Here is a 230,686-nt window from a genome sequence, read left to right on the forward strand (position 1 = left end):
GGAGCTCATATTCACTTCCTGCACCGGGGCCATATCCCGGTAGGGATTGTCTTTCTGACAACCGGCGGCAGCCGCACTACAGATGAGCGCTGCCAATATATGCCTGGTGGAAAATAGTCTTTTCGTCATGATACAGGTTATTTCCAGAATGAATAATTCGTGAGTTGCGGATTGAGGCTGAGGGCCGATTTCGACAGGGGCCAGTAAGCGGCGCCATTGTCCACATCGGCCTGCGTCAGGTTGGAATAGGCGGGCACCTTGCCGAAGCTGACCAGGTCGTACCAGCGCCAGCCCTCTCCGATCAGCTCACGGCGCCGTTCTTCGAGGATGAGATCGAGCAGCTCTTCTCCCTTTACCTGGTCGGTAACGGACGCAACATACCGCCGGTTGCGCAGCACGTTCAGCTCCGTACGCGCGTCCGCCTCCTTGTTAAGCCGTGCGTTGCACTCGGCACGCAGCAGTGTCAGCTCTTCATAACGGAAGATGACGATGGCCGAATTAAACAGGCGGAGCGTGGGATTCCTTACAGCCGCATCCAGCATGCGCAGCTTGTAGAACATGGGCTGCATGCTGGACATGTCGGTGAAGAAGAGCGAGATCCGCACGTCCGAAGGATTGCTGTAAATATTGAGGATGCTGTCTTTCGTCACATAGATTTCGGCTTCGTTTTTCGGCACATCGGGATAGCGGAGCGTCCAGTTTTCCAGCTGGCCGGTAGTGGAGATCTCCGCATGGTCGAGGTTGAAGTCGACCTGGAAAATATTCCAGTTCACACGGCCGCGGAAGGTGGCGTTCCCGGTGCTGCTCAGTACGAGATAGTTGTTGTCCGGCACGTACTCATACAGCGTCCTGGTTTTGTTGTTCATCACGAAGTCGATGTACTGCAACGCGGTGGCATAGTCTTTCTTCCAGGCGGCAATGTGGGCCAGCAGCGTATAGCAGGCGCCACGCGTGGCGAGAATGCTTTTCCAGTGCGAAAGGCCCTGGCCGCGGTAGTTGCCTTGCTGTTCGGGATCCTTGCCATCGTAGTTCCAGGGCAGGTCTTTGGCCGCCAGGAGCGCTTCCGCCGTGGCAAAGTCGAGCACCTTTTTCCAGTCCTCGCGCGCTTTGGCGGTGAAGTCGCCGTTAACGGCGTCGGTCACCAGCGGCACGTCGCCCCAGATACGGACCATGTAGAAATATGTAAAGGCCCGTAAAAAACGCACCTGCGCCACATCCAGTTTCATTTCCGAGCGGGGATACCGGTCGTCGAGCTCGGGAATGCCGGGCAGTTTGGCCAACGCCAGGTTACATTGCGCGATGACGGCATAGAACCTTCGCCAGTCGCGCCAAACGTCCATCGTCTGGTAGTTGGAGGTAAGCTCCGCGGAACGGAGCGCCTTGAGGTCGCCCCGTTTGGTGGCCGTAAAATCGCCCGCGCGCATTTCCCCGTACACCCAATAGGCGTTTTCGTTCGCCAGCGCCGCACGCAGCAGGCCATAAGCGGCAAAACTGCCGGCCCAGGCGTCGGTCCTCGTCTTCCACATGTTTTCTTCCGTCACGGCACGGGTGGAATCCACGTCGAGCATCTTTTTACAGGAGAGCCATCCGGTTGCCAACAGGCACATCAGGCTGCCCATCCATATATGTCGCATAAAGTCGGTTTTAATTATTTGAACAGTAAATTGAAGCCCAGGGTAAAGCTCTTCGGCTGCGCCCAGTTATACATGCCCTGGTCATACCCGAAGTAGTCGAATGCTTCCGGATCGCCGCCGCTGTAGTCGGTCAGGGTAAACAGGTTATTACCGGTCACGAATACACGTAATTGCCGAAGCCCGTTCCTCTCCATCCAGGGACCGGCGAAATTATAAGTCAATGAGAGCGAGCGCAGTTTTACATACGAGGCCTTTTCAAGGAACAGCGTTTGTTCTACCTGGTAAGCCCTAACGGGGCTCCATGGATTGTAGCGGGGCATTGCCTCGAGGTCACCGTCCGGCCGGGTCCAGTAGGTAAATTCCTTGGCGCCGTCGATTTCGTCCACCCCTTCGTTGTTGGCGAAATCAAACCGGTCCGCCAGCGCCTTGTTGAGCAGTTTCCTGCCGAAGGCGTAGCTGAACAACATGTTCAGTTCCAGCTTGCCGTAACGGAGCGTGTTGCCCCAACCGCCCTGTACGGCCGGATTGTGGGTGCCGGTGATCACGCGGTCGTTGTCGTTGATATCGTTGTCGCCATTCACATCGCGCCATTTGGGGTCGCCGGCTTTCATCGGCAGGCCCTGATAGGTCATGCCGGCGGGCACTTCACTGTCTGTCTGGTATATGCCGTCGTTGATAAGCAGCCAGTATTTATCGACCGGTTTACCCACCACAAAACGGCGGTTGCCGAGCCTTACGTCCGTTTTTCCGTCGGGCAGGCGCAGCAGTTTCGTTTTATTGGCGGAAGCACTCAGCATGGTCGTCCAGCTGAATTTTTTACCGTTGAGGATATTGGCCTCTATGCCCAGTTCGCCGCCATAGTTGGCGATGTCCATCCCGTTCTTCCAAATGCCCGAGTACCCGCTTTCCGCTACGGCCGGCATTTTGATGAGCAGCTGCTTGTCCTGCCGGGTATACACGTCCAGCGAAACCTGCAGGCGATCGTTCAACAGTCCTATGTCGAGGCCGCCGTTCAGCTGGTCGGTATACGCCCAGCCGATACCTTCAGAAATGTAACCCAGTTCATAAGCGGCGTTGAGCACGGGAAAGGCGTCGTAGGTAGGCATGTTCGGAGAGCCTTCCCAACCGGCTTCCACATTGTATACCGGCCCTCCTTTATAATAGTCGTCCTGGAACATCTTGCCCACGCGGCCTGCGCTGGCGCGGAGCCGGAGGTTGCTGAAAACACGGCTGTCTTTCATGAAATCTTCGCCCGATATTTTCCAGGCAGCGGCCAGGGTCGGGAACAGTTTCCAGCGTTCGGCCTCGCTGACGTTGGAAGAACCGTCCTGCCGGAGATAGAGCTCAAAGAAATATTTGCCGGCGAGGCTGTAGTCGATGTCCGCATAGAAAGAAGCGAGATTGTTTTTCACACGGTCACGGTAATTGGCCGTGAGCCGCAGGTTATGCGAAGCGCCCGGTTTGTTGTCGTTATTGCCCGGCTGGTAGATCTGGATATAGTCGCTTTTACCTTTGTAGGCGCGGCCGTAGTTGTACTTCCACATATCCCACTGGTTATTTTGCCCGAGCGTTACGGAGAGCTGATGGCCTTTTGCCTGCAGCGGGGTTATTTCCACGGAATTGTCGAAAACCAGCCGCCGGTGCAGCCCGTCGTAGTTGGACACGAAGTTGTTGCCGTCGCTCACGGTGGTGGGAATGAACAGGTCGCGGTAATTCTGCCCGTGGTCGATGCCGAAGCGGGAGTTTATTTTCACGTACCGGCCAACGGTGTATTGCAGGGTGTTCAATACCCTGATGCTGGCGTTCCTGTTTTTGTCGATGCCTTTTTCGAGGTACCGGAAATACTGGTCTACGCCGGCTTTGTTGGATGACGGCGGTTTTTCGAGGTTGAAGATATAATCTTCGTCGCCCATCCTGTCGCGAATGGTCTGCGCCCTGTCGCGGTTGGCCACGGCAGCGCTGATGAATGTGCTCCAGAGCAGGTTGCGCATCGGCATCACGTTAATGCCGAAGTTGACGTTGTAACGGCGGAGCCCGGTTTTTTCGGCTACGCCCTGTTCCGAAGCCTGGCCCACGCTGAAACGGAAACTGGCGAGCCTGTTCCCGCCGCTTACGGCAGCCTGCAGGCCGGTGTTCCAGCCGTTGCGGTAGTATGATTCATCCCAGTCTGCCCGGCCATAATAGGTCGAGTTGGTGGAATCTGCGAGATAAGACGGGAAGCTGCGGTATTGCTCGCGGGAGGCGTATCGGTCGTAGAAGGGCAGGCGAAAATCGCGCTCCCATCTGCCGTTGATAACGTTCACGGCCGGTTTCAGGGACATGCCGGCGTAGCCGTTTACTTCCACCTGCAGCTCACCGCTGCGGGGGCCGCGGGTGACGATATTGATCACGCCGTTGGAAGCGAGGGGCCCGTATTTGGCGGCGGCGCCGAAGTCTTTGAGTACTTCAATACGCTGGATGTCGTTTACATTCAGGAAAACCAGGGGATCGATTTCGGTGCCCATGCGGTTGAAATCGAAGCGCTGTACGTCGTAGGCAAAGGAGTGATCGGTGATGAGCGGCATGCCGTCTACCATATAAACCGGCTGTGCGCCGAAGAGGTCGCCGTTTTTGAGCAGCAGGCCCGACGCTCCTCTGACGAAGGCGGCGCTGCGTTTACCCGGTTCGTTGGTGGGGATGCGGACATCCACGCCCGTGGCCCTTCCGAGGAGCATCTGGTTAACACTTGTGTAGGGAAGTTTTCTCACTTCATCCATATGTACGCGGCTAACTGCGCCGCCTGTACGTAGTAGGAGCTCGCTATGCGGGATATACCCGATCGTGTCCCTCGCCTGCACAGCTATGCCGCGCAATCGCTGATCCGCTTCGCTGTTGCCGGCGGAAGCGGTGGAATCTGATTTTTTATATAGCTTTTGTTGCGCCGTAGCGCCTGCTCCCAGCATCAAGAGGCCCAGTAATAACGTGGCGCCTTTACCTGAACTTGGGTAGAAATATGTCATAAGACGGAATTTTCGTGTAAAAGAACTCTTCATCCGCTGTGGCGGACGCACAGCGAATCATGCCGGTGCATGTATTATTCACACTGCATCAGCAGCATTAATGAAAATGACTGTCAAAAAGTAAAAACGATGGAGATTAAACGTTTCTTCCACACATGGCTCCCTGCATTGCTGCCATTTAATTTCACGATTGGGATTGACAGTAAAAGCGCATTAGACGGATACTGTTTGGTTGTTAGGCTGTTTTTGTTTCGATCATCTAGTTTACGTGGTTAATTTTTTCAATCAAATAACGCCGTGGAATCAACTTTCATTCTCATACCTTGTAATCAGAGGTATATACGGTTGGGAAGATACACTGCGGATGCATAAAACGCAACACTTCGGCTCCTTTTACGTATAAAATAATCAGCAATTGCAAAAAAACCTTTCGCACAGGCTAATAAACCATTGCTCCATGAAGTTTCCGACATTTAAAATTATTAAAATACCTTTCACTTTTATTACACTGGCCGATTAAGTTTACGTTAACAATGGATTGCAAAAAAATTCTGCGTAAGTAAATGAAACTAAATGACATGGCGTTCCTTGCCGCAATGTTCGGCTGGTGGCGGTTGCCCGGGTTACTGGCGCAAGGGGCATACCATGAATTGTGATAATTTTATGCGGCCCCTGTCCTGATTTTTTTAATGGAGGGTACTATACTGATAAAACCACTTGTATGAAAAAGTATCTCTTGTTGATCCGGGAAGACCTGGAGAAAATGAAGCAGCTCTCCGAAAAGGAAATGCAGGAATGTATCACGGTGATGACCCAATGGGCCGAAGGCCTTGCTGCAGAAGGCATTCTCCTCGGCGGAGAACCTCTGGAGGCCGAAACCCGTTATGTGCGCCCCAATGGCCACGTGAGCACCGACGGGCCTTTTGCCGAGGCCCGCGAAAGCATCAGCGGGTATGTGCTGATACAGGCCCGGGATATCGAACATGCCGCCGAAATCGCATCCGGCTGCCCGCATGTGGCCCGTTACAACGCTCCCATCGAAGTGAGGCCGCTGATGGCGTATTGATATGGAATTGTTACTGCAACAGATCTACCGCGCGCAGTTCGGTAAAATGGTGAGCGCCCTGCTGTACTACAGCGGCATCAGCCGTGTGGCCGATGCGGAAGACATTGTGCAGGAAGCTTTTGCGGCGGCGGCCGCCCGCTGGCCGCATCAGCTTCCCGACAAACCCGAGGCCTGGCTCTATGCCACCATCCGCAACATCGCCGCCAAACAGCAGAGCCGTCAAAAAACGATGCTCGCGCTCGACAGCGCCGGCCAGCTGCCCGATGTTGCGGCCATGCAGGAAGACGGCGACCTGCAATTGCTGCGGCTGCTCTTTGCCTGTATGCGCCCGGAATTTTCGCCCAAACTTCAGCTCGTGATGGCCCTGCGCTATGTGCACGGCTTACAGGTACAGCAAGTGGCGGCCCTGTTGGGCACCGCCCCCGATTCCGTTTCCAAAATGCTGTACCGGCAGAAGCAGCAGCCCAAGGAGCGCGATATATCTTTCAGCAGCGGCTTCGTCTGGTGGAGCGAACGGAAAGTGCCGATGGCGTTGAAAGTGCTCTACCTCGTGTTTACCGAAGGCTGGAAAAACACCGACGAACAGTTGTGCGAAGATGCGCTGAGCCTTACCCGAACCGTGATCACGCATGCCCGTGTAGGCGTGGCCGATGCCAAAGCCCTGTATTCCCTGATGCTGTTCCAGCTTTCGCGTTGCGAAACCCGCACTACGGAAAGCGGCGAGCTGCTGGAACTGGAATTCCAGGACCGAGGGCGATGGAATAGGGATATGATGACGGTAGCCACGCATTACCTGCTGGAAGCAAAGGACGCCGCACACCTTCCTTTTTTGCTCGAAGCCACCATCGCCTGGCTGCACGCCAACGCCCCATCATACACAGCAACGCCCTGGGACCGGATCGCCGCGCTCTACAGCCGGCTGCAGCAGGTGAACCCCTCGCCTTTCGTTCAGCTCAATCACGGCATCGCCCTGCATTTCGCCGGGCGCACCCCGGAAGCACTCGCCCTGCTGGCCCCCTTATCGGAGCATGACTTTATGCAGCAGCACCACCTCTATCACTGCACCATGGCGCGCATCTATACTGACCGGGCGGAGCCCGAACGGGCCGCCGCATATTACCGGCAGGCGCTGCAATGCAGGCTTTCGCCGCAGGAAGATGCCTTCATCCGCAAAAAACTCGCTTTTCTTTGATACGACGTTGCACATGTACGTCAGCCGCCGCATTTTGCAACCATCTTGTAAAAATTCCGGATGTATCCTCCCCATATTTTTATACTTTTACGGCATGAAAGCATGGCTGTTTCTCTTCAGTATCTGGATCCTGGTCTGCGCGGGCATGCCCTGCACGGATCACCTGGATAGTATGCATAGCCATGGCCCGACCAACGAAACCGTTCACGCGGCGCCCCATGAGCCCGCCGACCAGTCGGCCGACACCTGCTCGCCTTTCTGCAGCTGCTACTGCTGCGCGGTAACCACCGTACTGCCCAAACCCGTCAACTATTTCAGCAAACCTGTTTTACTGGCCGCTCCGGTCAGCAGGTACCTTTGTCCGCCCGCTGAAGAGCTTACCGATTCCTTCTGGCAACCGCCCCGGCACGCCTGATTTTACCGAACGATTGAACACATACAGACTCATGCCGTGCGCGGCCTGATGGTGCATGCCATCGCGCAGCCGCGTACGTGAAAAATCAGGCTTTATATGCTGGACAGGATAATAAGATTCTCGATTCAAAATAAATTGATCATCGGGCTGCTTACACTGGCCCTGGTGGCGGCGGGCGTGTATTCGCTCACCCGCCTGCCGGTAGATGCCGTTCCCGACATCACCAACAACCAGGTGCAGGTGATCACGCAAAGCCCTTCGCTGGCGCCGCAGGAAGTAGAGCGGCTCATTACTTTCCCCGTGGAACAGACCATGGCCACCATTCCGGAGCTCACGGAAATCCGCTCCACATCGCGGTTCGGGCTCTCGGTGGTCACCATCGTGTTCCACGACGACGTAGATATATACTGGGCGCGGCAACAGGTGAACGAAAAGCTCGGGGAAGCGCTGGGGCGCATTCCACCCGGCATCGGCTCCCCTGAAATGACGCCCATCTCCACCGGGCTCGGGGAAATATTCCAATATGTGGTGCATCCCCGACCCGGTTACGAAGACAAATTCCCACCGTCCGAGCTGCGCTCCATCCAGGACTGGCTCATCCGCCAGCAGCTGCTCGGCACGCCCGGCGTGGCGGAAGTGAACAGCTTCGGCGGGTTCCTCAAACAATACGAAATCGCCCTCGACCCCGATAAACTGCGGAGCTTCCACCTGGGCATCAACGATGTATTCACCGCGCTGGAGAAAAACAACCAGAACACCGGCGGCGCTTACATCGACAAAAAGCCCAACGCTTATTTCATCCGCACCGAGGGCCTCGTCAATTCGCTGGGCGATATTGAAAAGATCGTGGTGTCGCACACCTCGCAGGGCATTCCCGTACTGGTGCGCGACATTGCCGTGGTGCAGCTCGGCGCGGCGGTGCGGTACGGCGCCCTCACCCATGCTTCCGGGAAAAAATCCGGCGAGGCCGTGGGCGGCATCGTGATGATGCTGAAAGGCGAAAATGCCAGCAAAGTGGTGAAAAACGTGGAAACACGCGTGGAGCAGATCCGTAAAACGCTGCCTGAAGGCGTGGAACTGGAAGTATACCTCAACCGCAGTGACCTCGTGGAACGCGCGGTGGGCACGGTCAGCAAAAACCTTATCGAAGGCGCGCTCATCGTGATATTCGTGCTGGTGCTGTTCCTCGGCAACCTGCGCGCCGGGCTGATCGTAGCGTCCGTGATACCATTGGCCATGCTGTTTGCCATCATCCTCATGCGGCTGTTCGGCGTATCCGGTAACCTGATGAGCCTCGGCGCCATCGACTTCGGGCTGATCGTGGACGGGGCGGTGATCATCGTGGAAGCCACCATGCACCACCTCGGCCTCAGCAAACTGACGCGGCTCAACCAGCAGCAAATGGACGAAGAGGTTTACACCTCCGCCAGCAAAATACGCAGCGCCGCGGCTTTCGGCGAAATCATCATTCTCATCGTATACCTGCCCATCCTGGCGCTGACCGGCATCGAAGGCCGGATGTTCGGGCCCATGGCGCAAACCGTGAGCTTTGCGATACTCGGCGCGTTCCTGCTCTCGCTCACCTACGTGCCGATGATGAGCGCTTTATTTCTCAGCAAGAACGTGGTGCATAAACGGAATTTTTCCGACCGCATGATGGACTTCTTCCAGCGGATGTACCAGCCGCTGATCAACGGCGCACTAAAACACAAGCTGATGGTGACCGCTGTGGCCGTGCTGCTTTTCATCGCCAGCCTCATCACCTTTTTGCGCCTCGGCGGGGAATTCATTCCCACGCTCGAGGAAGGCGACCTCGCCATCGAAATGCGGCTCAATACCGGTAGTTCATTGTCCGAGTCGATCGACAAGATCAACCTCGCGTCGAAACTGCTGCTGGAACAATACCCGGAAGTGCGGGAAGTGGTGGGCAAGATCGGCTCCGCCGAAATCCCGACAGACCCCATGCCCATGGAGGCGGTTGACGTGATGATCATGCTCAAACCGAAAAAAGAATGGACTTCCGCCGGCACCAAAGACGAGCTGGTCGGCAAAATGCAGCAGACCCTCGACGCCATTCCCGGCGTGCAGTTCGGGTTCTCTCAACCCATCCAGCTGCGCTTCAACGAACTCATTTCCGGCGTGCGACAGGATGTGGGCATCAAGATTTTCGGGGAAAACCTCGAAACGCTCACCCGCCTGAGCAAGGAAGTGGGCAGGATCGTTTCCGCCACACCCGGCGCGGAAGACCTGTATGAAGAAAAAATCACCGGTCTCCCGCAGATCATGATCACCCTCAACCGCGACCTGCTGGCCCGTTACGGCATCGACGTGTCGACCGTGAACCAGGCCGTGAACGCCGCATTCGCCGGGCAAAGCGCCGGGCTCGTGTATGAAGGCGAAAAGCGGTACGACATGGTGGTGCGTTTCCAGCAGGTGAACCGCGAGAGCATCGACGATGTCAAAAACATATTCATCACCGCGCCCAACGGCAACCAGGTGCCGCTCGACCAGCTGGCCGATATTTCGTACAAGCTCGGTCCCAACCAGATACAGCGCGAATGGGCCAAGCGCCGCATTATCGTAGGCTTTAACGTGCGCGGCAGGGATATTGCCAGCGTGGTGGAGGAAGTGTCCGCCAACATCGAAAAACAGGTCAAACTCCCCACCGGCTACTTCATCACATACGGCGGGCAGTTCGAGAACCTGCAGGAGGCACAGAGCCGTTTATCCGTGGCCGTGCCCATTGCGCTGGCGCTGATATTTTTATTACTGTTCTTCACTTTCCGATCCGTCAAACAGTCCGTGCTGATTTTCACCGCTATTCCCATGGCCGCCATCGGCGGGGTGTTTGCGCTCGTGCTGCGCGGCATGCCGTTCAGCATTTCAGCCGGTGTGGGTTTCATCGCGCTGTTCGGGGTGGCCGTGCTGAACGGCATCGTGTTGATCGCCGAATTCAACCGGTTGAAGAAAAGCGGCATGACAGACCTGCGGGAGATTGTGCTGCAGGGCACGCGCCTGCGTCTGCGGCCCGTGCTGATGACGGCCGCCGTGGCCTCGCTGGGTTTCCTGCCGATGGCCCTTTCCGGCTCGGCCGGCGCCGAAGTGCAGCGGCCGCTCGCCACGGTGGTGATCGGCGGGCTCCTCACGTCCACCCTGCTCACCCTCATCGTGCTGCCCGTGCTGTACATCTATTTCGACAAGATCCAACAAAAGCCAAAGCATATGAACAAGCTGCTTCTTTTGCCTTTATTGGGGCTGGGATTGAATGCCAATGCCCAGCAAAAACATTACACGCTGGAGGAATGCATTCAAACCGCGCTGGCGCAGAACAAAGGCATCAGCGCCGCGACGGCCGATGTGCAGGGCAGCCGCCAGTTACGCGGTGCGGCGTCCGATATCGGCAAAACCGACCTCGGGCTGCAATACGGGCATAACAATAGTTACGTGGGAACAGATAACAATATTTCCGTATCGCAAACCATTCCCTTCCCTACCCTGTTCGGCGCACAGAGCCGCCTCGCCGATGCCGGCATCAGGAGCAGCGAACTGAAACTCGCCGCCGACAGGAATGATCTCGTGTACCGGGTGCAGGCCGCCTGGTATGAACTACAATATCTGCACAGCTGGCAGCAACGCCTCGAAGAGCAGGATTCCGTATACAGCCGGTTTGTGCGCGCGGCCGATGTGAAGCTGCGCACCGGCGAAAGCACCCTGCTCGAAAAAACGGCCGCCTCCACACAACAGCAGCAGCTCAAAACACTGCAGCAGCAGGTAAAGGCCGACATCCGTTTGTACAGCGTGCGCCTGCAAACCCTGCTGCACGCCGAACAACCCGTGCAGGTAGTAATGGAGCCGCTGGCCGCCCTGCCCCTGCGCGTGGCCGACAGCAGCGCGCTGGCCGCCAATCCCGGGCTGCAATGGTTTCAGCAGCAGGCGGTGATTGCCGGCAAACAGCAGCAGGTGGAAAAACAGAAAATGCTGCCCGATATTTCCGTGGGCTTTTTCTCGCAAACGTTCATCGGCTCGCCCAAAAACGCATCCGGCACGCCGCTGGCTACCGGCAGCGACCGCTTCAGCGGGTTCACCGCCGGCCTCGCCGTGCCGCTGTGGTTCAAGCCGCAGGCCGCACGCATCAAAGCCGCCGCCAAACAGCGAGAGGCCGCCGATTTCCGCTACCAGCAGCAGCAGCAAAATTACCAGGGCCTTTATCATGAAAAGATGCAGGAAGTGCTGAAGTTCTCCGAATCGCTGCAATACTACGACAATGCGCTGTTGCCGCAAACCACGCTGATGACCGAACATGCCGGGAAGGCCTATCGCAGCGGGGAAATCGGTTACGTGGAATACCTCCAGAGCCTGCGCACCGCCATGGATGTGCAGAACACTCACCTGCAAACCCTTAACAATTACAATCAAAGCGTGTTACAGCTGCAGTACCTGCTGGGCAACAACGCCGAATCTTATAAATAACGACACATGAAAGGAAGTATCATTCTCATGATAGCGGCATTCGCATTCACCGCCTGCGGCAGCAACACCGGCAAGGCGCCGGCCACAGACAGTGTGCAGGCGGAAGCCCATGGGCCCGCCGAAGAAGCTGTGGTGGAGCTCACCGAAGCGCAGATGAAAACAACCGGGCTGCAAACCGGTGGCCTGGAGCAGCGCGAGCTGAGCGGCACCATCCGCGTCAACGGCCTGCTCGACGTGCCGCCCCAGCAGATGCTGAGCATCTCCATGCCCATCGGCGGCATCCTCCGCAACACCGACCTGCTCGAAGGATTTTGGGTAAAAAAAGGCCAGGTGATCGCGCAGATGGAACATCCGGATTACATCCAGCTGCAGCAGGATTACCTCGAAACCAAAGCGCAGCTGGTTTTCCTCGAACAGGAATTCGAGCGGCAGAAAGAACTGAGCGCCGAAAACGTGACCGCCAAAAAGACGTTCCAGAAGACCGAATCCGAGCGCAACACGCTCAGGGTAAGGCTCGAAGCCCTCAAACAGAAACTGCTGCTGATGAACATCCAGGTGAGCCGGCTCGAAGGCGGCACCATCCTCCGTTCCATCCCCGTGCTGGCTCCCATCAGCGGGTATGTGACCAAGGTGAACGCCAACGTCGGCAAATACGTAAGCCCCAACGAGCCCCTGTTCGAGATCGTAGACACGGAGCACCTGCACGCGGAGCTTACGGTGTTCGAGAAAGACATCCCCCGTTTGAAGATCGGCAGCAAGGTGCGGTTCATCCTCTCCAACGAATCGAAGGAAAGAACGGCAACCGTGCATCTCATCGGCCGTGAGATCGACAACGACCGCACCGTGCGCGTACATTGCCACCTCGACCGGGAAGACAAGGAAATGCTGCCCGGCACCTACCTCAAGGCCTGGGTGGAAACCGGCGCCGCCAAAGTGCCCGCCCTGCCCTCCGCCGCCGTGGTGATGGACGCCGGCAATGAATACGTGTTTGTGACCACGCCGGAAGCCCGCCACTACCGCCGGGTGCAGGTCAAAACCGGCGTGCAGGCCGGCGGGTATACAGAAGTGATACTGCCCGGGGAATTGCCCGAAGGCACGCAGTTCGTGACAAAAGGCGCGCACGACCTCCAGGCCAAGATGCTCAACGGCGAAGAGGAAGGCGGGCACGCCCATTAGCGGCAAACATGTTGATGTACAGGGTGGTAAGTGATTGAACTCCGGGGCACGGCCAGGCGGCAATACCGCGAAAGCCGGCCCCTTTTTCATTGCCCGGCGGCCTTATTTCCCGTCTTTCCCGCCGCCCTTTCTTCAAATAATTTTTCTATTGTGCCCCGCTCCGTTATTTTTGCGCAATGCAAACCAATTTTCAGCATAAATCCGTGGTCATAACAGGGGGAACTTCAGGCATAGGGAGAGCATTGGCCGTTGCTTTTTTGCAGGCAGGGGCCAAAGTATCCGTATGTGGCCGCAGGGAAGCGGCGCTGAACGCCCTCCGGGAGGAAGTCAACAATCCATTGTTGCACACCTTTGTGGCGGACGTAGGCCGGGAATCGGATTGCAAGGCGTTCATAGATAGCGTGCTGGAGAAATACGGCGGCATCGACATCCTGATCAACAACGCCGGCGTGAGCATGCGCGCCCTGTTCCGGGATGTGGAGGTGGACGTGCTGAAAACGCTGATGGACATCAATTTCTGGGGCACCGTGTACTGCACCAAGTTTGCACTGCCGTCCATTACGGCCAACAAAGGCACCATCGCCGGCGTGTCGTCTATCGCCGGTTACCGCGGCCTGCCGGGCAGAACGGGTTACTCCGCTTCCAAGTTCGCCATGCAGGGTTTCCTGGAAACGCTCCGTACCGAAAATTTACATACAGGCGTAAACGTGATGTGGGTGTGCCCCGGCTTCACCTCCTCCAATATCCGCAATACCGCGCTCGATCAAACCGGGCACTCGCAGAAAGAAACGCCGCTCGACGAATCGCGGCTGATGAGCGCCGAAGAAGTGGCCCAGCATACCCTCAAAGCCATCGCCAGGCGCAAACGCACCGTGGTGCTCACCATACAGGGAAAACTGACCGTACTGCTGAGCCATGTGATCCCCCGCTGGGCCGATCAGCTGGTATTCAATCACTTCCGGAAAGAGCCCGGCTCACCGCTCTGAACATTTGCCGCCGCTATGTGTATATCTTTATGTGTATAAAAGAAATGCACGGCTTTGCAGTATTACTTTGATAAAATGCCTTTCTTTGCAGGGATTTTCCCCCTGTACGCTTAGTACGCATACGATCATATGCCCATCATCACACTGACATCAGACATCGGTTTGCAGGATTACCTCGCAGGCGCCATCAAGGGGCTGCTGCTGCAACACTGTGCCGGTGCCCAGGTGGTGGACATCTCCCATCACATTTCGCCCTTCAACCTGCCGCAGGCCACCTACATCTGCCGCAGCGCGTTCCGTCATTTCCCGGACGGCACTTTCCACCTCGTGCTCAACAACCTGTTCGACCGCAAGGCGGATTACGTCCTGATCGGCCTGCACAATAACCAGCTGATCTGCTGTGCAGACAACGGGCTGCTCACCATGATAGCCGGGGAAAAACCCGCGGAAGTGTACCGGGTGCCGTTACCGGCGGGTGAAACGAGGAATACGCTCAACATCGTGCGGACGATGGCCGCCGCCATTTCCCGGCTGATACAGGGCGAAACGCCGGGCGCTATCGGCACGCCGGCCCCGGAGGTCGTTGTGAAGAACAACCTGCAGCCCCTCACCGGCGCCGACTATATAGAAGGCCAGATCATCCATATCGACAACTTCGAGAACGTGGTGGTGAACATTACCCGCGAACAGTTTATCGAACAGCGGCAGAACCGCAAATTCGCCATCTTCTTCCGGCGCGATGAGATGATCACCCAGATCAGCGAAACGTATGCAGATGTAGCGGAAGGTCAGAAACTGGCCCTTTTCAACGCCGCCGGTTACCTCGAGATCGCCGTGAACAAAGGCAATGCCGCCGGGCTGTTCGGCCTTCAGGGGTTCCGCCGCGACCAGTTGCAGCAGGCTTCCTTCCAGCAACTGTCTTATTATCAAACCGTGCGAATCCTGTTTGAAGGATGATCAGGATTGTCAAATTAACCTTCGACCCGACCCGGTGCGCCGAATTTGAAGCCCTTTTCGCGGAACGGCAGCACGCCATCCGCCATTTCCCCGGCTGCAGCCACCTGGAGCTCTGGAAAGACAAAGTGCACCTGGGCGTTTATTTCACCTACAGCATCTGGGACGGCCCCGATTCGCTGAACGCTTACCGCCACTCCCCGCTCTTCAACGAAGTATGGGCCGCCATAAAAGGCTGGTTTACAGGCAAACCCGAAGCCTGGAGCCTCGACCGCAAAGCCTGACGACACCTGAAACTGTTAAAATATTTATAAAAAGTTAAAACTATTGTTCACATTAGCTTAATTGGTTACTTTTTCTATTTTTGTCGGAATTATCTAAAACAACCTTATGAATTTTAACCGGATTAATAACATTGTAGGCTGGATAGTGTGTATAATCGCCTGCACGGTGTATTTGGCAACGATGGAAGCCACCGGCAGCCTTTGGGATTGCGGGGAGTTCATTTCGGCAGCTTACAAAGTACAGGTGCCCCACCCGCCCGGCGCCCCTCTCTTCGTGCTGCTCGGCCGGATCTTTACCCTTCCTTTCGATGCTTCCAAAGCTTCTCTCGGCGTAAACATCATGAGCGCCCTGGCCAGCGGATTCACCATCCTGTTTTTATTCTGGACCATCACGCACTTTGCCCGCCGCATCCTCTCCAAAAATGGGGAACCCCTTACCAGCCAGCAACTGATGGCCGTAATGGGCGCCGGCGCCATTGGCGCGCTTGCCTATACTTTTTCCGATTCATTCTGGTTCTCCGCCGTGGAAGGCGAAGTGTACGCCATGAGCTCCCTGTTCACGGCCATCGTTTTCTGGGCCATGCTGAAATGGGAGCACGAAGCGGACACCCAGTACGGCGACCGCTGGATTGTACTGATCGCTTACCTGATGGGGCTTTCCATCGGGGTGCATCTGCTCAACCTGCTCACCATCCCCGCCATGGTGCTCATCTATTACTTCAAACGCAGCAATAAAGTAACCACCGCAGGCGCCTTCTGGGCTTTTGTGCTCGGTTGCGTGCTCACCGGCCTGGTGCAGAAATTCATCATCCAGGATACCATCAAGGCCTCCGGCATGATGGACGTGTTTTTCGTGAACAGCCTGCACATGCCGTTCTTCTCCGGCTTTACCTTCTATTTCGTAGCCATCATCGCGCTGCTGGTATACGGTTACTTCAAACCGAAGTTCGGTTTGTACGTACCGCTGATCATCATCGCATCCGTGATCGCCATCCCCGCTTTCGCCGATGGCGACGGCGCCGGCATCCGCGTGCTGCGTTTCATACTGGCCGCCGCCGTACTGGCCGTGCCGTACTTCATCAAATTATTCGGCGTGGAGCTGAACGCAGCGAAACTCAAACACGTGGTGCAGCTCGCCAACTCCTGTATCCTGTTCCTGCTGATGGGTTATTCCACGTACGTGACCACTATGGTGCGCTCGTCCGCCAACCCCTCGGTAGACATGTATAACGTAGATAACCCGGTATCGCTGGTAGGTTACCTCGGCCGTGAACAGTACGGCGACTTCCCCCTGCTGTACGGCCAGGTGTTCACCGCCCGCCCCGAGACCTACGAAGAAAAAGGCACCATTTACGCACGCGGTAATAAAGAATACATCCCCGTGGGTAAAAAACAGGTGCCTGTTTACGCCAGCAAAGATAAAATGCTGTTTCCCCGCGTATGGGACGCCAGCAACGACCAGGGGCACGCCGACTACTACAAGGCCTTCCTCGGCCTGAAAGACGGCGAAGCGCCTTCCTTCGGCGACAACATCAAGTTCTTCATGGGTTACCAGCTGAACTTCATGTACATCCGTTACTTCATGTGGAACTTTGCCGGCAAACAGAACGACGTACAGGGCTTCGGCAATCCCCGTGACGGTAACTGGATTTCCGGCATCTCCCCGCTCGATAACGCCCTGTATGGCGACCAGAGCGAAATGCCCGACAGCCTGAAAAACAACAAGGCACGGAATACCTATTTCTTCCTGCCGCTGATACTCGGCCTGATCGGTTTCTTCTTCCATTACAACCGTCACAAGAGAGACGCACTCATCGTGGGCCTGCTCTTCTTCTTCACCGGTTTCGCCATTGTGCTGTACCTCAACCAGGCCGGTAACCAGCCGCGTGAGCGTGATTACGCCTACGTGGGCTCGTTCTATGCCTTCGCCATCTGGATCGGTTTGGGTGTGCTCAGCATCTATAACTTCTTCATCAAGAAAAACGCCGTGGCCAAAATGGCCGCGCCGCTCGCGATCATTCTGTGCTTCGTAGCCGTGCCTTTATTAATGGCGCAACAGGGCTGGGACGATCACGACCGTTCCGAAAAAGTGCTCGCCCGTGATGTAGCCCGTGATTACCTCGAGTCCTGCGCACCCAACGCCATCCTGTTTACCGTGGGCGACAACGATACGTACCCGCTCTGGTATGCACAGGAAGTGGAAGGCATCCGCCCGGACATCCGGGTGATCAACCTCAGCCTGCTGGGTGTGGACTGGTACATCGACCAGCAGACGAAAGCCACGAACCAGAGCCCGGCCATCGCCATGACCCTGGGCGCCGACAAATACCGCGGTGAAAACAGGAACTACGTGATGCTGTACGATAACGGCCAGGTGCCGCAGGATCGTTACTTCAACCTGAAGGAAGTGATCAACTTCATCGGCGACGACCGCGACCAGGCGAAGGTCCCCCTGAACACCGGCGAAAAAGTGAATTATCTGCCCACCACCAAAATGTTCATTCCCGTGGATGTGAAAGAAGTGGTGCAGAATGGTACGGTAGACATCCAGGACAGCGGCCGCATCTCCCCGCAGGTGCCCTTCGTGATCCCGAAACAGGTAGTGTACAAAAACGACCTGGCGGTATACGACATCATCGCCACCAACGCCTGGAAACGCCCGATATACTTTACTTCTCCCGTAGACCTCGGTTTCAATGAGTTCCTGCAGGTGGAAGGCCTCACCTACCGCCTTGTGCCTACACGCAGACCGGTTTCGGATGAAATGCTGCCCGGCCTGAACGACCAGGTGAACACCCGCAAGATGTACGAAAACCTGATGGATAAATTCGTGTACGGCAGCGTGAACATCGAAGGCGTGTACTTCGACGAGCCCAACCGCCGTATGCTGCAAAGCATCCGCAACTCGTACACCAAACTCAGCGTAGCCCTCACCAAAGAAGGCAAGAAAGACAAGGCGCTGAAGGTGCTCGACCGCCAGGATTCCGTGTTCCTGCCCGGCAACATGCCGTATGCCCTGACTTCTCCGGGCAACATGCATAACCTCTGGAGCATGGAGATCGTATATGCGTACTACATTGCCGGCAACGCCAAACGCGCCGGTGAGATCTCCGACGAACTGACCAAAGACCTGGAGCAGCAGATGCGCTACTACCGCAGTCTTTCTCCCCGCCTGTTCACCAACGACCTGCAGGACGATGCCCAGCGCGCCGAGCGCTTCATCCTCATGCTGAAGCAATGGAAAATAGACTTCGGGAAAGATTCCGCCCGCACCCATGAGCCCGGCGGACAGTTCAACACTGTGCCCGACAGTGCGAAAAAGGACAGCAGTAAATAATTCCCTTCTTCGGATATACAACTCCCGGCCACCCGCCGGGAGTTTTTTTTATGCCCCAACGCCGGATGCATTTTGGCAATTTTTTAACTTCCCCGGTATGCACAGTTTCCAATAATTACCTACATTTATCATATCACCTAAGTTTTTAGTTCACCCAATCCATCATGCGTATGAAAAAGCTACTACTTCTCTTCATGACCATCCTGCCTGCCATTGTTTTTGCCCAGGAAAAAGGCATCCGTTTCGAGCACGGCCTCACCTGGGAGCAGATCAAAGCCAAGGCGAAACAAGAAAACAAATACATTTTCCTGGACTGTTTCACGACCTGGTGCGGCCCCTGCAAGTTTATGAGCAGCAGCATCTTCCCGCTCGAAGAAGTGGGCGAGTATTACAACAGCCGGTTCCTCAGCGTCAAGCTGCAGCTCGATACCACGAAGCAGGACAGCGAGGAAGTGAAAAGCTGGTACGCCACCGGCCAGGCGCTGGCCAGGGAATACAAGGTAACCGGCTACCCCACCTTCCTGTTCCTCGACCCCGACGGCCAGCCTGTGCATCGTATTGTGGGCAGCTCGCCGGACGGCGCTACCTGGCTTAAAAGGACCGCCAAAGTATTCGAACCGGGGCAGCAGTATTACGCGCTCATGAAAAAATACGAGAGCGGCGACCGGGACCCGGCAACGCTCAGGGCAGTAGCTGCCGCCGCCATGGATGCGTTCGACCAAAAAACCGCCGATGCCGCATCCAAAGCGTATATCACCACAGTGAAAGACTGGAGCGCCAAAGAAAATATCGAATTTGCCGCAAAGTTCACCCGCTCCTCCAAAGACCCCGGGTTTAAAATCATGCTGCAGGAGCCCGAAAAGGTGAATGCGGTACTGGGAGAAGGAAAAGCGCAGCAGGCGGTGAAACAGATCGTATTACGGGAGGAAGTGTACCGTCATTTCTGGATAAAGGGGAAAAGCAATCCTGACGTCAACTGGAAAGCCATCACCGATTCGCTGAAGAAAAAATATCCAGCATACGCGGATGAGGCGGTGGCGATGGGGAAAGTTACCTATTACCAGAGCCAAAAAGACTGGGACAAGTTTGCCCCTGCAGTAGTATCGTACATGAAAAAATACGGCGCCACCACCAGCGCTTTTGACCTGAACGAGTTTGCATGGACGGTGTTCGAACACTGCAAAGACATGACCTGTGTAACGGAAGCACTGGAGTGGAGCCGCCGGTCGTTCAAAGACAGGGAAAATCCCAACCACATCGATACCTACGCCAATATCCTGTACAAGATGGGGAAAAAAGACGAAGCGATCAGCTGGCAGGAAAAGGCTGTAGCTTATAGTACGAGCCCACAGGAAAAGAAAGCATTCCAGGCTACGCTGGACAAAATGAAGAAGGGAGAAAAAACATGGAAACACGATTAAGCGATACCACCAAAAACGCCGGGAAAGTTCCCGGCGTTTTTGGTGGTATATGCCGGTCAGGAAAAGTGTACTGCCGGTGCAATAAGGTCGAACGGCGCCGTCATTGAAGCTCCTGCCGGGAAAACATTTCATCCTCTGTATCACCAGGGGTTTACAGCACCTTCTCCAGTTCTTTCTCCACCGCTTCGCCCCGCAGATTGATCCCGATGATATTTCCCGACGGGTCGAGCAGGTAATTCTGCGGGATGCTCGTGATCAGGTAGATCGGTTTCCCTATTTTCAGTCCGCCGGGGTCCACAACCTGCGGCCACGATATTTTGTCTTTCGCGATAGCTGCTTTCCAGGCGGCGAGATCTTTATCCAATGAAACGCCCAGTATCTCGAAATTCCGGTTTTTGAAGCGGCTATAAGCTTTGATGAGGTGGGGAAATTCTTTCCTGCAGGGATGACACCAGCTGGCCCAGAAATCGACCAGTACATATTTCCCTTTGAATGAACCGAGGTTTACCTGCTGGCCTTGCGGGTTAACGGCGGAAAATACCGGGGCGGGCACTCCTTTTACCAGTTTCGTGGCGTTGCCGATAGCGCCTAGCGTGGCTTTCCCGAGCGACGATGCCTGGAGCTCCGGGCTGAAACGCTTGAACAACCCGAGCGCTGCCGCAGGGTCTTCCGGTTTGTTGAGCCCGGCGCGGAATTCGTACAGGCTGACGAAATAATCGGGGTGCCGGCTGATGAATTCATCGGTCACTCTTTTCATTTTCTGCTGTAATGCAGCCTGTTTCCGCCAGAGCTCGTCCGTAACCTCATTCTTGATGCCGAATAGCTTCACCAATTGACCGTCTATGATCTTCATCGAGTCTTCAACCGGCTGCCGGAGCGCTGCCAGTTCGTCCCACTGTTTGGAAACGGCCGATCCGGAGATCAACGCATCGCCGAACATGTTCCGTGACGTGTTGTTTTCCCGCTGCTCAAAAACGATCTGCTCTCCTTTGTCGATAAAAAAGAGCCGGTACCCCGCACCGTTCTTTTGTTTTGAACGGAAAGACAATGCCGCCGCGAACGGCTCTGCGGTTTTTCCTTTGAAGGTGAAGGCGCCGTTGGAGATGGTTGTGCTGGCTACCCGGAAAGCGCCGGCGGCCGTTCTTTTGTCGAGGTGAATGGTGTTGCCGTTCAACGCCGGGGATACTTTGCCCCGGATAGTGTATTCCTGTGCGGAAGCGCCGGCGATGCAGCCAGCCAACATCAATACGGTGAGAAGTTTTTTCATAACAAATGGATGGATGGAAAAGAAAAAACCGGGGAGCGCCCGGTTTTTCAATTTACTATAATTTGGAGATCATTCCTCTTATATTTTTCACGCTTTCCGTGATGTCCGGCACACTGTTCTGCCAGTTGTACTCGTATTCGGCGGAGAACAGGCCTTTGAATTTCTGCTTCTTCAGTTCTTTCAGCACGCCTTCCACGTTGCAAACGCCGGTGCCCCAGATCACATCGTGCCCTTTGGGTGACTTCTCGTGCAGGTCTTTCACGTGCAGGCTGAACACGCGGCCGTTGAGCTTCTGCAGGCTTTCAACAGGGTCGAGGCCGGAACGCACCCAGTGACCGATGTCGGCACAGGCACCCATATACTTGCTGCGGCCGTTGATGGCGGCCAGCACACTGTCGGGCGACCAGTAATGGCTCGGTTTCGGGTGGTCGTGAATGGCCACCTTGATCTTGTATTCGTCGCACAGCTTCGACACCACATCAAGGTCCTGCAGGCGGGGCTCGGAAGTGATGATCTGGATGCCCATCGCTTTGGCGAAGGAGAACAGCTGTTTCCAGTCGGCCTCGTTGTTGGGAGACACAACGCCGAAGGCGTACAGGGTTTTCTTTTTGCTTTTCAGCAGGTCCAGCACCTGTTTTTGTTTGGCGGCGTCCATTTTATAGTCCATTTTGCCCTCGATATTGCCGCCGATGGTCTGGCCCGGGTAGCACTCTACATACTGCAGACCGCAGGAATCCAGTTTATCCAGCGCCTGGTCGAGGCTAAAAAGCCGGAATGAATAGGCCTGTGCGCCCAGTTTCCAGCCCAGTTTGGCTTCCTGCTTCTGCGCAACGGCCGTGGTGAATAGCATCGCGGCCATGCCTAAGCTCAGCAGGCCTTTACGTAATGAAATCATAGACGTGTAGATTTTACATGAAGTGGTAAAATAAGTGAATAAAAACCCATTTTCTTAATTTTCGGGGCCGCTTTTTTTACTTTTTTCACCCCCGGGCTTTTTTGCGTAAATTAGATGTGATATACCGGCCCCGCTACCCGGTTCTCCGGAGGGGCGATATCAGGTACAGTGCAGGTACTCAATCAGTTAAATTCTGCGGGAGAAACCGGACATGAGGCCTTCTTTGGTAATGAGGAGCCTTCGGGCGGGACTGCCTGCCGCGAATGAATGTCAGATTGACACCATTAAGGACCATGCTGTGCAAAACAAGATTTAGCGGATGGCACCGGGGCCGAAGCGTTCGGGCGAGGTAACATCCGGCAGATGAACAATAAACTATAGCGGATGAAAGGATTCATTTTCTCCCGGTTCGACCCGTCGGAGAACAAACAATCCCCGTTTGAGAAGTTGCTGGACATTTTCACGCAATTGCTCACTTACACCAGCGGGGACGTGGCAGAGGCACTACAATGGCTGACGGAGCTGGACAAGGAGTACCAGCTTTCCAATAACGAATATGGTATCGGGGATTTCATCCAGGACCTGAAGGACAAGGGATACCTCCGTGAAAACGAGGAAACCGGCGGGCTGAACATCACCGGCAAAACCGAGCAGACCATCCGGAAACGCGCCCTGGAGGAGATATTCGGCAAACTCAAAAAATCCAGTATCGGCGATCATAACATCCGTAAATCCGGTATGGGCGACGAACTCAATGCCGAAACCCGCCCGTACGCCTTCGGCGACGCGCTGGAGCAGATCGACATGACCGCTTCCATCCGGAACGCCCAGATCAACCACGGCATCGAAGCGTTTTCAATGCAGCAGGACGACCTGGAGATCAGGGAAACGGACTTCAAAACCCAGACGTCCACCGCCCTGATGATCGACATTTCCCATTCCATGATTTTATACGGGGAAGACCGGATCACCCCGGCCAAGAAAGTGGCCATGGCATTGAGCGAGCTGATCACTACCCGTTACCAGAAAGACACGCTCGACATCATCGTGTTCGGCAACGACGCCTGGCAGATCGAGATCAAAGACCTCCCCTATCTGCAGGTGGGCCCTTATCACACCAATACCGTGGCCGGGCTGGAACTGGCGATGGACATCCTCCGGCGGCGGCGCAATCCCAACAAACAGATCTTCATGATCACCGACGGGAAACCGACCTGCCTCAAACAGGGCAAACAATATTATAAAAACAGCTTCGGGCTCGACAGGAAGATACTCAACCGTACGCTGAACCTGGCGGCCCAATGCAAAAAGCTGAAAATTCCCATCACCACATTCATGGTAGCCACCGATCCCTGGCTGCAGCAATTTGTAAAAGAATTTACGGAAACCAATAACGGCAAGGCTTTCTTCTCCGGGACAGATAAACTGGGCCAGTTCCTTTTTTACGATTTCGAAAGCGGGAAAAGAAAGAAGCTATAAAAGAAACAAACAGACATGGAAAAGATCAAAACGCTCGGCGAGCTTAAAAAAAGTGGTTACCAGTACCGTACGGTAAAAGAAGAGATCAGGCAGAACCTGATACTGAAACTGAAAAGAAAAGAAAGCACCTTTCCCGGTATCATCGGGTACGACGATACGGTGATCCCCGATACCGAAAGGGCCCTGCTTTCCCGGCATAACATTCTGTTCCTCGGCCTGCGCGGACAGGCCAAAACGCGCATGGCGCGGCAGATGACCGATCTGCTCGATGAATTCATTCCTGTCATTGCCGGCTCCGAAGTGAACGACAACCCGTTCAACCCGCTCAGCCGCCATGGTCGTGACGTCGTAGATTCCCTCGGCGACAAAACGCCCATTGAATGGCTACCCCGCGAGGCCCGCTACGGCGAAAAACTCGCAACGCCCGATGTATCCGTGGCTGATCTCATCGGCGACGTGGATCCCATCAAGGCCGCCAACGAAAAACTCAGTTATGCCGACGAGCGGGTGATCCATTTCGGCATCATCCCCCGCTCCAACCGCGGCATCTTCGTGATCAACGAACTGCCCGACCTGCAGGCCCGCATCCAGGTGGCCCTGTTTAACATCCTGCAGGAAGGCGACATCCAGATACGCGGGTTTAAAGTGCGCATGCCGCTCGACATGCTGTTCGTGTTCACGGCCAACCCGGAAGACTACACGAACCGCGGCGCCATCGTCACTCCGCTTAAAGACCGTATCGAAAGCCAGATCATCACGCACTATCCCAAAACGCTCGAGAACTCCCTGCTCATCACCGAACAGGAAGCCGCCATTCACGAAGAGCAGCAAGGCACCGTGCACATGCCGGACATGGTGAAACGGCTCATCGAGCAGGTGGCCTTTGAAGCGCGCACCAGCGAATGGGTCGATAAAAAAAGCGGCGTATCCGCCCGCCTGACCATCGCCGCCTTCGAGAACGCCGTGAGCGCCGCCGAGCGCCGGGCCATCATCAATAAGGAAAAAAGCACCCATGTTCGCATTAACGACCTCCAGGGCATCATCCCCGCCATCACCGGCAAAATAGAACTGGTGTACGAGGGCGAACAGGAAGGCCCGCTGCAGGTGGCCGTGAACCTGCTGGAGAAAAGTCTGCGCACCACTTTCGCCCAATATTTCCCCAACCCCGACGCGTTCAAAAAACGCAAAGCCGGCGCGGCGGACGTGAACCCGTACCGCAGCATCATCCAGTGGTTCGACAAGGGCAATGCCCTCCAGCTGCTGCAGGACACTACCGATAAACAGTACGAAGCCGCCCTGACACAGGTAACCGGGCTGCCGGAGCTGGTAAAACAGCTCTTCCCGCAGGCCAATAAACCGGAGCAGTTGCTGATGATGGAAATGGTGCTGCATGGACTTTCCGCCTACTCCCTGCTCAGCAAAAAAACACTGGAGAAAGAAACCCGTTTTTCAGACCTGCTGGGTACCATGATGAATTTTAGTACTGGCGAAGAACAGGAGGAGGAAGAAATTTAACGCGCTTTTTATATCTTGTCTAAATAATTACTCCACGTCTAATCATGAAAACTTATGAACAGAAGGAATTTTCTGCTGAACTCATCCACTATCCTGGCCGGTTCAGCCCTCTTCCCAAGTGCCTTGCGTGCTATGGCCCCCAGCGACCGCGTTAATTTCGCCGTGATCGGCGTCAACGGTATGGGATGGAGCAACCTCAACGGACTGCTCAACCACCCTGAAGCCCGTTGTGTGGCCCTTTGCGACGTCGATAAAAACGTGCTCGACAAACGCGTTGCGGAACTGGCGAAGAAAAACATCACCGACGTCAAGCTTTACGGCGATTACCGGAAGCTGCTGGAAAACAAAGACATCGACGCCGTGGTAATCGGCACGCCCGACCACTGGCACTGTCTGCAGATGGCCGATGCCTGCGCCGCCGGCAAGGATGTGTATGTCGAAAAACCCATCGGTAACTCCATCGCCGAATGCCGTGCCATGGTAGCCGCCCAGCAGCGCTACAACCGCGTGGTGCAGGTGGGCCAGTGGCAGCGCAGCATGCAGCATTTCAACGACGCCATCGCTTTCGTGCATTCCGGCAAGCTCGGGAATGTGCGGCTCGTCAAGGCCTGGGCCTACATGGGTTGGATGAAACCCGTGCCCAAACAGCCCAATTCCGCACCACCCGCAGGCGTGGATTATGCCGCATGGCTCGGTCCCGCCCAAACGCGGCCCTTCGACCCCAACCGCTTCCACTTTAATTTCCGCTGGTACTGGGATTATGCAGGCGGGCTGATGACCGACTGGGGCGTGCACCTGATCGACTATGCGCTCTACGGCATGAAAGCCTCCAATCCCAAATCGGTAGTGGCCTCCGGCGGTAAATTCGCCTACCCGGACGATGCGGCCGAAACACCCGATACCCTCACGGCCATTTACGAGTTCGACGGCTTCAACATGCAGTGGGAACACGCTACCGGCATCGATGGCGGGCCTTACGGCCGCAACCACGGCATCGCCTTCATCGGCAACAACGGCACCCTGGTGCTCGACCGCGGCGGCTGGGAAGTGATTCCCGAAAAAGACAAAATGGAAGCCGTAGCCCGCGTAAAAGCCTCCGACAACGGACTGGTGAAACATACCAAGAACTTCCTCGAAGTCATCAAATCGCGCAAGCTCTCCGACCTGCATTGCGACATCCAGACGGGCGCCAACGTGGCCATCAATTCACAGATGGGCAACATTGCGTTCAAGACCGGCCAGAAAGTGTACTGGAACAAGGAAAAGCAGCAGTTCACCGACGCCGCTGCCAACCGCCTCATCACACCCGTTTACCATAACAATTATAAACTGCCTCGATAATGAACATGTACCGTTTTTCATTTGTATGCGTATCGGCCGCACTGCTGATACCCGCCCTTAGCGCGAGCGCACAGCAGGGCGACCCGAAAGCCACCGAAGTTTGGGAACCCGTACCCGCCAAGATAACGCCCGGTAGCGGCACCAGCGCTCCTTCCGATGCCATCGTGCTGTTTGACGGCAAAGACCTCAGCCAATGGGAAGGCGAAAAAGGCGGCGCGGCCCCCTGGACGGTGAGCGGCGGCGCGATGACCGTGGCCCCGAAAAAAGGCGGCATCAAAACGAAAGCTTCCTTCGAAGACTTCCAGCTGCACATCGAATGGCGTACGCCGTCGGTGGTGAAAGGCGAAGGCCAGGGCCGCGGCAACAGCGGCATTTTCCTGCAGAGCAACTACGAGCTGCAGGTGCTCGACAATTACGATAACAGGACCTATTCGAACGGACAGGCCGCGAGCCTCTACAAACAGACCATCCCGCTGGTGAATGCCTGCAAAAAGCCCGGTGAGTGGCAGGCGTATGATGTGATCTGGACGGCGCCCCGCTTCAACGACGACGGCAGCGTGAAATCGCCCGCCCGCATTACGGTGCTGCACAACGGCGTGCTGGTGCAGAACAATACCGAACTGCTCGGCAAAACGCTTTACATCGGCAAACCGTTTTACGAGAAGCACGGCGCATTGCCGATCATGCTGCAGGATCATGGGGATTTGGTGAGTTACCGGAATATCTGGATCAGGAAATTATAAATAACAGCAGCCGGCCCCTGTGGCCGGCTTTTTTTTGCGAACAAAATCACACAGGTGTGAGCAGTTGGGGAAATTGGGTGGAGGAAATAAAATAGATTTGAAATCCTGAAAAATTTTACGGTAACACCCAATTTTTTAACCCTTAAATTTGATGAAAATGCGCAGTATTATGGCAGTTCTATCTTTGGAAAAACAAATCCAGCAATATCTCCCGAAACTGAGCACGCGGCAAAAACTGGCAGTATTGTCTTTTGTGAAGAGTTTTGTGGAAGAACAGGCGGATGCGGAGTATGATGGGGCGTTCAAACGTGAATTAGGTAAGCGTGGGGAGGAAATCCGCCTGGGTATCAAATGTCATCAGTGAGCAAGAGATGAAAATCCGGGAACGTAAATTGCTTAAACAGGGAAAAGGCCTGTGAGTTATTCGTTATCCATTCACAGTAAGGCAATGAAGGAATACGAAGCAGCGATTGGATGATTTAAGAAAAGCAGCGAATCTGCGGCAACAGCGTTTGTTAACGAGTTTCACGAAAAACTTGATATTCTTCGCAAAATGCCCGACAGCTATCGGACGACTTATAAAACTTACAGGGACATCTATTTGAAAAGATATCCCTATACTATCGTTTATGAAGTACATGAGTCGTCGAAATCGGTTTCAATTACGAATGTTTATCATCGCAAGCGGAATCCGAAAGGTAGATATGCTGATGAAACTGATCGGTTGTAGCGGTAAACCCGATAAGACTGTTTCCCGTTTATCTCACAATAAAAAAAGCCCTCTCCGGAGAGAAGGCCTTTATTCCGAGGTTTCGAGCGGATTCGAACCGCTGTAAAAGGTTTTGCAGACCTCTGCCTAGCCACTCGGCCACGAAACCATCAATTTTGTTGGACTGCAAAAGTAGTAAATTTTCGATATTTGCCAAATCTGATTACAAGATATTCATTTATGGATTAAAAAAAATGCAAGATATATGACCAGAATAGCTGAATCCGAATTGATACTCAATACACGCGGAGCCGTCTACCACCTGGACGTGCGACCGGAAGAACTGGCCGAAACGATCATCACCGTAGGCGATCCCGACCGGGTAAAGGCGGTCAGCCGGCATTTTGACCGGGTGGAAGGCACTTACCAGCACCGGGAATTCGTGACGCATACGGGTTATATCGGCCAGAAGCGGCTTTCAGTGGTCTCAACCGGCATCGGCACCGATAATATCGACATCGTGCTCAACGAGCTCGATGCGCTGGCCAATATCGATTTTGATACGAGGATGGTGAAAGAAGAGCCCGTTTCCCTCCAGATTATCCGCCTCGGCACCGCGGGCTCCCTGCAGGAATCCATCCCGGTCGACAGTTTCGTGGTATCGTCTCACGGCCTGGGGCTCGACAACCTGCTGCCGTTTTACACCTATCACAACACCCCGGAGGAACTGCAGCTGCTGGAGGCCTTCCGTGGCCAGATACGCCTGCAGCCCAGTGCGGCCCGCCCATACCTGATCGAAGCTGCCCCTGCCCTGCTGGAGCGCTTCAACGAAGGTTTTCACCAGGGCATCACGGTGACCTGCCCGGGTTTTTACGCCCCCCAGGGCCGGGTACTGCGCGGCAATCTTTCCCATCCCGAACTGATCGAGCAACTCAGCCATTTCAGCTTTGAAAACAGGCACATCACGAATTTCGAGATGGAAACGGCCGGTATTTACGGCCTGGGCCGTGTGTTGGGGCATCAGTGCCTGTCCATCAGCGCGATCGTCGCCAACCGCATCCGCCAGGAATTCAGCAAAGACGGGAATGCCGCCGTGATGGCGCTGATAGAGAAAGCAGTGGGGATTATTGCGCAATAGCGATCAGGCGGTCAGTTTTCGATCCGGATACTACCAGCCGAGCGATCAGATATGCGCCCCGGTAACCTCGCCGGATGGGAGCTTTGTTGTATGGTTGTTGGCCGTCAGGAGCTTCCAAACTGCATACTATCCTATCAGTCCAGCGAGCAGATATGCAACCCGGCAGCCCATTGGATGGGAGCTTCGTTGTATGATCGTTGGCCGAGGAGTTTCTACATCCATGCCAGTGGCTTTTAGCGCGGCGCCCGCGTTATTTCAGGGCAATCACCCATACGCCGCACCAGGGCATTGCCCGCTGGAAAAACATTTTTAACTTTGCATCAGCATGAACATTCATTTTTATAAATACCAGGGCACCGGCAACGATTTTGTAATAGTAGACAACCGTAACGGCGAATACAGCCAGCTGACCACCGCGCAGATCGCCCATTTGTGCGACCGCCGCTTCGGCATCGGGGCAGACGGGCTGATGATGCTGGAAAACGACCCCGCGTACGATTTCCGCATGAAATACTACAACGCAGACGGCCGCGAAGGCAGCATGTGCGGCAACGGCGGCCGCTGCCTCACCGCTTTTGCCCGCCAGATGGGTATCGATAAAAAAGATCTCCGGTTCATCGCTGTAGACGGCCCCCATGAAGCCAGCTTCCGCGATAACGGCTGGGTCAACCTCAAAATGCAGGACGTCAACACCGTAGAGATCGGAAACATGTATTTTTATCTCAATACGGGCTCCCCCCACTTCGTGAAATTCGTGTCTGACGTGCAGGAAGTGGACGTATACCAACAGGGCCGCGAAATCCGTTATAATGAAAGGTTTGCGGCGGAAGGCACCAATGTGAACTTCGTACAGGAGGTCGACAACGGCATTTTCGTACGCACTTACGAACGCGGCGTGGAAGACGAGACCTATTCCTGCGGTACCGGCGTTACGGCCGCCGCACTCACCGCCGCCCCGGCCGAACCGGGCGAGTATAACATCCCCGTCGAAACCCTCGGCGGCCACCTGGAAATCACCTTCACCCGCACGGGCGAACGCAGTTTCTCGGACATCTGGTTATGCGGCCCCGCCACCCTCGTATTTGAAGGAAATATTAAAATTTAGTCCGCCGGCTGTTGGTTGTGACTTGCTTTCATTAATTCCACTACCTTTGCGCCCGGATGATCCAGTACTTCAAAAATATAGATGCCCGCACGGTAGCCATCGAACAGCCGGAAAACGGCGCATGGGTGAATATTACCCCGCCTCTCAAACAGGCCGAATTCGAACAGCTGGCGGAGGAGCTGGATATTCCCCTGGACTTCCTGACAGACTCCCTCGACATCGATGAAAAAAGCCGTTTTGAACTGGAGGACAATGTAAAGCTCATCGTTATCAAGACCCCCACGGAAAACAACTCCATCAACGAAAGCGATGCCTACTACATTACCATCCCCATCGTAATCATCCTCACCCACAACCAGATCGTTACCGTTAACTCCTTCGACAACGCCGCCATCAAAAAATTCCTCAACACCTTCCACAACCGCCACCCCGAAAAGCGGAACATGATGGTGCTGAAAGTATTCGAAAAAGTGGTCATGAACTTCCTCGATTACCTCAAAGAGATCAATCAGCGCCGCAACCTGCTGGAACAAAAGCTGTACGACTCCAACCGGAACGAGGAACTGCTGTACCTGATGCGCATCCAGAAAAGCCTGGTGTATTTCGTAACGGCCCTGCGCAGCAACGAACTGCTGCTCATGAAACTGGAACGCACCAACTTCATGGGCCTCAACGACGATGAGAAGGAATTCCTGCACGACCTGATCGTAGATACCTCACAGGCTCTCGAGATGGCCAACATCTACACCAACATCCTCAGCAGCACCATGGATGCTTTCGCCAGCATCATTTCCAATAACCTCAACTTCGTGATGAAGCGCCTCACCTCCATCACCATCGTACTCACCCTGCCCGTACTCGTGGCCAGCATTTACGGCATGAACGTGGAAATACCATACGCGCACTCGCGGTACGCGTTTTATATCCCCGTTACGATCGCAATCGTGACCGCCGTAGTAATGAGCTGGTATTTTATGAAGAAGAAGTGGTTTTGATTCCAGGGTAATTTTCTGAAGCCTCCCATCGCATACCTTTTATCCATGGCAGTTTTCCATGTTGCCGCTGCTTTATCCGCCAGCCATATGCATTGCTGTTTCAATAACCCGCGCCGGAGCAGCTATCCTTATTCCGAAACGGCCCCGGATGCAGACGACACCCTCAGTATTTCTTTTTCATGAAAGCAGCCCTCCACATTTCAAATCAGCCCGGACGCAGGCAACACCCTCAATATTTCCTTTTCACGATATCCGCGAGTACTTTATCGATCGGCAGGGTCACCGCCTCAGCGGAAAAGGCATCCCAATCCACCCACCGCACGCCTTCCACCTGCGTGGCCCCTTCGGGTATTTCGAAACCGAACGGCTTTTCCAGTACAGTGGCGGTAAAGGGCGACAGCGGCCGGACGAGATAATATATGGAGATGATCTGGTTCACGTCGTCGAATGCCGATATCTGGAAAAAATCAGTGGTGTAGATGTGCTCCACCACTTCAATGTCCTGGTTCAGTTCTTCCTTCCATTCCCGCACCATACATTCCAGGGTGCCTTCGCCGAACTCCAGTCCTCCCCCGGGAAATTTGGTATAATACCCGCCCCGGATATATTCATCGCTTACCAGCACCTGCTTCTGCTCGTTGAACATGATGCCGTAAACCCTTACGGTAAATTTTGACATAGTAATATTTGCTGTTTATCGTTTCATGGCGGCCAGCCGCATTTCTCCCGCCTTTTCGGGGCCGAGGTACCGTTCGATCATACCGTGCACCCAATAGATGACGGGCGTTAACAGGATGGCCACCGTAAATTTATAGATATAATTGATGACGCATACGCTGAGCACCAGGCCCATGCTCCAGACTTCGTTCCCGTCCGGGTTATAGATGCTGGGCGCGAGGCGGAAGGCCACGAACAGCACCACAAAACTGTCGATCAGCTGTGAAATGAGCGTGGAGCCTGTGGCGCGCAGCCAGATCTTTTTTTCGCCAGTCACCTCCTTGATGCGGTGAAACGTGAACACGTCCACCAGTTGCCCGATCAGGAAAGCGATCACGGAAGCGATGATGATGTAGGAGCTTTGCCCGAGTATCTGTCCGTATGCGGCATCCATATCCGGCACGCCCGACTTCACTTTCATGGTCACAAAAAAGCTGGCGGGCGAGAGCTGGATCGCGAAATAGAAAACGAGAAAGGCGAAAATGATCAGTATCACGGTGAGATAGGATAAAAAGCGCACGCCTTTCATGCCGTAATATTCATTGATGATGTCGGTCATGATGAACACCACCGGCCAGAGCAGCACCCCGGCTGTCATATTGAAGCTGTAGGGGTCGCCGAGAATCATCAGGTTGGCGGGAGCAAAACCGAGGGTAGCTTCCAGCGAAAATATCTTGACGCCGATGATTTCGGCGATGAGCGCATTGGCCACAAAAAAACCGCTCAGGATGATGAACAGTTTGGTCGGTTTATCTTTCAGGATATTGATGATCATGATATGAAGAGTTCCAGTTGAAGGAGCAAGATAATAACATTCAAAATAAATATATACGGATGTACGTTAGCCCATTGTACCTTGCGGGCCAGCAGCAGGATGGCGGTCAGCAGGATGGTGATGATATTGAGGGGCGCCGCCACCACGCCGCCAAGTACCATGATGTGTTTCACCACCTGTTCCCAGGTATCGCTATAATCCAGCATCCTGATCACAAAGCCGACCAAATAACAGCAATTACAGATAAAGCTCAACTTTATCAGGAACCGAAGCCAACTCATATTGAAATTTCGGATAAAATACAGTTATTTTGGATTCTTTAAAACTAAATCTGTTTTACCCGATGAAGCAAAACTGGCAAAAAGCCATTCTCCCGCATGTGTATGCCATCCTCATCTTCCTGGGGCTTGCATTTCTATTCTGCAGCCCTGTACTGGAGGGGCTGGAGCTGAGGCAGAACGATACGGTACAATGGCAGGCCATGTCGCAGGAGGCCCGTGCATACAAGGAAGCGACCGGTATCGATCCGCTGTGGACCAATGCCATGTTCGGGGGGATGCCCACGTACCAGATCTTTATGGCGCAGGACAACTACACGTATTTCCTGCACCAGATACTGACGCTGGGGCTGCCCAAACCGGTGAATTTCTTTTTCCTGGCGATGGTAGGCTTTTACATCCTGCTGTCTGTAATGGGTTTCCGCCACTGGGTGAATGTGATCGGCGCCATTGCGTTCGGGTTCGCATCGTATACCCCTATCATCATATCGGCGGGGCACGATACCAAGATGTTCACCATCGCCTACATCGCACCCATGCTGGCCGGCATCCTGCTGACCTACCGGGGTAAATACTGGATAGGCGGCGTAATTACGTGTATCACCCTCGCGCTGATGACCACTTCGGGCCATTACCAGATACTGTATTACATGTTGCTGGTGTGCCTGATCATCGGCATCGTTTACGTGGTGCATGCCGTTCGCACCAAACAGGTAAAAAACGTCGTAAGCGCCACGGCCGTATTGATCGTTGCCGGCGCCTTGTCCGTATTACCGTCCACCGTCAACATCTGGACCACCTCCGAATATTCCAAATACACCATGCGCGGCGGCCATTCGGAGCTGACGCCGGAACCGGGAAAAGAAGGCGATAAAAGCGCCGGCGGCCTCGATAAAAGTTATGCTTTCAACTGGAGCCAGGGCATCACCGAAACCTTCACCATCCTGGCCCCGAACCTGTATGGCGGCCCTTCCCGCGGCCCGCTGTCCAGCTCCAGTCACACTTATAAAGCACTGACCAATCTCGGCGTACCGGCCAACCAGGCCGACCAGATCGCCGCCAATTCGCTCCGCTACTGGGGCGACCAGCCGATGGTAGACGGCGGCATCTATTGGGGGGCCGTGATCATCTTCCTGTTCGTGCTCGCATTATTCATCGTCCGGGATTTCAATAAATGGTGGATAGTGGCGGCCTGCGTGCTGGGCGTGTTCCTGGCCTGGGGTGACAACTTCAGCATGTTCAACTACTTCCTGTTCGATTACCTGCCCATGTATAACAAGTTCCGCGCACCGTCGCAGGCATTGATCATACCGCAGGTACTGGTGCCCTTCCTCGCCTGCTGGGCGCTCAACGATGTGGTGACCGGGAAAGTGGACAAAGCGGAACTGCTCAAAAAACTCAAATTATCGTTCTATATCACCGGCGGCCTCTGCCTGCTGTTTGTGCTGGGCTCTTTCGGCATGTTCGAATTCACATCCGCCCAGGACGTTGCCAGGATGAACTACGAACAGATGACCGGCAACAACAAAGAGGTGGTGGACACGCTGATGAAGGCGATGATCGAGGACCGTGCGTCCCTGCTCCGCATAGACGCCCTGCGCAGCCTGGCGATCATTGCCGTGGCTTTTGTGCTCCTCTGGGCGCTGCTGCAGCAAAAAGTGAAACCCGCATTGTTCTTCGCCGCGATGGCCGCGCTCGTTGCCATCGACCAGATACCGGTGGCGCATCGTTACCTGAATAAAGACAACTATGTAACGCCGCGCGATTACAGCGGTATCTTTGCACCCAGCCAGGTGGACCTGGCGATCAAGCAGGACAAAGACCCCTATTATCGTGTATTCAATACTGTTAATTTCCAGGATGCTCTGAACTCCTACCACCACAAAGCCGTTGGCGGCTACAGCCCGGTGAAACTGGCGCTGTACCAGGATCTGATCGACCGCCAGATTTCAAAAGGCAACCCCAACGTGCTGAACATGCTGAATACCAAATATGTGATCTTCGCAGACCAGCAGGGTCAGCTGGCCTACCAGCAAAACCCCGGTGCGCTGGGCAATGCCTGGTTCGTAGACAGCCTCGTGTGGGCCAGGAATGCCGACCAGGAAATGAAAACGCTCGACAGCCTCCCGACGGCACACGCCGCCGTGGCCGATGAGCGCTTCAAGACGGTACTGGGCGATTTCAAACCCGCCAAAGATTCCTCCAGCCGCATACAGCTCACGCAATACGGGCTGAACCAGCTCAACTACACCAGTTCCAACGCCAAAGAAGGCCTGGCTGTATTCTCCGACGTGTATTACCCTGCCGGCTGGAATGTGTATATCGACGGCAAGAAAGGAGAAATTGCACGGGTGAACTACCTTCTGCGCGGTGTGAAAATTCCCGCGGGCGAGCACAAGATCGAAATGAAATTCGAGCCCCGCTCCTACCAGCTGGGCAATACCATCTCCCGCTGGTCGTCTGTGCTGATTTTGCTGCTGCTGGCCGGCGCATTGGCCAACGAAGCAAGGAAACAACGGAAAGTAGCCGCATAAGTGCGGTTGACATCATAAAAAAGGGGCTGTATCAAAAATACAGCCCCTTTTTTATCCGGGTACCTGACGGAGCCAGACAATTATTTCAAGCGATTCTCAACGCCTTCTTTATGGCACATATTGCCGGAAAAATGCATCGGTTTCATTAAGCACCTGTTCCCAGTTGCCGGGTTTACTGAAACCGTGGTCGGCGCCGGCGATTTCTACATGCCGGTTCGGTATCTTCTTCGTGTTGAGCGCGTTGGTGAAGGCTTCGTACAATATCTTGCTGACGTCGGGCATGTTGAACAATTCGTTGTTTTCGGGGCGGACATTGAGCGTGGGTTTGATGCTCCCTCCGCTGGCCACAATCCAGTACGGGCTTACGGCCATGTAGGCGAGTTTGTTGGCGTTTTTAGGTTCGTGGCCGATGGCGCGGTAATACACTTCCACGAGGCGCGGGTCCATCTGGCTGAACTGGGATTCGTCCTGGAAGCTGAAGTCCGTTGCACCCGCCCAGTTGGCGGCCGCTTTCACCAGTCCACCTTCGTTCATGCCGTTGTATGCGTACAGCATGGCCAGCGTGGCGCCGGCACTATGCCCGGCAATGGCCCAGCGGGTGTTGCTGACGTTCCATTCCCCTGTTTTGGCCAGGGCAGCCTGTATGGCAGTGTGCACGTCGTGCAGCTGCTCGGTGATGCGGATGCTGCTGGGTTTGTGAACGAGCGGTGTCTGGAAGAGGCCCGTCGTGTCTACCAGGCGGTAATTGACGTTGACGACGGCATATCCCTTCCCGGAGAACCGCTGCATATGCGGGTGCACGTCCGCCTTATCGCCCGCCACGAAACCGCCGCCATGCAGGAATACCACCACCGGCGTCTGGGCCGTGCGGCCCGGCGGCAGGTATACGTCCATTTGCTGGCGGGCATCGGCGCCGTAGGCAACGTTCGGTATGAGGGTGACGCCGTCGCCTTCGTTGTTATCGTCTTTATTACAAGCAGGAAGGATGATTGCAGCCATACAAAGCGTGAATAAAATGTTCCGCATGGTACCTTTATTTGTACAGGCGTCATCCCCCAAAAAAGGTGCCGGAAGCTAATACCACAACCTGGCCTCTACCCGCTTCAGATAGGTCTTTGCCGCCGCACCCAGCGGCGTACGGCTTTCCTTTCCGGGAATGCGCCGTATTTCGCGCCAGCCGCTGAACCATTCTTTCCAGTTCCACGCCGTTTTTTGGAGGAATTCCAGCGACCACATGAAAGCCGTGCTGTAGAAAAACGGTTTGGGCAGGTAGCGGTAAGCCACCTTGCTTTTGTTGATCCAGAGCATTTTCATTTTGGTCATATGCGGTGTGCGGCCGAGGGGCGATTCGTTGTGCAGCACCACGATGGAAGCGTCGTATGCGATACTGTACCCCTGCTCGATGGCGCGGTAGGTAAGATCATATTCTTCCATGCCGTAGAAAAAATCAACGGGGTAAATACCGGCTTTATCGTACACGGCTTTGAGGATGGCATGCCCGCAGCCGATGAAATACGGGGCCAGGAAGGATATTTTATGCTGATATTTTTCAAACTGCTTATGCGGGAAGGCGTTGACCTGCATTTGCCCGGTGCTGGCGTACAGCACTTTAAAGCACAGGATGCCCGTGTGGTTATCCCGGAGGAAGGGCGATTCGAACGCCGCCACGATCTGCTGCAAGGCGGTGTTATCGCGGAAAGCGGCATCATCGTCGATGGTGACCAGTATGGGCGCCGTGGCCATGGAGATGCCGAGGTTGCGGCCGCGCGCCACCCCGAGGTTTTCAGCTGAATAATGATAGCGGAAAGGAATACCGGGTGTGGATGCGATGAAGGCCTGTACCGCGCTGTAGTCCGCGGTGGAGGCGTTATTGATGATGATCACTTCCTGCAGCAGATCCGCCGCCCGCTGCTGCGAGGCGAGGTTCCGCACCAGGGCCAGCAGGTCGTCCGGCCGGTTGTAAGTGATGATGATGACCGATAGTTGTTTCATAGTTTGATATTCACCGGCCGGTTCCGTCATCTGAAAGAAACGCTCCCGCCCGTTATCATCCGTTGTAATTGATTTTATCCGCTCCCGCCCGAACATGTTGTGATTTAAATGAATGCCCGGTTGGTTCATATCTTTCGGCAGAAGCGAACGGTACGTCTCCCGCCCGAACATTCCCTATTCTAAAGGGATGCTCCACCACGGCGTCAGCCATTCATGCCTTATCTTTCAGCAAAAGCGAACGGTAAGCCTGTGCAAACGCTTCCATTCCAAAATGCTCCCGCGCATAACGGATATTGGCGGCGGCGATGGCATCCAGCTGTCCGGGGTGCTGCTTCCAGTAAGCGAGGCATTGCGCCGCTTCCTGCACGATGGCCGCTTCGGGCTGTTGATGATTGAGCAGGAAACCGTTTTCCCCGCTTTTCACATGATAGGGAATATCCCCCACATCCGTGGCCAGTACGGCAAGGCCGCGGGCCATCGCTTCCATGATGACCATCGGGAAACCCTCGCGCTCCGAAGTGATCGTTATCACCCGGTGCTGCCGGTAAATACGGTCGATGGCGGCCGCATCCGTCTGTTCCCCGTAAAAATGAACAGACGGGCGCAGGCCCGCCGGGATGGCGTCTTCCACGGGGCCCAGGAAAGCCGCGGGCAGACCGGCCGCCCGGGCGATTTCCGCAACGAGGTGCGGGCGTTTTTCGGACGTGCCCCGGCCCACGTACAGAAGCGACAATTCCCGCGGCAATGAATGGCCGGTGGCCTCCGGCAGCGGGATGCCGTTCATGATGAGGTGGATGCGCTGTTCGAAATGTGCGGGCACCTTCCAGCGCTTGTACAGGTCGAGGTGCCGTTGAATGCTTTCGCGGCTGATCATCACCGTAGCTGCGTAGAACGGCAGGAAAGGCAAACGGATATATGAAAAGCCGGTAAAAGCATGTATCAGTTCTATCTGCCGTACTTCCGGCCGCAGGTGCGGGCTCAGCTTGTAGGCAAAATTACACTGCCCGTTAAATACCACCGGCGTGGCGCGCTGCCGTCGGATATATGCGGCCGCCCTTCCCCGCCAGATCAGGTTGAGAAAATACAGCCACTTGTTGTCCGTATAGGCGCCAATGTTATGAACGGTGATGTTCGGTGCGGTGAATTGCGGCAGCATGGCATCGTTCACCGACTTTTTGGTAAAGAAGATCACCACCCGTTTTTCCGGGAACAGCTTCGCGATTTCACTGTGCACTTTTTCCGCGCCGCCCACATGGTAGAATGGGAAAAAGAAAAAGATGTCGTATTCTCCCCGCAGCGGCCTGAAACGGGCTATCAGCCTGCCCAGCAGCGCAAAGGGGAATATGGCGATTCCCTCCAGCTTTCGTTTCAATATCAGCCACGGATACATTTACGGTTTGGGTTTTATGGATTTGACAATGCCGATGGCCAGGTCTTTGAGCATGCCCATCAATACGGCCCTGTCAAAACCGTTCAGCTTCCCTTTGGCGAGGCGGGCTTTCAGGAAGCGCCGCTTGCAACGGAAGTTTTTGTAAAATACATTTTTATTCTTCAGGTTAAGGCTCGTCACGGAAGCGCTGTGCACGCGGTATTGCAACAACACTTCAGGCACTTTTTCCATCACCACGCCGTCTGCCTGCATGCGCAGCCAGAGATCGTAATCTTCGATGTGCTGCTGCAGCGGGTTATAACCATACTCCCGCATCACGACGGTACGCGCCATCACGCTGGGGTGCGTCATACAATTGAGGTATGGCAGCGCCTGCCGGATCTGTGCGGCGGTATGGTGGTCGCGGTCGCCCGCCCAGCTGCCGGTTTCCTCTCCCCGCTCGTTGATAAAAACAACGAAACTTCCCACCAGGGCGGTTCCGGGATGGGCATCGAGCCAGGCCGCCTGTTTGGCGAACCGTTCGGGCAGGCAGATATCATCGGCGTCTATCCGGGCGAGGTATCGCCCGCGCGCTTCGGCGATGCCGCGGTTGAGGGTAGCCACCAGCCCGCGGTTAGGCTGGTCGAGGTAACGGATGCGGCTGTCTGGAAACGACCGGATCACGGTTTCGCTGTTATCCGTAGAACCGTCGTTGATCACGATCAGTTCAAAATCACCGAACGTCTGTCCCAATATGCTGTGGATAGTGGCAGCCACCCAGGCGGCGCTGTTGTACACCGGGAGAATGACGGATATGTAGGGAGTTGCTGCCATCAGATCGTGAGCCAGTTTTGCGGGAATAAATCCCGGGTATTGAGTTGCGCTTCATTGAACCAGCGTTTGGGCGCGACCACTTTTTTGCCGCCATAGGCGTTCAGCCAGGCGGCCCACCAGCTGAAGCTGCTGTTGGCGATGATCTGGTGGCGGCAGCGGCTCATGAGAAAAAGATCTTCGTATTGCGTATGGCTCAGGCTGCCGCTGAGGATCTCCGCGGAAATGCCCGCCGGCAGATTGTCGCGCACCCAGGCCGGATCGTTGGTGAAAATATAGTATTGTAATCCCGCCGGCAGTTGCTGCACCGCTTTTTCGTAATACTCTGGACCGCAAATGCCGTGATATTGCACGGCCTGCTGGTGGGTGTAATCGCCGCGGCGGAAGTGCATGGCTACGCTCTCGGTATTTTCCAGCTGCCCGGCTTTCTGCATGATCCCGGGGGAAAAAGTGCCCGCAAACCGGAAGTCGCTCCGGATCTGCGGCTCAATGTCGTGAAAGTACTTCCAGCTTTGCCAGTAGCCTTTCATATACAGCGGCGGCTTTGCTTCAGGAAATGCGGGATCGTAATGAAAATGCGGCTCTTTGTATATCCGCCGCATGCCGAGCGGGATCAGCCGGTTCAGGATTCTTCCCGCCGTGCCCTGTTCAAACTGTTGAAGATCGCGCGCAGTGGCGAGCCCCGCCTGTATCCGCAAGCCATCCAGGCCGTACATGCCCGCCTGTTTGGGCTCGTAACCCGCATGGTCGAGCAGCAGCGTGGCGGCCGTGCGCAACGATACCGCGCGGCCCGCGGCATATTGGAACATCTGGTTACCCAGCCCGCCCTTCAGTTGAACAATAATCAATGGCTACAGATTTTAAGCCGCAAAAATATTCATTTTAACCGAGCAAAGGTACGGCGCGTCAAAAGTAGCGGAAAGCGGCACACCCACATAATTACCGGGAATATTGCCGTGAATTCCGTTTTTATCCGCCATAAATTATTAAACTTGCGCAAATAAAGCAGCCGGCAGGTATATCTATGGGCATTATCCGTAATCAAAGCATCAAGTCCACTCTCATCACATATATTGGTTTTGGTATCGGAGGCATCTATGTTTTGCTGGTTGCCAAACTGGTAGATCCCAACATCCTCGGGCTCACCCGCTTCTTCATCAGTATCGCCGCCATCGTGTACGCCGTATCCAACCTGGGCTCCGTGACCATGATGAACCGGTTCTACCCTTATTACCGCGATCTGCTGCCCGCGCCGAAACGCGATGTGTTCGGGCTCGTGCTGATGCTTTGCAGCATCGGTTTCCTGCTTTCCGCCGCCGGCACGTTTTTCCTGCACGACCTGGTGGTGCGGAAGTTCGGCACCAAAAGCGTTTTCGTGGTGGACTACTACTACCTGCTGCTGCCTTTCAGCATGTTTTATCTTTTTTTCACCGCCTTCGAAAACTTCTCCTATAACCAGTATAAATCCATCTTCCCGATCTTTCTCAAGGAAGTCGCCCTCCGGATACTGAACCTCGTGCTGGGGATACTGCTCATCACCGGCGTGCTGAGCCTGCCATCCTATGTATGGGGATACAGCCTGACATATGGCATTTTGCTGACCGTGCTGGTGATCTACCTGTACCGGCAGCGCGACCTGATCTTTTCTTTCCGCATCAGCAACGTGACCCGGAAATTATCGCGACACATCGTTACTTTCAACGGCATGCTGTATCTGGCCGCCATTTTCGGGGTGATCGCGGGCAACATCGACAATCTTGCCATTTCCAGCGTAAAGGGGCTTGACTACGGCTTTGTGTTCGAATTCTTCACCTATATCAGCACCCTCATCATCATCCCGCAACGGAGCATCGTAGCCATTTCCATCCCGGTGCTGGCCAAGTCGTGGAAAGACAAAAATATTCCCGCCATCCAGAGCATTTACGCCCGGTCGGCCAACGCCATGTTTACCTATGCCACGCTGATTTTCGCCGTGGTCACCCTGAATGCGGACGCCGCATTCGATATCCTGGAACTGCCGCCTATCTATTACGAAGGCGGGCTCGTATTGATGATCCTCGGGCTGATGCGGGTGGTGGAAATGAGTTTCGGCGTGAATTCGCAGATACTGGGCACGTCCAACTACTGGCGGGTCGACTTTTTCTCGAGCGTGGCGCAGTTTTGTGTGGCCATCCCGATGAACATCCTGTTCCTGAAATGGCTGGGGCTGGAAGGTTCGGCCATCGCCAACTTCGCGGGCATCGTCATATTCAACTCCATCCGCGTGGGCTTCCTGTACTACAAATTCAAACTCACCCCATTCAATAAAAACCTCTTTCTGATCCTGCTTGTGGCCGCGGTGACCTACTTTCTCTGCCGGTATATCCGCATCTCGAACGATTATCTCAGCATCATCGTGAGAAGCGTCATATTTACCGGCGTGTTTCTCGGAACGGTGCTGTACTTCAATTTGTCCAAAGACGTCACCGAAGCGACCGAAATCGTGATGAAGCGGTTGCAGCGGAAGTGATCATGCCGCTATTGCCGGCGTGCTGTGCATTCGACCGGAGGTCATTTTTGTGATCATCCGTGAGAGAGACCGGGGATAAGCCATGACGAGCCGGGTTTCTCCTTCATTAACCGTTAAAGGCGGGCTTATACCCGGGTTACTCTTTAAGTCGCCGTCGGCACTTTCACCGAAATTGCAACACAATTGCAGGTAGGGGTATCTACGCTTCATCTATGCTCCATCTACGGCGCATCCCCGGCGCATCCCCGGAGGGGCTTCGGAGATGCTCCCCTAAAGCATTGCTTATCAATAGCTTTATTACATACTAAAGAAACTTCATATAAAGGGAACCGGCTTCAATTGAAGCTGATGACGGGGTAGATGCGGGCCTCCATTTTCCGGGGGCCCGGACTTTTTCAGGAAGGCAGCTATCTCTTATTCATTCTCGAACAACAGTAAGCCAGCAACATCATACTTTTAGATACCAGGCCGTTTTGCAGTACCGCGTACGGAACCCGAACCTGGAAGCCGGTCATGATCCGGAGCGGTTTCGGGATGGGGAGGCCGCCGGCCAGCTGCTCCAGCATGTCCACCGGGCGCACGCGGTGGTTGCGCAGCAGGCGCCAGCAGAAATCGAAGTACGGCAACCGGCGCAGTACCGGGGTTTTGAGTTTCGATAACAGCAGTAAATGTTCCCGGATAACCACTGCCGGGTCGTGCTGCACGGCCTGCGTCACCTGGCCGCCGTGGATGCCGATATTCACCAGCGGTTCGGGGATGTATGCGACCTTATTTTTATAATACATTAATTGGATGTATTGGTCGATATCCACGAGCCATGTCATTCGTCCGTCGTAAGCGATCAAAGGTTCCCGTCTGAACATACCGGTGCTCGGGGCGCCGATGAAATTTCCCAGGAGGAGGCATTCCGGCTCCCGCTCCAGTTGCGCCAGTTGCCCGGCTGTGGCGGCGTGCGGGGTTTGATACCCCTGTTCGTCCACATTGGTGCAGGCGGAAAAAACGAACTGCGCGGCGGGGTTATTTTCCAACGCGGCATAATACTTGTTGAGAGAATCGGGATGCGCCAGCCAATCGTCTTGGTGCATAATTTTAACGTAACGGCCTTTAGCCAGCATTAACCCGGCATTCCAGTTTTCGGGGGAACCCAGTGCCACAGCGTGATGTTGATATGTGAGGGGGAACACACCACCGAATGCGGCTGCCACCTGCTTCACCGAATCGTCGGGTGAATCGTCCGTAATCACGACTTCAACATCTTTAAAGTGCTGCTGCTGGATGCTTTCGAGGCATCGCTGCAGGAGCCGCGGCTGGCGGTAGGCAGGAATGCAGATCGATATTGCGGGTGTAGTCATTGTGCCGTTATGATCAACAAAGATATTATTCTTTAATTCATATGCCATTATCATCCTCCTTCATAGGTAACCTGACGAGAGGAATATTGAAAAACCTGAAACCTTCATCCGGAAAGGGCCGCGCGCTATCTTACTGGACCGTCAAGTACCTGAAACATTTACCACAGGAAAAGCTCAGCTGTATCCGCTGGGACAGGAACAAACTATGGTTCTTCCGCTCCTGGGAGCTCATGCATGCCCTCGACGAGATCATGGGCCGGGAAATCTACCGCTTCGAGGCCGCCAATCCGGCTCCGCGTATTATCGACTGCGGGGCCAACATCGGCCTGAGCGTGCTGTATTTCCTGAAGCTCTATCCGCAGAGCCGCATCACCGCATTCGAGCCGGACGCGCGCAACTTCGATTTGCTGCAAAAAAACCTGCGCCCTTATAACGAAGCGCAGCTCGACCTCCGGCCCAAAGCCGTGTGGGTGCATAACGGGCACATCTCGTTCGACTCGCGCGGCGGTGAAGGCAGTAAAATCGCGGATGACGGCGGAACGGCCGTTCGCTGCACCCGGCTGGCCGACCTGCTGCGGGAACCGGTGGATTTCCTGAAGATAGACATCGAAGGCGCGGAATACGCCGTGCTGAAAGACTGCGCCCACCTGCTGCGGAACGTGAAACATCTCTTCCTGGAGTATCACGGCCAGATCAACCACAGCAACGAGCTCACCGAAATGCTGGAGCTGCTGCGCGAAAACGGGTTCGACTATTACATCCGCGAAGCGGCGGACAATGTGGACTACCCCTACCTGAACAACAGGCGGCGCGAAGGGTTCGAGCAACAGCTCAATATTTTTGCAGTGAGGGCCGACTCGGCGGTGGAAGCCGTTTCCTAATTAATCCTCCCCGCCCCCGCGTAATACCTTACCCAGTAAGGCTCGCGGAGATCGCTGATGATCACGCCCGCGCTGGAAGAGGCATGCACAAAACGGTCGTTTTCAAGGTAGATGCCCACATGGGAAATGCGCTTCTTGCGGTTGATCGCAAAAAACACGAGGTCGCCCAGCTGGAGCTCCTTGCGTTTGCTCAGGCGTTGCACCTGGTTGTATAACTGGATGGAATTGCCGGCCAGGGAAATCTGGAAAACCGTGCCCATGAGGGTATTCACAAAATTGGAGCAGTCGATCCCCGATTTGGTGGCGCCCCCGAGGCGGTAAGGCGTGCCCCACCATTCCTCGATAAAAGAATAGAGCTTTTCATTCACCACGTTTTCCACCGGCAGATCGAGCAGCTGGGCATATTTGAATTGCCAGGGCCTCGCCTCTTCTATGCCGCCTACGGCATACGGCACATTCTTCACGGGCGTGTTCCGGCCCTTGTATTCGTGTTTGGAGGTTTTTCCGTCACGGGCGATGGCGATGCCGTCAATAAACTCAATATCCGCCGGCGCCGCCTCTTTCTCCTCCTTTGCTACCGTTTGCTGCTTCGGCTTCAACAAGGCGCAGCCGGTAAACAGGAGCGCCGCCAGTGGTAAGGTAAGATATGTTTTTCCCGTTCTTCCCGTCATTTGCACATTTTTAAAATGCCTGCAATATAAAAAAAATGCCGATTTTTGTTGCTTGCTACACGATGTATTTAACCGCTTTTAAGAACCGAAGATGAAATTTTCCCACCTGCACGTACACACGCAGTTTTCGCTGCTGGACGGGGCTGCCGATATCAAGGGGCTCTACAAAAAGTCAATGGCCGACGGCATGCCGGCCCTGGCTATCACCGACCATGGCAACATGTTCGGCGCGTTCCAGTTCGTAGCGGAAGCGTACAATCACAAGCTGAATCCGGAAGATCCAAAAGATAAACGCCTGAAAGTGAAGCCTATTGTGGGTTGTGAATTTTATCTGGTGGAAAACCGGCATAAAAGGCAATTTACAAGGGAAGAAAAAGACATCCGCTATCACCAGGTACTGCTGGCCAAAGACGACGAAGGATACCGCAACCTCATCAAACTCTGCTCGCTCGGATATATGGAAGGCCTCTACGGCAAATATCCCCGTATCGACAAAGAGCTCATCCTCCAGTACCACAAAGGCCTCATCGCCACCACCTGCTGCCTCGGCGCTTCCGTACCCAAAACCATCCTCAAAAAAGGAGAAGAAGAAGGTGAAAAGGAATTCAAATGGTGGCTCGATATTTTCGGGGAGGACTTTTACGTGGAAATGCAACGCCACGGTATCCCCGAACAGATCAAAGTAAACGAGTCGCTGGTGAAGTTCGCACGGAAATACAACGTGAAAATCATCGCCTCCAACGATTCGCATTACGTAGACCAGGAAGACGCCAACGCGCACGACATCCTGCTCTGCATCAACACCGGCGAAAAGAAAAGCACGCCTACCAATAAAGAGTTTTCGGACGATGACGTGAGCGTAAAAAACAAACGCTTCGCGTTCTACAACGACCAGTTTTATTTCAAGACGACGCAGGAAATGACGCAGCTGTTTCACGACCTGCCGGAGTCGATCGACAATACCAATGAAATCGTCGACAAGGTGCAGTTGCTCGACCTGAAGCGCGACATCCTGCTGCCCAACTTCCCCATTCCGCCGGAGTTTTTCACGCAGGACCAGTACCTGCGCCACCTCACCATGGAAGGCGCACACAAACGGTACGCTGAAATGACACCGGAGATCGAGGAGCGCCTCAACTTCGAGCTGAATGTAATCGAGAACATGGGGTTTGCGGGTTACTTCCTCATCGTGTCCGACTTCATCAAGGCCGGCCGCGACCTCGGCGTATTCATCGGTCCCGGTCGTGGTTCCGCAGCGGGCTCGGCCGTAGCCTACTGCATCGGCATCACCAACATCGACCCCATCAAATACGATCTCCTGTTCGAAAGGTTCCTCAACCCGGAACGTAAGAGCATGCCCGATATCGATACGGACTTCGACGACGAAGGCCGTCAGAAAGTAATCGACTACGTAGTTCAGAAATACGGCAAACAACAGGTAGCGCAGATCATCACCTACGGTACCATGGCCGCCAAAATGAGTATCAAGGACGTGGCTCGCGTAATGGACCTGCCGCTGCAGGACTCCAACGGCCTGGCCAAGCTGGTGCCCGACAAACCCGGCATCCAGCTGAGCCGCATCTTCAATGCGCCGCTCGAAGGCGATAAGAGTCTTGCCGACAAGGAAGGCCTCGCCGGCGAGGATATCGAGAACGTGAAAAAACTCCGCGAGCTGATCAAGGGCAACGACCTGCAGGCGGAAGTGCTCCGCGAAGCCTGCGTGCTGGAAGGTTCCGTGCGCAACACGGGCATTCACGCGGCGGGCATCATCATCGCCCCCAAAGATCTCTCGGAACTGATACCCGTTACCACCGCCAAAGACTCGGACCTGCTGGTGACCCAGTTCGAAGGAAACGTGATCGAGAGCGCCGGCGTTATCAAGATGGACTTCCTGGGGCTGAAAACCCTCACCATCATCAAAGGCGCGCTGGCAATGATCAAAAAGAACCACGGTGTGGACATCGTGATCGACGACATTCCGCTCGACGATGAAAAGACCTTCGAACTCTACCAGAAAGCGGAAACCAACGCTACCTTCCAGTTTGAAAGTCCGGGTATGCAGAAGTACCTCCGCGAGCTGAAGCCCGATAAATTCGCCGACCTTATCGCCATGAACGCCCTGTACCGTCCGGGCCCGCTCGAGTATATCCCCACCTTCATCCGCCGTAAGCACGGGCTCGAGCCCGTTACGTACGACGTACCGGTGATGGAGGAATACCTGGCGGAAACCTACGGCATTAACGTATACCAGGAACAGGTAATGCTCCTCAGCCAGAAAATGGCCAACTTCTCCAAAGGGGATGCGGACATTCTCCGTAAGGCGATGGGTAAAAAACAAAAGGCCGTACTGGACAAAATGAAGGCCCAGTTCATGGAAGGCTGTAAAGCCAACGGCCACGACCTGAAAATGTGCGACAAGGTGTGGACCGACTGGGAAGCGTTCGCGTCTTACGCGTTCAACAAATCCCACTCCACCTGTTATGCCTTCGTGGCTTACCAGACCGCTTACCTGAAGGCCCACTACCCGCCCGAATACATGGCCGCCGTGCTGAACAACGCCAGCAACCTGGAAAAGATCACCTTCTTCATGGAAGAGTGTAAACGGATGGGCCTCGACGTATTGCCGCCCGACGTGAACGAATCGTACAAAGGTTTTGCGGTGAACAAAAAGGGCCAGGTGCGCTTCGGCCTGGCGGGCCTGAAAGGCGTGGGCGAAGCGGCCATCGAGAACATCATCGAAGAAAGGGAAAAGAACGGCCCGTATACCACCGTGTTTGATATGATCAAACGGGTGAACCAGCGTGCCGTGAATAAAAAATCCATGGAGGCGCTGGCGATGTCCGGCGCGCTCGACTGCTTCCCCGAGCTGCACCGCGCCCAGTATTTCTTCAAGGCAGACGGCGACAACAGCAACGGCCTGGAAAAAATCATCAAATTCGGGCAGCAGGCGCAGGCCGGCAGCCAGTCGTCCGGCGGGTTGTTCGGAGACGCGCTGATGCCGGAGATACAGGTACCCAAAATACCGAACTGCGACCCCTGGCCGCTGAGCATCAAACTCAACAACGAAAGGGATGTAACCGGCATTTATATTTCCGGCCACCCGCTCGACGATTACAAGTTCGAGCTGAAATATTACAACATGTCCACCATCGCCGAGGTGCTCGAATACCAGACCCAGATCAGCACACCTTCCGACAACAACAAAGGCAAGGAACGTTCGTTCCGGATGGCGGTGTATGTGACCGGCGCCGTGGAAAGGATTTCGCGGAACAACAAACAATTCGGCATCATGACGCTGGAGGATTATACCGGCAAGTTCGAGTTCGCCCTCTGGAGCGAGGATTACCTGCGGTTCACCACCCACTTCAAGCAGGGTATCTGCCTGTATGTGAACGGCGCTTTCAAACCCAAACGTTTCAACGAGAACGAATACGAGTTCAAGGTACAGAGCATGCAGCTGCTGCAGGAGGTAAAACGCACCCACACGAGGAAATTATTCCTCATTACACAGGCGCAGTTCATTACGGCTGAAATCGTGGACTTCCTGGTGGACAATGCCGCAAAATACCCCGGCAAATGCGAGATTTCGATGCAGCTGATCGATCAGCAGGAAGAACTGCAGGTAAAACTGCATACCTTCAACCGGCATATCGAAATGAATGACGAGTTGGCGCATTTCCTGGATGTACAACCGGATATCGATGTCTATATCGACACAATCAATAAGTAGCCATGTCAAAAAAGCAGTAGTTTTACACCGGTTTAGTTTTTGTATATATTGCAGAGCGATTCGGAACGCCAACCGAAACGAAACCATTAAGAACCAATCATTTAATAAATAATTTTAAACTTTTAAATCTATAAAAATGGCTTTAGAATTCACAGATGCGAACTTTCAAACCACCGTGCTGAACTCGGACAAACTGACCGTGGTGGATTTTTGGGCAGAATGGTGCGGTCCCTGCCGTGCGATCGGTCCCGTGATCGAGGAACTGTCTAAAGACTACGATGGTAAAGTGAACATCGGCAAAGTGAATGTGGACAACAACCCGCAGATCTCCATGAACTACGGTATTACGAGCATTCCCGCTATCCTGTTCATCAAAAATGGCCAGGTAGTAGACAAGCAGGTAGGCGCAGTGCCGAAAGCGGTGCTTGACAAGAAAATTCAGGCGAACCTCTAACAGGTTCCGGTCTACATAGAAATTCGAGGGCTGTATCATTTTGATACAGCCCTTTTTTTATCCGGGCACCTGCCTCCGGCAGGTAGTCATCAAGCGATGCTCAGCGCCCGCTTTTGTCGTGGATGCAGCCCTTCCCCCTTGCCCCAAACGTTGACCCGCACACGCTTTTTTTGCGCGCCCCGCTTTTCATATGAACATATTCCCTTATTTTGCCCCCCAAATCAACCTCATGTTACATTGGGAAAATATTGTCCGCGGGGCACTGGGCATGTTCTTTCTTATTATGGTTTGTTACCTGCTCAGCAACAACCGGCGGGCTATCAGCTGGAAGCTCGTATTGATCGGGGTGTGTGCCCAGGTGATGTTCGCATTGGGTGTGCTGAACACCCAGGTGGGCGGGCAGCCGGCTTTCTGGCTCATGTTCGGTGTGGTGATCGTGGTATTCATCGTGAACCGGGTACGGCGGAAAACCGTGGAAGGATTTCAGCTTCCCACCGATGTGTTGAGCTGGGCGCTGGCGATTGCCGGATTGGCGGGGTTCTTCTTCGGCATCATCCGGATGAAAACCTTCCCCTTCCCTGCCGTGGCCTTCGCAGCCGGGTTGATACCCATCGTAGCGATGATCAAAATACTGCAGAAAAGGAACCTCGAACTGCTGAAGTGGACGATACTGGCCGCCTGCATACTGCTCACCCTGTCCGTCTACATGCAGTGGTGCTCGCCCAGCGTTTTCCGAGACACCCTTTCGGCCGTGTCCGGCTCATTCGTGGAACTCATCAACATCAGCCATAAAGGCACCGAATTCATGTTCGGCAGCCTGGCCGACGGCAGCCTCAGCTGGGGGTATATTTTCGCCGTGCAGGTATTGCCCAATATCATCTTCTTCGCGGCCCTTTCCTCGATCCTCTACTACCTCGGCATCCTGCAAAAAATCGTGTACGTTTTTGCCTACCTGCTGAATAAACTGAAAATTTCCGGTGCGGAAAGCGTGTCTACCGCCGCCAATATCTTCCTGGGCCAAACGGAGGCCCCGCTGATGATCCGGCCTTACCTCGAAAAGATGACCCGCTCCGAAATACTCTGTATCATGGTGGGCGGTTTCGCCAATACCGCCGGCAGCGTGCTGGCGGCTTATGTGGGCATGCTGGGCGGCAGCGATCCCACCCAGAAGGAATACTTCGCCCTGCACATGCTGAGCCAGAGCATCATGAGCGCCCCGGCGGCCATCGTATGCTCGAAAATACTGTTCCCGGAAACACAGGACCACCTCATTTCGAAAGACCTCTACGTGCCCCGCGAAAAGCTGGGTGATAACTTCCTCGACGCCCTTTCCCTGGGCACCACCGACGGCCTGAAGCTGGCCGTGAACGTGGGCGCCATGCTCATCGTGTTTACGGCCCTCATGTACGTGGCCAATGCCATGCTGGGCTGGGCGGGTAACCAGACGAACCTCAACCCGCAGATCGCCGCCATGAGCGGTGGCGTGTATAAGGAACTGTCGCTCGAAATGATACTGGGCTACATTTTCTCCCCCGTGGCCTGGCTCATCGGCGTGTCGAAGCAGGATATGCTGGCCGTCGGGCAGCTGCTCGGCGAAAAGACCGTGCTCAACGAGTTCATCGCTTACCAGTCGCTCGGCAAAATGAAGCACAACAACGTCATCCAGGACCCGAAGTCCCTGCTGATCGCCACGTATGCTTTGTGCGGGTTCGCCAACTTCGCGTCTATCGGCATCCAGATTGGCGGTATCAGCCAGCTGGCGCCCAACCAGCGCAGGAACCTCACCGAACTGGGCGTGAAGGCGCTCATCGGGGGCACCATCGCCTGTTTGATGTGCGGCTGTATTGCCGGAGCTTTAAGTTAACTTATCCTGAAAAACAGGCCGCTGATCGAAATTTTTATCAGAATTCACCGGCGGTCAGTACATTTACGGGAGAATAAGTGCGGACTGTGCTTTGAAATCACTATCACCTGAAATATCCTGAATTTGCGTAGCTATACCCTGATCCTTTTCTTTGTGGTGGCCTGCCTGAGCGCGTCGGCGCAAAGGAAATGCGGTACCGATGTGGCGCTGCAGCAGTTGCTCGGCAAACACCCTTCCCTCGCCCGGAAAGTGGAGTCCGTGGAAACGCAGCTGCGGAAAGCCCGGCCGGACAACCGGCTTTTCCGGGTCAACCCCAGGGTCACCATCCCCGTAGTGGTGCACATCGTGCTGCAGAACCCCACCCAGGTGACCGACCAGCAGATCATGAACCAGCTGGCCAGCGTGAACCTCGATTACATTGCCCAGAATTCCGATATCAATAAAGTGCCCGCCGCCTGGCAGGCCATCATCGGCAATCCCGAAATCCAGTTCTGCCTCGCGGTACGCTCCCCGGACGGCGACCCTACCACCGGCATCACCCGTACCACCACCACCCGCTCCTCCTTTTCGATCGAAGGAGCCGCCCGCGACGTGAAGCATAGCTCCACCGGCGGCGCGGACGCCTGGGATCCCACCAAATACCTGAACATCTGGGTATGCTCCCTCACCGACAATTACCTCGGTGTGGCCACCCCTCCGGGCAACGTGTACCCGGCGGATGAAGACGGCGTGGTGGTGCTGCACACCGCATTCGGCAGCACCGGCTCGGCGCGCACGCCTTTTAACCTCGGCCGTACCCTCACCCATGAGATCGGCCACTATTTCGGTTTACGGCACATCTGGGGTGATGACGGCGGCACCTGCAACCAGGACGACGGCGTGGACGATACCCCTCGCCAGGGCGACCAGAACTACGGCTGCCCCAATTTCCCGCTGACGGACGCCTGTACCGCCGCGGCCCCCGGCGTGATGTTCATGAACTACATGGATTATGTGAACGATGCCTGCATGTTCCTCTTTACCACCGGGCAAACCGACCGCATGCGCAACGCGCTGGACGCACAGCGTCTTTCGCTGCTGAGCTCCAACGGCTGCCAGGCGGTGAACCTCAAGGCGCGCGATGCCGGCATCTCATCAATACAACAGCCGGAAGGATACCGCTGCGGCGCCAACCAGTCGCCCGTAGTGACCCTTAAAAACCGCGGCACCAGCGCCCTTACGCAGGTCACCATCCGCTATACCGTCAACAACGGCGCGCCCGTGAGCTTCAGCTGGACGGGCAACCTCGCTTCCCTCGCTGAAACGGGGGTGAACCTGCCCGGGTTGCAGGCGGCGGAAGGCGTGTCTGTTCTGAAAGCTTATACACACCTGCCCAACGGCGCGGCCGACGAACAGCCGGAAAACGATACCAGTACGGTGGAATTCAGCTATTACGCGGCCAAAAACCTTCCTTTCCGGGAAACGTTTGAAGCCGGCGTGTTCCCGCCCGTAGCGTTCAGCCTCCGGAACCCCGACCGCAGTTTCACCTGGGAAAAAGCCACCACCGGCAGCAAAGGCAGCGGCACTTCGGCCATGATGCGCAACCTGGGATACGCGGTGAACGACCAGGTGGACGATCTGATCGGGCCCGTGGTGAATGCCTCGGGTGCGGACTCGGTATGGCTCCGCTTCGACGTGGCGGCCGCCACCACTACTTCCACCACTACGCCCACCAATCCCTGGGATACGCTGGAAGTGCTGATTACGAAAGACTGCGGGGCTACTTTCATCCCCACCGGCTATAAAAAATGGGGCGCCAAACTCATTACCCGGCAAACGCCCACCGGCCAGGAATTTGTGCCCACGGCGGCGGAATGGCGCACCGATTCGGTGGACCTTACCCCCTTCGTGGCCGGCAACCAGGAATTCAGGGTGGTGTTCCGCAATACCTCCAACTACGAGAACAATGTTTACATCGACGATATCAATATTGTAAAGAAGGATATCAACCGGATACTCAACGAAAAAGGTATCCTCATCTGGCCGAATGCTTTCACACGGCAGTTCTTTATCGAGTTCAAAACCTGGCCGGAAGACCTGAAAGGCATCTCGGTATATGACGCGGCGGGCAGGCTGTATTACACCGTGCAACCTGTTGTGCGCAACGGTAACCGCACGACAATTGATTTGGTAAATGCCCTAAATGGTGTTTACTTTGTGAAGTTATTTTACAGCCAACAGGTGAGGACTTATAAAATAGTGAAAGCAAAATGACGACGACTAACGCAACGCCCGGACTTCAGACATTATTGGCAGCACCTTCTCTCGACACGGACATCCGCAGGATAGCTGACAAGATATTACAGGAAGAAAGGCTCACGCAGGAAGACGGCATCACGCTCTTCGAGAAGGGAGATATCGGGCTGCTGGGCGCATTGGCCAACCACGTCCGTGAGCGCAAGCACGGCAACAAAACTTACTTCAACCGCAATTTCCATATTGAGCCTACGAACGTTTGTGTATTTACCTGCAAATTCTGCTCGTACTCCAGGCTCTATAAAAACCGCGAGGAAGGCTGGGAGCTCAGCATCGACGAGATGCTCGACATCGTCAAGAAATACGACGGCCAGCCCGTCACGGAAGTGCACATCGTAGGCGGCGTGCATCCCAAAATGAATCTCGATTTCTTCATGGACCTGATGCGCCGGATCAAGGCTCACCGCCCCGACCTGCACATCAAAGGGTTTACGCCCGTGGAACTGGATTACATGTTCCGCAAGGCGAAGGTCAGCGTGGAAGAAGGCATGCGCATGATGCATGAAGCCGGCCTGCAGTCGCTGCCCGGCGGCGGCGCGGAAATTTTCCACCCGGACATCCGCACGCAGATCTGCCACGACAAGGTGGATGCCGAAGGATGGCTGCACATTCACAAAACCGCGCACAGCATGGGCATGGTCACCAACGCCACCATGCTGTACGGCCACATCGAACAGTACTGGCACCGCGTGGATCACATGGAAAGGTTGCGGCAATTGCAGGATGAAACACACGGTTTCAACACCTTCATCCCCCTCAAATTCAGGAATAAAGACAACGAGATGGCGCACATCCCCGAATCCACGATCATCGAGGATTTGAAAATGTATGCCGTTGGCCGCCTGTATATGGACAACTTCCCCCACATCAAGGCTTACTGGCCGATGCTGGGCCGCAATACCGCGCAGCTTACGCTGTCGTTCGGCGTCAACGACCTCGACGGCACCATCGACGATACCACGAAGATTTACTCCATGGCCGGCTCCGAAGAACAATCCCCCTCCATGAACACCGCACAGCTGGCCATGCTCATCAAACAGGCTGGCAGAACGCCGGTGGAAAGGGATACGGTGTACAACGAAGTGAAGGATTATTCCGGCGTGGTATTTTCAGAAGAAGAACTCGCAGGCTGATAACGGCCGTTCAGAATATTTGTTAAAAGAGGAAAGGCGTTGCTTTTCCTCTTTTCAGTTTTTCCTATCTTCAATGCTCAAAAGCAAAACAAATGATGAATTGTAAAATGATGGCGCCCCTTCTGATCATCTCCAGCCTGTACTTCGCATCGTGCCAGAACCAGCCCGGCACGGGCAACCAGGGCACCGGCGATACGGCGGCCACGGTGAGCACCACTCCTGCCCCTCCTCCGGCAGACAGCGGGCCGGCTTTTAAGAAAGAAGGCGTGTTATCCTTCATCAGCAAAGAGAAAGGAGACACGATCAGCACCATCTCCATTGAAATTGCGGAAACTGACGAAGAGCGCGCCCGCGGCCTGATGGACCGTAAAAGCATGCCCGATTCCGTGGGGATGCTGTTTATTTTCCCCGCTGCCGAAGAACAAAGCTTCTGGATGAAGAATACCTATATTTCCCTGGATATTCTGTATGTAGACAGCAACCTGGAAATTGTATCGATCCAGAAGTACGCCACGCCGCTCTCCGAGGAAAGCCTTCCTTCGTTCAAGAAAGCGCAGTATGTGGTGGAAGTGAACGCGGGGTATACCGATAAGAAGAAGATTAAATACGGGGATAAGATCGCCTTTAAAAAGGACTGATCCCGAAACGATATACACAGAGCGCCGCTTCCATATACGAAGCGGCTTTTTTATGTGCAGTTGCAGCAGGCCGGATGGCTATTGGCACCTTGTGCCGTAGCACGGCCGAAAAGAAGGCATCCCTGTATCCGGTATCGTGCATGCAACGATGGCTAAATGACGGAAACTGAAATGCGATGTTAAACACCCGGTTTCAGCATACATGTAAAAGGGCCGCCCGGTTGGGCAGCCCTTTCTTCTGAACAGATTATTCCCCAGATTTACGGGTTCACCGTAAAGCTGAATGTATTTCTCGCTGCGGGCACTGAAATGCCGGGTGCGGAAGACAGCAGCAGGTCAAGCTTTTTGCTGGCTGTTACCGGGTTGAATTTAACCACAACCACGGCATCGCCGCCACCTGCAGGGATGGTCGCTTTGCCTTTCGGTGTTACAAACGTAAAGTCGGTGCCTTCCACTGCGGTAGAACCGGCTTTAATGGTGTAATCGAAAGTAACGGCCTGTTTGAACCTCGCCGCGGCAGCGGTAATCCGCACGCGGATGGTGTCGTTACCGGTAGTGGCGGTGGGTTTAACCGTTTTTGTGAGCGTAGTGCCGGTCAGGAACCAGTCTACAGGCACAGCCGTTACGTTGAAGGTCATGGTTTTGGCATTTACGCTGGCTTTAACGTCGCCGTCTTTCAGCACCAGCACCAGCTTTTTACCGGCTGCGGTGGGCTGAAGGGTGAAAGCGATTTTGCCGTGGCTGGAATTAGCCGGGATGCTGGCTTGTCCATATGTGCCAACAGGCTGCACGTCCGTGGGCAATACCGCCGTGGTGGTGGTGGTATCCCAGCCGATTTTTGTTTCGGTGCTTACCTGCGCGCCGATCAGCTGGATCAGCGCACTGTCTACCACCGGAGCGTTGGCCGTATAAATGGTTCTTGTATTCACGTTGCCGGGCGGGTTTGAAAACTCTATCACAGAGGGGCCCTTATAGGTGTAATCCTCTTTCTTGCAGCCGAAAGCCATGGTGAGCAACACCATCACACCGCCAGTAATAATTTTAGACTTCATATTCATGCTTTTTCCGGATGATTAATAGTTAGGATTCTGCAGCAGGTTTTTGTTCACGTCCACTTCTGCCTGCGGAATAGGTGCCACCAGTTTATAGTCGGTGTTCGGAATGGTCGTGGCAGCCGATTTTACAATGTCGCGGCCGGTACGCATCAGATCGAACAGGCGGTGGCCCTCGAAAGCCAGTTCTATCCTTCTTTCGCGGAGGATGGCAGCAGTCAGTGCATCACCGGTCAGGCCGGCCAGGGGGGCCAGTTTAACACGGGTATGTACTTTATTCAGGTCATCGAGCGCTTCCACATCTTTACCGCCCTGCATCGCTCTCGCTTCTGCGCGGTTGAGGTACAGTTCGCTGGCGCGGATGAGCATGATGTCGTCGCCGCCCTGGAAAGGTTTGGCGCCGGGCCATTTCAGGCAGGAAAATATCGCCTGGCCGCTCTTGGTCACGGGTCTCAGCAAGGATTTCCAGCGGGGATCATTATCGGTATAATAATCAGCCCGTAAACCGGCACGGGGCGTGATGTCGCCGTACCCGCCCAGGATGGGATGCTTGTAAAAAATCGACTGGATAGCGTCGGAACCAAATGCTTCATATGCTTCGAAGCTCAGCCCGAAAATCATTTCCGGGTGGAGGTTGCCCCATTTGGACATATAGGTGGCGCTGTCTGATACGAATTCCACTTTCAGCTTCGGGGTGTTGAACCCTGTTGCGATCATGCCGATGGCGGTTGTCGCATCTGCTTCGGAGCCGGCCCAGTCGCCACGGTATAATTTCACGCGGCTGTTGAGGGCGATGGCGGCCAGTTTGGACGCACGAAAAGGACCAACGATGCCTGCGGTTACTTCGGATTTGCCGAGGCGGGCAACTGCAGAGTCAAGATCTTTGACGATCTGTGCATATACGGCATCTACTTTCGGGCGGGACGGATAACCGGGGAACTCCGGGTTGGTCACATCCAGCAACGCATCGGTAACGATGGGCACACCGTAGTCGAAGCCGTTCAGGAACCTGGGGTTGCGGGCAAAAGACCGCACCAGGTCGAAGTAGTTGTAAGCACGGATGAAAAACGCCTCACCCATCAGCTGATCCAGTTCTTCTTCGCTGAAACCGCTGGCCCGCGGGCCGTACTTCATGATGAAGTTGCTGCGGAAAATGTTGGTATAGCAGGTATTCCAGATCGCCACCTGCGCACGCGGAGAGTTGTTGGACTCATTCACGAAGCGGTTGGAGTTCGAGGTAGTGATCTCGCCGTTGTCGGACAACACCTCGCTCTGCACGATAAAATCGCGGCCATAATACCCTACCGCGCGCATGCTGGCATAAGCGGAAATAACGGTCGCCTTGATGGCGTCTTTACTTTTGCTCGCCTTTTCCAGGTCGATGGACTCACGCGGATTGGTTTCCAGCAGCTTGTTGCATGATGCCACGCTCGCTGCCGCGCAAATGGATAAAATATATACTGATAATTTCTTCATGTCGGTTCCGATTAAAATGTTACTTGAAGGCCTGCAGTGTACTGTTTGCTTTGCGGATACACACCGAAGTCGCCGGTTGTGCCGTTCAGCAGTTCAGGGTCAAAACCACCATAGTTAGACCAGGTGTGGAAGTTCTGCGCGGTTACGTAAACCCTTGCAGAAGCAGCATGGAACCTGGACAATACGCGTTTCGGCAGGCTGTAAGACAGGGTGATGTCTTTGATACGGAGATAATCTCCTTTTTCATAATACCGGTCAGAAATCGAATAAGCCGAGGTAGTGCCAGGGATGGTGCCGCCGTAGTAAGGTTTGAATACGTCGGTGATATCACCGGGTTTACGCCACCTTCTCCACTGGGAAGCATACTGGTTCCTGTCTACGGTGCTGCCTGCACGGGAAGAGAACAGCTCGTCCTGGTTCAGCAGGTAGTTGCCGCCGGAGTACTGGAGGAAGATGCGGAGCGTAAGACCTTTATAAGTGAACTCGTTGGTGAGACCGCCAAACCAGGTAGGGTCGAGCGTAGCATCGAGGTACTTACGGTCGCGGGCAACAGGCTGGTAGGTGATATTACCCAGGGTATCATACCACATGGGGCGGCCGTCACCGGGGTTGATACCGGCCCATTGCTGGGTCAGGATCGAGTTGATGGGGCGGCCCACGACGATAGCGGTACCGATGTTGTTCTGACCGGGCAACAGCTTGGTCACTTCGTTTTTCACTTTCGTGAAGTTGAAGCGGGTTTCCCAGCGGAAATCGTTGATATCGAGGTTCACGGTTTTCAGTTCGAACTCATACCCTTTGTTACGAAGGCTGCCTACGTTCTGCTGGATGGAGGCGAAACCGCTGGTGATCGGCAGGGGTTTGGTCAGCAGCAGGTTTTTACGGTCTGCGATAAAGTATTCGGTGGTGAACATGATGCGGTTTTTCAACAACGCAATGTCGAGGCCGAAGTTGTAAGAGTGGTTGCTTTCCCAGGTCAGGTCCGGCACGGCCAGCGCAGTGGGCGCGGCGCCGGGCAAACCTTCGTAGGTACCGCCGAGGCCGAAGAGCTGGCGGCTGGGATAGTTACCGATGAGGCTGTTACCGGTTACACCATAAGATGCACGCAGTTTCAGGTCGGAGATCGCTTTCACGTTGCTGAGGAAAGATTCACGGGAAGCTCTCCACATCAATGCCACAGAGGGGAACATACCATAGCGGTTGTTTTTGCCGAAACGGGAAGAACCGTCGCGGCGAAGGGTACCGGTTACGGTATAGCGGTCGTCGTAGGTATAAGAAGCCTGACCGAATCCGCTCAGCATTTTCCAGTCGGTAAAGATGGAGCCCGGATTATCAGGCACCGCCGTAGCGCCGAGCGTGGCGAACTCAAAGCTGGGAACACCGCTACCACCGGCATTCAGGCCGCGCTGTACGTTGTAACGGTATTCACCGCCGATCAAAGCAGACACTTTATGCACACCGTTGAAAATCTTGTTGAAGTTCAGGGTATGGTTGGTCTGCCAGTTCAGGATTTCGGTATTAAAATCGCTTACGCTGCCGGAAGGCGCACCGTCGATCGTACGGGGATCCTGGTAACGGTGCTCTTTCACGTCGCCGTACTCAATATTGACAGTACCGCGGTAAGTGAGGGTAGGCGTAATGGAATAAATCAGGTTCAGGTTACCGAGCATCTTCAGGTTACGCGCGTTGTAATCGTCGAACGTAAACTGTTTCAGCGGGTTGATGTAATAAGCGCCGAACAGGGGCTCGTTAAAGTCGCCGTCTTTGGTGTAGGGTCCGGTGCCGGGCCACAGCAGGATAGCGCCGCGGTTCGGGTTGGAGAAACCACCCGCGCCGGATACGCCGTTCTGTTTGCTCACCGCCGCGAGGATGCCGGTGGATACTTCCAGTTTGTTGCTCACCTTGTGGCTGAGGTTCAGCTTCATGGTACCACGGGTGAAGTCGGAGGCAATTACCTGGCCCTCGAACTTGTGCATGGAACCGGAGAGATAGAACGTCGTTTTTTCGTTACCACCGCTCAGCGCCAGCTCATAGTTCTGGATCTGGCCCTTGCGCATCAGCACATCCTGCCAATCGTATGTAGGCAGCGTGTCGAATTTGGAGGTGCCGAAGGTGCTCTGCAGCCAGTTGTCCGCCGTGGCTTTACCATAGCGGTTCACCTGCGATTCATAACCCAGCTGTACCAGTTGGGGCGTAGTCAGCAGGTCGAGCTCTTTGATCGGACCGTTGAAACCGCCGTAAGCGCCAACGCTCAGGTTGGTTTTACCGGCACGGCCTTTTTTGGTGGTCACGATCACAACGCCGTTGGCCGCCTGCGCACCGTAGATAGAGGCGCTGGCAGGGTCTTTCAACACGTCGATGGACTCGATATCGTCCGGGTTCAGTGCGGAAAGGGCATTGGCGGAGGGGAAGTTACGGGTGTTGTCGCCGGAGTTTACCTGCACCCCGTCGATGATGTACAACGGGTCGTTACCGGCATTGATGGAACCGAGACCACGTACGCGTACGCTCAGTGCGCCGCCGGGAATACCGTTGTTGGCGATTACCTGTACGCCGGACATTTTACCCTGCATGGCACGGTCGAAGCTCTGTACGGGCAGGTTCTGGATGTCTTTGCTTTGTACGGAAGATACGGCGCCGCTCACATCACGTTTGCGTTTTACGCTGTAACCCGTTACCACAAACTCGTCGAGGCTTTTCTGGTCGCTCAGCAGCTTTACCAGCAGCTGGTTACCGGCCGGAACGGCGATGTCCTTCGTTTCATAGCCTAAAAATGAGAATGTCAGGATTTTGGCGTGGTCGGGCACATTGAGGGTAAATGAACCGTCGGCTCCGGAAATGGTGCCTAAGTTGGTGCCTTTAATGCCGATTGTTACGCCGGGGAGGGGTGAGTTGTCTGTCTGATCGGAGACCATTCCCTTGATAGTCCGGCTCTGGGCGAGCGCGGTGGAAAGGCACAATAGCAGACATACTCCTACGAGTAGTAGTCTTCTCATACGCACGATTTAGATTTTTTGTTAGTAATTCAAAAGGTTAATTTCAGGGCGCTAATATACGTTTAACACAAATATAACGAACTACACGTGCGTGTTATATACCCCGTTTGGCGGCAAACAATTATTTCAATTCCTCCATGGTAAAGGATTTCACCCTCCCCTTGTATTTTTCTTTCACCTGCTGAATTTCTTTCTCGATAACTTTATCGGATTTATTCCCCCACGCATTCCGGATAAAACTCAGCAACTGCGCAATGTCCGCATCGGAAAACTCGTCGTTGCTGATGAGGCCGGGCATATCGCCATTGATCTCCGGGGCCTTGTACAACTTTCCGTTTACCTGCACCGGCCCGGTAAGCCCGTACAGGACAATGGCGATGAGCCTTTCCTTTTTCCCGGTAACCAGTTCCGAGTGGTTGAGCGGTGGCGCCAGGGATTGAATCCCCTCCCCGTCTGCCCCATGGCAGGTCTGGCAAACGGTTTTAAAAATGAGGTTGCCGCGGGGGTATTCTTTGAGCAGGGCCTCGTCCATATTGGATTTGCGACGGTTGGCGATATCGGTCAGTACCTTTTTCAGCTGGCGGCGGATAATGAGCGTGGTATCGGGGTTCCAGGCTTCCACGGCGGCCAGCAATTGCGCTTCTTTGTCTTTGACGTTGCTGATCACGGCCCCGGCCATCACTTTGCTGTTGGGATAGGTCTGCCAGGCCTGTTGCAGCAGGCGGGCGGCCGCAGCGGCGTCTGTTTTCCGGAGGGCGGGCAGCACCAGCGTGGCCGTCGGCGCCTGTACGGAGTCGGCCATCAGCTTTTCAAGTGTTTGGGCCACCACAGCCCTGTTTCCGCTATTGATCACAGCGGGCAGCACGGCAATAGCCTGGCTGCGGAGCAACGCATCGGTGGTCTGCTCGAGCAGCGGCTGCACATCGGCCAGGGTCAGCGCATGCAGGCCTTCCAGCGCCCAGAGGGCATGCATGGCGCCAATGGGCTTCGACAAGTCGCGCAGGCGGGCCTGTAAGGCGGGCACCCATTGTTTATCCTGCCCGTCCGCGATCAGCTGCTGCGCTTTGTCGCGCACCCAGCCGTTCGCATCGTCGAGGAAGGCCACCAGGTTACCTGTTATCTTCACGGGTTGCGGGTTGCTTTTGGCGGGCACCACGCGGTAAATGCGCCCGCAGTTGAGCGGCTGCGTCAGCGAGCGGGCGCCTATTTCACCCTTGAGATAAGGCGTGAGATAGGTTTTGTGCTGGATGATGCCGCGGTACATGTCGAGCACATACATCGTTCCATCTGGCCCCAGGTGCAGGTTCACAGGACGGAAGCGTTCGTCGGTGCTGGCGAGGAATTCTTTGCCTTTATAAGCCTGGCGACCTTTGACGGCATATCCGCCGTTGTCGAGAATGTTCCTTTTGATGAGGTTGGCCGAAGGTTCCGCCACAAAAGCGTTGCCTTCGAACGCCGCACCATACAGACCACCGCGATATACCAGCGGGCCGCAGGCGGCCGTGAAATTCACGAGGCGCAGGCTGTCGTCGAGCACGCCTTTCATATAACCCCGGTTCACGCCGGTATTGGGGCGGAGCGGGTATACCTTGTTATCGGGCACGATGTTTTCGTCGTAGCCGTCTACCTTGCGCTGGTTGGGGTTGCCGGCACCCAAACCCGGACTGAAATAATCGCCGAGCAGGTTCTCTGAGTTATTGTTATAGAAGAGGCGGCCGTAACTGTCCTGCGAAATCCCCCACTGCCCGCGGAAGTGGGTCTCTTCCTTCAGCCAGCGGCCACCGTCGTAGCGGTAGCGTTTGTCCGACTTCGCATTGTATATCCAGTTATCCATGGCGCGCAGCAGGCCGTTGGGCTGATGCTCCACGTTGCCGCCGGTGGTAAAGAGCGAATCAACGAGTGTCTTTTTTCCAGCGTGGTCGCCGCTTATCTCGTAATGCCAGAGTTTGGGCGGCTCCGCTACCAGCAGGCCGTTGCCTGCGATGCTCAGCGCCCTGGGCAGCACCAGGGAATCCACGAATACGGTGCGTTTGTCCATCGCCCCGTCGCCGGTGGTATCTTCCAGTATCACGATCCGGCCGTTGCGGGCGTCTTCACCGGTTCCCACCGTGTCTGGCATATAACCGGTCATTTCCGCCACCCAGAGGCGGCCACGCTCATCGAAGGTCATCGCCACGGGCACCACCACCATCGGTTCGGCCGCTACCAGCTGTACGGTAAAGCCGTCTTCCACCTCTATTTTTTCGAGTGATTGCGCAGCCGTCAGCACGGGCGATTCCGCGTACTGCTGCCGTATTGCGAGAGAGTCTGTTGTGCCGTTGTGCTGCCGGTTGTTGCAGGCGCTCAATATTAAGCCTGTCAACCCCCATACTGTCAATATTCTGCCCGTGTTCATAGCCGTAGCATGCAATTATGTAAAATCGATTGAATCGCATTAAAATACTACCCCTAATGCGAATTTTCAAATTTGAAGCGGCTAAAATAAAGCGCCCGGCTGCATTTTTCCGGGTTTTATGACAGGCGGCGGGAATCCTATTCAGAAAAATCTTCTTCTGAATACGCTCTTCAGTTGGGTATACCCGTTCATGAGGTTGCCGGTGAGGAAATTGTCCTTGAGGTTGTTGCGAAGCGTGCTGCGAAGGATGCGTACGACCGTATCTTTTTCCACTTCGCCCGTTTCCTTGACCCGCCGCAGCAATTCGATGGCCACCAGGCCCAGCAGCGCCCCGAACAAAAAGAGGAAGTTCCATTCGTGCAGCTCCACGATGTGCAGGGTTTTGGTCCAGCGGGGGCTCGCCCATTCCGCGTCTATTTTAAGGTGCCGCCCGGTAAAATAATCCGCCAGTATGCCGCCCGCCAGTGGCGCCAGGGCTGAAAACACGGCCGTAACGATGTTCTTGGTGCTGAGGTAAACAATGGCGTCGGCCGTGGGCGCCAGCTTGAGGCCGATGTTGGTTAGCGACAGGTTGATCCCCGCATTGGCGATGCCCATCAGCAGGTGGATCAGCGAAAGCAGCAGCAGATTGGGCCACAGTTGGGAATAGATGCCCACAAAACACCAGGCCACCAGGCACAGTATATATAGCGGGGCCCCGATGGCGATGATGGTTTTGTTACTGTAGCGGTCCGCAAAAAGGCCCCAGATGCGGATGGTAAAAATACTGCTCACCTGGCTCACGATGGTCAGGCCGATGATGTAGGAAAGACCGAGCCCCATGCTTTTCATCATGAACACGGTAAAAAAGGGGGCGGCAATATTGACGGCGAACACCCAGGCGGAATTGAAGAACAGCAGGCGCCGGAAGTTCCCGTCTTTCAACGGCCGCGCCAGCATTTTAAAGATGTTCTCCTTCGGCATGAACCGCTGCGGTTCCGGCGTTTTAGCAAGAAAAGTGGTGCCTGTCAGTCCCACCACGCCGGCCACAATAAACATATATCCATACGCATTCATTTCAAGCGCGGGGTAATAGTGGCGGATATAGTCGAGCCCCAATGCCAGCATCAGGCTCAATACCGCATTGAGCGTTTGCATATAACTGCTGCGCAGGGCGAAATAAGCGCCCAGTGTTTTTTCAGGCACAAGGTCCTTCATCCAGGAATTCCAGCTGGCGCCGGCCACAGCGCCAGAGAGGTAATAAAAAAAGAGGATGGGGATCACCAGTTCGATAGTCATCACACCCGGCGCCAGCAGCGGCAACAGCCCTATGAACAGCAGGGGCAGGCGGGCCAGCACGGCGCAGATCACGGTGATCGCCCGCCGGTTGTTAAAACGGCGCACCAGCCAGATGGCGATCAGCTGGAACATATTGACCATCGTGGGCAATGCGGCAATCAAACCCAACTGCAGGTTATTGGCGCCCAGCAGGATGGCCATGGCCATGATGAAGGCCCCTCCGGTAAGGGTCGTCATGGTTTCCGAAGCCAGCCCGTCTCCTATCACCAGCTTCAGCCCTCGTTTTACATCCTGTTCCGTCAATATTTCGCTGGGCTTCAGATTCATTTTTCAGGTTTTGTAGGATGGGGCAATCTTTGTACCAGCTTGTATAACAACAAAAAAAGCCTTCCGGTTGGAAGGCTTTTTTTACAATTATTTCATTCTGTTTAATTCAGGCTCCGGAAGTCTACCGGCACCAGTTTGCTCACGCCGGGCTCCTGCATGGTAACGCCATAAATTACGTCTACCGCCGCCATCGTCTGTTTGTTGTGGGTCACGATGATGAACTGTGAATTATCGGAGAATTTGCGGATCATATTGGTGAATTTGCCCACGTTCGCATCGTCCAGCGGCGCGTCCACCTCATCGAGGATACAGAACGGCGCGGGTTTGATGAGGTAAATGGCAAACAGCAGCGCGGTAGCGGTGAGGGTTTTCTCCCCGCCGGACAACTGCGTAATGGCCGCAGGGCGCTTTCCTTTCGGTTTGGCGATGATCTCGATGCCGGTATCGGCCAGGTTCGACGGGTCGTTGAGGATCATGTCGCACTGGTCTTCTTCGGTAAAGAGCGCCTTGAACACCCGGATGAAGTTTTCCTTCACCTGGTTGAACGTATCGAGGAATTTCTGGTTGGCGGTGGACTCCACTTCCTGGATGGTGGCCAGCAGGGATTCCTTGGCCGTTACCAGGTCGTTCTTCTGTTCGAGGATGAACTCGTAGCGTTTTTTCATTTCGGTATACGCCTCAATGGCCGTAGGGTTGATCTCACCCATGTTCTCGAGGCGTTTCTTGAGGCGCTCGGCGTTGCCCTGGAGGTCCTCCACGCTTTGCGAGCCGGTGCGCTCTTCATCGAGGATCTCGTCGAGGTTTACTTTGAATTCCACGCTCAGCCTTTCTTTCATGGAGGCGAGCTGCAGTTTCAGTTCGTTCACCTTGTCTTTGATCTGGTTGAGCTGCTGTTCCAGCATGTCGCGCGTTTTCTGCTTGGAGCGCAGGGCGCTTTCGAGTTCCTGGAGGTGGTTGCGGAAGTTGTAGTATTCCTGGTCCTTTTCGTTCACCGCTTTTTCTTCTTCTTCGCGGCGGCGGAACAGTTCCACGAGCCCGTCTTCCGACGCCAGCAGCCGGTCTTCGGCGGCGGCGATGTTGCCGGCCGTGTCTTCCAGCTGGGTTTTATTGCTGGTGATCTGCACGTGCAGGTCACTGAGTTGTTTGCGTTTGAAGTCCAGCTCCTGTTTCAGCCCCTGCACCTTGCTTTGCTGGCGGGTATGCTGGAGGTTCTGGTTGTTGAACTGCACGCTGGCCTGGTTGAACTGCTGCTCCGCTTCCTGTGCGGCGCGGTCGGCGGCCACGATGCTGTCGTGCAGGGCATGTACGCGGTCGTTCAGTGTATCCAGCTCATCCCTTACGCTCGAAATGCTTTGTTCGTTGGCCTGCAGGGAGGCTTCCATTTCGGCGAGGCGTTTGCTGCCCGTTTCGATGAGGTGGTGAAAGTTCTCGATGCGGTTCTGCAGGCCGAACAGCTGGTTGTTGAGCTGGTTCACCTTTTCGCGCATTGCGTTGATCTTGTTTTCGTTGAGCTGGCTGTTGTAGCCCAGCACCTCGTCGTGTTTGGCCTGCAAATCGGCTTTGAGGCTGCTGCACACGCTTTCCAGCCCGCGGATCTCGGCTTCGAGTTTTTCGAGGTTCTTGGCGCGGCCGAGTTTCTTGCCTTCGAAGAGGCCCACGGAACCGCCGTTCATGCTGTATTTGCCCCGGTGGATGCGGCCGCTCTTTTCAGTGATCAGCACATCCTGGTCGGGCAGCTCGGTAAAGTTGAGCGCGGTGAGGTCTTCTGCCACAAACACTTTGCCCAGCAGGTAATTGCCGAGGCCTTTGTATTTGTCTTCGATCTCCACCACTTCGAGCGCAGGCACCGTGCCGGGCGGCGTAAACAGGGCGCCGGCCTGGTGGTTGAACTGGTCGAGGATGAAGAAATTGGCCTTGCCTTTCTTATGCAGGTCGAGCAGGCGGATGGCCTGGATGGCCTCTTCCGCGTTGTTCACCACGTAATAGTTCAGGTAAGGCTCCAGCAGGTTTTCTATACAGGTGCGGTAATCCTCGCGGCAGAAAAAGATGTCGCTGAGGATGGGCGCCTTGTTATTCCATTCGTTGTTTTTCTTGAGGAACTTGATGCTTTCGGGGTAACCCTCCAGGCTGTCCACGAGCGATTTGAGCAGGTCGTACTCGTTCTTTTTCGAATCGAGCTTCCTGTTCTCGTCCACCAGGCGGTCGCGCAGGCCTTCGATCTCTCCCTGCGTAGCGAGGATCTTGCCTTTGGTTTCTTCCTGGAAGCGGATCATTTCGGCCAGCTCTTCCTTGTTCTGTTCGAGGGTGTCCTGGAGACCGCTCTTTTCTTCTTCCAGCTGTGCGATCTGCGTCTGGCGGTTGGCCTTCTCTTCCTGGAGCTGCTGGATGCTACGCTGCAGGTTCTGTACGGAGGTATCGGCCACAGCCACTTTTTTCTCCGCTTCGAACTGCTGGCGCTGCCATTGCTGCTGGTCTTTCCGGAGGTTTTCGAGGGCCAGCTTCTTATCGTTGAAGAGTACTTTCTTTTCGTCGGTCATCTCCTGCAGGGTTTCCAGTTCGTCCTGCATGGATTCGAACACTTCCTGTTCGTCGCCCACCTGCGTTTCGGTGAAGGCGATGGAGTCCGTCAGCCCTTTGAGCTGCCCTTCCGCGTTGTTGAGGAAATCGCTGAGGCTTTTTTCCCTTTCGCGGAGATAGGTCAGCTGCTGGGTAGCGAGGTTCTTGTCGTTTTCCTTGGTGCGGATGGTGGATACGAGCTCGTTGAAAGAGCGCTGCAGCACCTGCAGTTCCCTTTCCTTGGCCACGAAGTGCAGTTTGTCCTGCTCCACCGCCGCTTCGTCCGTAGAGATTTCCGCTTCGATGGCGGCTTTCCGGTCTGTTTCCTGCTGCTGCTGTTCGGTGAGGTCGCGGAAAGTGATGTTAAATCCTTCCAGCGCGGCTTTGGCCAGCTCGATGCTGGCTTCTTTATATTCCTTCTTGATTTCGTAGTAACGTTCCGCTTTCCTGGCCTGGCTTTCGAGGGTTTTGAGGTTGTTATTGATCTCGAACAGGAGGTCTTCTATCCTGTTGAGGTCGCCCTCGGTGGCGTCGAGCTTCGACTTGGCTTCCTTCTTACGGGTTTTGTAGATGGAAATGCCGGCGGCCTGCTCAAGCATGCGGCGGCGGCTGTTTTCCTTGTCTTTGATGATGTCGTCCACCATCCCCAGTTCGATAATGGCGTAGGAGTCCGTGCTCACGCCCGTATCCATGAAGAGGTTGTGGATATCCTTGAGGCGGCAGGCCACGTCGTTGAGGCGGTATTCGCTGTCGCCGTTTTTGAAGAACTTGCGTGTAATCGTAACCGTGGTAAACTCGGTGGGCAGTACATTCTTGGTGTTTTCGAATGTAAGGCTCACTTCGGCCATACCGCTGGCGGAGCGGGTACGGGAACCGTTGAACACGAGGCCGGCCTGGTTCTCCGAACGCAGGTTGCTGATCTTGTGCTCGCCGATCACCCAGCGGATGGAGTCGATGATGTTACTTTTTCCGCAGCCATTGGGCCCAATCACCCCTGTCACCCCTTCGTCGAAGTGGAGCACGGTTTTATCCGCGAAACTTTTGAACCCTTTAATTTCCAGTGTTTTTAAACGCACAGCTTCGAATTACGATTTTATTGAATTCTAAACGCCCGGTTGGCAAAAACAGGCAACTGCTTTCTTTTTCCGGCCGCCAAAGATAAACGAAATAAGTTGATATCAGTATGCCGGGGTCGCCGCCGTCAGGTGAGGCAGGCAGGCTCTCAGATATGGCAACACACTGCATTCTACGGTAAATTAAAAGAGAACGTATAATATTTAGTATTTACTTATACACACTTGGGGATAATTTATTCACTTTCATACGGTAAAAATCTGATAATCAACAAATAAAAAGTTTTACTTTAACCATCGCTTGATTGTCAGAATCATGCCCGGTATGTCTTAATTTTGCTCCTAATGCAAGATCGTTGGTTCAAAGAAGCGAAAGCCTTTATTTTCAGTTATCATTTCAGCAACGGACTTCGTACCACCCTGAGTGTTGTTGTCCCCTCCGTTATTTTTGCCGCCATCGGCCACCTGACCACAGGTATCGCCATATCGATGGGGGCATTGTGCACCGCTCTGGCCGATGTGCCAGGCACCATCCTGCATAAACGGAACGGCCTGCTCATCAGCACCGTTCTCATTTTCCTTACCGCGCTCGGCACCGGCCTGCTGCTGCCCCATACCGTGCTGCTCACCGTCTGGGTAGCCCTCTGCAGCATGTTTTACAGCATGCTGCTCATTTACGGCAACCGCGGGGGCAACATCGGCATCGGCGGCCTGCTGGTGATGGTCAGCATCATGGCGGAGAGTTATGTGTCGTGGCAGATGGCCGTGCATGTGGCGCTGCTCACCCTCAGCGGCAGCATCTGGTATTCCCTGCTGGCCCTCCTGCTCTGGCAGATACGGCCCTACCTCACGGTGCAGCAAACACTGGGCGACTGTATCCAGCAAACGGCCCGGTACCTCCGGCAACGCGCCGATTTTTATAACCCGGCCCTCGATATCACCGATAGTTACCGCGACGTGCTGGCGCAGCAGGTAGTGGTGAACGAAAAACAGGAAGCCGTGCGCGAGCTGCTGCTCAAGATGCGCAGCGCCCAGCAGGGCACCACCAGCATCAGCAAAAGCATGGTGCTGATTTTCCTCGACCTGGTAGACATGTACGAGCAGATCACCGCGTCCCAGATCGATTACACCTCCCTGCAGCAACGTTTCGCCGGCACAAAGGTGATCTCCACGCTCCATCATACCATCCAGCAGTTCGCCGAGGAGCTCGACAATATCGGCATCGCCGTGTCCGCCGGCCAGCGCTCCATGCCCAAGGTGAACCTGAAGCTGGAACTGGAACGGTCGCGCCGGGAGTTCAAGGATTACCAGGCCACGCTGCCCACCCTCAAGGAGCGCGCGGACCTCATCGCTTTCGAAAGCATCTTCGACAACCTGCAGCACATCACCCAGCGTATCTACAACATGCACCGCCTCACCCGGCTGGAGCGCGTCAAGGATACGACGTTCGACCACCAGCTGGAGCTGTCGAAGTTCACCACCCGCCAGCAGTACGACATCACCACCTTCCGCAACAACCTCACCTTCAAGTCGCACATCTTCCGGCATGCGGTACGCACCGGGCTGGCCATGGTAGCGGGCTTGTTGCTGGGGCACGCCCTCCAGCTGAGCAAAACCTACTGGATACTGCTCACCATCGTGGTGATCATGAAGCCGGGCTTCAGCCTCACCAAAACGAGGAGCTACCAGCGCATCCTCGGCACCATCATCGGCGCGTTCTTCGCGGCGGGCATTTTATACCTCACGAAAGACGATACGGTCATCTTTTTTGTGATGCTCGTCTGCATCCTGGGCGCCTACAGTTTCCAGACGTACCACTACGTCACCAGCGTGGTGTTCATGACGCCTTTCATCATCTTCCTGCTGCACTTTCTCCATCCCTCCGACTTCGACAACGTCAAACAAAGGGTGCTCGATACCGTGCTGGGCGGCGTGATCGCTTTCGGGTTCAACTACATTTTCTGGCCCAGCTGGGAATACCGCTTTTTACCGGAGTACATCCTGAAAAACATCGCGGCCAACAAACAATACCTCACGCAGGTGATGAACCTGTACACCGATAAGCCCTTCAGCCTGTTCGCTTACAAACTGGCGCGGAAAGACGTGCATGTGACCACCGCCAACCTCACCGCGGCCTTCCAGCGCATGTTGTCGGAGCCCAAGAGCAAACAGAAATTCGGGTCGGAGCTGTATCACTTCGTGGTGCTGAGCCATTCCCTGTCGTCGCACATCGCGCAGCTTTCCGCGTACGCCCTGCAGCACCAGCTGAAATACAAACGCCCGGAGTATAAAGACATCCTGCTGTACCTGCTCACCGTGATGGACCAGATCGAACAGTTCGTGAGCGTGGGCGGGTTTATCCCGGAACACCCGCTGCCGGCGGCTTTCAATGCCCTGGAAGAACGCCTCGAGCACCTGCTCCACGTGCGGCAGGAACAGATCAATAACGGGCAGGGCCACACGCAGGAACGGGAAGAGATGCTGGAGATCAAACACGTGCGCGACCAGTTCCACGCGCTGCATACGGTGATGAAAGACATGAAAAAAGCCGCAGTGCATGGTGCGGCTATTACAGAAAGTTAAAGCAGGGCTTATTCTTCCGCGATGATACAGAACTGGTCGGTTACCGGGTTGAGGAACCGCAGCAGGTGATCGAAAAACGCCGGCCCGTACTGCGCATAATAAGGGAGGAAGTTTTCCTTCCTTTCCTGCAACGAGTTACCGGGGAACAGCCGCGCTTTCAGCTGGTTGATCTGCTCCGCCTGCCATTCGAATTTCTTTTTTTCCGCCCGCAGGAACTTGTGCTCCAGCTTGCCGATGGATTTGATGGCCCGGCTCTTTTCCGCATTGGTGGTGGCTACCAGGGTGATGTCGATCGACTTCGCCTTTTCTTCAATCGCGCTGAACAGTTTTTCAATGGCGGCGTATTCTTCCCGCAGCACCAGCGCCGCGTTCGTATGCTCATGCACGTACCGGTTGATGAGCAGCCCCGTGTCTTCGAAAAGCCCGTCGGTTTTGATGCCCAGTTTCTGCTGGCGGTCGTGCTGGTCCTTATTGATCCAGAGAAACGAATTCCGGAGCAAAATTACCGGGTACGGCACCTTGTGATGACGGAAGAGGTCTTTCAGTTCGAGCCAGTACGCCACTTCCCCGCCGCCGCCGATAAAGGCGATATTGGGCAGGATGGTTTCCTGGAGGATGCCGCGGAGGATCACATTCGGGCTGAAACGCTCCGGATGCTCATATAATTCTTTTTTTAATTCCTCCCCGGTAAACGACAACGAAGTGTGCAATATTCTCCACAGTTCCCCATCCTTCACGATTCTTTGTCGTATATTGCGGTCCAGATAGAAAAGATTTATTTCCCTCGGGTTAGCCTGCACTTTATAATGCTCAGACAAGTTTGCGATGGTTTTGCTGACGATCGCCTCGGAACTTTGCCGCCAAAGCTCCTCTTCCATCACCGGTATCAACTGCTGCTTGAAGGCAGGATTGTCCGGTATCAGCACAACCAGTCCGTAACAGCCGAAAAGATCGTTTACGAGGCTCAATGTCGCTTCCTGAATGTTCGAATGCCCCAGATAGGCTTTCTTCAGCATTTCCAGTAATTCCGGCGCGTGCGGGGCATACCCGATACTGTTGCCGATCTGTTCAATCAGGGTTTCAAGCCCTTTCGTTTCCATCCGGCCCACCGCCCCGGTCTGTTCCGTATTCCAGGTCAGCTTGCCGCCGTCCAGGAAAATGGAGCCCAGTTCGTCGAGATCGGCGTCTTCGCTGCCCATGTAATAAACCGGCACGAAATGTTTGTCAGGGTATTGTCGCTGCAGGTCCTGTGCCAGCTTGATCGTCTGGAGGATTTTATAGACGAAGTAGAGGTACCCGGTAAAGATATTGGGCTGATGGGCGGTACAGACGGTAAAGGTATTGGTGGCCTGCAGGAGCCCGATATTGGCCCTTACCTCCTCCCTGATCTCTATGCCTTTATATTGATGATAGAGGGCGTCTGCCAGTATGTCGCGGCGCAGCGGCTGTTCCGCCTTGAGCAGCATGGCCCTTTTGAAGTCCGGCTGCAGGGGATTGTATTCGTAGAACGAACGGAGCGGTTCCCGGCCTGTCAGGAAGTCGGCAATCAGCGGGCTGAAATAGCCCGTGTCGGCGATCGGCACATGGTAACAACTGAGCGGCGCGGTGATGTTAGCGGTTATATTGTTGGTCACTAATGCAAAATTTGAATGCACGAAGATAAATCAAATACGAATCGGGAAAACGAATAAAGGATGAAGGGATGAATTTACATATTTCAAACAAACCGATATTACCATTTATCACAATTCGTAGCGTGTTTGGGCCGAAGCGTGCCGGATTAATTGGCAGCTAATTTGCAAATATTAAATATCCTGTGAGTGCATGTGAACTCCCCTGTTTGTACCCTTATTGCTAAATTTTTAAAAACAGTTACTCTTATGAAGATTGCGTACATTTCATCTTACTATCCGCGTGAATGCGGTATTGCTACTTTCACCGAACACCTGATCAGTGCCGTCGGTCTTGTGGAAGAAGCGCCTGAAGTGAGCGTTATAGCCATGAACGACGATGGACAGACGTATGAGTATCCCCCCGAGGTTTCCTTCACCATCCGGCAGCAGCACATGCGCGACTATCTTGCCGCCGCGGAACACATCAATAGCAGCGGTACCGATATGGTGGTACTGCAGCATGAATTCGGCATTTTCGGCGGCGAAAGCGGCATCTTTATTTTATCGTTGCTGGGTAAGCTGAAAGTACCCTATATCGTTACATTCCATACGGTATTGAAAGAGCCTTCCTTCCTGCAGAAAACGATCGTCAAGGAGATCTCGCGCCATGCTTCGCGCGTAGTGGTGATGAGCCGCCTGGCCACTCGTTTCCTCGATGAGATTTACGACGTGCCGGAAGATAAAGTGATGCTCATCCCCCACGGCGTTCCCGACTTTGAAAAGCTATCGATACAGGCGGACGTGCTGCCTGAGACCCTGCGGAACCGCAAGGTGATTTTCACGTTCGGTTTGCTAAGCCGGAACAAAGGCATAGAAACCGTCATCCGTGCATTGCCGCAGGTCATCAGCCGCCATCCCGATGTGCTGTACGTTGTGGCGGGAAAAACACATCCTGCGGTATTACGCCACGCCGGTGAGGAATATCGCAACAGCCTGCGGGAAATGATCACCGAAGCCGGCCTGGACAATCATGTTTTATTTGTCGATAAATTTCTGACGGAGAACGACCTGTTCGCCTACCTCCGCCACAGCGACGTGTACATCACGCCGTACCTGAGCGAAGCACAGATCACCAGCGGCACGCTTACCTACGCCATGGGCGCCGGGGCGGCCGTTATATCCACTCCCTACTGGTACGCCCAGGAACTGCTCGACGAAGGCCGCGGCCGCCTCTTCGGCTTCGCGAAATTCGACGAGCTGGGAAACATCCTCAACGAATTGCTGGACAATCCCGAAGCCCTGCTCGCCCTGCGCAGCCGCTCGCTCGAATACGGCCGCGAACTGCAATGGAGCCGTATGGGCGCCCGCTATTACCAGCTGGCCAAAAAAGTGCGCAACACACCGAGGCCTGCTTCGGTGAACCATCCGCGCACCCTGCCCGACCCCTCTTTTTTACCGCCGCTCAACCTGTCGCATATACGCCGCCTTACAGACGATACCGGCATCGTACAGCATGCGAAATACGGTATCCCCAACCTGAAGGAAGGTTATTGCGTGGACGATAACGCCCGCGCACTGATGATGACCGTAATGGCCCACCAGCACCGCAAGTCAAAAGACGCGCCGGCGCCGGAACTGCTGCCGGTATACCTCAGCTTCATCCATTACATGCAAACGCCCGACGGTAATTTCAGGAACTTCCTGAGCTTCAGCCGCCAGTACCTCGACGAAGTGGGTTCCGAAGACTCCTTCGGCCGTACGGTATGGGCGCTGGGTTATCTCATCCGTTTCGCCCCCAACAATTCCTACCGCGAATTCGCGCTGGAACTGTTCCATCATTCGCTCCACCACCTCGAGGCCCTGGAGCACCTGCGCGGCCGCGCCAATGCAGCCATCGGCCTTTGCCATTACCTGAAAGCCTGCCCGTCAGACGAAGGGATACTGGCCCGCCTGCTGACGCTGGTGCAGCCGCTGATAACAGCCTGGGAACAGAACGGGACGGAAGACTGGCAGTGGTTCGAAAAGTCGATGACCTACGACAACGGCATCCTGCCGCTGGCCATCCTGCACGTAGCGGAGATCACCGGAAAGGAAGAGTTGAAAACAACGGGCCTGCAAGCCCTCCGTTTCCTCGAAAGCACCACCATGACGCAGGGTTACTTCTGCCCGGTGGGCAACGAAGGCTGGCTCTGTGAAGGCGGCGATTGCCCGATATTCGACCAGCAAGCCCTCGAAACCATGGCCATGGTATTGCTGTACCAGCAGGCACATGCGGTCACCGGCGAAGCCGCGTACCTGAAAAAGATGTTCACCTGCTATAAATGGTTCACGGGCGAAAACGTGCTGCGCGTATCACTGTACGACAATGAAACGCACGGCTGCTGCGACGGCATCTCCCCGCATGGCCTGAACCGTAACCAGGGCGCGGAAAGCACGCTGGCGTACTTTATTTCGCACCTGGCCGTGCTGCAGAGCTGCGAGGCCATCCCGCGCGTGGAAAAACCGGTGAAGACCGCCATTATTTCCACATCCGCCGTGAGCAAAATCAGTTAGGTAATCATGAAGATCGCAATACTCTCTCCCGTAGCCTGGCGCACGCCGCCGGTGCACTACGGGCCCTGGGAACAAATGGCCTCGAATGTAGCGGAGGGCCTGGTGAAGCGCGGCTGGAACGTAACGCTGTTCGCCACCGCCAACTCCCTCACCGCCGGTACATTACAGGCCATTTGCCCGGAAGGGTACGAAGAAAACAGGGAGCTCGACGCGAAGGTGATGGAATGCATGCATATCAGCCTGCTGATGGAACAGGCGCAAGAATACGCCCTTATCCATAATCACTTCGACTTCCTGCCCCTCACTTATTCACGGCTGATATCAACACCCATCGTCACCACCATTCACGGTTTCTCCTCCCCGAAAATCATCCCGGTGTACGAGCGTTACAACGACGTAGGGCACTATGTGTCCATCAGCAATTCCGACCGCAGCAGCCGGCTGCGTTATGCGGCTACGGTATACAACGGCATCCATTCCGCAGACTTCAGCTTTAACGACCAGCCGGAAGACTATCTCCTGTTTTTCGGCCGCATCCATCCGCACAAAGGCGCGGCTGACGCAATTGCCATTGCCCGCAAAACCGGCCACCGGCTGATCATCGCGGGCATCGTGCAGGACGAAGCATACTTCAACGAACAGGTAAAGCCACACATCGACGGGGAACAGATTTCCTACATCGGCCCGGTAGGCGGCGATGCGCGCAATAAACTGCTGGGGCGCGCCAAGGCGCTGCTGCACCCGATTTACTTCGAGGAGCCTTTCGGATTAAGCGTGGCGGAAGCCATGATGTGCGGCACGCCAGTGATCGCTTACAAACGCGGTTCCATGCCCGAACTGATCAGACATGGGGAGACAGGCTTCCTTTCCGGCGCATTGGACGAAGCGGCAACGTTCGTTTCCGCCCTGCCGCAAATCAGCCGCAAGGCATGCCACGATTGGAGCATGGCGCAGTTCAGCGTACAGAAAATGGTGGACGATTACATTAAAGTGTATGAACAGGTGCTGATGAAAACGGTCAGCCTTCCCTAGCCTTATCCCTCCTTCACTTTTTCCAGCAGTTGATCCAGGTGCACCGTGGCGAAGGTAGACGCATAGTCTGACAGCCCGTACGGGATGATCAGCTCGTTGCCGTGTATCATCGAGCCGCAGGAGTACAGCACATTGGGCACGTACCCTTCGCGCTCGTCTTTATTGGGGATCACGAGCGGTTCTTTCAGGCGGCCGATCTCTATTTTGGGATCCTCGAGGTCGAGCAGGGTGGCGCCGAGGCAATAGGTGCGCATGGGCCCTACGCCGTGCGTGATCACCAGCCAGCCTTCCGGCGTTTCGATCGGTGAGCCGCAATTGCCGATCTGCACGAACTCCCAGGGATATTTGGGGGTTTGCAGTATTTCAGGATTCTCCCAGATGTTGATCTTGTCCGAATACATGATGTAGTTGTTGATACCGTCGATGCGGCTCATCATGGCGTAACGGCCGTTGATCTTGCGGGGAAACAGCGCCAGGTTCTTGTTCTGCGCGCCCTCGCCGTACAGCGGCATGATCTTGAAATGGTAGAAATCCTTCGTCTGCAGCAATTTGGGCTGGATGGTGATACCGTCGAATGCGGTGTAGGTGGCGTAATACGTAACGCCGCTCGTATCGCCCGTATAGCGCACGAAACGGGCATCTTCGATCCCCCTGCTTTCCGCTTCGGAGTACGGGAATATCACCCGGTCGGAAATATCGGTATCGAGAGAAAAATTGATCTCGTAGTAAGAATCCGCCAGCCAGAGCATGCGCTCCAGGTTACGCTTCAGCAGGTGGTCCACCTGGTAGCGCTGTTGCATTTCGCGGATCACTTTTTTCAGCTGCGTGTATTCGAAGGTGTCCGGCAGGCCGTTGCTCACCTCGCGGATAACGGAATCCGGCAGTTTGATGGAAACGGCATTCTGGAAGAACACGTTTTTGTGATAAACGGTGTTGCGGATAATGTCCGGTTCGTCCACATAATTCCCCGCCGGCACAATGGTGATCTCGTTGTTTTTGTCGATGGTTCCCCGGCGGAAAACGATGGACGATATATGCCCCTCGCCTACCGCCCGGAAACTCATGATCACACGTTTTTCTCCTTCTTCGAGGCCGCTCTGGTCAATGTCTTCCACCATGGAAGGATTGAAAAAGGCGGCGGACTCGATGGAGAATTCGTTGGTATGAAAAGAACCGATGAGGAGTTTCCTCCGGAAATCGAGCTCTTCGAAGTCGATCTTGAGCGCCGTGAAAAGATTCCGCAGTTTGTCTGCATGGCGCTCGAAGATGCGGGTAATATTGCGATGCCGCTTTGAAAAGTCGCGCAGAATAGGGGTGATACTGATATTCACTTCCTCGTCCGTCATTTCCATCACCCTGAGGATAATGCCTTTCGCCCGCGCATCGCCGTTGTAGAAAAACCTTGCTACCACGCGTTTCAGGTCGGGCACTACCTTGATCTTTTGCCTTTCAATAGATAACCGCATATCCCGTAATTTTTGTTAACCGTTGTTACCCGAGGCACTGGAAGCCATCAGGGAGTATAGCTCCTTTCTTCACAACAACAATGCCATCCTTGACGGTGTATTTTTCAAAGTCGCCGTCTTCCAGGTGCTTGCCGCCGTTGATGCGCACATCATTGCCGATACAGGCGTTTTTGTCGATGATCGCATTGTTGATGTAACAGCGATCACCGATGCCGATGGGCGGGCGGCCCTTGCTGCGGGCATTGTTGATCTCGTCGAGCGTCTGGTAAATGTCGTTGCCCATCAGGTAGCTGTTGCTGATGGTGGTGCCCTTCCCTATCCGGGTGCGGATGCCCACCACGCAGCGCTCGAGGCGGCTGGCGTTGATGATGCAGCCGTCTGCGATCACCGTTTTTTCCAGCGTGGTGCCCGATATCTTGGCCGGCGGCAGCATGCGCGCACGGGAGAAGATCGTTTTGTGGTCGTCGAAGAGGTTGAACTGCGGGATGTCGTCCGTGAGGCCGAGGTTGGCTTCGAAGAACGAAGAAATGTTCCCGATGTCCGTCCAGTACCCTTCGTACTGGAAACTCAATACTTTCCGCTCGGAGATGGAGTTGGGGATGATTTCCTTCCCGAAGTCCGTCGATTCCGGCTGGCCGGTGAGCAGGTCGAACAACAGCTGGCGGTTGAAGATGTAAATCCCCATGGAAGCCAGGTAAATACGGCCTTCGCGCTGCATTTCAGGGCTCACTTCGCTCGACCAGTCGGGCAGCAGTTCCTTTTTCGGCTTTTCGATGAAAGCGGAGATGAAACTGTTCTCGTCCGTTTTCAGGATGCCGAACTCCGTCGCCTCCCGGCCGTGCACGGGAATGGTGGCGATCGAGATATCGGCCCCTTTGTCGATGTGGTTCTGGATCATTTCCCGGAAATCCATCTGGTAGAGCTGGTCGCCGGACAAAATGAGGGCGTACTCGAACTCGAAGTTTTCAAGGTGCCGCATGATCTGCCGCACGGCATCGGCCGTGCCCTGGAACCAGGTGGGGTTGTCCGGCGTCTGTTCCGCCGCCAGTATGTCTACGAAAGCCTTGCTGAAATGACTGAAGTGATAGGTGTTTTTGATGTGTTTGTTGAGCGACGCGGAATTGAACTGCGTCAGTACAAAAATCCGGTGCAGGTCGGCATTAAGACAATTGGATATAGGAATATCCACCAGCCGGTACTTACCGGCAACGGGCACTGCAGGCTTGGAACGGCTGCGGGTTAAGGGATACAGCCGCGTTCCGGCACCTCCTCCGAGAATGATTGAGATCACTGCATTAGACATAACGTTATCATTTATTTTAGGCTGGTATACATATTCAGGTACTCACGCGCCGCTTTATTCCAGGAGTGGTCAAGCTGCATCACTGTTTTCCTGATTTTCGAGAATTTGGTTTTGTTGCCGTACAGTTCGAGGCCCCTGCCGATGGCATGCACGATGTCGCCCGCAGTGGCATGGAAAAAGCGGATGCCGAAGCCCCCTTCGTCACCGAAGTCGCGCACCGTATCGATCAGTCCGCCGGTGGTGCGCACCACGGGAATGGTGCCGTAGCGCATGGCGTACATCTGGTTCAGCCCGCAGGGCTCCACCCGCGAAGGCATCAGCAAAAAGTCTGCCCCGGCGTACAGCTGATGCGATAAAGTTTCGTTATAACCGATGAACACATTGAAATTCGCGCCGGCATACTGTTTCGCCTGCTGCAGCATCCATTCCGTATGTGCGTCGCCGCTGCCCAGCACCAGGAAGTTGAGGCCGCCGGGATGTTCCGCCAGCGAACGGCCGATCACTTCGGGCAGCAGGTCGGCCCCTTTGTCGCCCACCAGCCTGCCGATAAAAACAAACAGCGGCAGGTCCGGGTTGAGACTAAATGTTTCGCATAAACGAAGTTTGTTCGCTTTTTTCCCTTTCGTGACGTCCTTGACGGCGAAGCGCGCTTCGATCATTTCGTCGGCCGCAGGGTTCCACACTTCGTCGTCGATGCCGTTGAGGATGCCGGTGGCTTTGTGCCGCTCCATGTTCAGGAGGGCTTCGAGGCCGTTGGCGTTGCCGAACAGCTCTTCCATATAACTCGGCGACACGGTATTGACACGCCAGGCGCTTTTGATGGCCGCGGCCAGCGGGTTAATGGCGCCGTTCCAGTCGAGTATGCCGCTTTTCCAGAGGTCGAACGACGGGATGAGGTATAACTTGTCCCAGCCGAACTGCCCCTGGTATTGGGCGTTATGAATGGTGAGCACGGTGGCGATGTGCTGCAGCCGTGCGTATTTGTAACCGTATTTGACCAGGAAGGGTATCATCCCGGTGTGATGATCGTGGCAATGGATCACGTCGGGCTGGTGCTGCCATTCGTTGAGCCAGTCGAGCACCGCGATCTGGAACCCCAGGAAACGTTCCGTATCGTTGGGGTAACCGTATACGCCTTTGGTGTCGAGCAGGCCGGGAATATCCACCTGGTAGAGGTCAAACCCCAGCGCATTGGTGCTTTCTTTCCAGATATTGAAATGATACCATTCGTGCCCCACCCACAGGCCGCCCTGATGCACCAGGTCGAAAGTGTGTTTTTCCCGGAATGGGGTACTATATGCCGGCATCACTACTTTGGCGATGGCGCCTGCCTCGCGCTGGTATTTGGGCAACGCGCCCGCCACATCTCCCAAGCCTCCGACCTTTGCCGCGGGGTAGCATTCCGCGCTTACGTGTAAAATCTCCATACTGTCCTATTCGATTATAATTTAACCCGGAAAATTGAGAAAAGGAAACGAAAGTGCGAAAAAGTTATTTTTTTTTCGCTGAAAAAAACCGGCAAATACATCTGGATAATTTACATGTTATAAAAACCACGCATACACGCCCGAATTGCCGTTGTTCTTTCCCGATAACCCCTGTCACGGCAAAACATCCTGCCTGATTTTCCGGTGGGCATTACCGGGCGTCCGCTATCGATTGGCCGGCCACTGATGACAGCATCCTCCCGCTTTTTCCCGCTTGATGCACGGAAAATACCTGCTGCCGGTCAGTGACAACGGCAAAAACAGCCCTGCGGTAAATTCCGGCACCATCAATGTCAACGGGGCGGCCTGCGTCAAACAGGATACAAATCCTCTCCCCTTTCGGGACGGGGAACCGGCAGGCCCGGCATCGTTTCCTTTTTTGGGGCCCGGTATGGCGATTGGCCTTCATATTGTGCGCAATTGGCCTGAAATCGTTGCTGCTATTGTTTTTCCTTAGGATGTCCCACAGATATCCCACTGATGACCCACTTGTGAGCCACAGATGTTCCACATCTTAAAAGATGTGGAACATCTGTGGGACAGCAGTGTAATAGTACTGTTTTGTTTGTGAGAAGGCATAAAAATTCACCTAAAGCAGAAACGGGAATGGGATAGGTGCGCACCGGGGAATGAGTATTCAACAGGGAGAATGTCTCCCCGCATTCATTAATTTTACGGTATGCATTTCGGACGCATAGAAACAGCCCAGCTGAACGATATCGATTTCAAACTGCCTGCGGAACCGCTTTTTAACAAGGAGGTGCTCAGCGGGAAGCGTGTGCCGGCCCCGGCCGTGTACATGGGCTGCCCCAAATGGGGGCAAAAGGAATGGGTCGGCAAGATTTACCCGAAGGGCACCAAAGAGAAGGATTTCCCGAAAGAATACGTGAAACACTTCGGCACGGTGGAGCTGAACGCCACCCATTACCAGATCTATGGCCCCGAGACCATCCGGAAATGGGCCGCCGTAGCAGCCGGCCGGAATTTCAGGTTCTGCCCGAAGGTGCCCCGGCAGATCAGCCATTACAGCGCCCTCGGCGCCGATGCCATATTGCCCACCGCCGCCTTCCTGGAGGGCGTACGGGCACTGGAAGGGCAGCTCGGGCCCATTTTCATGCAGATGAGCGATAAATTCGCGCCCGGGCGCAAAAGCAGCCTGTTCAACTACCTGGCCACCCTTCCCACCGACCTTGCTTTTTTCCTGGAGGTGCGGCACCCCGACTGGTTCAGCGACCCCGGCCATAGCCACGACCTCTTTCATACCCTCCGCAACCTGGGCATGGGCGCCGTGATCACCGATACGGCCGGCCGGCGCGACTGCGCCCATATGCACCTCCCCGCTCCGCGCGCTTTTATCCGGTTCGTGGGCAACAGCCTCCATCCCACCGACTATACCCGCATCGACGACTGGGTGAACCGCATCGCCTACTGGCTGGAACAGGGGCTGGAAGAATTGTATTTTTTCCTTCATATGCCCGACGAGGCGCATACCCCCGAGCTGGGCGTATATTTTGCGGACCAGCTGAATGCCCGCTGCGGGCTGCAATTGGGGAAACCGGCGTTCGTAAATCACAATACCCTCTTTTAAGCTTCCGGTTTATATATTATTTTCGCCCTCATGATCAAGCGTGAAATGCTGATGCAACTCGGCCGGCAATTGCAGGGAGAGTTGTATTTCGATGATACAATGCGAACACTCTATGCCACGGATGCTTCCGCCTATCGCGAAATGCCCCTGGCAGTGGCCATACCGGAGAACGAAGAAGATATCAGGACTCTTATCCGCTTTGCCCGTGAACACAAAACCTCGCTCATCCCCCGTACCGCGGGCACCTCGCTGGCCGGGCAGGTGGTGGGCAGCGGGATTGTGGTGGACGTGTCGAGAACGTTCACCCGCATCCTGGAAATCAACACCGCCGAAAAATGGGTGCGCGTACAGCCCGGCGTTATCCGCGACGAGCTGAACCTTTTCCTCAGGCCCCATGGCTTCTATTTCGGCCCCGAAACCTCCACCGCCAACCGCGCGATGATCGGTGGCATGGTAGGCAATAACTCCTGCGGCTCCAACTCCGTGGTGTACGGCAGTACCCGCGAGCACCTGCTGGAAGTGAAAGCCCTGTTGAGCGACGGCTCGGAAGCCACGTTCAAAACCCTTTCGCCCGACGAGTTCCACGCCAAATGCGAGGCCACCGACGGCAGCCTCGAAACCGCCGTGTACAAACAGATGCGCAGCATCCTGGGCAACGCGTCGAACCAGGAAGAGATACGCCGCGAATTCCCGAAACCTTCCATCATGCGGAGGAATACGGGGTATGCGGTAGACCTCCTGCTGGAAACCGCACCGTTCACGGCCGGCAAGGAAGACTTCAACTTCTGCAAACTGATCGCCGGCTCCGAAGGCACCCTCGCCTTTCTCACCGAGATCAAGCTCCATATCGATCCCCTGCCGCCCCGCGAAACGGGGCTGCTGTGCATTCACTTCAACAACGTCGACGAGTCGCTGCGCGCCAACATCGTCGCCATGCGCTACAAACCCAGCGCCAGCGAGCTGATCGACCACTTCATCCTCGAATGCACGAAAGACAATATCGAGCAGCGCAAGAACCGCTTCTTCGTGCAGGGCGACCCCGGCGCCATCCTCGTGGTGGAATTCTGCCGCGATACCCGTGAAGAAATCACCGCCATCGCCGGCCAGCTGCAACGTGAGCTCGAAGCCACGGGCCTGGGTTACCACTTCCCGCTCCTCTTCGGCGACGACACCAAAAAGATCTGGACGCTCCGCAAAGCGGGCCTCGGTTTGCTGAGCAACCTGCCAGGCGACGAAAAAGCCGTGCCGGTGATCGAAGACACGGCCGTGGCGGTGGAAGACCTTCCCGACTTCATCGCCGAGTTCAACCTGATACTGAAAAAATACAATCTCTTCGCCGTGCATTACGCCCACGCGGGCAGCGGCGAAATACACCTCCGCCCGATCATCAACCTGAAAACGGTGGAAGGCAACCAGCTGTTCCGCACCATCGCGGAAGAGATCGCCACGCTGGTAAAAAAATTCAACGGCTCCCTCAGCGGCGAGCATGGCGACGGGCGCCTGCGCGGCGAGTTCATCGCACAGATGATCGGCCCGCGTAACTACGAACTGCTCCGCCAGGTCAAATACACCTGGGACCCGGAAAACATTTTCAATCCCCACAAGATCGTAGACACGCCGTCGATGAACAGCATGCTGCGGTACGAGCCCGGCAAAAAAGCGCCCGACCTGAAAACCGTGTTCCACTTCCCCGAGCAGACCATCCTGCAGCACGCGGAGCAGTGCAACGGTTCCGGCGACTGCCGCAAAACGCACCTCAGCGGCGGCACCATGTGCCCCAGCTACATGGCCACCCGCAACGAAAAGGATACCACCCGCGCCAGGGCCAACATCCTGCGCGAGTTCCTGACGCATTCCACCAAGGAGAACAAGTTCGATCATAAAGAAATCTACGAGGTGCTCGACCTCTGCCTGGCCTGCAAGGGCTGCAAGTCGGAATGCCCGAGCAACGTGGACGTGGCCAAACTGAAGATGGAGTTCCTCCAGCATTATTACGATGCCAACGGCGTGCCCCTGCGCACCTGGATGATCGGGAACTTCCGGATGCTGACGAGCCTGGCCGCGATAGCGCCCGGCATTTACAACTGGCTTGTCAAAACACCCGGCCCGTCCAGACTCATCAAACGTTTCTCCGGTTTTGCGCCGGACCGTTCCATGCCCACGCTCGAGCGCCGCACGCTGCGCAGCTGGCTGAAAGCGAACCCGCACACCGGTAACGCGCAGCGGAAAGTATATCTCTTCTGCGACGAGTTCACCAATTACAACGATACCTCCATCGGCGTCAAAGCCGTGCAGCTGTTACGGAAACTCGGGTACGAAGTGATCCCCGTCGAACACCCTGAAAGCGCCCGCGCCCTTTTATCGAAAGGCTTTTTACGGAAAGCGCAGAAAATAGCCGAACAAAACGTGGAACTGTTCAGCCGCATCATCACGGAAAAGACCCCGCTGATCGGCGTGGAACCTTCGGCCATACTCGGTTTCCGGGACGAGTACCCGGACCTGGTGGGCGATTCGCTCCGCCAAACCGCGAAAGAACTGGCCAAACACGTGTACATGGTGGATGAATTCATTTCACTGGAGGCAGATCTCGGGCATATCACCTCCGCCAGCTTCAAACCGGCCAAACAGCACATCAAGCTGCACGGGCACTGCCAGCAGAAAGCCCTTTCCAGCGTATTGCATTCGAAAAAAATACTGAGCCTGCCGGAGGGTTATTCCGTGGAAGTGATTCCCTCGGGCTGTTGCGGCATGGCCGGCTCATTCGGCTACGAAAAAGAACACTACGACGTATCGCAGAAGATCGGCGAACTGGTGCTGTTCCCGGCCGTGCGCAGTGCCGAAGCCGGCACGCTGATCGCCGCGCCGGGCACCAGTTGCAGGCACCAGATCAAAGACGGTACGGGCGTGCATGCGAAACATCCGGTGGAGATTTTGTATGAGGCGTTGGTGTGATGAGTTTTTTCTGAGATAGAAAAAGGGGCCGAACCGATTGTAATGATGGTTGGCCCCTTTTTTATTAAATTTCCCGTTTAAATTGTTCCTATGCTCTAGCCTTCCCGAAGAAACTTCAGAATATGGTCTTATACGGTAAGCCATAATACCCTGCTGATACGCAGCAACATGTTGTTTCCTGATCTCAATGGTTATTCGGAAGATACGTCGTTTAACATCGACATTGAATTCCTGTCCGTCAGCTATATAAATGTTCCTGCTTCTTTACCGGATATCGCCATCAGGGAGGTTTCAGCGGATTTGCTTCCCGAGAACACCGACAAAAGGCTGCTCCAATACGATGAAAAAGTATTCGAGCTTCTGGTGGATGGACGGACGTATTATGTTATTGCAGGCGGAATGTTGGTGGGCACGAACCGGCGGGAGAATAAAGACCGGATAGCCGATGATCATCAGCGCCTCCGGCACGATAGCGTATTGGTGACAGCATGAACGACGGAAATTACATCTAACACGCATAAAATTATTGAAGGTCATGGCAAGGGTAACTCCCTCACTTCTTCTTCAACCAGAAGCTGCCACCGGTTGGCCCGCCATAACCGATATGCCATGTACCGGCAAGACTGTCCGGCTTCAGCAACTGCGCATTTAAAGAGTATTCACCGCTGCCGCCGCGGAAGTACGCATACTGACCGTAGAACTTTCCTTTTTTCAAACTGTAAACACCATTGGCCAGCAATGGCGAACTTTCATCACCGTCGTACACGACCATTGTGCCGTTGGGATGAAATATCATCGTGTAGGTGTGCATGGGCGTGAGAAAACCCGTGTCGCCGGGCTCGTTAATGGAGCGGATGCCGTACTTCCCTACCCATATGCCGGTAAGCGGCTCGGTTGCGGGTGGGCATACCGTTTTGTTGTCTTTTTTACAGGCGGTGCCGCCCATCATGGTGGCGAATGCCAGCCAGCATAATACATTTCTCATATCCTTGGGGTTATCTGCAAAATTATCCATTTCGTATGGTGCTTTCGCCCACATAAATATGTGATTTGCCACGAACAAAAAAAGGGCGCGGGTGTTAATATCCAGAGTATGAATCCATCCGCAAGTATTATTACGGCCCTCCTGTGCATATTGTCCGCGTCACCCGGCATGGTGACCGCGCAGCAGCGCGAGCTCACACTGGAAGAGTGTTTCCGGCTGGCCCGCCAGCAGAACATCGCCGTGGAGCAGGCCCGCCGTTCGCTCGATGCGCGGCAGCAGCACCTCAAAGCCGAAGAAGCCACGTACTTCCCGAAAATCGATTTACTGGCGGGCTACAACTACCTGGGCCAGCCGCTCGAAATAAACCTGCAGCAGGTGAAAGACGGTATCGTGGAAGGTTCTTCGCAGCAGGCCGTATCCAGCGCCAACACGGTGTATAAGGAAATCACCGGCAACAACCTGCCGCAACCGGTGCAGGACGGCATTTACAACACCTCGAAAAACATCATCGGAACGGTGTATCCCAATTACAACCCGCCGCTGAGCAAACAAAGTTATTTCACGGCCGCGCTGGGGCTGCGGCAGCCGATTTACCTCGGCGGCAAGCTCGCCACGGCCCGTAACATCGCATCCGCGGAATACCAGAGCGGCATCGTGAACGTGGAGCTGGTGGAAAAACAAACCGACTTCGCGCTGGCGGCGGCGTACATCCGTATCCTGTACTACAATGCCGTGCTGCAGTCGCAGGGCCGCATCGTTACCGCCATGGAGCGCAACGAGCGGTATGCGGCTTCGCTGGTGAGCAACGAGATCATCCCGCCGTACCAGCGCAACTGGGCCACCGTGGCGCTCACCTACGCCCGCAGCCGCCAGCAGAACATGGCGCTCGAAAAAGAAAACGCGCTCGTGGAACTGAAGCGCCTGCTGCAATTGCCGCAGGATACCGTGCTCACCATCACCGATACGCTGCGGTACCGCTCCCTGCCCAATACGGCCACGCCCGTGGAATTCTGGAAAGGCAACCCCGCCTGGAAGGCGGTGGACAGTAAAACCGCGCTGGCCGAAACTACGGTGAAGGCTACCCGCTCGCTCAACCTGCCCAACATATTCGGCATCGCCACCCTCAATCTCTATCAGCGCGACCTGCCGGTGATCACGCCGCCGTGGATGGTGGGCGTTGAAATGCAATGGACGCTCTTCAGCGGCTTCTCCAACCAGAAGCGCGTACGGGCCAGCAAACTGCTCGTGGAAGAAGTGAAGCTCGCGTCGGACAATACGCGCTCCCTGCTCGAAGCCGGCGCCACCGTGGTGCGCAATAAAGTGACGGTGCTGGAACGGGACCTGCAGTCGCTCGCACAGGCGCGCGACCAGGCGACGCTCACCACCGCGCAGGTGCAGGAAAGGCTGGCCAACCAGCTGTCGTCCGTCAAAGACGTGAACGAATCGCTGCTGCTCGAAGAAGAAATCGGCAAGGCTTATTACGCCGCGCTGTTCGGCTACATGCTGGCAGCGGCGGAATATTATAACATCCTGGGCACGCCCCGGCAAATCACGACCCTCCTACAATGAAAAGATTCTTTACACAATACTGGGCGCTGCTGATCCCGGTGATCATTTTGCTGATTGCGCTGCTTTTCCTCATGCGGGGAACGGGTGCGGCGGACAATACCGTGATCGGTATGGTGGACGCGGAGTATGTGGACGTGGCCGCCGAATTCCCCGGCCGCCTCGATTCGCTGCTGGTATCGCAGGGCGATACGGTGAAAGAAGGACAGCTGCTGGGCGTGCTGCGCACCACCGAGATCAACGCCATCCGCCGCCAGGCCGAAGCCGCCATTGAAGCCGCCTCCTCGCAGGTGAAGCTGCTGGAAAAAGGCGCGCGGCCGGAGATCATCAAAAACGCCGGCAACCTCTACAGCATCGCGCAGGAGCAGTACAACCTCGCGCAGAAAACCTACCAGCGCATGGAGCGGTTGTATAACGACAGTGTGATTTCCGGAACGGAAAAAGACCTGATCTATTTTAAATTCCAGGCCGCCCGGAAAGAAATGGAAATCGCCCGCCTCAACCAGGAAATGCTGGAGAAGGGCACGCAGCCCGAGATCATACAGACCGCCACCGCCATCCTGAAACAGGCTGAAGAAGGCTATGCCCTCACGAAGGCACTGACAGATAATACCCGCATCCACTCCCCTGCCGCCGGCATCATTTCTTCGCTGGTGATCCACCAGGGCGAGATCGTGAGCATCGGCTACCCTATGATGACGCTGCAAAAACCGCTGTCGTATTTCATCCGGTTCAACATCCGGCAGGATGCGGCCGGGGCTTTGCCGCTCGGTACCAAAACCAAAGTGCGCGTGCCGGGTTGCCAACCGGAAACCTTCGAGGTGTATGTATCGTCCGTGGCCCCTTCTCTCGAATTCGCCAACTGGGTGCCGGTGAAAGAAAAAGGGAAATTCGAGCTGCGCACTTTCACGATAGAATGTAAACCGGCCGACGTGGCCGCCATAAACGGGTTGCGGCCGGGCATGACCGCCGCGCTGATAATGCCATGATCAAAGCAATCTTCCAGATCGCCCTCAGGGAATGGCAACGCATTCTCACCCGCCCGGACCATTGCCTGGTGCTGCTCGTATTGCCGCCGCTGCTCTTTTTCTTTTATGCGTACATCTACGACAGGCAGCAGGCCGAAGACCTGCCCGTGGCTATCTGGGACGAAGACCGCACCGCCGTATCGCGGCAGATCACGTTTCTGCTCGAACAAACGGCCAGCATCCACATCACCGAAAGCGTCGGCAGCCAGGACGAACTCGAGTCGCTCATGCAGCAGCAGAAGATCATCGGCGCCATTCATTTCCCCAAGGGCATGGAGCGCGACATCAAAAGCAGGCACCCCGTGAAAGTGCCCATCTACACCAACGCCGCCTCCCTCGTGCCCGGCAAGCTCATCAATAAAGACGCCACCACCGTGCTCATTACCGCCGCATCGGGCGTGAACCTGCAGAAGTTCATGAAAACCGGCATGCCCGCGGGAAAGGCCATGAGCCTCATTATGCCGGTGAACCTCACCGTGTACCCGATGTACAACCCTACCTACAACTACCAGCATTACCTCGTGCCCGGCCTCATTACCGTGGCGCTGCAAATGATGATCATCATGGTGGCCGTGCTGATGATCAATATGGAATGGAAAGAAGGTACGATGGACGCCTTGCGGCTCATGGCCGGCAACCATGCCGGCGTGATCATCACCGGCAAAACCCTGGCGCACCTGAGTGTGGGCTGGGTGAACTTCGTGCTGGTGGCCGGCATCATTTTCCCGTTCTTTTCCTTACAGCACCCCGGCACCAACTGGCAGCTGTTCGTACTGTTCAACCTGCTCACACTGGCCTGCACCGGCATCGGGCTGATGATCTCGGTGATCGCCACCGATGTGATGCTGGCGCTCGACGCGGGACTGTTTTATACCTCGCCGGCCTTTGTGTTCAGCGGGTTTACCTTCCCCCGCTGGGCCATGCCCTGGTTCGACCAGTATTACGCGAGCCTGATGCCTTACACCCCTTTCCTCGACGCGTTCTTTAAAGTGTATTTCATGGAACTGCCGCTGCGGTATGCGATGCCGGAAATCACGAAGCTGCTGCTTTTTATCGGGTGTACTTTTTTCGTGTCCGTATTGTTTTTACAGGTTAAACTCAACAGGTATGCCGCAACAGCCAGGATATAAACCATTCCGCCTGCTGCTGCGGGAAACGGCGCTGGTGGCCAAAGACCACAGCCTGCTGCTCACGCTGCTGATTGCGCCGCTGCTCTATGCGTTTTTCTACGGCAGCATCTATTCATACAAAACGGAGGAAGAAGTGCCGATTTGCGTGGTGGACGAAGACCGTACCGGTTTGTCGCGCACCCTTATCGAACAGATCAACAACACGCAGATGGTGCAGGTCATCGCCGTCACCACCCTCGAAGCCGCGAAAGAACAGATGTACCACGGCCATACGCAGGGTTTCCTTTACCTGCAGAAGGGCCTTGAAAAAAAGGTGCTGTCGCTGCAACAGGCCAACATGGTGCTGGCGCTCAACGCCGCGCGTTTCCTGCCGTCGAGCGATGTGCTGGGCACCATCACGCAGGTGGGGCTCACCGTGGGCGCGGGGGTACGCTTGCAATACCTGCAGAAATCGGAAGGCATGAACACCGAAATATCCGGGCGCGAAGTGATGGCCGTGAAACCGGATGCGCGGCCGCTTTTCAACAACCGCGTGGACTACGGCACGTTTTTATTGCCCGGCCTGCTGGCCATGATACTCCAGCAAACATTGCTGCTCGGGCTGGCCGGCGGCACGGCCGCTGAGCGGCAGCATCACCGCGTGGGCGAATGGATGCGGCTGGCGGGCGACAATCTTTCTACCGCCCTCTGGGGCAAAGGCCTTTTTTATTTTATCCTCTTCTGTTGTTATGCGTTCTTTTTCCTCACCGTGAATTTCGGTGTGCTCGACCTGCAGCTGCTCGGCAACGCCTGGGAACTGGCGCTGGTAACGGCCCTCTTCCTGTTTTCGTTAATACCGATGGGCATCTTTACCGGCCTGCTGTTCCGTTCCCAGTTGCTCTGCACCCAATTGCTGGCGTTCAGCACCTATCCTATTTTCCTCATTACGGGTTATACCTGGCCCATCCAGCAGTTGCCAGACGGGTTGAAGGCCGCGGGCGCACTGTTGCCCATCACGCCCTTCCTGCAGCTCTACCAGGGCATCGTACAGCAGGGCGCGCATATCACCGACCGGTTGCCCGCGCTGTACCATCTTTGCTTCCTCTCCTGCTTTTATACGCTCATCTGTTTGTGGAAGATAAAGAGCGTGGCGGCGGCCAAATCCCCGGCAGCCGTTGCCTGAAAATTGCGTAATTTGCGGGCCATGAACAGGCAACAGGGACCAATAGGCGTATTCGATTCGGGCTATGGCGGGTTAACAGTACTGAAAGAAATTGTCAAGGAATTACCGCAGTACGACTACATCTACCTTGGAGACAATGGCCGTGCTCCTTACGGCATCCGGTCGTTCGAAACCGTTTACCATTACACGCTTGAATGTGTGCAGCACCTTTTCCGGATGGGCTGCCACCTGGTGGTGCTGGCCTGCAACACGGCATCGGCCAAGGCGCTGCGCACCATCCAGCAAAACGACCTGCCGAAGATCGACCCCGAGCGGCGCGTGCTCGGCATCATCCGGCCTACCACTGAAATCGTGGGCAACCATACCCGCAGCCGGCAGGTAGGCATCTTCGGCACCAGCGGCACCGTCAATTCACAGAGTTACCCGATCGAAATAGAAAAGTTTTTCCCCGACGTACAGGTATTCCAGCAGGCCTGCCCCATGTGGGTGCCCCTGGTGGAAAACAATGAATACAACAGCGAGGGCGCGGATTATTTCATTAACAAATACATCCGCCAGTTGCTCGTGCAGTCGGGCGATATCGATACCATCGTGCTGGGCTGTACGCACTATCCCCTGCTGGCGGACAAGATACAGGAACATCTTCCCCCCGGCATCACCCTGCTATCCCAGGGCGAACTGCTGGCCAAAAGCCTGGCCGGTTACCTGCGGCGCCACCCCGAAATGCAGGCGAAATGCAGCACGGGCGGCGGCAGAACGTTTTATACCACCGACGATACGGAAACGTTCGACCGCCAGGCCGGTATTTTTTTCGGGGACTCCATTACCAGCAGGCATCTTGCCTTATAATTTGTATATTTAATCAACAAGATATTCCTACTATGCTAAGTAAAACAATCCAAGAAGCGCTGAACGCACAGGTTGCCCTCGAAGCAGCCTCTTCCCAGGCTTACCTCGCCATGGCATCCTGGGCCGATATCCAACCCGGCTTGCAGGGGGTATCCGAGTTCTTTTATGTGCAGTCCGACGAGGAAAGGGTACATATGCTCAAGCTGATCAAGTTTGTGAACGAACGCGGCGGTTTCGGCATAGTGCCGCACCTGGGGCAACCCATCATCACTTTCGTATCGCTGAAAAGAGTGTTCGAGGAATTCCTCGCCCACGAAATAAAAGTGTCTGAAAGCATTAACGACCTGGTGCACATGGCGCTGCAGGAAAAGGATTACGCCACCCACAACTTCCTGCAATGGTACGTATCCGAGCAGATCGAAGAAGAAAGGCTGGCCCGCACGCTCAACGAGAAGCTGGAGCTGATCGGGGAAGACAAAAGCGGCCTCTACCTGTTTGACCGGGACATCCAGAACTACCGGCTTCAGTCGGAACGGAAAGGAAAATAATCTTCCAGTGCAGGGGCCCCGCTCCTGCACTCTTTTTTTATACCAGTTGTTAATAACCGACCGTCTGCCGTTAACATTTTTTACACCGTCTGTAGTTGATATCTAAGCAGACCTTCATCTATACCCAGCTTATGCAGCATTCACCGCAAACTCCCGGAAACAAGAGAAAAGGAAACCGTGCGCTCCTCTTCCGTTATGCTTTGCTTGCTTTGTTGATCACCGCACTTACCGCGATATTGCTTATCCGTTTTTTCCAGCAGCAGCAATACAAAAAACTGCACGCAGCCGTTGAAGAACTGGCTGAAACACGCCAGCAGAAAGACTGGATAGGCGACGCCATCCAGAACATGTACGCCGCGGAAAATCACTTCCGTTTTTTTACCCTTACCTACCAGAACGCTTATTTTGCCCGTTACAGCGATGCGCTGCGCAACGTGTCCGCCGACCTCGATTCGCTGGAGCAGCATCAGCAAAGGGAAGCGGGACTGGGCAAGCTGCTCGCCACGAAAAGAGCCCGGAGCGACATCTTCATCCGCATCAAACGCTCCACCGATTCGCTCATTGCCATGACTGCCGGCTGGGACACCACGCGGGAGCGGAACCTCCTGCGGCCCCTTACCGCCATGCCCTTCAAACACCACGTGCAGGTAGATACGATCCGGAACAGCTACACGGCTACCAGGGCCGGTAAAAAGAAGAAACTCTTCGGCCGCATCGCCGACGCGGTGGCGAATAAAAACAATGCCGCCACGGATTCGGCGGCCAGCACCAGCATCGTCAAAACCACCGTCAGCGATGCGCGCAGCAAACAATACAACGAACAGCAACTGCAGAAGATCCATGCCTATTACACGGATTTGTTCCGGAAAGTCAGCGCCGGGCAGGCCAACCTCAACCGCCACGAATATGAAATGGTGGCGGCCAACGACCGCATGCTGAAAACATTGCAGACCGACCTGCAGGCGCTGAAACACGACGAAACCGAAGCCCTCGCCCAGCGCCAGCAGGCACAGGCCGCCGATATCGGCATTCTGCTGGCAAGATGGAACCGCGACACGCTGGGCGGCACCGTGCTCATCGTGCTGCTGCTGGCGCTCGTACTGGCATTGATTTATAGCAGCTACCGGATCAGTGCGCGGCTGAACGTAGCGCGCCTCGAAGCGCTGCGTTTCTCCAAACTGAAAAGCGATTTCGTATCCAACATGAGCCACGAAATACGCACCCCGCTCAGCTCGGTGATCGGGTTTACGGAGCAGCTGAAAAACACGGCGCTGCAGGGCGAGCAGGAAGAGATGGTAGACGCCATCCAGCTTTCATCGAGCATGCTGCTGAGCGTGGTGAACAACGTGCTTGATTTTTCGAAACTCGAGGAAGGCAAACTCCAGCTCGAAGCCGTTCCTTTTTCCCCGCGGCAGGTGGTGGAAGAAGTGTCCAAAGGCATGCAGGTGCAGGCGGAACAGAAAAACATCGAACTGCGCGAACGGTTCGGGTTTGCCGGCGGCGAAATGGTGGAAGGCGACGCTTTCCGCCTGAAGCAGGTGCTGGTGAACCTGGTGAGCAACGCCGTGAAATTCACCCCTGTCGGCGGTTCGGTGCTGATCGACGCCGTGTTGTTTTCACAGAACGGCCGCCGCATACTGGAAGTGGCGGTAAAAGATTCCGGCATCGGCATGTCCGGCCAGCAACTGAAACAAATTTTCGAGGAATACACCCAGTTGCCGGTGGTGAACGCGGAGCCCGGCGCGCCGAAAGGCTCGGGCCTGGGCCTGGCCATCGTGAAAAAAATTGTGGACCTGCATCACGGAACGGTACAGGTAGACAGCAAGCCCGGCGAAGGCTCCACCTTCCGTGTAACGCTGCCTTACAAAACCGCCGTTTTAACGCCCGTTCAGGCAACCATCCCTGCTCCCACCGTACCTGCCGCGCCACCACACATTTCAAGGGCGCTCATCGTGGAAGACAACCTGCTTAACAGGCGGCTGCTGGAGATCATTCTCGAACGCCTCAACATCGCCTACGCCACCGCCACCAATGGCATAGAAGGGCTGCAAATGATGAAAGAACAGCATTTCGATATCGTGTTCACAGACATTGCCATGCCCGAAATGGACGGCCTCGAAATGGTGCGGCACATCCGCCGCCTCCCCGATACCATCAAAGCCGGCACGCCCATTATCGCCATTACCGGCAATGCCGTGAAAGAAGAGCTCGACCTCTACATGCGCTCCGGTTTCACCAGCTACATCCTCAAACCCTTCCGCGAAACGGAAGTGGTGGAGAAAATCAACGCCACCCGCAAAAACGGGAAACTGTCGAAGCAGGAGTAGCCGCAAAAGAAAAAACCACGCGCGAAGCGTGGTTACAATTCGTTCCTTCCGGATGTGGTAGCAATCTTAGGGGTACCGGAAGGGCTGTTAAATTTCGCTAACAATGATGCAGCAGCCAGGGCAAGTTTGATGCCACAGCGTTTAAGGCGCATAACACACTCATTATCAATGTCGTCAAACTCCCGATATTGTCCGCTTTTGCACAGGTTTGTCCGGTTGCGGACAAAGCCTACTCCGTATAGTCCATATCTTTTGAAAAGGTTTCATCGAGCCGGCGCAGCGCCAGCAATGCGATGGCGATCGTCAGCGCGCCCACCGCGCCCGCGCTGTGCAGCACGCCCCAGTGCGGTTTGAGATAAAGGAACAGCATGGTCAGGGGAATCACCGCGCCCCGCACGAAATTGGGCACGGTGGTGGCCACCGTGGCGCGCAGGTTGGTGCCGAACAGTTCCGCCGCCACCGTAACGAACAATGCCCAGTAACCGTTCGCAAATCCCAGCAGCACGCAGACGATGTAGAAGGTCTGCACCTCCCTGAACGGCAGCAGCAGATAAATCAGGATCATGGTCAGCGACAGCAGGATGAACAGGAAGATGATCTTCTTCCGGCTCTGTACCCACTGGCTGAGCAGGCCGCTGGCAATATCGCCGAACACCTGCCCCGCAAATGCCAGCATCACCGCTTTACCCGCCACCACCGGGGCGTTGAGCTGCATCGCCTTCCCGAATTCCGGGGAAAAGGTAATGAGGATGCCCACCACGAACCAGATAGGTAAGCCGATGGCGATGCATTGCAGGTAACGGAACAAGCGCCGGCCCGAGAAAAGCGAAAGGAAGTTGCCGCGCCGCACCTGCTGCAGTTTTGTTTTTTCATAGATGCCGGATTCCATCACCTTCATGCGCAGCACAAGCAGCAACAGGCCGAGCCCGCCGCCGATAAAATAGGAAATGCGCCACTGGAAGAGGTCGGCCATGAAATACGCCATGATGGCCCCGACTACGCCCAGCGTGGCCACCAGGGTGGTGCCGTAGCCGCGGATGCGTTTGGGCAGCACTTCCGTTACCAGCGTAACGCCTGCGCCCAGTTCGCCCGCCAGCCCGATGCCGGCAATGAAACGCATCACGGCGTATTGCGGCACGGTTTGCACGAACCCGTTGGCGATGTTGGCGAGGGAATAAATGAGGATGGAGCCGAACAGCACGGAGAGGCGTCCTTTCTTGTCGCCCAGCACGCCCCAGATGATGCCGCCGATGAGCAGGCCCGCCATCTGCATATTAAGCAGCAGCGCACCTTCGTGCAGCAGCGCATCGTCTTTGAGGCCGAGCGATTGCAGGCTGGGCACTCTCACCACACTGAACAGGAAAAGGTCGTACATGTCCACCAGGTACCCGAAAGCGGCTACCAGTACAGGGAGGCGGAGCAGTTCTTTCATCGTGGAATTGTTGTCGGGCATGATGTGCTGTTAAGGGTTATAATCTCGGAATGGAGAAACCGCCGTCGACCATGATCACCTGGCCGGTGGAATAGGCCAGCTCGCCGGCTGCCAGCAGGGCCACCGCTTTGCCCACGTCTTCGGGCGTGCCCCACCTGGCCTGTACGAGCAGCCCCTGGCTGATGAGCTGATCGTATTTTTCTTTCACGCCGGTGGTCATATCCGTAGCGATGATGCCGGGGCGCACTTCGTACACGGGGATGCCGTATGCGCCGAGGCGCACGGCCAGCAGCTGCGTCACCATGCTGAGGCCCGCTTTCGATATGCAGTATTCCCCGCGGTTCACGGAAGCTACGGTGGCGGAGATGGAAGATACGTTGATGATGCAGCCGCTGAAATCCGGGGCGGCCTGCTGCTGGCGGAGCATCCAGTTGGCCACCGCCTGCGCGAGGAAAAACGGGCCTTTCAGGTTCATGCCCATCACGCGGTCGTAACTTTCTTCGGGCATTTCCAGCACGTCTTTCCGTTCTTTCGGCGCCACACCGGCGTTGTTGACGAGCACGTGCAACGCGCCGTAGTGCGCCTGCACCTGTTCCAGCATGCGTTCCCGCTGGCGCGCATCGGATACGTCGGCCTGGCAATAGATCACATCCGTGCCGTAGCGCTGCAGCATGGCGATGGTATCCATCACTTCCGCGGGTTCGCGCACGCCGTTGATGGCCAGCCGGAATCCTCTCTGCGCCAGCATTTCAGCGATGCCCAGGCCGATGCCGCGGCTGCCGCCGGTGATAAGTGCTACTTTTTTCATAACGGGTCTACGTTTATCCAGCAACGTTTGGCCCAGCTTTCAAGGCCTTTTTCGGCCAGCTGTACGCCCTTCGCGCCTTCTTTGAGGTCCCAGGGAAAGGGATCGTTTTTCACGACATGCCGCAGGAACAGTTCCCACTGGGCCTTGAAAGCATTGTCGTATGTTTCCTGGTCGGGCACCTTCGCCCAGCCGTCGAAGAATCTGACGGGTTGTTCGATATCCGGGTTCCAGACGGGTTTGGGCGTGTTGCCGTAATGCTGGGTGTAACACTCCCGCAAACCCGCCACCGCGGAGCCGTGCGTGCCGTCTACCTGCAGGGTGAGCAGGTCGTCGCGGCGCACGCGGGTGGTCCATGATGAATTGAAATGCGCGATAATGCCGCCCTCCAGTTCAAACGTGGCGTACGCCGCATCGTCCGCCGTGCAGGCATATGGGTTACCCTGTTCGTCGATCCGTTCGGGGATGTGCGTGGCGCCGAGGCAGCTCACCGCCTTCACGGCGCCGAACAGGTTATCGAGCACGTACCGCCAGTGGCAAAGCATATCGAGGATGATGCCGCCTTCGTCTTCTTTCCGGTAATTCCACGACGGACGTTGCGCGGGAATGGAATGGCCTTCGAACACCCAGTAACCGAATTCGCCTTTGACAGACAGGATGCGGCCGAAAAAGCCCTGCTGCATCAACCGTTTTAATTTCATGAGGCCCGGCAGCCAGAGTTTGTCCTGCACCACGCCGTGTTTGACGCCCGCCTGTTCGCAGAGCCGGTGCAGCTCCAGCGCCACGGCCGTTTCCGAGGCTACCGGTTTCTCGCAGTAAATATGTTTGCCCACTGCTACGGCCTGCCGGATGCTCTGGGCGCGGCGGCCGGTGGTCTGCGCGTCGAAATAGATCGTGTAAGCCGGGTCGCTCAGCACGCCTTTAAGATCGGTCGTAAAAGCGCCGATGCCGCTCTTTTCCGCCAGCTGCTGCAGGCGGGTATGGTTGCGGCCTACCAGTACGGGCTCGGGCATGATATATTCCGTGTCGCTGATCTTCACCCCGCCCTGCTGGATGATAGGCACGATGGATCGCAGCAGGTGCTGGTTGGTGCCCATTCTGCCCGTTACGCCGTTCATGATGATACCGATACGGTGTACCTTTTTTTGTTCGTCTGCCATCTTGTTGTTTTTCAGGAATGATGTAGATATGCCTGTTTGATTTTTTGCAGGAACTGCTGCTGGTTGCCGGCCCAATATTCGGTGGAAAAGATCTCCACTTCGTGGAACCCTTTAAACCCGGCTGCTTCCACCCATTCGCGTATCTGCCGCACGGGAATGCAGCCCTCTCCCATCAGGCCGCGGTCGAGCAGCAGGTCGCGCGTAGGCACGCGCCAGTCGCAAATGTGAAAAGCCAGCAAATGCCCGTTGCGCCCGCAGCGCATGATCTCCTGTTCGAGCATGGGATCCCACCAGAGATGATACACGTCCACCGCCACGCCCACCCATGGCGAGTTCAGCGCTTCAGCCATATCGTTGGCCTGCGCCAGGGTGTTGATCGCCGAGCGTGTATCGGCATACATCGGGTGCAGCGGCTCAATGGCCAGTTGCACGCCCGCCGCCCTGGCGGCGGGCTCTATGGCGGCTATGCCGTCGAGTATCTGTTTGCGCGAGGTTTCCAGCGGCAGGCCCGCCGCCGCGCCGCACACAAGTACCAACAAGGGAGCGCCCAATGCGGCCGCTTCGGCAATCGCGCGGAGATTGTCTTCCACCGCCTCCGCCCTGCCGGCGGAGGCGGCATGAGGGAAAAAACCGCCGCGGCACAACGATACGATCTCGAGCCCTTCATCCCGCAGCATCCGCCCCGTGGCCCGGATGTCGCGGCCGGCCAGTGCATCGCGCCAGACGGTGATGCCGCTGATGCCCTCGCCGTTGTAGGCCACCGCCGCTTCTTCGATAGATAACGGTTTGGTGGTGATGGTATGCACGCATAACCTGGACAAATCAGTACCACTCATAACACACAGTTGAAGAAGGTGTAATAAGGTTCGCCGGTGATCATCCGCTGCACCAGCAGGGCCAGCTCGCGGATGTGATAATCGCCCCACATGCAGGATTCCCCGCAGGGCACCTTGCTGCCCGGCGGCGTATAGTCCCAGCCGTTAGGCCGGTGATAGATGGTATGCAGCAGCAGTCCTTCATGGTTCGGGTCCGTACTGAGATACGGGGGCTCTAAAAGCGTTTGCAGTACGGTGAGGCCAGCCTGCATATACCGCCGCCCGCTCTCCCCGCCGAGATATTTGCCGAAGCGGATGAGGCCCTGCGCCGCGATGGCGGCTGCCGAACTGTCCACCGGCTCAAAGGCGTTGAAAGGATCGGCAGGACGGTCGAGATAATCCCCCAGATGCGCCAGGCCCGGCGCACCGGTATCCCAATAAGGCACACCGTCGGTGGGTGTTTGCTGCATATAAAACTCGCAGGTGGCGCGGGCCGCTTTTTCCATCCAGGCCAGTTCCGCCTGCTCCGCCCTGCCCGACAGAAACTCCAGCTCTTCGGCAAAGCCCAGCATGGCCCAGGCGAGGCCGCGCGTCCAGGTGCTGAAACCGGAATAACCCTGTTGCGCATTGGGCGCGCGGAATTGACCGTCGTTGGTATTGAAGATGCATTCATGCGCCGTTCTGCCCGGCAATGTATCATAAGCGTCGCGGCTTTCGCCATAGTAGATATTAAAACGGGCGGTGGACTGCATGTGCTGCAGCGCACGGGCTTTCAGGTTGATGCGCACGTCGTTCTCGCCCTGCAGCACATGGCCGAGGGCATCGCTGAGCATCAGGATGCGGCACGAACGGATGGTATCTACAAACAGCGAATGCGGGCCGTTGAAAGAATAGATGTAACCGCCGTCTTTAACGGGCGTCCACCGTGCGGCCTGCACCGCGCCGGACACTTTCAGCGCCAGTTCGTAATACCGCTGCTCCCATTCGCTGTGCGGGATGCGTCCCTCTTTCATGAGGCGCAGCAGGTTGCCGTAAGTACTCACGTTGTTGAAACCATGATCGTGCACGCCGGTATGGCTGAGGTGCGGCGCCATGAAGGCCGTGGTTTTGCTCCGGCCGGCCTGCAGGAATTCCCCGTCGTCGGTGGCGTCGAACTGCAGGATCGCCGAGCCGTACTGAAAACCCTGCGTCCACTCCGTCCAGCCGCGGGTGGTGTATTTCCCTTCGCGTGTGAAAACGGGCGCGCCGTTGGCCGTATTGCAGTGCTGTTCGATGTGGTGGATCTTGGCGGCAGACAGTTGCCAGAATTGCTGCAGCGATGCCGCCAGTTGCTGAGGCTGTAATGCTTCGTTAATCTTTATCATTCCGTGGAAATTTTGGCCCGGGTGGGATTGCGCTGCGTCAGGTTTTCGATGATTGTGCCGATGGGGAAATACCGTGCTGAAAGTGGAATGACTGGCTGTTACGTCTTGTTATTGGAAGATAGGGCAAAAAAATCAGGAAAAGAAACCGGGCGGGAAAATTTCATATCCCGGTAACGGGCATACGCAGTTCAGCGCTGCGCGGGTACGCTGACATACAACGGCCAGCTGCAGATAGCCGACCAGCACCTGCTCAGCCGTTCCCGCCCTCCCTCCGTTTGCGCGCCTGGATGGTTTTCAGGTAGCCCGTCGGTGTTTGGCCGGTAAACTTTCCGAACACCCGCGAAAAATGGCTCTGGTCCGAAAAACCAGTCATGTAAGCGATTTCAGTAAGCGTATACTTGCCTGCTTCCATCAGCTTCTGCGCTTTTTCAATCCGTTGTTTGCGGATGTATTCGCCGAAAGTGAGGTCGTCGAAATAACGGGAAAATTCGCGCGACAGGTAAGAGGGGTTCACTTCGAGCATCGCCGATATCTCTTTCAGGCTCATTGCGAGGTTGGTATCCACCTGGTCCTGTATGATGGCGGCAATTTCTTTCACCCATTCCGGCCGCTTCTGCCGGTCGCTGTACCGCCGTGAAATAAAATCGTGGAACACTTCCATCAGCACCTGTTCCGAATACTGGCGGGTGTGTTTTTCGTGCTGCAGGTGTTTGGCCCAGCTGTAAAGCGCATCGTAGATCACGAGCCCCTGCGTGAGCAGCGCCTGATCGTCGTGGATATTATACGCCATGCCCGCCGCAATGGCCCAGAGACCGGCAGCTTCAGGTGCAAAATCGTGCCGGTCCGTGTCGGCGCCGCGCACGATATCGGCCATCGTTTGCAGGGCAGGCTCTTTGAGCTGGTGTTTTTTGAGGAAATAGTCGAAGGTGCAGCGATCGTCGTAATGACTGTATTCCACGCCGCTGACGTCGAACGGGATGGCGTTTTCTTTCTGGGCGGTGGCGGTTACTTCGTTGTCCGGCACGAACAGTATTTCCGCCTGTGCGTCGATAAAGCGAAGAATAAGCCATGGACAGGCAATCCTGTCTATTTTAGGCCGCTGACGGGTGACCCATTTCATAACAAAACGAATATAGTGATGTTGTTGCGGCGGCTGTTTGGAGATGACGGCCGCTGTCCTTTCCGGGGAAAAGATAATACATTTTCCGGGCAGCGGCGAGGGGAAGATGAAAGTAACGGTTCTGCACGGGCCGGTTCGGCGCCGTCAGAACCTCGGTGGGTCTTCCGGCACGTCGAGTATCTGCACGCAGGATGATGGCCCCAGGTCGGGATCTTTCCACTGATGCAGGGCCCACACCACTTTTTTGTCGGGCGTTATTTCAATCAGCTGCACCACCTTATCCCAGTCTTCTTTCCGCAGAAAACCGCCCCAGTTACAGATCACGGTGTTGCCGTTCTTCAGCCGGCTGACCTGGTGCACCGTGTAAAGCGGAAACCCGGGCAGGTCGTCTTTATTCACTTCCCATACCGTTTCTCCTTTTGCATTCACTTCTTTCACATAACCGTGCTGGTTGCCGCTGATCAGCGTATTACCGTTGCTGAGCCGCAGGGCGGCCCAGGCGGAGGGCGCGTTTACCGAAAAGACAGGCTGCCAGTTGCGGTCGTATTCCACCACTTTGCCCATGTTCAGATGCGCCAGCAGGTAAGTGCCGGCCTTCGTCATGCGGATGTTCCGGAACTGGCCGTGCACGCTCTTCGGATCGTCCGGCCGCGCGGTGGGTACTACCTGCTCCATTTCTGTTTTCCCCGTGCGGCGGTTTACCAGCAATACTTTGGCCGGCGTACCGTTGACGCAAAGGAGCACTTTGTCTGCACCCACAGGTTGTGCAGAATGGCATTCCGTACCGGCGGGACATTTATAATCCCATACGATTTTTTTGGCGGGCGTCACTTCCGCCGCTCCGGTTTTATAGGCGTACACTACGTTTCCGTTGGGCAGCAGGTGAATGTCGCTGTACTCGTTAAGCTGACCAGCTTCGTCTTTGATGGGAATGGCGTATTGCCAGGCTATTTTTCCTTTTTTGATGAGATAGACGGTTTGGGAGTCCTTCCGGGTGTCCCACTGGCCGCTGAAAAGAAAGTCGTGTTGCGCCATACCTTTCCCCGGCAAATGATCAGGGACCGCCGCTCTTGCGGCAGGGCGCGGTTTGGGCGGAGGTTTGGGGGCCGTTGTGTCCTGCGCATAGGATGCCGCGCTGCACAACATACAGATCATCCATGTTTTCATATACGGGAATTTGATTTGCAAACGTTTGCAATGCCAGGACAAAAAAAAAGTTACGGTGCAGGCACCGGCACTTTTACAGCCTGGCGGCCGATCAGTTTCCACTGTCCGTTTTCTTTGCCCCAAACGAGCATTACGTACAGGTTCACGTTGCCGGGCTTGCCGCCGTCGTTGGTCTGTGCGCTGAGCGTATGCCGCACGATCGCCGTATGCCCGGTGATGATGATGGTTTGCGCGGAAAGGTCCATCGTCACAAAATCGGAATGCCCGCTCACAAAGTTGCCGATGAAAGAAGCGCGGTCTTCGACGCGGCCGTTGGAGTGACCATACGTGAGAGTGGCGCCGGTGACTTTTTCGAGGCCCGTTTTATCGGCATCTATCATCGCCTTGCGGAGCGCATCCACGGCTTTGGCCACGGCGGCTTCGTCTTTCGACTGGGCGGCGGCCACATTAAAAAGGGAACTGAACATAAGAAGGGCAAATAATTGTTTCATGTTTTCATTTTTGTGGAACTCCTTCCAAATTACAATTTTTTTGAGCATTGCAAGGGGGAAAAAGACGGGTCGCCGGCGGGTTGTTTTCAGCGGGCCCTGATGGGATACGCCTGCTCCGTGCCGGCACGGAAAAAGTAACCGTATGCCCCACCGGCCCGTCTTCGCCGAATACGGTAAAATTCTTAGCTTGCAGGGATGAAAACACTACAGATCGCCACCGCTCAATTTGAGAATAGCAGCGGTGATAAAGCATATAATTTATCCGTTATCCGCCAGCTCGCCACAAAAGCCGCCGCGGACGGCGCAGACGTAATCGCCTTCCATGAATGTTCCATTACCGGGTACACATTTGCCCGGCACCTCGACAAAGCGCAGATGCTCGACCTCGCAGAAGAAATCCCGGACGGCCCGAGCATTCAGGCCCTGATCGCCATCGCCCGGGAAGCCGGCATCGTGATACTGGCGGGACTGTTTGAGAAAGACGCCGCCGGCGGGTTATACAAAGCCTATGTGTGCGTGGACGGGAACGGCCTCATCGCCAAATACCGCAAACTGCACCCGTTCATCAATCCATACCTTACGCCGGGCGACCGGTACGTGGTATTCGACCTGCTGGGCTGGAAATGCGGCATCCTCATCTGCTACGACAACAATATCATCGAAAACGTAAGAGCCACTACCCTGCTGGGCGCGGACATTATCTTTATGCCGCATGTCACCATGTGCACCCCGTCCACACGCCCCGGCGCAGGTTTTGTAGACCCGGCCCTCTGGGAAAACAGGCATGCCGACCCTACCACGCTGCGCCAGGAATTCGACGGTCTCAAGGGCCGTGCGTGGCTGATGAAGTGGCTGCCCGCACGGGCGTACGACAACGCGATCTACGCCGTGTTCTCCAACCCCATCGGCATGGACGATGACCAGCTCAAAAACGGCTGCTCCATGATACTGGATCCCTTCGGAGACATCATTGCCGAATGCAGGAAACTGGATAACGATTATGCCATCGCCACCATCACGCCCGAAAAGCTGACACTGGCAGGTGGCTACCGCTATAAAAAAGCGAGGAACCCTGCGCTGTACAGGGATATCATCGGGCAGGCGAATACGCCGGAGCAGAAGGTGGTGTGGATGAAGGGGTGATTCCAAAGCGGGAACAATACAATGTGCCCGTCCCGAAGAAGATATTAAAAAGCCTGCGGCATCCCGCAGGCTTTTTAGTTTATATTTTTCCGAAGGCCTGTTCCAGGTCGCCCTTGATATCGTCGATGTGCTCGATACCCAGGGAAATCCGCAGCAGCCCGGGCTCCACGCCTGCTTTCTTCTGCTCTTCCTCGCTCAGTTGCTGGTGCGTGGTAGTGGCCGGGTGAATGATCAGCGTTTTCGAATCGCCCACGTTCGCCAGGTGATAGATTAACGTCAACGACTGCACGAGCTGGTCGGCCGCCTCTTTTCCTCCCTTGATCTTGAACGACAATACGCCGCCGAAACCATGTTTGAGGTACTTTTTACCGAGCTCGTGGTATTTGTTACCGGGCAGGCCGGGATAGTTCACCGATTCCACCTTGGGATGCTGCTGCAGCCATTGCGCGAGCGCCAGCGCATTCTCTACCGTGCGCTGCACCCGCAGCGACAGCGTTTCCAGTCCCTGTAAGAACAGGAATGAATTCTGCGGCGCCAGTGCGGGCCCCCAGCTGCGCAAACCGGTTACCCTTGCACGGATGATGTAGGCAATATTGCCGAACGGACTGGCCGCGCCGAACACCTCCCAGAATTTCATGCCGTGATAGGCTTCGTCCGGCTCGGAGAACTGCGGGAACTTGCCGTTGCCCCAATTGTAATTGCCCCCATCGACGATCATACCGCCGATGCTGTTGCCGTGCCCGCCGATCCACTTGGTGGCCGCCTGCACCACGATGTTGGCGCCATGCTCGATGGGGCGGAACAGGTAACCGGCCGCACCGAACGTATTATCCACCACCAACGGCAGGTCGTGTTTTCTGGCGATCGCCGCGATCTTTTCAAAATCCGGGATGGCGAAACCGGGGTTGCCGATCGTTTCCACGTAAATGGCTTTGGTCCGGTCATCGATCTTTTCTTCAAAGCTCGCCGGGTTGTCGAGGTCCGCAAACCGCGCCTCCACCCCGATTCGTTTGAACGATACCTTGAACTGGTTATAGGTGCCCCCGTAGAGGTATGATGACGTGACGAAATTATCGCCGGGCAGCAAAATGTTGTGCAGGGCGATGAACTGCGCCGCCTGGCCGGATGCAACGGCGAGGCCGCCCACACCGCCTTCCAGGGCCGCCACCCGTTTTTCGAACACGTCGGTGGTGGGATTCATGATGCGTGTGTAGATATTGCCGAACTGCTTCAGCTGAAAAAGATCGGCGGCATGTGAAGCATCGTCAAAGGTATAAGAAGTGGTCTGGTAAATGGGCACTGCGGCCGCTTTGGTGGTGGGATCCGGCTGATAACCTGCATGCACCTGCAGTGTTTCGAAACGTAAGGATTTGTCTGGCATGATGATGATTTTTAGAATATTAGTCTACAAAATAACTAGACTTTTTAGCATTCCAAAATAAAAACTGCGGAACATCAAGAAAAGGCTGCGTTTGATCAAGGAGGCACCTTCCGCATGAAGGGTTTTGCCTTGCTTTGTACCGGACAACAAACCGTACTTATATGAAACATATCACATCTGCCGTTTTCATGATGCTCTGCATCACGCTACTGTCCTTCCGGGCGCATGCCGGCGGGGACTACTTTAAAGTATACCTGAACAACAAGCTCATCCTGGAGAAAAATCTATGGGACCCGCTGAACCTGGAACATCTGCAGCTCGGCAAAGCGAACGTCAACGACAAACTGACTTTCCACTTCAGCCACTGCGGCAAGCTGGGCAACGACCGGAAGATCACCGTCAAAGATGCCAAAGGGAATGCCGTCAAAGAATGGAAATTCCCCGATGCCCCGGGCAGCAGGCAGTCCGGCATGACCATCGCCGTAAAGGACATCCTGGACCTGCAGCAAAGCGACCTGCAATTTTTCTATTCCGCCAAAGAATTGCCGAAAGGGCAGCTGGTGGGTTTGTTCAAGGTCAATGGCAAAACGGCTTTTAACCAGGCAACCGCACCGGAACACCGCCGGTCAGCCGCTCTCCTTCCGTCGAAACGTACATCCGCCGTATTGTAGTGAACAATGTAAATGTTACGCCCCGGCTGCTTCGGCAGTTCGGGGCGTTTTCTATGTTAAAGGCCGACTGGTTACGATAATGTGCTGCCAACTGGTGTATCCGTCCGTCTGCTGTGTATGAGTAACATGGATGATGCCCGGTCCAATTTTGTAGCGGCAGCGCGGCATCTCCCGAAATTGACTATTTTTATGTATGTCGCGCACCTATCGCATCAAAGCCACGCAGGTACTGCCTGTGAGCCAGCAGCAGGCCTGGGATTATTTCAGCAATCCCAACAACCTCCAGCATATCACCCCGCCTTCCATGGGCTTTACCGTGACCAGTGAAACCGATGAAGGGCGTATTTACCCCGGCCTCATCATCGAATACCGCATCAAACCCGTGCTGGGCATTCCCGTGTACTGGATGACGGAAATCACACACGTGCGGCCGTTTGAATTTTTCGTGGACGAGCAGCGTTACGGCCCGTACAGCCTCTGGCACCATCAGCACCATTTCAACCCGGTGGCCGGCGGCGTGGAAATGACAGACATCGTGCATTACCGCATTCCGCTGGGCATGCTGGGCGACCTCGCCAATGCGATGTTCGTCCGGCGCAAACTGGATACGCTTTTCGAGTACCGGCGAAACATCATTCCAAAACTTTTGTTAACTTAACGGTTCAATTTGTACTATCCCTCGTATGTTCCGTTTGTTAAACATGATGGACTGGTTTGGTCCGCTCCCCGTTTTTGAGAAAGTCTACTGGTGTATCGCCATTTTTTTCTCCCTCTTGTTTCTTGTTCAGAATACCCTCAGCCTTTTCGGCGGAGCGCTCGACGACGCCACCGGCGATGTGATGGATATGCCGGATGAAGTAGCCGGCTTCCGTTTTTTTACCCTGCGCAACCTGTTCGGTTTTTTCACCGTGGCGGGATGGGCCGGACTGGCCAGTATCAGCAGCCGCTTTGCTCCCTGGCTGACCCTGCTGCTGTCCGTTATCGCCGGCCTGTTGATGATGCTGATGATGGCGGCCCTGTTTTATTACACCGGCAAAATGGCCTACAGCAGCCTGGTGAAAACGGATGATACACCACAAACGACGGCAGATTCCCCTCAACAGCGGCCCGGTTCTTCCGTATCGCCGACTGCGCCTGCTGACGGGGATAATTGACCATACAAGAAAGATAACATAGCATAAAAAAAGCCCTGCAAATGGCGGGGCTTTTTTATATTTTGAGGAGCCTAAAAAACAAGCCCGCATGAAAAAAATATTCCTGTTATTGCTCCTTGGCACGTGTATCGACACCAGTGCGCAAACTTATGTAGCCCAGCTGGACAAACGGGTGATGATCATGGACAATCCTCCTTTCCCCGAATGCCATGCTTCCACCATCGTGCTGCTGCCGAAAAACCGGCAGATAGCCGCCTGGTTCGGCGGAACGGAAGAAGGGCATAAAGACGTAGGCATCTGGGTCGCGACCTGTGAAGACGGTAAATGGAGCGCGCCGAAAGAAGTTGCCAACGGCGTGATCGACGAAACATTGCGGTATCCCTGCTGGAACCCGGTACTGTTCAGGACCAAAGCCGGCAAGCTGTTTTTATATTACAAAGTAGGCCCCAACCCGCGGGAATGGTGGGGTATGATGATGCAATCCGCCAATAACGGCAAAACCTGGAGCAAACCCGAAAAACTGCCCGACGGTATGCTGGGGCCTATCAAAAACAAACCCGTGCAGCTGAAGAACGGCGATATCCTTTATCCCACCAGCACGGAAAGCACTACCGGCAACATCTGGCACATCCATCTCGAAAAGTCGGATAAAGACGCCCGCAACTGGACGCGCATCCCGATCAATAACGACACCTTCCAGGTGATACAGCCGAGCATCCTGGAATATCCCAACGATTCGATGCAACTGCTGAGCAGAAGCCGGCAGAATTATGTGGTGCAAACCTGGTCCACCGACAAAGGCGCCACCTGGGGCCCGCTGAGCGTGACGACGCTGCCCAACCCCAATTCAGGCACTGATGCGGTTACCCTCAAAAACGGGCTGCAGGCGATCGTGTACAACCCGTTGCGCAAAGGCGAAGGCCGCTCCAAACTGTTTGTCGCCATTTCGAGCGACGGGCAGCAATGGAAACCCGTGTTTTCACTGGAGAATGAAACAAAAGGCGAATACAGCTATCCTGCCATCGTACAGGGCGAAGACGAACGCATCCATATTACGTATACGGCAGACCGTAAGAATATCCGGTATGTGATATTGCGGATCGAACAATCCAAAATCAACGAGCCGCTGAAGCCGGAGGAAAAGTAGGCGGTATCAGGCAGCAACCTGGTTCCCGGGAAGACCGTTCTCCCAATCGTACCTGATTTTGTACAGCTTCCATAAAAAGAGGATGGCCAATACGATCTCAATGTTGAAATTGACGCTCACACCGGAGTTATTGGCGGATAGATAACTGCGGTATCCTGTGTATATACAAACGGGGATGGTGATAAAACAATCGATCATGCCCAGCAAAACGGCCTGGCGCTTTTCCAGCAGCAGGGCCGCAGATACGAGCCCTTTCAGCAAAAAAAGACCCAGCACCAGGAAATATTCCCATGTAAAAGGCTCTTCCACATTAAGCCCCATCAGCGCGAGGGATACGTCTACGCCGGACAGGCTCAATACGAACACCACCGGCACCAGTCCGCCGCAAACAAGGAATATCCACATAAATACTTTGATCCACCAGGGTAGCAGGGTAAAGCGGGCATGGACGGGGATTTCATCGTCGAGCATATCGGGTTGTGCTTCAGGATGGTTGTTCATGGTACAGGCATTAAGATGGCGGCAAGTCACACAATCACCACTTCAATTCCCATATCTTCCAGCAGTTTCACCATGTGTTCCGAAATGCCTTTGTCGGTAATGATCTGATCCACTTCTTCCAGCCGGCAGATTCTGCCGAAACCGCGTTTGCCGAACTTGGACGAGTCCGCCAGCACGATGGTTTTCTGCGCCGCGGCGATCATTTGCTGGTTGAGGTGCGCTTCTGCGATGCTGGTGGTGGTGAGGCCGAATTCCACATCGATGCCGTCTACCCCCAGGAACAGTTTGCTGCAGGAGAAGTCGCTCAGGATTTTTTCCGCGTAAGGGCCGGCCACGGAAGAGGAATTATTGCGGATAACGCCGCCCAGCTGGATGACTTCTATTTCGTGGAAGCGGTTCAGTTCCAGGGCCACGTTGAGGGCGGAGGTGATGATCATCAGCGGGCCGCGCGGCTGGATATGTTTGGCCAGCGCCAGCACGGTGGTACCCGAGGCGATAATGATCGCATCGCCCGGCATGATCAGGGAGGCGGCGGCTTTGCCGATGGCATTCTTTTCTTCCCGGCGGATCTTTTCTTTTTCGTTGACCGGTTTATCGTTGGTATAGGGGTTCTGCACCGTAGCGCCACCGTGGGAGCGGTATAATAACGACTTGTCTTCCAGCAGCTTCAAATCCTTTCGGATTGTTACACCCGAAACGTCCAGCTCTTTACACAATTCGACCACGTTGACATAGCCTTTTTCGTATAATCTGCTTAATATAAACTTGTGCCGCTCCGCGATGTTGATCATTGACATATAGTATAGATTAATTCGGTTTTAACGTCGGAATTCAGGATAAAGCATATTGAAAATCACTGTATTATAATATGGGGCTGCAAAGCCGGATCCTAATTTACGCAGGATTTTTATAAAATCCTTGTTATGAATTCGTAACGGCCGCCGTTTTAAGAAAGATTCCCCATAATTAACCAACTCATTTACAATCATTTACCCATAACAACGCTGATTTCAAAACAAGCTGCCGCCGGGCCCGGGCCGCTTACGGATGCTTGTATAATTTCGTTTTAAATTATTTATTTTTATTTATAATTGCATATAAATATTTCAAAAATGAAAGAAAATTAAATTCCCTGATAACCCTTATAAGACATTTTCAGCGGACTTGAAAGGCATCCGTTCTATGATTGTATAGAATAGATAACGTGGAAAAAACGAGCGGGAAGGTCTCTTTCCGCTTTCTTTTTGGTATGCGGGCATGTAATTTGTACTCCTGCCTGAAATCACTGTTATGGAAAAACGCGTATTGGGTATCATACTGAGCTTACTGGGCATCGCCGGGCTTATTCTGGCAGGCGTGAATTTCATGAATGGCGGCGAGGGCACCCGCAACGTCAAGTCCATTATTATCTACGGCGTATTGGGCGCCATCTTCTTCTTTGCCGGCATAGGGCTGATCAGGAATACGAAAGACAAACCATCCTGATCAGGGATTTTTTTCCAGTATGCTGATGAGTATTTTTTTACCCTGATCGTTGAGTACGCCCGCGGGGCTCAGGGAATCGGACGGGATGAAGTGCCGTTTGAACGCTGCAATGGAAGCGGCGGTATCTTTCATATCGTACCCTACCACGCGCAGTGCCTGGACGGTATTAAAGGCGTCCGGCACCTGTATGTTGGCCGTATCGCCGTACCACAGGCCAAAACCTTTTGCCGCCAGCCGGTCCCAGGGGAACAGCACACTCGGGTCCACTTTCCGTTTGGGGGCGATGTCGCCGTGACCGATGAAGTTGGCGGCGGGAATGTTATACCGGTTTTTCAGTGTGTCCAGCAACGTGAGGAGGCTGTGTATCTGCGGGCCGGCGAACGGCTCGCGGCCGTCGTTATCCAGTTCAATGCCGATGGAAGCGGAATTGATATCCGTACTGCTCCCCCACCGCGATGCGCCGCCGTGCCAGGCGCGCAGGTAATCGTTCAGCATATGATGAATGGTGCCGTCTTCACAAATCACATAATGCGCACTCACCTGCGTGCGCTCCAGCGTAAAAGTGCGCAGCGTCTGTTCGCACGACTGTTGTGCCGTATGATGAATGATGACATAATTGGGCTTGCGGAGATTAAAATTGACCGTACCGGCCCACCATGCCGGCGTTGCGGCTGAATCCGTGCGGATATTATCCGGCTGCAGCTTCAGTACGTTCGACCAGTGTTTTGCCTGCTGGCGGTACACTTTGTTCGTCGCCTTGTAAGGCTGCGGCGCGCAGGCCGCCAGCGATACCGCTGCGGCGTAAATGAATAGGCGTTTCAGCATATGCCTAAATCTACAAAAATTACTCCAAACCCTCCCTGCGTTGGCACATGCCCGTATCAGGGCAGCGCAAATGCGCTGATTGTTTCAGAAAGTAGTAACACGTCCCTGCCTTCTTTCATACAATTGCCCACAGCACCAGCACAACCGGCGCACGGAGTTTGAGGTAGCGAATAAATAGTGTATTTTCATGGCAGGTATAAATATCCCTGCCATGAAAAGCTTCCGGATAATTTTATTGTTTATGTGCTTCATTGCTCCCGCCACGGCACAGCGCAGGGTGTACACCGCTGTGGAAACAATGCCCGGCTTCCCCGGAGGGGAAGAAGCCTTGGCGAATTATCTGACCAGCAATCTCCGTTTGTCACAGGATTCCCTCAAAGACGCCGAATTACATTCGGTGTTTTTATCGTTCATCGTTGAAAAGAATGGTTCCATTACCGGGGTGAAGCCGGTTAACCCGCGAAACACCTATATCGAGAGGGTCGCCATTCACCTCGTAGAGAAAATGCCGGCATGGGAACCCGCCAGGCATAAAGGGAAAAAGGTGGCGGTACACATGACGATTCCCATCCGCATCTGTTTCCAGGAGTGATCTCCCCTTTTTTATTATCTTCCCGGGATGAAACGCCTGTTGCAATATCTCTTCCGCAGGCCCGTCATCTGGCTGGCGAACAAATTTTCCTCCAAGCCCCAGAGCCGGCTGGTATTCAATTCGCTGACCCAGTTGCAGGAAGGCATCCTGAAGGGCAAAAAAGATAAAGGCCCGCTGATTTCCTGCCTGCCGGAAGAGGCCCGCTTCATTATATTTTCCGATCAACACAAAGGCGGCGGCGATGCGGCGGATGATTTTGTGCCGGCGGCAGACAACTACCTGAAGGCGCTTGACTGGTATTACAACGAAGGATTTACCTATATCAATCTCGGCGATTGCGAAGAGTTATGGGAAAGCACCCCCACGGCCGTGATCGAACATAACCGCCTCTCCCTGCTCGAAGAAGCCAAGTTCCTGCAAAAACAACGTTACTACCGCATCTTCGGCAATCACGACCTGGAATGGAACTATCTCATCCCCCGTAACCAGTTCCTGAAGCCGATCTTCGGCGACACGCTGAAGATTTACGAAGGCCTGGTGCTGGAAGTGCCGTACAACAACAAAACCTACCGTATTCTTTTCACGCACGGTCACCAGGGCGATCAGCACAGCGACGGCAACGCGTTCTCCAAATGGTTCGTAGCCGCCATCTGGACGCCCATCCAGCGTTTTCTCGACATCCGCATCAACACCGTGTCCGACTCGTTCGACCTCGTAGACCTGCATAACGTAGTGCTCTACGAATGGACGCTGCAGCAACCCGGCACCGTACTGGTGACCGGCCATACCCACAAACCCGTATTCGCCTCGCTCGATCACATCGACCGCCTCACGCGGCAGCTGGAAAAGGCCATGAAAGAAAACAACCAGGCGCTGGCGGACAGTCTGCGGCAGGCGCTGGCCAAACGCCAGGCCGAATATGCCGGCAAACAGATCGTCAAGACCATGGCGCGGCCCGCTTATTTTAATACCGGCTGCTGCTGTTTCAGCGATGGGGATATTACCGGCATCGAAATCTCCGAAGGGTTCATACGGCTCATCAAATGGGAGGATGGGGAAAGAAAAGTCTTGGAAGAATCCCCATTATATTATTTATTTGAGCAATTGTAGGTTCTCATGCGTAACAGGAATGTGTTCTATTATACCTTGTGCATCTGGCTGACGCCGGTGGTGCTGGCGCCGGTATTGTTCCTCGTTTGTTACCCGCTCTATCAGAACACCCAATGGGCTTTTTCATTGTATATTCTCCAGGTGGCCATCGGCCTGCTTTTTTCATTCCCTGTATGGTTCGTGCTGTACAAGTTCACCGTCTGGATCCAGAAAAAAACGGAACATCCGCTATTGCAAAGGCTGTACATCCTGCTGGTAGGCCTGGCCCTGGTGATGCTGTGTGTGATCAACCTCGTACTGGAAGAAAACAGCATGCATTATTCATTCCTTGAATACGCATGGCCCTATGCCGCGGTCTTTATCCTGTCGATGCTGTTTTACCCTTACCCGGCGCCTCCGCGGGCAATTCCGCCCAGGCATCTGAAAGGACGGCATATCCGCATCAAATTAAACGATTACGACCCGCCCATCGCAGGCGTCATCGTATCCGAGCTGAACGTTTCGGTGCTCACCATCCGCCTGCACCGCAGCGTGAGCGGCCAACTGCTCACCAGCAACCTGCTGGAGCTTCACCCGCTGGAAAACGAACAGCTGTTCGCCCCGCTCCTTTTCAACCAGCAGGTGCCGGTGGAAGGATACCTGTTGCAGGGCGCCGATGCGGAATTTTATTGCACCGGTAAAGTGGAACTGGATTATACCTTGAATTGACGACGCGCCGTTCGCTTCCCACTGTTTTACAACCTTGTTTATGCACGCAGGCTGAAACACCAGGTTCTTCCGCCATGGTCGTAGCATCAGCAAACGCGATCGGCACATCCGCTACCCGATCTTCAGTTTTTTCCCGGCGGCGGCCATCGACGCATAAATCGCCTCGATGATTTTCATATCGCGCAGGCCTTCTTCTCCCGGCACATTGTTCGGGCGGTTTTCGAGGATCGCTTTGGCCACGCCGTCCATGTGCGCGGCCTGCTGATTGATGGGTGTGATCTGCATGGGCCCCTGGCTGGTGCGCCCTTCCTGGCCCTTATACCCATAGGCGCGGTTCAGTTCGAACCATCCTTTTTCCGCCGCGGCATAAAGGCGGTTGACGTTGGTGATATAGGTGGAGAAGGAATTGGCGATGGCCCCGTTGGGAAAATACAGTTGCCAGGCCAGCGACTCCTCGATGTCTTTGAACTTTTGCGGATCGGTTTTGGGGAATGCCTGCGCCGTTACATACGTAGGCTCCAGCCCGATGGTGTAACGCGCGCCCTGTATGGCATAGATGCCCACATCCATCAGCGGCCCGCCGCCGGAAAGGGCATGATGCAGCCGCCATTGGGCGGGGTCGCCGGCGCGAAAACCGTCGCTTGCTTCCACCAGCTTCACCTCACCGAACACTTTCTCACGGCTCAGGCGCATCATTTCAAGGTGGAACGGATCATAATGCAGGCGGTAGCCGATGGCCAGCTGCCTGCCGGCTTTTTTACACGCGGCGATCATCGCTTCACCCTCTTTGACGCTTACCGACATCGGCTTTTCACAGATCACGTGTTTGCCCGCCTTTGCGGCGCGGATAGTGAATTCGGCATGCATGGAGTTGGGCAGCACCACGTATACCACATCGATGTCTTTATTATCGGCGATCTTGTCGAAGTTGTCGTAATTGTAAATGTTCTTTTCCGGGATTTTGTATTTCTCCACCCACACCGGTATTTTAGACGGTGTGCCGGTAACGATGCCTCTTAACTCGATATGCTGCGTTTGCAGCAGCGCGGGCGCCAGCTGGTTGGTGGCGTAACCGCCCAGGCCGATGAGCGCGATACCGAGTTTCTTTTGCTGCCCGGGCCATGCAAAGCCGGCCAGGGGCGTTGTGAGAGCGGCTGCCCCTGCCAGGGCGGAAAGTTGCAGGAAGTCGCGGCGGTTGTGTATCATATCCAGGGTTTTTAGGTCTGGATAAGATACGGCGTATTTACCGGTTTACAAACAGGGCCATCAAACGGATGAGCAGCAGCGAGGCGATGCTGCACCCTGCGATCACCAGCCAGTCTTCCCCGCTCATATCCTGCAGCCGCAGCGCTTCCGCCACCGGCGGCACCACGCGGCAAAGCAGCGTTACGCCGAGGCTCAGGCCGAGCGCTCCCCAGAGGTAAGGATTGCGTATCACCGGGCCGCGGAAAAATCTTTCCCTGCCCGTGGTCATGTTCAGCGAATGCAGTAATTGCGAGATAATCAGCGTAAAAAACAAAACGTTGTTGGCGGCCCCGGGGTCGGATGTGCCACGCAGGGAGTCGGCCATAAAAGCCGCACCCAGCGCTGCGGCGCAGATGATGGCGGCGTAGCCCCAGATCACGGCCCAGTTCTTTTTACTGATGATGGGCAGTTTGGGATCTTTCGGCTGTTTCTGCATCACCGTATCGTCGCCCTCCGTAAAGCCCAGCGCCATGGCGGGGAATACGTCGGTGATCAGGTTGATGAACAGGATTTGCAGGGCAAACAGCTGGAAGGGAAAGTTGAACGTGGCAATGAGGCCGATCACCAGCAGCTCGCTCAGATTGCAGGAAAGCAGGAATATGATGAAGCGGCGGATGTTCTCGAAGATGACGCGCCCCTGCCGCACGGCATGTACGATGGAAGAAAAGGCGTCGTCTTTCAGCACCATGTCGGCCACCTCCTGCGATACCTGCGTACCGCGGATGCCCATCGCGATGCCGATGTCGGCTTTTTTCAGCGCCGGCGCGTCGTTCACGCCGTCGCCGGTCATCGCCACAATTTCACGGCGCTCCTGCAGCGCCTGCACCAGGTCAAGTTTCTGCGCTGGGCTTACCCTCGCAAATACGGGTATGCCCAGCCACTGCTCCGGGTCTTTCCCCATGTCCTTGCCGTTCATCACCTTGTCGTCTTTGCTGATACCCAGCTGCTGCGCGATGTTGGCGGCGGTGGCGGGATGGTCGCCGGTCAGCATGATGACGCGGATACCGGCGGTATGGGTTTCCCGGATCACCTGCTGTACGTCTTTGCGCGGCGGGTCGAGGAAACCGGTGACGCCGGTAAACACCAGCTCCTGCATGAACTCACCGTCCGCCGTGCTTCTTTCGGCATACGCATAACCCAGCGTTTTCAGCCCGGAAGCGGCCAGTTTGTCGGTTTGCGCCAGCCATGTTTTTTTGTCGCCCTCTTCCAGCGGCTGCGGGCCGCCGTCCTTGAACACCTGCGTGCACAGCGGCATCAGGTTTTCGATCGCGCCTTTGGCGGCTACCAGGTACCCGTTGCCGGAACGGTGGAGGGTGCCCATTACCTTGGTATCGGAATCAAAGGGAAACTCTTTTTCCCTGGGAAAATCCGCCGCAAGACGGGCAACATCCGCCCCGGTGTCGCGGGCGAATTCGAGAAGGCTCACCTCCAGCGGGTCGCCAATCCCCTTTTTATCGTCGAGCGATGCGTTATTGCATAACACCGCCACCAGCTGCAGCTGTTTAAAATCCGGCGCATCGGGCGGTGAGGCGAGATCAACTTCCCCCGAAGGCACCGATGCGGCCGTTACCTCCATCTGGTTTTCGGTGAGCGTACCGGTTTTATCGGTGCAGATCACAGTAGTAGCGCCGAGTGTTTCCACCGCAGACAGTTTTTTCACGATCACCTGGTGCCGCGCCATGCGGATCATCCCTCTGGCCAGCGCCAGCGTCGCCACAATGGGCAGCCCTTCGGGGATGGCCGCCACCGCGAGCGCGATGGCTGTTTTGAGCATTTCCAGCACCGGCACTTTATTCAGGAGCCCTGCGCCAAAAATCAGCAGCACGATAATTACCGTGATGCCGATCAGCCGTTTGCTGAAACTCTCCAGTTTTTTCTCCAACGGCGTGGCGGATTTCACCGCACCGGCCACCATGGTGGCGATATGCCCCAGTTCGGTCTGCATGCCGGTAGCGGTGCACAGCACATGAGCGTTGCCCTTCCGGATAAAGGTCCCTTTGTAGACCATGTTGGTCCGCTCGGCCAGCGGGGTATTCTCCTCCAGCTCGCCGGGTTCTTTTTCTACCGGTACGGATTCCCCGGTGAGGGCGGATTCGTCGGCCTGTAGATTGGTGGCCGACAGAAGGCGCCCGTCCGCCAGCACCATATCCCCTGCTTCGAGCACCATAATATCACCCGGCACCAGTTCTTCCGACGGTACTTCCTGCAGCTTGCCGCCGCGAATGACCTTGGCCATCTGCGTCGCCAGTTTCTGCAGGGCTTCCATCGACCGTTCCGCCTGGAATTCCATCACAAAACCCACCACCGCATTCAGCAGTATCACAATGCCGATAGCGATCGCATCCAGCCATTCCTTAAAAAAAATGGACATACCCGCGGCCACCAGCAACAGGTACACGACGGGGCTTTTGAACTGGTGCAGCCAGATCATCCAGGGCGAACGGCTGCGTTTACCCGTAATCGCATTGGGTCCGTACTGCTGTAACCGTTCTGCTGCTGTTTCAGGCGACAACCCCTGTTGCAGGTCCGTACCTGACTGCTGTTGCAATGCTGTTAAAGAAGTAAAATAAGATTCCATGCTGCCGGCTTTGGTTTATAATGGATTACAAACGGGATACCGCTTTTGTTGCGCATGATGTTTCGCCGCTATCTTTGCATATTTTTTGCTATTTTCAATCCACACCTACGACTGAAACAAAAATTCCATGATCAACCTATTCTCCCCCCTACGGACCGTATTGATGTATTTCCTTTTCGGCGTCGTTTGGATATTGACGACAGATTCCCTGCTGCGCTGGATATCCGAAAATATGCCTTCTTTTTTCTGGCAGAGCCAAAAAGTGAAAGGGATTATTTTTGTAACCATATCAGCCTCCATCCTGTACTGGCTATTGCAAAAATACCTTAAATCGCTGCAGAGTTCGGAAATGGCCTATATGAGCATTTTTAAAACCAGTCCCAACCCGATGTGGCTGTACGATGCGGAAACCTTTCACTTTATTGAAGTCAACGATGCTGCCATCACCACATACGGCTACAGCCGGGAAGAATTCCGGCGAATGACCATCCTCGATATCCGCCCGGCGGAAGATATCGAAAAGTTCATGAGCGGCAACCACCCGGCCGGTTCAGGTTTTATTCCCGGTACGGCATGGCGCCATCTGAAAAAAGACGGTTCCATCATCTATGTAGACATCCAGGCGTTTCATACGGAATACAAAGAGAAACATGTGGTGGTGGTCAGCAGCCGTAACATCACCGACAAGTACCTGGCAGACCAGGCATTAAGTGAGCAGCAGCAGCTACTCAGCACCATCATCAACAGTACCGACGACCTGATCTGGGCGGTCGACAACAACACCCGTTTGGTTGCGTTTAACAATGCCTTTAAAAACACCATCCAACAGCTGACAGGTATCGAAGCAAAACCTGGCGTCCGCGTGAGGGATGCGGAAGGAGAAGCGGAATACAAAAAATGGCAGCAGTATTACGAAGACAGCCTTGCCGGCAAGAAACAGATACTGGAAGAAGTACGTGAAATGGATAATGGTGTAGTATACGCGGAAATTACCATGGATCCCATCATCGTAGACGACCATGTTATAGGGGTGGCTTGTTTTGCCCACAACATCACGAAAAGAAAAGAACAGGAATTAGCGCTGACGAAGGTGCTGGAGCGATACGACATCGTGAACATGGCCACCAATGACGTCATCTGGGACTGGGACCTTGTCAACAATACCGTCGTCTGGAACCAGAACATGCAGCTGCAGTTCGGCTACGAAGAGGTCCCTGACGAAGTAGGCTGGTGGGAACAAAGAATACATCCGGACGATGTGGATGAAGTATTGAAAAGCCTGTATGAGAGAATAGCGTCCAAATTGAGCGCCTGGAAAATGGAATACCGGTTCCGCCATCACAACGGCACTTACCGGCATGTAAAAGACCGGGGATTTGCCATGTACAATGAAGAAGGAAAGGCTGTTCGCATGATCGGCGCCATACAGGATGTAGAAGACAAAAAGCAGTACATCGAAGAACTGAAAAAAGTAGCTCAACTGAGCTCCCACAGCCTGCGCAGGCCAGTGGCTTCCATGCTCGGCATCGTGGATCTGCTTAATAAGGAAGACTTCGCCCACCCGGACAATGCGCCCCTGCTGGGGCTTGTAGAAAAAGTAGCGCACGAGATGGACAGCATGCTACATGTGGTGGCGGAAAAATGCAACCGTATCTTCCGGCAAACCGAGGAAGTGTAAAAAAGGGCACTGCTTGCGCAATGCCCCTTATCTATAATTCAGGATCGAGCGTAGGTATTTAGGTTTTTGCTTCCTGGTACTGCGCGTTGGTTTTGGCGCCACCCACCGCCTCCAGCACAATCACAGGCGGCATTTTGTACGCCTGTTGCGGCAGGTGAATAAAAAACTGGTCTTTCGCGATTTCTTCGACCTTCACATTTTTTCCCGCCAGCGTGGCTTTGGAAATTTTTGTGCCGGCGGGCACTTTCACTTTCAGCAAACCGTTCACCGGGATGTTGAACACCACCATGTTGACGATGTTGCCGGTGCGGGGTTTGGTGAAATATCCCCAGTCCTGCTTCTCCCAGCCGGCGTAATCACAATCATAGATCACCTGCCCGTTCTGCTGCATCCACGCCCCGATGGTACGCGCGATGTGCTGTTCTTCCGCACGGATGCTGCCGTCGCCGGCAGGCCCGAAATTCAGCAGAAAGTTGCCGCCCATGGAAGTGGTATGCACCAGCATTTCCAGCAGTTCAAGCGGGCTTTTCACGTGGCTCACCGACCAGTCTTTATGGTACCCCCACTGGTTTTCGGGCACCGTCATACAGGCTTCCCAATCCCACCTGGTGACCTGTACGTCTTTAACCGGGTTCGGCAGGCGGCGTTCGTAACCGGATTCATAATCCCCCATCAGCTTACCGTTGGAATCGATGTGTCGTTTGCCGAAATCATCGGCGCGCAGACGGCTGTTCACCACCGCGCCGGGCCGGATCTTTTTCAGCATCTGCTCCACCTCCAGCGTCCACCAGCCGTTCTTTTTGATGGAATTGTCCCAGGTACCGTCGAACCAGAACGCTTTAACGGTCGGGTAATTGGTGGCCAGCTCGCGCAACTGGCCGGAGGCGAACTGCAGGAAACGGCGGAAGGCCACACTGTCTTCCGGCGATTTGATATCGTACCGCCAGTCCGGGTGATGCCAGTCGAGCACCGAATAATAAAAATTCACATCGATGCCTTCGGCATTGTACGCTTCCACCAGTTCTTTGAGAATGTCTTTTTTATACGGTGTGTTGCCGATATTAAAATCGGTGTATTGGCTAGGCCAGAGGCAAAACCCTTCGTGGTGTTTGGTAGTGATGGTCATATACCGCGCGCCCATCTGTTTGGCCATCTTCGCCCATTGGCGGGCGTTGAATTTCACCGGGTTGAACTGGTACATCAGCGAATCCCAGGTGGAGGTGGGTATTTTGGCGCTCGACTTCAGGAACTCCGCCGCATAGTTATACGTTTTACCGTTCCACACCCCGCCGGGGATGGCGTACAATCCCCAGTGGATGAATTGCCCGAAGCGGTTGCCGCGCCATTTGTTCATGGCTTCGTCGGTACGTTTGCCCGTGTACTGGGCGCCATACTTCAACGGAACTTCCTGTGCTGAAACGCCGGCACTGAAGGTCAGTGCCAGCGCTAAAATGCCTGTTTTTATCTTCATGAATTGTTTGTTTTACCATCCCGGGTTCTGCACCAGTTCCGGCATTTTATTGATTTCGGACTGTGGTACGGGCATAAAATACATCTGAGGGCTGCTGAACGTTCTTTTCTCGAAAGCGAACCGCTCATAGGTAAAATTATCACCATTTTTTGTGATACGCATCCCGAACATATCCCCGGCGCCTGCCTGGTCGAAAGTTTTCCAGCGAAGCAGGTCGAAGAAGCGATGACCTTCCTCAAAGGCCAGCTCTACCCTTCTTTCGTTCCGGATGGCGTCGCGCATCGTTTCTTTGGTGAGGCCTGCGGGCAGCTGGTACGGGTTCAGGCCGGCACGGCGGCGGATGGCTTCCACCGCGGTATACACGTCGGCAACAGGGCCGCTGTGCTCGTTCAATGCTTCGGCATAATCCAGCAGGATCTCCGCGTAACGGATCGGCGTGAGACAGCGGGTGGGCGTTACACCATAGGAACCGCCGGCATTTTCGTCCATCATTTTCCGCCACAGGTAACCGGTGCGGGTGGAGTTGGAATTGGTATTCAGCCCGTCCTGCGGCGCCAGCAGGTAGAGCCATACCGGATCTTTCCGGTTGTTGGTGCTCAGCAGCCAGGGGGCGCCGTTATACAGGATGGACAAATAAAACCTCGGATCGCGGCCTTCGTACGGCCTGGCGGCATTGTACCCGCTGCTTGCATCGGCGATCCTTTTGCCGTTGGCCATGGGAAACGCGTCTACCAGCTGCTGCGTCGGGAAACTGTACGTTTGTCCGCCGCGCGTACTGGGCAGCAGCATATTTTCCATAAAACGGTTATTGCCCTGCATGATCTGGAACACGTGCTCCTTATTCTTACGCTGGATGAAGGTGCTGTAAAAACCGTTACCGGGCCGGGTGACATTGTCTTCAATGAGCTCGTACATGTTCAGGTTCATCACTGCTTTGAAAGCATCGGCCGCCAGTTTCCAGCGGTCGTTGGAGGCGCTTTCATAACCCAGCACTTTTTTCTGCTCCGCGGTCTGGCCGAGGTTGCCCCCGTTGAACAGCGGGCTGGCGGCCAGCAGCAGCATTTTGGCTTTCACAGCCAGCGCCGCGCCTTTGGTGGGCCGGCCGTATTCGCCGCCCAGTTGTTCGGTGGGCAGTACGGCCGCTGCTTCTTCCATTTCTTTCACCACGTAAGCCACACATTCTTCGAAGGAAGCACGCGGTTGGGTGAAGTCGTCCGTCAGCGTATACAGCTTGTCGCCGATCAGGGGTACGCCGCCGTGCGTACGCACCAGGTGGAAATAATAATAGGCGCGCAGGAAGCGGGCTTCGGCTTTGGCGAGCTGTTTCCTGGCTTCAGACAACGGCCCCTTGTCTACGTTCCCCAGGAAAATGTTGACCCGGCGTATGTTGGTATAAGGCGTGTTCCAGTGATCGTTGCGCATCCTGGCGAACTCCGCCACACCCGAGAAAGTAGAGGAGTTGTAAGCCTGCGCGGTTTGCGCCACGGCGCCGCCCCAGCGGATTTCAGAGTCGTCGGTGGCATCGGAGAACGACCAGAGGCCGCCGCCGAACAAACCGTTGTCGAGAAAGTAGGTGTAAGACAGGTTACGGTAAATGCCGTTGAGGAACTGCATGGTCAGCGCACTGTCCGCGAAGGTTTTTTCCTCGTTGATGGTGCCGGTATCGGTCTTGTCCAGGAAACCGTCGCCTTTCTTGGTGCAGGCTGCAAACAGCATCATCGCTGCCGCCGTTCCGAAAAATAAAGTATGCAAATTCTTTTTTCTCATGATCGCGATTATTTAAATGAAACCTGCAGGCCGAAATTGTAGATTTTTTGTTGCGGGTATTTGCTGTATGCCTCTACCTGGCCGCCGCCGCGCTGCGACTCGGGATCCACGTCGTAGATCTTCAGGTTGTACCAGGTCATCAGGTTGAGGCCGTTGGCGTAGAAGCGGATGTCCTGCACGCCTACCCTGCGGCTGAAGGATTTGGGAATGTGATACCCGATCTCCAGGTTTTTGAGGCGCAGATAATCCACCGGCCTTAACCAGAAAGTAGACAGGTCGAAGTTCACACCGCCCAGCCTCGGATACTCCGCCACGTCGCGGGTTTCAGGCGTCCAGCGTTTTTTGTGGATCTCGGAAGGAAGACCGTTGGAGTTGCCGATCTGCAGTAGTGTGGACGCATCCATGCTGCCGCGGGCGGCGCCCTGGAACATCACGGAAAAGTCGAGGTCTTTGTAAGAGAAACCGGTGCTGAAACCATAAGTCACCTGCGGCAGGTTCGGGAAACCGATCGGGCCGATGTCGTTGGCATTGATCAGGCCGTCGCCGTTGATGTCTTTGAACTTGATATCGCCGGGCTGTACGGTTTTACCCACCACCTGCGGGCTTTTGGCCACATCGGCGTCATCATAGTAAAAACCGTCGAAAGTATACCCGTAGATCTGCCCGATGGGGCGGCCGGTTTGCGCCAGCAGCGGGTTGGCGGCATTCTTCGGCTCGTCGCGGTACAGCACGAGGTTTTTGGCGAATGAGAAATTGCCTTTTACAAAATAGCCTACATTGCCAATCTTGTTGTTGTGGCTGATGTCGAGCTCATATCCTTTGTTGCTCACCCTGCCTACATTCACCGGCGGCAGGGAAAGGCCGGCAAAAGCCGGTACGGTGCCCCGGGTGGTGAGGATGTCGTACCGCAGGTTATCAAAATAATCGGCGATCACTTCCAGCTTGCCTTTGAACAGGCGCAGCTCGATACCGAGGTCGAGCTTGCGCTCACGCTCCCAGCGCACGTCGTCGTTGGCCAGCGCGCCAGGCGTTACTACCGGGTATGTGTTGGGGCTTTCGCCGAAGTTATAGTCCTGCGAAGGTTTGGAATAGATTTCTTCATACAGGTACTGGAAAGAGTTGCCAAAGCGGTCACTGCCCACTTCCCCATATGAACCACGCAGTTTCAGCTGATCCACGAACCGTACATTATCCTTGAAAAACGGCTCCTCGCTGATGTTCCAGCCGGCAGACACGGCGGGGAAATAGCCGTACCGTTTGCTGGCTTTAAAGCGGTCGGTGCCATTGTAACCCATGTTGAACTCCAGCAGGTATTTGGAATGGTAGTCATATCCAAGTCTGAACGAATACCCCCGGAAGTTTTCCGGCACGTCGGCGGCATCTATCCTGGTGCGTTGGTTAAAGAGCGCGAGGCTGTACAGGGTATGTTTGCCAAAAGCCCTGCGGTAATCGAGCATCAGCTGGGTATTGAGAATACGCTGCGGTTTCTCGCGGCCACTCTGCCAGCCCGCATCCTCCGCCAGAACGGGGATGCGCGACAGCGTGGGGAATACGGCATCGTAACGGTCGGCGCCGGCAACGTATTCATACACCGGGAACCTGCCGCGGGTCTGGCTTCTGCGCGACTGGTAATCGTTCGTATACGCCAGCGTACCGCGAACGGCGAGGCCCTTGGTGATGAAGTCCAGTTTATGGTTGGCGGTCAGGTTCAGATTGAGGTCGTTGTTATACTCTCTCAGATAGCCGGCATACTTGAGGATGCCCACCGGGTTGAGCGTAAAGTCTTTCCTGCCGCCGAAAGAACCGTCCGGGTTGTATACGGGATACACCCAGGGCGCCAGCAGGCCGGAAGTGATCCTGCGCCAGAAAGGCCATGCGCCGCCGGCCATCACGTCGGGGAAGTTGGGCTCGTTGATCTCGGAGAGGCGCGCGGAAAGATCGAGCCGCAGGCTCAGATCTTTCGTCACGTCCACATCGAGGTTGGAGCGGAAGTTGTAACGTTTCAGGTAATAGTTGCTGTTGAAATCTTCGTCCTTCGGCAGGTCTTTCATGATACCGTTCTGGAAAATGTAACCGAGCGATACAAAATAACGCACCGCTTCGGTGCCCCCGCTGATGTCGAGGTTGTTACGCTGCTGCACGGTGTTGTTTTTCATCACTTCATCGTACCAGTTCACGTTCGGGTATTTGTAAGGCTCGTCGCCGAGGCGGAAATGTTCGAGTGCTTCCGGTGTGGTATACGCCTGCGGCAAAATGGGCGGCAGTGCGGTGTTGGAATTGGTCGCCTGCTCCATCAGCAAAGGAATCGCTTCGTGGGAAGGCAGGGGTTTGCGGTACACGGTGGGCTGCTGAAAACCGGTTTCGGAACGGAACGTGATTTTCGGCGGGCCCTGTTTACCGCGGCGGGTGGTGATCACCAGTACGCCGTTGGCACCTTTGATACCATAGATCGCGGTGGTGGACGCATCTTTCAGGATGGCGATGCTTTCCACTTCGTTCGGGTCGATCTGGCTCACGGCGTCATAAGAATATTCGATATCATCTACGATGATCAGCGGCTGGCTCGTACCGTCGTTGTAAGAGCTCACGCCGCGGATGAAGAAGTTGGCGCCGTCGCGGCCGGGCTGGCCGCTTTGCTGCTGCTGGAAAAAGCCGGGCAAACGGCCCACCAGCGAGTTCTGGATACTGGCCGCCGGGCTCTGGCGAAGCTCCTTGCCGGTGATCATGCTCACGGCACCGGTGCTCGTCATTTTCTTCTGTTTGGCAAAACCCACGGTCACTACCTCACCCAATCCGGTTACGGCATTGTCCATCAGCACCTCGATACTGTTTTTGCCTTTTACGTTCACCGTTTTGCTGGCATACCCCACAGACGAAATCACCAGTTCGTTGCCGCTTTTGAGCACGATGGCGAATTGCCCCTTGTCGTCCGTCAGCACCCCGTTTTTGGGGTCGGCGGCTTCCTTGATGGTGGCGTACGGCACCGGCCCGTCTTTGTCCGTTACGGTACCCGTCACTTTTCTCCCCTGCGCCATCGCGTTGATGGCAAGGATTGAAAACAGTATGATCGATATAATTTGTTTCATCACTTCGTATTTGTGTTTTCAGCGATCGGATGGCGCCTTGTGCGTTCGCATCCGTGTTGTCTTTATCAGTAAAAGGCGGTGCCTAGTACTCCCACCCTGCGTTCTGGCGCATGTTGGGATTGGTTTCTATTTCCGAATACGGAACGGGATACCAGTACATCCGCGATGCGTCGAAAGTGGACGTGGCCGCGGTAAAGCGGGTATAGGCAAAGCTGCCGTCGGTTTTCTTTTCGATCTTCATGCCTTCCAACGGTTTGTTCATCACGTCTTCCGCGATCTTCCAGCGGCGGATGTCCCAGAAACGCTGTTCTTCGAACGCCATTTCAATCCGCCTTTCGTTCTGGATGATTTTCCGCATCACGTTTTTATCGGTGACGCCGGCAGGAATGCCGTACAGGTTGTTGGTTCCGGCCTTGATGCCCGCCCGTTTGCGGATCAGCACCAGGTTGTCGTACACCGCTTTCACCGGCCCACTTGCTTCATTCAGCGCTTCAGCGTAGTTCAGCAGGGTTTCGGCGTACCGGAAGTGGATCATGTGGCGGGTGGTGTTGGCGTAAGCGGCAGTGCTTTCGAACTTGCCCATGAACTTGCGCATGTAATAACCTGTTTTGGTTTGCACCACAATGCCGCCGGGTTTGTCCTTTCCGCCTTCGAAGGTTTCCACGGGCCTGTTCAGCCATTTTTTTCCGTTATATAAAATAGTAGCATCTAACCGCGGGTCGCGTTTATCATAGGGTTTGGTCGGGTCGTATCCGGAAAGGGGATCGGTGATGGCCAGGCCGTTGTCCATCGGGAAAGCGTCTACCAGGTTCTGGGAAGGACTGGTTAAACCCTTTCCTGCGGCGGCGTTCAGGTAACCAACGGGGCCGTTCTGCTGCTCCACCGTTTGCGAGGGAGCCTGCATTTTGGCGAAGATCATCTCGGTGCTTTTGCCGGCGATGAACATATCGATGTAGGCGGGCGCGAGGCTGTACACATTGAGGTCCATCACCTCTTTGGCGGCATTGGCCGCATCGGTCCAGCGCTGCGCATCACCTGCGGTGTTATACTGGGGACTGGCCCAATACAGCAGCACTCTCGATTTGAGGGCGAGCGCGGCGCCCTTGTTGGCGCGGCCCACTTCACCGTCGCTCATGATATTGGGCTGCAGCTGATCCTTGATGGCATCCAGTTCGGCGATGATGTAGTTTTTCGTTTCCTCGAGCGTGTTGCGGCTCAGGTTGATGTTTTCCTGGAAGCCGAACACTTTGTCGCCTACAAGCGGCACGCCGCCCCAGCGTTTCATCAGTTCGAAATAAAAGAAAGCGCGCAGGAAACGGGCTTCTGCTTTCCATTGTTTTTTCAGCTCGTCGGTGGTGGGTACGCCGTCGATCTTGGACAGGAACACGTTGGCCTGGCGGATGCCTTTGTAACAGTTGTCCCAGGAATTGTCGGGCACATTGAGCGGACTGATGCGCCCGAGGCGGTAGTCGCCGCTGCGGTCGTTATCGTTGGAGGCCATGCCGTCGTCGGTGGTGGCGTCGAGATAGGTGTTGCCGATGCGGTTGGAAATAGACGGCAGCAGCGCGTAGTTGCCCAGCAGGAACGACTTCGCATTGTCCGCGTTTTTATCGATCTGGTCGAACACCAGTTCCTCCGTCAGCCGGTCCTGCGGCTCCGATTCCAAAGTGCGTTGGCAGGCCGTCTGCACGGTGCATAAGCCGGCGATTATATAAAGGAGATATTTTCTTTGCATGCTGATAGATTTAGAGCTGTATGTTCACGCCGAAGTTGACAATGCGCTGGTTGGGATAACCGCCGAGATACGACTCGGGGTCTACACGGTCCAGCGGGGTGAAAGTGAGCAGGTTGTAACCACTGGCGAAAGCCCGTACCGATGCGAGGTGCAGGTAGCTCACCCAGCGTTGCGGCAGGGTGTACCCTACTTCCAGTGATTTGAGGCGGAGATAACCGGCGTCTTTCACCCAGAAGGTGGAGGTACGCTGGTTGTTGATGTTGCCGTTCACGGAAAGGCGCGGATACGTGGCGCTTGCGGCGGTGGCGGGCGTCCAGCGGCCGAGATGATGTTCCATCGCCTGGCCCGGACCGCCGTTGGCGTTGCTCAGGAACTCCCAGGTGTTGTTGCCGCGCATATTGATGGAACGGTTGGCCACACCTTGCCATACCATGTTCAGGTCGATGCCCTTCCAGCTGATGCCGGCGGTGAGGCCGTAGTAGATCAGCGGTTTGTCGGAACCGATGGCCCGCTCGTCGAATACGTTGATCGTACCGTCGCCGTTGAGATCTTTGTATTTGATGTCGCCCGGCACCGGGGTGTACCCGTCGAGAGCGGGACTATTCTCCGCATCTTCTTTCGACTGGTAAAATCCATCCGCCACGAGGCCGAATATCTGGCCCACGGTCTGACCGGTGCGCTGGTTCCAGCCATAGCGGCGGATCACCTCGTCCATATAGTCTATCCGGGTTCTGGCGAAATTCACGTTGCCTTTTGCGTAATATCCCAGCTCGCCGAGTTGCTCCCGGTAACCGGCAGACAGTTCCAGGCCGCGCGCCGTTTGTTTCCCGATGTTTTCCAGCGGCAGGTTGGCGCCGAGCATGCCACCGGCATTGGTGCCGCGGCGCATCATGAGGTCGTCCAGTTTATGCAGGTAGTATTCAGCCGAGAATTGCAGCTTGTTATTGCCGGTAGCCACATCCAACCCGATGTTCATCTTCCGGGCCTTTTCCCAGGTCAGGAAAGGATTGGCGAGCGATGCCTCATAAATGGCCGAGGCGCTGGTAGCCGGGTTACCCATATTGTAACTGCCGCTGGTGTTGTAAAACTGCAGGTACGGATAATAACCCGCCCGCAGGTTGTTGCCCACCAGCCCGTAGCTGCCGCGCAGCTTCAGGGTGCCCACCGACGGTACGGCATCGCTGAACCAGGCTTCCCGGGCGATGTTCCAGCCAAGGCCCACGGCAGGGAAATACCCCCAGCGCTTGCCGTCGGCAAACATATTATTATAGGAATAAGCCATCGCCAGCTCCAGCAGGTACCTCTGGTCGTAGTTGTAAGCGGCGCGGGCGGAGAACGATGAGTTGATCAGCGGCAGCTGGGAACCATCCGTGTAGCTGTCGCGGTAATACAACCCGGCGATGCCAACCTGGTGTTTGCCGAAAGTGGAATCGTAGCCCAGCTGCAGCTCGGTGTATGCCTGGCGGTTCTGCGAAGTAATGGACGAGCTGTTGGACTGCTCCCCGTCGGTGCCGATCTTGCCGATCACGGTATCCACCCCCGGCCGCATCGCTACGTTGTACACGGCAAAGGATTTGGAGCGGTTCAGCGCTTCGTCGTAATAACTGTTGAACGACACGAGGCCCTTTACGTACAGGCCGTGCAGCACGGCATCGAGGCGCTGTTTCAGGCTCAGGTCCACCGCCAGGTTGCGGTTATAGGTGGGCCGGTAGCCGGAGCGCGTTACCTGGCCGTACACGTTGTTGGTGTACTGGTTATTGCCGGCCAGGCTGCCGTTATAATTGAAAACCGGATAAGCGTTGTTTGGTGTACTGAGAATGTTTCTGAAAATACTGTCCGTGCGGGAACCCGGCTCGTTGCCGTTGCGGATGCGCCCGAACACGCTGAGGCTCATCAGCGTGGTGCGCGTCAGGTCCACATCCACATTCGTGCGGAAAATATATCGTTTGTAAAAGTTATTGGTGGGATAGGTGTTCTTCGGCTCGGTTACGAAATAACCCTGCTGATTCAGGTAATCGAGGTCCACGAAGTAGCGGGAAATTTTGTTGCCGCCTGCGATGTTCAGGTTGTAACGCTGCATGCCCGCCTGGTCTTTCAGCACGGTGTTGTACCAGTCCACGTCCGGATGGCCCAGGGGGTCGCTGCCCGTGCGCCATGCTTCCAGGTCGGCCGCGGTATAAACCGGTTGCCGCCCGTCGTTGATCAGCGCTTCGTTATACAGGCTGGCGTAGTCGTGCGCACCGAGGAACTTCGGCGTTTTGACCATCTGCTGCACGGCGGTCTGCGCGGTAAATGAAATCCTTTTTTTGCCGGCGTAGCCATGCCGGGTGGTCACGAGAATCACCCCGTTCTGCCCCCGCATGCCGTACATGGCGGCGCCGAGCGCGTCCTTCAGGATGGTGATGGAAGCCACCTGCTCGGGGTCGATCGACGTGCCGCTGCGGGGTACCCCGTCGATGACGATCAGGGGCGCGGCGCTGCGGATGTTCATGTCCGCCGCATCATCGCCCGGCTTCAGGCTGAACTGCTCGAGGTAAAGACCCGCGAGTTTGCCGTAGAGCGTGTTTTCCAGCGTGGTAACGGGAATGTTCCGCAGCTCGTCGCCATAAACGATGCCGTACGACTGCAACAGATTGGCCCCTGCCTGCTGTCCGAACAGTACCGGAACCGTGTCTTTCAAAGGCAGCACCTGGCCGGCGCGCACAGGGATGTTCGGGTATGAAGGCGATTTCCGGGCCATGGTATCCTGCGCTGCAGCAGGACGGGCACAAAGCGCCATCGCCGTCATCCCAAAGAAAAAGGGCATAGCGAACCTTTTCATCGGTGTCATCATATAACGTAATAGTTTAAAAGGACCAGCGAAAGATCAAATTGGTTGATTAGCTGTAACTCATTGGTTGATCTGTAAGCCTCAATGCTTCAAAAATAGGTGGGTATAAAATGGAAGCTACCCGTCATTTCTTGCTTAAATACAGGTGAAATCCATCAGGTTTCCGGATCAAAAAGAGGGGGTAAAAGAGAAAGAAAGGCCACCATGGCTTATTCACCGGCAGCACCGGCATTTCCGGCATGGGCGGCCGCGTATTCTTTGGGGGTGCGGCCAAACTCGGTTTTGAACCATTTGCGGAAGTAGTCCACATCAGAAAAACCTACCATATATGCCACCTCGGTAACGGTGAATTCGTTCCGCTCGAGGTACTGGGCCGCCCGTTTCAGGCGATAACCCCGGATGAATTCGATGGTGCTCTGGTTGGTGAGCGCCTTGATTTTCCGGTAAAGGGTGATACGGCTCATGTTCACTTCTTTGGCCAGCTGCTCCACATTGAGCGTGGGTTCCAGGATGTTGCCGTCGATAAAATGCATCACCTTATCGAGAAACACCTCGTCGGCCGATGTGATGGAGATGTTGCGGGGTTGCAGCATGATGTCTTTGCTGTACCGCTCGCGCAGCAGGGCGCGTGATTGCAGCAGGTTGTTGACCCGCAGCTGGAGCAGCCCCATATTAAAAGGTTTCGTTACATAATCGTCCGCGCCGGTCTCGAGGCCCTCCATCTGGAACACCAGCGGGCTGCGGGCCGTGAGCAGGATAATGGGAATATGGCTGGTGCGTTCGTCTTTTTTCAGTTTACGGCAGAGGTCGGTGCCGTTCATGCCGGGCATGGCCACGTCGGTGATGACGATATCAGGCAATACCTCCGTGGCGATTTTGAGCGCCTCCTTCCCGTCTGCCGCCTCGTGCACCGTGTACTGCCCACGGAAATGGGAAGCGATAAACGCCAGCATCTCCTCGTTGTCTTCCACGATCAGCATCACGGGCTGCTCTCCTTCTTCCTCACGTTGCAGAACGGGCAGCTCCGATTCCACCGGGATCACCGGCACATCGTGCTGTACTTCGCTTTCGGCATACTGCTCGCGATACAGCGGCAGCGTAACGGTGAAGCAGGTATGACCGGGTTTGTCAGGTGCAGACTGTACGCTTTCCACGCTGATCTGCCCCCGGTGCAGGCCCACGAGCCCTTTGGTGAACGCCAGCCCGATGCCGGTACCTGAAATCGGCAGGCCGGTATTATTATAATGATGGAAAGGATTAAAAATCTTGCCGAGGTGCTCGGGCGCAATGCCGGCGCCATTGTCTTCCACGGTGATCACCACCTTCCGTTCGGTGCTGGTGCGGATGGAAACCTTGATTTTGCCGCCGGCCGGGGTGAATTTCACCGCGTTGGAGAGCAGGTTGAAGAGGATTTTCTCCAGTTTGTCGTGGTCGAACCAAAGCTGCATTTCCGGGGATTCGGCGTCGAGGTTGAGGCGGAGGTTCCGCTGCCGGGCGTATGCGTCGAACGATTGCAGCACGTCCCGCACGAAGCGCACCATATCGTCCTGCACCACCTGCAGCTGCATATGGCCCGCTTCGAACTTCCGGAAATCGAGCAGCTGGTCGGTCAGCCGCATCAGGCGCTCCCCGTTGCGCTGCATGAGCAGCAGCTGCTGGAGCACTTTATGATTGCCCTGTTCCTCGTTCACCAGTTTTTCCAGCGGCGCCAGGATGAGGGTGAGCGGGGTTTTGATTTCGTGTGAGATGTTGGTGAAAAACGACAGCTTCCGCTGCGCCAGTTCGCGGTCTTTCTCCCGGCTGCGCTGCTGCATGGCCAGTTCGTGGCGGAGGTGCGCGGTTTTGAGGGAGTGCGACCAGAAGAAATACAAAATGGCGGCGGCGGTAACAAGATAAAAGAGGTAGGCGTACCAGGTTTTCCAGATCGGCGGCAGCACGGTGATGCGCAGGCTGGTGTATTCCTCATTCCACAGCCCGTCGTTATTGGCGGCTTTCACTTTGAACACATATTCGCCCGCGTCGAGGTTGGTATAGGTGGCCTGCTGCTGGCTGCCCACGTAGTTCCACTGCGGGTCGCCCTGCATACCTTCCAGCATGTAAGCATACTGGTTGGTGCCGGAGTTGATATAATTCAGCGCGGCGAAACCGATGGTAAAAAAGGCCTGGTTATGTTTTAAGGTGATGTGATCGGTGTAGGTGATGCTCTGGCGGAGCGGAGAATCGTCGCCGATGGGCACCAGCTTGTTTTTGATCAGGAACGACGTGAATGCGACCGGCGGTTTGGTGCGGTTGATGATCAGTTTTTCGGGGTTGAACGACACGATGCCGTTGTTCCCCCCGAACATCACCTCCCCGGCGGCCGTGCGGCAGGCGGCGGCCAGGAACTCGTTGGAACCGAGGCCATTGTTCACCGAATAGTTCACCACCTGCACGTCTTCTTTGGAAAACGGCGCATGGGCCTTGCGGATCACGATTTTGGCGATGCTCTGGTCGAAGCTCACCCACATGTCCCCTTTCTGGTCCTGGATGATGCCGTGCACGATGTTGCTGGAAAGCCCGAAAGCCGTATCCAACGTGAAGAACTGGTTCCTTTCCCGGTTCAGGAGCTTGAGCCCGCCTCCCCGCGTGCCAATCCAGATGTTGCGGCGGTCGTCTTCATATATACACAGGATGGCGTTCTTGTTAAATACGCTGTCGTATTCGGCGAGGTAGTTCCGGAAATGCTGCCGGCCTTTGGGCAGCCAGCTCAGGCCAACCTCCGTGCCTATCCATACGCCGCCCTGGCTGTCGAGAATCAGGGCGTTGATGTCGTTGGAAATGATGCTGCCGGGGTCCTTTTTGTTATTGCGGTAGCGGAACGTATCGCCCGCCGCATTTATCCGGAAAAGCCCTCCTTTGGTCCCGATCCACAGGTCCTGGTCATCGCCTGCCAGGCCGTACACCACATCGTCCATGGCGCGGGCGGGCGTTTCCTTCAGCGGGATGGGCTGCATGCCGCCGGAGGAGATATTATGACGGAAAAGCCCTTCCAGCGTACCGATGAACAGGTTGTTGCGCTGGTCGAGATGAATGGCTTTCACCATTTCAGGGTTGATATGGTGCGGCGAGCCGGGATTTACGCGGACGTGACGGAAGGTGTTGTTTTTCCGGTCGTAATAATTCACGCCGCCGCCTTCGGTGGCAATCCAGAGGTTCTGCTGTTTATCTTCCTTGATGCTGCTCACCACCCGGTACGTAAGGCCCGGCTGGCGGCCCATCTGTTCGTTTATATAACTGAAATTTTCGTTGCCCGGGTGCTCCACGCTGATGCCGCCGGCAAAGGAGCCCACCCACATGCTCCCGGCCCGGTCCTTCATCATGCACAGGATGCTGTTGCCGGAAATGGAATACGGGTCGTACTTGTCGACCACGTAATTGCGGACCGCCGTGCGGGTGTTGTTGAGGATGTACAGGCCGTTACGGGTGCCTATCCAGGCTTCGCCATGCTGAAAATAAATGGCGCGCACCATGTCGCTCCCGATCTGTACCCGGGTATCGGAATTAAAGTTGGCGCACTGGCGGGTATTGCGGTCCCACACGATGAGGCCGTCTTTTTCCGTGCCCAGCCACACATTCCCGGCACTGTCGATGCTGGCGTGCTGGAAGGAACTTTTGCCGTAGCGCTCGTTTTTCAGCAGGGCCTCGGGCGTGGGCAACACACGGCGGCTCACGGGATTGTAACAGATCACCCGCTGACCGCCGGCCAGCCAGAGGATGCCCTCGGCATCGATGGCGATGGTGCGCACGTACGGCACCCCGATCTCCTGCCCCAGGTTCACGGGCCGCAGGCGGCGGTATTCCTGGTCGTACCACATCAGGCCACGGGCGGTGCCCACCCAGATGTTGCCGCGGGCGTCCTTTTTTATGGCGTTGACGTGTTTGAAGTTATAATCTTTAGGCGGCAGTACGCGGTGAAAACGTTCGAGCCGGGGGTCGAAGAGGTCGAGACCGAAGGCGGAGCCCACCAGCAGGTTACCCTGGCCGTCTTCTTCCAGGTTCAGTAATTCATTGCTGATAATGCTGTAAGGGTTGGTGGGGTCGTACCGGAAATGGCGGAAACCGTAACCATCGTACCGGTTCAGGCCGTCGGTGGTGGCCACCCAGATAAAACCACGCGAATCCTGGAAGAGGCTGTACACGGAGCTTTGCGACAATCCTTCTGCAATCCCAAGATGCGAAAAGCGCAGGTTGTTGACCTGTGCAGTTCCGACGGTATGGAATAATACAATAAAGAGTACCGCGATAAAACTGAAACGTTTAATTCCCCCCAGGTGTAAAGTCATACGCAACGTGGCCTGATTACCGCGTTAAAATTAACTATTTGGGGTGAAAGAAAAAACCGGGCCTGCTCCAATACTTTTTATCTCCGGCCGGGGCGGGTTCCGTCGTCATCCTCCCCTTCCTCGCTGCGCCCGCGGCCGCTGTCCCTTCCCTGTTGATTCCACAGACCCGGTTTTCCCGTTTATACTTTCAAAATCCTGTCCTGCCGCCAGTTCTGGTCATAATACACAAAAAAGGCGAGCCAGATGCTGCGCGAAAGCCGCATCAATACGGGCTGCAACACGATCAGCAGCACGGCGTTCACGCCCAGCCACCAGAAAATACGGTTGTCGTACAGGGAAAAACCCAGCAATACCCACCACGCCACAAACGTTGATACGCTCAGGGCAACAGACAGCGCATAACTCACGTAGCCGGTGCCGAAATAAAAGCCGGTTTCCGGTTCCGATGGCTGACCGCATGCCGGGCAGTGCTCGTTCATTTTCATGAATTTTTTGAGGTGATAGGGATTCGCATCCTCGTATAACTTGCCGTGCCGGCAGCGTGGACATTTATTCTGCAAAACGCTCAGCACCAGGTTCGGTTTACGTTCCATATATCAATCAGTTTAAATTTTTCCTGAACTCATCCGGCGTAATGCCTTCATATTTTTTGAAGAACCGGGAGAAATAAGAGTTGTCCTCGAAATTCAGCTCCCGCGCGATCTGCGTTACTGTCATGCCCGCGTTGGTGAGCATGCGTTTGGCTTCGAGCAGGATGCGGTCGCGGATCAGCTCCCCGGCGGTTTTGCCCAGTAAGTCCTGGCAAAGCGCGTTCAGATGGTTGGGCGTAATGTAGAGCAGCTCCGCGTATTCTTTCGGCAGTTTGATGTTGCGGTAATGTTTGTTGATCAGCTGCTGGAAATTGCGCAGCACCAGCTGTTTCTGCTGGGGAATGATTTTAGTCCCGTCTTTCCCGCAGCACTTTTCGATGGTGAGGAACAACTGCAGGAGCAGCACCCGTACCATATCGTATTCCTGCTGGGCGGTTTCGTCGAGGATTTTTTCGAGCAGCGCGGTAACGTCTTTCCGCGACCCGGCCGGCACGGTCATTACCTGGTCTTTGCTGTTGCCGGAGAAGAAGGTGAACCGGTCGAGGTAATCATGATCGAGCAGAAAAGTGCGGAAGAAGGCTTCCGAGAAATGGATCACGTATCCATCCACATCCGGGTTAAAATGCCAGCTGTGCACCTGGCCCGGCACCATAAAATAAATCTGGTGGGGCGTAACGGCGTAGCGGGAGAAGTCGATCGTCTGCGAGCCGCTGCCCTCCGTAAAAAACACCATATGAAAAAAGGAGTGCCCGTGTTGCTGATGCACCCGCTGGTAGTTCTTTTTGAGATAGTGGCTCATCCTTTCGGCGAGCAGGTCTTCCTGCTTGTGGCCTGTGCTGATGCTGCAGATGTCGTACACCGGGATGGATGGTTTCATCCGTTATTGCTTTTATTTTTCAATGGCCTTGCACAAATATTCCCTGTGAGAGGGCTTTTCCGGTGCGCGGCTTGCTAACAGCACAAAGGTACGATGGAAGGTGGGGCCGGCCAATGACGATTCAGGGGTTTTATGGCACTTTTTACCGTTTTAGTGCCGGCGCGGAGACCGCGCCGGGCTTTTGGTCACCATTATTCCTGGTTGATCACCTCCATAATGGTGAATTTTTTCTGGCCGGTAGGCACCTGCCACATCACTTGCTGCCCTTGGCGGAAACCGATAAGCGCCGCGCCTACAGGGTTCATCACGGAAATTTTCCGTTGTTTGATGTCGGCGCTATCCGGCATCACCACGATGATTTCCATGGTTTTATCGTTATGCAGGTCTTTGACGATCACTTTGGAATTGAGGCGCACAACATCGGCCGGGAATTGTTCCTTGCTCACGAGTTTCGCCTTCCTGAAATCGGCCTGTAATGCTTCCACTACCTGCGGGCCGAACGTACTTGCGCGCTGCCCGTCGTTGAGACATGCCGTTAACATCTCATAATCATCTTCCCTGAATACCAGTTGATGGTTTACTTTTTGCATAGCAGTTAATTTAAAAATGAATGAATGCGCTGATGATTTCCCTTTCCAGGAAATAAAAAAATCATGCTGTAATGGAAATCCGTTGATTTCACATCAAAGCATTCAGTTGGAATAAATTTTAACAGGAAAGGGTACCCTGAGCCTGGGATACTGTTTTAGCAGGCCAGGGTTGAATTATTGAAGTCCTTAAAATTTGAGAAGTAGTACAACTTCTTGCAGAACGTGCGGAATTGCTGACCGGTACAGCCATACAGCGGCATTGCATCCGCAGCGACCGTGCGGATAGCGCCATTATATATTTGTGTACGTGTACCTGACATACAACAAACATACGGAATTATTTTTAAATCCCCTTCGCGGATAATTCATAGCATGAAATAAGCGCGCCCATGCATTGCGAAGCGGAGCTTCTTCATCATGGCACTTTTCCCCGACAATATCGAGAGCGGTAATTATCACCAGGTGTTTTTCATGGTATCGGCGCAAATCTATTTACACTGGGAACTTCACAAGTACTGTTTTGGCGCTGTAAAGCCAAAACCTGTAACGGCTACCAATACCGTATAGTGATGGCCGTATAAACCGCAACGATCCTGTACTGACATCCATCCCTGTACGGTTTTTCAGCAGGAGACGGTCATAAAACCTGGTATATATAGTACCTATAAGGTACCTTTAAAGTACGTATATAGTACGTATATAGTACCCCTTTATAGAGGTACTATATAGGTACCTTATAGGTACTATATATATGCCTCAAACGTACTTTAACCAGGTTCCTTACCGTCTGCCAGGCCCTTATTACAAAACATAACCATAGCGAAAACTCCAGGAAACACATCGGAAAAGCATCAACACCGCACTCCTGCACCCTGCATTCGCTTTAATCCCATCCGCATGGGCAAGCCCGCTTTATCACCTTTCCCGGAGAGGGCCTGAATCCCCCGTGGTTCTCCCGGCCTCACTCCTCTCCTGCACACGCCCTTTTCTTTTCAGTTTCCTTTAACAAATAAAATTTGGAGGAATGCCGAGCACATACTTACTTTGTAATTCAAAGCACTTTCCTAGTTAGAACATCGTCCGGTACACGGACTATTTTTTCACCTTTACACTTTGCAATACAAAGTGGATTAAATTCATTCGCATGCACACCTCCCGGCAATGGATCGAACATTTCCGCAACAACCTCCGGTATTACCGTATCAACTGGGACATCCAGCCCTCCATCTCCTCCCGCGAAACCGCCACCATCCTCCGTTCCATGCAGGCATGGCAGCTGGGTGAAACGTCGGACGGGCATAACCTCATACGGGCGGTGACCAGGTATGCAGAAAAACACGACGATCCGGATTACATCGAAGCGATGAAACTCTTCATCAAAGAAGAGCAGAAGCATGGCGAGAATCTCGGCCGTTATCTCGATGCCATCGGGCAGCCGAGGATTAAAAAAGACTGGGGCGACTCCCTCTTCCGCTGGTTCCGCGGTTTTAACACCAGCATGGAAATGTGGACGGTTGCGGTGCTGACGGTGGAAAGTGCGGCGCAGATCTATTACCAGGCGCTCAAAGATGCCACGTATTGCGTGTTGCTCAAACAGATCTGTCGCGACATCCTGATCGACGAGGCATATCACATTACGTTCCAGGTAGAAAGAATGACCATCCTCTACGATCAGAAATCCCCTGCCGGGAAAATGATCTGCGCTCCCCTGTATAAACTGTTTTTCTTCGGAACGGCGCTCACCGTGTGGTTCGCACACCGGCGGCTGTTCGAAGCGGGCGGCAATACCTATCACAGTTACATGCGCAAAATGCACTACAAATACATGAGAACCTTCCATCGCCTCACTGCACCGAAAACCAAACCGGAACCCGCACTGATATGAAAACGCCCCTCTCCTCCGCCGGAAAAATGCTGCTGGTATCCGTTTCGTTCTGCCTTTTGTTGACGGTAGTGCGGATGTGTTATACCGGCAGCATCATGTACGGGTTCTACATCTGGAATATGGTGCTGGCCCTGGTGCCGCTGGCTTTCAGCAGAAAGCTGGCGGTGGCCGGCCGGCTGCGCTGGCATACGCTGCTTTTGTTTGCAGGATGGCTGGTGTTTTTTCCGAATGCGCCTTACCTGGTCACCGATGTATTCCACTTCGCGAAAGCATCGGCCATGCCAAAGTGGTTCGACCTGATACTGGTGATCTCTGCAGCCTGGAACGGGCTGCTGCTGGGCATTCTGTCGCTCATGCACGTGGAACGTTTCCTGGTTTTCCATTTCAGTCAACGGGCCGTCCATGTACTGCTGGCGGCATTGATATTACTTTGCGGCTACGGGGTATACATCGGCCGGTTTCTTCGTTTTAACAGCTGGGACGTGGTGACGGATCCGCTGGGCCTGCTGGCCGTGCTCGGCGGGCACTGGCTGCAGCCGGCCATGCACGTCACCGTGTGGGGCTTCACTTTCCTGTTCGCCGCGCTGTTCTCCATCGCTTATTTTACGCTCCGGCAATGGAAGGAATAAGCGGACTTGTGCTTTTTTTCGTTATTTTTCTGCCCATAAACCAAATTTATCCTTATGGGTATCACCACCATTGTCATCCTTGCCGTTGTTGCCATCGCCGCACTATGGGCCGTATCGCTCTATAACCGGCTGATCAACCGGCGCAACCTCGTAAAGGAAGCCTGGAGCGGCATCGACGTTAGCCTCAAAAAACGGTACGACCTCATCCCCAACCTTGTGGAAACCGTGAAAGGATACGCGGCACACGAAAAAAACACGCTGGAGGAAGTGACGCGTTACCGCACGGCCTCCATGCAGGCCAGCACCCCGCACGACAAAATACAGGCGGAAGGCAACCTCACCCGGGCGCTCGGCTCACTGTTCGCGGTAGCGGAAAATTACCCGGACCTGAAGGCCAGCACCAATTTCGTGGAGCTGCAAAACGAACTGAGCGCCATCGAGAACAACCTCGAATCGGCCCGGCGGTACTACAACGGCACCGTGCGTGAAAACAACAACCTCGTGGAAAGTTTTCCCTCCAACATCATCGCGGGTATGTTCGGTTTCCGGACCAGCGAATTTTTTGAAATCGATAACGCAGCTCACCGCGAGCGGCCTGACGTGTCTTTTCAGTAAGCCTATGACGAAGCAATTTTTCCTGCTGGCCATCCTGCTATTCGCAGGCCGCCTCGCAGTGGCGCAAAACGCGGCGGCCGACGCCGTGCCCGTACAGGCGCCCTACCCCTCGGAACAGCCTGTTTACCCTCATTCGGAAGGCATCCTGCAATTCCATGCCGATATTGTCATTTACCCGAGCGGCATGCTGCATGTACGGGAAAAAATCAAGGTCTATGCCGCCGGCGCAAGTATCCGGAAAGGGATTTTCCGCACCATCCCGGTGTACCGGAAAGATGTGTACGGCCGCAACGTGCATACGGGCATCCATGTAGGCGGTGTGCTGAAAAACGGGCAGCCGGAGCCTTACAGCGAACTGGAAGAGCACGGCGAACTCACCGTCCGCATCGGGGACGCGGATGTGCTCTTGCAGGAAGGGATATACGAATACGACATCACCTACGAAACCGGTGGACAAATCGGCTTTTTCGACGGATACGACGAACTGTACTGGAACGTAACGGGCAGCAACTGGTCGTTTCCCATCGAAAAAGCGAGCGCCGCCATCACCGTGCCCTACGGCGCCCAGGTGCTGCAAACGGCCTGTTACACCGGTCCGGATGGCTCCACGGCAACCGATTGCCGTACCAGCCGCGACAGCAGCGGCACGCAGGTATTCCATACCAATAACCGCCTCGAAAGCGGCAGCGGTTTTACCATTGCAGTGGGGTTCTCACCGGGCCTGATTACCCGCCCTCCACCGCCCACGGCTATGGAAAAACTCATCAGCCGGCTGATGCGCTACCGGGAATACTGGCTGGCGGTCTTGGGCGGCCTCATCATGTTCGGCTACAGCTTTTTCACCTGGCGCAAACACGGAAAAGACCCGGAGCAACCCATCCCGGTGCCAGCCTTCGAGCCGCCGGACGGGCTTTCCCCCGGCAGTATCCGCTACCTGCATACCCGGAGCGCAGACAATACCGGCTTCACCGCCACCATCGTGAACATGGCCATCAAAAAGGCCATCCATATCAAAAAGGACGACGCGGAGTATGTGCTGGAGAAAACCGGGGAGCAACCGCCGAACCTGCTGCCGGAAGAAAAGGCCATCTACGCCAGACTGTTCAGCGGCCGGAACAAAATCAGGGTCGACGATGCATACCACGGCACATTTTCAAAAGCGCAGTCGGCTTTCAAAGATTCAATGACCGCCCAGCACGACCTTAAAAAATATTTCCTCAGCAACTCCCGCCAGATCGCCATCGGCGGCCTGATAGCGGGCGCCATCCTGATCGGCTACCTGATGGCCGTCAACATCGGGCAGTTTTTCTTTCTCCTGTTTTTGCTGCCCTTCCTCGGCGTGGGCGGCAGCCTGCTGGTGACGGGCATCAGGAATCTGAAGCAGGGCTGCACCGGCGTGATCCTCACCCTGGTGGGCGGCGCATTTACCCTGGCGCCGCTGGGGGTGCTGTTCCTGGTGATGGACGATGTGCCGGGCGTTGCCCTCATTTTTGTCCTGGCGCTGCTGGCGGCCTATTTCTGGTACATCTATCTCATCAAGGCGCCCACCCCGCTGGGCGCGGAAAAAGCCTCGAAGATCGAAGGTTTTATGATGTACCTCAAAACCGCGGAAGAGCACCGGCTCAATATGCTCACGCCACCAGAGCACACCCCGGCTTTATTCGAAAGACTACTACCCTACGCCATCGCGCTCGGCCTCGAAAACGAATGGGGCAGCAAGTTTGAAAACGTGCTGGCCCAGGCGGGGTACTCGCCCGAATGGTATGACGGCGACACGATCAATTACCGGAATTTCTCCAACTCTTTCGGGTCCGGTTTCACCTCTTCATTAATGCGGGCGCAGGTCGATCCTACGCCCCCTTCATCCTCCAGCTCCGGTTCCAGCGGCAGCAGCAGCTGGAGCTCCGGCAGCAGCGGCGGCGGTTCTTCGGGCGGCGGCGGTGGTGGCGGAGGCGGCGGAGGCTGGTAACTCCCTCAGGTTCTTTTTGTTAATATGTTAAACTCTTTTAACACATTAAACCACGATTAACACAATCCGTCTAATATTTCAGACTAAAACGATTGTGTATGAAACGATTCTTAATCCTGGTTTCATTGATTGCAGTGGCAGCCGCCTTCAAACCGGCCGCCGCGCAGGTGAGAGTGAGTGTCAATATCGGCATGCAGCCGGCCTGGGGCCCGTCTGGCTACGATTATGCAGAATACTATTACCTGCCGGAAATGGACATGTATTATTACATTCCTGCCCGCGAATATATCTACTTCCACCGCGGACGCTGGGTGCGCACCAGGTACGTGCCCGTGCATTACCGTCACTACGACTTCTACCGCACTTACAAGGTAGTGATCAACGACCGCGACCCGTTCCGTTATCACGACCGGTACAGGACCCGCTATGCGGCCTACCGTTACCGTTATGACCAGCCCGTGCTGCGTGACGTGCGCGACAACCGCCGCGACCACAACGGATGGAATAACCACGGCGCCCCCCGCCGTGAAAACAACGGATGGAACAACGACCGCCGCGACAACGACAGATGGGACAATAACCGCGGTAACGACCGCCGGGATAATGACCGGTGGGACAATAACCGCGGAAATGACCGCCGCGACAACGACCGCTGGGACAACAACCGCGGCAACGACCGCCGCGGGAATGAAGGCTGGAATAACAACCGCGGAAATGGCGGTAAGGATAAAGGAAACAAAGGACGTGGCAATGATAATAAAGGCGGGCATGGCAACCGCGGAAACGGCAAAGCATAACACGGCCTCAGAAGTTTTTGAACCAATCCATGAATGAGCGAGTGATCAGTGACTAAAACAACAGCTGGCTGCCTTCACCGGCGGCCAGCTTAACCAAAATATCCCTATATAAACGCTTTTTATTGGCGGATTTTAGAACGACAGGCTGCTCTTGCCGGCAGCCTGTCACCTGGGGGAACCACCGTTCCCCCAATTTTTTTTCCCTTTTTATGCAAACGTTTGCTATTTTGCCGGTACGATCGTATTTCCGGTTAAAGTTCCAACGTTATGACCATTACAAAATACCTGCTGTCCGCAGCATTGTTCCTGTTTTCATTATCCGCCAAAGCCCAACAGCAGCAAAGGCTCAATACCGGCTGGGAGTTTCTCCGCTCCGATCTCGGCGGCATCTGGGAAGCCGTTCGCCCCGTGGGTAAAGGCAACCCGGAAGCGTCTCCCATATGGGAAAAAGTAACGCTCCCCCATTGCGTCAATGCATCCGACGCCGTGGATCCGGACGTCAACTATTACCAGGGCCCCGCCTGGTACCGCACCCGGCTTAAAATCGACAACCCGTACGCCGGCGGCAGAACCATTCTCCATTTTGAAGGTGCCGGGCAGAAAACGGATGTATATATCTACACGACCAAAGTAGCATCGCACACCGGCGGCTACGACGAATGGACGGCGGACATCACCGAGGCGGTGGAAGCCTTCAAAAAATCAGCGCAGTTCAAAGGAACGGTGCCGGTATCCATCCGTACCGATAACAGCCGCGACCTGGAGATGATACCTTCCAGCCTCTCCGACTTCAATGTATACGGCGGCATTTACCGTTACCTTAACCTGGTGTACGTTCCACCTGTTTCGATCCGGCAATTACACGCCACACCCGAAGTGAGCAGCGACGGTAAAACGGCGAAGCTCGCGGTGGCGGTGCAGCTATACAATCCCGGCGGATTAACCGGCGCGCAGCTCAAAACCGTGCTGAAAGACCCGTCCGGTAAGGTGATCGGTGAAAAGAGCACTGCACTCAGCAGCCTGTCGGGCAACCTCCCTGCGGCCATTTTCGATATCAAAAAACCAAAACGCTGGCATACGGATGCTCCGTTGCTGTACACGGTGGAAACCACGGTCGCCAGCAATAACGCCACGCATACCCTCGCCGCTAAAACCGGCTTCCGCACTTTTGAGTTCGTGAAAAACGGGCCCTTCCTGCTCAACGGCCAGCGCCTGCTCCTGAAAGGCACGCACCGCCACGAAGATCATGCGGGCGTAGCGGCGGCGATGACGGAAGAGATGATGCGCGAGGAAATGATCGTGATGAAAGAAATGGGCGTCAACTTCATCCGCCTGGGCCACTACCAGCAATCGCGCATCATCCTGAACCTGTGCGACAGCCTGGGCATGGTGGTATGGGAAGAAATCCCCTGGTGCCGCGGCGGCCTCGGCGGCCCGGTGTACAAGGAACAGGCGAAACGGATGCTGACCAACATGATCGCGCAGCACTACAACCATCCCTCCGTGATCATCTGGGGCCTGGGCAATGAAAACGACTGGCCCGGCGACTTCGCGGAGTTCGATAAAGACAAGATCCGCGCGTTCATGAAAGAGCTGCACGATCTTTCCCACCAGCTCGATCCTTCCCGTAAAACCGCCATCCGCCGCTGCGATTTCTGTAAAGACATCGTGGACGTATACTCGCCCTCCATCTGGGCCGGCTGGTACCGCGGCATTTACACGGAATACAAAGCCACCTCCGAAGCCGAGATGAAACGCGTGAACCACTTCCTGCATGTGGAATGGGGCGGCGACAGCCACGCCAGCCGCCACTCCGAAGCGCCGGATAAAGCCCTGCAATCGATCAAAACGGGCGGCGGAACGGACGAGCGCGCGGGCGATGCATCGCTCTACGGCGGCGCCGCACGTGTGTCGAAAGACGGCGACTGGAGCGAAAGTTATATCTGCAACCTGATGGACTGGCACCTGAAAGAACAGGAAACCATGCCGTGGCTCACCGGTACGGCGCAATGGGTGTTCAAGGACTTCTCCACGCCTATCCGGCCCGATAACCCGGTACCCTATATGAACCAGAAAGGGCTGGTGGAAAGGGATCTCACCAAAAAAGAAGCCTACTACGTGTTCCAGTCGTACTGGGCGGAAAAGCCGATGGCCCACATTTACGGCCACTCACAACCCGTACGCTGGGGCCAGGAGGGCGAAGAAAAAATGGTGAAAGTCTATTCCAACTGCGATGAAGCGGAACTGTTCGTGAACGGGAAAAGCCTGGGCAGGAAAAAACGCAGCAGCGCCGACTTCCCTGCCGCCGGCCTCCGCTGGAACACCACGTTCAACAAAGGGCATAACGATGTACGCGTGGTGGCCGTCAAAGGAAAGATCAAAACAGAAGACAAGATAACTTTTCAATACCAGACCGACACCTGGGGCAAACCCGCAAAAATGACGCTGGAGAAAACGGCCGTTGAAGGCAATATCGTTACGCTGCAGGTAAAACTGTTCGATGCGAAAGGCGTGCAATGCCTCGATGCGGCGGATTTCGTGCGCTTCTCGCTGGCCGGAGACGGCCGCCTGATCGACAATCTGGGCACTTCTTCCGGTGCGAGGTATGTGCAATTGTACAACGGCCGCGCCATCATCAAAGCGGATACCGGCTTGGGCGGCGTGAACGTGGCAGCGGTAAAATGTGAAGGCATCCCGACGGTAACGCTGGCATTATGATTTGAGCAAGCGCTTTAAAATCAGTAACTTCCGTATTAACCATATTCTGATCACCAAAACGACGATAATATGAAACGGAAACAACTGATATTCTCAGCATTGCTGATAATGGCAGGTACCCATGCAACCCAGGCACAGTCAGGAAAATTTTACATGAAAGCAGCCGGCGGATATTTTTTCAGCGTTTCACACGGGCAGTTCCCCGATGTTGGCCCATATCCTCCAAGAGATGAGCACCATGCCGTAAACCCGGCAACGGGCGCATCCACCACCTTGTCCGAGAAAGTACTTACCGGCTCTTACGGCGCGGGTGTCCGCGGCGGCTTGTCGTTCGGGTACAACTTCAACCGGTACATCGCCGTGGAAGGGACCTTCAATTATTTCCACAGCAAGAAAAACCTGATGACGCGTAACCTCACCACCATACAGGGCACCAGCACCAAAGTGGGCGGCATTGAATCGCACGGGCACGTGAATGCCGTGGACTTTGCGCCCAGCCTCGTGATCAGTCCGGGCTTTGAAAAACTGAACCCGTACGTAAGGTTTGGCGTGGTGGTGCCGCTCTGGGGCCGCCTCTTCATCGAAACCGAGGCAAGCAGGACCAGCGCCGTGCCCGGCCAGCCGGCCACCGTGGTAGCGCAAACCGCCATCCACCGGAAAGAAGAGATCAAGCCTCACCCTACCATCGGCTTCCAGGGCGCGCTGGGCGTAGCATATCCGCTCGGCCAGCGGTTTGACCTGTTCCTCGAAACCGAATACCGCAACGTACCGGTGAAAGGCGATACCAAAGAAGTAACGGCATACAGCGAAGTCACCAATGTGGTCAACACCACCAACGGGCAGGTGATCACCACCCAGCGGCGCGGCCTGAACGATCTGAGCACGGCCGAGAAAAACACCGATTATGTGACCACGCTCGACCAGAATTCCAATACGCCCACCGGTTCTTCCGGCTCCAAAACGAATTACAAAAACGATAACGCGCCTGCCAACGACCTGATCTCTTACATCAACATCGGCGGGCTGGGCGTGAACCTCGGGGTGCGCGTGCGGTTCTGACAAACGGATGCGAACGCATATGACAAGGGCTGGCCTTTAACGGGCCAGCCCTTGTTGGTTGAATGTCTGGAAGATGGATTTGCCGCGGCGCTTCAAGACGCTGCAGTCTCTTTATGCTCGTTATCTGAATAGTTCCGTCACAACCTGCCCCACGTTGCCGCTGGGCATCTGGATGTGCAGCAGGGCCGCCAGCGTAGGCGCAATATCCGTCATGCCGGTGGTGCGGTGCGTTTTACCGGGTTTGATGCCCCAGCCCATCCACACCAGCGGGATGTGCGCATCGTAAGGATACCAGAGGCCATGGGTGGCGCCGTTGCGGCTGCCGTCTTTCCAGCCGGATTTATACACCACCAGCACATCGCCGCCGCGCTCTTCGTTATACCCGTTGATGAACATCGTTTTGGCCGGCTCCGGGATGGCGGCGCTGCCTAAGGAAGAAAGCGGGATGGCCGCGGCTACGCCGGGCTGCTCCTTCAATACCTGCACCACGGTTTTCTCTACCAGGCTCATGTCGATCCCCTTCTCCGCAAACGCTTTCCGGTTCAGGTAAACCTGGTACGCCGAAATATCCAGCACCGCATCGGGCACGCCGAATCGGGCTTCAACGGTTTTGTTTACCGCTGCCACGGCGGCTTTGCCATTGATGAGGCCGGTGGGCAGTTTTTTCTCTTCGAGGTAACCGGGCGAGTGCGATACGCCGTGATCCGCCGTGATGAAAAAGAGATAATTGTTTTTGCCGAAGCGCTGGTCGAGCCAGGAGAAAAATGCTTCCAGCTCTTTATCCATGCGCAGGTACACATCTTCCACTTCTATCGAATTGGGACCGAACTGGTGGCCCACCGCATCGGGCGAAGAAAAACTCACGGCCAGGAAATCGGTGACCTGCCCACCGCCTAAATTGTACCCTTCGATGGCTGCTTTCGCGAATTCGAACGTGAGCGTATTGCCGTAAGGCGTGGAGCGTACGGAGCTGTTTTCCTTGCCTTTGAACTGGTGCGGGAAAACAGGCGCGGCTTCGTGCCCGAATTTGTTTTCGTAGTCCTTGTTGTCGGCTTCGCTGAGTTTGTAGGAAGCAACGGGGTACATCGTGTTCCAGCCGTTGGCCAGTAATTTTTCCGGCAGTTTTTTATCGTTGAACTGCTGCACCCAGGCCGGCAGTTCTTTCATGTAATAGGAGCTCGTCACTACTTTCCCGGAGCCGCCATCGTACCAGAAGGCCGCATTGGCGCTGTGCCCCGCAGGAAAAATGGCGCCGCGGTCTTTCAGCGCAAAGCCCACCACTTTGCTTTCGAAGCCGGTGGCCACCCTTAATTCATCGGTGATGGTGGTGACCTGCATGTTACGCGGCGACATGCCGCCTTTTGTGCCCGGTATACCTACGGGCTGCACCGTGGTGTCTTCCGCGCAGTACACTTCCCTTTTCAGTTCGCGGCTGTACCAGCCGTTGTCGATAATGCCGTGCACGGCGGGCACGGAGCCCGTGTACACGGAGCTATGGCCGCAGGCCGTAACGGTGGGCGCATAGTTGATGAGCGTGTTCTCGCAACTGAAGCCTTCGCGGAGCATGCGTTTAAAACCGCCCTGTGTATAACGCTGCCCGTAGCGGTACAGGAAATCCCAGCGCATCTGGTCTACCATCATGCCGATCACGATCTTCGGGCGCTCCGCCGTTTTCTGGGCATAAGCGGCCTGCAGCAGCAGGCAACAGCCCAGCAGGGCGATCATCTTTTTTGTGTGCATCAGTTCAAAGCTTTTAAATATCGCGCCATCCAGTATGGCAATAAATACTCGTCGCCCGCCAGTTCGGAGGTGCCTTTGCCGCCGCCGTCGAGGTCGAAGGCGTTGGCATTGTGGCGGTGCACCGGCTGCTCATCCAGAGGGATCAGCCGCTCGGTGGCCTGGTCCCTGAAGTTAGCAGGTAAAAGCGTAATATCTTTCCTGTGGGAGTTTTTTATTTGCCAGGTCACCAGGTCCATCGGGAACGTGCGCATCCACCAGAGCGTGGCGTCGGCATCGTAATCGCCGGCGGTGGCCAGGGTGATGAGGTTCCATACGGCGTTTTTCTCCGGCCGCTCCAGTTCCCAGTGGTTGCGGATAACGCCGGCGTATTGTTTTTTCAGCTCATCGGTGAAAGCGTAGCGGTACAGTACCCAGTAGGTGAGAAACGCCATCTCGTCGTCGCTGTGGTTCCAGCCGCCGGTGCCCATATCGATGCCCATGTGTTTGTAGCCGGGCGTGTAGGTGATCTTGCGGTAGTCGGTAAGGATGTTTTTGAGATAACCGTGTTTATTCATCAGGCGCATCGCTTCGTCTTTATACTTCTTTTTCCCCGTCAGCGCATAGCCCAGTTGCAGGCCCGCGATGATCGTGGTGCTGCCCAGCTTGCGGTCGCCGATGGTTTCGGGGTACCAGTTGATGTACTCCGGGTTCCAGCGGCCCCAGAGCGTGGGCTTGCCGTCGATGTCCACGAAATAATATTTATTGTCGATGATGTGCGTCATGATCTTGTCGATGAAGGCGGCCACGCGCTGTTTTTCATCCGCTGTTTCAGCCACCATTTCGTGCAGCACCGCCGCAATCCAGATGTAGGCCACAAATTCGTCGCTGCTGGTATGGCCTTTCCATTCCCATTCCGGGTCTGGGGAATCGCGCCATCTTTCAGGGTCGGAATTTTTATAGCCTTTCCGCTCGAACGTGCGGCTGGGGAAACCTTTCAGCTGGTTCACCGACAGGATACGCTCGAATGCTTCGAACCCTTCCCAGGCATACCGTTTGGCTTTGGGCTCATGCGTCACCGCATAGCGGAATGCCTGGCTGCCGAGATAGAAGGCACTCCACAGCCCGTCGTTGTCCGTATCCGCCATCTGCGACGAACCGGCGTCGCCGCCGGGGCGCAGGTGCAGGTTGGCGATAAAACCGTAGCGGATGTGCCGCTCCCGGATCTTTCTTTCGAAATAAGCCGCTTTGTCCGCCAGCGTATGGGCGGGGGAACTGATGCGGTTCAGCCCGGCGGGCGTGAGCAGGTACACATTCCCCTCCGCATCCGCCGACATGCTTTTTACCCGGTTGTCGTTCAGCCAGCGACGTGACGCGAAATACCGGTAAAGCCCGGCGGAATCTTCCATGAACGCTCCTTCATCGGTGCCGGCCCAGATGCGGCCGTTCACTACCAGTATATCGTTGATACCGGGTACGGGCACACGCCGTTTCAACGACAGGCTCGTATCGCCGGTTTTGCTGCTGATGCCGTAATAACCGTTGGACGTTCCGATGATGATCTCCTCCCCACGGAAATCCATGGCACGGGCATTTTCCGCCGCATGCAAGCGCGTGAACTGTGCTCCTGCCTGTTGGTACACTCCCTTCCCCGTCAGCGCGTAAAACACGCCGTTATGCACCTTCAATTGCAACAGCGGTTCGGGCAACTGGCCGCAAGCGCGGAGCCGGCCTTTTTCCGGGAGCGCCAAACCAGCATCGCCCGCCAGCATTACCCTGCCATCCGCCGCTACAGCCATCCTGTTATAGCGGCCTTTCTCAGGCAGCGTGCCGTACGGTACGCCGGCGTACCCGTTGGTGAGCCATTTGTCGGCATACAGGTAGTACAGGTGCCCGCTGCCTTCCTGTGCCGTAACATCAAGCGGGATCTTATCCGCGAGCGGCCGGAAACGCCGGTCGCGCACCAGCGCCCCGTCACTCACCCGGTAAAACCCTTTGTCAGTGATCACATGGGCATTATCGTTGTAGTCCGTCACCACCCTGGCCAGCACGCTTTGCTGCGCCAGTTCGGGCGGCGTGGCATATTGCCGGGATACCGGCTGCTGAAAGGGATAATCCGTAGCCTGTGCGGCCGCCATGGCATAGGAGCACATGCACAGCCCCAGGCCTGCAAACATTTTCGCTGTCATGATTTATTTTTTAATGAGCCACACTTCCGTCAGGCGGGAATGCTGGCGCCAGTTCAGATGATCTTCGTTGATGGCGTCGAACGTGAGCTGCAGGCGGCCCTGCTTCGTCAATGCCGGCGGTACGGGGAATTCCTTGATCTCCCCGATGCCTTTCCCGTAGCGGGAAGGCGTTAGTTTTTCCCCGTTGGCGCGCAGCAGGCATTCGCCGTTGCCGGTCACCCTCACGGTGTATTGTGCGGTTGTATCGAGACTTGTATATAACAAACTGTGCGGCCAGCGCATGCTCACCATCCAGGCAAGGCGCTTGCGGCTGAAACCACCGTCCCACCAGTCGAATCCCGGGTTGTCGCTGCGCAGCATCAGCGGGTCGGTAGCCAGCGTTTCCGGCCGCACCACATGCGGGGAACGGCTCACGTTGCCCACGTCGTCATAAAATCCCCCATCCCCCGGCTCTTCCCAGAAGGCGAGCGTATCCAGCGCGGCCAGCTGCTGCGCGGCGGGCAATTGACGGATGCGCGCAAACGCATCTTCATAAAACCAGCGGTTATTGAGGGGACGGTCAATAAAATCAAGCACGACGCCTCTTTCGTTGCCGGAGGCTTTGTATTTGGGCACGCTGGTTTGCAGGGCGATGGAGCGGAACAGGGAATCGCAAAGCGCCGTGATTTTCGCGCGCCATGCGGGTTGCGCGATCTCATCCGCCTGCCGCAGAATTTTTTCCGCCCGCTGCATCGCAGCGTCCGCACCGGTTGTGCGTGCCTGCGCGAGTGCTGCGCAGGCGGCCTTGTCAATAGCCTGTTCGCGCTCACCACGTTCCCGCACATAAGCATCGTAATAAGCGCGCAGCAAAAACATCTGCCAGCGCCAGTTGCCGGTATGACGGTCTTCCATCTGCCGCCACAGCTCAAGGGTTTTGAGGATACCGGTATTTTCACAGGCGGCCCCCACCCAGTTCTGTTCCAGCGCCAGTATGCCATCGGCGGCCGCAGCAGCGGTTTCGCTGTCGAAAAAGAAATTCGTGTATTGCAGCAGCATGTCGCGGGGCGACTGCGCGGCATTCCAGCCGAGCATGCTCCAGACCATCTTATTCACATCGTCGTGCGCGCCGTCGGAGTAACTGATGAAACCGTCGTTCTGCGGCGCGGTATACCGGAAGGCGGCGGTATGATACACAGGCCGCGGATTCACCGCCTCCCGCCCCAGCGTGAATGCGAACACCGGGTCCATCCAGGGCACAGGAAAATCGCAGCGCACGTTGTGCGTGATATCCGGGTAATGCCGGAGCTTGTACGGCGCCGGCAATGCCGCACGCGTTTCTTCCATCGGCGGACTGCCCGGCCCTGTTACGAGGCCTGCCAGCCATTGCGGCCGCCGGCGGCGGATGTAGTCATATGTAAAATTGCAGGCCTCCGGTGTAAAACCTTGCAGCGACAGCCATATCCTCGCTTTCGGATGATGCTGCCGCAACGGCACTGATAATGTTTCGAGGAAAGGGATAACCAGCTCCGGCGCGTTATGCCCCGGGTCGCCGCCGGGAAAAAACACCGCATCCAGCCGGGGCGCTTTACGGAACAGGGTATCGAACTGCCGGAGGAAATAAGCGCGTTTGGCCGTATCCGCCAGGTCGAAGGTAGCGGGCGTCCATACCCAGAAGTCGATGCCGTATCGTTGGCAGATTTCGCTGACGCGCAGGTTCATGTCCATCGAAGGGATGCTGAAATGAGGGCCCCACGGCTGGAAAGGAATGCCTTCGATACTGTTGGTCCCGAATATCACCAGCTCGCGGATGTACTGTTCATATTGCGCCACGCTCCAGCCGTCGTAAGAATTGGCCAGGTTGCGGTAACCGATCTGGTGGCCGCGCATCTTTTTCTGCGGCGCTTCGGCGATGCGGACGTCCGCAGGTATCGTCACGCCGCTCTTCGCATAGCGGAACAACCGCAACAGCCGCCCCGCCCCGAACATCACCCCACGGGCATCGTATCCTTCCACCACGATGAGGCGCCGGCCGTTTGCCGTCTGTTCTCCCAGGCGGAATGCCTCCGGCTGCAAGGGCAAGGCAGGCATGTCTTTCAGGCCAACCGGCAGAGCCTGCTGCCGCGTTTTCAATACGATCACATCACCGCTTGCCGGCAGCTTCGTCACTACCTGCCATCGCAGGCCGGTCCGTTTAGCCACTTCTTCCTGCAATACGCGTGCGGCCTGCGGATGACCGGGCGCGCAGATGGCCACCTGCTGCAGGCGTATGTCCGCACCCGCGGCAGACTGGCAAAAGCCTGCGGCGAGCACACAAAACAATAAACGTTGTAAACAATATCTGATTCGCATGCCGGAAAATCTGTTATCTGCCAACCGTGCCTGCCGGCGCTTTGCTGGTAAAGGTGTTACGGGCGCCTTTTTTCTTCTGCAGTTCGAATGCGTCGAACAGCTGCCCGGTGGTGGTGTAAGATTCGAAACGAAGTTTCCCGCCGTTCACATGCACAAGCTGGAACAGCTGGGTATACGAGCCCGTGCGCTGCATCCAGGGCTGCGGGTCGAGGGGATACATCTTCGGGCCGCTCACCGATACCACGTACATCGTTCCGTCTACCAGCCCGCGCGCATAAGTATGATCGTGCCCCTGCATCACCAGGTCAACTTTGTATGTATCGAAAAGCGGTTTGAAATTTTCGCGCACCATTTTATTGTCGCGGGTGCTCTTGGTAGAGAGCACCGGGTGGTGGAATACGATGCAGGTCCACTGGTTCGGGTTATCTTTCAACACTTTCTCCAGCCACACGCGTTGTCTGGCCATCAGGTTTTTGTTGATCTCGATCTCCTGCGAGTTCAAAGAAATAAAACGAACGCCCTGCACATCGGTGTAATAACAGGTTTCCTCCAAACCCTCCGGCCCGTTTTCGGGCAGGGTGAACTGCGGGCGCCAGAACGCGGATACCATCCCGCTGTCGGCCGGCGTGTAATAATACTCATGGTTCCCCGGCGACATCAAACCCGGCACGGTGCTGTGAATATACCCGCCTGCTTCGAACCACTCCTGCCATTCCGCGTTGCGGTTGCCCCGGTTCACGAGGTCGCCGGCATGCAGTATCAGCCGCGCATCGGGCGCCATTTCATAGGCTTTGCGGATGGTGCGCGACCAGAGCGAAAACAGGTTGGCTTGCGCATCGCCGAGGTAGATAAATGTAAAAGGCTGCGGGGTGGCCGCCGCCGTGCGGAACTGGAACCATTCGCTCCAGTTGTCGCCCTGCCCCACGCGGTACGCATACAGGGTGTTGGGCTGTAACCCATGGAATACGGCGCTGTGGTAGTGTACCGACAACGTGTCGGATAACAAGGGCGTGGTGACGGCTTTGCTGCGCACTGCTTTACTGGTGGTGCGCGGGTCGGCATCGGCCGGCATGATTTCCGCGAAACTCTCCGTCACGCCCGTGGCGGTGCGCCAGGTAGCGGCAGCAGAGGTGGCCATGTTTTCCGTTACGTTCAGTACAATGCGGTCAGGCCGGCTGGTTTGGGCGGATGCAGCGTGCATCCACCCGGCCAGCGCCATCAGGGAAAAAGCTTTTCTTACGACTGATTTCATCATAATTATTTCAGGTACCACATGAGGGTGGTTTGTTTGTCTTCTCCGAATACGGTTAATGCTTTCTGGTACGCAGCTTCGTTATACGCTCTTTCCGCATCGGGATAAATGTAGCGTTTGGGAATGCCGCCGGGCGCCAGCGGGCCGGGCACGAACTGCGGGAAACCGGTGCGGCGGTAATCGAACCAGCCCTCCGCTCCTTTCAGGAACATGGCGATCCATTTCTGTTCGATCAGCTGTTTCAGCGTGCCGTTGTATTTCACGCTGGCCTGGTCATAGTAGTGATCGTTGATGGCTTTCTGATCCACGCCATAGTATTTCATATTGGCGCCGATGCCTTTGAGGTACAGCGATTCCGCCGTTTCGCCGGCCACAGTGATTTTACCGGCCTGGAGGGCTTCCGCGAGAATGAAGCACACTTCGGCATACGTCATCATCGAAGCAGACAGCATCGGGTCCGAATTACTGTTAAACAGGGCCGTCAACCGGGAAATATGCGGTGTGCCGCCGTTGTAATCATACGGCGCGGGAACGGCATTGGGCACACCTACGTACAGGTTCGGGTCCACGAGGCCACCGACGGGCTGATCCACGGGCGCAATCCATACCTGTAAACGGGGATCGTTGCGCAGGCGCAATGCATCCACGATCTCTTTACTGGGCTTGCGTTTGTCGAACTCGGTAAACGCATTGGCCTTCGGGCCGCCGGGCCAGCTGTTGGCGCCGATATCGCCGAGATATTTGATTTCAGCATTGTCCGCGTTGGATTCGAAAATGGGATACTTCGTTTTGTTGCCTACGATTTCCTGCATTTCGGTGAACGCCTGCGGGTATCCTTTGGACATGCGCAGCAGCAAACGGAGCCGGAGCGAATTGGCGAACTTGCGCCACTTCAGCGCCACGCCGCCGTACATGGCGTCGGATTTTTTATCGATGGCGGACAGCTCGCCTCCCAGCAGATCGTTGGCTTCCCGCAGTTCCTTCAGCAGGTCGGGATACAGGTTCTTCTGCTCGTCGTACTTCGGGTGCACGATGTTGCTTTCTTTGGACATCAACGCTTCGGAATAAGGGATATCGCCATACAGATCGCTGGTGTAAGCAAAGTTGAACGCCTTCAGGATCTTGCCGAGCGCTATGTATTGTTTTTCGCCGCTGGCCGTGGCGAGGTCCATCATGTTTTTGTTGGTTGACAGTTTGGAATAAAAACCGTCCCAGTTCTGCGGCCCCCAGTCGAATTTATCGTTGCCCTCGTTGCGCACCAGGGTGATGTAACGCCCTGCGGAAGCAGGCTTGTCATAGTAGGCATCCTTCTGGTAATCGTACGCGGTGGCGATGAGCGTGGTCGAGAGCAGGAACTGCGGGTTGATGTTTTCCGACTCGTTCGGGTTCACGTTCATATCCTCAAAACCTTTGGTGCAGGCCATCATACCAAAGGCCAGCGTCAATATCGGGAGTGTTTTATATATGCGTTGCATAAGCGGTGGTAGTTAATGATTAAAAATTAAATCCAACCTTGAAACCGAAAGAACGGGTGTAAGGCAGCGACCAGCTGGCAACGCCGGGTGAGAAGCTGCCGTTGGAAATCGTCATCGCCGTTTCGGAATCATATCCCTGCTCTGCCGCCGTCCAGCTAAACAGGTTGCGGGCGATGAGCGCCAGCGATACGTTGGAAATAGGCCACCTGCCGAGCGCTTTATTGTTCAGCACATAGGTGAGCGATGCCTCACGCAGCTTCACGTAGCTGGCATCGAAAGTAGAGCGGCCGTTGAAGCTCCAGTAGTATTCGCCGTAATAGTTTTCGGGATCGGTGATTTTGGTGTTCTTCACATATTTGCCGGTGCCATCGTCGATGTAACCGTGCAGTATCATACCATCCGTGCGCTGGCGGCCGGCATCGTCGGTCCAGGCGAGGCCGCCCGTCTGCGGGTCGCGCCCGGGCACCGTGGTTTCGGTACGGCCGTCGCTCAGCAGGTTTTTCGCCACGTAGCTGTAGAACTCACCTCCCTGGCGCCAGTCGATCAGCACGTTCAGCGTAAAGCCTTTATAGGTGAAGGTGTTGTTAAAGCCCACCATGAAGTCGGGATTGTAGTTGCCGATCTTCACGTATTCATTCACGCGCTGGTAGCTGCCGTCGCTGTCGAGCAGGGGCTGTCCTTTAAACTCCCCGTCCGGCACGGTTTTCCAGCTCTGTGCATAAAAGTCGCCCATCTCAGCGCCTTCCCGCACTTCATACCTTACACCTTCCGCGGAGCCCAGCAGGAAGTTGGACACGCCTTCGGTGAGGGTAATCACCTTGTTGCGGTTGCGGGTAAACACGCCGCTGATATCCCAGGTAAAGTCCCCCTTCACCGGCGTCCCGCTCAAAGTGATCTCAAGCCCCTTGTTCCTGATCTTGCCGGCGTTGATCAGCTTGCTGCTGTAGCCGGACGCCATCGTGGTGGGAATGGTGAGGATCTGGTTTTTGTTCACCGTGTTATAATACGTCAGGTCGAGGCCTAACCTGCCGTTGAAGAACCGCAGGTCGGCGCCGAACTCATAGGAAGTAGCAATGAGGGGCTTCAGGTTGTTATTCTTCAGCGTGTAAGCCATGTTCGCTCTTTTCACATCACCCCAGTCCTGGCCGAAACCATAGGTATTGGTCAGCTCATACGGGCCAGGGTCGCCGCCTACCTGGGCATAGTTCGCTCTCAGCTTGGCGAAGCTCACCGGGCCGGAGGTCACCTTCAGCATGTCTGTCAGCACCAGGCTGAAAGACGCGGAGGGATAGAAATAAGAGTTGTTGGCTTCGGGCAGCGTGCTGCTCCAGTCGTTACGCGCGGTCAGGTCGAGGAACGCATAGTTCCGGAACGATACCTGGCCCATGCCGTACACGCTGTTGATGCGTTTGTGGAAGCGGCTGGAAAAGTTACGCACCGTACCGGCCGCCGCATTGGAGATATTGTAGAAACCGCGGATGACGAGGCTTTCGGACGACTGGCTGGTGCCGCGCCCAGTTTGGTCCATGCGGTTGGCGCCGGCGGACAGGGAAATGTTCCAGTCTCTCGACAGGTCTTTTTTATACGTCAGCAGGAAGTCCGTGTTCTGTTCGCGGAAGTTTTCCGTTTCGATGCCGTAGGCGCCGGAGGGGTTACGCACCGAACCGAAGGGGCGTTTGCTTTCCCTGTTTTCGGAAAACATGTCCATGCCCGTTCTGCCCATCAGGGTAAGGTCCTTGGTCAGGTTGATATTGATTTCCACGTTGCCGGTGAGGCGGTCGCGGTCGTAGGAGTTGATGAACTGGTACGCCACAAAATAAGGATTGTCCGCATTTCCCGGCAGGTGCGAAAACTGCTCGATGCCTTCTTTGCCCGGCTTCCAGTAGTTGCGCAGTTTTTTCATGTTCACGTTCGGCGTGGTGGTATATACGATGTTGCTCACGCTGCCACGGTTGTAGGTGGGCCGGTTGCCGCTGCTGTTTTTCGTATAGCCGATGTTGGTGCTCACCTTTACCTTGGGGCTGAGGTTGTAGCCGGCCGCGAGGTTGATGGTGTTCCTGCTCAGGTCGGTATTGGGCACGATGCCTTCGTTGGTGAGGTTGGTGAAAGAGAGGCGGAAACTGCCGTCTTTATTATTCCCCGTCACCGCGATGTTGTTGGTGAGGGTGATGCCCGTCTGGAAAAAGTCTTTGTGGCGGTCGGGATACGACACCCAGTCGGTGGGGATCGGGTCGCCGTTCGCATCGAGCGGGCTGTCCCATTGGGCGTGCTTCGTGCCGATGTCGAGGCGCGGGCCCCAGGTGGCGTCGGAAATGGTTTCCTCACTGCCCGCCCTGTCGCCTGCGCCGAACTGGTTCTGGAATTTCGGGAACAGCCAGGCGCGGTCGAACATGGTGCTGGAGTTCACGCTCACGCCCAGTCCTTTTTTAGCACCGCTGCCTGATTTGGTGGTGATGAGGATAACGCCGTTGAGTGCGCGGCTGCCATAGAGCGCGGAAGCGCTGGCGCCTTTCAGCACGGTCACGGACGCAATATCGTCGGGGTTGATATCTGAAATGGTGCTGCCGTAGTCCACCACTACCTGGCCTACCGGCTGTTTCGGGTTGCGTACCGCGCCCGCGATGGGCACGCCGTCTACCACGTACAGCGGCTGGTTATAACCGGTGAAGCTGCTCTGCCCGCGGATGGTCACCAGCGAGGTGGCGCCCGGGTCGGAACTGGTGCTTCTTACGTTCACGCCCGCCACCTTGCCGGAGAGCGCGTTGGCGATGTTCACTTCTTTTACGGTGGCTACTTTATCGGCGCTCAGGGTGGCGATGGAATAACCCAGCGCTTTTTCCTGGCGTTTGATGCCCAGTGCGGTCACCACCACGCTGTTCAGGTTGCGCACGTCGGCAGCCAGCTGGATGGTGAGGTTACCGTCGCCGGCGGCTTCTTCCCGGGTTACAAAACCCAGTGAGCTGAACTGGAGAATGGAGCCCGCCCCGGCCACTTTAATGGAGAAACGGCCGTTCATATCGGTGGCCGTACCATTGCCGGTGCCTTTTTCTTTGACGGTCACGCCCGGCAGCCCGCGCCCTTCCGTGTCGGTCACCACACCCTTTACGGTGAGGTCGAACGGTTTGGCCGCGGTGGTTTTATTTTCCGCGGCCGCTTTCGGGCGGATGGCATAATCCGTTTCACCGAGTTTCACCGCGGTGAGGCCCAGCGGCGGGAGCATGCGGCCCAGCTGCTGCTCCAGGTCGCCATGCTGGCTACCGCTCACATACTTGTCTGCAATCTGCTCGTAGTTGTAACTGAAATGCACTTTGAAACGCGCTTCCAGCGAAGACAGCACGTTGTGCAGCGAAGTTTTACCCGCGGCTCTCGCGGTGCCGCGCACCAGTGTTTCCTGCGCGGACGACGGCAGGGCACTGCACAGTATCAACATCGTCAGTAATGGAGCGATAAACTTTGTAAAGCTCTTTTGCATAACTGTAAGTTTTAATCTTATTCGATAATTATTGCTGCGCCCTGTTGCTGCACTTTCACACGATGCACTTCACGAATGGCGGCAAACAGCAGGTTGAGGCGGTCCGTTGGATAAGAGCCCGTCAGCCGCAGGCTTTGTGCGCCTGTTTTGCGGAACGTGACGTGGTAACCATATGTATCTTCGAGTACTTGTGTAATGCCCGCCAGCGTTTCGTTGTCAAACACAAGGCGGTGTTCTTTCCAGGCACTGAACCGGGCGGGTTCCACCTTGCGGCGGGCGCTCCCCTTCCCCGATACCGTCACCAGGTCTCCGGGCGCCATCTCCATGTCGTTGATCTGTACTTTTCCTTCTTCCAGCACCACGGTCACTTCGTTCCGGCGATTGCGCATGTTGAAAGCGGTGCCCAGCACCTGCACGCCGGCCAGCGGGGTATGTACTTTGAATTTTGGATGAAAGCCGTTGGGGCGGGACGTTACTTTAAAGAAGGCTTCGCCGGTGAGCGTCACTTCCCGCTCCTGTTTTTCATGCCAGCTTTTGCGGTATTCGAGGGATGAATTGGCGTTGAGCGTTACAAGGGAACCATCGGGCAGCAATACGTCGCGCGTTTCGCCGAAGGCGGTGGTAATGGTCACGGTGGCCGGTTGCGGCCAGAGGAACACGAGGCTTATGATAATGGCCGCCGCCACGGCAGACGCGGCATAGAGCAACCGCCGCAGTGCGGAGGTACTATTTTTTTTAACCGGGTCTAATGTACGGGTGATGTTTTGCATGACTGCTTCCATTTCAGCCGGGTCAACTTCCGTTGAATGAAAACGAAGGGCCTCCACCAACTCCTTTGCGGCCTCTACCACCGCTACCCGGTCGGGGTTCGCGGCCTGCCAGCCCCGCCAGAAATCATCGTCGCTGCCGTACTGCACCCAGGCCTGGAAAGAGGCGTCCGCCACAAAATCCTCGGCTTCGTATTGCCTGTAATTCATCATATAAAGTCGGTATCTATAAACAGGAGGCGGTGGCGCTGCGAAATACCCTCACGGAAAACGGATTATTTTTGAAAAAGTCCGATTTATTTTTCCGGATGCTGTAACGGTAAAATAGCTGACCGGATAAGGTATCATGTCCGCCCACACAGGAATGAATGTCGCACCATCCGGCCGGAATATCCGTACGGGAAAAGAATATCTCAGTCAGCTTGTTATAACGGACGACCATTACAGTACGGCCGGACATCCGCACAGGAAAAGAATGCCGCAAACCACCCATCGGTATGCTTGTTACAACGAACGGCCGCTACAGTAAAAAACACTATTGATTCGACAGTAAATGCCGCTCATTTTCGAGCACCACCTTCAGTTCGGTGATAGCCCGGTACACGAGCGTTCTGGCGTATTTCACCTCTTTCAGCTGCATGATGCCGGCAATTTCGTCGTATCCCATGCTTTCATAAAAACGGAGGTAAATGGCCTCTTTCTGGCGGTCGGTGAGCAGGTACATACTGCGTTGCAGCTGGCGCGCCGTTTTTTCTTCGTGCTGCCGGTTGATGAGCAGGTGTTCGGCGGACAGTTCCAGGCTGAAATCGTATCCTTCTTCGTGCAGGGTTTCTCCCGCGCGGCGGTTTTCTTTGCCCAGGCGCCGCACCAGTTCGCGGCGCGCGGCCACCAGCAGGTAGCTTTTCAGTTTGTCGGGAATGGTGAGGGAATGCCGTTTCAGGTAAAGCTGCGTGAAAAAATCCTGGAGCACATCCTTTACCAGGTCGCGGTCGTCTGTGAACCGGATGCAATACCGGAACAACAGCGGGAAAAACCGCCGGTAAATTTCGCTGAAAGCCTCCCGGTCACCTTCCCGGAGGCGGCTCCAGAGGGTGCGTTCATCTTGTAGCGGAATGTGCAGATTGGTCATATGCAGTAAGGATTAGGGAATATCGAACGGCGTTCCAAGCTACAACAAAAAAGCATCCGGCACATACATTCCCGGCAGGAATAACGAGGATTTAATGCGACGCCACTCCCTCCGTTGCCACTTCCCGGATACCAAGCCTTTTACACCACTGTGAAAAATCCCGGTGAATATCGTTTAATACCTGCTTCTGTTCGGGCGTCAGCTCCAATGCATGGGCACGGCTGATGGTACGCACCGGCAAGCCCCGCAGCTGCAGGAAATATTTGGCGCTCATGGGGTAAGCGATGTGGATGAGCGGATCCACCCGCTGCAATTCGGACTGTATCCAGGCCACGTCTTCCTGTTTGTCCGGGTCGTTGGCATGATCGCACAACCATACCAGTATTTCCGGGTAAAAGTTCCCGGAGATGGACGACATGCCCGCCGCGCCCATCTTCAGCGAGGCCACGGCATTGGGCGTATGCGCATCGTAAAACTCCAGCCTGCTGCCCGCCGCCACGGCCAGTTTCTCCCGCACATTGTCCACATTGCACGAAGTATCCTTGTGGTAATTCAGCCGGTTGGTATCGAGCAGCCTTTTTAAAATGGCCGGGGAAATGATGCGTTTGTACGGGGCGGGACATTCATACAGGCCCAGCAGGATATCCCCCGTAAGGGTGAGTATCTTTTCAAAGCGCTGCCAGAGAATATCATCATCTTCATCCACATGCGCAAAATGGCCGGTAATGAGTATCACGGAATCGATGCCCGTGTCTGCTATTTTTTTAACGAACTCCGCTTTGTCTTCTATCGTCAGCCCGAAAGACCCGGTGGCCACGATGGGCACCCGGCCGTTGACGTAACGCACCACGTGGCGCGTCAGCTCCAGGCGCTCGTCTTCGCTGATGCTGTACATTTCAGACGACAGACAATTGGCGAAAAAACCTTTCACACCGGCCGCCAGGTAGAAGTCGATAAGGTTTTCCACCACCCCGAAATCGATTTTCGCTTTCAGGTCGTAAGGGGTTATCATCACAGGAACGAACTTCTTTTGCATAAAAAGCAATTTTATAAATGATTGAACGAATTCAGGTTCTGACCACGAGGCGTTTCAGCCGCGTGAGCATCATGCCCGCCAGGAAGATGGACAGGGTGCCCACCACGATGATCATGTTCACATGCATCGGGCTTTTAAGGCGCTCCCAGCCGGCAGGGAAATATTTGGACAACGACATCCAGAGGATGACCACGATGCCGATCAGCGTGGCGGTAACCGCTTCCGTGTTGTTTGCTTTGGACACGATGCCCAGCAAAAAGAGGCCCAGCATGCCGCCGGCGAAAATGCCGGAGAGCTCCCACCAGATGTCGAGAACGCTTTTCACCCCGATCATCGCCATGCCGAAAACAATGGCGAGCACGCCGGTAAGGGTGGTGGTGATATAAAGTATCCGCATCTCTTTTTTAGGCCCGGGATTGGGATTGAAATACCGCTGGTAAATGTCTTTCAGGAATACCGTGGCGGAACTGTTCATGCCGCTGGAAACGGTGCTCATGGCGGCCGACAGGATAGCGGCGATGATCAGCCCCACCAGCCCTTTCGGTACTTTCGTCACCATAAAATACGGCAGTATCTTGTCCCCGTAATCCGCCGGTGCGAGCGAGCTTACCGGCACATTCCTTTCCGTGGCCACCTGCTGTTTGACGGCCATCAGCAATTCCGGCTGCTGCTGGAAATAGGCGTACAGCGCCGTGCCGATGAAAAAGAAAGCCAGCGAAACCGGCACGTACCAGTACACGCAGAGCCAGATGCTGCGGGAGGCTTCCTTTTCGCTGCGGGCGGCGTGGTAACGCTGCACGTAGTTCTGGTCCATCCCGAAGTTGTTGAGGTTGATGAAAAAGCCGTACAGGAACACCACCCAGAAGGTAGACGTGCTGAGGTCGGTGAGCGCGAAGCTGCCGAGCGCAAACTTGTTGTCTGCCGCGCCTATCCTGAATATGTCCGCCGCGCCGTCTTTCATTTCGAATATGATGATGCCGAGTATGATGAGGGCGCCTGCCGTTTTGACGAGGCCCTGTATCACTTCCGTCCAGATCACCGCTTCCATGCCGCCCAGCACCGTGTATACGATGATGCAGGCGCCGGTGACGAGCATGATGGTTTTCATGTCGAGGCCGGTGAGCGCCTGTAAGGCCAGCGCCACCCCGAAAAAGATGGAGCCCATCCGCGCCAGTTGCGTGAGGATGAAACAGACCATGGCGTATGTCCTGGCCCAGGCGCCGAAGCGGTGCTCCAGGTGCGTGTACGCGCTCACCTCGCCGCTGCTGCGGTAAAACGGTACAAAATAACGCGCCGCGATAATGGCGGCCAGCGGCATGGACAAACTGAAAACAAAGGCGTTCCAGTTACCGCCGAATGCTTTGCCGGGCACTCCCAGGAAAGTATTGCTGCTCAAAAACGTGGCGTATAAAGACAGGCCCAGCGCCCAGCCCGGGATGCTGCCCGAGGCCGTGGTGAATTGCGCCGTGCTTTTATTCTTCCTCGAAAAGTACACCCCCACCAAAACCATGCTGAGGAGATAAATAAAAATTACCAGTAAGTCGACAAAAGGCAGATGGTTCATAGTTGTTTGGCGTATCGCGTGGAATATGATGGCGAAGTTTCACAAAAATATTCACCCGCGCAATGTTGATTGTTATGAAAAGAATAGCTTAAATTACTGTGATGATGACAAATACTCCCGTTATTCAGCAGACCAACTGGATATTACCGCCGCAGCTGCAAAAGAAACTGGAGAAACATCCGCTGGCCCGGAACCTCTATATCACCGAAATGGGCTTCTCCCCTGAAAACAGCCCCCGTAGCTGGTCGCGGCCGAAAGGAAGCCCGCACTACAGCCTGTTGTACTGCGCGCACGGCAAAGGCTGGTACGATGCCGGCCACCGCATTCCCATCAAGGCCAACCAGTTTGTACTGATACCAAAAAAAACGCCCTTTTCCGCCGGCTCCGACACCAAACATCCCTGGCGGCTTTACACCATTCAATTCAACGGCCTGCTGGCCGACGAGATCTTTGCTTACCTCGCCCCCGGCAAAAAAGGCGCGCCCCGTACCGTACCGCCGCTCGTAGGGCGTATCGCGCAGTTCGACGATATCCATCATCACCTCGACCTCATGAACAATATCGAAAACCTGCTCTACGCCAACTTCCGCTTTTACAGTTTCCTGGGCACCTTCCGGCTGACGGTGTTCAATTATATGAAGAAGGGCGCGGACAATATTATCGAGCGCAGCATCAACATCATGAAACAGCACCTCCACGGCCAGCTCACCCTCGCAGACCTTGCGCGCGAAACACAACTATCCGCCTCCTACCTGTCCGCCCTTTTCAAGGAAAAAACAAAGTACTCCCCCATCCAGCTCTACAACTCCCTCAAAATACAAAAGGCCAGCCAGCTGCTCAAGGAAAGCAAGCTGAGCATCAAACAGATCGCGCAGGATATGGGGTATACCGACCAGTACAGTTTTTCCCGTTCCTTCAAACTCGTGATGGGCACTTCCCCCAAACAGTTCAGGGAAGAAAGATATTTACGCCGCCCGCTATAAAAAATAAACTGTAATGCGTATTTTTCGTTTTATCCACGTCAAACACCCTCACCTTTAATACGAGACTATGCTAAGAACACTCTCTGTACTGGCACTTGTTATCATTACCGTTTCCGCCTGTACCACACAACCGAAAAATCCGAAGCCCCTTCACCCGAAGGTGGAAAAGCTCAAACTGCCCGATCGTTTTACCGCGGAGCATCTGTACAGTCCGGGCGACAGCGGCCAGGGCTCCTGGGTGGCCATGACGTTCGACCCGAAGGGCCGCATGATCGTGTCCGACCAGTTCGGTTACCTCTACCGCCTGCAGCTGCCCGCCATCGGAGATACCACCACGAAACTGAAAACCGAGCTGCTGAAGATCGGCACCGACACCGCTTCGAAAGTAACGATGGGATATGCGCAGGGCCTCCTCTGGGCGTTCAACAGCCTGTATGTGATGGTGAACCACCGGAAAGACGACCGTTTCAATAAAGGCAGCGGCCTGTACCGGCTGCAGGACACCGACGGCGACGACCAGCTTGATAAAATCACGCTGCTGAAGGAGCTCGACGGCGAAGGCGAGCACGGCCCGCACAGCATCATCCTCAGCCCCGATAAAAAATCGCTGTACGTGGTAGCCGGCAACTTCACCCGCATCCCGGAAATGAACCGGTACCGCAACCGGCCCAACGACAGTATCGACAACCTGTTGCCCATGATCAAAGACCCCGGCGGTCATGACAATAGCGGTGTGTACGCCCACGGCGGCTGGATAGCCCATGTGGATTCGACCGGCGCCAACTGGGAACTGATCGGCTCCGGCTTCCGCAACTCGTTCGATATGGCATTCAACGATGCCGGCGACCTGTTTACCTACGATTCGGATATGGAGTGGGACTTCGGCACACCCTGGTACCGCCCCACCCGCATCTGCCATGTTACCAGCGGCAGCGAGTTCGGCTGGAAACATGGTACGGCGAAGCTGTCGCCCGCCTACCCGGACAACCTGCCCGGCATTCTCAACATCGGCCAGGGCTCCCCTACCAACGTGGTGTCCGGCGCCGACGCGCGCTTCCCGGATAAATACCGCCGGGCCATTTATGCGTTCGACTGGAGCTTCGGCATCATTTACGCCGTGCACCTGGAAGCCGATGGCGCCTCTTATAAAGCCACCGCTGAAGAATTCCTTTCCGGCGCGCCGCTCCCCTTAACCGACGGTGTCATCGGGCCTGATGGGGCGATGTATTTCCTGACGGGCGGCCGCAGGCTGGAATCCGATTTATACCGCGTGTATTATAAAGACAACACGGAAGATAACGATCCCGTCAAAGCCCCGGTCCTCACGGAAGCGCAGCAAACGCGCCGGCAGCTCGAGGCTTATCACGGCGGCCCGAAAGCAGGCGCCGTGGATGCCGCGTGGCCGTATTTGAAAGACAAAGACCGCTTCATCCGTTTCGCCGCAAGGGTGGCGCTGGAAAACCAGCCCGTGCAGGAATGGCGGCAACGTGCGTTCGCGGAAAAAGATCCCGCCACCATCATCCAGCTGGGCATTGCATTGGCACGGCGCGGCGATTCCACGCTGCAACCCGCCATCTGCCAGCAGCTGCTGAGTGTGGATTACGGCAAACTCGACGCCACGCAGCAAAACGACCTGCTGCGGGCCATAGAGCTCCTGATCACCCGCATGGGCAAACCCGATACCGCGCAGCAGGCACAGCTCATCGCGTACCTCAACCCGCATTACCCCGCCAAACAGAATACCCTCAACCGCTCGCTGAGCAAACTGCTCGTGTATCTCAACGCGCCGGACGCCGTGTCCAAAACCATGGCGCTGATGGCATCCGCCGTGGACGATCCCGAAGAACAGAAAACCGCCACTTCCTCCGAAGACCTGATCATGCGCAACCCGCAATACGGGCTCGACATTGCCGACATGCTGGCCAAGGTGCCACCCATGCAGCAAACCTATTACGCCACCGTATTGAGCCAGGCCCGCAACGGCTGGACGCCCGCGCTACAGGAAACCTATTTCAAATGGTTCGCCAGGGCATTTGATTTTAAAGGCGGCCGCAGTTTCATCGGGTTCATCGACAAAGCCCGTAAAAACGCCCTCGAATTGCTGCCGAAAGCAGATTTCGCGCGCTTCAACACCCTCTCCGGCGACTCCCTCGTGAGCAACGGCCGCAACAGCCTCACGGCCGGCTATCCGCAGCCCAAAGGCCCCGGCAGGAAATGGAAACTGGAGGAAGCCGTGAAAGTGATCGACAGCGGGCTGCATAACCGCAGCTACGCACAGGGCAAAGCCATGTTTGCCGTTACGCTTTGCAGTTCGTGCCACAACATGCGCGGGGAAGGCGGCACCGCCGGTCCGGACCTCACGCAGCTGGGCACCCGCTTCTCCACGAAAGACATTCTCGAAGCCATCATCGACCCGAGCAAAACCGTATCGGATCAATACGCCGCTACCGTGTTCACCATGAAAGACGGCAACTCCGTACTGGGGCGGCTCGTGAACCAGGACGATGAAAAATACCAGATCTCCCAGAACCCGTTTTCACCGCAGACGTTGCGGGAACTGAAGAAAGAGGAAGTAACCGGCACGAAGATCTCCAAAGTGTCCGTGATGCTGCCGGGCCTGATCAACCGCCTGAACGCGGAAGAACTGAGGGACCTGATGGCCTACCTGAAGGCCGGGGGGAATGAGAAGGACACGCTGTTCCAGGTGAAGAAAAAATAATCGCAGCTGCCCGGCCATCGCCGGGCAGTTTTTTTTAGTACGTTCCGCCCACCGTTTCCTCCAACCTCCGCAGCACCGGTTTGATCTTCGCTTCATCCAGCAGCATGATGCGATGGCGGCCGGCGGACGCAGGCGTGAAGGCGCTTTTCCCGTCCGGTTCAATGCGGATGGCGCCGGGGGCGGACTCGCGGAAGTATTGTTTACCCGGTTCGGTGAATGCAACAGGGAACCATCTTTGCATTTTCATCGGGGGATCGGTTTTCCGGATATCAATACAAAAAGAACACGCTGCATTTTCCGCATGGTTTTTCAGTAACTTGGGAAGGAGGCGCCCGCAAGGATCCAGGGCGGGAAGAATCTATCATCCAAAAACACAAACCCTTATGAAACGCCAGTTATACCGGTTCGCGGCAGCAGCATGCATTTTCAGTATCGTACGGTGCGGTACACCGGAGCGCGGCGGCATCCCCTACCCGCGGCCCCTTCCCGATTCAACGGCCCTCGCCTTTTTGCCGGGCATCGTTTCCGGCGATTCACTCGATTTTAATGCGGCCTTTTCACCTGACGGCCGGACGTTCTATTTCTGCCGCTCCGAAAAGGGCCGCTGGCGGATGCTGCAAAGCAGCTACGACGGAGAACGCTGGGAAATGCCTGTAACGGCGTCTTTTGCGGACACCGCGTATTCCCAGGCCGATCCCTGCTTCGGCCCGGACGGGGCGCTCTATTATATTTCGAACCGGCCGCGCGATGCGGCGGATACGCTGCCGGACTACGACATCTGGTTCGTTCGCCCGTTGGCGGGCGGTAAATGGAGCGCACCGGAAAACCTTCACGCCGTCAATTCAGACAGCACGGAATATTACGTTTCGTTTGCGCCCAACGGGAATATCTATTTCGCGTCCAACCGGCCGGGCGGTTACGGGTCATTTGATATTTATTGCAGCCGTCCGCGGAACGGGCAGTACGCCCTGCCGGAAAACCTTGGCGGGGCGGTGAATTCCGCCGCGATGGAACATGATCCCTTCCCCACGGCGGATGAAACCCTGCTGCTGTTCACTTCCGTGGACCGGCCGGGCGGTTACGGTTCCGGCGATATCTATTATGCAAAAAAAGAGAATGGGCAACGATGGGCTACCGCGCAGAACGCCGGCCCCAAAATCAATACACCCTCGTACGAATACTGCTCGTACCTCACGCCCGACGGGCTGTATTATTTCTTCAGCAGCAATTTCGACGTGCGGTGGATCAGCACGAAACATTTACCCGGAGGAAGGTAATTCAAACCGCGCCATGCGATGCATTCGTGCAGGGATACGGGGACGCATCTACTTGTTTGCTGAACTGCGCGCCTTTTTCTTATCACCTCCTTCAGCATCATTACGCCTTTCGGGCACGCATATACCTGTTTCCTGAACAGAACGCCCTTTTCTGCAACGCTCCTTCAGCATCCTCTGACGCCTTTCGGGGACCCATATACTTATTTTCCGAACTGAACACCCTTTTCCTCCATCGCTTCCTTCAGCATCCTGACGCCTTTCGGCCGATACGCTGGTCGCCATCCCCGCCCAGGAGGAAGCCTGGTACACCCCTTTCGTTAAAAACAACACCTGCCCCATTTGCCTGTCGCGCAAAACGGTTGTTCCCATCGTATACAGCTTCCCCACCCCCAAAATGTTCCGGCAGGCCCGGAGAGGCAAATTCCAGCTGGGCGGCTGTAGCGTTTCCTCCGGGCAACGCTACTGTAAAAAGGACGGATTCAGTTTTTAAAACAACCATAAAACCCTCTCCCACAGCGTATATGCTAAAACTGGCATGGTTTCTGCAATTTCAGGGCCGGATGTGATAAATCTTTAAAATTTTAACCATGAAACAGTTATTAGCAGTATTGGCAGCAACAACGGTATTAGCCTCATGTGGCGGCAACCCCGACACGGCGGCTATCGAAGCTGCAAGGCAAAACACGATCGATTCCATGAACGCGATCGCCACCGTTAAACAGCGTACGATCGACTCCATGAACGCAATAAAGGCCAACCGCGCCTCCCGGGCCGCCGCAGCGCCCGCTGTAAGCAATAACAGCGGCAACAGCCAGGAAACTGCCGCGGCAGCACCGGCACCGGCCGCTCCCGCCAAAAAGAAATGGAGCCATACCGCTAAAGGCGCCGTTGTAGGTGCCGGCGCTGGCGCCATCACCGGGGCCATCGTGAATAAAGACCGCCTGAAAGGCGCTGCCATCGGCACCATTATCGGCGCCGGCGTCGGGGCTGGTACGGGTGCGATCGTAGACCAGCAGGTGAAGAAAAGGAACGCACAACAATAATCACAGGTATATTTAGCAATAACGTTTGCTAACCCGGCGCTGTCTGTAAAAAGGCAGCGCCTTTTTTATTCTCCTTTTTTAATGCTGATCAGCCGTTGGGCGATGAGCTCCATAAACGGCTGTTTATACGTATCCCCGATCGTCACCGCCTCATCGTTCGGCAAAATGATCTTGTTCCATTCGATGGATTTGATTTGCTGGATGTTCACGATGAAAGATTTATGCACGCGCACGAACTGCCTCGGGGGCAGCTCTTTTTCCATTTCCTTCAGCGACAGGTATACGAGGTACTGGCCCCTTTCCAGCTGTATACGGATGTAATTATGGGCGGCCTGCACGTACAGGATATCGTCGTACAGGATCCTGACCAGCCGGCCTTTTTCTTCGGTGATGTAGAAGGAATACGGGTCGGGCGCGGCTTCAGGGGTGCCATGGTGGCTGATGATGAGTTGTGACTTCGTGACGACGCGGATGAAGTTCAGGTAAGTAAGCGGGGCCATCATAAAATCGGTCGTGAACTTTTTGTAAAGCGACAGGGCTGTTTCGCCACGGTCGGAAATGAATATGAGGTAGGAATTACGGCAGATAATGTCCATCAGCTCCATCCATTGCGGCACATCGGCATCCATGTCGAAAAAGGTGATGTCCGGCCGCATACCTGCAATCTCGCGCGTGGCCGCCGCTATGTCGCCGCTTTGGCCTGCAATGTACAGGGGCGCCGTTTTTTGGATGAATCGCATGAGGGTATCAGCAGATGTTCCGTTGCTGATGATATAGCAACTGGTCAATTTTCGTAGGTGTTTCATCGGATCTGGATAACGGTCTTTTGGGTAATGCCTCTCCAAATTACGGTATTATCAACTAGCAGCGCTCCGGAGATTTACGTACGGCAACGGGCGGTGTTCATCTTGCCGCAGAACGATTTGGGATAATAAATTTGACGGTGTCCCCGCTGCAAAATAGTTTCGGGACATCAATCGATTTTCTTTAACCCTTCAAAACCCGTATCGTATGCAACCACCTACAAGCCCCGCAGGCAGGCCATCGTGTGCCCGCCGGAGTTAACCCGCAAGATTCACCTTTTTTCTATCCTGAAAACTATTACAAATGCCTTCAGTTATTCCTTACGACCCTTCCCTGGTGCTGGGCAACCTCGTGAACCAGGCCGCGCTCGACAACCTTGTGGCCGTGAGCGCCATCCAGGCGCCCATCGATGCGGCGGAAGATAATCTCAACGCGCTCATTGCCCTGAAACGCAGCATCGACATGACCATCCAGGAGCTGATCAACATGGGCATCGACACTACCGACCTCGTGAAAGAAAGCGCCGAGGCCGGGAAGTCGATACAGACCGCCGCGGTGGATTACGCCAAACAGAAAGTGGACGGCGCTTCCAAGATCTACGCGCTCATGCAGAAAGTGGCCACGGTGCACGAAGAAGTGGAAAGCCCCATCGACTACAACAAAACCCAGATCAAAACGATGCCGCTGGCTGCCGACTCCCTGAAGATGAACGTGCAGTACTTCTCATTCGACGAAAACCAGCAGGACGCCTTCACACAGGCCGCTACCGTAAAGAGTTTCGTGAGCAGCGAACTGGACATTCTCGGCGACTCATTCAAGGAGCAGGCCAGCAGCGCGGCGCAGGACCAGATGAACAGCCAGTACCAGAAACACAGCATTTCGGGCACGCTCGTCATCAGCATTACCTGTACGCATAAAGACGCGCTGCTGCTGGCGCCGTTCATCATGGACGTAGACAAGGCCATCAGGGTATGGAACAAAATCTATCCCGGCGACATGCTGAAGATCAACGACCCCGCCAGCATCGCCAAAGCCATGGCGCAGACCGACACACAGAACGAAAAATCACTCACCCTTTTGAGTGGTGCCACCTACGGCTCGTGCTTCATCGGCATGGTGCACATCCTCAACACCACTACCACCACTTCCACCGAAACGGCCTATTCCGCAGCGGAAAGCCTCCAGAGCCAGTTCGCCATCGGCGGGCTCATCGAGCACCTCAGCGGCGGGTTCGGCGTGGACAGCACCTTTTCCGCGGACGCGAAGAACCTGCTCAGCACGCAGAACATCACCTCGCATGTTTCCCTGGTGACCATGGGCTCCATTCCCTCCATCAAAAGCAACCAGGTGGCGCTCGGCGTAAAACAGTTCGCGTCGTTCGACGGGGCCACCGCCATGCAGCAACTGGCGGCGTTGCAAAACGCCACGGCCGGCGATATGGATACGGTAGATTCCTCCGCTACCGCAGCCAGAACGGGGCAACAGATGCTTTCCATGCAGAACGCGAAAATCCAGGGCGTGCTCACCGGCCTGGCGGACATCGACGACGGGGCGAACAAGATGCTCGACATCAACTCCATGATGGACGCGATGGACGATTACATCCAGAAAGCCCTGGCCGGCAACATCGGCGTGCCGATCAATTATTACCTCAAACCCATCACCAAATCACAGCTGGCCGAAATGTGGGTGAGCAAGTATTATCCCAACAAGTACACCAGCGTTTCCGGCGACGACAGTACTCCGTCCGGTGGCGGTGGCACTGATAATTCAGGTTCTTCAGGCGGTGGCGCTACTTCATAACCGCCCTTCTCTTTCTGCTTCTACCCTTATTTTTTTTACCCGCTCTGCTGCTTTACCGGCGGACAGGGCACCTCATTCACCCTAAAAATTTCCATCATGGCCAAAGTACAAAAGGGCATCCTTTCCGATGCCACAGACGCTGCACTGGATGCAGACGTGATCATGACCGCTGCCATCATCGGGCATGCGTTCCAAAGGCTCAACACCGGCAAGAACTGCCGCTTCGACCTGGAAGTACAACTCAAACCCGGCCAGCCCACCTACCTGCCGGAACTGGATCTGGAGCCGGCGGATGTGCAGCAGCAGATAGCCGATCACCACAACGCCCTCGCCAAAATCAACAAGGCGCTGGCCAACGGCGGCCTGCCGGCCGGCAAGGTGGCGCAGCTGGGCATCACGCCTTTTTACGACCTCGCCGGCCAGAAAGTGATCATCGGCGGTACGGGCAACATGGCCGTACAGGATGCGGACCGCTATGACCCCGGCAACTGGAGCAGCGACATGGCGAAGGAATTGTACAACGTGGCGCTGGGCACCCTGAAGGATACCAACGGCCACCCCATCAAAGTAGGTTACCAGGGTTTCGGCGCTTACACCGGTTTTGTGGACGGGCGCCAGGGCGGGCAAACCGGCCTGATGAGCACCTACCGCTTCAAGGTGCCCGATGCCGCCAACCGCTGGATACCTTCCGATAAATCGTTCCCCAATCCCAAACTCGGCGCACAGATCGGCAACGCACCCGACCAGCGCGCCGCCTGGGGCATCATCGGCAAAAACTCCGACCAGCCCGGGATACAACAGGAAGGCATGTATTTCCAGGACCAGGATACCGCGCGCGGCCAGAGCCCGCTGACCGAGGCGGACATTGCCGGGTATGTGCACGGCATGATACAGGCCATCTACGATGTGGAATGGCGTAAAAGCCAGCCCGGCGCGAAATCAGGCGGTACGCCCTACGAAATAGCCGTGGGCTCCAAAACCAGCAAGCTGGCCTCCTGCTTCACCTGTTCCATTTTTATGGAGGCCACCGGCCACCCCGCTTCGTCTACCCACCTGGGCAAAGGAGAATCGTGGTGCGTGCTGCACCCCACCGCCACGCCGGCAGTAACGCCGCAGGACAAGGCGCGGCAGGCCTCCAACGACAAATGGGCCGCGTATTGCCAGCAGATCCTCAACAAAGGCATGGCCTGCATGGTGACCACCAAGGCCAACCTGCTGAACCAGGATCACGAGGGAAGTTTCGCCGCCCTGAAAGCCTACCTCGCCAACAGGAACACGCCCGACAAGGCGTACGATTTCGCCAACCTCATTCTCGATGCCGTTACCGTATCGCAGAAAGAGTACCTGCGCGTGATCTCCACCCTTGCATAACCGGATAATGCTGCAACAATGCCTTCATCCATTCCATATAACCACCCGTCGCTGGTGCTCGGCAATATTGTGAATCCCGACATACTGGCGAAACTCCGGCAGATCGGCGTTATACAGGCACGCATCGATGCGGCGCAGGATAAAATGAACGCGTACATCTCCATGAAACGAAGCCTCACGATGACGGTGAACGAGCTCCTCGGCATGAATGTGGACATTTCAGCATTGACGGCGCGGGTGGAAGAGCTCGACCGCGAGATCGCGCAGTCCGCCGCCGATTACACCGGCGCCCGCCTTTCGGCGGAAACGGAACTGCAGGCGCTCAAAGAACAGATCAGTGAAACAACGGTGGAGGAAGTGGCGGAAAGCCCCGTCGACTTCGACCGTACCGGCATCCGGAAAATGCCTTTGGCCGCGGATTCGCTGCAGCTCGACGCCCAGTATTTTTCGTACGACGAAAACGAGGAAGACAATCCCCTGGGCACACAGGCCAGCATCGAAAACTATATCCGTGAATCCACGGCAAACCTGGGAGAGCGCACCGCATCGAATATCAGCGGGAAAGCCGCGGCACAGATCGGCCTGCAACGCAAAAATCACGACCTGGCAGGCACGCTCGTGATCACGGCCAGCTGCACACACAGGCAGGCGGTGCTGCTCTCCCCTTTTGTACTGGATGTAGACAAGGCAGTGAGCGTATGGAACAATCTCGGCACGAATAAAAACAATCTGATAGAGACCACGGACCCGACAGGCCTGCGCCGGGCAGCGGCGCAGGACAAAGATGCTCCCGGAACAGGTATGTCCATACTTTCCGGTTCCACCTGCGGCTCCAGCTTCGTAGGCATGGTGCATGTGCTGAAGCAGGACGCCACGGGCAACAGCGGTCCCTCCATGTCCGCCGTGGCGGCCGGGCTCCAGGAACGTTTCAAGATCGGCAGCTGGTTCGAAGAATCTTCCGGCGGCTTTGGCGTGGACCCTTCTTTCTCTTCAGACATCAAAAACCTGCTCAGCACGCAACGCATCACCTCGCACATCAACCTCATCGTGATGGGCGTGGTGCCTTCCATCCGCTCCAACCTCGTGGAGATGGGCGTAAAGACTTTCGCGGACGTTGACCCGGCCAAAATAACGGCCGGCCTCTCCGCCATCAGCAACAGCACCACGGCCGCCGAGAGCACGGTAGACCAGGCCGCCGCCACCGCCAAAACCGGCGCGCGCGTCATCAGCATGCAGGGCGCCGCCATCCAGAGCGTGATGACGGGCCTCGGCAAAATAGACCAGGCCGGCAACCAGGTGATGGACATCAATACCCTGATGAACGCATTCGAAGATTACCTCGAAGAAGTGAAGAAAGGCGATGCCGGCGTGCCCATCAGCTTCCAGGTCAAAACAGTGAGCCGCAGCGACCTCATCCGGTTATGGCTCGCCAAATATTATCCCGACGCCGGCGGTAACGACACCCCGACGGACAATCCTCAAACATAAACGTATGCGCATCTTTAAAAAACGCCGGAGCTGCCTGCAATGGGCGGGCGCGTTCAGGAATTTCCGCGACCTCTGTGAGACGCAGTACCGGCGGGCCGTCCAGGCGAATGAAGAATACATCCCCCTGAAGGGGGATAACATCAACGAAGCCGCTCTCACCGAACACATGCCCGCCATCAATACCTATACCGGTACAGGCAGCCGCCTGCCGGATATCCGGGACCTGATGAAAGGCCCCACCGCCACGCACGACGCCGGCCTGCTGCTCTCGTCCCTCTACAGCCTGCAGTACGCCAACGAAGAAATGGAAATGATGCTGACCGAATTCCGGGAGCGGTACAAAACTTACAAAAACGATTATTACACCCACCTGTACGAGCTGGTGCGGCTGCACGACGAGCTGAACGGTTACGTGAAAGGCAAACATCTCAATGAGGCCGCCGGCAAATGGGTGGACGGTTACTTTAAAATATTCGCGGACTGGATGCGCAAGGGCGCTGACAAAGCGGCGGACGTATTGCAACAGGCCGTCATCACCCCACTGCTGGCGCTGAATAAAAACAGTCCCGGTACACCATTCATCCATCTTACCACGGAGAACGCCCTGCAATGCAGCAGCGCCTACAGCAGCATGCATACGCTCGACACGCAATTCCGCAACAGGCTGCAACATTACACCCGGCTGTACCGGAAAGCCCTGCGTTTCCTGAAAGTGCTGGCCCCGCATATGGAAATGCCGCTGCTGCGGGAAAACCGCCAGCCGATTTTTGTGTATGCGCTTATGTTCGTGCTGCTGGCGACGCCCTTTGCGCTGTATTTTTGCAACCGGCCCACCCCTGCCCAATTGCCCGTAGTGGAAGCGGATACGGTACCGCCCCAGCCGGATCCCAAACTGGCCAGACTGCATGCCGCGCCGGTGGTGTATGGCCTCGACGTATCGAAGTACCAGGGTAACCTGCTGGAGAAAATCACGGACTTCGACAGTATTTATTTTGTGATCTGCAAGGCCACCGAAGGGCTCACCATGCGCGACGGCACCTTCGCCGCCAATTGGGAAATGCTGGGGCGGACGAACGTGCTGCGCGGCGCTTATCATTTTTTCATCAGTTCCGACGACCCGGAGCGGCAGGCCGCATTTTTCCTGCAGACGGCGATGGGCGCCGGCCAAACGGACATCCCGCTGATCATCGACGTGGAAGCCGGCAGCCTGAAAGACAGCATCCCGGCCGACAGCCTGCAACGCCGCCTGCTGGCCTGCCTCAGTTACCTGGAGCGGCAACATGGGCGCAAACCTATCCTGTACACCAACCTCAGTTTTGCCAACGTTTACCTGCGCAACGAGGTGTTTGCCGCTTTCCCGCTCTGGCTGGCGGAATACTCCGGCAAACCCAAGCCCGTGCTGCCGGTAGCCTGGCAGAAAACGGGGCATACGTTCTGGCAGAAAAGCGCGTCGTACGTCATTGATGCGGAGACAACGGATTACGATGTATTTAACGGGAGCGGCGCGGAGTTGCTGGAGTTTATCCGGGCAGACAGTCTCCCCTGACGGAACGTACCCGCGGTATACGTTAAAATAATGCTAAACTCGCTGCCGGGGCTACGGCGGCGTAATACCCCGTTAAAAGTTTTGATTACATTAGGGTGATCAATTCCAGCTGAAGTACCCATACAGAACCCGCAGGAAAGCATGCTTCAGTTAACCGCCATTCACCCTAATACGCATACCCATGAACGTAAAGAAGTTGCTACTCGCCCTCCCGGCGCTTTGTTTGGCCGCCGCCGCTTCCGGTCAACAACCCGTGCCTGTTTTAACCTACAAGGTCGATTACATCAAAGACCAGATTGGCAAATCGGCGTTTACGTCCATTTGCCGGTTCAGGATACTGGAAAAGTTGCCGGAGGGAAAACTCCGTATGGAGGCCACCCGGCTGAACTGCCGGCAACTGAAAAGCCTTCAGCCGCCGAATACCGCCAGCCTCATGGAAACAGGGATCACAGACACGGAGATCCTCTTCAACCTGCTTTTATTGCAACAGCCTGTAGAACTGATCTTCGATCCCGCCCGTACATTTCTGCCGCAACCGGCGCTCGAAAAACTGCTGGAGCAAAAGGCTGCGGAGTATAGCCTGAAACCGGAGATTGTCAAGACACTGGCGGGTAATCTTCCCGCCTACCTTTCCAGGGAAATGCACGCCGCTTTTTTGCAGGCGCCCGCCAACGCATCCAGCTGGCAAAGCGCGGATTCGACATTGCTGTATTCCGCTACCGGCGGAGCGAACGGCATCCGTCTCTTCAGCGCCACCAGGAACCCGGCCAAACAAGGCCCGGGCAATATCCGGCACGTCAGCAACAATACATATAAATGGGATGCGGCGGGCGGCAAATTGCTGGAGGCCTATTTAACCTACCGGGCCAGCGGCAATTCCCAGGGCGGCAACAACGCCCCCTTTCGTTATGCGGACACCATGCGCATGGAACTGCTCGATACCCCGGTCAACTATCCCGCCGTTACGCCGGAACACGTAGAGTGGCTGATAAAAACCTCCCGGTGGAGCTATGCGCTGAATGATGCAAAAGGGTTTGATTACGACTCCCTGAAAGTGATCGCCTTTCTGCAGAAAATGGATCCGCTTTTCAGCGGGGAAAAGGGTTATATCGCGAACAGGCTCGACCTGGTGCAGGGCATCCTGATGAGGAAGCACTACGATGATTACGCAGCAGTGTTGCGGAACACTCCCAACGAGGCCATGCAAGGCAGTGCCTCCCACCTGCATAACAAGTTGCAGAATGTATGGTATGAGAATACTGATAGCGCCATGCAACTGCTGGAATACCTCGCCGAAGCCCGTCCGAAATCCGCGGAAGACTGGTTGCAGTATAGCCTGGCGCAGGGGCTTTTTGTAAAATACGACAGCGCCATGCTTGCCGAAGCAACAGCATCCTGGAAGGCCGCCGGCGAAAGCGAGGAAAAAATTGCGGCGTTGCGGCATCAGGTGAGCATACAGGCGGGACAGGCATCCACGCTCATTGGCCGGGCTACCCAAAGCGGCCATCCTGTTGTGCGAAACGCCTCCCGCCCCATGTATCTCAGCCACCAGGCGGAATTGCAGGGCCACCCGGATTCCCTGCATGCCATCGCGCAGCAATTCCGGTCGCTTTCCCCCATAGAAAAGAAATCGGGCAATGCCGGCCGGTACGCGCTGATGTTGTATAAAACGCTCGAAGAAAAAGGACAGCGGGCCGATGCGGACATTATCCTGAAGGAGGCCATTGCAGCGCTTGAAAAAGGCGCCACGGACACCCTGAGCAAAAGGCGCTTCACCGATCAGAACATGCTCGCTTACGCCTATTACCTGCAATACGAAGCGCTGAAACCGACCGACAAACGGCTCGCCATGACCTACCTGTCCAAAGCCTCCGCCATTTCACCGCGCTCCTCCACGGAATTGACGAACGACAGTTTTTACGACCGGGTCATGCTGAAATCGAAAGAAAGCTACCGCGAGGAATTTGCGGCCGCCCTCGTGAAAGAAGGCGATACAAAGGAAGCCATGAAGGTGCTGGCGCAGGAAATCAACGCCGAGCCGGGTATTCTGCCGATGGTACAGCAATCGTTCGCGAAATATTTACCCAACCTGGATTTCAAGGACTTCATCACCAACACGCTCACCCGTTCCTGGAAAGAGGCGCCTGATTTTACGCTCGCCGGCTATAACGGCGGCACCTACAAACTCTCCGACTTCCGGGGAAAATGGGTGCTGCTCGACTTCTGGGGCACCTGGTGCAACCCCTGCCGCAAAGAACTGCCGCAGATCGACCAGGTTGCCAAAAGCCTCCAAAACAGCCCGAACGAGGCCTTTCTGTCCATTGCCTGCTTCGACACCCCGGAAAAAGTAAACAGGCTGCTCACCGGGGAAGGATATACGTTCCCCGTGGCCATGTCGGACAATAAAGTGCAGCTGGCATTCAACGTAACAGGATACCCCACGAAATTCATCATTTCACCGGATGGCAAGATGCTGCCCGTTGCTTTTTCACAGGACTGGAAAAGTATATTCGAACAATTCAGTAACCTGCAAAACACGGCGGTCAAACCCGCAGATAAAAATGCCGGCGTCAACAAGCGGATGAATTAACAGGGGGCGCAACCCCACCTTCCGGTTATTCCATAACGGCCCGGAACGCGGGGTTGCCCCTGCATATGACGAAACCGGCCTGTACCCGCTATGACCGACCGGAAGTTTTTATTACATTAGGGCACTGAAGTCCCGCACGGAACCGTAGCATAGCCAATTCTTCAGTTAACCACCAGTCAACCTAATCGTGTACCATGAAACTTAAACAAATTCTGCTGACCCTGCCCGTGCTTTGCCTCGCTGCCGCCGCCTTTAGCCAGCAAAAGGGCCCGGCGCTCAACTATAAAGTGACCAGTTCCGCCGACCAGTTCCGCAAAACGGCGGCCTCTTCCATCGTGCAATTCAGGGTGCTGGAGAAACTGGAAGGCGGCAAGCTGCGCATAACGGCTACCCGCCTCACCTACGAGCTGAAAGCGGGCACACAGGCCATCAATACGGCCAGCATCCTGGAAACCAGCGTGCCGGACACCGAGGTGCTGCTCAACCTGCTGTTATTGCAACAGCCGGTTGAATTACTGTACGACCCTTCGAAACCGATGATCCCCCAGCCCGGCTTTGAAAAACTGCTGACGGAGCGGGCACTGGCGCTCGGCGTGAAACCGGAGCACATTAAAACCATGGCCGGCAACCAGACGGTTTACCTCTTCCGGGAAATGCGCGCCGCGTTTTTCCAGGCGCCGGCCGGCGCTACGGGATGGCAAAGCGAAGACTCCCTGTTGCTGTATACCTCGCGGCCACCGGCAAACGGCATCCGCGTCATCAGCGCCGTCAAGAACCCGGCCAAAGCAGAACCCGGCGACGTCAGGTCGCAATATGATAACGTTTACAGGCTGGATGAAAAGTCCGGCCATATCGTTGATGCAAAAATCATTTACGGCGCCACCGGCACCTATGTGACGGAAGGTAAAACCATTCCTTTCCGGATCACAGACACGATGCACCTGGAATTGCTGGATGCCCCGCCCGCCTACCCGGCCGTTACGCCCGAACAGGTGGAATGGCTGGTAAAAACATCGCACTGGAGCGAGGCTCTCAAAGATGCCGTGGGCATTGAATACGACAGTGCCAAAGTCGCCGCCCTGCTGCAGAAAACAGATCCGCTGTTAGGCACGCAGAAAGGATACGCCCTCAAAAAACTGCACCTGGTGCAGCAGGCCCTGTCGAAGCGCGATTACAATGTTTACAATAAAGCGTTGCAGGATGCGCCGCTGGAGGCGTTGAAAGGCGACGCCATCCACCTCCATAACCGGTTGCAGGATGAACGGGAAACAAACGCAGACGACGCCGTTGTGCTGGCCGGCTACCTGGCCGCGGCCCGGCTGGATTCGTACGAAGAATGGATGCAGCACAGCATGGCCCAGGGCCTCTTTGTAAAACTTGATTCAGCCACCCTCGCGTGGATGAAAAAAAGGTTCGGGGACGAGGAAATCCCGCCCGCCGAGCTGGAGAAACAACGCAGGGAAGCAAAGGCACGGGTCGAAAGGTCCGCCTCGATCGTAGGCCGCCTGAGCGCCCACCCGGATACCGCCGTCCGTAACGCCGCCCGCCCGATGTACCTCACCTACCTTGCCGAACAGGCCGTGTCACCGGATTCACTGCGCGCGATCGTTTCACAGTTCCGGGCGCTGTCGCCGGCGGAACGGGCAAGCGGCAATGCCGGCCGGTACGGGCTGATGCTGTACAAGGCGCTGCTGCAAAAAGGCATGACGGCCGAAGCATCCGGCGTTTTACAGGAAACCATAACAGCCCTCGAAAAAAGCGCGGCGGATAGTCTGAACCGTAAACGCTTCACCGACAAGAACATGCTGGCGTACGGCTACCGCCTCCAGTCCGAAGCCCTGCAAGCCACCGATAAACGGAAGGCCATGGCCCTGCTCGCCAAAGCAGCCGCCGTGTCGCCCCGCACCGCCGTTGAGCAAACACACGACAGTTTCTACGACCAGGTGCTGCTGCAATCGCAAAGCAGCTACCGCGAAGAATACGCGTCGGCCCTGCTGAAGGCCGGCGCTTCCAAGGAAGCGATGAAAGTGCTGGCCCAGGAAATCAACGCAGACCCTATCCTGTTGCCGGCGGTACAAAAATCTTTCGCGGAGCATTTACCCGACGTCGACTTCAAAGACTTCGTCAACAACACGCTCACCCGCAGCTGGCAGGATGCGCCCGATTTCACGCTCACCGGGTATAAAGGCGGCACTTACAAACTGTCCGACCTGAAAGGGAAATGGGTGCTGATCGATTTCTGGGGCACCTGGTGCCAGCCCTGCCGCAGGGAACTGCCGGAGATCAACAAATTCGCGCAAAGGGTGCAAAACAGCGCGGAAGAGGCTTTTGTGTCGATTGCCTGCGGCGATACGCCGGAGAAAGTGGACAAGCTGATGACGGCGGAAAAATACGTCTTCCCCGTCGCCATGTCCGACCAAACCGTGGAAAAAACCTTCAAGGTCCGCGGTTATCCTTCCAAGTATATCATCTCGCCGGACGGGAAAATGCTGCCTGTCGCATTCGGCCAGGACTGGAAAATGATCTTCGAACAGTTCAGCCGGCTGAAAAACGCCACGGTAAAAGCGGAGGAAAAGAAGGCCAACGTTAACAAACAACTGAATTAAGCGGGGAAACCCCACGCCGGTTATTCCACGATGGTCCGGAACGTGAGGTTGACCCTGGGTTTCAGGATAACGGCGGAAGGAGGCACACTGTGCAGCCAGTGCGTTTGCGTTTCACCACGCATCACCAGCAGGCTGCCATGCTGCAGTACGATGCCCCTGGTTTCTTTCGTGGTTTTATGTTTGAGCATGAATTTCCTTTCGGCGCCCAGGCTGAGCGAGGCGATGGTGGTGTTTTTCCCCAGCGCGGCCTCGTCGTCGCTGTGCCACGACATCCCTTCCGACCCGTCGCTGTACAGGTTCAGCAGGCAGGAGTTGAAGGCCGTGCCCAGTTTTTCTCCCACCAGTGTTTTCAGTTCGAGCAGTTCCGCCGTCCAGGGTTGCGCCTCGCGCGTTACGCCGGAATAGGTGTAGCGGTAGCGTTCGTTGCCGTACCAGGCCACCTTGCGTTTGGTGTTGCGCAGTGCGCCGTTCACGAACACCTGGTCGTGCTGCCAGGGGATCTTTTCCAGCAGCGCCTTCAGGTAAACGTCCGGATTGCTGAGCAGCGGACCGTAATAATTCACTTCGCCGTCGTACGGCAGCAGGTTGCTGCCGTAGGGCGTAAAGAGGTCTATCATTGCAGGAAATGCCGTAAGGCTTTGTAGTAATTCTCGAATCCCTGCGGGGCGGTGCTGAGATAGAGATACGGCTCGATCAGCTCCAGTTCCATCAGGTAAAACTCGTCGTCGCGGATGAGGCCGTCCACGCGGGCGTACAGCGTATCCGCCCCGAAACGGCGCACGTATTCCGCCGCTTTTTCTTCAAACGCCGCGGTGGATGCCGCCGTCCGGAAGGTACCGCCGTGATAGTGCTGTACCCGGAAATCCCCGTCCTTCGGCACCTTCAGCAAACTGTGACTGAACTGCCCGCCGAAAAACAGGAAAGACCATTCGCCCTGTTCCACTTCGGGCAGGTAAGGCTGCGCGAGATAGTCTTCTTCTGCGATCAGGGCGTACACTTCCGCTTGCCGGGCCGTTACTTCATCCTGCGGCAGCAGCAGCGTGTTTTTAGCGCCGGCGCTGACGCAGGGTTTCACCACGATCTTGTCCGTGTTCCATTGCGTGTATAACGCCGCCAGGTCGGGGCGGCTGCCCCGCGGCAATAATACCGTGGGTATCACGGGCAGGCCGCTGCCGGCTATTTCAACGAGGTATTTTTTGTTGCTGTTCCAGATCACGCGGTCGGGACTGTTCAGCACCCGCACGCCCTGTTGTTCCATCGCCCGCAGCCAGGCATAAAATGCATCCGGCTGCTCGTGGTAATCCCAGGGCGATTTCAGGATGGCCGCGTCGAAGGCCGTCCATTCCGCGGCGGGGTTGTTCCACACCACCATTTCCACGGCCAGCCCTTTGTCCTGTAACCATGCCTGCAGCTGCGTGTCTTCATTATCGTTCACGCCGGCCGAATATTTCTCCTGTACCTGGTAGGTCACCAGTGCGATCTTTTTTGCCATTGTATCCTGCTTTGGCTGCAAGTTATCAACTTAATCCGTCATGAAAAATTATGCCCATGCTGTGGCGCCGGCCGCTGTGCAGCGGGCTGACGCCGTGTTTCATGTTCACCCGGTAGTATCCCCGGCTGCCTTTGGCCGCCCGGAAGTTGGTGGTGAAGATCACCATGTCGCCCAGCGCGGGTTTCAGCACATTGGCTTTCGATTGCGCGCGGGGGATCTGTTCCGTGATCACGAACTCGCCGCCCGTAAAGTCTTCGTCCGGTTCGTTGAGCATGAACACCATCTGCATGGGGAAAAACACTTCCCCGTAGAGGTCCTGGTGCAGGGTATTGAAACCGCCTTCCCCGTATTTGAGGATCAGCACGGTGGGTTTGGTTTGTCCTTTTTCCTCGCACAACTGTTTCATGGCCGCGTGGGTGGGCGGAAAGCGCGTGTCGATACCCAGTTCCTGCATCCACTGGTTGGCCACCGGCGCAATGTGCTGGTACACGTTTTCGCGGAGGCTGGTGATGATATGCGGCAAGGGGTAACGGAAATATTTGTACTCCCCGCTGCCGAAGCGGTACCGTTCCATGTTGATGGTTTTGCGGTAGGTGTCGTCCGCGTCGTATTCCGCGATCAGCTGTTCGCACTCGTGTTTGTAGAGGATTTTCCTGATGATTGCAAAGCCGTTGTCGTGCAGCGCTTTGTTGATCTCCGGCCAATTCTGTTCCGTTATTCTTTCTTTGATCGTTTTCATGCATTGTCTTTTTGCTGCCGGGCTGCTTCCCAGCCGATGATGGCGTTTTTCCGGATGCTGCCCCAGTGGTATTCGCCGATTTCGCCGTTGGCTTTGATCACGCGGTGGCAGGGAATGAGAAAGGCGACGGGGTTGTTGCCCACGGCCGTGCCGGCGGCGCGGAAGGCCCCTTCGTGGCCCGCGCGGCGGGCGAGGTCCGCATACGTGGTGAGACCGCCCGGCGGTACTTTCAGCAGCGTGTCCCATACCTTGATCTGGAAATCCGTGCCCTTGAGGTGCAGCTTGATCTCGTCGAGGCGGCTCCAGTCCTGGCTGAATACGAACAGCGCGTTCTGCTGTATCATGTCCACCCGCTGGTGATACTGCGCATTCGGGAACACCGCCTTCAGCTGTGCGAAAGCCGGCTCCTCCCCTTCGTCCGCAAACGCCATGTGGCAGATGCCCTTATCCGTGGAAGCCACGATCACCGCACCGAACGGCGTATCGGCAAAAGAGTAATTGATGTGCAGCGACGCGCCGCCGTTTTTGTATTCGCCCGGCGTCATGCCCTCTATCTTGATGAACAGGTCGTACAGCCGGCCCGTGCCCGACAGGCCCGTTTCAAAGGCCGTATCGAAGAGCGAGGCGCCCGTGTTCTTGAGGATTTCCTTCGCATGTTCCACGCTGAGGTATTGCAAAAACTGCTTCGGCGTAACGCCGGCCCATTGCTGGAACATCCGCTGAAAATGGAAAGGGCTCAGGTGCACGTGCTCCGCCACTTCTTCCAGCCGCGGCTGCGCTTTAAAGTTTTCCTTAAAGAAGCCGATGGCCGATGCGATCCGTTTATAATCCAGTTCCTGTTGTGTTTCCATGATGCCTGATTTTAACGCACTACAAAATTAACGCAGCCTGTTTTGCCGGGAAACCCGCTTCTTGCGGTGTTGCTTCCATGGAGAGCAGCTGCTGTTTGCGCGCCGGTCCCCAGAAGTACCCTTCAAACTGCCCGTTACTGCGTACCGCGCGGTGGCAGGGAATGAGGTAACCCACAGGATTGTCCCCTACCGCTGTGCCCGCCGCCCTGGCCATCTTTGAGCCGCCGCCGAGGGCGCTGTAAGTAGTGAGCCCGCCGGGCGGGATGTGCAGCAGTTTCTCCCAGACGGACCATTGGAACGCCGTGCCTTTTACGTGCAGGTGCAGCGGCAATCCCGGCGTGCCGGGGTTGTTGAACCATTGCACCGCTTCGCGCTGGAATGCGTCCGTATGCCGGTCGAGCACCGCTTTCGGATAACGGCGGCGCAGGTCGGCTATGGCAATATCGCTATTATTGTCGGTAAACCCCGCATAACAGATGCCTTTGGACGTGGAGGCCAGCAGTATTTCACCCAGCGCCGTTTTGTGCGTGCTGCAGTGAATGGCCAGGCCCGCTTCTTCTTCCCGCCGCATTTTTTCGATCACCACCCCGCTGCTGAAAGCTGCATCCGGCACCGTGTTGCGGATGCGGCGGAGCATGGCGGCCGGTTGTAAAGTTGCTTCGTTCGTTTTCATGTGATGAATATTTTATACCACAAAATTATGTTGATCAATGCCCGCGTTCAACCCGTTTCTTGCTTGCCTTCCACTGCCGGTATTTTTCCGGGAGGCAGGCGCCGCAGGGGCGGTAGCCATGGGCCAGGGCTTCGTTTTCGTCCGTAAAGAACACCCGGTTCTCCACCTTCATGCGTTTGCCCGAACGGCAGTGCAGCAGGCCGTAAATCCCGCCTTTTTTATACCCGCCCAGTGTCACAGCGCCGGCGCGGATCAGCGAAGACAGCTTCCGGTGGCGGTTTTCATTATTGTTGCCCAGTTCGATGTGATGATACATAACCCGGCAAAGTAACTGCGATAGAAGGGAACCGCCAACCCGGTTCTTGCGATAGCCCGGATGGGCCAGAATTTCCATTTTCAGTAAAAAACGGATGAACAGATTATCCTCTATGTGGCTGACCTTCAGTGATTATTTTTTGACATGGAATTAACGGAAGCCATCAGGCAGCAAACTATACATATACAGGAAAAGATCCGGCGCGCCTGCATCCGATGCGGGCGCCGGCCGGATGAAGTGCAGCTGCTCCTGGCCACCAAAACCGTGCCCCCCGAAAACATCCGCGCCGCCATTGCCGCCGGCGCAAGGCTCATCGGGGAAAACAAGGTACAGGAGCTGCGGGACAAAGATGCCGCCCTGCAAGGGCTGGACATCGAGCGCCATTTCATCGGCCACCTGCAAAGCAACAAGGTAAAAGATGTATTGAAATACGCCGGCTGCATCCAGTCCGTAGACCGCATCAGCATCGCCGAGCAGCTCGACCGGCGTTTGCAGGCCGAAGGCCGCGGGCTTGACATCTACGTGCAGGTGAACACCTCCGCCGAAGACAGCAAATTCGGCATCGCGCCCGCCGAAGCCGTCGATTTTATCAAAGCCCTGCGCCCCTTCCGGTCGCTGCGCCTAAAGGGCCTGATGACCATCGGCCTGCTGGACGCCGACCCCGAATGGCGGCGGCCTTCCTTACGCCAGCTGCGCCTGGTGCGCAACAAAATCATGCGCGAAGGGATTGAGGGTATCGGTGAACTGGGTTTATCGATGGGCATGAGCGGCGATATGGAAATGGCGATCGAAGAAGGCGCCACCCTGGTGCGCATCGGCACCGCTATTTTCGGCAACCGCATACCCGGCAAAGAAGTGTGGGATGAAACAGCGGCAGCCAATTCTCATTGAGTGTAGTGCACAGGTGTGATAAAACAAAAAAGGACCGGCGCCTATTGCCGGTCCTTTTGGTATGTGGAGGTTTCTTTTATGTTGGAGTGATTTCAGGTTCTTTTAGTATGTGGTAGTTTCTTTTATGGTGGAGTGTTCCGGTTATTTCGTGCTGAAGTATTCCGGGATAAGATATTTTAGGTTAAAGGCCGCTTTGAGGCACTCCCGAAGTTCCGGCCGGCAGGAGCAGTTAAGCTGGGAATTTTCACATTGTAACAAGTCGTTCTCAGAGAACACCCTGCACATCCGTCAGTTTCATAATCATCTGCTGCGCTGAGGCCGCTATCCACGCATCGTATTCGTCGATGGCGGTGAGGCGCTCCTCCTCTGTTACATACCCGCTTTCCACCATCTGTTGCCCCCGCGATTCCGCTACCACCGACCAGATGCGCACCTTGGCTGTGAAGTTCTCCGCGCCCCTTGTATACACCTCATCAGCCGGCAGGCTCACCACATCCCGGAAGCCTGCTTTGCGGAAGAGCTCCGGCAGGTGGAGGGCGATTTCATTGTCCATGCCCGCATCGGCGCGCCATTGGAGAAAAGCCTGGTAGAATTGCCGCATGCTCTGCGGTGGTGACGGCTGCCATTCCAGGGCTACGTGGTTGTAATCCAGCACGGACACCTTTCCGCCCGGCGCCAGCAGGCTTTTGAATTTCAATAACGCCTCGTAGGGATTGCCGAGCCATTGCAGCACGCGGGCCGATACGATGAGATCGAATTTTTCCACCGGTTCGTACTGGAACAGGTCGGCCCGGAGGAGCTGCAGGTTGGTGATGTCCGCATGGTCCGATTGTCCTTTTGCGATGAGGTGGTCGCTGCTGTCGATGCCTACCGCCGTTCCGGTGGGGCCTGTGGCCTTGGCGAGTCCCGCGGTGATGGCGCCCGTGCCGCAACCTACGTCGAGGATGCGCATGCCGGGTTTGATGCTGGGAATGATGGTGGCGTAGCTGTTTTCGAGGCTGCGGGCATCGAGGATGACGGAGGTGCCTTTCGGCATTTTGGCGCGGTCTATGGAGGACATGAGGTGTTTTATTGGCCTGAAAGTAGGTAATTTTCGGGGAAGGTGGGTGATTCGGGGTAGTGAAGCCTTCTGCTGACGGGTAATCATCGGGGAAGTGCGTTCTTCTGCTGGACGGCAGAGGTAAAAACAAGCCGAAGCTGCAGCATTTGACGCAAGTAACTGGGACTTTAAGGATGAAATCGATTTTTTTGAAAATATTTGGTAGATTCGTTGCTACCATGACTCTGTAGCTCAGTTGGTAGAGCAGCTGACTCTTAATCAGCGGGCCTAGGGTTCGAGTCCCTACAGGGTCACAGGAATACGAAAGGCTTCAGAACAGGTTTGTTTTGAAGCCTTTTTTGGTTTGATTGTGTAATTACCACACCATAACTGGCCGTAGGCATCAGCCAAACTTATTAATAGACGTTTCAAACTATAACGACATGGGATACATTAGAGAACCGAAGGGGGTTGATTTTGTGGTAGATCCTAAACCTTTGACAGAGAAAGACAGAGGAATTATCAGCGAAATCATTGCCTACTATAAGGCAACTGGTCGTAAGAAACGTATTGCTGTTAGAAATCGTACCGCTGGCACTATTAAAAAGCAGAAAGCTAAACACTGATCAACACTGCATGGTAAAAGTTAGAGCGTTCTATTTGCCATGCGAAGGGCATGATACTATTCGATTACTTCAAAGGAAAACTTCCTGTTACTCTTTTGTACTAACTCCCAGGTAGTTCCAGTGTGAATATTTAGTAGATAACAATCGCTCAAAGTCCCGCCTCCTAGCCAGAGCTGGTAGTTTATCTTATCGGGCACAGTATTATTTTCCTCCGAATGGTTTACAGGAATTTCTACAAATACAGTTTTGGGTTCATTAGGCAAGGTGACAATGATTTCCACTTTTCCAACATACTTGTCAAGTCTGAATGTATAGATTGATGAAATTTCAGACTGCACGATTTCATAACGTCCGCCGCTCGTAGAAGATTTAACGGCTTGATGTCTTTCCTGAGAATAGCCATTGAGACTGTACACCAGAAGCAATGCAAATAGGGCATTTTTCACTATGAAACTATTTAGCGACAAGATACATTTTTGCTTGAACATAAATGTACCCAGATAATTTATCAAAACTCAAACAAATCTTATGAGTGTGGCTACCAGTTCTCGGATGAAAACCCTGCGGAGCCCTTCATTGTTGCTTTCATTTCAGCAATAAAGCGCTCAGCATGTGCAGCAGTCTCCGTTTTTATTTTCTCCCAACTCTTTCGTGGCATGTACAGCCCGCCACATGCAGGTTTGTCATTTTCAAGAGCTCCACCGGTAAATGAACTATTTATACGGTCCTCGTGGACAAAATCAGTAACTGAATATCTATACCTTCCGTCTTTACATTGGATCGTAAATTTGAACGCGACCCGGCCGCCGTGGCTTTTATTTAAGGGATTGATAAAGTTCCTTGGCATGAGCGCTTTCGTAACAATAGTGGTAGTGTTTCCATCTTCTAGCTTGGTGACGTCAGATGCTGAATTGAACGCATTCGCGACGAAAAGTCTCGCGCGTGAGTAAAGTGTACCTGCATTGACTGAGTCTGTTGTAACAACCTCGGAATATTCTACTATCCCTTCTTTGTTTATAGGTAGTTTGCCATTGCCGTTTTGAGCAAATACAGTGGCCGGCATCAGGAGGAAAAGAAATAACCAGTTTTTCATAGCATCGGGTTTGACGGCCCAAATTACCATTTTCTGCGGACGCAAGAGACACTATACATAACACACTAAAAATCAACGAAATACTTAAAACCTAATCTGCGTCTTCCCTGTCAAAAAGAAAATGAGACTGCAAAGACGCCGAATTGTCGTTAACAATATTAGATCATGTAGAATGTCTGTCGTTTTCTGCGGAATGAATTTCACCCAAAATATCATCCAATTTTGTTACTCGTGTATATTTTCCTAAAGCCAGGATCAATTTTTTTGAGTTTTAGACTAATATTCTGAATCTCCCCATAAGCCCTCATGAGCGGGTCATCAAGGCCTTCAAATAATGTAGAAAATGATAAGGCAGTTGAATCTCTGTCTTCTAATGCAGAATCAAAATATTCTTGGGGATCTCTAAAATGCCATCTCGTTTTGGATTCTCCCCAATATTGTGTTATACACAAGTTATTAGTAAGGCGTCTAAGAGTATTCAAATGGTCTGGTATGTAACCTGGATTCTTTAGATACCCTCTAACCAGGTCGCTAATATGAGCATTTGAATAAACCGCAGCAATCCTCTTGTCCTGAATTAATACTTCTAATTCAGATAACTGTTCTTTTAAAGGGGAAGATTGCTCACCCACCTTTTCCATTTTGTTGAACACATTCCAGTCCAAATAGACAATTTTCATGAGGGTGAATTTAGATGTTCAATGAGGTGAAAAGTTAGTAATACTAAAAATTAAAAATCCTCAACCAACTCAATACCCGGCATATCATCATATGTTCTCCCATTAAGTACTCTGCCAGATTTCTTCTTATTAACGCCACCCCATTGTTTGAAAAAGAATTTAACATCTGCCTTTTCACACTGAGCTTGTATGTCCAGGACCCATTCAACATCCATCGGTCTGGCCTTTCTCCCACTTTCTCCGCCGACAATCACCCAATCAATACCTTTCAAATTGATTTTTGGAATTGGACCAATTAAAGGCTCACAGGAAAGAAATTTAATTCTGGCTTTGGTCTTCCTAAGATCGTTTACCCGCTCAACAACCCTGCTATCTTCAACAGACACCCCCATCCATATATTATGCGACCATTTAAGTTCTTTGCTATATTTAAGAAGTATATCAGACCGCTTTGTCAGCACCTGGAAAACGTGTTGCGGGTTATCATTCATCACATGGAAAACTTTCTTTATAAATTCTAATGGTACATCTTTATGAAAAAGGTCACTCATTGAATTAACGAAAACTATCTTAGGACTCTTCCAGGAATACGGGATATTGATAGCGTCTTCATGGAGGCTCAGTTTAAATGCATCCTTATACTTATCAATCCCCATAGCTTGCAGTCTTTTGGCCATAACCTCCGCATAGCAATATTTACATCCCGCTGAAATCTTATCGCAACCCGTTGTAGGATTCCACGTCATTTCAGTCCATTCTATTCTTGAAGATGCCATATTTCATTTTTTTAAGATAAAATACACTTTAATGTCGTTTTTCTTATAATGTTCATTATCAATATAAAACGCTCCTTTCGTATCGAATTCGACACCATGACTATCCGTGGCGGTTATCATACCCTCCGATTTGAGTTCCTTCAACACAGCATTGATGTGCTTAGGCAAAAATTCATTTCTGAGAACAAACTCATACAAATCTACATTCGAAATCCTTTTTCCGGAAAACTTTAAATACTCAGTAGTCTGGGATTTCAAATATTCAATATTTCTTCTCCGGTCCATTTCTTCTTCATATGCTGCAAACAAGGACATATTGGTGGAAGGCTTCTTAAATCCCTTTCCACTGCGGGGATCAGCTTTCCAAATTACCTCCAGCATCTTTTCTAAGCCGTAGATATTCGATGAAATAAAGAACAAAGCATAATAATTCCCCTTCCCTCTTTCAATGTAGTATGAACAAGTATAGAAACTATCCCCCATTGAAAGGGCTCGCTTGATTTCGTTTATATAATCAAAAACATTATCAATTTTCTCTTTATGAATTTTATGATCAATTGGAAAAAAGTCAAAGATAAAATTCCTGAGATTTTCGTAGCATTTCCGCTCGTTGTCAGATAAAGCGATTTCAGAAAATCGATACATCTGCATAATCGGCAAAAACAAAAGAATTTCCGAGTAGTTTCGTTTTAATATCTCTGATATCTTTTGTTTGCTTATTTGCGAGTATCCGTAGGGATCAATAAAAACCAGGTTCCTATTGTTTTTATCAAAAGCATTAACCTCTTCTATTACAATGTCAAGCATTGCATCGGCGTCCTTATTGTAATACTCAATTACACAGTTTGATATTGTCTCTTTTTCGAGGACTGACTTTACGTTTTCAATCTTTTCTTTTATCCCGTCATTTATCGAAAGTTTGATCTGTTTCTTAGTCCATCCCCTCGATTCAAAAAGGGCGTTATTTTCCTTGATGCACTCGACAGCCAACAGAGGACTACCTTTGTTCCCATCCTTATAAAGCCCAATACCACAGAAGATGTCATAAATATTAACCTTACTAATCCACGAAGACAAGCCCAGGATCCTCAAATAGTTTTCCAAGTACGATTTATACAATTCCAGCTTGGCATGCGAATGGGGAAGTACGACGTCTTTTGCATCAACTAAATTCCTTTTTAAAGCCATACAAAAATACCAACTTTTTTAGCAAACAATGTATTTAATTATTCAGAAGAAATTGGAGATTGATTTGGTTGATAATCCAAAATCGAATAATTCAATAAAATTAGGGGAAACCATTTAATTTCTAAAAAATAAAAGACACACCTGTGCAGAACTGGTGAAATAATCTTAATAAACCAAATCCCCCACCTCCACCCCCAAACCCTCACCCAGCCTAACCAACGTCGTAATCAATATATTCTTCTTCCCAAGCTCTATTTTCGAAAGTACGGCATTATGAATCCCGGTAAGCTCTTCCAACTCCACAAGTGTCAAACCTTTCAGCTTCCGGATTCTTTTGAGGTTAGCGCCAAAACGTTTAAGGAATTCTTCGTTATCCAGGCTCATTGAAAAATAGTTTAAAAAAATCAGGCTGATGATCCTGATTTACTAATTATTTTAGTAAATTTATATTATTGAGTTAACCTTAAAAATGGCGATTATGAACAACCACCATTATGCTAAAACTAACCATTTTTCCAACAACTCCCCCATCCACGAATTCATCTCCGCGTTCCCCTCTCCCGAACAAGTCAACAAACTTTCCTGGGAGCTCCTCATCGCAGCCATGGGAAGCGAACACGCCGACATGTGGTCGAAAGAAGAACGCGCCAACATGATGCTCTTCGTGGAGCTTGCACAGCAGGCATTACATGAAATTTATGAGCCCGTGGAGGACTTTGTTTGAAACATGGGCAAACAAAGCCACCATAAAGGATTCCATGGGAGTTCCGTTACCCATGCGTCACCCCTTAGCCATCTTTTAGCCACCTATGCGTTACCTCCTATAGGGGTAACGTATCCGTATCGGAACCTTGGCGTATGTATGAAATTCCCCTAACTTCGCTCCTTGAAGACAAAAATTGTTAACTACCTAAAACCCATACACCATGGCAATTCTTACAGGCCCGCTGGCATTTACGGGTAAAATCGGCGACATTTCTGCTTATCAGATCAAAGGCACAAACAAGGTTGTGATACGCAAGAAGGGCGGAGTGAGCGGAAAGCGTATCAAAACCGCGCCGGAATACGAACGCACCCGGCAGAATAATTCGGAATTCAAAGGTTGCACCATGCTCACGGCGGCGATCCGTGATGCGGTGTATCCTGTCACGCACCTGGGCGACGGCGGGTTCACCGGTCACCTCAACGCCTTCGCCAAAAAACTCCAGCTGCTTTGCGACACCAATAACCGCGGCCAGCGGAACATCCACCTTTCCCGCCATCGCCACATGCTCGCGGGCTTCAACTTCAACGGCGAACACCTCTTCGACCAGGTAGTACGCAACCCCGTGACGATGGAACTGCAACGCGACACCTCCTCTGCACGCATCACCATTCCCCGGCTCACGCCCGGCCTCAACCTGCGCCTTCCCTGGGAGCAGCCGCACTACCGCTTCATCGTCAGCCTCGGCCTCGCGGGCGATGTTCAATACACCGGGCAGGCTTACAAACTTCTTTGTGAAAGTTGCGCCGAATACACGGAAACGCCCTGGGAACATGTCGACAATGACTCCCCGGAAACCGCCATAGACCTGCAATTGAACGAGCCCATCACTCCTACGGCTAACCTCCTGCTCTGCGTCGCCATCGAAATGGGCACACCCGACCGTTTCGGGAAAATCGTGGCCGTAAAAAAGACCGGCGCTGCCAAAATCGTGGCCGTGTTTTAAATCTTACGTCGCGTAAAACGGGTTTCACGCTCTGAAAACAGGGTTTCGCCCGACTTTTGCATTTTGAGAGTATCTCTCTCAATATCTTCACGTCATGAAACGATCCACCAACATATCGATTCATGTATGCGTATGGGCCCTGTTGTTCATCCCGGCGCTGCCAAAGCTCTACCGCTGGTACGAAGCCGGCAGATGGATCGACATATGGGACCACGTGTTCTTCTTCACCACGCTGGCCGCCACGTTTTACTATTGCTATATCCTGGCATGGCCGCGCTTCAACGTGCCGGGCAAACGCTGGCAGTGCCCCGTGCTGCTCTTCTTCACATTCACCGTGTACTGGGTGCTGCTGCTGGGCCTGCACCAGCTCACCTGGCTCTCCGGCCGGCCGCCGCTCATCCGCAACCTGGACGAGGCCATGGCCGCGGCGAATGACAGCCCGCTGCACGCGCTCGTGTTCAGCGGCATCATCTGGGGATTGGGCGAGGCGCGCCGCCGCTTCCGCGAGAACCGCCGCCTGCAGAAAGAAAACCAGCAGGTGGAAATGGATTTCCTTCGGATGCAGTTCAACCCGCACTTCCTGTTCAACATGCTGAACAACCTGCATTACAGCGCGGCGAAAGTATCGGAGCCGCTGGCGGAACACGTGGAAAGGATCGCCAACCTCATGAGCTATTCGATCATGGTGAGCCGCGACGGACTGGTGGAACTGGAAACGGAACTGGCGCACATCGGCAACTACGTGGAATTATTCAGGATGCGCTTTGAGCCGAAGTTTCATGTAAACGTGGAAGTGTCGGGCGAGATGGACAACATGCGCATCCCGCCCCTGCTGCTGCTCCCCTTCGTGGAAAACGCATTCAAGCACGGCGTGGTCAATAACCCGGAAAGCCCGGTATCGATCAGGGTTAACGTAACGGGCAACAAACTGGAATTTTCCGTCAGGAACGGCATCGGCCATCACTGCAAAGACACGACGAGAGGCATCGGGCTACCGGGCATCAGGAGACGCCTGCAACTGATCTACCCCGGCAGGCATTCGCTGCATATCAGCAGCGAACAGGACGTCTATCTCGCACAACTGCATATCAACCTCTAAAACGATACATATATGGCAACACCCCCCATCCGTTGCATCGTAGTAGACGATGAAGACAAAGCAGCCGAATACATCGCCGGCCTGGTCGGCAAAACGGCATTCCTCGAACTGGTTGGCGTCAGCACCGACCCGCTGGAAGCGCTCAGCTGGGTACAGCAGGGCAAGGCGGAACTGGCGTTCCTCGACCTCACCATGCCGGAGCTCCATGGCATCGACTTCATTAAAATGTCGGGCAGCAAGTGCCGTTTCATCGTCACTACCGGCTATGAGTCGTTTGCCTTGCAGGGCTTCGAGCTGGACGTGCTGGATTTTATCAAAAAACCGGTGAGTTATGAACGTTTCCTGAAAGCCGCCGGCAAGGCGCTGAACGTACTGCGCGCAACGGTACCGCCCCCTGAAACGGATTACATTTTCATAAAAGGGACGGGCAACCGGCAGCTGTTGCAGAAGGTCAGCCACGACGATATCCTGTATATCCAGGGAAACGGCCACCAGACACAGGTCATGCTCGCTAAAGACACGATCACGACTTCCACCACCCTCACCGAACTGGAAAATGCCCTGCCGGCCAGCCGGTTCATGCGGGTGCATAAATCCTACATCGTGTCGATCGCCAAAATTGAAGTGATACAGGGAAACATTATCATCCTCCACAAAACACATATTCCCGTGGGGCAACAGTACCAGGAAAAGTTCTTTAAAACCGTAGGGTAATCGGGTGATCTGTTTGTTGAGTCATGAACACCCAAACAAGCTACTCAAAATCATAGGTTAGTCCGGGACGAAGCTGTCACCAGTTTGTTGGGCAATAAACACCAAAACAAAGTTCTTTAAAACCACAGGATAATCTTGAACGGGTTTGTCTCCTGTTTGTTAGCCATAGCACCAAAACAAAGCCCCCTGCATTCGCAGGGGGCCTTTGTGGACCGGTCGGCAACCCGCCCGGCATGCAGTGGCTAGATAACACTGCCTCTGTTGTGTAACGGCTACTCGCGTTTCACCGCGGTCTGGCTGATGCCGGCCATGACGCTGCCTACCAGCAGGAGGATACCTCCCGCGTTGCCGACAGCCTCCGGCAACTGTTCGGGGATACTGATCACTGCGGCGCCGATGGCCGTCAGCACTACCCCGATCTTCCTGACTTTACGGAAGAAAGGCGGCGTGGGTGATACGATCCTGTTCAGAATTTCCATGATCTTAAATTTTAAAAGTGAATAATCGGTTACGATACTTACGGCCTTGCGGATACCGCCACCACCTCGATCACGTTGAGCGCCTTGTGCCGCACATCGTTCATGAAGGTGTTGATCTTCTCGCAGAACTCCAGCCCGAACGTCAGGAACAGCGGGTGCACGCTGGCCGGCGGCACATTGGCCACCAGGCTGATGGGTGCAACCGGGTTTTCACCGGGCCTCAGCGGGATGTACTCACTGTACGCGTAAGTACTGTTGAAGTCATCCTTCCCGAAGTCGATTTCCGCGGCGCAGATGACGAACCGCATGTAAGAGGCGGCCCGCGGCGGCACGATGTGCCTGATCGGAACGATCTCCGGGATGTCGAGCTTCAGCGTGCCCGACGCGCGGTCGATCGCCGGCGAGAGCTTCACGTGAATCGCGCTTTTCAGCCGCACACCGTCGTTGCAACAGAAACCCTTCAGCTGGCCTGTATCGCCCAATGCAACCGTACGGTCGCCACGGTTATGGACAGGATCGCCTTTGATGACTTCTGCGAATACGGCTTGAAGCCGGTTGTAAGCGCCCTTTGTAAGCGTTGGCGCCATCAGCATCCGGTTGGCATCGCAGAAAAGAATCGCTGCCTTGCCGGCCCGGCCGAACTCTTCGTTGTGCCTCCGCGTCCGTTCGAACGCCGGATCCGTGGCCAGCCTTTTGGCCGTGATGCCACTGCTTTGTTGTATGGAAATGCCGTTATGGCTTTCCACCACTTTGATCTTTTTCATGTTTTTAAGTTTTTGTTTGTAAAAAAATACGGGCAATACAAAACGCCTCGCCCTTCCGGCGTTCCATCTGATCAGACAGTAAGAGAAAGTGTAATTACGATACGAATGTAAGCGCGGAAAAATAGAGCCATGGCCGCATTGGGTCACCTGGACCGCATGGGGTCACATCAGCCGGAAATAGTCGACTTTACCGAAAATGGTCACTTTGACCGCAACTGACCACTTATGGAGAAGAATGAAAACAAAAAGAAAAAAGAGCTGAAAAGAATCGTCTTCTATACGGAAGACATGGCTGAGCTCACCGGTAAGAGCAAACGCGGTGCCAGGAAGGCACTGGAACCGGTACGTTTCGTGTACGGCAAAGGGCCGTATGATCTGTTATTGATCAGGGAAGTATGCGAGTACTTCGACTGGGATATCGAGGAAATCAAACAGAAACTAATGGACGGTTAGCCACCGTACCGCTGCTGTTGAGCGGATAACACAAACCATCGCTCCATCAGCAGGCTACAGTGGAACAAGCCCAGAGACGAAGACATCAAAAAGGTTTCCCAAAAAATAGTCGTACCTTTTTTACGACATCAAACATCCACAAAACCCATCCGGCTATTTTATGAAAATCAAAGCATACGGCATCCAGGAAAAAGGTGGAAAAGCGGAGCCCTTTTATTACGAAAGAAACGTGGGCGACAACGAGGTAAGCGTCAAAATTGTTTATTGCTCTATGGCCAGAGGCGACGTCCAGTTCATCAGCGACGATTGGGGCGATACGAAATTCCCGCTGGTGCCGGGGCATGAAATTGCAGGCATCATCGAAGAAACCGGCTCAAACGTCACCACCCTGAAAACCGGCGACCGCGTTGGCATCGGCTACCAGCTGGACGCCTGTTTCGAATGCGAGTTTTGCAAAGCGGGTAACGAACAGTTCTGTGCGCAGCAAAAAGTGATCGGTGTGCATTGTTATGGCGGTCTGGCCGATCATATCGTTGTCGATCACCGGTTTGCATTCAAACTCCCGCCGGCGCTTCACACGGCCGGATCCGTCCCTTTGCTCTCATCCGGCCTCACCGTGTATTCAGCCATTACAAGAGCGCAGCTGCCGCCCAATGCCGTGGTTGGTGTGATGGGCGTTGGCGGCCTGGGGCAACTGGCCATCCGGTTTATGCATAAAATGGGCCACCAGGTGTATGCGTTCTCCCATTCCCCGGATAAAAAAGAAATGATCAACCGGCTGGGCGCCGAATGCATACTCACCTCGAACGCCGGCAGCCTTGCAACGATGGATAAAAAATTCGATTTTATCCTCTCCACGTTAAATGTGCCGTACGACCTGAATGATTTCCTGAAAACCCTCAAACCGCAGGGAAAGTTCTGCGTGGTAGCTACGCCCCTGGAAAAGCAGCCGGTAAACCTGGGCCTGCTGTACGACTATGCGCAACGGACGATCTACGGGAATTACGTGGGCAGCCGCCAAAACATGACGGACATGCTGGATTTCGCGGCAAAGCACCATATTGAAAGCGCGGTGGAAGTGATGACATTCGGCGAAGTGAATGAAGCGATCGAAAAGGTCGGAACAGGAAAGATCAACATCCGGTTAATATTGGAAAACAAGGCATAAAATGAACGCACAGGAAAAAGTATTACAGTGTTACAACCTGGTGGCCGGCGACTACGCGGCCGACCGCTGGGACGAGCTCTCCAAAAAGCATTTCGACAGATTACTGTTGAAGGAATTCGCCTTTGCCAATAAAGACGAAGGCCCCTGCGCCGACTTTGGCTGCGGCCCCGGGCAAACGACCCGGTTCCTGTACGACCATGGCCTGAAAAACATCACCGGCATCGACCTCGCTCCCGCGATGATCGATACCGCCCGGAAGCTGTCCCCACAGATCGCCTTTGAAACCGGCGACCTGCTGGATATCGCCTATCCCCCGGGATACCTGGGCAGCGCCGTGGCATTCTATGCGATCGTGCATTTTAACACCAACCAGGTCAGGAAGTGTTTCGAAGAAATAAACAGGGTGTTGAAAACCGGCGGGGATTTTTTGTTCTCCTTTCACGTGGGCGACGAGATCGTTCATTTTGACAAGGCGCACGACAAAGAAATTGACGTTGACCTGTTCTTCTTTAAAACTGAGGACATCATAACACTACTGCATGAAACGGGCTTTACGATCATCGATGCCATAGAGCGGCGGCCGTACGAAGATGCGGAATACCCCAGCAGGCGGGCCTACATCTGGGCGGAGAAAAAATAAAGCGGCCGGCATCGGACGATCCGGAATACTTCACTAAAACGGTCGGCTCCATCGGCTCCGGAACGCTTCACTAAAACAGCCGGTACCATCCGCGCCTGAATATTTCAATTAACGCGGCCCGCATCATCCGCTCCGGGGGACATCAATGTGCGCAGCCCCCGCGAACGGGCACGGCGCTTTAACGGCCCGTATTTGCGCTTAGAAAATTCTCCATAAGGCTTAACACCTCGTCAAAATTCGTCTCCAGCGCCCAATGGCCGCCGTCAACGAGATGGGTTTCCACATCGGGCAAGTCCCGCTGATAACAATCCACTTCTTCTATCGCAAAAAACACGTCGTACCTGCCCCAGATCACCAGGGCCGGCGGTTGATGGGCACGGAAATACTCCTGGAAAACCGGGAACATTCTGACGTTGCTGGCATAGTCGCAATTCAGCTCCCACTGCATCTCGATATTGCCCGGCCTTTTCATCAGGTCCCAGTCGATCATCCATAATTCAGGGCTGACCGCGGGCAGCAATGCTTCCGGTAATCCCGAGGTGTATTGCGTCCTCACCCCTTCCTCACTCAAAAAGCCGGTCAGTTTCGCTTTCTTTTCAGGAGTGGGATGCGCCCAGTAATCTTTATAAGGGTCCCATTCCGGGCCCATCCCTTCATCGTATGTATTGCCGTTCTGGAAAATGAGCGTTGCTATCTTTTCGGGATGCCTGACGCATATCCGCAGGCCGATGGGGCATCCGTAGTCGTGCAGGAAAACCGAAAAGCGCCGCATGCCTATGGCATCGGTCAATTTATCGATGCACGCCGCGATGTTTTCAAAAGTATATGCAAAGCTGCTTTTGTCCGGGAAAGCGCTGAACCCGAACCCCGGAAAATCGGGAGCCACCAGGTAATACCTGTCGGCCAGCGCGGTCATCAGGTTTTTGAACATGATCGACGAGGTGGGAAACCCATGTAAAAGTAGCAACGCCGGATTCCTGGGGTCTCCGGCCTCCCGGTAGAAAATATCGATACCGTCGACTTTAACTGATTTGTTTAAAATCTGCCTGGTCATATAGTCAGGGTTTTCCGATCCAGGCGCAAGGATCATTCCATTCCGGCATGCCAATGGCCGGCAGGCATAAGATGAGGATCCCGTTCCACACTTTTACGGTATCAGCTGTAGCAAAGCGGGCGCCACATCAGTAGCGCCCGTGCGGAATGTTATTTTTGAATGAGCGTCGGCTGGCCGTTGGAGCGGATCTCCAGCTTCACGTCGGCCCCGTTTTCACCGGAGTATTTTCCGTCGAATACGATTTCATTGTCGCCGTTGGCCAGCACCGGCAGGGGCTTGTTCAGCTCCACCGTTTGCAGCAACTGCCATTGCCGGCTGTACAGCCGTACACTTTTGCCGTCGCATTTCAGGAACTGGTTCCTTTTCAGGCTCACGGGCAGCACCAGCGCATCCTGGCGGTTAACGGCAATGGATACCTGGTCGAAGGTCACGTCCGGATCGGACTCCTTGCCGGGCGCGAGTGTAATGATAAAGGAAAGCGGCTGTGCGGGCGCCGGGTTATTGAACCGGAAGGTGGAGAAAACCGGTTCGCCGGGTTGCTTCAGCTGCTGGGCATGCCGGAAGTAGGCATTGTACACCGGCGTCAGCTTATACGCCCTGTTGCCCGTCAGCTCCAGGTGAAACTCATGTTTAAGGCTCCGCATCTGTTCTTTCTGGGCTTCGCTGAATATGTTCTGCATGCGGGCCTGCTCCCAGGTGTTGATCAGGCCGAGCACTTCGTCTTTCAGGCCGTGCCTTTGCAGCGTCTGCAGGCTGGTGGCGAGGGCGAACCCGGCATCGTAGCCGGCGCCGAGGGCCAGCATCCATTCGATGTCTTCCGGCGTGGTTTCGGGTTTCAGGCTGAACCAGCCCAGCATGGAAGGCATCAGGTTGCGGCGGAAAAACTGCTGGTTCTTCAGGCGCAACTGCAGCTGGCTTTCCCGGAAGCCGGCGTACCAGGGCTCTCCCCAGTTCATCCGGGTATAGATATGCCAGAAGTAGTGACCGGGGTTGCTGGCGTCGTTGATCACCCTGCCTTTCAGTTCGGGGCTGAGATGATCGTACCAGTTTTTGACAAACAGCTGCCGGGCGTATTGTCCCATGCCGCTGGACAAACAGCCCTCCAGGCCATCGAACGAGATCTGCATCAGGCCGGTTTCATTGAAAAGGCGCGCAATGGTGGTGGACATTTCTTCCTGCAGCGCATAATTGGTCAGGAATACTTTATAAGGATGGTCCATCAGCTTGCCCACGGTATCGTGCTGGCGGTGCGCCGCGGCTTTGGTGCCGAACGCGCCGCGCTCGCAATCGAGCAGCTTCCAGGGAGCGGACGTGGATACGGTCCCGTAACGGATGATTTCATTGCCTACCACCACCGACTTCAGTGTATTGTTCTGGAACTGGTTGAAGAAAACGGGGTCTTCGATCGCCAGCTCCTTTGCATTGGCATCCACGGCCGCGCTGAGCCGCGAGTAGCCCACTTTCGCCAGCCGTGTGTCCGGCACCGGTGTTACATATGGATCATTGGTGGTGATAAAGTTGGATAACGTGTGTACGCCTAACCGTACACCCTTCGTTTTGGCTGTTTCAACGCACTGCTTCATGCTGGCCCAGTTCTGCGGGAATTCCCGGGGGCGCAGTTTGAACTGTCCCCAGTTCTCAAACGGATCGCCGTGGTACAGGTAACGGAGGCCGGCCTGTTTGGTGGCGGCTATCGCTTCGTCGAGGTTGGCGGTGCCGAAATCCATGATCAGGTACGATTCGGAAGCGTGCCGGGCCTGTTTTCCCCATTGGCCGTCGAGCATCGGATGCGGCAGGCCCTCCCGGAGCTCTATCTGCGAGATGGTGGGCAGCACGTCGGCGTTCGTTACGCCGAACAGCGCAATCTTGCTGCCGACAACGCCGCCGTCGTTGAACGCGGGGGCGAGATAAGCGGAATGCCCCCAGTTTTCGATCACCCGGTCCCTGCCCCGGTTACGGCAGAATGCCTGCAGCACGGCCCCGTAATCGGTCGGGCGCGCCACATCTCCCCGGAACAACTGTTTGTTCATATCGTCTTCCTTCACATCCACCTTGTTGCCGCCTTCAAACACATCGTACGACGGTTCGATATCGCTTTCAGCATTCGGGTATCCACCCAGTGTTTTGATGTTCAGCGCCTGGATGCCGATAGCGAAATCCTTGCTGCGCACCACGCCTACCACTTCGCCTACCGTATCGGCGAGCGTAACGGGATAGGGCCCCCACAGTACCAGGTCAACCTTGTCGGGCTGGGTCAGCTGCGTCAGTTCAAAGCTGATATAATGATCGTTGCGCTGCACTTTCACTTTGGCTTCCATGCCGGCCTCGGGATAAGTCAGCAGCAGTTCCGATTTCTTTGCGTTCCATGCGCAGCTGCGGGGAGCATGCAGCTGCCCGTCTTTTTTTATGCTCATCAGCGCCCCGGCTTTGTCTGCGAATACGAATTCCTTTTGCAGCGCAAGGCTTTTCATGCTGGTCAGCTTCCCGGAATTGTCGAGCTGGAGGCTCCATTGTTTCGTTTTGAAATTCACCTGCGCGGCAGCCGGTAACGCGGCAACGCCGGTTAAAACTGCCAGTAAGGGCAGCAGCTGCCTGATGAGACCATTCTTTTTCATGGAGATATTTTAGTGAGTATAGGCGTGCCTTCCCACGGCACAGCGTAAATTTCCACATCCCGCCCCCGGTATACTAATGCCTTCTTTGCATTTTTATCCGTTTTATTTGCAGGCTGCCGGCGGTGCCTCCGTTTGAAATTGGATGCCGGCGGGATGCCACGGCCTTCAACGGGATATTCGGGAGCCATGCAGGGACCGGTGACCTGACAATGTTCTATTTATCAACTTTTTACGCTAAATTAGTCCCTGCCGTGAACCGGCTGTTTTACTTTAAAGCGATCAACCTATATACCTGCAACCAATCACCTCCCTATGGCTCATTCCGATTATTACCTCACCGCCAGGAAATTCTGGAAAACCGTTACCGACAGCGATATCAAAATTCCCGACGCCCAGCTGCAGCTGCAACTGGAGGCGCATAAACGTTTGTTCAGCGTTTTCCAGGCAGGCAGCTATTATTACATCATATTCAACATGTACAAAAGCGAGCTGGATTTCGTGGACGCCAACATTACCCGTGTGCTCGGCTATGAACCGGAGGAGATGAACATCGCATTTTTCATGGAGAACATCCACCCGGACGACAAGCCGTACTTTCTCAACTTCGAATACCGCGTGGTGGAATTTTTCAAAGCGCTGCCCTTTGACAAAGTACCGAAATACAAAGTGCAATACGATATCCGCATCAGGGCCAAGAACAATACCTACGTCCGGCTGCTGCACCAGGCCGTGCAGATCGACTACGACGAAAAAAACTACTACCGCACCCTCAGCCTGCATACGGACATCAGCCATATCAAACAGGACGGCGCTCCCTGCTTTTCGCTGATCGGGCTCGACGGTGAACCGTCTTATTACAACATCCAGGAATCCAACATCTTCACCAAATCATACGACCAGTTCACCAGAAGGGAGCGGGAAATCCTGAAGTGCATCGTGGAAGGCAAAAGCAGCAAGGAAATCGCCGGTGAGCTGTTTATCAGCCTGCATACGGTGAACGCCCACCGGAAGAACCTCCTGTCGAAAGCCGGGGTGAAAACGCCTGTTGAACTGGTGAGAGTGGCCCTGAAAGAGGCCTGGGTATAATTTACCCCGCCCTGGTCCCCATTCCCTCCCGGAAAAAAAATAGCTAGTCCTGGTTATTTTCCCGTGTATGCCAACGCGATAACTTTGTATCGTAAAGGCCGCCATACCGGGAAAGCAGCAACTCCCGCGCAAGTGCGGCGGACCGTCCTATACTTTTTAAACATGAACCGTCGATAGCAAACATCGTTCACGAATATACCTGACCAAACAAACAAACACTTCAGCCAGGAGCGCTGAAAATCCATCAACCTGAAATGTACTGATAAGGAAAGGAGCACTTTCCTGTAGTTACGCTCATGTAAAATTTCCAAAAATGATAAGGTTCGTACTGATTGCAGCACTGCTGGCAATGAATGCACCCGTATGTTTCGGGCAGCTAAGCATCTATTTTTGCTATGAAACGCGTGAAGTGGGCTGGGCGGAAGGATTAAACAACACGGACGGGATCCGGGACTCGGAAGCCTGGAAGCATTGTAAGGTCCGGGGCGGCAAAAACCCGGTGATGGAATTCAGCAGGAATGGCTACGGGTGTTATGCCGTGGTAGCGGGGGTGGATGTGAACAGGGTCAAAACAAACGGCTGGGCGGCAGGCGCCGCCACGCAGGCAGAAGCCATCAGCGCGGCCAAAGCCATGGCCAGAGGCGCGGGCGCGGTGGAAAGCACCCTCTCCGTACTTGCCGCGGGATGCATCGAAAAGCCGGCCAAACAGGAGCCGGTATGGAGCGAATGGCATTCGGACCCATGCCCATACCTGGAATACCGCACCAAAACCCTCGAAGGCTACGACTGGAACTACCAGGTACATGCCTACATCGAGGTGCGATCAAAGTTCAAGGTACCGGTTACGTTTGTTTTCGAGCTGCTCGACAAAGACGGGCGCGTGCATTTCGGCGACCTGCACAAAGCGCAGCCGGGCGAAAAGATCGCGTTTGTCCATAAAATGAAAGCCAGCATCATCACGCGGATAAGAATAAAAGACCTGCAAAACGCCAACACGAAGAAGGCTATCACCTGCGACGATGCGGAAGGTGGTAAAACGCAGGCCGACAAAGACAGGGAAAGCCTGAAGGAAGCCATCGCCGAATACGACGCCCTCGCGCTCCAGACCCCGAACAGCCCCGCCAAAACCAGTATCTGCAACAACGCCCTCAATGCCATCATGGGCCGGTACGACGACCAGTATAAACTGAACGCGGTGAACGATGCCATCAGGCGACTCAAAGCCCTGGGCAATCAGCCCGTCAGCAAACCCGCAGACCTCTCGTCCGACATCCGTGAAATATCGCAAAAAGAGATCGACCTGGTCAACGAAATCAGGTCGGTTGAGCCCAATGCGGCTGTAAAGCCATGGGAAGGCGCGCCCACCGACAATGCGGCGTTCACCCTGCAAAGAAAAAAAGAGAACGTCGCCTACCTGGAAAACTACCTCGGCAAGGCCACCACCAAAGCCGCTGAAGAAAAAGCGGCGAAAGAGAAACAGAAAAACAGTTTCAACGGCCATATGCAGAAGGGCAACGAGGCCATGAACAGTAAAGACTATGCCGGCGCCATGAGCAGCTACCAGGCCGCCATCAACAGCACCACCGACGCCAACGACCAGGCCATGGCCAGGAGCAGCTACAACCAGGCCCTTGAAGCGAAAAAAACCGCAGACCGGCAGGTACGGGTGGCGGAAGCCAAAGAGCGCGACAAGGAAGAGGATGCCATCTACACCACCGCCGCCGTTGCAACGGTCGGGGCCATGGCCCTGATAAAAGACGGGTACAGCAGCAGGCCCTTTGCAGCCAAGTTCATGCTCGGCCTGGGATATGAGCATTCCCCCATCCTGAGCAACGGCACCGGTAAATCGTATATCGAAGAACGCAATCTCCTCACCATCCACCTGGGCTTCAACCTGGGCGTGCTGAACAACCGCGCGGTTTCAATCTACATGAAGCCGCAGGTTAACATCGGCATGAGCGCCTTCATGCCCGGCATCAGCGGCGGGTATGCCAGCTACGGCGCCACCGGTGTGCTGCAACTCGCTACCAGGAAGCATTCGAAATTCAATGTATTCGGCGAAGGCGGATGGTTCAAACACAGCGGCACCTTCAAGTACGACGCCGATGCGCAAAACAACACCGCCACGGACGATGTGCGGGAAGGCAATATGTCGTTTTCCAGGCTGGTATATGGCGGAGGTTTCATGCTGCGGTGGATCAATGACCACGCGGGTAAGGAAACCTATATCAGGCCGGGTGTATTCTTCGAACGGCCTTCGTTCTTTACCTCCGAAATCAAACCGGTATTGAGCATGAACCTGCAACTGTACATCTATAGCGCCATACTGCTTGACCTCACTTACACGCACAATACGTACATACCCGGCGAGTTGCAGCACCCGGCCACGCTCGAAAAGAAAAACGTCAGTTCATACGGCGTAAAAATCATCCGGCAGGGCAGGTTATATTAATCATCCAGTAAAAACAGCGCACCATGAAAAAGCATCTATATACGATCATGATCTTTTGTGCGGCACTGACCGCTTCCTGTTCGGAGGAATCCCCGATTGAGGGCCTGATTGCTTCGAAAGCCTCGGTCGCCACCATCAACGCCGAGATAGCCACCGGCGCCAATAAAACGATCACCCTCAACATCAACCATCAAACGCTTTCCCTGCAGATCGTCAGTTCCCGCACAACCGTTAACGGGGTCGAAAGCAGGGATTGCTCCCTCGCGATGGCGAACAATGCGGGCGTTTTCGCCCTGGTTCCCGGTTCGGCTTACATCAATACCATGGCCGGCGGCACTGAAATATCAGCGGCGGCGTTCGGCAGTCCGTCGTTCAGCGGCACCTTGTATTTTGTGACGAAACAGCCCAATGCCACCAGCTACAACTATGTCAATACGAACGGCGTGCGCTTCGACAACAGTTATTACATACCCTTCAAGGTAGTGCCCGGCAACGGGCAGGCCGCGCCGGTGTACGCCTACCTGCACTTCACCATTGCCGCCGAAAAGGTGACCCTTCATAAAATGGTTTACCGGACTTCCGGCAGCCTGTCGGCAGGCGGAGAATAAACAACCCGCTTCGAGTCTATACATGATCACCCGGGCACATCCCATGATGGAGGATGTGCCCTTTTTCCATCCGCCCATACCCGTTCCCTACCCTGCAACGCCCCTTTACCGGCAAATTTTTTCCAGCCAAAATTTGTTTACTTAAACGTTTAAGCATATTTTTATCCTTATGAAGAAAAAAACCTCGCTGAAAGATATTGCCCTCGAGGCAGGCGTGTCTACCGCGCTCGTATCTTACGTTCTCACCAACAAGGAAGAGAAAGCGAGGGTGGGCCAGGAAATGGCGAAAAAGATCCGGAAAATAGCCCAGAAGCTCAACTATCAGCCCAATCACATCGCCCGCAGTCTCAAGAGCGGCCGGTCGGATACCATCGGGCTGATCGTTGCGGACATTTCCAACCCCTTCTTCGGGAACATCGCCCGCACCATCGAAGATGAAGCCAAGCGGAATAATTATACGGTGATCTTCGGCAGCTCCGATGAGAACCTCGACAAATCCGGCGATCTCATCAACGTACTGCTGAACCGCCAGGTGGACGGGCTCATCCTCATCCCTACCGAGGGCTCGGAACAGCAGATCAAACAGCTCCGGAAACAGCCCGTGCCGTTTGTATTGATCGACCGGTATTTTCCGCAGATCCCCGTGAGCCAGATCGGCATCAACAATTTCCAGGCGTCGTATAACGCCATTACCCACCTGGTTAAAACAGGGCATCAACGCATCGGCATGATCGCGTATAAAACGGCGCTGTTCCACATCAACGAACGCAAGCGCGGGTACACCGAGGCCCTGGCGGACAACAAGCAGGCCAGCATGATGAAACTGGCCCGGTACTCCCACATCCGCGAAGAAACCCGGCAGGCGATCGACGAGCTGCTGCAGGGCCGCAAGCCGGCGGACGCGGTGTTCTTCGCCACCAACAGTCTTGCCATCGAAGGATTAAAATACATCAACGAACTGGGCATAAAAGTACCCGAAGAACTTGCCGTAGTGAGTTTTGACGAAAGTGAGGCCTTCGACCTCTATTATTCCCCGATCACCTTCATCCGCCAGCCGATACTGGAAATGGGAAACGCCGCCGTGCGCGTGTTGCTGGAACATATCAAAAACGGCGAGAAGAAACCGGAGAACATCTGTATCGATACGGAACTGGTGATCAGGCAATCCAGCAGCCGCCGCTGACACGCACAGACCACGTAAGGAACATACAACAACTTTAGCATCAGCATAGAACGGAACTGAACGACCACGTGCACATGAAAACAGACATCGTCAACACTGCTTAAACGATAAAGCAACATTATACCATAAAGTCACAACGTATGAAAAAACTGCTCCTGATCGCGCTGGCGGCCGGCATCTACGGTTCCGCACAGGCCCAGAAAACCTTCAACGGGCTCGATACCCACATCGGCAACCTGTACCGCCTCTCCGACGCCAAAACCCGGTCTATCAGCCCGGAAAACTTCACCGGCGAGCCCGGCAAAGGCGGCATGGCCACCCTCGAACAGGGCAATGCCCGCAATGCCGCGCGCGACCTCGGTCAGGGCTGGAAAGTCAATCCCTACATCCATATCGAACCGGGCAAGACCTTCACCCTCGCGGAAATCAACGGCTCCGGGGCCATCCAGCACATCTGGATGACGCCTACCGGCAACTGGCGTTATTCCATCCTCCGCTTCTACTGGGACGATGAAACCACGCCTTCCGTGGAAGTGCCCGTGGGCGATTTCTTCGGCATGGGCTGGGGCGAATATGCGCAGATGAATTCCCTCGCGGTGACCGTTAACCCGGGCAGCGCATTCAACTGCTACTGGACGATGCCCTTCCGCAAGAAGTGCAAAATCACGATGGAGAATATCAACACCGAACGCATGACGCTCTACTACCAGGTGGACTACACGCTTACCGAAGTGCCGGAAGATGCGGGGTATTTCCACGCGCAGTTCCGCCGCAGCAACCCGGTAAAGGGAGCGGATTTCACGCTGATCGACGGCATCAAGGGCAAAGGGCAGTATGTGGGCACCTACCTCGCCTGGGGCGTGAATAACAACGGCTGGTGGGGAGAAGGCGAGATCAAGTTCTTCATGGACGGCGACACCAAATTCCCGACCATCTGCGGCACCGGCACGGAAGACTATTTCTGCGGCTCCTATAATTTCGACAACAAAGGCAAATACCAGGAATTCTCGACACCCTACGCCGGCCTGCACCAGGTGATACGGCCGGACGGGCTGTACAAATCGCAGCAGCGCTTCGGTATGTACCGCTGGCATATCACCGACCCCATCCGTTTCGAAAAAGACCTGAAGGTCACCATCCAGGACCTGGGCTGGCGCAGCGGCGGCAGGTACCTGCCCCAGCAGTCGGACATCAGCAGCGTAGTATTCTGGTACCAGCGCGAGCCGCATGCGCCGTTCCCGAAACTGCCTTCAAAAGACGATATGGAAGTAAACTAAACAGCCGAATAAAAATCACATCATGCACGAGCCCGGATCACAACTCATAGGCAATACAGACAGCGCCGAAGGGCAACAGACCTTTCAGGCCTTCAGCCCGCAGCGGCAGGAATGGCTCACGCCTTCATTCCGCGAGGCGACGGCGGAAGAAATCAACCGCGCCGTCATGCTGGCGGCGGCGGCATTCAGCACTTACAAAAAAACGGACGGCGCGCAACGCGCGGCTTTCCTGCGCGCCATCGCGGACGGCATCGTTGCGCTCGGCGACGAGCTCATCAACACTGCCTCCGCTGAAAGCGGGCTGCCCCTGATGCGCCTGCAGGGTGAGCGCGACCGTACCACCAACCAGCTCCGGCTTTTCGCGGACCTCATCACGGAAGGCTCGTGGGTAAACGCGCGGATAGACAAAGGCGCCCCGGACGTCCGGCAGATACAGATACCGCTGGGCGTGGTGGCCGTTTTCGGCGCGAGCAACTTCCCGCTGGCCTTTTCCGTGGCGGGCGGCGATACGGCCGCGGCACTGGCCGCGGGTTGCACCGTGGTATGTAAAGCACACCCCGCACATCCGCATACCTCGCACCTTGTGGCTGAAGCCATACGCAAGGCCGCCGGCCAGACCGGCATGCCCGAAGGTGTATTCTCCCTGTTGCATGGCGCCACCATCGCAACAGGCCAGCAGCTGGCCGTTCATCCATTATTGTCCGCCATCGCCTTTACGGGCTCCTTCAAAGGCGGCAAGGCGCTATACGACACGGCTACACGCAGGGCCGTGCCCATCCCCGTGTTCGCGGAAATGGGCAGCGTGAACCCGGTTTTTTTCCTGCCGGGCATTCTGAAAGAAAAAGGGGAAACCCTGGCCACGCAGTTCCTGCAATCGCTCACCATGGGCGTGGGGCAGTTCTGCACCAACCCGGGGCTGTTCATCACACACGCGGAAAACGGCGCGTTCATGGACACGCTGCAAAAGAACATCGCCGCATTGCCCGCGGGCTGCATGCTGACGCCGGGCATCCTGGATGCGTACAACAAAGGGCTCGGGCAACTGCGGCAGGCCGGCGCACAGGTGCTGGGCAAAGCGGAAGGCAACGCACACGAAGCCGCCCCTGCCCTTCTGCAGATCAGCGTACAGCAGGCCATCGCCAACCCGGCGCTGTGCCATGAAGTGTTCGGTCCCTCGTCCCTGCACATCCGTGCAAACGGTCCGCAGGAGCTGTACAGTCTTGCCGCGGCGCTGGAAGGCCAACTCACCGCCACCATTCACGGCACGGAAGAAGACCTCCGGCAGCATGCCGGGCTGGTGGACATTCTCCGGGAAAAAGCCGGCCGGCTCGTGATCAACGGTTTTCCTACAGGCGTGGCCGTTAATCATGCCATGGTGCACGGCGGTCCCTGGCCGGCCACCACACCGGCGGCGGGCACCTCCGTGGGCACGGCGGCCATTTACCGCTTCTGCAGGCCGGTGTGTTACCAGGACTTCCCTGCTTACCTGCTGCCGCCGGAGCTCCAGGACGGCAACCCGCTGGGCATCTGGCGGCTGCTGAACGGGCAGTTCTCCAAAGAGGCGCTGCAGTAACACATTTGTTCATCTCTATTTCCTAAAACATACTTTATTTATGGACCTGGGTTTAAAAGACAAGATCATCATCGTGACAGGAGGCGCCAAAGGCATCGGCGCGGCGATTTCAGCCGTGCTCGCAGAAGAAGGCGCCATTCCCGTGATCATCGGCAGGAATGAAGAAGACAACCTCCAGCACCTGGCCCATATCGAACGGTCCGGCGGCCAAGGCTGGCAGGTAACGGCCGAGCTCACCGAGCCCGACGAATGCAGGGAAGCGGTGAAAGCCATCGCGGCGAAGTTCGGCAGGATAGACGGGCTGGTGAACAACGCGGGCATCAACGATGGTGTGGGGCTGGAACACGGCGGGTATGAAAAGTTCATGCGGTCGCTGCACCGCAACCTCGTGCACTATTACCTCATCGCGCACCATGCGCTGCCTTACCTGAAAAAGAACAAGGGCGCCATCGTCAACATCAGTTCCAAAACCGCGGAAACCGGCCAGGGCAACACTTCCGCCTATGCCGCCGCGAATGGCGGGCGCAATGCCCTCACCCGCGAATGGGCCGTGGAGCTGCTGCCCTACTCCATCCGCGTGAACGCCATCGTGGTGGCCGAATCATGGACGCCGCTTTACGAAAACTGGATCAATACCTTCAACGATAAAGAAAGCAAACTGGCCGGCATACTCGCCGGCATCCCGCTCGAGAAACGGATGACGACGCCTGAAGAAATCGCCCAGACGGCGGCTTTTCTGCTCTCGTCCAAATCCAGCCACACCACGGGCCAGCTTATTCATGTGGACGGCGGGTATGTGCACCTCGACCGGGCCCTGAAATAAACCTTCCAACTCCATTCATATGCGCCAACAGATCATTCAGATACATCCTAAAGACAACGTGTGGGCCGCCCTCCAGGACGTACCGGCCGGTACCGCCATCAACGGCGTGACGGCCGTGCGCGACGTGGCGGCGAAACATAAACTGACGAAAGAATTCATTCCCAAAAACGGGCCCGTGATCATGTACGGTGTGCTGGTGGGGCTTGCCAACGAAGACCTGCCCGCCGGTGAACTGGTGACCACCAGAAACATCCGCCATGCTTCCGGCAGTTTCTCCGTGAAAGAAGAAAGGCACACGGAATGGGAGCGCCCCGACGTTTCCCGCTGGGCGCAGCGTACGTTCATGGGTTACCACCGCTCCGACGGGCGCGTGGGCACCGGTAACTACTGGGTGATCATCCCCATGGTGTTCTGCGAAAACCGCAACGTACAAACGCTGCACAAAGTGCTGGTGAACGAGCTGGGCTACACCCAAGCCAACCCTTACGAAACCATGCTGCGGCAGCTGCTTCACAGCACCGCGCCCGAGCAGCCTTTACCGGCGCAGAGCCGCAGGTTCGCCAATATCGACGGCATCAAACTGCTGAGCCATACCCTGGGCTGCGGCGGCACGAAAGACGACGCACGCACGCTCTGCGGGCTGCTGGCCGGGTACATCACCCATCCCAACGTAGCGGGCGCCACCGTGCTGAGCCTGGGCTGCCAGAACGCGCAGCTGGAAATGCTGCAGGAAGAAATCGAAAAAAGAGTGCCCGGCTTCGACAGGCCGGTGATCTGCCTGGAGCAGCAAAAGATCGGTTCCGAAAAAGACCTGATGGAACAGGCGCTGCAACGCACGTTCGAAGGCCTTGCAAAAGCCAACGAACAGCAACGCGCGCCCGCACCGCTGAGCAAGCTGATCATCGGCATGGAATGCGGCGGCTCCGACGGCTTCTCCGGCATCTCCGCCAACCCCGCCGTAGGGCGCGTAGCGGACATTGTGGTAGCGCTCGGCGGTTCCGTCATTCTCTCCGAATTCCCGGAGCTGTGCGGCGTGGAACAGGAACTGAGCGACCGTTGTGTAGACACCACCCTTGCCGCCCGTTATACCCAGCTGATGCGGGAATACGCCGCCCGCGCGGAAGCGGTAGGCTCCGGCTTCGACTCCAACCCTTCCGCCGGCAACATCCGCGACGGGCTCATCACCGACGCCATCAAATCCGCGGGCGCCGCTAAAAAAGGCGGTTCCTCGCCGGTGACCGATGTGATCGACTATCCCGGACGCGTTTCGAAACCCGGTCTGGCCCTGCTGTGCACACCCGGCAGCGACGTGGAATCCACCACCGCCGAAGTAGGCGCCGGCGCCAACATCGTACTGTTCACCACCGGCCTCGGTACGCCCACCGGCAACCCGGTGACGCCCGTGCTCAAATTGTCGACCAACACCAGGCTGGCCACTAAAATGCAGGACATCATCGACCTCGATACCGGCCCCATCATCAGCGGCGAAGCGTCTATCGACGAAGTGGCCGCCCGTATCATGGATCTGGTGATCGACACGGCGGGCGGACAATACACCGCCAAAGCGCAGGTGCTGGAGCAGGACGATTTTATTCCATGGAAAAGAGGCGTATCGCTTTAACACAACAACATTTTATACCACATTAATTCCTTAGTTATGAAATTGAACATCCTCGCAGGCAGCCTGCTGGCCGTCACCATCGGCTGTAACGAAGCGGCGGAGAAAAAAGACGCCCCGCCCGGCAATTTCGGCGAAGACGTGGCCTTCCTGCAAAAACACCTGCAGAATGTAGTGGTACTGCAAAGCAGCGGCGACAGCAGCCGCGTTGTGGTGACCGGCGACTACCAGGCCCGTGTGATGACCAGCACCGCCGGCGGCGATGCCGGCAAAAGTTTCGGCTGGCTCAATTACGGCCTGATCGCTTCCGGCAAGCTCAACCCCCATATCAATGCATTCGGCGGGGAAGAGCGGTTCTGGCTCGGTCCCGAAGGCGGCCAGTACTCGCTGTTCTTTCCGCCCGGCAAACCTTTCGATTTCGACAACTGGCAAACGCCGGGGTTGATAGACACGGCGCATTACACCGTCCGTTCACAATCCGCCGGTGAAATCACTTACGAATACGCCGGCAACGTGCAGAACTATTCCGGCACCAATTTCCGGCTCGGCATCACCCGCACCATCCGGCTGCTGAACAGCCAGGCGATTGCCGCCCGCATCAGCGCCGCATTGCCCGAAGGCATTAAAAGCGTGGCTTACGAAACGGAAAACGTGCTCACCAATACCGGCGACAGCGCCTGGCAGGAAGAACGCGGCCTCATGAGCATCTGGCTGCTCGGCATGTTCAAACCATCGCCGCAGACCGCCGTGATCGCGCCGTTCAAAAACCTCCCCGACGCACGGAAACACATCACCGACGATTATTTCGGCAAGATACCGCCACAGAACCTGCAGGTCAAAGACAGCCTGCTGCTCTTCCGTGCGGACGGCAAGGCGCGCGGCAAACTCGGCCTCTCCCCGCAGGTGGCCAAACCCGCGGCCGGCAGCATCGACCTCGAGAACAACACCCTCACCGTGCTCTTCTACGACGTGGTGCCCGATGGCCGTTATGTAAACTCGAAATGGGAGCTGCAGAAAGAACCGTTTAAAGGCGATGCCGTGAATTGTTATAACGACGGCCCGTTGGCAGACGGCTCACAGATGGGGCCTTTTTACGAAGTGGAATCATCGTCAGACGCCAGGGCCCTGAAACCCGGCGAATCCCTGACCTACCGGCAGGTGACCATGCATTTCGAGGGCAGCCGCGAGGCCCTGCAAACGCTCGCGCAGCAGCTGTGGCAACTGCCGCTGGGTGATGTGCAACAATTCCTCCAAACAAAATAATCCCGTATGAATACCATCCGCATTTATAAAACACCGGGCGCGCTCCTCGCCTTTCACCAGGGGCAGTATTATTCCTTCCTGACCGACTGGAACAGCTTCGTGAACAGGAAAGGCCTCTACCAGGCCATCCTGACCGAACTGAACAGTAAACAGCCCATGGATAAAACCGCCGCGGAAAAGATCATCGCCAGCACCCTGGAAGCCCCCATCGCCACGCAGGAAGTATGGGCGGCCGGCGTCACTTACTTCCGCAGCCGCACCGCCCGCATGGAAGAATCAGAAGATTCCGGCGGCGCTACCTTTTACGACAAGGTATATGAGGCGGAAAGACCCGAGATATTCTTCAAAGCCACACCCCACCGCGTATCCGGCCACCTGCAAACCGTATACATCCGCAATGATTCTTCGTGGGACGTGCCCGAGCCGGAACTGACGCTGTTCGTGAGCAGCCACGGCACCATCGAAGGCTACACCGTCGGGAACGATATGAGCTCCCGCAGCATCGAAGGCGAAAACCCGCTCTACCTGCCGCAGGCGAAGGTGTACGAAAAATGCGCCGGGCTGGGGCCCTGCCTCACCGTCACGGACGTACCCATCCCGCCGGACACGCTCATCAAAATGGCGATCTACCGCAACGGTACGCAGCAGTATGCCGATAGTGTGACCATCAGCCAGATGAAGCGCAGCCACCAGGAACTGGTGGACTACCTGTTCAGGGGTTGCGCCTTCCCGGAGGGGTGTTACCTGATGACGGGCACCTGCCTGGTGCCGGAAAACAGCTTCACGCTGCAGGACAACGACCGGGTAGAGATCAGCATCGACCACATCGGCACGCTGATCAACGAAGTACAGACCATGCATTAAAACGCCGTTATGAATTCCACACTTGAAATGAAAAACGAAACGCTGTCGCCCCCCACGCGCAACAGCGCCCTGAAGCTGACTTTCGTGCTGGTGGTGAGCCTCTTCTTTTTATGGGCGCTCACCGGCAACCTCATTCCCGTGCTCATCCCGCACCTGCGGAAAGCCTGCCAGCTGAACGATTTCCAGTCCGCCTTCATCGATTCCGCGTATTGGGTGAGTTATTTCTTTTTTGCGCTGCCCGCGGCCTGGGTGATGCGGAAATGGAGTTATAAAACAGGCATCATCACCGGGCTGCTGATCGCCGCTGCCGGGGCCGTGCTGTTTTTTCCCGCGGCGGAACTGCGTTCATTCGGATTATTCCTCTTCGCGCTGTTCCTTGTGGCGGCGGGCATGACCTTTCTTGAAACGGCGGCCAATCCTTACATCACCGTCATCGGGCCGAAAGAAACGTCCGTGCAGCGCCTCAACTTCGCGCAGGCCTTCAACGGGCTGGGCGCGTTTGTGGCGGCGTTTTTCCTGAGCAAGGTGATTTTATCCGGCAAGGAATACAGCGAAGCGCAGTTAAGCGCCATGAGCCCGGAAACGCTGAACAGCTATCTGCTGAGTGAAGCGCGGTCGGTGCAGGTGCCTTACCTCGTCATTGCCGGTACGCTGCTGGTAGTGGCGCTTATTTTCAGGCTGGCGCATTTCCCGAAAGTGCAGGAAGAACATGGCAGCGGATTCAGCCTGAACCTCCGGGTGTTCCGCCATACGCATTTCCGCTGGGGCGTGATTGCGCAGTTCGCTTACGTGGGCGCGCAGGTATGCATATCCAGCTTTTTCATCCGGTATGCGGGCTTCAGCGCCGGTATGCCCGAAACGGAGGCGACCACCTTCCTGGGCATGCTGCTGCTTTGTTTTATGCTGGGGCGTTATGCGGGTACGCTGCTGATGCGGAAGATCGCCCCACGCCTGCTGCTGATGATCTACAGCGGGGCCTGTGTGCTGCTGCTGGCGTATTGCGTGCTGCACGGCGGCATGATGGGTGTGTATTTCCTGCTGGCGGTGGAATTCTTCATGTCCATCATGTTCCCCACCATTTTTTCCATGGCCATCAAAGACCTGGGTAACGAAACAAAAACCGCGTCCGCATTCCTCGTGATGTCGATCGTAGGCGGTGCGCTGGTGCCGCTGGGATTGGGCGCCACGGCGTATTATTACGACGTGCAGCTGGCTTATGCGGTACCACTCGTTTGTTTCGCGGTGGTACTATATTACGCCTGGCGGCATTCGCTGCCGGCGCCGGTAAAAGAACTGCCTTCCCTCTAAAGGGAAAGCAGTTCTTCCGCTGTTTTACGGCTCAGGCCGAAATAAAAACGCTGGCCGGGCACATACCTTTCACGCAGTTCAAAATTCTCGAACGAAGGCCCGCCCGGTATGTCGATATAATGCTTCGGGTCGTTCCCTCCGCCGTTCCAATACTTCGCCCGGCCGTTTACCCGCACCTGCAACGAGGCATCGGCGTCCTTCTTTTCTTTCCGCCAATATTGCGTCAGCATATAGAAAGGCCGGTAACGCCAGTTCCACCGCATCAAATACGCCGGCTGCTGCGGCCATGCAGCCAGTTCGGCGAATGACTCGTCGGGCGTGGCGGCTACGATCCAATCGCCGTTCTTTCCCCTTCTCATGCGATCGGCGGGATATGGGCTCTTCTCGATGAAATCGATCCCGTCAAATCCCGCATACAACGCCCTTGCATTCACCACGGAATCTTTGAGGTACAATTTCCTGAGCCGGGAATAGTTGCCCATGGTGGCCGTAATGCCGCACCGTTCCATCGGCGCGCTGTCGGGGTGATGGAACACTTCTATACACACCTCCTCTGGCCTGTTCCGGAAAATGCTCAGTTTCAGGTAAGGATGCGCGCCGTTGGCGAATTGTTCGATCTGTACGTACATGCCCACCGCATCGGGGGTATTGAACGTATCGCTGACCCACATCAGCTTGCCCCACTTTCCGTCCGAAGCGGAAGGAGAAATTTCACTGAATTCAATACGCCCGTTCACCACCGGCTCCACTGCCATGTAGTTGATGTGGTAAACAAGGCCCATGTATTCGTAACCGATGCGGAACAATCCCCTCGGCCCGCCGTTGGCGCCCTGCTTCAGGTTTTCGATAGCGGCGGGCCACAAACCCACCACAATGCCGTTACGGGCGCCCCATACCGTGCTGTCGCGGCGAATCCAGTCGTTTGCCTGCGCGGAGGCACAGAGATGCAGGCCGGTCAGTGCGGCGGCTGTCAGTAAATACCTGCGCACGGATGTAACCATCCGTGCGCGTTTGTTGTTGCTCATAGTTTCCAGTTTATACTACCATCCCGGATTCTGTACCAGGTTCCGGTTTTTGTTGATTTCTTCCTGTTGAAGGGGCCAGAGATAGTGTTTCGGGGAAACGAACACCCGTTTCTCCACCACCACCCTTTTGTAAAAATTGTTGTCGCCGAGGTTGGTGCCCGCGCCGATGTTCATGCCGTGAATTTCCTTGCTGTCGATACCTGCGGCGATTTTCCAGCGGCGGGTATCGAAATAGCGGTGTGTTTCAAAAGCCAGTTCAATCCTTCTTTCGTGCCAGATACGCATCCGCATCTGGTCCTGCGAAAGCCCCGCCGGCAAAGACGGCAGCCCTGACCTGTCGCGGATGAGGTTCACATATTTATACACGTCGGCCACCGGGCCGTCCATCTCGTTGAGCGCTTCCGCATAGTTCAGGTAACTTTCGCCCAGCCGGTAGTAGATGAAGGTATTCAATGAAAACCTGTTCTGGAAGATGTCCGACGTGGGATTCACCATTTTTTTCATCAGGTAACCGGTGATGCAATAATCGGAACCTGCGCGTTTACGCCCGTCCAGCCCCTCGAACCAGAACTGGATGCCGCGCCCTTTCCAGATGGCGCCGTTGAAGTTGATGCTGGCGTAGAACCGCGGTTCGCGGCCCACGTACATGTTCCGTACACCGGCAGGATAATAATCCTTCGGGTGTTTGGCCGCTACATACCCCGTTTCCACGTAACCGGAAGCGGGATTCACCACAGGCGAGCCATCCGCGGCATACCCCGTGATGGGCCGCTCGCCGTTCGCCATTTCATAATCGTCTACCAGCTCCTGGGTAGGACAAAATATCGAGAACCCGCCGAAACCGATGGGATTGCTGCAGCGCTCAAAATGCGAATGCTCTCCGGCATTGCGGGCAAACAATACTTCCACGTTGTTCCGTTCGATGAACACTTCCTGGTAATTGCGCACGGGGTCGTTGCTGGCCGAGCGGTACAGGCGGTAACCATTCGCCTCCACCCCGTCTATACATTCTTTTGCCGCTACCGCCGCTCTTCTCCACCTTTCCTTGTCAAATGCCGGGAACAGCTGCACCCCTTCCCCGTCTTTCACGTTCACATAATCCGGGTTGCCGTTCCACAGCGGGCTGGCCATGTAGAGCAATGCCTGCGCCTTGAGCGCCAGGGCCGCGGGCCTGGTCACCCGGCCGTACTGGTCTGCCCCCACCCGCCAGTCGAGCAGCGGCATGGCCTTATCGCATTCGGCCACGATAAAATCGATCACCTTGTTCACCGGCTGCCGGCGGATTTTTGAATAGTCTTCGCTCAGGGTAAACGCATGGTCGCTGATGGGGATGGCGCCGTAAATGCGGGCCAGCATAAAGTGATAAAACGCGCGGAGAAAGGTGGCTTCCCCAATCCATCTTTTGCGTTCTGCTTCGTCCATAGGCACGGCGCCCACATTGTCGAGGAAAATATTGGTTTTCCGGATGCCTTCGTACATAAAGCCCCATACGTCCGGAAAAAAGTCGTTGGCGCTCCAGGCGCCGGAATTCAGCAGATGCGAGTACGCGCCGAGGAAAGTGATTTCCATTTCATCGCTGGCGCCGGTATAGGGATTGCGCTGATCCCAGTCAGCCGCACCCAGCATAACGGGCACATTGTGGTAGGCGGAGGAGAGGAACGATTCGGCGTATTTCCTTTCAGAGAATACCTTCTTGATGTCCAGGTCTTCATCCGGAGCTTTCTTCAGGTAGTCTTTCGTGCAGGATGCCACGCAGAACAGTATGGTGATCAGAAAAAGTGACTTTTTCATCTTGTTGGTTTGAAGATTGAATTAAAATGAAAGCTGCGCCCCGAAGTTGATGCTGCGCTGTAAAGGATATCCGCCGGTGCCGTAATCGGACTCGGGGTCTATCACCTTGATCTTGTCCCAGGTAACGAGATTATACCCGTTGATGAAAATGCGGGTATTGTCGAGGCCGATTTTCTTCAGCGCCGCCACCTTGAACGTATAGGCCACCTCCGCGCTCTTCAGGCGCAGGTAAGCAGCGTTCTGCAAAAACATGGTGGACGTTCTGTTATTGTTCGGGTTCTGGTAGGGCGACACGCGGGGATATTTGGCATCCTGGCGCTGCGGCGTCCAGCGGTTGTCGTAGTATTCGCGCAGGATGTTGTAAGTGCCCAGCCCCATCTGGAAGGCGTACATCGAAGGGCCGTCCACGAACAGGCTGGCCCTGGCCGCTCCCGTAAAGAACACGCTCAGCTCCACCCCTTTGTATGCAACGCTGGCGCCGGCGCCGTACACCATTTGAGGGGTGCGCGGGTAGCCGATGGGCACGCGGTCGTAATCATCCACCACACCGTCGTTGTTGTAATCCTGGTACTTGATGTCGCCGGGTTTTACCTGGTCCATAAAATTCTGTTTCGGGCTGCGCTCGATGTCCGCCTGATCTTTGAAGAACCCCAGCGCGATGAGGCCCATGGGCTGATCGATGGGCAGGCCTACGAACGACTGGTAAGGGTATTTCGGGATGGGATCGTCGTTTTGCGTGCAGATGCTTTTGGCGTAGGTGATGGTGCCGCGGAAGCTATAATAGAAGCCTTTGCGGGTAGTATGTTTTACTTCCAGCATGGCGTCGATGCCGGTGTTTTTGGCCTTGCCGAGGTTGGCGTAGGGCAACGTCCAGGGGTAATAGCCGGTTACACGGGGAATCACGCCACGCTGTATCAGTATCCCATCGCGCTGTTCCTTGAATGCATCCACCTGCAGGTTCACGATGCCGCTCAGCAATTCAAGATCGAAGCCGATATTGGACTTGGTGGCCACTTCCCAGGTCACGTCATCGTTCCCGATCTGCGCTTCTTCAAAGCCCTGGTAAAAACGCTGGTTGTCGCCAAAGAAGTACGACTGCCCCTGCCGGTTGATAGTGGTGAGGAACAGGTAACGCCGCCCCCCGATCTGGTCGTTGCCCACCTGGCCAAATGAGCCCCTGATCTTGAGATGCGATACCGCATCAAAGTTCCAGAACTTTTCGCGGGTGAGCACCCAGCCTGCCGACACCGACGGGAAGAACCCGAACTGTTTGCCTTCCGGGAAATTCTCCGAACCGTTGTAGCCCGCGTTCACTTCCGCGAGGTAGCGGTTGTCGTAGTTGTAGGTGATACGCCCTGCCAGCCCCTGACGACGGTACGGCAGGTTGCTCAGGGTAGAGCCGGCCGTGAGGTCGATGTACTCGCGGCGGTTGCCTAATATCATGCCGGTAACGGTATGTTTGTTGAAGGAGCGGTTGTAGTTGACGGCCACTTCCGTGTAATAGGCACGGTTGGCGCCGTTGTTCACCACGTAGCGCATGGGCTGTTCTTCCCGGATGGGCGGGGATGAATAACGGTCGTTGCCGTTGGCGTCTTTGCCCAGGTACTGTTTGATGGCGTATGGTTTGATACGATCCGTGGAGGCGGAATACCAGTGATCGTACGAAAAAAGCCCGCGTACGGAAAGGCCTTTGGTGACGAGGGAAGAGAGGTCCCAGCGCCCGCCGAATGTGCCCTGCAGCGTATTCCTGTCTTGCCGCGTATACCCCGCCTGCGTTACGAGCCCCCAGGGGTTATTTTGCAGGTAGGAAGTGGAAGCGCCGGCGATGGAGCCGTCAGGGTTTATTTTGGGATAGTTGATGGGAGACGTGATGCGGAGCGCGTTAAAAATATCCGGCGCGCGGGTACCGGGATAGTTGCCCTGCTGTATCACCCCGCCGATGCCCAGTTCGAGGCTGATGGTGGGTGACACGTTGATATCTACGTTCGAGCGGAAGTTATACCGCTTCATCTGTGCGTTGGTTTTGTAGGCGTTCTTCGGATCCTGCTTATAGATGCCGTTCAGTATCGTATACCCTACGTTCGTATAATACTTGATGATCTCATTACCGCCGGTCACGCTGAGGTTGTTGATGGACTGGAAGGTGTTCCGTTTCAGCACGGCGTCTGTCCAGTCCACATCCGGGTACAGGTAAGGATCCGACCGGTCCCTGAACTTGCGCAGCTCGTCATCCGTGTACCGGGCCGGCAGATTGTCGTTCACCAGCGCCTCATTGATGAGGCCCGCATATTCAGGCCCGTTGATGTACTGGGGCAAGCGCATGGCCTGCAGCGTGGCGTTTTCCGTACGGAACACCACGCGCGGCCGGCCGGTGACGCCTCTTTTGGTGGCGATCAATATCACGCCGTTCGCCCCTCTCACACCATATACCGCGGTGGCCGACGCGTCTTTCAGGATGGAGAAACTTTCTATTTCCTGGGTGTTGATGTTGTTGATGTCGCGCTCTACCCCATCCACCAGTATCAGCGGGCTCCTGTTCGCCCAGGTGCCGAAGCCCCGGATGAAAATGGCAGCCCCGTCGTATCCCGGCTCTCCGGAGCTTTGCCGTGTGATGATGCCCGGCATGCTGCCCGCAAGGGCGTTAGATAGTGAAGGAGTGGCGATCCGCTGCAGGTTGTTCACCGGTACACTGGAGATGGCCCCCGTTACCGTCGCTTTTTTCTGCTTGCCGAAACCCACCACCACCACATCGCCAAGGTTACTCGACTGCTGTTTGAGCGATACATTCAATACGCTGTTATTACCCACGGTGATGGCCTGCGTTTCAAAACCGATGTAGGTAAATACCAGCATGGCGTCGTTCCCCGAAACCTTGATGGCATAGGTTCCGTCCGGGTAAGTGGTGGTGCCCACGGGCGAGCCCTGTACAACGATGGTCACTTCCGAGAGCGGCTTGCCGTCGGCAGCGGAAGTCACTTTACCGGTGACGACCTTCTGCGCTTGCGCCGCGGTGATACAGGTGAGGAGGAACACAAAAAAAACGGAGCGTCTTTTTTGTTGAGCAGGCATTGAAAGCCGACAACTTTTCATAAACGTGATGATTTTTAGGTGGATAGGCAAATGAAGCTTAATCGTTTAAGCAAACGAAACGTAAAAAACCTGTATTTTGCTGTTGTCCGTATGATCCTGGCTGATTATCCTAGTTGCATTGTTTTTCCTGATACGATGGCCCGCTTTACGGGGATGGTGCCGAATGCTACCTGCAGCGAGGGTTTACCGTTCCGCAGACTTACGGTACCGAAACCTTTCGCCGTGGAAATGAAGCTGGAAAAGTCCCCCACTTTCGAGTCGATGAACAGCGTACCGTCTACCGCATCGTAGCGCACGCCGGTGAGGCCCTGCAGCATGCCGTAACTGCTCATGGCCCTGGCGTACCAATGGCCGCATTCGTATTCGTTGAAGGGATTGCGCACGGAGCCATCGTAGCGGCCGCGGCAGGCGCGTACGATGTCGAGGCCCTTTTCCACTTCGCCCATGAACATCAGGTGGGAAGCTACCTGGTATTCGATGCCCGTCCACACTTCGTTGCTGTACACGAACGGCAGCGAGAGCTTCCCTCCTTTCGGCCAGGAGCACAGCAGCAGTCCCCCTTCATTACCCAGCGCAAAGGTGGGGCGCTGCGGGTTGGCGTGCGCGCTGAGGTCTTTTTTAAGATTGTATTGGTGTACGGCGAGCAGGTGGCTTTTTGTTTTGGCGGCATCCACCGGCTCTTCCATGCCGCAGACGCGGGCTATCCAGGAGCCGAGTATGCCGTCGGACAAACAGCCCTCGCCATACTGGTACTTGGGGCCTTCCGCTTTCAGCAGGCGCTGCGCCTCTTCCGAATAGTGCGTATGGAACGATTGTGCTTTGGCCGGGTCGGGTGCGTTGAGCCCCGTCCATTGTATTTTCTGGATGAAGTATTCGCCGTTGAAGAGCGTTGTTTCAAGGTATTGTTTGCCTTTTTCGTAGAGCGACTGGTAATCGGCCACATCGCTGTTCAGATGTTTGCCCATGAGCGTGAAGGCTTTCAGTGCGCCGAGGTAAAAGCTGGTGCACATGCCGGTGGGGCCCCAGAACTCGATGTCGTAGGTGTTGTGGTGCGGTTCTTCCACCACTCCTTTCTTGCGCGGGTCCCAAGTACGGATGCAATAATCCATGCTCGTTTTGACGGCGGGGAAGATGTTTTTCAGCCAGTCGTTGTCGCCGCTGATACGCCACTCGCGGTATACCTTCATGATGCCGCCGAGCTGCCCGTCCGCCGCCGCGTGGAAATTGTGCACCAGCGGGGAAATGGGAATATTGGCGCGGAATCCCTGGTGCCCGTCCGCATTCTGGTTTTCTTTGAACTCCGTGTTGCGCAGGCTTCTTTCCAGGTTGGGAAACAGGTGCGGCACGGCCTGCGCGTAGTTCCATACGTGCGTACAGGAACCGTGGCAACTGCCCCAGTTGTCGCCGCTGCCCTCCCAGCACCAGAAGCGGCCGTCGTACTGGCGCATCACTGTCGCCGATTTGAGAATGGTGAGATTCGCGGCCACGGCTTCAATCACTTCCGGAGGCAGGGTGCTTTTGTAGAAGGTGCTTGTGAAGAGCGAAGTTTTTTGATGGAGGGTGTCGTAATTGGTTTTCCAGTAATCCGCTACTTCGTTGATGTTTTTAAAACGGTGGCTGTACCAGGGGCGGTGAAACTTCGGCTGGTCCGGATGATCGCCGCTCGCATCGTCGCCGATGCGCAATTTGGAATCCGGCACGTACCACGCCATCAGCAGGCGGATCGTCTTTTTTTCTCCCGGTCCCAGGCGGAAGGGCACGAAGAGCGAAGCACCCGGCGCGTCTTTTCCCACGGGCGGGTTGTTTTTGACCTCCGCTGCCTGCACGGTGTTCCATACCATCGACAACGGGTCGAACCAGCCGCCCCGGAACCAGCAATGGTCCGTTACCGTGGCTTTGTCTGTTGTGAAGATGGCGAAGTGGCCCTGCTTTTCCGGTGCATTGGCCGTGGCATCCTGCGACAGGATAAAACCCTGCTGCAAGGCGCTGATATGATTTCCCGCTTCTCCCTGCCGCATGAAGTTCCGGGTATTGTAAGAAAACACGTATTCCTGGGAGGATTTACCGGTGTTGGTGAACTGGTATTCGATTGCGCCCACGGGCAGGCTGGAATTATCTTCATCGGTGGGCACGAAGGGGCTCCATCCTTTTATCTTTACGGCTAAAGGTATTGCGGTGTCTTTCAGCGAGATGTCGGCAAAGGGAAAACGTGCCTTGAACTCCGCTTCCTCAAACCGCGGAAGGCCCCAGGTAGCGCCGCCCGTACCACCCAGGCCCGCATCGCGCTGGCCGAACTTTTTCCAGTCGGGAATCTGCTGTTCCAGCACTCTTGCGCCGCCGGGCATTCCTTTGATGCTGATGGCCGCAAACATCGCCGGTTCGAAAAACATTTCAGGGTTATGCCGGATAGACATATGTGAGATGGCGCCCGAGCCTTCGATGCAGAACATGCCCGCCCCGATGCCGCCAACCGGGAAAGCGATGCGGTTGTTGTATTTTCCTTTGTAGGGCTCGTTGAAACCACGGGCACCGGGTGCTTTGCCCGTTAACGCGCCGGTGTTCTGTTCATGGGCAGACGCCGTGTCTTTCGCGGTAACGATATTGGGCAGCGCTGCCGCGCCTATCCAGCCCAACGTAAAATTCTTCAGAAAATGACGGCGGTTTTTACTTGATTTCTTCATGGCAATAGTTCGTTCGTATTGTTTTTTTGGTAAATGCGGAGCGGCATTGTCTACCCGTCTTTTTCATAGTTGTTTCTCCCGTGGAATGCCTTGTCTATCCTTCGTTACAGCGCAAAAAAGCATCCTCCCGGCCTTTGGAGGGCCGGGTTCTTTTCATAACGCTTAAACGTTTAAGCAAATGGATATAAAAAAAGGAGCTTTCGCTTCGGAGATGAAAGTAGAATATTTAAAAATATCTTCCAAATTTTTTTTGCTGCACAGGAGTTTGCAGCCGTTGTGTTGTAATCGCCGTGGTGGTTTCATACAGGAATCGTGTATCGTGCGCGGGTCTCCACCATCACCAGCCGTCAACTCCGCTTCAGCCCCAGCTCCGTGGGCGAGTACCCATAATACTTCTTGAACGCAAAAGAAAAATGCGAAAGGTTTTCAAACCCTACTTCATAACAAACATCGATCGGTTTCATTTTCTTTTCCGCCAGGTGGTAATGCGCCAGCTCCAGCCGTTTTTTTGTAAGCCATCGTTGCGGCGTGGTTTGAAAGGCTTTTTTGAAATCGCGTTTGAAAGTGGTGAGGCTTCTTCCTGTGAGGTATCCGAATTTTTCGACGGGCATGTTGAACATGAAGTTTTTCTCCATATATGTCATCAGGTCTATTTTCCCGGGCTCCTCGAAATTGGCCAGGATGTCGTCTACTTCCGGGTCGATAGCCCGGAGAATGCTGATGGCTTCGGTAATTTTCAGGGAGGCGATATTGTCCGGCAGCGCTTTCATATCGAAGTAAGGAATCAACGAAGCCAGGCAGCTTTCAAGCAAAGGATGATTGTTGTAAGTACGGATGGGCTGCGCTTGCGGCAGCTGCGGCCTGACAGACAGCGGGGCATAAAATTCCCGCAGCCTGTCGGCCGACAAATGCATCACCACCGTTTTATGCGGCTGCCCGTTCTTCGGGTAGTTGATGATCGTGGCGAGCTGGTTCCGGGGAATCAGGAAGATGTCTCCCTGTTTCAGGAAATAAGTCGCATCGGCCTGCACGATTTTCGTTTCACCGGAGATGAACCATACGAGCATGTGTTCTTCGAACAGAATGTCGGACTTGAAGAACTTATCGTCGTAGCAGGACAGTTTGATGTCAGGGGTGATATATTTGGCAGTGTATTCCATATTGAGCTACGTGATAAAGTTAGGAAAAAGTGTGCTATCAGATCGACTGTCCACCGTCTATCATGAATTCAGCGCCGGTAATGAAAGCAGCATCCGGACCGGACAGATAAACAACGAGCTTCGCGACCTCCTCCGGAGCGCCGAACCGCGATAAGGGGATACCGCTGAGGATGCGATCCTGCATTCCCTGCTCCTCCAGCCCGGATTTGCCCATGATTTCCGTGGCCACCGGGCCGGGGCTCACGGCATTCACACGGATTTTGCGTGGGGCCAGCTCCAGCGCGGCCACCTTAACGATGGCGTTAACGGCCGCTTTGCTGGCTGAATAAACGGAAATACCGGGCGTAAAGGTAGATGCGGAAGTGGAAGACAGCATGATCACCGAAGCATGGTCGTTCAGGATGGGTATAAACCTCCCCAGGGTGAAAAACGCCCCTTTCAGGTTCACGTTCATGATGCTGTCGAACATTGTTTCCTCCATGGATTCAATCGGCGCAAACCGGGAGATGCCGGCATTGACCATCAGGATATCCACCTTCCCGAATTGCCGGGAAATACCGTCGACAAGTGCGTCGATACCGGGAAGACTGGCCTGATCCGCTACCAGACCGCTCACGCCGAGCTCCAGCGCGGCTTTCTCCACCGCGTCCTTTCTTCTTCCGGTAATGATCACTGTGGCTCCCTGCTCTTTCAGCGCCCTCGCGGAGGAATACCCAATCCCGCTGTTACCGCCGGTGATGACTGCTATCTTTCCTGTTAGATTTGACATGATGGTGCGTTTAACTGATGTGAAAAGATATGCCCGTTACTTCCTCGCTCCAGTTCCACAGGCGTTTGGCATTTGTCTCGTCGAGCGAATATTCGCGTACACCGCGGATAGTAGCAGGGTCGTCGTATTGATGATTGATTTGGCCGTGGTCCAGCTCCGCGATGTCGGCATTTTCGCAGTACACGCCCCCGATCTGATTGAGCAATGGGCTGGTAGCGCACCAAACAGTGGTTGCAGCGCCCTGCGGGATGGTTTTCAGTTTGGCGGCCACCTCAGGATAAATATTCCCCTCCGCATCGCACATGCCCATTTGATGAAACATCTCCACATTGGCCTCCCTGCCCAGTTCCGTACCATTGATGGAGCCGGGATGGAGGGAATAGGCCCTTACCCCGAAAGTTTTTCCCCGGTTGTCGAGCTCAACGGCAAAGAGGTTGCTGGCGGTTTTTGATTGGCCGTATCCCTGCAGGGTTTCATATGCCCGCTCCGTGAAATTGGGGTCTTCGAAGTGGAACGGCGCCATCTGGTGTCCGAAGGAAGACACGTTGATCACCCTGGCGCCCTGCGCTTTTTTCAGTGCCGGCCACAACCGTGCCGTGAGATGGAATTGCCCGAGGTAGTTGGTGGCGAGCTGGGATTCGATACCCCGGCTGTCGCGTCGAAGGGGCACCCACATAATACCGGCGTTGTTGACAAGGATATGCAACGGCTGGCCGCTGGCGAGGAATTTTTCAGCAAACGCGTCGATGGATGCCGGCTGCATGAAGTCTACCGCTTCGAGTGTTACGTTTGGTATGTCTCCGAGGTGCTTACGGGCTTTGTCGATGTCGCGGGCAGGAACGATCACCGCAGCCCCGGCGGCGGCCAGCGTTTTGACGGTTTCCAGACCAATGCCGGCGTTGCCGCCCGTTACGATCGCTGTTTTACCGCTGAGGTTGATGCCGCGGATAACTTGACTGGCGGTGGAGGTAGCGCTGAAGCCGGATTGAAGCGGTTGTTGCAGGGCGCCCTGGTAGTTGTTTTGTTTCATGATGAGTGTTTGTTTTTGTTGAAACAAAATTAGGTAGCCGTTCAGCGACCGGCTTTGTTCAGAAGGCCGAAGTTACTTTGTTCAAAAGGTCACTTTTTTGACGGGGAATGCGAAGGCTCTACGGGGAAAATTGTTTTGTTTTACCGGGTGCGTATTTTTGTTCGGATTAGATAGTAACGTTAAATCAGCAAACAATGCTCACCGGACAAGGATGCCCTGCTACGATGCTTTCCATCAAAGATGCCCTGGAAGCGCTGGAAGGAAAGTGGAAGCTCCTGATCCTGTTCTCGCCGTCATCGCGGCCAAAACGGTTCAGGCAGGTAGCGAAAGACGTGGAAGGGATCACGGATAAAATACTGTCGAAGGAACTGAAGGCCCTCGAAGCCAACCAGCTGGTGAAGCGGGAGGTGTTCAGCACCTTTCCGCCGACCGTTGAATATTCGATTACCCCGCATGGCCGGTCACTCGAGAAAGTACTGGCGGAACTGCACTACTGGGGCCTCGCTCACCGCAAAACCATCATCGGAAAATGAGCGCCAACACCCATATCCCGTTACGGCATATTGCTCCGCCGCCCGGCGAAGCGGGCTTTTCGGGTGATTTCACGATCCGGGACGTCGCGGATATGCTGGCGGGAAAAGACATGGTGCAGGAGCTGCACCGCCACGACTTCTATTACCTGCTCGCTTTGCAAAAGGGCGCGGGCACACACGCTATCGATTTTACACCGTATGCGATACGTGACCATGTGGTGTTTTTCATGCGACCGGGACAGGTGCACGAGTTGACGCTACATACAGACTCCACTGGTTACCTGCTGGCGTTTAAGGCCGATATTTCAGATGGGGAATTGCTGCGCAGGACGGCCGCGCAGAACGCCTATTATTTCGATGCCGGCGAATTCGGGCGGCTGCTGTCACTGTTAGCGGACATGTTCCGTGAATACATCAACAAACCCCACGAACACCTGAAGGTCATCAAAGCCAATCTGAGTATCTTTCTCATTAACCTTATACGGCAGCAGGATGACAGCCCCACCGGTACGGCCGGCCACTACCGGCAGGAGCGTTTCGCTGAATTCTCATCGCTGCTGGAAACGCACATCACCACCCATAAGCAGGTATCCGCATACGCGGCTATGCTGCACCTCTCCCCTTACCAGCTCAATGCCATCACAAAATCCGTCGCCGGTAAAACATGCTCCGCGCTCATTGACGGGCAGATTGTACTGGAGGCCCAAAGACTGCTCCTCGCCACCACCGCCCAGGTAAGCCAGGTTGCGTTTCACCTGGGCTTCGAAGATGTATCCTACTTCATCCGCTTCTTCCGGAAACAGACAGGTTTTACACCCGAGGCATTCCGCGAAAACTACCGGTAAATCCTGCCGGACTATACGTTTGTCCTATACCGGATACGACCACTCCCACTAACTTTGCAATAAAAAACATGCAACAGAAATGGGACGAACGATATAAGGCGCCAGCCTTCGCTTACGGCAAAGAACCGAACGTATTTTTCAAAGAATGGCTTGGTCGATGCAGGCCCGGTACCATATTGATGCCGGCGGACGGCGAAGGCCGTAACGGCGTGTACGCGGCGCAGGAAGGATGGAACGTCACCTCCTTCGATCTGAGTGACGAAGGCCGCGCCAAAGCGCTGCAACTCGCCAAAGAGCGGGATGTTCACATCCGGTATATCACCGGCGACTTTGAACACCTTGACTTCGAAGCAGCATCCTTCGACGCCGTCGGTCTGATCTACGCGCATTTCCCGGCCGGACAAAAATCGTCCTTCCACCGTAAACTGGACGGATATCTCCAACCGGGAGGCATCGTTATATTTGAGGCGTTCAGCAAGCGGCACATCCACTTCTCCCATCAAAACCCGAAAGTGGGCGGCCCGAAGGATATCGGCGAACTGTTCAGCATCAAGGAAATAGCGACGGATTTTGCAGGCTACGAACAGCTGCTGCTGGAAGAAAGGGAAATTCAGCTGAATGAAGGATTGTATCATATCGGCACAGGTTCGGTGATCAGGTTTGTGGGAAGAAAACCTGCAAAAAATGGTTAAATTCGCATAAGCCGTTCCATAACGGTATTGGTTAACCTGTTTAAATATGCGGATGAAATGATACGGAAACTAATGCTGGCTGCCATTGTATTGATCAGCCTCACCTCATGCAAATCAAGGAAAGCGATAGATTTTCAGAAAGCACTCGACCAGCAGGAACGCAACGCCTCTAACGTCCTGGTTGGCAAGGATGGACCTGCGGAAGAGAAGCTGGCATGCCTGATCAAAAAAGATTTTAAGGGAGCGCTGCGCGCGATCGACCGGGAACAACAGGCATTCAACAAGATCATCGGTGATATATCCGCGTTACCGACAGCAGGCATCCCCCAGGGTGATGAACTGAAAGCCGCCAGCGTCAGCTACTACAAAGCCGTCAGAGACCTGCAGGGGCTGGACAGGGAGGAAGTTACCCAGCGCGAAGCCAGCTACCTGACCGACACTGCAAGGGTACGGCAGGCGCAGGACTCGCTGCTGCAGTTAAGCAGGGAAAAACTCAACAGGCACGCCATCGTCCGTGAACAGGGCGAAGTATTATATGCTGCCCGGCAAAAATTCAGGGCCGCCAACAAGCTGGAATAACCGTCTTTATCTAGCTCAAAATAACCGCCGGTTTCATTGCTGTTGTCCGCTTTTGGGGGTATATTTATTAAGGCAAACAAACGTGTCCGAACTGTAGCCCGGCAATGCTTCACCAATAACGACAACAGCATGAAACTTATACTTGCAGCCCTCCTGCTGGCATCCACCTGCTTCACTGCATCTGCACAAAACAATAGCGGCAGCCGGCTGCTGAAATATAAAAGCAAGACGCATACTC

178 protein-coding genes, 2 tRNA genes and 1 pseudogene (2 of these 181 only partly in view) are annotated in these 230,686 nt (G+C 55.2%); 95 read left to right on the plus strand and 86 right to left on the minus strand.

Annotation, left to right across the window (positions count from 1 at the left end):
* The 3 genes in view from EGT74_RS15770 to EGT74_RS15780 are tightly spaced (at most 14 nt apart) and all read right to left on the minus strand, a layout consistent with a single transcriptional unit that may run on beyond the window.
* Positions 1-129: the beginning of a carbohydrate-binding protein gene (locus tag EGT74_RS15770; protein ID WP_123847544.1), read on the minus strand. It extends 1,503 nt beyond the left edge of the window; the window shows 129 of its 1,632 coding nt (coding positions 1-129); it begins with the start codon at positions 127-129; its stop codon lies beyond the left edge, outside the window.
* A gap of 8 nt (positions 130-137) precedes the next feature.
* Positions 138-1,634: a RagB/SusD family nutrient uptake outer membrane protein gene (locus tag EGT74_RS15775; protein ID WP_123847545.1), complete on the minus strand. Its 1,497-nt coding sequence runs from the start codon at positions 1,632-1,634 to the stop codon at positions 138-140.
* Positions 1,635-1,648: 14 nt separating this feature from the next.
* Positions 1,649-4,633 carry a SusC/RagA family TonB-linked outer membrane protein gene (locus EGT74_RS15780; protein WP_158618175.1) on the minus strand — a complete coding sequence of 995 codons (2,985 nt, stop codon included), beginning with the start codon at positions 4,631-4,633 and terminating at the stop codon, positions 1,649-1,651.
* A 721-nt stretch (positions 4,634-5,354) separates the two neighbouring features.
* On the opposite strand from EGT74_RS15780, the gene EGT74_RS15785 reads away from it, so the two are divergent.
* The 10 genes from EGT74_RS15785 to EGT74_RS15830 all read left to right on the plus strand — a co-directional run bounded on the left by EGT74_RS15785 (position 5,355) and on the right by EGT74_RS15830 (position 19,934).
* Positions 5,355-5,699 (plus strand): YciI family protein, encoded by a 345-nt coding sequence (locus tag EGT74_RS15785; protein WP_123847547.1) that lies wholly within the window; start codon positions 5,355-5,357, stop codon positions 5,697-5,699.
* A gap of 1 nt (position 5,700) precedes the next feature.
* Positions 5,701-6,891: an RNA polymerase sigma factor gene (locus tag EGT74_RS15790; RefSeq protein ID WP_123847548.1), complete on the plus strand. Its 1,191-nt coding sequence runs from the start codon at positions 5,701-5,703 to the stop codon at positions 6,889-6,891.
* A 94-nt stretch (positions 6,892-6,985) separates the two neighbouring features.
* Complete coding sequence (locus EGT74_RS15795; protein WP_123847549.1) at positions 6,986-7,306, plus strand: DUF6660 family protein; 321 nt, start codon at positions 6,986-6,988, stop codon at positions 7,304-7,306.
* 96 nt (positions 7,307-7,402) lie between these two features.
* On the plus strand, positions 7,403-11,776 hold the full coding sequence (locus EGT74_RS15800; RefSeq protein WP_123847550.1) for a CusA/CzcA family heavy metal efflux RND transporter: 4,374 nt from the start codon (positions 7,403-7,405) through the stop codon (positions 11,774-11,776).
* A 6-nt stretch (positions 11,777-11,782) separates the two neighbouring features.
* Complete coding sequence (locus tag EGT74_RS15805; protein WP_123847551.1) at positions 11,783-12,952, plus strand: efflux RND transporter periplasmic adaptor subunit; 1,170 nt, start codon at positions 11,783-11,785, stop codon at positions 12,950-12,952.
* Between the two features lie 176 nt (positions 12,953-13,128).
* The gene (locus EGT74_RS15810) at positions 13,129-13,938 is read left to right on the plus strand and encodes an SDR family oxidoreductase (RefSeq protein ID WP_123847552.1); all 810 of its coding nucleotides are present in this window, start codon (positions 13,129-13,131) and stop codon (positions 13,936-13,938) included.
* Positions 13,939-14,067: 129 nt separating this feature from the next.
* Positions 14,068-14,895, plus strand: coding sequence for an SAM hydrolase/SAM-dependent halogenase family protein (locus tag EGT74_RS15815; protein ID WP_123847553.1), 828 nt, complete (start codon positions 14,068-14,070; stop codon positions 14,893-14,895).
* A complete protein-coding gene (locus tag EGT74_RS15820; RefSeq protein ID WP_123847554.1) occupies positions 14,892-15,176 on the plus strand; it encodes a putative quinol monooxygenase in 285 nt (94 codons plus the stop codon). Before EGT74_RS15815 ends, EGT74_RS15820 begins: the two co-directional genes overlap by 4 nt.
* 106 nt (positions 15,177-15,282) lie before the next feature.
* Complete coding sequence (locus EGT74_RS15825; protein ID WP_123847555.1) at positions 15,283-18,513, plus strand: glycosyltransferase family 117 protein; 3,231 nt, start codon at positions 15,283-15,285, stop codon at positions 18,511-18,513.
* Between the two features lie 170 nt (positions 18,514-18,683).
* Positions 18,684-19,934: a thioredoxin family protein gene (locus EGT74_RS15830; RefSeq protein WP_158618176.1), complete on the plus strand. Its 1,251-nt coding sequence runs from the start codon at positions 18,684-18,686 to the stop codon at positions 19,932-19,934.
* A 151-nt stretch (positions 19,935-20,085) separates the two neighbouring features.
* Here EGT74_RS15830 and EGT74_RS15835 read toward each other — a convergent pair whose 3' ends face one another.
* Together EGT74_RS15835 and EGT74_RS15840 are read right to left on the minus strand one after the other, a co-directional pair.
* Positions 20,086-21,201: a TlpA disulfide reductase family protein gene (locus EGT74_RS15835; protein ID WP_123847557.1), complete on the minus strand. Its 1,116-nt coding sequence runs from the start codon at positions 21,199-21,201 to the stop codon at positions 20,086-20,088.
* Positions 21,202-21,256: 55 nt separating this feature from the next.
* Complete coding sequence (locus tag EGT74_RS15840) at positions 21,257-22,096, minus strand: sugar phosphate isomerase/epimerase family protein (protein ID WP_123847558.1); 840 nt, start codon at positions 22,094-22,096, stop codon at positions 21,257-21,259.
* A gap of 384 nt (positions 22,097-22,480) precedes the next feature.
* Here EGT74_RS15840 and EGT74_RS15845 point away from each other — a divergent pair, with 384 nt between their 5' ends.
* The 6 genes and pseudogenes from EGT74_RS15845 to EGT74_RS27375 all read left to right on the plus strand — a co-directional run.
* On the plus strand, positions 22,481-23,575 hold the full coding sequence (locus EGT74_RS15845; protein WP_123847559.1) for a vWA domain-containing protein: 1,095 nt from the start codon (positions 22,481-22,483) through the stop codon (positions 23,573-23,575).
* Between the two features lie 15 nt (positions 23,576-23,590).
* Positions 23,591-25,090: a MoxR family ATPase gene (locus EGT74_RS15850; protein WP_123847560.1), complete on the plus strand. Its 1,500-nt coding sequence runs from the start codon at positions 23,591-23,593 to the stop codon at positions 25,088-25,090.
* A 54-nt stretch (positions 25,091-25,144) separates the two neighbouring features.
* Positions 25,145-26,431 carry a Gfo/Idh/MocA family protein gene (locus EGT74_RS15855; protein WP_123847561.1) on the plus strand — a complete coding sequence of 429 codons (1,287 nt, stop codon included), beginning with the start codon at positions 25,145-25,147 and terminating at the stop codon, positions 26,429-26,431.
* Positions 26,431-27,174 (plus strand): 3-keto-disaccharide hydrolase, encoded by a 744-nt coding sequence (locus EGT74_RS15860; protein WP_123847562.1) that lies wholly within the window; start codon positions 26,431-26,433, stop codon positions 27,172-27,174. Before EGT74_RS15855 ends, EGT74_RS15860 begins: the two co-directional genes overlap by 1 nt.
* A gap of 157 nt (positions 27,175-27,331) precedes the next feature.
* On the plus strand, positions 27,332-27,538 hold the full coding sequence (locus tag EGT74_RS15865) for a hypothetical protein (RefSeq protein WP_123847563.1): 207 nt from the start codon (positions 27,332-27,334) through the stop codon (positions 27,536-27,538).
* 138 nt (positions 27,539-27,676) lie between these two features.
* Positions 27,677-27,904, plus strand: a pseudogene (locus EGT74_RS27375) (type II toxin-antitoxin system RelE/ParE family toxin); the annotation flags it as partial.
* Between the two features lie 77 nt (positions 27,905-27,981).
* Here the strand turns inward: EGT74_RS27375 and EGT74_RS15875 are convergent.
* A tRNA-Cys gene (locus EGT74_RS15875) sits at positions 27,982-28,052 on the minus strand.
* A gap of 96 nt (positions 28,053-28,148) precedes the next feature.
* Between EGT74_RS15875 and EGT74_RS15880 the strand changes: the two genes are divergently transcribed.
* The 3 genes from EGT74_RS15880 to EGT74_RS15890 all read left to right on the plus strand — a co-directional run bounded on the left by EGT74_RS15880 (position 28,149) and on the right by EGT74_RS15890 (position 31,121).
* The gene (locus tag EGT74_RS15880; protein WP_123847564.1) at positions 28,149-29,021 is read left to right on the plus strand and encodes a nucleoside phosphorylase; all 873 of its coding nucleotides are present in this window, start codon (positions 28,149-28,151) and stop codon (positions 29,019-29,021) included.
* A 325-nt stretch (positions 29,022-29,346) separates the two neighbouring features.
* Positions 29,347-30,126: a diaminopimelate epimerase gene (gene dapF / locus EGT74_RS15885; protein ID WP_181954751.1), complete on the plus strand. Its 780-nt coding sequence runs from the start codon at positions 29,347-29,349 to the stop codon at positions 30,124-30,126.
* Between the two features lie 56 nt (positions 30,127-30,182).
* Complete coding sequence (locus EGT74_RS15890; protein ID WP_123847566.1) at positions 30,183-31,121, plus strand: magnesium transporter CorA family protein; 939 nt, start codon at positions 30,183-30,185, stop codon at positions 31,119-31,121.
* Positions 31,122-31,350: 229 nt separating this feature from the next.
* On the opposite strand, the gene EGT74_RS15895 is transcribed toward EGT74_RS15890, so the two are convergent.
* From EGT74_RS15895 to EGT74_RS15905, 3 genes are read right to left on the minus strand one after another with little or no spacing between them, the layout of a single operon-like run.
* Positions 31,351-31,800 carry an NUDIX hydrolase gene (locus EGT74_RS15895; protein ID WP_123847567.1) on the minus strand — a complete coding sequence of 150 codons (450 nt, stop codon included), beginning with the start codon at positions 31,798-31,800 and terminating at the stop codon, positions 31,351-31,353.
* 15 nt (positions 31,801-31,815) lie between these two features.
* Complete coding sequence (locus tag EGT74_RS15900) at positions 31,816-32,613, minus strand: queuosine precursor transporter (RefSeq protein WP_123847568.1); 798 nt, start codon at positions 32,611-32,613, stop codon at positions 31,816-31,818.
* Positions 32,610-32,828, minus strand: coding sequence for a hypothetical protein (locus EGT74_RS15905; RefSeq protein WP_123847569.1), 219 nt, complete (start codon positions 32,826-32,828; stop codon positions 32,610-32,612). Before EGT74_RS15905 ends, EGT74_RS15900 begins: the two co-directional genes overlap by 4 nt.
* Before the next feature lie 128 nt (positions 32,829-32,956).
* On the opposite strand from EGT74_RS15905, the gene EGT74_RS15910 reads away from it, so the two are divergent.
* Positions 32,957-35,425, plus strand: coding sequence for a YfhO family protein (locus tag EGT74_RS15910; protein WP_123847570.1), 2,469 nt, complete (start codon positions 32,957-32,959; stop codon positions 35,423-35,425).
* Between the two features lie 108 nt (positions 35,426-35,533).
* Here EGT74_RS15910 and EGT74_RS15915 read toward each other — a convergent pair whose 3' ends face one another.
* The 5 genes from EGT74_RS15915 to EGT74_RS15935 form a co-directional block, all read right to left on the minus strand.
* On the minus strand, positions 35,534-36,424 hold the full coding sequence (locus EGT74_RS15915) for an alpha/beta hydrolase (RefSeq protein ID WP_158618177.1): 891 nt from the start codon (positions 36,422-36,424) through the stop codon (positions 35,534-35,536).
* A 75-nt stretch (positions 36,425-36,499) separates the two neighbouring features.
* Positions 36,500-37,417 (minus strand): glycosyltransferase family 2 protein, encoded by a 918-nt coding sequence (locus EGT74_RS15920; RefSeq protein WP_158618178.1) that lies wholly within the window; start codon positions 37,415-37,417, stop codon positions 36,500-36,502.
* A gap of 211 nt (positions 37,418-37,628) precedes the next feature.
* Positions 37,629-38,807 carry a glycosyltransferase family 4 protein gene (locus EGT74_RS15925; RefSeq protein ID WP_123847573.1) on the minus strand — a complete coding sequence of 393 codons (1,179 nt, stop codon included), beginning with the start codon at positions 38,805-38,807 and terminating at the stop codon, positions 37,629-37,631.
* Complete coding sequence (locus EGT74_RS15930) at positions 38,808-39,620, minus strand: glycosyltransferase (RefSeq protein ID WP_123847574.1); 813 nt, start codon at positions 39,618-39,620, stop codon at positions 38,808-38,810. It lies immediately after the preceding gene.
* A complete protein-coding gene (locus tag EGT74_RS15935; RefSeq protein ID WP_123847575.1) occupies positions 39,620-40,465 on the minus strand; it encodes an alpha-1,2-fucosyltransferase in 846 nt (281 codons plus the stop codon). The genes EGT74_RS15930 and EGT74_RS15935 overlap by 1 nt, the downstream gene beginning before the upstream one ends.
* Positions 40,466-40,641: 176 nt before the next feature.
* Here EGT74_RS15935 and EGT74_RS15940 point away from each other — a divergent pair, with 176 nt between their 5' ends.
* Positions 40,642-42,126: a lipopolysaccharide biosynthesis protein gene (locus tag EGT74_RS15940; RefSeq protein ID WP_123847576.1), complete on the plus strand. Its 1,485-nt coding sequence runs from the start codon at positions 40,642-40,644 to the stop codon at positions 42,124-42,126.
* Positions 42,127-42,533: 407 nt separating this feature from the next.
* On the opposite strand, the gene EGT74_RS15945 is transcribed toward EGT74_RS15940, so the two are convergent.
* Positions 42,534-43,478, minus strand: a complete 945-nt coding sequence (locus EGT74_RS15945) for a glycosyltransferase family 2 protein (RefSeq protein ID WP_158618179.1) — start codon at positions 43,476-43,478, stop codon at positions 42,534-42,536.
* Positions 43,479-43,519: 41 nt separating this feature from the next.
* Here EGT74_RS15945 and EGT74_RS15950 point away from each other — a divergent pair, with 41 nt between their 5' ends.
* Entirely contained in the window at positions 43,520-44,359 is an 840-nt protein-coding gene (locus tag EGT74_RS15950) for an FkbM family methyltransferase (protein WP_123847578.1), read from the plus strand.
* Here EGT74_RS15950 and EGT74_RS15955 read toward each other — a convergent pair.
* Positions 44,356-45,030, minus strand: a complete 675-nt coding sequence (locus EGT74_RS15955) for a C40 family peptidase (protein WP_123847579.1) — start codon at positions 45,028-45,030, stop codon at positions 44,356-44,358. The genes EGT74_RS15950 and EGT74_RS15955 overlap by 4 nt on opposite strands.
* A 91-nt stretch (positions 45,031-45,121) precedes the next feature.
* Here EGT74_RS15955 and dnaE point away from each other — a divergent pair, with 91 nt between their 5' ends.
* From dnaE to EGT74_RS15985, 6 genes are all read left to right on the plus strand, one after another.
* Complete coding sequence (gene dnaE / locus EGT74_RS15960; protein ID WP_123847580.1) at positions 45,122-48,760, plus strand: DNA polymerase III subunit alpha; 3,639 nt, start codon at positions 45,122-45,124, stop codon at positions 48,758-48,760.
* Positions 48,761-48,896: 136 nt separating this feature from the next.
* Positions 48,897-49,214 (plus strand): thioredoxin, encoded by a 318-nt coding sequence (trxA, locus tag EGT74_RS15965; RefSeq protein WP_119080426.1) that lies wholly within the window; start codon positions 48,897-48,899, stop codon positions 49,212-49,214.
* Positions 49,215-49,443: 229 nt separating this feature from the next.
* Positions 49,444-51,078, plus strand: a complete 1,635-nt coding sequence (locus tag EGT74_RS15970) for a NupC/NupG family nucleoside CNT transporter (RefSeq protein WP_220392889.1) — start codon at positions 49,444-49,446, stop codon at positions 51,076-51,078.
* A 123-nt stretch (positions 51,079-51,201) separates the two neighbouring features.
* Positions 51,202-53,331 carry a M43 family zinc metalloprotease gene (locus EGT74_RS15975; RefSeq protein WP_123847582.1) on the plus strand — a complete coding sequence of 710 codons (2,130 nt, stop codon included), beginning with the start codon at positions 51,202-51,204 and terminating at the stop codon, positions 53,329-53,331.
* Entirely contained in the window at positions 53,328-54,506 is a 1,179-nt protein-coding gene (mqnE, locus tag EGT74_RS15980; RefSeq protein WP_123847583.1) for an aminofutalosine synthase MqnE, read from the plus strand. Before EGT74_RS15975 ends, mqnE begins: the two co-directional genes overlap by 4 nt.
* A 92-nt stretch (positions 54,507-54,598) precedes the next feature.
* Positions 54,599-55,144 carry a DUF192 domain-containing protein gene (locus EGT74_RS15985; RefSeq protein WP_246008229.1) on the plus strand — a complete coding sequence of 182 codons (546 nt, stop codon included), beginning with the start codon at positions 54,599-54,601 and terminating at the stop codon, positions 55,142-55,144.
* A gap of 260 nt (positions 55,145-55,404) precedes the next feature.
* Here the strand turns inward: EGT74_RS15985 and EGT74_RS15990 are convergent, their stop codons facing one another.
* From EGT74_RS15990 to smc, 6 genes are all read right to left on the minus strand, one after another.
* Complete coding sequence (locus EGT74_RS15990) at positions 55,405-56,196, minus strand: hypothetical protein (RefSeq protein ID WP_123847584.1); 792 nt, start codon at positions 56,194-56,196, stop codon at positions 55,405-55,407.
* A 21-nt stretch (positions 56,197-56,217) separates the two neighbouring features.
* Positions 56,218-57,672 (minus strand): RagB/SusD family nutrient uptake outer membrane protein, encoded by a 1,455-nt coding sequence (locus tag EGT74_RS15995; protein WP_123847585.1) that lies wholly within the window; start codon positions 57,670-57,672, stop codon positions 56,218-56,220.
* 11 nt (positions 57,673-57,683) lie between these two features.
* Positions 57,684-60,668, minus strand: a complete 2,985-nt coding sequence (locus EGT74_RS16000) for a SusC/RagA family TonB-linked outer membrane protein (RefSeq protein ID WP_123847586.1) — start codon at positions 60,666-60,668, stop codon at positions 57,684-57,686.
* 121 nt (positions 60,669-60,789) lie between these two features.
* Positions 60,790-63,063, minus strand: a complete 2,274-nt coding sequence (locus tag EGT74_RS16005; RefSeq protein WP_123847587.1) for a DUF7133 domain-containing protein — start codon at positions 63,061-63,063, stop codon at positions 60,790-60,792.
* Between the two features lie 141 nt (positions 63,064-63,204).
* On the minus strand, positions 63,205-64,668 hold the full coding sequence (locus EGT74_RS16010) for an MFS transporter (RefSeq protein WP_123847588.1): 1,464 nt from the start codon (positions 64,666-64,668) through the stop codon (positions 63,205-63,207).
* Between the two features lie 101 nt (positions 64,669-64,769).
* A complete protein-coding gene (smc, locus tag EGT74_RS16015) occupies positions 64,770-68,300 on the minus strand; it encodes a chromosome segregation protein SMC (protein WP_123847589.1) in 3,531 nt (1,176 codons plus the stop codon).
* A gap of 342 nt (positions 68,301-68,642) precedes the next feature.
* On the opposite strand from smc, the gene EGT74_RS16020 reads away from it, so the two are divergent.
* Complete coding sequence (locus tag EGT74_RS16020; RefSeq protein WP_123847590.1) at positions 68,643-70,880, plus strand: FUSC family protein; 2,238 nt, start codon at positions 68,643-68,645, stop codon at positions 70,878-70,880.
* An 8-nt stretch (positions 70,881-70,888) separates the two neighbouring features.
* Here EGT74_RS16020 and bshC read toward each other — a convergent pair whose 3' ends face one another.
* Positions 70,889-72,514, minus strand: a complete 1,626-nt coding sequence (gene bshC, locus EGT74_RS16025; protein WP_158618180.1) for a bacillithiol biosynthesis cysteine-adding enzyme BshC — start codon at positions 72,512-72,514, stop codon at positions 70,889-70,891.
* 246 nt (positions 72,515-72,760) lie between these two features.
* On the opposite strand from bshC, the gene EGT74_RS16030 reads away from it, so the two are divergent.
* Positions 72,761-75,046 (plus strand): glycosyltransferase family 4 protein, encoded by a 2,286-nt coding sequence (locus EGT74_RS16030; RefSeq protein WP_123847592.1) that lies wholly within the window; start codon positions 72,761-72,763, stop codon positions 75,044-75,046.
* 6 nt (positions 75,047-75,052) lie between these two features.
* A complete protein-coding gene (locus EGT74_RS16035; protein ID WP_123847593.1) occupies positions 75,053-76,078 on the plus strand; it encodes a glycosyltransferase family 4 protein in 1,026 nt (341 codons plus the stop codon).
* Positions 76,079-76,080: 2 nt separating this feature from the next.
* Here EGT74_RS16035 and EGT74_RS16040 read toward each other — a convergent pair whose 3' ends face one another.
* The 3 genes from EGT74_RS16040 to EGT74_RS16050 are packed head-to-tail and all read right to left on the minus strand — an operon-like array spanning position 76,081 to position 80,274.
* Positions 76,081-77,544 (minus strand): glycoside hydrolase family 130 protein, encoded by a 1,464-nt coding sequence (locus tag EGT74_RS16040; protein ID WP_123847594.1) that lies wholly within the window; start codon positions 77,542-77,544, stop codon positions 76,081-76,083.
* Between the two features lie 25 nt (positions 77,545-77,569).
* Positions 77,570-78,847: a glucose-1-phosphate adenylyltransferase gene (locus EGT74_RS16045; protein ID WP_123847595.1), complete on the minus strand. Its 1,278-nt coding sequence runs from the start codon at positions 78,845-78,847 to the stop codon at positions 77,570-77,572.
* A gap of 11 nt (positions 78,848-78,858) precedes the next feature.
* Complete coding sequence (locus EGT74_RS16050; protein WP_123847596.1) at positions 78,859-80,274, minus strand: glycogen synthase; 1,416 nt, start codon at positions 80,272-80,274, stop codon at positions 78,859-78,861.
* A 277-nt stretch (positions 80,275-80,551) separates the two neighbouring features.
* Here EGT74_RS16050 and EGT74_RS16055 point away from each other — a divergent pair, with 277 nt between their 5' ends.
* The 4 genes from EGT74_RS16055 (at position 80,552) to EGT74_RS16070 (ending at position 85,366) form a co-directional block, all read left to right on the plus strand.
* The gene (locus EGT74_RS16055; protein WP_123847597.1) at positions 80,552-80,791 is read left to right on the plus strand and encodes a hypothetical protein; all 240 of its coding nucleotides are present in this window, start codon (positions 80,552-80,554) and stop codon (positions 80,789-80,791) included.
* A gap of 222 nt (positions 80,792-81,013) precedes the next feature.
* Entirely contained in the window at positions 81,014-81,922 is a 909-nt protein-coding gene (locus tag EGT74_RS16060; RefSeq protein WP_123847598.1) for a DUF72 domain-containing protein, read from the plus strand.
* 30 nt (positions 81,923-81,952) lie between these two features.
* Positions 81,953-84,874, plus strand: coding sequence for an FAD-binding and (Fe-S)-binding domain-containing protein (locus EGT74_RS16065; protein ID WP_246008230.1), 2,922 nt, complete (start codon positions 81,953-81,955; stop codon positions 84,872-84,874).
* 168 nt (positions 84,875-85,042) lie between these two features.
* Entirely contained in the window at positions 85,043-85,366 is a 324-nt protein-coding gene (locus EGT74_RS16070; RefSeq protein ID WP_123847599.1) for a hypothetical protein, read from the plus strand.
* Between the two features lie 61 nt (positions 85,367-85,427).
* On the opposite strand, the gene EGT74_RS16075 is transcribed toward EGT74_RS16070, so the two are convergent.
* Positions 85,428-85,859, minus strand: coding sequence for a hypothetical protein (locus EGT74_RS16075; protein WP_123847600.1), 432 nt, complete (start codon positions 85,857-85,859; stop codon positions 85,428-85,430).
* A gap of 108 nt (positions 85,860-85,967) precedes the next feature.
* On the opposite strand from EGT74_RS16075, the gene EGT74_RS16080 reads away from it, so the two are divergent.
* From EGT74_RS16080 to EGT74_RS16110, 7 genes are all read left to right on the plus strand, one after another.
* Positions 85,968-87,428: a TolC family protein gene (locus EGT74_RS16080; protein ID WP_220392890.1), complete on the plus strand. Its 1,461-nt coding sequence runs from the start codon at positions 85,968-85,970 to the stop codon at positions 87,426-87,428.
* Positions 87,425-88,414, plus strand: a complete 990-nt coding sequence (locus EGT74_RS16085) for an HlyD family secretion protein (protein ID WP_123847601.1) — start codon at positions 87,425-87,427, stop codon at positions 88,412-88,414. Before EGT74_RS16080 ends, EGT74_RS16085 begins: the two co-directional genes overlap by 4 nt.
* The gene (locus EGT74_RS16090; protein WP_123847602.1) at positions 88,411-89,583 is read left to right on the plus strand and encodes an ABC transporter permease; all 1,173 of its coding nucleotides are present in this window, start codon (positions 88,411-88,413) and stop codon (positions 89,581-89,583) included. Before EGT74_RS16085 ends, EGT74_RS16090 begins: the two co-directional genes overlap by 4 nt.
* A complete protein-coding gene (locus EGT74_RS16095; protein WP_123847603.1) occupies positions 89,561-90,745 on the plus strand; it encodes an ABC transporter permease in 1,185 nt (394 codons plus the stop codon). The genes EGT74_RS16090 and EGT74_RS16095 overlap by 23 nt, the downstream gene beginning before the upstream one ends.
* Positions 90,746-90,766: 21 nt before the next feature.
* A complete protein-coding gene (gene murI / locus EGT74_RS16100) occupies positions 90,767-91,594 on the plus strand; it encodes a glutamate racemase (protein WP_123847604.1) in 828 nt (275 codons plus the stop codon).
* Between the two features lie 32 nt (positions 91,595-91,626).
* Positions 91,627-92,142, plus strand: coding sequence for a ferritin (locus EGT74_RS16105; protein WP_123847605.1), 516 nt, complete (start codon positions 91,627-91,629; stop codon positions 92,140-92,142).
* A gap of 209 nt (positions 92,143-92,351) precedes the next feature.
* Complete coding sequence (locus EGT74_RS16110) at positions 92,352-94,469, plus strand: ATP-binding protein (RefSeq protein ID WP_158618181.1); 2,118 nt, start codon at positions 92,352-92,354, stop codon at positions 94,467-94,469.
* Positions 94,470-94,698: 229 nt separating this feature from the next.
* Here the strand turns inward: EGT74_RS16110 and EGT74_RS16115 are convergent, their stop codons facing one another.
* From EGT74_RS16115 to EGT74_RS16150, 8 genes are all read right to left on the minus strand, one after another.
* Positions 94,699-95,922 (minus strand): MFS transporter, encoded by a 1,224-nt coding sequence (locus tag EGT74_RS16115; RefSeq protein ID WP_123847607.1) that lies wholly within the window; start codon positions 95,920-95,922, stop codon positions 94,699-94,701.
* A 16-nt stretch (positions 95,923-95,938) separates the two neighbouring features.
* Complete coding sequence (locus EGT74_RS16120) at positions 95,939-96,709, minus strand: 3-ketoacyl-ACP reductase (protein WP_123847608.1); 771 nt, start codon at positions 96,707-96,709, stop codon at positions 95,939-95,941.
* The gene (locus tag EGT74_RS16125) at positions 96,706-97,866 is read right to left on the minus strand and encodes a Gfo/Idh/MocA family protein (RefSeq protein ID WP_220392891.1); all 1,161 of its coding nucleotides are present in this window, start codon (positions 97,864-97,866) and stop codon (positions 96,706-96,708) included. Before EGT74_RS16125 ends, EGT74_RS16120 begins: the two co-directional genes overlap by 4 nt.
* An 11-nt stretch (positions 97,867-97,877) precedes the next feature.
* The gene (locus tag EGT74_RS16130) at positions 97,878-98,702 is read right to left on the minus strand and encodes a sugar phosphate isomerase/epimerase family protein (protein ID WP_123847609.1); all 825 of its coding nucleotides are present in this window, start codon (positions 98,700-98,702) and stop codon (positions 97,878-97,880) included.
* Positions 98,699-100,045, minus strand: coding sequence for a glycoside hydrolase family 88 protein (locus EGT74_RS16135; protein WP_123847610.1), 1,347 nt, complete (start codon positions 100,043-100,045; stop codon positions 98,699-98,701). Before EGT74_RS16135 ends, EGT74_RS16130 begins: the two co-directional genes overlap by 4 nt.
* A 250-nt stretch (positions 100,046-100,295) precedes the next feature.
* Positions 100,296-101,165: a chromate resistance protein ChrB domain-containing protein gene (locus EGT74_RS16140; RefSeq protein WP_123847611.1), complete on the minus strand. Its 870-nt coding sequence runs from the start codon at positions 101,163-101,165 to the stop codon at positions 100,296-100,298.
* 144 nt (positions 101,166-101,309) lie between these two features.
* A complete protein-coding gene (locus EGT74_RS16145) occupies positions 101,310-102,332 on the minus strand; it encodes a beta-propeller domain-containing protein (RefSeq protein WP_123847612.1) in 1,023 nt (340 codons plus the stop codon).
* A gap of 50 nt (positions 102,333-102,382) precedes the next feature.
* Positions 102,383-102,823 carry a nuclear transport factor 2 family protein gene (locus EGT74_RS16150; protein ID WP_123847613.1) on the minus strand — a complete coding sequence of 147 codons (441 nt, stop codon included), beginning with the start codon at positions 102,821-102,823 and terminating at the stop codon, positions 102,383-102,385.
* A gap of 195 nt (positions 102,824-103,018) precedes the next feature.
* Between EGT74_RS16150 and EGT74_RS16155 the strand changes: the two genes are divergently transcribed.
* The gene (locus EGT74_RS16155; RefSeq protein ID WP_123847614.1) at positions 103,019-103,966 is read left to right on the plus strand and encodes a nitrilase family protein; all 948 of its coding nucleotides are present in this window, start codon (positions 103,019-103,021) and stop codon (positions 103,964-103,966) included.
* Between the two features lie 79 nt (positions 103,967-104,045).
* Here the strand turns inward: EGT74_RS16155 and EGT74_RS16160 are convergent, their stop codons facing one another.
* Positions 104,046-105,347, minus strand: coding sequence for an O-acetylhomoserine aminocarboxypropyltransferase/cysteine synthase family protein (locus EGT74_RS16160; RefSeq protein WP_123847615.1), 1,302 nt, complete (start codon positions 105,345-105,347; stop codon positions 104,046-104,048).
* 161 nt (positions 105,348-105,508) lie between these two features.
* On the opposite strand from EGT74_RS16160, the gene EGT74_RS16165 reads away from it, so the two are divergent.
* The 4 genes from EGT74_RS16165 (at position 105,509) to EGT74_RS16180 (ending at position 108,319) form a co-directional block, all read left to right on the plus strand.
* Entirely contained in the window at positions 105,509-106,018 is a 510-nt protein-coding gene (locus EGT74_RS16165; protein ID WP_123847616.1) for a hypothetical protein, read from the plus strand.
* A gap of 193 nt (positions 106,019-106,211) precedes the next feature.
* The gene (locus tag EGT74_RS16170) at positions 106,212-106,676 is read left to right on the plus strand and encodes an SRPBCC family protein (protein WP_123847617.1); all 465 of its coding nucleotides are present in this window, start codon (positions 106,212-106,214) and stop codon (positions 106,674-106,676) included.
* A gap of 43 nt (positions 106,677-106,719) precedes the next feature.
* Entirely contained in the window at positions 106,720-107,172 is a 453-nt protein-coding gene (locus EGT74_RS16175) for a hypothetical protein (RefSeq protein ID WP_123847618.1), read from the plus strand.
* Between the two features lie 88 nt (positions 107,173-107,260).
* Positions 107,261-108,319 carry a sialidase family protein gene (locus EGT74_RS16180; protein WP_123847619.1) on the plus strand — a complete coding sequence of 353 codons (1,059 nt, stop codon included), beginning with the start codon at positions 107,261-107,263 and terminating at the stop codon, positions 108,317-108,319.
* Positions 108,320-108,325: 6 nt separating this feature from the next.
* On the opposite strand, the gene EGT74_RS16185 is transcribed toward EGT74_RS16180, so the two are convergent.
* Positions 108,326-108,820 carry a hypothetical protein gene (locus EGT74_RS16185; RefSeq protein WP_123847620.1) on the minus strand — a complete coding sequence of 165 codons (495 nt, stop codon included), beginning with the start codon at positions 108,818-108,820 and terminating at the stop codon, positions 108,326-108,328.
* 26 nt (positions 108,821-108,846) lie between these two features.
* Positions 108,847-109,617 carry a DeoR/GlpR family DNA-binding transcription regulator gene (locus EGT74_RS16190; RefSeq protein WP_317126717.1) on the minus strand — a complete coding sequence of 257 codons (771 nt, stop codon included), beginning with the start codon at positions 109,615-109,617 and terminating at the stop codon, positions 108,847-108,849.
* A gap of 493 nt (positions 109,618-110,110) precedes the next feature.
* Here EGT74_RS16190 and EGT74_RS16195 point away from each other — a divergent pair, with 493 nt between their 5' ends.
* The gene (locus EGT74_RS16195; RefSeq protein WP_123847621.1) at positions 110,111-110,305 is read left to right on the plus strand and encodes a hypothetical protein; all 195 of its coding nucleotides are present in this window, start codon (positions 110,111-110,113) and stop codon (positions 110,303-110,305) included.
* Here the strand turns inward: EGT74_RS16195 and EGT74_RS16200 are convergent, their stop codons facing one another.
* On the minus strand, positions 110,306-111,130 hold the full coding sequence (locus tag EGT74_RS16200; protein ID WP_123847622.1) for an N-acetylmuramoyl-L-alanine amidase: 825 nt from the start codon (positions 111,128-111,130) through the stop codon (positions 110,306-110,308).
* Positions 111,131-111,371: 241 nt separating this feature from the next.
* Here EGT74_RS16200 and EGT74_RS16205 point away from each other — a divergent pair, with 241 nt between their 5' ends.
* The 3 genes from EGT74_RS16205 to EGT74_RS16215 are packed head-to-tail and all read left to right on the plus strand — an operon-like array spanning position 111,372 to position 113,540.
* Complete coding sequence (locus EGT74_RS16205; RefSeq protein ID WP_158618182.1) at positions 111,372-111,722, plus strand: energy transducer TonB; 351 nt, start codon at positions 111,372-111,374, stop codon at positions 111,720-111,722.
* Positions 111,723-111,749: 27 nt separating this feature from the next.
* A complete protein-coding gene (locus EGT74_RS16210; protein ID WP_123847624.1) occupies positions 111,750-112,832 on the plus strand; it encodes a metallophosphoesterase in 1,083 nt (360 codons plus the stop codon).
* A gap of 6 nt (positions 112,833-112,838) precedes the next feature.
* Positions 112,839-113,540, plus strand: a complete 702-nt coding sequence (locus EGT74_RS16215; protein WP_123847625.1) for a hypothetical protein — start codon at positions 112,839-112,841, stop codon at positions 113,538-113,540.
* A 111-nt stretch (positions 113,541-113,651) separates the two neighbouring features.
* Here the strand turns inward: EGT74_RS16215 and EGT74_RS16220 are convergent, their stop codons facing one another.
* Together EGT74_RS16220 and EGT74_RS16225 are read right to left on the minus strand one after the other, a co-directional pair.
* Entirely contained in the window at positions 113,652-114,746 is a 1,095-nt protein-coding gene (locus tag EGT74_RS16220; protein WP_123847626.1) for a Gfo/Idh/MocA family protein, read from the minus strand.
* Positions 114,747-114,783: 37 nt separating this feature from the next.
* Positions 114,784-117,363 carry a cation-translocating P-type ATPase gene (locus EGT74_RS16225; RefSeq protein ID WP_123847627.1) on the minus strand — a complete coding sequence of 860 codons (2,580 nt, stop codon included), beginning with the start codon at positions 117,361-117,363 and terminating at the stop codon, positions 114,784-114,786.
* A gap of 127 nt (positions 117,364-117,490) precedes the next feature.
* Here EGT74_RS16225 and EGT74_RS16230 point away from each other — a divergent pair, with 127 nt between their 5' ends.
* The gene (locus tag EGT74_RS16230; RefSeq protein WP_123847628.1) at positions 117,491-119,041 is read left to right on the plus strand and encodes a PAS domain S-box protein; all 1,551 of its coding nucleotides are present in this window, start codon (positions 117,491-117,493) and stop codon (positions 119,039-119,041) included.
* Between the two features lie 58 nt (positions 119,042-119,099).
* On the opposite strand, the gene EGT74_RS16235 is transcribed toward EGT74_RS16230, so the two are convergent.
* The 9 genes from EGT74_RS16235 to EGT74_RS16275 all read right to left on the minus strand — a co-directional run bounded on the left by EGT74_RS16235 (position 119,100) and on the right by EGT74_RS16275 (position 136,309).
* Entirely contained in the window at positions 119,100-120,512 is a 1,413-nt protein-coding gene (locus EGT74_RS16235; RefSeq protein ID WP_123847629.1) for an alpha-L-fucosidase, read from the minus strand.
* A 12-nt stretch (positions 120,513-120,524) separates the two neighbouring features.
* The gene (locus EGT74_RS16240) at positions 120,525-122,279 is read right to left on the minus strand and encodes a RagB/SusD family nutrient uptake outer membrane protein (RefSeq protein ID WP_123847630.1); all 1,755 of its coding nucleotides are present in this window, start codon (positions 122,277-122,279) and stop codon (positions 120,525-120,527) included.
* 8 nt (positions 122,280-122,287) lie between these two features.
* The gene (locus EGT74_RS16245) at positions 122,288-125,365 is read right to left on the minus strand and encodes a SusC/RagA family TonB-linked outer membrane protein (protein ID WP_123847631.1); all 3,078 of its coding nucleotides are present in this window, start codon (positions 125,363-125,365) and stop codon (positions 122,288-122,290) included.
* A gap of 82 nt (positions 125,366-125,447) precedes the next feature.
* On the minus strand, positions 125,448-127,100 hold the full coding sequence (locus EGT74_RS16250; RefSeq protein ID WP_123847632.1) for a RagB/SusD family nutrient uptake outer membrane protein: 1,653 nt from the start codon (positions 127,098-127,100) through the stop codon (positions 125,448-125,450).
* 10 nt (positions 127,101-127,110) lie between these two features.
* Positions 127,111-129,906: a SusC/RagA family TonB-linked outer membrane protein gene (locus EGT74_RS16255; protein WP_158618183.1), complete on the minus strand. Its 2,796-nt coding sequence runs from the start codon at positions 129,904-129,906 to the stop codon at positions 127,111-127,113.
* A 233-nt stretch (positions 129,907-130,139) separates the two neighbouring features.
* On the minus strand, positions 130,140-134,252 hold the full coding sequence (locus EGT74_RS16260; protein WP_123847634.1) for a two-component regulator propeller domain-containing protein: 4,113 nt from the start codon (positions 134,250-134,252) through the stop codon (positions 130,140-130,142).
* Positions 134,253-134,431: 179 nt separating this feature from the next.
* Positions 134,432-134,845, minus strand: coding sequence for a DUF983 domain-containing protein (locus EGT74_RS16265; protein ID WP_123847635.1), 414 nt, complete (start codon positions 134,843-134,845; stop codon positions 134,432-134,434).
* A gap of 7 nt (positions 134,846-134,852) precedes the next feature.
* A complete protein-coding gene (locus EGT74_RS16270) occupies positions 134,853-135,719 on the minus strand; it encodes a helix-turn-helix domain-containing protein (RefSeq protein ID WP_123847636.1) in 867 nt (288 codons plus the stop codon).
* Positions 135,720-135,910: 191 nt separating this feature from the next.
* Positions 135,911-136,309 carry a GreA/GreB family elongation factor gene (locus EGT74_RS16275; protein ID WP_123847637.1) on the minus strand — a complete coding sequence of 133 codons (399 nt, stop codon included), beginning with the start codon at positions 136,307-136,309 and terminating at the stop codon, positions 135,911-135,913.
* A gap of 1,144 nt (positions 136,310-137,453) precedes the next feature.
* Between EGT74_RS16275 and EGT74_RS16280 the strand changes: the two genes are divergently transcribed.
* From EGT74_RS16280 to EGT74_RS16310, 7 genes are all read left to right on the plus strand, one after another.
* A complete protein-coding gene (locus EGT74_RS16280; RefSeq protein WP_123847638.1) occupies positions 137,454-138,194 on the plus strand; it encodes a ferritin-like domain-containing protein in 741 nt (246 codons plus the stop codon).
* Complete coding sequence (locus tag EGT74_RS16285; protein ID WP_123847639.1) at positions 138,191-138,823, plus strand: DUF1361 domain-containing protein; 633 nt, start codon at positions 138,191-138,193, stop codon at positions 138,821-138,823. The genes EGT74_RS16280 and EGT74_RS16285 overlap by 4 nt, the downstream gene beginning before the upstream one ends.
* 54 nt (positions 138,824-138,877) lie before the next feature.
* Complete coding sequence (locus EGT74_RS16290) at positions 138,878-139,438, plus strand: LemA family protein (protein WP_123847640.1); 561 nt, start codon at positions 138,878-138,880, stop codon at positions 139,436-139,438.
* 4 nt (positions 139,439-139,442) lie between these two features.
* Positions 139,443-141,407 carry a DUF2207 domain-containing protein gene (locus EGT74_RS16295; protein WP_123847641.1) on the plus strand — a complete coding sequence of 655 codons (1,965 nt, stop codon included), beginning with the start codon at positions 139,443-139,445 and terminating at the stop codon, positions 141,405-141,407.
* Between the two features lie 98 nt (positions 141,408-141,505).
* Positions 141,506-142,204: a hypothetical protein gene (locus EGT74_RS16300; protein WP_181954752.1), complete on the plus strand. Its 699-nt coding sequence runs from the start codon at positions 141,506-141,508 to the stop codon at positions 142,202-142,204.
* Positions 142,205-142,471: 267 nt separating this feature from the next.
* Positions 142,472-144,922: a glycoside hydrolase family 2 TIM barrel-domain containing protein gene (locus tag EGT74_RS16305; protein WP_123847642.1), complete on the plus strand. Its 2,451-nt coding sequence runs from the start codon at positions 142,472-142,474 to the stop codon at positions 144,920-144,922.
* A gap of 69 nt (positions 144,923-144,991) precedes the next feature.
* A complete protein-coding gene (locus EGT74_RS16310) occupies positions 144,992-145,981 on the plus strand; it encodes an outer membrane beta-barrel protein (RefSeq protein WP_123847643.1) in 990 nt (329 codons plus the stop codon).
* 120 nt (positions 145,982-146,101) lie between these two features.
* Here the strand turns inward: EGT74_RS16310 and pafA are convergent, their stop codons facing one another.
* The 10 genes from pafA to EGT74_RS16360 form a co-directional block, all read right to left on the minus strand.
* Entirely contained in the window at positions 146,102-147,721 is a 1,620-nt protein-coding gene (pafA, locus tag EGT74_RS16315; protein ID WP_123847644.1) for an alkaline phosphatase PafA, read from the minus strand.
* Positions 147,721-149,886 (minus strand): hypothetical protein, encoded by a 2,166-nt coding sequence (locus EGT74_RS16320; RefSeq protein ID WP_123847645.1) that lies wholly within the window; start codon positions 149,884-149,886, stop codon positions 147,721-147,723. The genes pafA and EGT74_RS16320 overlap by 1 nt, the downstream gene beginning before the upstream one ends.
* Positions 149,887-149,889: 3 nt before the next feature.
* Positions 149,890-152,214, minus strand: coding sequence for a beta-N-acetylhexosaminidase family protein (locus EGT74_RS16325; RefSeq protein ID WP_123847646.1), 2,325 nt, complete (start codon positions 152,212-152,214; stop codon positions 149,890-149,892).
* A gap of 13 nt (positions 152,215-152,227) precedes the next feature.
* Complete coding sequence (locus tag EGT74_RS16330; RefSeq protein ID WP_123847647.1) at positions 152,228-153,469, minus strand: purple acid phosphatase family protein; 1,242 nt, start codon at positions 153,467-153,469, stop codon at positions 152,228-152,230.
* 2 nt (positions 153,470-153,471) lie between these two features.
* The gene (locus EGT74_RS16335; RefSeq protein WP_123847648.1) at positions 153,472-154,941 is read right to left on the minus strand and encodes a SusD/RagB family nutrient-binding outer membrane lipoprotein; all 1,470 of its coding nucleotides are present in this window, start codon (positions 154,939-154,941) and stop codon (positions 153,472-153,474) included.
* A gap of 19 nt (positions 154,942-154,960) precedes the next feature.
* Positions 154,961-158,413, minus strand: a complete 3,453-nt coding sequence (locus tag EGT74_RS16340) for a SusC/RagA family TonB-linked outer membrane protein (RefSeq protein WP_123847649.1) — start codon at positions 158,411-158,413, stop codon at positions 154,961-154,963.
* Positions 158,414-158,430: 17 nt separating this feature from the next.
* Entirely contained in the window at positions 158,431-159,393 is a 963-nt protein-coding gene (locus tag EGT74_RS16345; RefSeq protein ID WP_123847650.1) for a FecR family protein, read from the minus strand.
* Between the two features lie 322 nt (positions 159,394-159,715).
* On the minus strand, positions 159,716-160,309 hold the full coding sequence (locus EGT74_RS16350) for an RNA polymerase sigma factor (protein WP_123847651.1): 594 nt from the start codon (positions 160,307-160,309) through the stop codon (positions 159,716-159,718).
* Between the two features lie 91 nt (positions 160,310-160,400).
* A complete protein-coding gene (locus tag EGT74_RS16355) occupies positions 160,401-161,345 on the minus strand; it encodes a dihydrodipicolinate synthase family protein (RefSeq protein WP_123847652.1) in 945 nt (314 codons plus the stop codon).
* 31 nt (positions 161,346-161,376) lie between these two features.
* Positions 161,377-162,909, minus strand: a complete 1,533-nt coding sequence (locus tag EGT74_RS16360; RefSeq protein WP_123847653.1) for a sodium:solute symporter — start codon at positions 162,907-162,909, stop codon at positions 161,377-161,379.
* Positions 162,910-163,010: 101 nt separating this feature from the next.
* Here EGT74_RS16360 and EGT74_RS16365 point away from each other — a divergent pair, with 101 nt between their 5' ends.
* A complete protein-coding gene (locus EGT74_RS16365; protein WP_123847654.1) occupies positions 163,011-163,892 on the plus strand; it encodes a helix-turn-helix domain-containing protein in 882 nt (293 codons plus the stop codon).
* A 67-nt stretch (positions 163,893-163,959) separates the two neighbouring features.
* On the plus strand, positions 163,960-166,611 hold the full coding sequence (locus EGT74_RS16370; protein WP_123847655.1) for a c-type cytochrome: 2,652 nt from the start codon (positions 163,960-163,962) through the stop codon (positions 166,609-166,611).
* Between the two features lie 34 nt (positions 166,612-166,645).
* On the opposite strand, the gene EGT74_RS26940 is transcribed toward EGT74_RS16370, so the two are convergent.
* Entirely contained in the window at positions 166,646-166,858 is a 213-nt protein-coding gene (locus tag EGT74_RS26940) for a hypothetical protein (protein ID WP_158618184.1), read from the minus strand.
* A 136-nt stretch (positions 166,859-166,994) separates the two neighbouring features.
* On the opposite strand from EGT74_RS26940, the gene EGT74_RS16375 reads away from it, so the two are divergent.
* Positions 166,995-167,888 carry a TolB family protein gene (locus EGT74_RS16375; protein WP_158618185.1) on the plus strand — a complete coding sequence of 298 codons (894 nt, stop codon included), beginning with the start codon at positions 166,995-166,997 and terminating at the stop codon, positions 167,886-167,888.
* A gap of 587 nt (positions 167,889-168,475) precedes the next feature.
* Entirely contained in the window at positions 168,476-168,931 is a 456-nt protein-coding gene (locus EGT74_RS16380; protein ID WP_123847657.1) for a glycine zipper domain-containing protein, read from the plus strand.
* 65 nt (positions 168,932-168,996) lie between these two features.
* On the opposite strand, the gene EGT74_RS16385 is transcribed toward EGT74_RS16380, so the two are convergent.
* Positions 168,997-169,671, minus strand: a complete 675-nt coding sequence (locus tag EGT74_RS16385; protein ID WP_158618186.1) for a LytR/AlgR family response regulator transcription factor — start codon at positions 169,669-169,671, stop codon at positions 168,997-168,999.
* Positions 169,672-170,038: 367 nt separating this feature from the next.
* On the opposite strand from EGT74_RS16385, the gene EGT74_RS16390 reads away from it, so the two are divergent.
* From EGT74_RS16390 to EGT74_RS16415, 6 genes are all read left to right on the plus strand, one after another.
* Positions 170,039-171,538: a hypothetical protein gene (locus EGT74_RS16390; protein WP_123847659.1), complete on the plus strand. Its 1,500-nt coding sequence runs from the start codon at positions 170,039-170,041 to the stop codon at positions 171,536-171,538.
* A gap of 96 nt (positions 171,539-171,634) precedes the next feature.
* On the plus strand, positions 171,635-172,909 hold the full coding sequence (locus EGT74_RS16395) for a hypothetical protein (protein ID WP_123847660.1): 1,275 nt from the start codon (positions 171,635-171,637) through the stop codon (positions 172,907-172,909).
* An 18-nt stretch (positions 172,910-172,927) separates the two neighbouring features.
* Entirely contained in the window at positions 172,928-174,397 is a 1,470-nt protein-coding gene (locus tag EGT74_RS16400) for a hypothetical protein (RefSeq protein WP_123847661.1), read from the plus strand.
* 4 nt (positions 174,398-174,401) lie between these two features.
* On the plus strand, positions 174,402-175,943 hold the full coding sequence (locus EGT74_RS16405) for a GH25 family lysozyme (RefSeq protein WP_123847662.1): 1,542 nt from the start codon (positions 174,402-174,404) through the stop codon (positions 175,941-175,943).
* Between the two features lie 181 nt (positions 175,944-176,124).
* Entirely contained in the window at positions 176,125-178,533 is a 2,409-nt protein-coding gene (locus EGT74_RS16410) for a TlpA family protein disulfide reductase (RefSeq protein ID WP_123847663.1), read from the plus strand.
* Between the two features lie 194 nt (positions 178,534-178,727).
* A complete protein-coding gene (locus EGT74_RS16415; RefSeq protein WP_123847664.1) occupies positions 178,728-181,139 on the plus strand; it encodes a TlpA family protein disulfide reductase in 2,412 nt (803 codons plus the stop codon).
* A gap of 20 nt (positions 181,140-181,159) precedes the next feature.
* Here the strand turns inward: EGT74_RS16415 and EGT74_RS16420 are convergent, their stop codons facing one another.
* Genes EGT74_RS16420 through EGT74_RS16445 form a run of 6 tightly spaced genes read right to left on the minus strand, consistent with a single transcriptional unit; the run spans position 181,160 to position 185,210 of the window.
* Complete coding sequence (locus EGT74_RS16420; RefSeq protein WP_123847665.1) at positions 181,160-181,756, minus strand: alpha-ketoglutarate-dependent dioxygenase AlkB family protein; 597 nt, start codon at positions 181,754-181,756, stop codon at positions 181,160-181,162.
* Positions 181,753-182,631: an ATP-grasp domain-containing protein gene (locus EGT74_RS16425; RefSeq protein WP_123847666.1), complete on the minus strand. Its 879-nt coding sequence runs from the start codon at positions 182,629-182,631 to the stop codon at positions 181,753-181,755. Before EGT74_RS16425 ends, EGT74_RS16420 begins: the two co-directional genes overlap by 4 nt.
* A gap of 25 nt (positions 182,632-182,656) precedes the next feature.
* On the minus strand, positions 182,657-183,370 hold the full coding sequence (locus tag EGT74_RS16430; RefSeq protein WP_123847667.1) for a 2OG-Fe(II) oxygenase: 714 nt from the start codon (positions 183,368-183,370) through the stop codon (positions 182,657-182,659).
* The gene (locus tag EGT74_RS16435) at positions 183,367-184,221 is read right to left on the minus strand and encodes a methylated-DNA--[protein]-cysteine S-methyltransferase (RefSeq protein ID WP_123847668.1); all 855 of its coding nucleotides are present in this window, start codon (positions 184,219-184,221) and stop codon (positions 183,367-183,369) included. Before EGT74_RS16435 ends, EGT74_RS16430 begins: the two co-directional genes overlap by 4 nt.
* A gap of 19 nt (positions 184,222-184,240) precedes the next feature.
* Positions 184,241-184,894, minus strand: coding sequence for a methylated-DNA--[protein]-cysteine S-methyltransferase (locus EGT74_RS16440; RefSeq protein WP_123847669.1), 654 nt, complete (start codon positions 184,892-184,894; stop codon positions 184,241-184,243).
* 34 nt (positions 184,895-184,928) lie between these two features.
* The gene (locus EGT74_RS16445; protein WP_123847670.1) at positions 184,929-185,210 is read right to left on the minus strand and encodes an Ada metal-binding domain-containing protein; all 282 of its coding nucleotides are present in this window, start codon (positions 185,208-185,210) and stop codon (positions 184,929-184,931) included.
* Positions 185,211-185,354: 144 nt separating this feature from the next.
* Between EGT74_RS16445 and EGT74_RS16450 the strand changes: the two genes are divergently transcribed.
* Positions 185,355-186,101 carry a YggS family pyridoxal phosphate-dependent enzyme gene (locus tag EGT74_RS16450; RefSeq protein ID WP_123847671.1) on the plus strand — a complete coding sequence of 249 codons (747 nt, stop codon included), beginning with the start codon at positions 185,355-185,357 and terminating at the stop codon, positions 186,099-186,101.
* Positions 186,102-186,366: 265 nt separating this feature from the next.
* Here the strand turns inward: EGT74_RS16450 and EGT74_RS16455 are convergent, their stop codons facing one another.
* Entirely contained in the window at positions 186,367-187,161 is a 795-nt protein-coding gene (locus tag EGT74_RS16455) for a methyltransferase domain-containing protein (protein WP_220392892.1), read from the minus strand.
* 220 nt (positions 187,162-187,381) lie between these two features.
* Here EGT74_RS16455 and EGT74_RS16460 point away from each other — a divergent pair.
* A tRNA-Lys gene (locus tag EGT74_RS16460) sits at positions 187,382-187,454 on the plus strand.
* 129 nt (positions 187,455-187,583) lie between these two features.
* Complete coding sequence (locus EGT74_RS16465) at positions 187,584-187,766, plus strand: hypothetical protein (protein WP_123847672.1); 183 nt, start codon at positions 187,584-187,586, stop codon at positions 187,764-187,766.
* Between the two features lie 56 nt (positions 187,767-187,822).
* On the opposite strand, the gene EGT74_RS16470 is transcribed toward EGT74_RS16465, so the two are convergent.
* The 6 genes from EGT74_RS16470 to EGT74_RS16495 form a co-directional block, all read right to left on the minus strand.
* On the minus strand, positions 187,823-188,254 hold the full coding sequence (locus tag EGT74_RS16470) for a hypothetical protein (RefSeq protein WP_123847673.1): 432 nt from the start codon (positions 188,252-188,254) through the stop codon (positions 187,823-187,825).
* Positions 188,255-188,304: 50 nt separating this feature from the next.
* Complete coding sequence (locus EGT74_RS16475; protein WP_158618187.1) at positions 188,305-188,859, minus strand: DUF4468 domain-containing protein; 555 nt, start codon at positions 188,857-188,859, stop codon at positions 188,305-188,307.
* Between the two features lie 212 nt (positions 188,860-189,071).
* On the minus strand, positions 189,072-189,539 hold the full coding sequence (locus EGT74_RS16480; RefSeq protein WP_123847675.1) for a hypothetical protein: 468 nt from the start codon (positions 189,537-189,539) through the stop codon (positions 189,072-189,074).
* Between the two features lie 50 nt (positions 189,540-189,589).
* Positions 189,590-190,315 (minus strand): DUF5131 family protein, encoded by a 726-nt coding sequence (locus tag EGT74_RS16485; protein ID WP_123847676.1) that lies wholly within the window; start codon positions 190,313-190,315, stop codon positions 189,590-189,592.
* A gap of 3 nt (positions 190,316-190,318) precedes the next feature.
* Positions 190,319-191,503, minus strand: a complete 1,185-nt coding sequence (gene tcmP / locus EGT74_RS16490) for a three-Cys-motif partner protein TcmP (RefSeq protein ID WP_123847677.1) — start codon at positions 191,501-191,503, stop codon at positions 190,319-190,321.
* A gap of 165 nt (positions 191,504-191,668) precedes the next feature.
* Entirely contained in the window at positions 191,669-191,887 is a 219-nt protein-coding gene (locus tag EGT74_RS16495; RefSeq protein WP_123847678.1) for a helix-turn-helix domain-containing protein, read from the minus strand.
* Between the two features lie 94 nt (positions 191,888-191,981).
* On the opposite strand from EGT74_RS16495, the gene EGT74_RS16500 reads away from it, so the two are divergent.
* The 4 genes from EGT74_RS16500 (at position 191,982) to EGT74_RS16515 (ending at position 195,025) form a co-directional block, all read left to right on the plus strand.
* On the plus strand, positions 191,982-192,227 hold the full coding sequence (locus tag EGT74_RS16500; protein ID WP_123847679.1) for a hypothetical protein: 246 nt from the start codon (positions 191,982-191,984) through the stop codon (positions 192,225-192,227).
* A gap of 202 nt (positions 192,228-192,429) precedes the next feature.
* The gene (locus EGT74_RS16505) at positions 192,430-193,212 is read left to right on the plus strand and encodes a hypothetical protein (RefSeq protein WP_123847680.1); all 783 of its coding nucleotides are present in this window, start codon (positions 192,430-192,432) and stop codon (positions 193,210-193,212) included.
* 94 nt (positions 193,213-193,306) lie between these two features.
* Positions 193,307-194,311 carry a sensor histidine kinase gene (locus EGT74_RS16510; protein WP_123847681.1) on the plus strand — a complete coding sequence of 335 codons (1,005 nt, stop codon included), beginning with the start codon at positions 193,307-193,309 and terminating at the stop codon, positions 194,309-194,311.
* Positions 194,312-194,323: 12 nt separating this feature from the next.
* Positions 194,324-195,025, plus strand: coding sequence for a LytR/AlgR family response regulator transcription factor (locus tag EGT74_RS16515; RefSeq protein ID WP_123847682.1), 702 nt, complete (start codon positions 194,324-194,326; stop codon positions 195,023-195,025).
* 272 nt (positions 195,026-195,297) lie between these two features.
* On the opposite strand, the gene EGT74_RS16520 is transcribed toward EGT74_RS16515, so the two are convergent.
* The gene (locus tag EGT74_RS16520; RefSeq protein ID WP_123847683.1) at positions 195,298-195,504 is read right to left on the minus strand and encodes a hypothetical protein; all 207 of its coding nucleotides are present in this window, start codon (positions 195,502-195,504) and stop codon (positions 195,298-195,300) included.
* A 38-nt stretch (positions 195,505-195,542) separates the two neighbouring features.
* The gene (locus EGT74_RS16525) at positions 195,543-196,268 is read right to left on the minus strand and encodes a hypothetical protein (RefSeq protein WP_123847684.1); all 726 of its coding nucleotides are present in this window, start codon (positions 196,266-196,268) and stop codon (positions 195,543-195,545) included.
* Positions 196,269-196,493: 225 nt separating this feature from the next.
* Here EGT74_RS16525 and EGT74_RS16530 point away from each other — a divergent pair, with 225 nt between their 5' ends.
* The 3 genes from EGT74_RS16530 to EGT74_RS16540 all read left to right on the plus strand — a co-directional run bounded on the left by EGT74_RS16530 (position 196,494) and on the right by EGT74_RS16540 (position 198,529).
* On the plus strand, positions 196,494-196,721 hold the full coding sequence (locus EGT74_RS16530; RefSeq protein ID WP_123847685.1) for a hypothetical protein: 228 nt from the start codon (positions 196,494-196,496) through the stop codon (positions 196,719-196,721).
* A 160-nt stretch (positions 196,722-196,881) separates the two neighbouring features.
* Positions 196,882-197,889, plus strand: coding sequence for an NAD(P)-dependent alcohol dehydrogenase (locus tag EGT74_RS16535; RefSeq protein WP_123847686.1), 1,008 nt, complete (start codon positions 196,882-196,884; stop codon positions 197,887-197,889).
* Position 197,890: 1 nt separating this feature from the next.
* Positions 197,891-198,529, plus strand: a complete 639-nt coding sequence (locus tag EGT74_RS16540; protein WP_123847687.1) for a class I SAM-dependent methyltransferase — start codon at positions 197,891-197,893, stop codon at positions 198,527-198,529.
* Between the two features lie 178 nt (positions 198,530-198,707).
* Here EGT74_RS16540 and EGT74_RS16545 read toward each other — a convergent pair whose 3' ends face one another.
* Entirely contained in the window at positions 198,708-199,583 is an 876-nt protein-coding gene (locus EGT74_RS16545) for an alpha/beta fold hydrolase (RefSeq protein ID WP_158618188.1), read from the minus strand.
* A gap of 149 nt (positions 199,584-199,732) precedes the next feature.
* Complete coding sequence (locus EGT74_RS16550; protein ID WP_123847689.1) at positions 199,733-202,198, minus strand: hypothetical protein; 2,466 nt, start codon at positions 202,196-202,198, stop codon at positions 199,733-199,735.
* A 312-nt stretch (positions 202,199-202,510) separates the two neighbouring features.
* On the opposite strand from EGT74_RS16550, the gene EGT74_RS27305 reads away from it, so the two are divergent.
* The 11 genes from EGT74_RS27305 (at position 202,511) to fucP (ending at position 216,253) form a co-directional block, all read left to right on the plus strand.
* Complete coding sequence (locus tag EGT74_RS27305) at positions 202,511-203,284, plus strand: LuxR C-terminal-related transcriptional regulator (protein ID WP_220392893.1); 774 nt, start codon at positions 202,511-202,513, stop codon at positions 203,282-203,284.
* Positions 203,285-203,597: 313 nt separating this feature from the next.
* Entirely contained in the window at positions 203,598-205,736 is a 2,139-nt protein-coding gene (locus tag EGT74_RS16560; RefSeq protein WP_123847690.1) for a hypothetical protein, read from the plus strand.
* Positions 205,737-205,759: 23 nt separating this feature from the next.
* Positions 205,760-206,344, plus strand: a complete 585-nt coding sequence (locus EGT74_RS16565) for a hypothetical protein (RefSeq protein ID WP_123847691.1) — start codon at positions 205,760-205,762, stop codon at positions 206,342-206,344.
* Between the two features lie 169 nt (positions 206,345-206,513).
* Entirely contained in the window at positions 206,514-207,527 is a 1,014-nt protein-coding gene (locus tag EGT74_RS16570; protein ID WP_123847692.1) for a LacI family DNA-binding transcriptional regulator, read from the plus strand.
* A 140-nt stretch (positions 207,528-207,667) separates the two neighbouring features.
* The gene (locus EGT74_RS16575; protein ID WP_123847693.1) at positions 207,668-208,804 is read left to right on the plus strand and encodes a glycoside hydrolase family 172 protein; all 1,137 of its coding nucleotides are present in this window, start codon (positions 207,668-207,670) and stop codon (positions 208,802-208,804) included.
* A 22-nt stretch (positions 208,805-208,826) separates the two neighbouring features.
* Positions 208,827-210,377 (plus strand): aldehyde dehydrogenase (NADP(+)), encoded by a 1,551-nt coding sequence (locus EGT74_RS16580; RefSeq protein WP_123847694.1) that lies wholly within the window; start codon positions 208,827-208,829, stop codon positions 210,375-210,377.
* A gap of 40 nt (positions 210,378-210,417) precedes the next feature.
* Positions 210,418-211,200 (plus strand): L-fucose dehydrogenase, encoded by a 783-nt coding sequence (locus EGT74_RS16585; RefSeq protein WP_123847695.1) that lies wholly within the window; start codon positions 210,418-210,420, stop codon positions 211,198-211,200.
* 19 nt (positions 211,201-211,219) lie between these two features.
* On the plus strand, positions 211,220-212,821 hold the full coding sequence (locus tag EGT74_RS16590; protein WP_181954753.1) for a UxaA family hydrolase: 1,602 nt from the start codon (positions 211,220-211,222) through the stop codon (positions 212,819-212,821).
* 36 nt (positions 212,822-212,857) lie between these two features.
* A complete protein-coding gene (locus EGT74_RS16595) occupies positions 212,858-214,081 on the plus strand; it encodes a DUF6786 family protein (protein WP_123847697.1) in 1,224 nt (407 codons plus the stop codon).
* A 6-nt stretch (positions 214,082-214,087) separates the two neighbouring features.
* The gene (locus EGT74_RS16600; protein WP_181954754.1) at positions 214,088-214,945 is read left to right on the plus strand and encodes a fumarylacetoacetate hydrolase family protein; all 858 of its coding nucleotides are present in this window, start codon (positions 214,088-214,090) and stop codon (positions 214,943-214,945) included.
* A gap of 9 nt (positions 214,946-214,954) precedes the next feature.
* The gene (fucP, locus tag EGT74_RS16605) at positions 214,955-216,253 is read left to right on the plus strand and encodes an L-fucose:H+ symporter permease (RefSeq protein WP_246008231.1); all 1,299 of its coding nucleotides are present in this window, start codon (positions 214,955-214,957) and stop codon (positions 216,251-216,253) included.
* On the opposite strand, the gene EGT74_RS16610 is transcribed toward fucP, so the two are convergent.
* The 7 genes from EGT74_RS16610 to EGT74_RS16640 all read right to left on the minus strand — a co-directional run bounded on the left by EGT74_RS16610 (position 216,250) and on the right by EGT74_RS16640 (position 227,799).
* Positions 216,250-217,278 carry a hypothetical protein gene (locus tag EGT74_RS16610; RefSeq protein ID WP_123847698.1) on the minus strand — a complete coding sequence of 343 codons (1,029 nt, stop codon included), beginning with the start codon at positions 217,276-217,278 and terminating at the stop codon, positions 216,250-216,252. The two genes, fucP and EGT74_RS16610, sit on opposite strands and share 4 nt — an antisense overlap.
* A 15-nt stretch (positions 217,279-217,293) precedes the next feature.
* Positions 217,294-219,069 (minus strand): RagB/SusD family nutrient uptake outer membrane protein, encoded by a 1,776-nt coding sequence (locus tag EGT74_RS16615; RefSeq protein WP_123847699.1) that lies wholly within the window; start codon positions 219,067-219,069, stop codon positions 217,294-217,296.
* Between the two features lie 21 nt (positions 219,070-219,090).
* A complete protein-coding gene (locus tag EGT74_RS16620) occupies positions 219,091-222,138 on the minus strand; it encodes a SusC/RagA family TonB-linked outer membrane protein (protein ID WP_123847700.1) in 3,048 nt (1,015 codons plus the stop codon).
* Positions 222,139-222,263: 125 nt separating this feature from the next.
* Positions 222,264-224,840, minus strand: a complete 2,577-nt coding sequence (locus EGT74_RS16625; RefSeq protein ID WP_123847701.1) for a GH116 family glycosyl hydrolase — start codon at positions 224,838-224,840, stop codon at positions 222,264-222,266.
* A 347-nt stretch (positions 224,841-225,187) separates the two neighbouring features.
* Complete coding sequence (locus EGT74_RS16630) at positions 225,188-226,000, minus strand: helix-turn-helix domain-containing protein (RefSeq protein ID WP_123847702.1); 813 nt, start codon at positions 225,998-226,000, stop codon at positions 225,188-225,190.
* 37 nt (positions 226,001-226,037) lie between these two features.
* A complete protein-coding gene (locus EGT74_RS16635) occupies positions 226,038-226,769 on the minus strand; it encodes an SDR family oxidoreductase (RefSeq protein ID WP_123847703.1) in 732 nt (243 codons plus the stop codon).
* A 10-nt stretch (positions 226,770-226,779) separates the two neighbouring features.
* Positions 226,780-227,799 carry an SDR family NAD(P)-dependent oxidoreductase gene (locus tag EGT74_RS16640; RefSeq protein ID WP_123847704.1) on the minus strand — a complete coding sequence of 340 codons (1,020 nt, stop codon included), beginning with the start codon at positions 227,797-227,799 and terminating at the stop codon, positions 226,780-226,782.
* 194 nt (positions 227,800-227,993) lie between these two features.
* On the opposite strand from EGT74_RS16640, the gene EGT74_RS16645 reads away from it, so the two are divergent.
* The 5 genes from EGT74_RS16645 to EGT74_RS16665 form a co-directional block, all read left to right on the plus strand.
* Positions 227,994-228,332, plus strand: a complete 339-nt coding sequence (locus EGT74_RS16645) for a winged helix-turn-helix transcriptional regulator (protein ID WP_123847705.1) — start codon at positions 227,994-227,996, stop codon at positions 228,330-228,332.
* On the plus strand, positions 228,329-229,177 hold the full coding sequence (locus tag EGT74_RS16650; protein WP_123847706.1) for a helix-turn-helix domain-containing protein: 849 nt from the start codon (positions 228,329-228,331) through the stop codon (positions 229,175-229,177). Before EGT74_RS16645 ends, EGT74_RS16650 begins: the two co-directional genes overlap by 4 nt.
* 68 nt (positions 229,178-229,245) lie before the next feature.
* Positions 229,246-229,869: a class I SAM-dependent methyltransferase gene (locus EGT74_RS16655; RefSeq protein ID WP_123847707.1), complete on the plus strand. Its 624-nt coding sequence runs from the start codon at positions 229,246-229,248 to the stop codon at positions 229,867-229,869.
* A 57-nt stretch (positions 229,870-229,926) separates the two neighbouring features.
* Positions 229,927-230,448 carry a hypothetical protein gene (locus EGT74_RS16660; RefSeq protein WP_123847708.1) on the plus strand — a complete coding sequence of 174 codons (522 nt, stop codon included), beginning with the start codon at positions 229,927-229,929 and terminating at the stop codon, positions 230,446-230,448.
* A 129-nt stretch (positions 230,449-230,577) separates the two neighbouring features.
* A protein-coding gene (locus tag EGT74_RS16665; protein WP_123847709.1) for a hypothetical protein crosses the window boundary here: on the plus strand, positions 230,578-230,686 show its 5' portion. 785 nt of this gene lie beyond the right edge of the window; 109 of the gene's 894 nt are visible here — the first part of the coding sequence; it begins with the start codon at positions 230,578-230,580; the stop codon falls past the right edge of the window.

It is taken from the genome of Chitinophaga lutea, from assembly GCF_003813775.1.
Classification (GTDB): Bacteria; Bacteroidota; Bacteroidia; order Chitinophagales; family Chitinophagaceae; genus Chitinophaga; species Chitinophaga lutea.

Bases quoted from the DNA above. Each gene is read 5' to 3' on its own strand.
- EGT74_RS15830 (WP_158618176.1), top strand. From the start codon at position 18,684: ATGAAAAAGCTACTACTTCTCTTCATGACCATCCTGCCTGCCATTGTT.
- EGT74_RS16515 (WP_123847682.1), top strand. From the start codon at position 194,324: ATGGCAACACCCCCCATCCGTTGCATCGTAGTAGACGATGAAGACAAA.
- EGT74_RS16175 (WP_123847618.1), top strand. From the start codon at position 106,720: ATGATGGACTGGTTTGGTCCGCTCCCCGTTTTTGAGAAAGTCTACTGG.
- EGT74_RS16185 (WP_123847620.1), bottom strand. From the start codon at position 108,820: ATGAACAACCATCCTGAAGCACAACCCGATATGCTCGACGATGAAATC.
- EGT74_RS16135 (WP_123847610.1), bottom strand. From the start codon at position 100,045: ATGATAAAGATTAACGAAGCATTACAGCCTCAGCAACTGGCGGCATCG.
- EGT74_RS16270 (WP_123847636.1), bottom strand. From the start codon at position 135,719: ATGAAACCATCCATCCCGGTGTACGACATCTGCAGCATCAGCACAGGC.
- EGT74_RS16280 (WP_123847638.1), top strand. From the start codon at position 137,454: ATGCACACCTCCCGGCAATGGATCGAACATTTCCGCAACAACCTCCGG.
- EGT74_RS16480 (WP_123847675.1), bottom strand. From the start codon at position 189,539: ATGAAAATTGTCTATTTGGACTGGAATGTGTTCAACAAAATGGAAAAG.
- EGT74_RS16155 (WP_123847614.1), top strand. From the start codon at position 103,019: ATGAAAACACTACAGATCGCCACCGCTCAATTTGAGAATAGCAGCGGT.
- EGT74_RS16625 (WP_123847701.1), bottom strand. From the start codon at position 224,840: ATGAAGAAATCAAGTAAAAACCGCCGTCATTTTCTGAAGAATTTTACG.
- EGT74_RS16340 (WP_123847649.1), bottom strand. From the start codon at position 158,413: ATGCAAAAGAGCTTTACAAAGTTTATCGCTCCATTACTGACGATGTTG.
- EGT74_RS16350 (WP_123847651.1), bottom strand. From the start codon at position 160,309: ATGACCAATCTGCACATTCCGCTACAAGATGAACGCACCCTCTGGAGC.
- EGT74_RS16240 (WP_123847630.1), bottom strand. From the start codon at position 122,279: ATGAGAAAAAAGAATTTGCATACTTTATTTTTCGGAACGGCGGCAGCG.
- EGT74_RS16370 (WP_123847655.1), top strand. From the start codon at position 163,960: ATGCTAAGAACACTCTCTGTACTGGCACTTGTTATCATTACCGTTTCC.
- EGT74_RS16595 (WP_123847697.1), top strand. From the start codon at position 212,858: ATGAAATTGAACATCCTCGCAGGCAGCCTGCTGGCCGTCACCATCGGC.
- dnaE (WP_123847580.1), top strand. From the start codon at position 45,122: ATGAAATTTTCCCACCTGCACGTACACACGCAGTTTTCGCTGCTGGAC.
- EGT74_RS16130 (WP_123847609.1), bottom strand. From the start codon at position 98,702: ATGAGTGGTACTGATTTGTCCAGGTTATGCGTGCATACCATCACCACC.
- EGT74_RS16560 (WP_123847690.1), top strand. From the start codon at position 203,598: ATGATAAGGTTCGTACTGATTGCAGCACTGCTGGCAATGAATGCACCC.
- EGT74_RS15970 (WP_220392889.1), top strand. From the start codon at position 49,444: ATGTTACATTGGGAAAATATTGTCCGCGGGGCACTGGGCATGTTCTTT.
- EGT74_RS26940 (WP_158618184.1), bottom strand. From the start codon at position 166,858: ATGAAAATGCAAAGATGGTTCCCTGTTGCATTCACCGAACCGGGTAAA.
- EGT74_RS16535 (WP_123847686.1), top strand. From the start codon at position 196,882: ATGAAAATCAAAGCATACGGCATCCAGGAAAAAGGTGGAAAAGCGGAG.
- EGT74_RS16365 (WP_123847654.1), top strand. From the start codon at position 163,011: ATGATGACAAATACTCCCGTTATTCAGCAGACCAACTGGATATTACCG.
- tcmP (WP_123847677.1), bottom strand. From the start codon at position 191,503: ATGGCTTTAAAAAGGAATTTAGTTGATGCAAAAGACGTCGTACTTCCC.
- EGT74_RS16380 (WP_123847657.1), top strand. From the start codon at position 168,476: ATGAAACAGTTATTAGCAGTATTGGCAGCAACAACGGTATTAGCCTCA.
- EGT74_RS16105 (WP_123847605.1), top strand. From the start codon at position 91,627: ATGCTAAGTAAAACAATCCAAGAAGCGCTGAACGCACAGGTTGCCCTC.
- EGT74_RS16610 (WP_123847698.1), bottom strand. From the start codon at position 217,278: ATGAGCAACAACAAACGCGCACGGATGGTTACATCCGTGCGCAGGTAT.
- EGT74_RS15985 (WP_246008229.1), top strand. From the start codon at position 54,599: ATGATGAATTGTAAAATGATGGCGCCCCTTCTGATCATCTCCAGCCTG.
- EGT74_RS15955 (WP_123847579.1), bottom strand. From the start codon at position 45,030: ATGACGGGAAGAACGGGAAAAACATATCTTACCTTACCACTGGCGGCG.
- EGT74_RS15780 (WP_158618175.1), bottom strand. From the start codon at position 4,633: ATGACATATTTCTACCCAAGTTCAGGTAAAGGCGCCACGTTATTACTG.
- EGT74_RS16650 (WP_123847706.1), top strand. From the start codon at position 228,329: ATGAGCGCCAACACCCATATCCCGTTACGGCATATTGCTCCGCCGCCC.
- EGT74_RS16085 (WP_123847601.1), top strand. From the start codon at position 87,425: ATGAAAAGATTCTTTACACAATACTGGGCGCTGCTGATCCCGGTGATC.
- EGT74_RS16095 (WP_123847603.1), top strand. From the start codon at position 89,561: ATGCCGCAACAGCCAGGATATAAACCATTCCGCCTGCTGCTGCGGGAA.
- EGT74_RS15800 (WP_123847550.1), top strand. From the start codon at position 7,403: ATGCTGGACAGGATAATAAGATTCTCGATTCAAAATAAATTGATCATC.
- EGT74_RS16075 (WP_123847600.1), bottom strand. From the start codon at position 85,859: ATGAGAAATGTATTATGCTGGCTGGCATTCGCCACCATGATGGGCGGC.
- EGT74_RS16655 (WP_123847707.1), top strand. From the start codon at position 229,246: ATGCAACAGAAATGGGACGAACGATATAAGGCGCCAGCCTTCGCTTAC.
- EGT74_RS15995 (WP_123847585.1), bottom strand. From the start codon at position 57,672: ATGAAGAAATTATCAGTATATATTTTATCCATTTGCGCGGCAGCGAGC.
- EGT74_RS16065 (WP_246008230.1), top strand. From the start codon at position 81,953: ATGATCAAGCGTGAAATGCTGATGCAACTCGGCCGGCAATTGCAGGGA.
- EGT74_RS15785 (WP_123847547.1), top strand. From the start codon at position 5,355: ATGAAAAAGTATCTCTTGTTGATCCGGGAAGACCTGGAGAAAATGAAG.
- EGT74_RS16220 (WP_123847626.1), bottom strand. From the start codon at position 114,746: ATGATACACAACCGCCGCGACTTCCTGCAACTTTCCGCCCTGGCAGGG.
- EGT74_RS16000 (WP_123847586.1), bottom strand. From the start codon at position 60,668: ATGAGAAGACTACTACTCGTAGGAGTATGTCTGCTATTGTGCCTTTCC.
- mqnE (WP_123847583.1), top strand. From the start codon at position 53,328: ATGACGACGACTAACGCAACGCCCGGACTTCAGACATTATTGGCAGCA.
- EGT74_RS16455 (WP_220392892.1), bottom strand. From the start codon at position 187,161: ATGTCCTCCATAGACCGCGCCAAAATGCCGAAAGGCACCTCCGTCATC.
- EGT74_RS16410 (WP_123847663.1), top strand. From the start codon at position 176,125: ATGAACGTAAAGAAGTTGCTACTCGCCCTCCCGGCGCTTTGTTTGGCC.
- EGT74_RS16305 (WP_123847642.1), top strand. From the start codon at position 142,472: ATGACCATTACAAAATACCTGCTGTCCGCAGCATTGTTCCTGTTTTCA.
- EGT74_RS16345 (WP_123847650.1), bottom strand. From the start codon at position 159,393: ATGATGAATTACAGGCAATACGAAGCCGAGGATTTTGTGGCGGACGCC.
- EGT74_RS16440 (WP_123847669.1), bottom strand. From the start codon at position 184,894: ATGAAAACGAACGAAGCAACTTTACAACCGGCCGCCATGCTCCGCCGC.
- EGT74_RS15930 (WP_123847574.1), bottom strand. From the start codon at position 39,620: ATGGCAGCAACTCCCTACATATCCGTCATTCTCCCGGTGTACAACAGC.
- EGT74_RS15825 (WP_123847555.1), top strand. From the start codon at position 15,283: ATGAATTTTAACCGGATTAATAACATTGTAGGCTGGATAGTGTGTATA.
- EGT74_RS16150 (WP_123847613.1), bottom strand. From the start codon at position 102,823: ATGAAACAATTATTTGCCCTTCTTATGTTCAGTTCCCTTTTTAATGTG.
- EGT74_RS16450 (WP_123847671.1), top strand. From the start codon at position 185,355: ATGGAATTAACGGAAGCCATCAGGCAGCAAACTATACATATACAGGAA.
- EGT74_RS15850 (WP_123847560.1), top strand. From the start codon at position 23,591: ATGGAAAAGATCAAAACGCTCGGCGAGCTTAAAAAAAGTGGTTACCAG.
- EGT74_RS16245 (WP_123847631.1), bottom strand. From the start codon at position 125,365: ATGAAACAAATTATATCGATCATACTGTTTTCAATCCTTGCCATCAAC.
- EGT74_RS16510 (WP_123847681.1), top strand. From the start codon at position 193,307: ATGAAACGATCCACCAACATATCGATTCATGTATGCGTATGGGCCCTG.
- EGT74_RS16520 (WP_123847683.1), bottom strand. From the start codon at position 195,504: ATGGAAATTCTGAACAGGATCGTATCACCCACGCCGCCTTTCTTCCGT.
- EGT74_RS16040 (WP_123847594.1), bottom strand. From the start codon at position 77,544: ATGCGGTTATCTATTGAAAGGCAAAAGATCAAGGTAGTGCCCGACCTG.
- EGT74_RS15840 (WP_123847558.1), bottom strand. From the start codon at position 22,096: ATGATTTCATTACGTAAAGGCCTGCTGAGCTTAGGCATGGCCGCGATG.
- EGT74_RS16005 (WP_123847587.1), bottom strand. From the start codon at position 63,063: ATGAACACGGGCAGAATATTGACAGTATGGGGGTTGACAGGCTTAATA.
- EGT74_RS16235 (WP_123847629.1), bottom strand. From the start codon at position 120,512: ATGAAGATAAAAACAGGCATTTTAGCGCTGGCACTGACCTTCAGTGCC.
- EGT74_RS16255 (WP_158618183.1), bottom strand. From the start codon at position 129,906: ATGCCCTTTTTCTTTGGGATGACGGCGATGGCGCTTTGTGCCCGTCCT.
- EGT74_RS16060 (WP_123847598.1), top strand. From the start codon at position 81,014: ATGCATTTCGGACGCATAGAAACAGCCCAGCTGAACGATATCGATTTC.
- EGT74_RS15890 (WP_123847566.1), top strand. From the start codon at position 30,183: ATGATCCAGTACTTCAAAAATATAGATGCCCGCACGGTAGCCATCGAA.
- EGT74_RS15940 (WP_123847576.1), top strand. From the start codon at position 40,642: ATGGGCATTATCCGTAATCAAAGCATCAAGTCCACTCTCATCACATAT.
- EGT74_RS16295 (WP_123847641.1), top strand. From the start codon at position 139,443: ATGACGAAGCAATTTTTCCTGCTGGCCATCCTGCTATTCGCAGGCCGC.
- EGT74_RS15865 (WP_123847563.1), top strand. From the start codon at position 27,332: ATGCGCAGTATTATGGCAGTTCTATCTTTGGAAAAACAAATCCAGCAA.
- EGT74_RS16120 (WP_123847608.1), bottom strand. From the start codon at position 96,709: ATGAAAAAAGTAGCACTTATCACCGGCGGCAGCCGCGGCATCGGCCTG.
- EGT74_RS16010 (WP_123847588.1), bottom strand. From the start codon at position 64,668: ATGAATCTGAAGCCCAGCGAAATATTGACGGAACAGGATGTAAAACGA.
- EGT74_RS15795 (WP_123847549.1), top strand. From the start codon at position 6,986: ATGAAAGCATGGCTGTTTCTCTTCAGTATCTGGATCCTGGTCTGCGCG.
- EGT74_RS16545 (WP_158618188.1), bottom strand. From the start codon at position 199,583: ATGACCAGGCAGATTTTAAACAAATCAGTTAAAGTCGACGGTATCGAT.
- EGT74_RS16225 (WP_123847627.1), bottom strand. From the start codon at position 117,363: ATGGAATCTTATTTTACTTCTTTAACAGCATTGCAACAGCAGTCAGGT.
- EGT74_RS15895 (WP_123847567.1), bottom strand. From the start codon at position 31,800: ATGTCAAAATTTACCGTAAGGGTTTACGGCATCATGTTCAACGAGCAG.
- EGT74_RS15820 (WP_123847554.1), top strand. From the start codon at position 14,892: ATGATCAGGATTGTCAAATTAACCTTCGACCCGACCCGGTGCGCCGAA.
- EGT74_RS16170 (WP_123847617.1), top strand. From the start codon at position 106,212: ATGTCGCGCACCTATCGCATCAAAGCCACGCAGGTACTGCCTGTGAGC.
- EGT74_RS16250 (WP_123847632.1), bottom strand. From the start codon at position 127,100: ATGCAAAGAAAATATCTCCTTTATATAATCGCCGGCTTATGCACCGTG.
- EGT74_RS16375 (WP_158618185.1), top strand. From the start codon at position 166,995: ATGAAACGCCAGTTATACCGGTTCGCGGCAGCAGCATGCATTTTCAGT.
- EGT74_RS16195 (WP_123847621.1), top strand. From the start codon at position 110,111: ATGGAAAAACGCGTATTGGGTATCATACTGAGCTTACTGGGCATCGCC.
- EGT74_RS15910 (WP_123847570.1), top strand. From the start codon at position 32,957: ATGAAGCAAAACTGGCAAAAAGCCATTCTCCCGCATGTGTATGCCATC.
- EGT74_RS16420 (WP_123847665.1), bottom strand. From the start codon at position 181,756: ATGATAGACCTCTTTACGCCCTACGGCAGCAACCTGCTGCCGTACGAC.
- EGT74_RS16140 (WP_123847611.1), bottom strand. From the start codon at position 101,165: ATGAAATGGGTCACCCGTCAGCGGCCTAAAATAGACAGGATTGCCTGT.
- EGT74_RS16485 (WP_123847676.1), bottom strand. From the start codon at position 190,315: ATGGCATCTTCAAGAATAGAATGGACTGAAATGACGTGGAATCCTACA.
- EGT74_RS16540 (WP_123847687.1), top strand. From the start codon at position 197,891: ATGAACGCACAGGAAAAAGTATTACAGTGTTACAACCTGGTGGCCGGC.
- EGT74_RS16300 (WP_181954752.1), top strand. From the start codon at position 141,506: ATGAAACGATTCTTAATCCTGGTTTCATTGATTGCAGTGGCAGCCGCC.
- EGT74_RS27305 (WP_220392893.1), top strand. From the start codon at position 202,511: ATGGCTCATTCCGATTATTACCTCACCGCCAGGAAATTCTGGAAAACC.
- EGT74_RS16500 (WP_123847679.1), top strand. From the start codon at position 191,982: ATGAACAACCACCATTATGCTAAAACTAACCATTTTTCCAACAACTCC.
- trxA (WP_119080426.1), top strand. From the start codon at position 48,897: ATGGCTTTAGAATTCACAGATGCGAACTTTCAAACCACCGTGCTGAAC.
- EGT74_RS16210 (WP_123847624.1), top strand. From the start codon at position 111,750: ATGAAACGCCTGTTGCAATATCTCTTCCGCAGGCCCGTCATCTGGCTG.
- EGT74_RS16160 (WP_123847615.1), bottom strand. From the start codon at position 105,347: ATGCCAGACAAATCCTTACGTTTCGAAACACTGCAGGTGCATGCAGGT.
- EGT74_RS16395 (WP_123847660.1), top strand. From the start codon at position 171,635: ATGGCCAAAGTACAAAAGGGCATCCTTTCCGATGCCACAGACGCTGCA.
- EGT74_RS16470 (WP_123847673.1), bottom strand. From the start codon at position 188,254: ATGTTCAAGCAAAAATGTATCTTGTCGCTAAATAGTTTCATAGTGAAA.
- EGT74_RS16030 (WP_123847592.1), top strand. From the start codon at position 72,761: ATGAAGATTGCGTACATTTCATCTTACTATCCGCGTGAATGCGGTATT.
- fucP (WP_246008231.1), top strand. From the start codon at position 214,955: ATGAATTCCACACTTGAAATGAAAAACGAAACGCTGTCGCCCCCCACG.
- EGT74_RS15990 (WP_123847584.1), bottom strand. From the start codon at position 56,196: ATGAAGTCTAAAATTATTACTGGCGGTGTGATGGTGTTGCTCACCATG.
- EGT74_RS16640 (WP_123847704.1), bottom strand. From the start codon at position 227,799: ATGAAACAAAACAACTACCAGGGCGCCCTGCAACAACCGCTTCAATCC.
- EGT74_RS16330 (WP_123847647.1), bottom strand. From the start codon at position 153,469: ATGATGAAATCAGTCGTAAGAAAAGCTTTTTCCCTGATGGCGCTGGCC.
- EGT74_RS16115 (WP_123847607.1), bottom strand. From the start codon at position 95,922: ATGCCCGACAACAATTCCACGATGAAAGAACTGCTCCGCCTCCCTGTA.
- EGT74_RS16055 (WP_123847597.1), top strand. From the start codon at position 80,552: ATGCACGGAAAATACCTGCTGCCGGTCAGTGACAACGGCAAAAACAGC.
- EGT74_RS16190 (WP_317126717.1), bottom strand. From the start codon at position 109,617: ATGTCAATGATCAACATCGCGGAGCGGCACAAGTTTATATTAAGCAGA.
- EGT74_RS15775 (WP_123847545.1), bottom strand. From the start codon at position 1,634: ATGCGACATATATGGATGGGCAGCCTGATGTGCCTGTTGGCAACCGGA.
- EGT74_RS16020 (WP_123847590.1), top strand. From the start codon at position 68,643: ATGCAAGATCGTTGGTTCAAAGAAGCGAAAGCCTTTATTTTCAGTTAT.
- EGT74_RS15810 (WP_123847552.1), top strand. From the start codon at position 13,129: ATGCAAACCAATTTTCAGCATAAATCCGTGGTCATAACAGGGGGAACT.
- EGT74_RS16645 (WP_123847705.1), top strand. From the start codon at position 227,994: ATGCTCACCGGACAAGGATGCCCTGCTACGATGCTTTCCATCAAAGAT.
- EGT74_RS15815 (WP_123847553.1), top strand. From the start codon at position 14,068: ATGCCCATCATCACACTGACATCAGACATCGGTTTGCAGGATTACCTC.
- EGT74_RS16400 (WP_123847661.1), top strand. From the start codon at position 172,928: ATGCCTTCATCCATTCCATATAACCACCCGTCGCTGGTGCTCGGCAAT.
- EGT74_RS16260 (WP_123847634.1), bottom strand. From the start codon at position 134,252: ATGACTTTACACCTGGGGGGAATTAAACGTTTCAGTTTTATCGCGGTA.
- EGT74_RS16580 (WP_123847694.1), top strand. From the start codon at position 208,827: ATGCACGAGCCCGGATCACAACTCATAGGCAATACAGACAGCGCCGAA.
- EGT74_RS16570 (WP_123847692.1), top strand. From the start codon at position 206,514: ATGAAGAAAAAAACCTCGCTGAAAGATATTGCCCTCGAGGCAGGCGTG.
- EGT74_RS16360 (WP_123847653.1), bottom strand. From the start codon at position 162,909: ATGAACCATCTGCCTTTTGTCGACTTACTGGTAATTTTTATTTATCTC.
- EGT74_RS16445 (WP_123847670.1), bottom strand. From the start codon at position 185,210: ATGTATCATCACATCGAACTGGGCAACAATAATGAAAACCGCCACCGG.
- EGT74_RS16615 (WP_123847699.1), bottom strand. From the start codon at position 219,069: ATGAAAAAGTCACTTTTTCTGATCACCATACTGTTCTGCGTGGCATCC.
- EGT74_RS16290 (WP_123847640.1), top strand. From the start codon at position 138,878: ATGGGTATCACCACCATTGTCATCCTTGCCGTTGTTGCCATCGCCGCA.
- EGT74_RS16550 (WP_123847689.1), bottom strand. From the start codon at position 202,198: ATGAAAAAGAATGGTCTCATCAGGCAGCTGCTGCCCTTACTGGCAGTT.
- EGT74_RS16045 (WP_123847595.1), bottom strand. From the start codon at position 78,847: ATGTCTAATGCAGTGATCTCAATCATTCTCGGAGGAGGTGCCGGAACG.
- EGT74_RS16475 (WP_158618187.1), bottom strand. From the start codon at position 188,859: ATGAAAAACTGGTTATTTCTTTTCCTCCTGATGCCGGCCACTGTATTT.
- EGT74_RS16145 (WP_123847612.1), bottom strand. From the start codon at position 102,332: ATGAAAACATGGATGATCTGTATGTTGTGCAGCGCGGCATCCTATGCG.
- EGT74_RS16385 (WP_158618186.1), bottom strand. From the start codon at position 169,671: ATGCGATTCATCCAAAAAACGGCGCCCCTGTACATTGCAGGCCAAAGC.
- EGT74_RS16090 (WP_123847602.1), top strand. From the start codon at position 88,411: ATGATCAAAGCAATCTTCCAGATCGCCCTCAGGGAATGGCAACGCATT.
- EGT74_RS16660 (WP_123847708.1), top strand. From the start codon at position 229,927: ATGATACGGAAACTAATGCTGGCTGCCATTGTATTGATCAGCCTCACC.
- murI (WP_123847604.1), top strand. From the start codon at position 90,767: ATGAACAGGCAACAGGGACCAATAGGCGTATTCGATTCGGGCTATGGC.
- EGT74_RS16635 (WP_123847703.1), bottom strand. From the start codon at position 226,769: ATGTCAAATCTAACAGGAAAGATAGCAGTCATCACCGGCGGTAACAGC.
- EGT74_RS15920 (WP_158618178.1), bottom strand. From the start codon at position 37,417: ATGAAACAACTATCGGTCATCATCATCACTTACAACCGGCCGGACGAC.
- EGT74_RS16575 (WP_123847693.1), top strand. From the start codon at position 207,668: ATGAAAAAACTGCTCCTGATCGCGCTGGCGGCCGGCATCTACGGTTCC.
- EGT74_RS16285 (WP_123847639.1), top strand. From the start codon at position 138,191: ATGAAAACGCCCCTCTCCTCCGCCGGAAAAATGCTGCTGGTATCCGTT.
- EGT74_RS16390 (WP_123847659.1), top strand. From the start codon at position 170,039: ATGCCTTCAGTTATTCCTTACGACCCTTCCCTGGTGCTGGGCAACCTC.
- EGT74_RS15915 (WP_158618177.1), bottom strand. From the start codon at position 36,424: ATGGCTGCAATCATCCTTCCTGCTTGTAATAAAGACGATAACAACGAA.
- EGT74_RS15805 (WP_123847551.1), top strand. From the start codon at position 11,783: ATGAAAGGAAGTATCATTCTCATGATAGCGGCATTCGCATTCACCGCC.
- EGT74_RS16565 (WP_123847691.1), top strand. From the start codon at position 205,760: ATGAAAAAGCATCTATATACGATCATGATCTTTTGTGCGGCACTGACC.
- pafA (WP_123847644.1), bottom strand. From the start codon at position 147,721: ATGCACACAAAAAAGATGATCGCCCTGCTGGGCTGTTGCCTGCTGCTG.
- EGT74_RS15945 (WP_158618179.1), bottom strand. From the start codon at position 43,478: ATGACTACACCCGCAATATCGATCTGCATTCCTGCCTACCGCCAGCCG.
- EGT74_RS16590 (WP_181954753.1), top strand. From the start codon at position 211,220: ATGCGCCAACAGATCATTCAGATACATCCTAAAGACAACGTGTGGGCC.
- EGT74_RS16275 (WP_123847637.1), bottom strand. From the start codon at position 136,309: ATGCAAAAAGTAAACCATCAACTGGTATTCAGGGAAGATGATTATGAG.
- EGT74_RS15860 (WP_123847562.1), top strand. From the start codon at position 26,431: ATGAACATGTACCGTTTTTCATTTGTATGCGTATCGGCCGCACTGCTG.
- EGT74_RS16310 (WP_123847643.1), top strand. From the start codon at position 144,992: ATGAAACGGAAACAACTGATATTCTCAGCATTGCTGATAATGGCAGGT.
- EGT74_RS16050 (WP_123847596.1), bottom strand. From the start codon at position 80,274: ATGGAGATTTTACACGTAAGCGCGGAATGCTACCCCGCGGCAAAGGTC.
- EGT74_RS15845 (WP_123847559.1), top strand. From the start codon at position 22,481: ATGAAAGGATTCATTTTCTCCCGGTTCGACCCGTCGGAGAACAAACAA.
- EGT74_RS16435 (WP_123847668.1), bottom strand. From the start codon at position 184,221: ATGGAAACACAACAGGAACTGGATTATAAACGGATCGCATCGGCCATC.
- EGT74_RS16430 (WP_123847667.1), bottom strand. From the start codon at position 183,370: ATGAAAACGATCAAAGAAAGAATAACGGAACAGAATTGGCCGGAGATC.
- EGT74_RS15790 (WP_123847548.1), top strand. From the start codon at position 5,701: ATGGAATTGTTACTGCAACAGATCTACCGCGCGCAGTTCGGTAAAATG.
- EGT74_RS16230 (WP_123847628.1), top strand. From the start codon at position 117,491: ATGATCAACCTATTCTCCCCCCTACGGACCGTATTGATGTATTTCCTT.
- EGT74_RS16335 (WP_123847648.1), bottom strand. From the start codon at position 154,941: ATGCAACGCATATATAAAACACTCCCGATATTGACGCTGGCCTTTGGT.
- EGT74_RS16035 (WP_123847593.1), top strand. From the start codon at position 75,053: ATGAAGATCGCAATACTCTCTCCCGTAGCCTGGCGCACGCCGCCGGTG.
- EGT74_RS16600 (WP_181954754.1), top strand. From the start codon at position 214,088: ATGAATACCATCCGCATTTATAAAACACCGGGCGCGCTCCTCGCCTTT.
- EGT74_RS15835 (WP_123847557.1), bottom strand. From the start codon at position 21,201: ATGAAAAAACTTCTCACCGTATTGATGTTGGCTGGCTGCATCGCCGGC.
- EGT74_RS16325 (WP_123847646.1), bottom strand. From the start codon at position 152,214: ATGCGAATCAGATATTGTTTACAACGTTTATTGTTTTGTGTGCTCGCC.
- EGT74_RS15855 (WP_123847561.1), top strand. From the start codon at position 25,145: ATGAACAGAAGGAATTTTCTGCTGAACTCATCCACTATCCTGGCCGGT.
- dapF (WP_181954751.1), top strand. From the start codon at position 29,347: ATGAACATTCATTTTTATAAATACCAGGGCACCGGCAACGATTTTGTA.
- EGT74_RS16425 (WP_123847666.1), bottom strand. From the start codon at position 182,631: ATGGCAAAAAAGATCGCACTGGTGACCTACCAGGTACAGGAGAAATAT.
- EGT74_RS16180 (WP_123847619.1), top strand. From the start codon at position 107,261: ATGAAAAAAATATTCCTGTTATTGCTCCTTGGCACGTGTATCGACACC.
- EGT74_RS16530 (WP_123847685.1), top strand. From the start codon at position 196,494: ATGGAGAAGAATGAAAACAAAAAGAAAAAAGAGCTGAAAAGAATCGTC.
- EGT74_RS16320 (WP_123847645.1), bottom strand. From the start codon at position 149,886: ATGACAGCGAAAATGTTTGCAGGCCTGGGGCTGTGCATGTGCTCCTAT.
- EGT74_RS16080 (WP_220392890.1), top strand. From the start codon at position 85,968: ATGAATCCATCCGCAAGTATTATTACGGCCCTCCTGTGCATATTGTCC.
- EGT74_RS15900 (WP_123847568.1), bottom strand. From the start codon at position 32,613: ATGATCATCAATATCCTGAAAGATAAACCGACCAAACTGTTCATCATC.
- EGT74_RS16415 (WP_123847664.1), top strand. From the start codon at position 178,728: ATGAAACTTAAACAAATTCTGCTGACCCTGCCCGTGCTTTGCCTCGCT.
- EGT74_RS16630 (WP_123847702.1), bottom strand. From the start codon at position 226,000: ATGGAATACACTGCCAAATATATCACCCCTGACATCAAACTGTCCTGC.
- EGT74_RS16355 (WP_123847652.1), bottom strand. From the start codon at position 161,345: ATGCAAAAGAAGTTCGTTCCTGTGATGATAACCCCTTACGACCTGAAA.
- EGT74_RS16405 (WP_123847662.1), top strand. From the start codon at position 174,402: ATGCGCATCTTTAAAAAACGCCGGAGCTGCCTGCAATGGGCGGGCGCG.
- EGT74_RS16505 (WP_123847680.1), top strand. From the start codon at position 192,430: ATGGCAATTCTTACAGGCCCGCTGGCATTTACGGGTAAAATCGGCGAC.
- EGT74_RS16495 (WP_123847678.1), bottom strand. From the start codon at position 191,887: ATGAGCCTGGATAACGAAGAATTCCTTAAACGTTTTGGCGCTAACCTC.
- EGT74_RS15950 (WP_123847578.1), top strand. From the start codon at position 43,520: ATGCCATTATCATCCTCCTTCATAGGTAACCTGACGAGAGGAATATTG.
- EGT74_RS16165 (WP_123847616.1), top strand. From the start codon at position 105,509: ATGAAACATATCACATCTGCCGTTTTCATGATGCTCTGCATCACGCTA.
- EGT74_RS15925 (WP_123847573.1), bottom strand. From the start codon at position 38,807: ATGTATCCGTGGCTGATATTGAAACGAAAGCTGGAGGGAATCGCCATA.
- EGT74_RS16200 (WP_123847622.1), bottom strand. From the start codon at position 111,130: ATGCTGAAACGCCTATTCATTTACGCCGCAGCGGTATCGCTGGCGGCC.
- EGT74_RS15880 (WP_123847564.1), top strand. From the start codon at position 28,149: ATGACCAGAATAGCTGAATCCGAATTGATACTCAATACACGCGGAGCC.
- EGT74_RS16585 (WP_123847695.1), top strand. From the start codon at position 210,418: ATGGACCTGGGTTTAAAAGACAAGATCATCATCGTGACAGGAGGCGCC.
- EGT74_RS16465 (WP_123847672.1), top strand. From the start codon at position 187,584: ATGGGATACATTAGAGAACCGAAGGGGGTTGATTTTGTGGTAGATCCT.
- EGT74_RS16125 (WP_220392891.1), bottom strand. From the start codon at position 97,866: ATGGCAGACGAACAAAAAAAGGTACACCGTATCGGTATCATCATGAAC.
- EGT74_RS16620 (WP_123847700.1), bottom strand. From the start codon at position 222,138: ATGCCTGCTCAACAAAAAAGACGCTCCGTTTTTTTTGTGTTCCTCCTC.
- EGT74_RS16265 (WP_123847635.1), bottom strand. From the start codon at position 134,845: ATGGAACGTAAACCGAACCTGGTGCTGAGCGTTTTGCAGAATAAATGT.
- EGT74_RS16070 (WP_123847599.1), top strand. From the start codon at position 85,043: ATGTTGTTTCCTGATCTCAATGGTTATTCGGAAGATACGTCGTTTAAC.
- EGT74_RS16215 (WP_123847625.1), top strand. From the start codon at position 112,839: ATGCGTAACAGGAATGTGTTCTATTATACCTTGTGCATCTGGCTGACG.
- EGT74_RS16205 (WP_158618182.1), top strand. From the start codon at position 111,372: ATGTGCTTCATTGCTCCCGCCACGGCACAGCGCAGGGTGTACACCGCT.
- EGT74_RS16525 (WP_123847684.1), bottom strand. From the start codon at position 196,268: ATGAAAAAGATCAAAGTGGTGGAAAGCCATAACGGCATTTCCATACAA.